Here is a 230,686-nt window from a genome sequence, read left to right on the forward strand (position 1 = left end):
GAGGCGTTCCACATGGTCGTCCGGTACACGTCGCCGACCCATCCCGCGGCACCGGCTACCGCCAGAAGGACGACGACCGCCCAGACGCCGCCGACGACCGCCGCTCCCGCTGTCGCGGCCCCCACTGCGGCGCCCGCGACCAGGACCATGCGGCCGTGGTGGTGCACCTGCCCGGTCCAGCCACCGGTGGCGGCGGCCACCAGGGCACCGGCGCCGCTCGCCGCGTACAGCAGGCCCAGCGCCCAGGGGGCGTCCAGTTCCGATGCCAGGAAGGGAAACAGTGCCGTGGGCAGTGCCAGGACGGTGGCGGCCATGTCGGCGAGGTAGGTACCCAGGAGGTCGGGACGGCTCCAGGCGTAGGCGACCCCTTCGGCGATCTCCCTCAGGGCTGGTGCCGACGCCGCGCCCTCTGTGGTGGGGACGGGGCGCAGCCGCCACAGCAGCAGGAGGGAGACGACGAAGGTGGCCACGTCCAGCGCGTAGGCGGCGGTGAACCCGAAGGCGGTGACGACCAGCCCTGCGAGCGCGGGTCCCACCACTCCCCCGACGCTCCACCGCAGGGAGGTGAGCGCCCCGGCGGCGGTGAGCTGCTCGTGGGGAACCAGCCGCGGGACCATCGCCTCCAGCGACGGCTGCTGGAGCCCCTGGAGAGCCGCAGCGCAGCCCGCTGCGGCGTACAGCGGCCACAGGAGCGGCGCGTCGAGCAGGGTGTTGGCCAGGAGGGCGAGGCTCAGCACACCGAGGGCGAGCTCGGTGGCCAGTGCCATGACCCGCCGGTCGAACCGGTCGGCGAGCACACCGCCGTAGAGCCCGAAAACGACCATCGGGACCAGCTCGACCGCCCCGATCAGGCCGACCGCCCAGGGCGAGCCGGTGGTGTGGGCGATCTGCAGGGGCAGGGCCAGCATCGTGAACATCGACCCGATGAGCGTGACCACCCCCGACGTCCAGACCAGGCGGAAGTCGCGCGAGTCGCGGAGTGGGGCGGTGTCGATCATGTAGCGCCGCTGACGGCGCTCGGTGTCCTCAAACGTGAATCTCTCCTTATCAGTGATAAGCGATATGACGCAGGGACTCTATCACCGATAAGGTCGGGGTGCGATCGGGTTTTCAAACAGTCGACAGGCGAGACAAGGCGAACGGGATGGCACTGGAGCGCGACACCGTGGTGCGGACGGCTCTGCGCCTGCTGGACGAGGTCGGCATCGACGGGCTGAGCACACGGCGCCTCGCCACCGAACTGGGCGTGCGCCAGCCCGCGCTGTACTGGCACTTCAGGAACAAGCGGGAACTGCTCGACCTCATGGCCGAGGCGATGCTGGCCGACGCGCTGCCGCACGGCCGGGAGCCATCGCCCGAGAACTGGGCGGAGTGGCTGGTCGCGGACGCCCACGCCAAGCGGCGCGCGCTGCTGGCCCATCGCGACGGCGCGCGCGTGCACGCGGGGACGCTGCCCACCGCCGACGAGCTCCCGGCCGTCGAGGCCCAGCTGCGCGCCCTCCGCCAGGCGGGGTTTGATCCACGCGACGCCCTCCGGCTGTGTCTTGCGGTGGACCGGTACACCATGGGCTGGGTCACCGAGGAGCAGGCCCTAGCCCAAGACGCCACCGAGAGGAACACCGGTGGGCTCTTCCCCGACGAGGCTCTCGCGCGGACCCCGCTGCTGGCGGAGGCGGCCGACGTCCTGCGCGCGGCGGACGGGGACGCCGACTTCGACTACGGCCTTCGCCTGATCATCGAGGGCTTCCGCGCCCGGATGGCCGCACAATGACGGCCTGCGGGGACCACCGAACCGGGTCACCAGGTCAGGCGAGCACAGTGATATCACCCGTCGGGTCAACTTCTCACGATGCGTGACGAACCGCACGCCAGTGGCACACCACTCTCCCGGGCGGACGCGCGACGAAGGGGCCACTGGGCGGCGAACGGCGTCAAGATCACCGGCATTGGCCTGGTATTTCACGGTCGATAGGCAGCCACCCCCTCCCCACTGAAAAAGCAGTGCCGCCATTAGCAGGATAGGCCCGACCGCATCGCCCACTACGTTCCGTAGAAATGTCATCGCCATTTGAAAAAGGACGCCATTGCGTTCGCGACGCGCCTGGCGTATGACCGAGGAGCGGCCCAGATCCCACACGGGCGACCCTGTGACGTGGAACGACACGGGATCTGGCCGATCGGAGTGGCCCCGTAAGAGCACTGGAATGGAGGAAGAACCACAACCGACCGCCAGCCGTTGGCCCCGCGATCGTCGCTCAGAAACGCTATGGCGACGCGCGCTGTTCGCCAATAGTAATTTCCACTCAATATCACTGAGTGATGCGGAAATTACCGAATGCGAACACACACGGAGCCGCCCCCGCATGGGCAGCTCCGCATCCCTCCTCTCATGTATGGCTCCGTGACTTCAATCCGGGCGGCGCCGCAACGAAAAAGGAGATCCCCCGTGCTACGTCTCTCATGTCGACGCGTCATCCCCGTGTCCATCGCCATCGCCGCGCTCGGCCTGGCGACGGCCCCCGCCATCCACGCCCAGGCCACTGAGCAGACAGCGCCCACGGCCGACATGACCTGCTCCCTGATCGCCGAAGGCGCCCTCAGCCCGCCCATCCAGCCAGTTACCTCGGGCGAGAAGCGTCCGGCCTCGTTCAACGGCAAGGACGGCACGGCCGCCTGTAGCGGGACCATCGACGGCCAGAGCATCGACACGACCAGCGCGGGAAGCTGGGGGGTCAACGCCGACTCGGACAACCCGATCAATTGCGGGTCTCTCACCGAGGGCATCACCGGTGACGGGACGTCAAAGATCACCGTCACGACCATCGACGGTCAACAGAAGTCCCACACGACAAGCTTCGACTTCGAAGTCGTCGGCGGCGCAGTGACGATCAGCAATGGCCTCGATGGGGCTGGCAGCTTCCAGCCTACGGAGGGCGACTGCGTCACCGAAGCGATGGAACGTGCACGGGTGGAGTTCGAGGTCACGACCTCGAGCTAGAGGACGCCCGCCAACCGCGTTCCGCCTAGGACCCTCGTCGTCGGTGCCGTACCCGCCAGGTGGGGCACCGACGAAGACCCGCGCCATCCGTGGAGGGACGGCGGCGCGGACTTCGACTACGGCCTCCGCCTCATCATCGACGGCTTCCGCGCCCGGATGGCTGGCGGCTGAGGAGCGGACCTGCTTTTACGAACCGGGTGACCAGGTCAGGCGAGCACGATTGCGGCGCAGGTCGGGTCTCCATCGTGATGAGCCCTAGCCGTCGCGAAGCCATTTGAACTCGATCGAAAGGCATTGACCTCATCTTCCCCTCCTGTCAATGCTGGTAACTGGGATCTCACGAGGGAACCTGAGTAACAAGATCGAGGAGTCATCATGGGCAAGCGCATGATGAGAACTGGCCTGAAGGCAGCCGCCGTGGCCATGGTCGCGCTTGGTGCCTTCTCCGTCCACGCTTCGCCCGCGCTCGCCGGTGAAGCACAATCGCCCGCGAGGACCACCGCCGGCCAGGGGTCCGCTGACCATGAACGCCTGCGCGCGGCGCACGCACGGGTCTGTACCCACTTCCGCCACAGGGAGTGCGCGAGCATCCGATTCCAGGAACTGCCCTGGATCCGGGGAGCCGTGGTGAAGGTCGACAACGACACGCACAGGTTCGCGCGTTACAGCGTCAGGGTGCACCACAGCAACACGCGGGGCTTCGTCAGGCCCAGGTCCGAGACGACGCGATTTCTCCACGGCACGCGTGGCGAACACGTCACCGTCCGCATCTGCGTCTCGGGGAGGTGCGACAGCGACACCGCACACATCATCTGGCGTCGCTGACCTAGCCAACCTCCGTGTCAGCTGAGAAGTTCGGGAATTCACCATCTCGGAGAGTCAATGGAATGAGATCACTTCGCCAGAAAAATGCGTGCCCGCAGATCCGGAGATCCGCGGGCACGTTGCCGGTGAGGGGAGCTACCACTCCCCGCTCAGTCCCCTAGCTTTGGGCCGGTTCGTCTTCGAGGGGCTTCTCGGTGTGCCGGGAGACCGTCTCGGTGAGCTTGCGGGCGAGTTCCTGGGGGGTGAGACCCATGTCGGCGAGGATGGCCGCGCGCTTGGCGTGGTCCAGGAACTTCTGGTCGATGCCGAACGTGCGCACCGGGATGTCGAGGTCGGCATCGCGGAGGGCGCGGGCCACCGCGTCGCCGACAGCCCCCACACGGCCGTTGTCCTCGACCACGGCGACCACGCTGTACTTGGCGGCCTCGCCGACGAGGGCATCGTCCAGCGGCTTGACCCAGCGGGGGTCGACGACGGTGACGCCGATGCCCTGGTCGGCCATGCGGTCGGCGACCTCGCAGCAGGTCTCGGCCATGGGGCCGACGGCGACGAGCAGCAGGTCCTCGGAATGGCCGCCGTCCGTGGCGCGCCGCAGCACGTCCATCGACCCGAGTGTGCCGACGGCCGGGATGTCCGGGCTGACCTCGCCCTTGGGGTAGCGCACCACGGTGGGGGCGTCGTCGACGGCGACCGCCTCGCGCAGCTCCTCGCGGAGTCGGGTGGCGTCGCGCGGAACGGCCAGGCGCAGCTCCGGGACGACGTTCATGATGGACAGGTCCCACATGCCGTTGTGGCTGGCGCCGTCGTCGCCGGTGATGCCCGCGCGGTCCAGGCAGAAGGTGACCCCCTGCTTGTGCAGAGCGGCGTCCATCAGCACCTGGTCGAAGCAGCGGTTGAGGAAGGTCGCGTACAGCGCCACCACTGGGTGCAGGCCGCCCATGGCCAGTCCGGTGGCCGACGTCGCGGCGTGCTGCTCGGCGATGCCGACGTCGTAGATCCGCTCGGGGTAGGCCTCGGCGAACGCCGCCAGGCCGGTGGGGTGCAGCATGGCCGCGGTCATCGCGACGATGTCCTCGCGCTCGGCGCCGAGCTTGACCAACTCTTCGCTGAAGACCTTGGTCCACTTCACGACACCCGGCGTGGACTTCACCTCACCGGTCTCGGCGTCGATGGCGCCGATGGAGTGGAACTGGTCCTCGTCGTGGTTCTCGGCCGGGGCGTAGCCCTTGCCCTTCTGCGTGATGCAGTGGACGATGACCGGCCCGCCGAAGTCGCGGGCGCGGCGCAGCGCCTTCTCGACCATCTGCTCGTCGTGGCCGTTGATCGGCCCGAGGTATTTCAGCCCCAGGTCCTCGAACATCATCTGCGGCTGGATTGCATCCTTGAGGCCCTTCTTCAGGCCGTGCAGCGCCTCGTACAGCGGCGGCCCCACCACGGGCGCGCGGTTCAGCGCGACCTTGGCGAGGTCGAGGGCCTGCTCGTAGCCGGGCGCCATGCGCAGGGTGGCGAGGTGGTCGGCCAGCCCGCCCATGGTCGGCGAGTAGGAGCGCCCGTTGTCGTTGACGACGATGACGACCCGCCGGTCCCTGCCCTCGGCGATGTTGTTGAGCGCCTCCCAGGCCATGCCGCCGGTCAGGGCGCCGTCGCCGATGACCGCGACGACGGTGCGGTCGGAGCGGCCCCGCACCTCGTTGGCCTTGGCCAGACCGTCGGCGTAGGACAGGACGGTGGAGGCGTGCGAGTTCTCGATGAAGTCGTGCTCGGATTCCGCGCGCGACGGGTAGCCGGACAGGCCGCCGGCCTTGCGCAGCTTGGAGAAGTCCTGCCGCCCGGTGAGCATCTTGTGCACGTAGGACTGGTGCCCCGTGTCGAAGAGGATCGGCTCCCGCGGCGAGTCGAACACGCGGTGCAGCGCGACCGTCAGCTCCACGACTCCCAGGTTCGGCCCCAGGTGTCCGCCCGTGCGCGACACCTCGGAGACAAGGAAGTCACGGATCTCCTGTGTCAGCTGCGGAATCTTGTTCTCGCTGACCTTCTTCAGGTCGTCCGGATTGCCGATCGACTCGAGCAGCGCCAACTCTCCTCAGTCCCCTCGTCCAGCGTACGTTCGGCGTGAGTGCGGGTTGCGCACTGCACACCGACCACGCACGTCCCATCGAGTTTATGGGCCACGTGAAGTGACCTTTACCTGAACCTATCTCTATCCGTTCGAGCCCGACGGCGAGGTCGCCCTCCTACTGCGGCCGCCCCACCGCTCCCACACCCCACGGGCCGCGCCCGCACATCACGCGTCGCCCCTGCATCGGCGGCGCACACGGATCAGCTCCTCGGCGATGGCGTCCACGGGCCATGAGGCGTTCAGCCCACTCGGGTTGGGCAGCACCCAAACAGGTGTATGCCCGATCCTGTCCGTCTGCGATCCGATCTGCGCTTTCGGACGGCCGAATGCCGACCGGTAGGCGGTGACGCCGAGGACGGCGAGCATGCGGGGACGGTAGCGCTCCAGTCGTTCGTGCAGCGCATCGCCGCCCGCGCGGAGCTCCTCGGCCGTCAACTCATCGGCGCGAGCGGTGGCACGGGCCACGATATTGGTGATGCCCATTCCCCATTCCGGGAGAAGGTGCTGCTCATCGGGGCGCAGCTGCCGCGGTGTCCAGCCGGATCGGTGCAGCGCGGGCCAGAACCGGTTGCCCGGGCGCGCGAAGTGGTGGCCGGTGTACCCCGAGTACAGCCCCGGGTTGATACCGCAGAACAGCACGTCGAGATCGGGCGCGATGACATCGGGGATCGTGGCGCCGTGCGCGGCCGCGAGCTCGGCCTTGGTCGGCCTCGCCTTGGGTGTCGCCTTCATGGGGTGTGGAGCCTACCTTCTCTCCGGCGTTTCCGCGGCGCCCGCTCCGGGACCGCTAGGAGAGGAGCGAGGTGCCGATCAGCGTCAGGCCGGAGGCCGTAACGACCACCAGCAGGGCGGCGCGCATGAGCCCGGCGTCCACGACGCGGCGCAGCGGGCGCCCGGCGAGGAACCCGGCGCCGAGGAAGGGGATCAGCGCCGCGCCTCCGCGGATCTCGTGGGCGTCCAGCTGCCCGCCCGCCGCGAGCAGGGTCAGCGAGATCACGACGCCTATGAGGAAGAACCCGGCCAGGGTTCCGCGGACCTTCGCGGCCTCCTCGTGCTGGTAGAGCAGGGCCATGGGCGGGCCGCCGATGGATGTGGCCGTGCCCGTGAGGCCGGACAGCGCTCCGGCGCAGAACAGGGAGGACGGGGTGACCCGGACGCGAACCGATCGGATCGACAGCACGACCGCGACGAGCACCATGGAGCCCACGGCCACCCGCATCATCGTGGGGTCGAGAGTCGACACCACCCACACTCCCAGGATCGCGCCGGGGACGCGCCCGGGCACCGCCCAGCCGAGTCCGCGCCAGTCGATGTGGCGCCACTCGGTGGCCAGGGTCAGCACGGGCAGCACGGCGGTCGCGATGAGCATGGCACCGGGCATCAGCGTCGGGTCGAGGAAGGAGACGACGGGCGCCGCGACCAGGCCGAGCCCAAGGCCGACGCTGCTCTGCACCACGGCTCCGAGCATCACCGCGATCCCGGCGACGAGGAGGAAGGTCATGTCGGGCATCGTCTGGCGAGGCTAATTCCCCCCATTCCTGACCTGAATACAGAGGTAGGATCTCCCGACCGTTTTCCGTCACCGGTCCTACCGGAAACGAGATCAGCCGGGGCCGCGTGGGCGGTCGGCGCGGGCGCGGCGGCTTCCGTTCCCTCGCGCATGCCCGGTCGGATGGCCCGTCGGTGTCCTACGCGTCCGTGCGGAGACCGGCCGCGCCCGCCGGGAGTGGGAGTGGGGGCGCGGCCGGTGGCCTCTGGTCCGTCCGGTTGAGACCGGGCGCGTCCGCTCCGCCGCGATGGAGCGGGCGGACGCGCGGGGTCATCCTCGGGCGTGCGTCTTGCGGCTCCGGCGGGACATGGCGTCCAGGATGACCGCGATCAGCAGCACCAGCGCCGTGATCATGTACCGGACCGACGCGTCCATCTGGAGCAGGTACAGCCCGGACGTGATCGCCCCGAGCACCAGGCCGCCCAGCAGCGCCGAGTAGGCGTTGCCCCGGCCGCCGAAGAGGCTGGTGCCGCCGATGACCGCCGCGGCGATCGCGAGCATCAGCTCGTCCCCGCCCGCCGTGTCGAGGCTCGCGGAGTACGAGCGGGACACCATCATCACGCCGCCGATCGCGGACAGCATGGAGGACAGCGCGAACACCGAGATCCGGATCAGGTCGACGTTGATCCCGGCGCGGCGGGCCGCCTCGGCGCTGCCGCCGACCGCGAACACCATCCGTCCGTAGCGCGTCTTGCGCAGCATCAGGTCGAAGGCGACCACGAACCCGACGAAGATCAGGAAGGCCAGCGGCACACCCTTGAACTGGTTCAGCACCGCCACAGCACCGAAGAGGAGAACGGCCAGGAGCACCAGCAGCAGCGCGCGGAACGCGGTCTCCAGGGGCGTACGCGGGGTCAGGCCCGCGCGCACGCGGCGCCGCTCACCGTAGATGGTGGTGGCCGCGTACACCGCCACCACGACCGCCGCGATCCCCCAGCCGACCGCCGGGACGAAGTACGTCTGGGTGAGGTAGGCGATCGCGCCGCCGTCGCTGATGTTCATCGTGCCGTCGTCGCCGAGCAGGTAGATCTGCGCGCCCTGCCAGCCCAGGAGTCCGGCGAGGGTGACGACGAACGCGGGTACCCCCACTTTCGCGAAGATCGTGCCGTGGATGATGCCGATGACCAGGCCGACGCCGACGGCCGCCGCGATGGCGGCCCATTCGGGGACGCCCTGCTTGACGGTGAGGACGGCGAGCACGGCCGCCGACACTCCGGCAACCGACCCGATCGACAGGTCGATCTCACCGAGCAGCAGCACCATGATGACGCCGGTGGTCATCAGGCCCACGGCGGCGATCTGCACGGTGAGGTTGGAGAGGTTCTGCGGGGACAGGAACCGCTCATGCAGGGCCTGGAAGACGATCGAGATGACGATCAGGCCGGTGAGCACCGGCAGCGGCCCCAGTTCGCCGCCGCGCACGCGCTCCATGAGCGCCCGGAGGATGTCGGCGGGCGAGTGGGCGGTGGTGACGACCAGCCGCGGGTCGCGCTCGGGCGTCCTGGGCGCTTGGGTGTCGGCGGACACGGATGTCTGCTGTGCCATCAGGCTTCCTCCGTTCCGGACACCGAGACCCGCCCGGACCGACGTGCGACAGGGTTGTCCGCGGCGCCGGTGATGGCCGCGACGATCTCCTCGTAGCTGGTGTCCTCGACCCGGAAGTCACCCGCGTTGCGGCCCAGCCGCAGTACGGCGGCACGGTCGGCGACCGCGCGCACATCGGCCATGTTGTGGCTGATGAGAATGACCCCGAGCCCGTTGTCCCGGAGACGCTCGATGAGATCGAGCACCTGCGCGGTCTGGGCCACGCCCAGCGCCGCGGTGGGCTCGTCGAGCATGACGACCTTGGGGTCGCCGAGCAGGGAGCGGGCGATCGCGATGATCTGCCGCTGCCCACCGGAGAGCGAGGCCACGGGAACCCGCAGGCTCGGGATGCTCACCGACAGGGAGTCGAGCAGCTTCTGGGCGCGCCGCTCCATCTCCACCTCGTCCAGCAGGCCAAGCCCGGTGTGCTCGGAGCCGAGGAAGAGGTTGGCGACGATGTCCAGGTTGTCGCAGAGTGCGAGGTCCTGGTAGATCGTCGCGATGCCGAGCCGCTGCGCGTCGTTCGGCTTGCCGATGGAGACCGGCTTGCCCTCCCAGAGGATGGAGCCGCTGTCGGCCGGGTTCACCCCGGCGATCGTCTTGACCAGGGTGGACTTTCCGGCACCGTTGTCGCCCAGCAGGGCGACGACCTCACCGGCTCCGACCCGGAGGTCGACTTCGCTGAGCGCCTGGACGGCGCCGAATCTCTTGGAAATCCCGGACAGCTCCAGGACTGGTGTGCTCAATGTCGTGTTCCCTCAGACTCCGCGTACCGCGGGTTTCGGATGGTGCTTCGGCCGGACTTCCGGTGGATGGGCGGATGGCCCCTCAGGGTGCGGCCCGCGGGGGTTCGCCGTTCCTACCCGGTCCTGCGCGGCCCAGCCCGGTGGCGCGTGGCCCCGGTCGGTGGCGGGAGCCCGTGTCCGCTCCCGCCACCGACCGCCCGCCGCCGGGGCCGATGGACGTTCCCGTTTCCCGGGGGCCATCGGTGGCCGTGTCCGTTGGTTCGTGGTCGGCTCCCACCGCCGTGTCGGCGGGGTCGGAGGCCGCGCCGGGCTACTTGCTGTCGTTGGCCGCCTCGCAGAAGTCGGTCTTGGCGTAGGCGTCGGTGCAGATCTCCTCGATGGTGTAGAAGCCGTCGGAGACGACCGTCTCCTCGACGTTCTCCTCGGTGACCGGGATCGGGTCGAGCAGCACCGCCTGGACCTTCTCGCCGTCGCCGCTCTCGACCTCGGTGAGGCCGATCTCGCCGCCCTCGTACTCCTCGCCGGTGGCCGCGGCGACCGCCATCTTGGCGGCGGTCTCGGCCTCGGGGCGGATGGCCTTGTAGACGGTCATGTACTGCTCACCGGCGATGATCCGCTGGATGCCGTGGATCTCGGCGTCCTGGCCGGTGATCGGCGGCAGCTCGTCCACCCCCGCGCTCTTCAGCGCGGCCACGACACCCTGGGCCATGCCATCGTTGGCGGCGTAGACGCCGACGATGTCGTCGGCGCCGATCGAGGTGATCGCCTGCTCCATTTCGGTCTGCGCTCGGTCCGGCGACCAGTCGGGGGTGTCGTACTCCGCCCCGATTTCGGCCTCGTTGTCGAGGATCGAGTGGGCGCCGGCCTTGAAGTCCGCGGCGTTGGGGTCGGTCGGCGAGCCGTTGATCATGACGATCTCGCCCTTTCCGGCCGTCTCCTCCTTCTCCAGCGCCTCGATCAGCGCCTTGCCCTGCACCTCGCCGACCTTGCGGTTGTCGAAGGAGACGTAGTAGTCGACGCCGCCATAGGCCAACCGGTCATAGGCGACGACGGGCACGCCCTGGCCCTTGGCGTCCTTGACGATCTTCGCGGCGGACTCGGCGTCGACCGCGTCAAGGACCAGGACGTCGACGCCCTCGGTCAGCATGGCCTCGGCCTGCGCCTGCTGCTTGGCGGTCTCCTGGTCGGCGTTCTGGTACGAGAGTTCACACTTCTTGCACAGCTCGGTCAGAGCTTCCTCGAAATAGGGCTTGTCGAACTTCTCGTAGCGCGCGGTCTTGGACTCCGGCAGGAGCAGGCCGACCTTGAAGCCGTCCTCGACGCTGGCGGTCCCGCCCTCGCCGTCCCCGCCGGTGGTGGTCCCACATCCTGCGGCCAGCAGCGCCAACGCGGCTGCGGTGCCGACCGCGGCGCGGCTCACGAATCCAGTTCGCTTCTGCAACGGGGTGTCCTCCTCCTGGGCTCACACCGGGCAGGGGATGGGGTGGCGCCCGATGAGGTCATGGCGGGAAGTCAAACCCCCGGCAAACTTGTCGTCAAGGTGTGAACACATAACCGAAACGTCACGCGAGTTGCCTTCAATGTGTGAATACACCGAAAGGCCAGACCATGCCGGGCATGTGTGACATGTGAAGATCTGTGCCCGACGGCCGCGTTTACCGAATCGTGTCACTCCGCCGCGGCCACAGCCAGCCGCATCGCACCCCGGAGCGCCGAGTCGGTGCTGAACTCGGCCCGCGCGACGCGCAGGTCGCGCACCGCGCTGCCCAGCGCGCCCAGCTCCACCTCGCGGCGCATCGGCTCCAGCAGCAGCTCCCCGGCCGCGGCCAGCTCGCCGCCGACTGTCACCAGGTCCGGGTTGAAGGTGTTCACCAGGATCGCGATGCCCCGGCCCAGCGCGGTCCCGGCTTCGGCGATGACACGGCGGCATCCCGGATCACCGGATTCGGCCGCCGCCACGACCTCCGGGACCGTGGCGGGTGCGTCGCCGTTGCCCTGCCCCTGAGGCCCCGGCAACATGCCGAGCAGGTAGGGCGCTCCGGTCAGAGTCTCCAGGCACCCCCGATTTCCGCAGCGGCACACCAGCCCGCGCTCGTCCAACCCGATGTGCCCGATCTCGCCCGCGTTGCCGCGCGCACCGCGCAGCAGCCGACCGTTGATGACGATCCCCGCACCCACGCCCTCGGAGAGCTGGACGTGGATGACGTGGTCCAGGCCGCGCCCGGCGCCGGAGGCCGTCTCGGCCAGGGCGCACAGGTTGGCGTCGTTCTCGGCCACCACCCGCACCCCGAGCTTCTCGGTCAGGGCGTCGGCCGGGCGGAAGCCCGCCCAGCGGGGCAGGCAGCTGATGTCACCGACCGCGCCGGTGGCCAGGTCGATGGGGCCCGGGATCGACGCGACGACGGAGGTCACCGTGGCGTGGTCCACCCGCGCACCGGCCAGCACCGTCTCGACCAGCCACACCGCACGCCGCACACCCCGGACGGGGTCCGCGGCGACGTCGTAGGCGACCGACTCCCGGGCCAGCGTCGCCCCCTGGCTGTCGCCGAGCGCGACGGTGAGTCCGGCCGGGGTGAAGTCGATGGCGACCACGGCGCCGGGCGGACGCAGCAGGGTGATCGCGCGCGCCCGCCGTCCGTTCGAGGACGTCTCGCGCACCGAGACCGTCCCGGCGGCACGGAGGTCGCGCACCATGTTGGAGACGCTGGCCGGAGACAGCCCGGTGGCACGGGCGATCTCCGCCTGGGTGAGCGTGCCGCCGACGCGCAGCGCGTCGACCACCCGACGCTGGTTGGCCCGACGCAGTTCCGCCTGGCTTCCCGGTGCCACCTCGGTCTCGGTCACAACGGGTTCCCCTTGTCGCTCCTGAGTTCACGGGTTGGGCCCAGTCTGGACGGCCGGGCTCTCGGTGAGAGGGAGCTTAGCCGCGATCCTCGGCCAACGCTCAGGGCGGCTCCCCCTCTGCCGTGGGCGGACGCCCCGGCGGGGGATGCGGGCGGGGTGGAGCAGGGCGGCACGCCGCGGCCGGAGCGGTGCGCCCGGGCTAGACTCCCGTCGCGTGCCTCTCCTTTCCACTTCCGCTCCCGACTGGGCCGATGCCGCGGCGCGACTGGTGCGTGCTGCGCCGCCCCGCGCGGGGCGCTGCCGCGTGATGGCGCTGGAGGGGCCGTCCGGCGCGGGCAAGACAGCAGTGGCCGACCGCGTCGCGGCCGAGCTGGACGGCCCGGTCCTGCACATGGACGACCTGTACCCGGGGTGGGACGGACTGGCGGGGTCGGTCCCGCTGGTGCGGGCGTGGGTGATCGAGCCGCTGCTGCACGGCGAAAACCCGCGGTGGCGCCCGTTCGACTGGGATCAGGGGCACCACGCGACCGCCTGGAGCGAGACGGCGGTCGGCGACACGCTGCTGGTCGAGGGCTGTGGGACGGGCGCCACGGAGCTGCGCCCGTACCTGTCGGTCCTGGCCTGGGTCGAGGCCCCGGCTTCGGTGCGCAAACAGCGGCTGGGGCGGCGCTGGGACGCCGACCTGTACGCGCCCTACCGGGAGATGTGGACGCGGCAGGAAGACGCCTTCTACGCCGACCACCGCCCCCGCGAGCACGCCGACCTCATCATCCACAACCCGGCGGCGGGCCGACTGTAGCGCCCCGCCCGCCGCCGGGTCCCTGGCGGTTCGGTCGACGGCCGCCCGGCCCAGTGCCTCCGCTGAGGGTGGGGCGAAGCGGAAGAGGACGGAGGAGGGGCAGGACTAGCTGTCGTCCTCCATGTCCTCACCCTGCTCCTGGCCGTCCATGTCGCCGCCGTCGTCCATGGACTCGTCGTCCATGTTCTCCTGGCCTTCCTGGCCCTCCTGGTCCTGCATCTCCTCGTCGTTGGAGCCCTGGTCGGACTCCTGCTCGTTCGAGACCTCGTCGCCGGGTTCCTCGGTGTTGTTGCAGGCGGTCAGCGGGAGCGCAATCGCGAGGGCGATACCCCCGGCGGCGGCGAGGGAGCGAAGTCGGTTCATCGAGCGAATGGACATCTCGGTTTCCTTGTCATCAGGGGGCATTGCGATTCCTGACGGGAGCGCAGGCGCTCCCGTCGTTACCGTGACCGGTCGCGGTGACCGCACGGAGTCATGGGGGTGTCGATCGGGGTAATCGCGTGGGTCCTACGGCGCCGTCCACCCCTCCACCCATACGTCGGTCATTCCACAGTGACGTCGATCGTGTGCCACCCGGTGGCGCCGTCGGGTGCGGGCGGGGCCTCGTCCTCGGTCTGGACCGTCCCGTTCCGATCGGTGGCGCGGACGCTGAGCCGGTGCTCGCCCGGTTCCGCCTCCCACTCCAGCACCCACTGCCGCCAGGTGTCGGTGGTGTCCTCCTCCGCGAGGCGGGCGGGGCGCCACGGGCCATCGTCCACCCGGACCTCGACGGCGTCCACGCCGACGCGCTGGGCCCAGGCGGCACCTGCCACCGCCACCCGTCCGGCGTCGATTCGCGCTCCTGACGTGGGCGTATCGATGCGCGACTGGGTCTTGATCGGTGCCCGGTCCGACCATCCGCGGGGGACCCAGTAGGCGTCGAAGGCGTCGAACGTCGTCAGCTCGATCTCGACGATCCACTTGCATGCCGAGACGTATCCGTACAGGCCGGGGACGAGCATGCGCACCGGGAAGCCGTGCTCAGGCAGCAGGGGACGGCCGTTCATGCCGAGGGCGAGCATCGCGTCGCGGCCGTCGAGCACGTCGGCCACGGGGGTGCCGATCGTCATGCCGTCGGAGGAGCGCGACACGAGCTGATCGGCCGGGCCGCCCTCGGTCGGCGGGCGGACACCCGCTTCCTTCAACAGCGTCGCCAGCGGCACCCCGATCCACCGGGCGTTGCCGATGTAGGAGCCGCCCACGGGGTTGGAGACGCAGGCCAGCGTGATGTCGCGTTCCATCAGGTCGGAGCGGTTCAACAGGTCGTCGAAGGAGTACTGGCGCTCGGTGACGCCCCGGCCGTGGATACGCAGGGTCCAGGTGGTGGCGTCGATGCGCGGCACCGACAGCGCGGTGTCGATGCGGAAGAAGGCGGTGGACGGGGTGAGGAAGGGGGCCAGCCCTTCCAGCTCCAGGTCCGCGCCGTCCGGGAAGGGTGGCGCGGGCGAGGCCGGCGCGGGAAGCGTGATCTTCCGAGCGGCGGCGACGCTCTCGGCTTTCGACGCCGCGTACCAGCGCGCGCACGCCCCGGCACCGGCCGACACCGCTGCGGCGGCACCGGCGACCAGGACAAACCGGCGCCGGTCGAACCCGCCAGTGTCCTCGGGTGTCGCGTCGGGCGCCTCCGCCGCTTTCGCGCTGTTCGGCGACGAGGCCGGAGCGAGGTCGTCCGCCTCCTGTCGGGGCGCTTCCCGCGGAGCACGGGCGATCAGGAGACGGAGCAGCGCGATCGCGACGGCCGCGCCGAGAAGCGAGGGCAGCCCGTCCAGCAGCCCGCCGTCCGGCCGGGTCAGCGCCGCGACGAGGCTGATCAGACCGGCCAGCACGATCCCGGCGTCGCCGATCGCGGGCCGACGTCGGGCCGCGCTACCGACCAGGGCGGCAAGGGCGGCCAGGGTGACGGCCATCCCGCCCAGCAGTACGGCCTTGTCAGCGGTCCCGAAGGTCGCGACGGCGAACTCCTTGAGCGGACGCGGGACGAGATCGATGACCGCCGCGCCGACGACGAGCAGCGGGGTGGCCTCGGGCCGCGTTATGGCGCCGACGACCTCGGCCGCCGCCAGGCCGGCGCCCGCGGCGATCAGCCCGCAGAGCGCCCCGATGGCGGGACGCACTGCGGGGGCCACGTCGCCGGGCCCTTGGGGCGTGGATGAATCGTTGCGTTGATCCGACACGCCCCTCCTTCGGACCGGCACGTGGCGGGGCGACGGAGACTGCGGTAACGAAAGGATAAATACGGTCGAGCGGGGTGGGGCGGCGTCTCCCTCCGCCTCCCTGCTCCGAATGCCAGAGTGGAGGGTGACGACGCGACAGCACCAGGGGAAGGGCGGTGGCCGGGGTGGAGCAGGCGATACCGGTGGGTCCTCCGCCGGACGGCGGCGGCACGGAGGTGCACCCACCGGATGACCTGGGCGACCTGCTGCGCCGCACGGCCCGCGGCGACCTCATCGCGTTCGAGGCGGTGTACCGGGACCTCTCCGGTCCGGTCTTCGGGCTGGTGCAGCGGGTTCTCCGGGACCGCGCCCAGGCCGAGGAGGTGACCCAGGAGGTGTTCACAGAGATGTGGCGGACCGCCGCCCGCTTCGACGCCGAACGCGGCGGTGTGCGCTCCTGGGTGCTGACCATCGCGCACCGGCGCGCGGTCGACCGGGTCCGCTCCGAGCAGGCGGCCGCGACCCGCCTGGAGCAGGTCGGGCGGCTGGAACCGGACTCCTCCCCTGCTGACGACGTCCCTGACCAGGTCGAGCACCGGTTGGAGCGGGAGAAGGTGCGACGCTGCCTGCGCCGCCTGACCGAGGTCCAGCGCGAGACGGTGCGGCTGACCTACTACACCGGCTACACGCAGCGCGAGGCGGCCGAGCTGCTCCGGGTCCCACTGACCACGGTGAAGGGCCGCCTGCGCGATGGACTGATCAAGCTGCGCGACTGCCTGGGGGTGGCCGAATGAGCACGCCGGACCACGGCACAACCGACAACGAGGTGCACGGCCTGACCGCCGCGTACGCGGTCGACGCGCTGACCGGTGAGGAACGTGAGCGGGCCGAACGGCATCTGGCCGAGTGCGCCGACTGCCGCCGCGACCTGCAGGAATTTCGGGCGACGACGGTACGTCTGGCCTACGGCGAGGCGGAAGCACCCCACCAGCGGGTCTGGGAACGGCTGCGCACCACCGTCCCGCACATCCGGCAGCTCCCGCCCCTGACAGCCGAGCACGGGCAGGAGTCCACAGCGCCTGAGACATCGGCGCCCGCTGCGTCCGATGAGTCGACGTCCGGCGCGTCCGGCGTACCCGCACCCGTCGTCCCGCTGCGGCGCCGCACGGTGCTGCCGTGGCTCGTCGCGGCCGCGTGCCTGGTCATCACGCTCATCCTGGGTGGGGTCGTGATGTCGATGCAGCAGCGGATGGACGATATGCAGGCGCACACCGCCCAGGTCGAGGCTCTGCTGGCGGCGTCCGATGCCCGAATGCGGGAGTCGGAGGTCTCGCACACCACCGCCCGCGCGACCGTCGTCACCTCCGAGGAGATGGACAGCGCCATGATCATGGTCGACGGCCTGGCCCCGCCGCCCGAAGGCATGGGTTACCAGATGTGGCTGGTGGACGACGGCGACATGCGCTCGGCCGGGATGCTGGAGCAGACGGCCGACGGGATGCTGTCGGGCATGGCCAAGGACCTCGGCTCGGCCCGCCAGATCGGCATCACCCTCGAACCGGCCTCCGGCATGCCCGAACCCAGCGAGGAGCCGATGAAGGTCGAGGTGTGAGCGGCGGTGAGGGCCCGCACCTCCGCACACCACCAGAAAGGTCCGGCTACCCGGAACAGATCTCGCGAGTGCGTTCGAGTTCGCGGTCGCCTTCGTCGATCCCAGCCTTGAGCTGTTCGACGCGAGCGGAGGCGTGGTCCTTCCAGGCCCGGGCGAAATGGCGGCGCGTCCTATACCCGTTGGTGGCGCCGGTGGTCATCGAGATAAGGAACGCCCCGCCAAAAAGCACGGCGTCATAGAAGACCAGTGAGAAGAGGACGCTCTGGGCACTCTCAGGCTCGGTCGATATGTAGCGGAACGGCGTGAAGAGAGCGATCGGTGCGAGCACGCACCCCCCAACAAAGAGCAGGATCTTCAGCACGTGCAGCACCCTCTGCACGATCCACCGGGTACGGGCCTGGTCCAAGTCGACGTGGGCCTGCTCAAGCTCGCTGTGCCAGGAGCGCCGATACGCGGCCATCGTCCGGACCGTACTCGCGGCGGCATGCACGGCGGCGGCGTACCCCGCGCGCTCGGGACCCTGGGCGCGCTCCACGCGCTGCCAGAGCGCGTGGAACAACTTCCGCGTCTCGTCATCACCGTTGCTGTCCGGGGGCTCGATCTGGCCGGGGCGTAGCAGGTAGGCCACGATCAGTCCGGGGTCGACGTAGACCGGTCGGGACTGCCGCCACCCCGAGAGCTGTTCGCGGAGCTGCTCCAGGAAGGAGACGCCCGCCGATTCGGCTATCTTCAGATCGTCGCCCAGCTGCCGCCGCAGGTCGCTGTCCGGGCCGTGGTATAGGGCCATGGTGCGCAGCACAGCCGGTCTGGCCAGGAGCAGCATTTCGTTGGCCGGAGGGGCGCCGGTGAACAGCGGGCGCACGTCAGCGAAGAGTTCACGGAGGCCGTCGACGGAGGCGTCCTGGCCGCGGAAGACGGGCGGGAGGTCGGGGCGCAGTTGGGCGACGAACCAGGCGACGGTCTGGTTGACATCCTCGGGTTTGCGGCGGAAGACGGATCGGTCGACCGTGGTGTCGCCAGCGTCGTCGACCATCCAGGAGCCCAGCATGTCGCGCTCGGCCTCGTTGGCGAAGACGCGGACGGCTTCGCCCCAGTTGAGCTGCATGGCGGCGGCGAGTTCGCGTGCGTCGATGTACTTCTCGCCCGCGAACCAGTAGGGCGGGATGCTTCCCGTTCCCGGCCGCAGTGTCGAGGCGACCTGGGATCCCTCACCCTCTCCACCGCCAGGCGGAGCCACGACGGTGCCGCGGTCAGGATCGGCCGGAAGCTGCGGGTGGTGCGACGCCTCATTGATTCCGGCGGTCCCGGCGGGCGGGGTCGCGTGGGTGTAGGCCAGGGTCCCACCCTCCGCGATTCCGGGTGCTGAGGCGCCCGGGTCGACGCGGGTGGGCGGGGTCGCGGGCGCGACGGCCGTCGGGGACAGCGGGGACTCCACGGTTGTGGGTGCGACGGGGGACTCGACGGTAGTCGGCGGGGTCGGTGGCACCACAGAGGTGGGGACGTGCGAGGGATCCGCCGTCGCCGCACCGTCCTCGGCCGGGGCACCGCCGCCCGTGTCCCGCGTCGGCGGTCCGGTGACCAGCCAGTCCATGAGAGTCCGGGCGCTGGGGCGGGCGTCGGGCGCCTTCTCCAGGCAGGCCAGAACAATGGGCAGCAGCGGGCCACCGAGGTCCCCGGTGTCGGGCTCGCCCGCCAGGATCCGGGCGATACGGGCCGCCTGCGTCGGAGCGGCGAACGCCTCCTGTCCTGTGGCGGCGTACACCATGACCGCACCCCAGGCGAAGATGTCCACGGCGGCTGTCAGCCGTGATCCCTCCAGCTGCTCGGGCGCCATGTAGCCGATGGTCCCGACCACGCCGCTGGCGGTGACGGAGGTCGTCTCCACGGCCCGGGCGATGCCGAAGTCGATGACGCGCGGGCCGTCGGCCGCGAGCATGATGTTCTCCGGCTTAAGGTCGCGGTGGACGACGCCCGCCGCGTGGATCGCCGTCAGCGCCGTGGCGGTGGACACGGCCAGCCGGTGGAGGTCGGCACCGTGGCGCGGCCCGTCGGCGCGTACGGATTCCAGAAGGGTGGGGCCGTCGATGTACTCCGAGGCGATCCAGGGGGTCGCCGCGTCGGGATCGGCGTCGAGGATGTCGGCGGTGCAGAATCCGCTGACCCGGCGCGCCTGGGTCACTTCCTGGGCGAATCTGCGCCGGGCGTCGGGGTCGGAGGCCCAGCTGTCGTGCAGCAGCTTGAGCGCCACACGGCGGCCGTCGGGGTCCTCGCCCAGGAACACCTCGCCGAATCCGCCCCGGCCAAGCCGTCGAACCAGCCGGTACTTTCCGATCGTCCGGTCATCGGCCGCCGTCTCGGGATGTTCGGTCATTGCCGGCTTTCCAGGAACCGGGCAGCCGCCGGCTCCGACGACGCCCCGGCGGCCCGATGGCGTGCGGCACGGGCCCTGCGGGGGATGTGGGTGGGGGTACGGGACGCGACTATAGCCCCTCCCGCCCCTTTCCCGCCTAACGCCCAGGGTGCGGGCTCTCGACATCTCCTCGATCCCCGCCAGCACCGGCGGCGTCGGCCGGAGCGATGTAGGCGCCAACCAGCCGCGCGATGACCGTGGTGAGGAAGAGCGTGCCCGAGACCGTCTCGACGACGGCCAGCGAGCGCACCCACGGAGTGAGAGGGAGCACGTCGCCATAGCCGAGGGTGGCCATGGTGACGTACGAGAAGTACATGAGCTGCTGCCAAGTGACGGGTTCCTCGGGCGCCGCGGAGTCCTCGAAGCTGCCCGGCCAGACGATCTCGACCGCGCCGAACGTCGCGGCGAACAGGCCGCCGAGGAGCAGGTAGACGCAGACAGCGGCGAGAATCAGGTCCGGTCCGTGCGCCTGGCTGCGCCGGAAGATGAACCTCAGCAGCGAGACCATGAGGCAGCTCTGGAAGACCGCCACCGAGATGAACATGCCGAGGTGGGCGGCTTCGCTCTCCTGGTCGACGGCGACCCACAGGCCGAAGATCAGGAACACCACGGCGACGACGAAGATCGGCACCGTCCGCAACGACTCCTCGCGGACGAGCATGATGCCGAACACGATCATGCCGGTGTAGAGGAGCATGTAGACAGCGGTCCACAGCGACCCGTGCAGCGTCAGGGGATACCCGAACTGCAGCAGCGCGACCGAGACGAGGAAGATGCCGAGCGTCCAGGTACGGACCATTGGCTCCCCTGACCTCCCGCAAATAGCGCTCTGACCAGTTCGGATCTCAATCCGAACGGCACACTGGCGATCGTGATCCTAATTCGCCTCGACACTACGGGCGGGCGTGCCACGCCAACGGCCACGCTCACGCGGCAAGGGAGATCCCGTCTCATTCATTAATGACGACTGCACCGCGTACGCCTGTCGCCGCAGACTACGCCTCTGTGACGTTTGTCGTTAATGACCCATTACGCACCTTTATGCACCTGATGGCCGCTATGTTGATTCTCAACATTCCCCTGGATCAACACGGAGCTTTCATGCCTGCTGTCATCCCCCGAAGCCGCGCGGGTCGCGGTGTCGCCGTGGCCGCCGTTGTCATGGCGAGCGTGTCACTGTCGGGTTGCGGTCTCCTCATGGGCAATGCCTTCGACATCGAGGTCGGCGAATGCCTGGCGTCCGTCCCTAAGGACGGGGAGGTCTTCGACGTCGAGACCATCGACTGCGCGGAGTCCCACGAGGGAGAGGTCTACGCGAACGTCACGCTGGACGACGGAGAATTCCCCGGCCTTGAGAAGATCGGGAAGATGGTCGACACCCGCTGCCGCGAGGAGTTCGAGTCGTTCGTGGGCATCGGCTTCGACGATTCCGAACTGGACTTCACCTCGCTGCACCCGACCGAGGAATCGTGGAACACGTGGGACGACCGCCAGGTCACCTGCATCGTCATCGACCCCAAGGGGACCACCGGCTCGCTGAAGGGCGCCGAGCGCTGATTCGGCACCGAACCCCGCTCGTGGAACTCGCCAACGGACGGGGCGTGTGCGTTGACGTCTGACCGCTGTCAATGACGGGCCCCGACGCGGTACGCGCCGGGGCACTGTTGTTACTCGCTCACGCGGGTGCGGGTCGTGTTCGTCGGAGCGCTCGAATGAAGACGACCCGCCCCTGGAACGGTTTCTCGACGCGCTGACCGACGCCGCCGGCAACGATGTAGTGGGAGCCCTCGAAGGCGCCGGGTCACTCCTGACCGACCCGGTGGGAACCGTTGGCGAAGCTTGGGACGCCATCGTCGAGGATCCCGTCGGACTGATCCTCAGCAAGGAGTTCCGGGAGGCCTGGAAGAACGGCGACTGGCCAGCGGCCTTTGGCTATGGCCTGTGGGACATCGGTACAACCCTCGTCGGGGGCGTCGGCATACTCCTGAAGGGCGGCAAGGCCTTTGGTAAATTGCCTCAAGGCAGTGGCGAGAAACCTCCGAAGGGAAGCGATCCTGACAAGGACAGCGGACAGAATCCCGATAAGGAGGATTCCGCAGACGGCGAGAAGAAGGACGAGGACAACAACGCTGCCGGGTGTCCACCGGGAAACAGCTTCCTCCCCGGCACCCCTGTACTTCTCGCGGACGGTACCACTGCGCCCATCGAGAACGTAGCCGTCGGCAACGAGGTCTGGGCCTTCGATCCGCTGACCGGCGAGGAAGGCCCACGCCCAGTCACCGCCACCATCACCGGGTCGGGCGAGAAAACCCTCGTCGAGATCACCACCGTCGATGACGAGGGCGATACGGGATCGGTCACTGCCACCGACGAACACCCGTTCTGGGTCCCCGATGTGGCTGAGTGGGTCGACGCGATCGACTTGGAGCCAGGAACCTGGCTGCGCACATCCAGCGGCACATGGGTACAGGTCACAGCGACCAAGGTTCACACCGCTGCCAACGCGCAGGTCCACAACCTCACTGTTGGGGGCTTGCACACTTACTATGTTGGGACGATTGGGGCCAGCGTCCTTGTTCACAACAAGAGCGGGTGTGTCCCCGGCGGAGGCCTTCGGAAGCATGAAGAGCTCGGCGGACACACCATTGAGCGCCATGTAGCCAAATCCGAGAAGTGGCTCCGCCGCCGACTCAAGAACGACCCGGATATGACACAGGCTTCAAGCTTCAAGGATCTATCCACGGCAGAAAGGGCCATTTCAAAGGCACTTTCTGACAACCAGGGTGCTATCGACAAGTGGATCGATTCCGACACTGGAGGACAGCTCAAGCTTGAGAAGAAGCCAGTCGGCGAAAACGTTGGACCAGTCGTCAGGCGGGATGGATCGTCGAAAGACGGAAGAAGAGTTACAATAATCCTCAGGAAGGATAAAAACTCATCCACAGGATATCGAGTTCATACCGCATTTCCGGATAAGTGATGAACTACGAAAATCTCCACGAGTTCATTGGAGGAGTCTACCATCAGGATTGGAGCCTTGATTTCCCAGACCAAGAATCAGCAATCAGATATTTTCTTTCGACGAGCGACTCCGAGTTTATCCAGCGCGTCCTCCTGGAGATAGATGAACTTCTTCGCGAACAAAGATCAGAGAAGCGGCTGAAGAAAACCGTACAACGGGACTTCAGCGGCAACATCGTCCCACAGAAAACTCCGCAACGTTGGCACGACTGGTTGGTCTGGTTGAGGGAGGAGATCAAAGCTTCCTCGGCAGACGCTAACCCATGACTGTAGGGTCGATGTCCGAGACCGCCGACGCAATGCACAGCACGAACGAATGGGCCGCCGCCGTCTTGTAGACGGTGGCGGCCCATTTGGTCACAGCCATGCCGGACCGCCGCCCTGTCCCAGCAGGGTCTGCCGGTGGGAAGGAGCGGCAGGGATGGACTAGGGGGTCGTGGCTTGGGCGGGTCCGCGGTCAGGCTGCTGGTGGCGGAATGTGCGGTCGAGGTGCTGTTGTAGCCGGATGTGGCGGAACTGGTAGACGGCGCCCGTCTGGCGCAGCACGCCACGGCGATATGCGTCGTCGAGGAAGGCGACCGTGTCCCAGGGGAGCTTGCCGGTGAGCGGGAGCCAGATGCGGGACAGCGTCAGCCATTGGCCCCAGGCGGTGAAGGCGAGCACGTAGGAGGCCGCGCCTCCGAGCCCTCCGACTGCCCCGATGAGGAAACCGTCCGGACCCCAGACCAATGGACCGAGGATGTCCTGAAGCAACTCGACGATCACGTGCCCGGACAGGGAGATGCCGAGGGTGAGCATCGGGACGAGCACGAGGAACTGCCGTCCCACGGTCGCACGGTTGGAGGACAGCAATCTGACGGGGGTGGCCGCGGCAGTGGTGTCCATGGGGGCTTCGAGCGCGGCGAGGAGTCCGAAGATCAGCCCGCCAACCGATCCGAAGATCAGTCCGAAGATCAGCATGTTGATGAGCGTGTCCTGGAGCACGCTCCAGGCCGTGAGCGAGACCCCTTGGAACAGCAGCCGCAGTATGGCGAGAGCGCACGCATAGCCGGTGCCCAACACGAATCCGCCTAGCAGCACGACTTTGAAGCGGGCGGTGAACGCGCGGACCGGCCTGCGGCCGACGCCACGGCTTCTAGAACGCAGCCGCAGCCGTACATGGGATGGCTGGACGGCACCTCGGTGGAACACGGACATGACGCAGTAGGCGGTTCCGAACGCGGCACCAGCGGACGGCCCGACCAGGGCACCCTGCACCAGAACCCAGCCGAGGCCCACCGGCTCTCCGACGACCCAGAGGGAGAAGACTATGCCGACCATCCACGCGGACATGGAAACGCACAGTGTGGATGCCAGCACGACGCTCAGGATGCGCGTCGAGAGCCGTACTGAGCCCGCGATCCGCCACCAGGCGATGTCCTGTCGGCCGCGATCCAGCCCGGCAAGGTAGCCGAGCCAGTGCTGGGCGCGGTCCGCGTCCCAGTGCCTCCGCCGGTGGCCGTCCCCGGCCCGCTCGGGGGCGCGGTGCCGGTACACCGCCGGTAGGAATCCCGCCAGTAGATGCTCTTCAAGGTGGCTTCCGGTGGGGAAGCGTTCTGTGTCGAGCAGCTCGTCCGGGCCTCTTCCGAGCGTTTCGCTGTACGTCGTTCGTGCCAGGTTGACCATCAGCGGGGTGCGCAGGACCCTGGCAAGGTTCACGCTCCCCGGATCCTGCCCGGCATGCAGCTCCTTCAGGACGCCATCCCATGTGCCCGAGTCTTCGCCAGAGCCGTTGCCACCGGTGACGGACCGGGCGGTGCGGGGCAGATAGTCCGCGAGGTCATCGAGGGTCAGGTCGGTGAGTTCGATGCCGGCCGCCAAGACCAGTGGTGACTCTCCTCCGCGGACAGCTTGCTCGTACTCGTCACGTCGGCTGGTCAGGACGAGCGGCAGCGACGTGGCGTTGAGCGTGTGAAGCGCCTCGCCTCTCAGGCCCTCGGCGATCTCGTCGAACCCGTCCAGAACCGGCAGGATCAGGTCTTCGTCGACCAGCGCGGCGGCCAGCGTCGCCCCGCCGGGGACCCTGCCGCTCAAGTGCGGATGGTCCCGCAGGAGCCCGTCGACCAGCAGGTCCCGCAACGAAGTGGTTGTCGGGTCCCAGGATCCGAGGCTGAAGATCACCGGCACCCGGTCGGGAGAATCCGGGGCCGAGAGCAGGTCAAGGGCGAACCTGATCGCCAGAATCGACTTGCCTGAGCCCGCCCTGCCGAGGATCACCAGTCGCCCCGAGGAGATGCGCCGGTAGGTCTCGGCCACGCTCCGCGCATCACCGCTGAGGTCCACCTCCTGCGAGGCCGCTCCCGGGGGAAGGCACTGAATGTTCTCCGGATGGTCCGTCAGTCCCGCGGGAGCCTGCTGCCACCGCACCGGAAGCGGGAACGGATCGTGAACCCGGCGGTGCTCCTCCTCCCGTTTCCAACGGCGTCTGACTTCTCTGGCCAGTGCTTCGGCAGCCTCGGCCAGCGCGCCGCCTGCCGACGACAGCCCGGAAGCTGGCCCGGGAAGCGGCGGGGGCGGCGGGGACCCCGAAGCAGACTGCGGGCTGTCCGGCTCAGGTTGTCCGTTGCTCGGCAGGCCTGTCAGGTGGCGTCGGTCTTCGGGACTGGCATCCAGGGCGTCCGCCAGCAGATTGATGGTCGCCAGCCGGTGGTCGGCCGACTTACCAGACTCCAGTCTGCGGATGGTGCGGACGCTCACCACGGCGCGTTCCGCAAGCTCCTCCTGTGTGAGGCCCGCCTGCTTCCGCAGCCGACGCAGCGGAGTTCCTGAATGGTCCGTCACATCGGCCACCCTTCGCACGAATACGGGCGTTGAGAGCTTAGCGTGACGACCGGTCACATATGGCCGGTTCCCTGGCCTGTTCCGTGAGCAGCGCAAACCTCATGGTCATTGCGGGTGGTCGTGTTCAGCACTCTGTGCCAGACCCCGGCAGAGCCGCCCTCGTCCACCCGAACAACGGGCGGGGCCGCCGCAGCGGTCCCGCCTCCACCTGTTACTGCTCACAGAGGACACGATCCTGATGAGATCCCTCCAGTCACGCAGGTTCCGCGCCACCAGGGCCATCGCCGCGGCCACCGCGGCCATTGCATGGGCTGCACTTACCGGACAGGTCGCCCACGCCGACACGCCTGCCGTCCCGGAGTTCGATGATGGATTCGGACTGACCCAGGTCACGGATGACAGGGAGGTGCACTCCAGCACCGACTTTTCGATCACGGTGACCACCCCGGAGGTGGCCGACCAGCAGAAGATCCGCATCTTCCTGCCCAGCGACTACGCGTCCGAGCCCGGCAAACGGTGGCCGGTGGCGTACTTCCTCCACGGCGGCCCCGGCAGCCCGGACGACGCCGACGCGGTCGATGCGCTGCGCTCGGACCAGATGATCACCGTCGCACCGGACGGCGGCCGGAAGGGCTGGTACGCCGACTGGCTCATGCAGGACACCGCCGAAGGCGCGGCCAACTGGGAAACCTTCCACCTCGAACAGGTCGTCCCCTTCATAGACGCCAACCTGCGCACCATCCCCGACCGCGACCATCGCGCCGTCCTAGGGCTATCCATGGGCGGCTTCGGCTCCATGCACTACGCCCAGGCCCGCCCCGACCTGTTCGGCCATGTCGCCTCGCTGTCCGGCGCTCTCGACTTCGGAAACTACGCCGTCCGCGGCACCGTGGTGGCAACGGAACTCAACCTCACGACCGCCTGGTGCGCCGTCTCCAGCTCGCGCGGATGCGCCGACTACGGCCCCGTTGTCGACAGCGACGCGATCTTCGGCTCCCCCTATCCCGTCTTCAACGCCGACCACATCTGGAGGTCGGTCAACCCCGCGGCCTCCGACAACCTAGCCAAGCTCGCCGACACCGGGATCACGCTCTACACCGGCGACAACGATCTGGTCGAGAACCACACCGCGGACGGCGTCGACGTCGTCACATCCCGCCTGGACAAGCTCGGCATCGCCAGCCGTGCCGTCAACTACGGCGACGGGTCATCACTCTCCCCGACCTGCAACGGCGGCCACAACTACGGCTGCTGGTCCCCCGCACTCGCGGACTACATCCCCCGCCTAGAGGCCGCGTTCGCGGCCGGGGCGACGAAGTGACCTACCTCGAGGAGCACGCACCATGGCAATGAAATGGAGCAGGAAACGGCTCTCCGTCGTCATAGGCGCGGCGTGCGCGACGATGCTGACGCTGCCGAGTCCGGCGGCGCACGCCCAGACGACCGCGGACGACCACGCCGCCACGCTCGCGGCACTGAAGGCCTTCCAGGCGAAGGCCGGACCAGGCGCAGCCATCCACGCCGGAGACGGCAGCGACGCCTGGACCCTGTCCGTCGGCACGGGAACCGTCAACGCCAACCGACCCATCAAGTCGGACGAGCACTTCCGCATCGGCAGCCAGACCAAGACCTTCACCGCGGCGGTGGTGCTACAACTCGCCGACGAGGGCAAGGTCTCACTGGAGGCGCCCATCGACGAGTACCTCCCCGGCGTCGTCACCGGCAACGGCTACGACGGCACGCGCATCACGGTGCGCCACCTGCTCCAGCACACCAGCGGAATCGCGCCGTATAACCCGTATCCGGGCGCTCAGACCCCCAAGCCCAATCCGGACGGCACATACGACCTGGCCGCATCGGTACGGGAGGGACTTAGCCGCGCCCCTGTCTCCGCGCCCGGCGCGGACTTCACGTACTCCAACACCAACTATCTGATCCTCGGCATGCTCATCGAGAAGGTGACGGGCATGCCGGTGCACGAGTCCATCACGGGCCGCATCATCGACCCGCTCGGCCTGACCCGGACCGCCTTCCCCGCTCCGGGTGACCGCGCGCTGCCCACCCCGGCCGTCAACGGCTACCACGGTGTCCGACTCGGTGGCTTCTTCTTCTGGGTCTCGGCCCTCACGTACGACCCGTCCCTGTACAGCAGCGCCGGAGCGATGATCTCGACCCTGGAGGACCTGACAGCGTTCTACCAGGCACTGAGCTCCGGCAAGGTCATCTCTCCCGCAGGTCTGGCCGAGATGCAGAAGGTGCGGGACGTGGGCGACTCCGGAGTCGGCTACGGCCTTGGCCTCATGCGGCACAACCTGTCCTGCGACGGCGTGGCATGGGGCCACGGCGGCGGGGTACCGGGCTACCAGACGTACACCCTGGTCACCGAAGACGGCCGCCACGCGTCCGTCGTGACCAACGTGCTGTTCCAGCTCAACAGCCCGGGCACCCAGATGCTCAACCTCATGGACACGGCCTTGTGTGAGGACCAGACAGCGCGCTCCTGAACCATCGCCAGTCCCCCATAAGACAGCGGACGCCCCGCGAAGTACGTGTGCTTCGCGGGGCGTTCGCGCGCCTACGGGGAGCCGGCCGGTTTCTCGTCTCCCAGGGTGATCACGCGGCACCCCAGCTCGGCAAGGCACCCCTGGCGAGCTGCTCGACACACCTACCGAGCCGGAGCGATCCGGTTTCCTGAATGAGCGTGTAACCGGTTGTGGCGGGCGTGGACGAGTTCACAGATGAGGTGAGGCTGACGCCGATAGAGGTGGCGGAAGCCCTCGCAGGGCTCAGCGGCCCGGATCGGCACCGACGCACCACAGCGGACCACGTGCGAGCGCGTCGACACGACGACCGGTCATGGATGGCCGGTCCCCTGACCTGTTCACTGAGCAGACCAAACGCCATCGTCATGGTGAGCCGGGCCAATCCATCGGCCGGGGAACACGTACACGGCAGTGCTTGCTCAGCCCCCGCAGTCCGGGCTGGACGCAAGGGACGGCTCTGCCGATGCACGCAGGACCGCGCCGAGGCCCGGCTCTCATCTCCTTCATCCGACAGCCACATCCAGGAGGCTCGGTATGGCATACCGCTACCGATGCGGCGAATGCACTTTCAAGACCGGGTGGATCACTGAATCAGAAGCCGAAGACCGCGCAGTCGCCCACTACGCCGACCACCACCCCCAACTCATCCCCGGCGGCATGGTCGAATTCAACGCAGAAAAGCGCGACTCTCACGGCTGCCTCGGCTGCATCCCGGTGGTGGCGATCCTGTTCCTGCTGCTGATGATCGCATCGTCGTGCGAGGGCTAGGCAGCCGGGGGCCGGTACAGGTCGTCCAACAGGTCAATGGCGAGCAGTCGCCAAGAGGATTTCACGGTTCCGCAGCCGCGCCTCGCATCATCCGCCGAGAGTAGGTGTATGAAAGAACGTCTTACGGTGAGTGTGAACGAAGATATCGCCACTAAGATCCGAACTGAGGCCGAACGTGCGGGAATCAGCCTGTCGGAATGGGTGGAACGCGCCGCCCACCGTGAGGCCACGCGAGCCGCTTTTACTCGCGCCCGCGCTGAGAGGGAGAGCGCTGGCCTATTCGGCCACGACCACCTTGCTGCGTATGCCCGCCGACGTGCTGCGGTCCACTGCGAAACACGCCGCTCGGGAAAGGCGCAGTGACGCCGTGATTCGGCGACGTCTGGACGATCGGTCAAGGGGACGATGACGACATCCCGCCTCCTGTACCGCACCTGGTTGTCAGCGGTGACCTCTACAACGAGTCAGGTCTCGGGGTGATCTTGTGTGAGGTGAACCGCCACCAGCTCACTGATCCCGAGATCAGCGAACCTATATCCAACCTCGGTGTTGCGCTCCTCGATCGTGTTGTCTGGTTTCCGCAGACTTGGCTACGGGAGCATGTCGGTGACCTTCACCCAGACCGGCATGACCACGTGAAACGGGTGGTGCGCAATCTCGTCGGGAACGACTGAGGCGACCTACCGAGCACACTGCACAGGCGAACGGGCCGCCACCGTCTTGTAAGAGGGTGGCGGCCCGTTCTTGCTGGGCCTGCTGTTACTTGGCGATCAGCTGGCGCAGGACGTACTGCAGGATGCCGCCGTTGCGGTAGTAGTCGGCCTCACCCGGAGTGTCGATACGCACCACGGCGTCGAACTGGACACCGGTGTTCGTGGTGACCTTGACCGTGGACGGGACGCGACCCTCGTTCAGCTCGGTAATGCCGACGATGGCGAAGGTCTCCTCACCAGTCAGGCCGAGGGAGTCGGCGGACTGGCCCTCCGGGAACTGCAGCGGCAGGACGCCCATGCCGATCAGGTTGGAGCGGTGGATGCGCTCGTAGGACTGGGCGATGACCGCGCGAACCCCCAGCAGGCGGGTGCCCTTGGCGGCCCAGTCGCGGGACGAACCGGAGCCGTACTCCTTGCCGCCCAGGACGACCAGCGGGGTGCCCTGCTTGGCGTAGTTCTGCGCGGCGTCGTAGATGAACGACACCGGGGCGTCGGGCTGGGTGAAGTCGCGGGTGTAGCCGCCCTCGGTGCCCGGCGCGATCTGGTTGCGCAGGCGGATGTTGGCGAACGTGCCGCGGATCATCACCTCGTGGTTACCGCGCCGCGAGCCGTAGGAGTTGAAGTCCTTGCGCTCCACTCCGTTGGCCTTCAGGTAGTCGGCGGCCGGGGTGCCCGGCTTAATGGCACCGGCGGGCGAGATGTGGTCGGTGGTGACCGAGTCGCCGAGCTTGGCCAGCACGCGGGCGGCGGTGATGTCGCTGACCGGGTCCGGGGTGGTGGCCATGCCCTCGAAGTACGGGGGCTTACGCACGTAGGTGGACTCGTCCGCCCACTCGAAGGTGTTGCCGGTCGGCGTCGGCAGCGAGCGCCAGCGGTCGTCACCGGCGAACACGTCGGAGTAGGCCGACTCGTACATGTCGGAGGCGATCGCGGAGTCGATGACCTCCTGGATCTCCTCCGGCGACGGCCAGACGTCGGCCAGGTAGACCGGCTTGCCGTCGGAGCCGATGCCCAGCGGCTCGGTGGTGATGTCGATGTCCATGGACCCGGCCAGGGCGTAGGCCACCACGAGCGGCGGCGAGGCCAGGTAGTTCATCTTGACGTCGGGGTTGATCCGGCCCTCGAAGTTCCGGTTGCCCGACAGGACCGAGGTGACCGCAAGGTCGTGGTCCTGCACGGCCTTGGAGATCTCCTCCGGCAGCGGCCCGGAGTTGCCGATGCAGGTGGTGCAGCCGTAGCCGACCAGGTTGAAGCCGAGCTTGTCCAGGTACGGCGTGAGCCCGGAGCGCTCGTAGTAGTCGGTGACGACCTTGGAGCCCGGCGCCAGCGAGGTCTTCACCCATGGCTTGCGGGTCAGGCCCTTGTCCACCGCCTTCTTGGCCAGCAGGGCGGCACCCAGCATGACCGACGGGTTGGAGGTGTTGGTGCAGGACGTGATCGCGGCGATCACGACCGCACCGTGGTCGATCTCGGTCTCGGTGCCGTCGGCCATGGTGACCTTGACCGGCTTCTTCGGACGACTGCCGTTGGCGGCCTGCGCCGGGGCGTCGGAGGCCGGGAAGGACTCGTCGCTGGACTCGTCGACCGGGTCGCTGACGTAGTTCTGCACGTCGTGGCGCCAGGTCGGCTTGGCGGCCGAGAGCGCGATGCGGTCCTGCGGGCGCTTCGGGCCGGCGATGGACGGGACGACGTCGCCGAGATCCAGCTCCAGGTACTCGGAGAAGGCAGGCTCGACGGACGGGTCGTGCCAGAGGCCGTTCTCCTTGGCGTAGGTCTCGACGAGAGTGGTCTGCTTCTCGCTGCGGCCGGTCAGCTTCATGTAGCGGATGGTCTCGTCGTCGATCGGGAAGATCGCGGCGGTAGACCCGAACTCCGGGCTCATGTTGCCGATGGTGGCGCGGTTGGCCAGCGGCACCGAGGCGACGCCGTCGCCGTAGAACTCGACGAACTTGCCGACCACGCCGTGCTTGCGCAGCATCTCGGTGATGGTCAGCACCAGGTCGGTGGCGGTGGTGCCGGGGTTGAGCTTGCCGGTGAGCTTGAAGCCGACGACGCGCGGGATGAGCATCGAGATCGGCTGGCCGAGCATGGCGGCCTCGGCCTCGATACCGCCGACGCCCCAGCCCAGGATGCCCAGGCCGTTCTGCATGGTGGTGTGGGAGTCGGTGCCCACACAGGTGTCGGGGTAGACCTGGCCGTTGCGGACCATGGCCACGCGGGCGAGGTGCTCGATGTTGGCCTGGTGCACGATTCCCGTGCCGGGTGGGACGACCTTGAACTCGTTGAAGGCGGTCTGGCCCCAGCGCAGGAACTTGTAGCGTTCGTGGTTACGCTCGTACTCGATCTCGACGTTGCGCTCGAACGCGTCGGGGCGCCCGAAGATGTCGACGATGACGGAGTGGTCGATCACCAGCTCGGCGGGGGCCAGCGGGTTGATCTTGTCGGCGTCGCCACCCAGTTCCTTGACGGCCTCACGCATGGTCGCGAGGTCCACCACACAGGGGACACCGGTGAAGTCCTGCATGATCACCCGCGCGGGGGTGAACTGAATCTCCTGGTTCGGCTGGGCCTTGGGGTCCCAGTTGCCGAGGGCCCGGATGTGCTCGGCGGTGACGTTCGTGCCGTCCTCGGTGCGCAGGAGGTTCTCCAGCAGCACCTTCAGGCTGTAGGGAAGTCGCTTGGAGCCCTCGACGGCGTCCAAACGGAAGATCTCATACGACTCGTCGCCAACGCGGAGCGTGTCACGGCTGCCGAAGCTGTTCGCGGACACGATGCTTGCCTCCTGATCTCGCCACTTTCTCCCAGCATCCTGCACCAACGGCGACGCCGGGAAATCACTGAGGCTGCCCTTATGAGATGACGCGTGGGCCGAGGCCGACCCGCCTCACAGCACGCCAAAGTAACTGTTCTACCAGGGGTGATGTCGCCGCCTGCGCCGCCGCGCGCACCGACCGCACGGTTTCCATCCGAACGGCTGCCCCTGGTGGCAGCGGCAAACCTCACACACCCAGTGATCAACTGTCGTTTTATCTCGACATCAAGCTACCGAACGTATATCTCGATATCAAGTTATCTCCCTGAGTGCCCACGGGGAACCGGATCCGCCGCGACCGCATGCCGTGTCGCCCCCGTTGAGCACAGCGTCAGGACATGCGAGGAAAAGCCGTTAGGCCACACCACCACCCGTGGGAACCGCCGGGCGAGCGGTACGCACGCGACAGCAGGCACACCTACCGGTCAATCCCATCCCTACCCAAATCGGACTGTGCACACCGAGGCGCGGAGACCGAAATACGATTGACTGCCAGTAGGCCCTCGCCAACACACTGCCAACCCGATGACTGGCCACAGAAACATAACGCGCCACGTCATCCCAGTTCACGAACGGTGGGCCCCGCGCAGGCGGGGACGCACTCATAGCAGACGGTGCTGGACCACGCTCGCGGTCCAGCACCGTCCATATGTAGGGCGCCTCGCTCCCCGCACCCGACCGCGCCGAGACGGTCAGCGCACCTGGGGGGCGACCTGACTGGCGACCAGTTCCAGGTGGTCGAGGTCGGACAGGTCGAGCATCTGCAGGTACATCCGCTCGCTGCCGAGCTCGGCGAAGCGGCCGATCTTGTCGACGATCTCAGCCGGGGTCCCTGCCAGGCCGTTCTCCTTGAGCTCGTCTACCTCCCGCCCGATCGCCTCGGCGCGGCGGGCGACCTCGGCGTCGTTGCGGCCGCAGCACAGGACCTGGGCCGCCGAGTACACCATCGGCTCGGTCCGGCCGGAGGCCTTGACCGCGGCGCGGGTGCGCTCGAAGGCCGCGAAGGTGTCGTCGATGCTGTTGAACGGCACGTTGTACTCATCGGCGTGGGCCGCCGCCAGGCGCGGCGTGCGCTTCACCCCGGTGCCGCCGATCAGTACCGGCGGGCGCGGTGCCTGTTCGGGCTTGGGCAGCGCGGGCCCTTCGGCGAGGCGGTAGTGGCGGCCTTCATACCGGAACGAGTCGCCAACCGGGGTCGACCACAGGCCGGTGATGATGTCCAGCTGCTCCTCGTAGCGGTCGAAGCGCTCACGGGCCGACGCCGGGAAGGGAATCCCGTAGGCCTGGTGCTCCTCCTCGTACCAGCCCGCGCCGAAGCCGAACTCGACCCGTCCCCCGCTCATACGGTCGACCTGGGCGACAGAGATCGCGAGCGGACCGGGATGACGGAATGTCGCCGCCGTCATCAACGTGCCCAGGCGAATGCGCGAGGTCTCGCGGGCAAGCCCCGCCAGGGTGATCCAGGCGTCGGTGGGGCCGGGGAAACCGTCGACGTCCCCCATCTTCAGGTAGTGGTCGGAACGGAAGAAGGCGTCGTAGCCGAGATCCTCGGCCGTCTTCGCCACCGTCAGCTGGGTGTCGTAGGTCGCACCCTGCTGCGGCTCAGTGAAAATCCTCAAGCGCATGCGTCCCATTGTTCTACCTAAGCGCAGAACGTGAAACCAGAACACTCTCAGTGTTCACCATCGTGCGCAGAGCGACCTCGCGGAGCAGTCGGCACGGTCCGCACATCCCTCTACTCCCCGCGGCTTCACCCCAGGTCACGGGCTCACCGTGGGGGACGGAGCAGATAACGTCGATGTTCGGGCACCGCTCGAAACACCCCGTGAACCGGACCCGACCGAAGGCGCGATAGTACCGACGTGAAGCTGTTCCGACGTGCCAAGCGCACGCCCGACTACGACCCCGACGGCTCGGACGCCGAGCTGCTCGGCGCGGTCGCCTGCGGTGACTCCCGCGCTTTGGAGATCCTGCACCGCAGGCACGCCCCCTGGCTGCGTGCGCGCCTGCGCTACCGGTGCGGCGACCCCGACGTGGTGGACGCCGCGCTGCAGGAGACCTTTCTCGCGGTCTGGAAGAACGCCAAGACCTTCACTGCCCGCGGTGCCGATGGCGACGCCGGAGCGTGGATCTGGACGATCGCGATCCGCCAACTCATCTCGCAACTGCGCAGGCGGGGAAACCGGTGGCTCGGGGACACCGATCCGGAACCCTACGAACCGGTGGGCGAGGCGTCCGCCGAGGACCTGGTGCTGCTCCGGATCGAACACGGCCCGCTCGGCGCTGCGCTGAACAACCTCTCCCCGGAGCTGCGCCTGGCCATCCAGGCCACCATCCTGGACGGACTGACCGTGCGTGAGGCCGCGCTGATGCTCCAAGTCCCCGAAGGCACCGTCAAGACCCGTGTCATGCGGGCCAAGGCCCAACTCCGGGAGCAGCTGACATGACCTGGCATCTCACATCCCGGCAACTCACGGACTACGCCACCGGACGTGCGGACATCGCCATGGCGATGTCCGCGGAGGCTCACCTGATGCACTGTGCGACCTGCCGCCAGGCGCTACCGACCGACGAGGAATGGCTGGAGACGAGCTGGGCGCAGCTGCGCGACATCGTCGACCGCCCGCGGCGCGGTCTGCTGGAGCGCGCGCTGGAGGCCAGCGGGCTCAAGGAGTCCACGGCGCGGCTGCTCGTCGCCACACCCACGCTCTACCGCGCCTGGCTGATCGCCATGGTGGTCGTGCTGGGCACGGCGCTGATCGCCGCCCACACGGTGCCCCGCGGCTCGCTGATGTTCTACTTCCTGGCCCCGGTGCTGCCGCTGGTGGGCGTGGCGCTGGCCTACGGGCGCGGTGTCGATCCGGCACATGAGTTCACCTCGGTGACGCCGATGGCCGGACAGCGGCTGCTGTTCCTGCGCGCGATGGCGGTACTCGTTCCGGCCCTGACGTTGTGCACGGGGGCGGCCCTGCTACTGCCCGGAGTCGGCGGCCCGGACTGGGCGCCCGTGGCGTGGTTGCTCCCCGCCCTGACGCTGGTCGCCGCGTCGCTGATGCTGTCGCGGTGGGTGAACCTCACCCTGGCGAGTGCGCTGCTGGCGGGTGGCTGGCTGGCCGCATTGGCACTGACCGCGACGGCCAAGCACCTCAAGCCCGAGCAGCTGTTCGCCGCGCACGCCCAGGTGCTGTGGGCCGCGGCCTTCGTGCTGATCGTGGGAGCCGTCGTCGCTCTGAAGGCGCGCCGCGGGTGGGCCGAATGACCGCGCCCGAGGTTTCCACGTGCACTGCCCTGGGCGGTGTGGTGGCGCAGGCGGTGACGCGTAGGTATGGCCTGCGGACCGCACTGAACGATGTCTCCCTGGAGATCGGCCGCGGGGTCACTGGCCTGCTGGGCCGTAACGGCGCAGGCAAGACCACGTTGATGCGCTGCCTGTCGACCGACCTGGACCCCAGCAGCGGCCGATTGGAGATCCTGGGCCGCAACCCGGAACGCTCCGGCGAGCGGACGGAGATCCGCCGCCGCCTCGGCCACCTGCCCCAGAACCCGACCCTGTACCCCCACTTCACCGCGTTCGGGCTGCTCGACTACATCGCCGTGCTCAAGGAGCTGGGCGGTCGCAGGCGGCGGCACGACGAGGTACGGCGAGTGCTGAGCCTGGTCGGGCTGTACGACCGCCGGTTCACCCGGGTGCGCCGACTGTCGGGCGGCATGAAGCAGCGGCTCGCGCTGGCCGGGGCGCTCCTCGGCGAGCCGCAGCTGCTACTCCTCGACGAGCCGACCATCGGCCTCGATCCCGAGCAGCGGATCCGCTTCCGCGACCTGGTCTCGGAGTTCGCAACCACGCGCACCGTCGTGCTGTCCACGCACCAGATCGAGGACGTCGAGGCGCTGTGCAACGGCGTCATCGTGCTCGACGAGGGGCGGCTGGTGTTCACCGGGACCCCCGCCGAACTCATCGGCCAGGCGCGCGGCCACGTATGGGCGCTTCCGGAGCGCCCGTCCGCGGGCACCACGACGTGGCGGCGGCCCGACGGCCGCTACCGCGTGCTCACGCCGTACGCGACGCGCCCGCCCGAGGGATATGGGGAGTCCGCCGAACCGGTCGATCCCACCCTGGAGGACGGCTACCTGCTGCTGACCGGCGCCGCCGACGGAACGGCGGTATCGGGCTCCGCATGACGATCTCCATCACGCGGCTGTCGTGGTTCGAACTCAAGCGGCTGCTGCGCGGCCCCTTCGTGTGGCTCGGTGTCCTGGGCATCGTGGCCCTCCAAGGCCAACGCACCGTGCCCGGTACCTCCGGCGAGCTGCCCAGCTGGGGAGTCATCACCGACAGCACGATCCTCGTCGGTGAGGGTGCCGCGGTGGCTATGTTCCTCGCCGGGCTTTTCCCCGCCGCCAGGAACTCCCGGTACGGCGATGCCATCACCTCCCCCGTCGGACAGCGGGAGCGTTCCGTCGCGCTGCTGACCGCCGTCTCCCTGTGCGGGGTCGCTCTGGGAGCCCTGGCCTGGGGAGTGGTGATCGTCCTCCTGGGATCCGAGGAGGTCGCGGGCTCGCTGAGCCCGGTCGCGCTCGCCACACCGCCCCTCATCGCCGCCAGCGGAGGCGTAGCCGGAGTCCTCACGGGCACATGGACTAAATCATGGGTGCCGGGCCTGGTACCCACGTTGGCCCTCCCCATGTACCTGTTCGCAGGTGGGCTCTTCGGAGTCGAATCGGTGATCATGAACGCGCCAGCGGCGGGCGCGGGCGCGCTGTACTACACGGCCGACACGCTCCTGCGCCCATCGACCGACTCCATCTCGCCCCTGTGGGGCATCCCGCCGCTGCACGCGGCCCAGCTGCTGCTCCTCATCGCCGCCGGCTGCGCCGCCACGGTGCTGCGGACCTCCTCCGGCAGGCGGCACCGGATCATCGCCGCTGGACTCACCGTCCTGCTCCTGGGCGGGGTGGCCGTGGCACACACGACCCAGCGGGTGGAGCCAGGGGCCGGGGACACGGAAGTCACCGCGATGCCCGACTGGGTCTCCGTCCCCAAACGCGTGTGCCGCAGCTATGACGGCGTCACCTACTGCAGCTACGCGACCTACGAGTCCTCAATCCCCGAGTGGCGGAAGGCCGTAGCCCCGGTGACGGAGGCCGTGCCGAAGCGCGCCCGCGGGGACCTGCCCACCGTCGCCCTGCAGACGTTCGAGGTCCCGCAGCAGACGGTGATGGACGGCGTCGCCGTTCCTTTCGACAGGTGGAGCCTCAGCAATCCGTGGACACAGCAGGACCTGACCGCCCAGGTCGCCCAGATCGTGCTGAAGCTCCCCAAGAAGTGGCACTACGGCGAGTGCACCCTCCGCGGCCAGGCACGCCTTCCGGTGTACTTGTGGCTCCTGTACCGACCGGTGGCCCACGACCCCCGCGAACGGCCGTCGACGGTGTGGGGTGGGGACGCCTCTGGCGGCTCGGTCGACGACATCGCACTCGCTGTTGCCATGCATGGAGCCCCCGATGAGAAGGTCATCCGCGCATTGAACCGATCCTGGGAGCGGGTGACCGCACCCGAGACCACGTCCGCCGAGGCCGCGCGGCTGCTGGACATCGAGGTGACCGACACCCACCGTGCAAGCGCCGAGCGAGAACTCGACGCGATCGCCAGCGGCCACCCTGACGCCGACGGATTCTCCCTACTCGATCAGGAAACCTCCGCCGATGAGACCGCTGACCCCCCTCTCGCGCCCTGCCGTTGACGCGTTCTTCGGCGGCGTGCGTGCGGCCGTGTCCCCGACGCGACTGGTCTGGTTCGAGCTCAAACGCCTGGCGCGCAACCCCGCACCGTGGCTCGCGGTCGCGTACGTGTCGTACAGCCTTTTCGACAACGCGTACCTGACGTACTGGGGCGGCGTGTTCAACACCGTACTGACCAGCGCGGCGGTCACCGGCACCGCGATATTCGTGGCCGCCCTCGTGGCGACGGTGCGCGAGGCGCGCTACAACGCCGGGGCCGCGCTGCCGGTCGCCCAGCGGACGCGAGTGGCATCGCTGCTGATCAGCTCAGCTATCGCCGGGGCGGCCAGCTTCCTGATCCCCTACGCGGTTCTGATCTGGGCGTCGGAACCCGCACCGATCGCGGGGTCCATCACCCCCGTCGCGTTCGTGCTCCCCCTGATGGTGTCGGCGCTCGGCGGCGTCACCGGGGTCATGTTCGGCGTCTGGACGCGTTCATGGCTGGCGGCTCCCGCACTGCTGCTGACCGTGGTCGCCAACCAGCTGCTGATCACCGAGGTCGGCGTCATCGACGCAACCGTGGTCCCCGGGTCGTTCCGGATCGGCAGCCTCGCCGAAGCGCTGGTGATCCCGGGCGGCGGGTATGGCCCCGGCTTCTGGTGGCTCGCCCCGGCCCACCTCGCCTATCTCGGACTCGCCCTGCTCACGGTGGCCGCCCTCGCCCTCCTGCGTCTCCAGCCCGGGCGGCGACGCCGAGCGATCACTGCCGCGCTGGCCCTGGTGCTGCTGGCCGGGTCCGCCACGGCCTACTGGCAGCGCCACGAGGACGGGCGCCGGGCCGAGCAGACCAGGATGGACGAGGGCGCGTTCCCGGGGTGGGCGGGCCCGAAACCCAAGCGCTCCTGCACCACCCGCGGCGGCATCACCTACTGCGCCTATGACAACTTCAAGCAGTGGATCCCCTACTGGGAACAGGCGGCGGCGCCGGTGGCCGCGGCGCTACCCGAGCACGCACGCCGGCACCTCCCGCGCGTGGTCCAGCAGACCTTCGACCGTGCCTACTGGTTCGACGATTCCGACAACCCACTCCGGCAGGGCATCGCCGTCCCCAACGACGTGTGGACGCCTGGCGAGGAGTACCCGCGTCGGGACCTGGCCGAGCAGATGGCCCTGCCCGCACTGGGCCTGGTCGGGTACCGCGAGTTCGCGTGCAGTATCCGGGGGCAGGCCCGGCTTCCGGTCTACCTCTGGCTCGTCGTCCGGGACAGTGCGGCTCCCGCCCCAGCGATCGACCCCCTCTACGAACACGATCTCACCCGCGCTGACACCACGGCGGTCGCCGTCGCGATGGCGATGCTGGAGGCGCCCGAAGACCGGATCGTGCGCGGCCTCGACGAGCACTGGGAGCGGCTGATCTCCCCCGACACCCGCGCCGCCGAGGCGGCACGGCTGCTCGGCCTGCGCGTCACCGCCTCTCACCGCAAGCACGCGACCGAGCTCATCACGCAGTGGCGCGGCGGCAGGCCACCCCAGTACACGATCGACGCCGAAGAGTTCCCGCAGGTCGACCCCGTGCCCGCCGATGGGGGCGGCGACGAGGCGCCGCCTCCGTGCCGCTGACCCGGGCCGGCCGCGCCACCGGCGCGGGGTGCTCCCCGGACAGGGGACAGCCCCGTCGCAGGGCTTAGACGTCGTTGCGCACGAGAGTCGCCACGCACTCCACGTGGTGGGTCATGGGGAAGCTGTCGAACGCCCGAAGATCCGTCAGTTCGTAGCCGCACTCCAGGAACGCCGCCAGGTCGCGGGCCAGGGTCGCCGGGTCGCAGGAGACGTAGGCGACGCGGCGGTTGCGCAGCTCGGCGAGCTGTTCGGCGACCACCCGTCCGGCACCCGCGCGGGGCGGGTCGATGACCGCGATGTCCACGCGCATGTCGACCCACTCGCGCAGCTGCGAGGCGACATCGGCGCGCTCCACGCGGACCCAGGGCAGGTCGCGCAGGTTGTGCTGGGCGTCGCGGACGGCCTCGGCGTTGCCCTCCACGCCCAGGACGCGCCCCTCGGGGCCGACGGCGTCCGCCAGGGCTCCGGCGAACAGTCCGGCGCCGCAGTACAGGTCGAGGGCGGTCTCCCCCGGCTTCGGTTCCAGGGCGGCGATGACGGCGTCGCTGAGGGTCTGCGCGGCGGCCGGATGCACCTGCCAGAACCCTCCGGCGCTGACGCGGTAATCGCGCCCGCCGACGGTCTCCCGGATCCCGCGGCGCCCGCGAACCGACTGGGTGCGCCCGCCCTTGAACCGCCGCAGGACGGCGGCCGAGGCCTTGGGGGTGGGAAGGAGCGGCAGCTTGGCTCCGCGCGGAGTGACGATGACCGCGGTGTCGGCGCAGGAGGCCGAGGAGACGGCCTCGACCTCGCTGACACCCGGCCACTGCAGTTCGGGAACGCCCAGCCGGTTGACCTCGGGGTGGGCGATCAGGCACTCGTCGATGGGCTGCAGGGCGTGCGAGCGGTGCTTGCGCAGTCCGGCCGTGCCGTCGGCATCGACGGCGAACCGCACGCGGGTACGCCAGCCCAGGCCGTCAGGCGTGCCGGGCAGCTCCTCGACGTGCACCTCGCGCTCGATCCCGGCGATGCGCCGCAGCTGCTCGGTGACCACCTGTGCCTTGATCCGGCGCTGCGCCTCCAGCGAGGCGTGCTGCCAGTCGCAGCCGCCGCACTTGCCCGGACCGGCGAACTTGCACGGGGCCTCCACCCGGTCGGCGGACGCCTCCAGGACCTCCACGGCGTCGCCGCGCAGGAAGCGCTTGGTCTCCTCGGTGATCCGCACCCGGACCCGTTCCCCGGGCAGCGCGTGCCGGACGAAGACGACCTGCTCGTCGTGGCGTCCCACGCACCACCCGCCGTGCGCGACACCATCGATGCGCAACTCCAGGTGGGTTCCGACACGGCTCATGAAAAAATGACCTCCGGCACGACGGGACTTCCTCGGGCATGTCGCAGGTGACTCCCGCGTACAGCCACCGCCCATCTGCGGTAACTCTAGCCGAGCGGGCACCCCGCTCCGGTTGGGTATACCGTTGCCGGGGCCGCATCATCAGCGGCATTCTCACCTGCCGAGCGGGTGTACGTCCGAACGCCGAGACCGGGAGCGGATGACCTGTGCACATCGTCATACTGGGCTGCGGCCGGGTGGGCTCCACCCTCGCGCACACGCTGGAGGACATGGGGCACACGGTCGCGGTGATCGACAGGGACCCCGAGGCCTTCCGTCGGCTGCGTTCCTCAACCGCGAAAACGGCGGTCCACGGCATCGGCCACGACCGCGACGTCCTCATCACGGCGGGGATCGCCGGGGCCGACGCGTTCGCCGCTGTGAGCAGCGGTGACAACTCCAACATCATCGCCGCGCGGGTAGCCCGCGAGGTGTTCGGGGTGGAGCACGTGGTCGCGCGCATCTACGACCCGCGGCGCGCCGAGGTCTACCAGCGGCTCGGCATCCCGACCGTGGGCACGGTGCGGTGGACCGCCGACACCGTCCTGCGGCGGCTCATTCCGGGATCGGCGGGGCTGGACGTCGGCCCGCTGTGGCGCGATCCGTCGGGCACCCTGCTGATGACCGAGGCGCCACTCAGCACCACCTGGGTGGGGCAGCGCGTGGAGCAGTTGGAGGCCGCGCTCCCGCTGCGCGTGGCCTACCTGTCGCGGGGCGGCGAGATCCTCCTGCCGCGCGGCGATGAGACGCTCCGGGCCGGGGACGTCCTGCACGTCCTCGCCCGTGCCGCCGACATCGACGGTCTCCAAGCGCGACTGGGCGCGCACGAGAGCCAGGACCAGGGGGTTTAGCCGATGCGGGTCGCAATCGCCGGAGCCGGAAGCGTCGGCCGTTCCATCGCCGCCGAACTGAGCGAGAGCGGGCACGAGGTGCTGCTCATCGACCGGGACACCCGCGCCATCGGCGTGGACGAGCTGCCGCGCGCGGAGTGGATGCTGGCCGACGCCTGCGAGCTGTCCACGCTGGAGGACGCGCGGCTGGCCGACTTCGACACGGTCGTCGCCGCGAGCAGCGACGACAAGGTGAACCTCGTCGTGTGCCTGCTGGCGAAGAATGAGTTCGGGGTGAACCGCACCATCGCCCGGATCAATGATCCGGGCAACGAGTGGCTGTTCACCGACTCCTGGGGGGTCGACGTGGCGGTGTCGCCGCCCCGGCTCATCGCCTCGCTGGTGGACGACGTCGCGGAGGTCAACGAGGCCGGGGACGCAATGGCGCTGCTGTCGCTGCCCGAGACCGACCTGCTGGAGTTCACGCTGCCGCCGGACACGCCGCACGCGGGTCGCCCGGTGGGCGAGCTGACCCCGGCCCTGCCCGAGGACATCGTCCTGGTCGCGCTCGTGCGCGAGGGACGGGTGCGGCCGCCCGTGCCGGAGACAGTCCTGGCCGCAGGCGACGACCTGGTCTTTCTGAGCAGTGCCGACTCCGTCGACGAGCTCGGGGTGCTGCTCGCGCCCTGATTCCCTGCTCTGCTGTTGATCTCGGGGATATCGACCTAATAATCGCCGACATTCGGTCGATATCCCCGAGATCAACGGTGGAGGCGCGCGTCAGGTGGCGTCGGGTTCACGCGGTGGCGCGAGGTTCGTGCCCTCCATCGAGGTGCGCCCGCGGGCCAGCAGCCACACCATGGCGGCCAGCCCGGCGACCTGCAGCGGCCACCCCATGGCGATCTTGGAGAAGCCCAGCAGGGCGAAGGTGTCGGCGACGCCGTAGCTCGCCGCGGCCCACAACGGCCACTGCACCGCGACCCGGATGACGCAGGGCGCCACCAGCAGCCAGGTCAACCGGGAACTGAGCTTGACCACGGCGGGGTTGTTCCGCCATCCGGTGGGGTCGCCGGTGACCGAGCCGATGAGCAGCCCCATGGCGGGCCAGCGGATGAGGATCGTCAGGGTCAGGACCACCGCGTAGACCGCGTTGTAGATGATCCCGGGCAGGAACGCGTCCTCGGCGTCGCCGCTCCGCAGTGCGAAGATCGCCGCGATGCCGATGCCGAAGAGGCTGTTGAACACGTACTGGATCGAGGAGCGCTGCACGAGCCGTGCGACCGCCAGTACGACCGCCGCGCCGATCCCCAGGCCGAGCCCCAGCTGGAGGTTCTGGGTGATGATGTAGCTGACCGTGAACGCGATGGTGGGGACCGCCGCCTCCACCATGCCCCGCTTCCCGCCCAGCGCCTTGGACAGCTGCGCGCGCACGACCGCCTCGACGGTCTGCTCGGAGACCTCGGGGCGGTCGGAGGCCTCCGTCTCCGTCACGCCGTCGGGAGCGGTGTCCGCAGCCTGGTTCCTGGCGTCGTCGGACGACGCACGGCGCTCGGCGCCACCGTTCGGGGTGGTCGGGGGTGACGGGCGGGACGTCTCTACGGCCCGCTGCTGGTCGGTCATGCTGCTCCAGTGGGAATCGGTGGCACTGCGTCCGACGGGCAACCGCCATCGGCTGTTATGCAGTCCACCCTAGGTCAACGCGTCGCCCTGTGGCCGGTGTTCCCCCATCGCCCGAGTGTTGGCGGGGCCGAACCCGGACACGGCGGCATCCCGCCAGGTCCCGGACGGTCGGCCGGGCGGATGTGCGTGGACCCCCGACTCCGCGGTGCATAGGCTGACGGCAGACCTGAGTGTGCGTGGTTCTCACGAGGAGAGTGCTGTGTCTGCATCCGTGTCCCTGCGCCCCGATCACCTCGACTTCGCGCTGCGGCTGCACGCGGAACTGACCTCCTCCGCCGACCCCGCGGGGTTCGTCTGGTCCCCCTACTCGGTGGCCAGCGCGATGGGCCTGGTGGCGACCGGTGCGCGTGGAGCGACGCGCACGGAACTGACCGACCTGCTCGGCCGCGATCTGGCCGACCACTTGGCCGCGCTGGACGAGGCCGTCTCCGAGGGCCCCGAGCTCGCCACCACCACCGGACTGTGGGTGCGCGACGACCTGTCGATCAGGCCGGAGTTCGAGGCCGCGCTGCGCGGCCGCCCCGAGTCCGCCGTGCACACCGCCGACTTCCCCGGCGATCCCGAAGGCGTCCGCAAGGCCGTCAACAGCGAGGTCGCCAAGGTGACCCGGGGAATGATCGACGAGCTGCTCACGCCCGGCACGGTCAGCAGCGACACCCAGGCCGTCCTGCTCAACGCGCTGTGGGTGCGGCTGCGGTGGTGCGCGCCGTTCGACCCCGCCGCCACCATCCCGCGGAGGTTCCACGCGCCCGGCGGCACCCGCGAGGTCCCGATGATGCGCAGCGAGGGCCGCATCCCCTACGCGCAGGCGGCCGGGTGGCGCATGGTCACCCTCGCCGGTGACCACGAGCTCGCGCTGGACGTGCTGCTGCCGGAGCGCGCCGATGCCGCGCTGACCCCGAAGGCGCTCACCCAGCTCTACCGCAAGGCCACCCCGACCACCGTGGACCTGTCCCTGCCGCGCTTCGAGCTGACGCACCGCACCGAGCTGAACGGCACCCTGAAGGCCGCCGGGGTGCGGACGGTGTTCTCCGACGACGGCGACCTGAGCGGGATCTGCGACCGGCCGCTCCGCATCGACCAGGTGATCCACCAGGCGGTGCTGCGCGTGGATGAGAAGGGCGCCGAAGGCGCCGCCGCCACGGCGGTCATGGTGGCCCTGGCGGCGGCGATCCCCAGCCGCCCCGTGGTGTTCACGGCGGACCGTCCGTTCACCGTGGTGCTGCGCCGCCGCTCGGCCATCCTGTTCCTGGGGGTGGTGGCCGATCCGAAGGATCCCGGTCCCGCATAGTCACGGCGGCGGGACCGCTCGCGGTTCACCCCACGTGGGCACGCGGAGGAGACGACGGTCTCAGATGCGGTCGAACGGCCTGGCGTAGGTGAAGGTGCCCGTCATGGACGGGTCGTAGGCGCTCAGGGGACGCACCTGGAAGGAGTCGCCCCGGGCCGGGTCCGGCGCGGCGACGCCGTAACGGGTGGCCGGGCGAAAACCGAACCGGGCGTAGTAGGCGGGCGCGCCGAGGAGGGCCACCAGCGGCTCGCCCAGCGCGTCGGCGGCGCCGAGGACGGCGTGCATCAATGCCGATCCCACCCCGCACCGCTGGCGCTCCGGGGACACGCTCAGCGGGCCCAGGCCGAGGGCCGGCCGCCCGTCCACCCCGCCGCGGCTGCATACCACGTGCCCGATGATGGCGCCGCCGCCGTTGTCCGCGTCGTCGACCGCGACGAGGGAGAGCTGGGGCAGCCACCCCTCATCGCCGCGCAGCCACTCCACCAGCGTGGCCTCGCCCGGGTCTCCCCCGGGTTCGACGGGCGGGGCGCTGTTGGCAGCGGCTGCGAAAGCGGCGGCGGTGACGGCCCGGATCGCGGGCGCGTCACGGGGGTTCTCCCGTCGGATCAGCACCCAGACATCCTGGCTAGCGTCCCCGTCGCAGGTCAACCGGTTTTTCGCGGCACGGGCGCCGGCGGGACGACCGGCCTTAGGCGGGAACGACCTCGAAGGTGGTCGCCAGCCCCACTCCGCAGGAGGCGCCGGCGCGCTCGGCGTTGGTGCGCAGGAAGGACTTCTGGTCGAAGCCCTCGATGTTGGCCAGGTAGACCTCGTGCGCATCCAGGGAGGCGATCCCCGCGGCCAGGTGCTCCTCGGTGAGTTCGACGAAGTGGGTGACGGTGGGCGAATTGGAGAACGCCACCTGACGCACGTTCGACCAGGGTGCCAGCCCCTCGTCGATCAGGTCGGTGAAGACCCACCGGTTGGCGGCGTCGCGGACGGCGTCGAGCAGGGCGGGGCCCAGCACGCGGTGGTCGGCGTGGTTGTAGGCGGATGAGCCCGGGAAGTGGTCGCGGAAGTTGAGCGAGACGATGATCTCCGGCCGGTAGCGGCGGATCGCCCAGGCCAGGGCGCGCCGCAGGGGCAGGCCGTACTCCAGGGTGCCGTCGGGGAAGTCGAGGAACTCGACGGATTCGACGCCCACGGCGCGGGCGGAGGCGAGCTGCTCTTCGACGCGCAGCGGGCCGCTCTCGTGCGGCGGCAGCGAGTCGATCCCCGCCTCGCCCCGGGTGACCAGCAGTTCGGTGATCTCCTTGCCCTGCGCCGACCACCGGGCGATGGCGGACGAGGCGCCGAATTCCAGGTCGTCGGGGTGGGCGACGACGGTGAGGGCACGGTTCCAGTCCTCGGGCAGCGCTGCGGGGGCACTTGTGATCGTCATGGGGATCAGCGTACGGCCGACAGCGGCTCAGGGCGGCAGGCGGGCAGGGTATGCCGCCCTGAGCACGGTGCGGCGCGGGGGTGGTCCGAGGGACGAACGGCGGGTGGCGGGGGTGGTCGGGGTCAGTCCTGGTCGGGCTGCCCCGCCTGACCGTTCTGCTGGGCCTGCGCCGCGCGCTGCTGCTGTTCCATGGACTGCTTGATCTCCGGCGGGACCGTGATCTCCAACAGTTCGCGCGGCGGGACGGGGTGATCGCCGCGGACGACCACGATCTGCTGGAAGATCGCTTCGACCGCCGCCATCGCCTCGGGCTTGGCGGCGGCCTCACCGCGGATCACGCCGCGCAGCACCCAGCGCGGACCGTCCACGCCGATGAACCGGACCCGCTGGCCCAGCTGGTGGCCGTCCTCGTTGGTCTTGCCCTCGACCGGGACGATCGCCCGCAGCTCCTGGCCGAACGGGCCGTCGAAGTCCTCGACCTTGCCGCCCTGCGAGACGACCTGCTCGCGCAGTTCGTCGCGCATCTCCCCCCACAGTCCGCTGGACTTGGGCGCGGCGAAGGGCTGGACCTGGAGTGCGGAGTTGCCGTGGATCAGCGTGACACCGATGATCTGGTTGGTCCGCTGCGCGACGTTGACCTGCACCTCCAGGCCCTGCTCCACCGGCACGCGGATGGCGCCCAGGTCGATGCGGGCGACCTCGGGCACCTTCTCCGAGGCGTCCCACGGCCCCTCGGCCCGGTACTGGTCCTCGGGCTTGTCCGGCTCCTCCACCGGGGTCGACTCTGGGACGACCTCAGGGGTGTCGGCAGCGCCGCCCTTCTCGCTCTTCTTGCGTCGGCGTCCGAACACGCCTCACACCTCTCCCGCTACTACTTCACGTCCCCGGCTCGCCGGGGTGATGGTCGTCATCTCCGTGCCGCGTGGCCGCCGGTGGAACCGAAGCCGCCCTCCCCACGCGTCGTGTCGTCCGGGAGACCGTCCACCTCGCGGAAAGCGGCCCGCTCGACCCGCTGGACGACCAGCTGGGCGATCCGGTCGCCCCGCGCCAGCTTGACCGGGGTCGCCGCGTCGGTGTTGATCAGGGTGACCCGGATTTCGCCGCGGTACCCGGCGTCGACGGTGCCGGGCGCGTTCACGATCGTCAGACCGCAGCGGGCGGCGAGTCCGGAGCGGGGGTGCACGAACGCGGCGTACCCGTCGGGTAGCGCGATGGCGGTCCCTGTGCCCATGGTCGCGCGCTGCCCGGGATCCAGGACGACGTCCTCGGTGGTGACGAGGTCGGCGCCGGCGTCCCCGGCGTGGGCGTAGGTGGGGATGGGAACCCCGGGGTCCAGGCGGTGGAAGAGGATCTCCACCGGGCTGTTGTCGAAAGCACTACTCACACTTGGCGAGCCTATCGCGGGTCGGTGGCCGCCATGCTCAGTGGAGCCGGTGACGAGTGGGCGGCCAGGGGCTCCCGCGGGCACGGGAGCCCCTGCGACGTCGCGTCGTGTGGGGCGGCTGCCCCACCCGTCGGGCCGTTAGGCGTCGGACGCGGGCGCCGGCAGCACCACGTCGACCGTGAGCTCACTGTCGCCGGTGACCTCGAAGTCGAGCTCGGCGGCGCGTCCGGCGGCGGCGAGGTCGCCGTGGGCGACCTGCGCGTTGCGCACGTTCTTGCCGCGGACGACGACCCGCTCGACCTCGGCGCGCATCGACAGCTTCGCCTCGGACTTGGCCTTGCGGACCGCCCGCAGCACCTCGGAGGTCGCGGCGAGGACCGCGGGGTCGCCGCCCTGGGCGGCGGCGCGCATCTCCGCGGCGTCCGGCCAGGACGCGGCGTGCACCGAGCCCTCGTTCCACCAGGACCAGACCTCGTCGGCGACGAACGGCAGGAACGGGGCGAACAGCCGCTGCAGCGCCGACAGGGCGATGAGCAGCGCCGCGCGCGCCGAGGCGCCCGTTGCTGTGTTCGCGTCGTCGTCGTAGGCGCGGGCCTTCACCAGCTCCAGGTAGTCGTCGCAGAACTCCCAGAAGAACCGCTCGGTGTGCTCCAGGGCACGGGTGTGGTCGTAGGCCTCGAAGGCCGCGGTGGCGTCCTCGACGACCTCGGACAGCGCCGCGAGCATGGCGCGGTCCAGCGGCTCGGCGACGGCGGACGGGTCGTCGGAGGCGTTCTCCCCGGCGACCGACAGCACGAACTTGCTGGCGTTGAGGATCTTGATGGACAGGCGGCGGCCGACCTTCATCTGGCCCTCGTCGAGCGCGGTGTCGGTGCCCAGGCGCCCGCTGGCCGCCCAGTACCGGACCGCGTCGGAGCTGTAGCGCTCCAGCAGGTCGATGGGCGTGACGACGTTGCCCCTGGACTTCGACATCTTCTTGCGGTCGGGGTCCAGGATCCAGCCGGAGATGCCGGTGCCCTTCCACGGGACGGTGCCGTGCTCGAAGTGCGACCGGACGACCGTGGCGAACAGCCAGGTGCGGATGATGTCCTGGCCCTGCGGGCGCAGGTCCATCGGGAACACGCGCTCGAACAGGTCGTTGTCGCGTTCCCAGCCACCCGCGATCTGCGGCGTCAGTGACGAGGTGGCCCAGGTGTCCATGATGTCGGGGTCGCCCATGAACCCGCCGGGGCGGCCGCGCTGGTCCTCGGTGTAGCCGGCGGGGGCCTCGGAGCCGGGGTCGACCGGCAGCGCCGCCTCGTCCGGCACGATCGGCGCCTCGTAGCGCGGGTTGCCCTCGTCGTCCAACGGATACCAGACCGGGAAGGGGACGCCGAAGAAGCGCTGGCGGCTGATCAGCCAGTCGCCGTTGAGCCCCTCGACCCAGTGCTCGTAGCGGGACCGCATGTGGCCCGGGTACCAGGTGAGCTCCCGGCCGCGGGACAGCAGCGCGTCGCGGATGTCGGCGTCGCGGCCGCCGTTGCGGATGTACCACTGGCGGGTGGTGACGATTTCGAGGGGCTTGTCGCCCCTCTCGTAGAACTTGACCGGGTGGGTGATCGGCGCGGGCTCGCCGATCAGCTCGCCGGTTTCGCGCAGCATCTCGACGACGCGCTCGCGCGCGGTGTGCACGGTGGCGCCGGCGAGGCGGCCGTAGGCCAGGCGGCCGTCCTCGGAGGTGATCGCCGCGGGCGGCTCGGCCACGACGCGGCCGTCCCAGCCGATGATCGCGCGGGTCTCCAGCTGCAGCTCACGCCACCAGGTGACGTCGGTGGTGTCGCCGAAGGTACAGATCATGGCGATCCCGGAGCCCTTCTCCGGGTCGGCCAGACGGTGCGCCTTGACCGGGACCTCGACGCCGAAGAGCGGCGTGCGCACGGTCTGCCCGAACAGCTCCTGGTAGCGCTCGTCGTCGGGATGGGCGACCAGCGCGACGCAGGCGGCCAGCAGCTCCGGGCGGGTGGTCTCGATCTGGACCTGGCCGCCGTCGGCGCGGTGGAAGGCCAGCTTGTGGAAGGCGCTGGGGCGCTCCCGGTCCTCCAGCTCGGCCTGGGCGACGGCGGTGCGGAAGGTGACGTCCCACAGCGTGGGCGCCTCCGACATGTAGGCCTCGCCGCGCGCGAGGTTGCGCAGAAACGCCCGCTGGGCGGCGGCGCGGGAGTTGTCGTCGATGGTGGCATACGTGTAGCGCCAGTCGACGCTCAGCCCCAGGCGGCGCCAGACGTTCTCGAAGACCTTCTCGTCCTCGGCGGTGAGCCGGTCGCACAGCTCGATGAAGTTGCGGCGGGAGATCGACACCTGCCGCTTGGGGTCGGGCTTGGCGGGCGGGGAGAAGTCCGGGTCGTAGGGGATCGACGGGTCGCAGCGGACGCCGTAGTAGTTCTGCACCCGGCGTTCGGTGGGCAGGCCGTTGTCGTCCCAGCCCATCGGGTAGAAGACCGACTTGCCGCGCATGCGGTGGAAGCGGGCGACGGTGTCGGTGTGGGTGTAGGAGAAGGCATGCCCGATGTGCAGGGACCCCGAGACCGTGGGCGGCGGGGTGTCGATCGAGAAGATCTCGTCGCGGCTCTTGGCGCGGTCGAAATGGTAGACGCCGGACTCATCCCATACGTCGACCCATTTCGCCTCGATACCGTCGAGCGAAGGCTTGTCGGGCACGCGGAAGGAACGAGAGCGGTTGGTCATGGGGCAATGGTATTGCTCTCCCGACCATGATCGCTCCTGGTTTGCGGGGCCCTGGGGGTGATCGTGGCGTGTGCCTCACCTGGACAGCGCACCCGGCCGCCGGGCCGACACCGGTGGGACGCCGTGCCGCGCGGCCTGGGACATGACAGTATCGTCGGCAGACCCCCGCATGTTGGCAACGACAACGGAAGTGATCGAATCACATGGCAAAGCAGGAAGGTGAGCTCGCCGCGCAGATCGTGGGCGGCGTGGCCGCCCTCGCGGCCGGGTTCGCGGCCCGCAAGGTCCTGACCTTCGCGTGGACCCAGGTGACCGGCAAGGAGCCGCCGAACGACCCCGAGTCGCTGGAGATCGGCCTGGGCGAGGCGCTGGGCTGGGCCGTGGTGACCGGCGTCGGCATGGAGGTCGCGCGGGTCCTGGCGGTGCGCGCCGCCTACAAGCGCCTGGGGCCGCAGCGGCACCGGGAGTTGGACGGCCGCTGAGCCGTCACCAGCGGCGGGGGCCGGGTGGATGCGGCCCGGCCCGTCCGATCAGGCCCCCAGGGCGGTACCTGCGTCTGGGGCGGAGGGTGCGGTGAGCGCCTGCCGCCCCGCCCCGGTGGGCAGCGGCGGGGCCGGTGCGGGCGCCTGGCCGCGCAGGTCGGCGCGCACGGCCTTGCCCAGGGCGAAGGTGGCCATGCGGTTGAGGGTGCCACCGGCCACCGCGCCGGTGAGGTAGGGGCCGAGCGTGGTGAGATGGCGGCCCATCAGCCGCATCAGGCGCTTGCGCAGGGCGGCCTTGGCGGCGGTCCCCAGCGCGACCGCGACCGATTCGGGGACCTGGAGGGGGTCGATGCCGCGCTTTCGGGCCCAGGCCGACAGGTAACCCGAGGCACGCCGCAATCCGGAGTCCGGCACCGGTGTCGCGTACACCTCGTGCAGCTCGGCGATGAGCTTGACCTCGATGGCCGCGACCACGAGCGTCTCGGCCACGATCTGGGCAGGCACGGTCAGCAGCAGGGGCGGCGCGGTGAACTGGACGGCCGCCAGCGCGCCGCCGGCGGCACCGACCGTGGTGGTGGCGTGGGCGGCGCTGCGCACCAGGGCGTCGGCGAGCTCCTCGCCGTCGAGGCCGTTGTGGTGGCGGACGAGGGTCGCGCGGTCGCGCACGGGGATGCGCGGCGCGATGTCGTCGGTGAACACCTCGGTGATCCAGCGGCCGGTGGCCGTGCCCTTGACCCCCGCGGTCCGCGCACCGTCGGCCAGGGCGCGGGTGAGGCGCCCGAGGAGTCCGGCCCTCCGCTGGGGGTCGGTGCCGTCGTCGGTGATGATCCGCCCGACGAGCGCGCCGACATCGTCGTTCTCAGTGGGGACGGGGGGCGCTTCCGCCGCCGTGCCGCCGTCCTCCGCACTGGCGCTGGGCACCGTGCTCACCTTCCTCTCGGCGTCCCCTCCATCAAACCAGACGCGGGCGGGACGCCACGGGCGGGGCGGGGGAGCGGCCCTGGACGCCCGGGCACGGGGCGGACATGGCGATGCGCCCCCGGTAACGGGGGCGCATCAGCATGCCAGGGCGCACGGCCTACGAGGCGACTCAAGGGAGGGAGGCCCTCCTGTCTCAGACACACTCCTTGCAGACCAGCGCCCCGTTGCGCTCCTCGGCGAGCTGGCTGCGGTGGTGCACCAGGAAGCAGCGCGAGCAGGTGAACTCGTCCGCCTGCCGCGGCAGCACCCGGACCGCCAGTTCCTCACCGGAGAGGTCCGCGCCCGGCAGCTCCAGGCCCTCGGCAACCTCGTCCGGGTCGACGTCGATGGTGCCGGTGCCCTTGTCGACCCGACGCGCCTGCAGTTCCTGCAGGCTGTCCTCGTTGATGTCCTCGTCGGTCTTGCGCGGGCTGTCGTAATCGGTGGCCATTGCGCTAACTCCATCCCCCTCGTTCTATGCCTCGTCGCGCGGATGTAACGCTTGAGAGACGCCTCTTGTGCCCGTTTCGGCCAAATTTCTCCATGGGCGCGAGTGGAGTGTTCCCCCTCCCGGGTAACGTTCCACCTGCTGGCGGCACGGAACGGCCGGGTCCGGTCATGTCCCTACACGACGCGGACCGGTTCGTTCTCATGTGCTACCCAACGCCCGAAGGATTGCGACCTATTTCTTCGTCTTTCCTCGCACCGGCCGAGCGCGGGTACTCCCCGAGTGGCAAGGTCAGAACTGACACGCTTACGTCGGGAGCATTTCCCTCCGTATTCACGCCCGGGAGAGCATACCTACCGTTGGTGGGTGCTCGGACCCAGGGTGGCCGTGTCGTGCGACACGTATAGATATCACGGACGAGATCCTCGGCGCAGCTCGGTCGCCGAAGGGCTCAGCGGCCCGTGCCGGACGGGCCTTCGGCGCGTCGCTCCGGCAGGCAGACGGTCACCACGAGCCCGCCGCCCGCGCGCGGCCAGGCCTGCACCGTGCCGCCGTGGGCGCGCACCACCGAGCGCACGATGGACAGCCCCAGGCCGGCGCTCTTGGCGGAGCGCAGGCGGTCGCCCGAGGCGCGCCGGAAGGGCTCGAACAGGCCCTCGACCTCGTAGCCGGGGATCACCGGCCCGGAGTTCTCCACCTGGACGGCGGGCCTGCCGTCGTATATGCCCGTGCGGATGGTGATCTCGCCCTCGGCGACGTTGTACCGCAGCGCGTTCTCCACGAGATTGCCCACTAGCCGTTCCAGGAGCACCGGGTCGCCGGTGACGTGGGCGGCGCGCAGGTCGGAGCGCAGCGTCAGGCCGGACTCATCGATGTCGGCCGACAGCTGGCTGAGGACGGTCTCGGCGACCTCGCCCAGGTCGATGTGGACGCGGGTGTCGAGCTCCTTGTCGCTCTTGGCGAGCAGCAGCAGTCCGTCGATGAGCCGCTCGTGCCGGGCGTTGGTCTCCAGCAGGGTGCGCCCGACCGATTTCAGATCGGCCGAGGCGTCGGGGTCGCTCAGCGTGACCTCCAGCAGCGTCCGGTTGATGGCCAGGGGCGTGCGCAGCTCGTGCGAGGCGTTGGCGACGAACCGGCGCTGCCCGTCGAACGCGCGGTCGAGGCGCTCCAGCATGCCGTCGAAGGTGTCGGCGAGTTCACGGATCTCGTCCTCGGGGCCGCCGAGCGCGATGCGCTCGTGCAGGGAGCGTTCGGACAGGCGGCGCGCGGTGCGGGTGATCTTCTGCAGCGGGGACAGGGCCCGTCCGGCGATCACGTAGCCGAGCGCCACCGCGAGCAGCCCCACGATGACCAGCGCCAGCACCGAGAACCGGGTGACCTGTGCCAGGAGACTCTCGATCAGTTGGCGCTTGTAGTACGCCATCTGCTCGGGCGTGGGATCTGGGTAGCCGGCCTCGGGGTTGGGAACGAACTGCAGGGTGTTCAGGACGGCCGCGACGATGACGTAGTTCAGCAGCACCAGCAGGGAGCCGGCGGCGAAGAACAGCATGCCGTAGATGAGGGTGAGCCGGGCGCGCAGGCTGATGTTGTCGGCCAGCCGGTGCACCTGGTGGGAGACCACGCTCTGCGGCTTGGCCGAGGGCGCGGCGGGGGTGGCCAGGCGCCGCCAGGTCCCGGTCTCACCGGGCGGGGTCGGCGCCACCTCTCCCGGTGGGACCTCGGGTTCGCCGTCGCCCGTACTCAAATCCGGTATCCCGCACCGGGGACGGTCTGGATGACGGGGGGCTCACCCAGCTTCTTGCGCAGGGTCATCACGGTGACGCGCACGACGTTGGTGAAGGGGTCGGCGTTCTCGTCCCAGGCCTTCTCCAGCAGCCCCTCGGCGCTGACCACCGTGCCGTTGGCGCGCATCAGCACCTCCAGGACGGCGAACTCCTTGGGGGTGAGCGCCACGTCGCGGCCGTCGCGCTCCACGGTGTGGTTGGCGGGGTCGAGGGCGATGCCGCTGCGGCGCAGCACCGGCGGCAGCGGCGGGACCGCGCGGCGGCCCAGGGCGCGAACGCGGGCGATGAGTTCGGCGAAGGCGAACGGCTTGGCCATGTAGTCGTCGGCGCCGAGGGTGAGCCCCTCGACCTTGTCCTCCAGCTCGCGGGAGGCCGTGAGCATCAGGATCCGCCCGGTGTAGCTCTGCTCGACCAGTGACCGCGCGACGTCGTCGCCGTGCACCCCGGGAAGGTCCCGGTCCAGGACGATGACGTCGTACTCGTTGACTCCGGCGTGCTCCAGGGCACTGTCGCCGTCATAGACGACGTCCACGGCCATCGATTCCCGCCGCAGTCCGACGGCGACGGCGTCGGCGAGCACTCGCTCGTCTTCGACCACAAGTACGCGCACTGTGTCCTTCGTTTCCCGCAGAGACCGGTGGGCCGCTGCCGGCGCATCCCCCAACACACCGGCAGCGGCGTCTATACCCCGGCCGCGTCCATCGTTCTCCCACACCCCGAATAAGGATGAAGTAAACCGTCGCAGCCGGTTCAGTTCTGCTGCGAGGCCACGATAACGCGGCCCGGTCTTCATCCGGTACCGCTCAACGTAGAGCGGTACCCGGAGCGCGGCAACCTCGACAGGCGCCGGGAGCTCGAGTATCGGCGACCGACCCCAGGGCCGGGATCGGCGCACCGATATTCCCCCGAATGCGAGGAGCCGCTGCCGACGTATCCCCCAACCGCCGGCAGCGGCATCACCCCGCACATCTCGAATCTGACACATCCAGGATAAGAAACAAGTAAGCACTCGCACGAATCATCCGTTGTGTCCCGCGCCACGCCCGAGCGGCGTCGATCACCCGAAATAGCTGCCCATCGGCCCGAATCCGCACCTCTGCCGCCCAATCCGGACACGCGGGACCGCCGTTCGGGCCACCCAATCGCCGCCCCTGATGGGACACGCATCACATCGACTGGCATGATGTGCTCACGCCGCACCGTCCGGAGCGACCCGATCGCGGACCGCCAAACGCCGCCGAAGCGAGGTTTACCCGGACCGGTGGGGTGGGTACGCACGGTCCGAGCTGCTATTCCTGTCACACTGGCGTGACGCATCGTAGTTCCTGCTTGAACATAGAGTGAGGTGAAATGGGCGAGTTCCTCGCGGAGATCAAGTGCCGCATCAGAGAGACCTCCATGTCGCTCCAAGCGGCCCAGTCCGCCGGAGACGACTTCCTCGCCGACACGCACTTGTCGGAACTTGAGGACCTGCACCGCATCGCGGCTCGCAACGGGATCGACCCCGAAAGCGCCTGACCTCGTCGTACACCGAGGGCCGGCCGGATCGAGAAGATCCGACCGGCCCTTTTCCGTGCACACACCCGTTGTGAGGCGCGGCCGAAACGGTGTTTCGGCCGCGCCTCAACCTGACGTCCTCCGCGGCCGGGCGGCCCGCCCTCCCGGGGCGGCCGCCGCCGCGTTACGCCGGGGGCTCGACCTCGTCAGTGTCCGCATCCGCCTTCAGCGGCTCCAGAAGGTCGTGCAGCTCCTCGAACAGGCCAGGGGGAGCCGCGATCACCAGGTCCGGGTTGGCGGGCCTCCCACGCAGCCCTCCGACGCGCGCACCGGCCTCCTGGGCGATGAGGGTGGCCGCCGCCCAGTCCCACGCGTTGAGCCCCCGCTCGTAGTAGGCGTCGTGGTGCCCCCGCGCCAGCGCGCACAGGTCCAGCGCGGCCGATCCGGCGCGCCGGATGTCGCGCACCCGCGGCAGCAGCGTGCGCAGCACCTCCGCCTGACGGGCGCGGCGCTCGGTGCTGTAACCGAAACCGGTGGCCACCAGCGCCATCTCCAGCGGCACAGCGGGGCGCACCCGCATCGGCGCACCGTTGCAGAACGCCCCGCCGCCCCGCGTCGCCGTGTACTCGTCGCCGCGCACCGGCGCCACCACGGCCCCGGCCACGACCTCCCCGTCGAGCTCGGCCGCGATCGACACGGCCCAGTCCGCGCGGCCGTAGAGGTAGTTCACCGTCCCGTCGATCGGGTCGACGATCCAGCGGACCCCGCTGGAGCCGGTCGCGGCGCCGCCCTCCTCACCGAGGACCGCGTCGCCGGGCCGGGCGCTGAGCAGGCGCTTGCGGATCAGCTCCTCCGACGCGCGGTCCATGGCGGTCACGACGTCGGTGGGTGTTGACTTGGTTTCGAGGACGCCGATGCCCTCCTGGCCCTCGGCCGCGAGCCGCCCGGCCTCCCGGGCGGTGTCGAGGGCGAGCGCGAGGAGCTCGGCCGGGTCCGCAACGGACATGGAAAATCCCCCTGGTGTGTGGTTACGCACGCGTTGTGCCCGGAGTCGCCGCGGACGGAACCGCGACGGTGGTCACAGCGGCCGCACGGCCGCTGTCACAGCAGTTCCGGGCGGCACCATTCCTTGCCGAGCACATGGTGGTCGAGGAAGGCGAACACCGTCTCGTACCAGACCCTGATGTTGCCCGGGGTGAGCACCCAGTGGCTCTCGTCCGGGAAGTACAGGAACTTGGCGTCCACCTCGTGGCTGACCAGATCCCACCACAGCCGCAGGCCTTCCCCGATCGGCACCCGGTAGTCCTTGTCCCCGTGGATGACCAGCATGGGCGTCGTGATCCGGGACACGTGCCGATGCGGGCTGTTGAGCTCGTAGCGCTCCGGCTGGCTCCGGGGGTCGCCGAACTCGCGCGCCCACACCCACGGGGCGTCGGTGGAGCCGCCGAAGGCGTCCAGGCCCCAGAGCGAGGCGTGCGCGACGATCGCCTTGAAGCGGTCGGTGTGCCCGGCGATCCAGTTGGCCATGTAGCCGCCGAAGGACCCGCCCATCATGGCGGTGCGCTCGGCGTCGATGTCGGCGCGGGCGACGGCGGCGTCGGTGATCGCCATGACGTCGGCGAACGTGCACGGCCCCCAGCGGCCCCAGGCGCGGCGGAGCATGTCCTGGCCGTACCCGGTCGACGGCGCCGGGTCGGGCAGCAGTACGGCGTACCCCCGGGCCGCCAGCAGCCACGGGTTCCACCTCCAGGTCCAGCCGTTGAAGCTCAGGTAGGGGCCGCCGTGCACCCACACCACCAGCGGAGCCGGGGAGTCGGCCGCAGCGTCGCCGGGCAGCACCAGCCAGGACCGCAGCGGGGTGCCGTCCTCGGCCACCGTCTTGACCTCGGTGAGCGTGCCGGGGACGTCGAGGGGCGCCTGCGGGGCCGTGAGCGACGTCGGCCGCCCCTCGGTCGCCGCGCCGTCCAGGCGCACGGGCGCGGGCGCGGCGTCCCAGGCGTCGCGCAGGGCATAGAGCGTGTGGGCGTCCGGGGCCGGGTTGAGGCAGCTGTAGGCACCGTCGTCGCCGGTCACCCGGGTCAGCGAGGTGGTGGCGAGGTCGACGCGGAACACCGGGCGGCGGCCGTGGTGGTCGGCGACGAAGAAGACGGCCGAGGAGTCGGCGGCCCAGGTGTACTCGCGCGGCCACAGCTCGGCGTCGGGCAGCAGGTCGCGCCCCTCGCCGGTGGTGAGGTCCACGAGCCAGAGCGTGCAGTCGCGGGGTTCGCCGTCGTAGTCGCCGTCGAAGGTGCGGAGCATCACCGCGTACCGCCCGTCGGGGGAGACGCGGGGGTGCTCGAACTCGAACGTCGTGCTGGTGGCCAGCACGGCGCGCTCCCCGGTGCCCACGTCGACGGTGACGACCTCGCTGCGCCACACGCCCCTGCCCGCGTGCACCTGCCAGCCGGTGACGACCGTGCCGCCGTCGGGGGTGACCTCCCCGGTCTGCTCGATCAGTGCCTTGCCCGCGTCGGGGGTGAGGTCACGCGCCTCCCCCAGTGGCGACGCGGCGTCGGCCGGGGGCGCGGCCGCGTACATCCGCGGGAGGTCGGGGCCGACATCGTGGTCCCAGTAGCGGACGGGACTGGACTCGTGCAGGATCGCCGTCACCCCGCTGTCCATGCGGGCGGTGCGCCACTCCGCGTCGGCCTGGGCGCACTCGGCGTCGGGCCGGGTCGCGGCGGTGTAGGTGACGGTGCCGCGGTCACGGGCCACGGAGAAGGCCTTGACGCCGCCCGCCGGGGCGGCCACCTGGCGCGCCTCCCCGCCCTGCGCGGGCAGCAGCCACAGCGCGGGGGTGCGCGCGTCGGCGGACCCGTTCGACGCGGCCTCGGCGTCGGCGCGGGTGGAGGTGAACAGCACCGACCCGTCGGGGAGGAAGGCCGGGCCGACTCCCCGGCGCTGGAGCGGGTGAGGCGGCGCGGCTCGTGTTCGCCCGCCGGGTCGATCTCCCACAGAGCCGTCCCAAACGACGTGCCGTCGGGTTGAGCTCGCTCACGGGCGCGACGAGCCGGGTCCCGTCGGGGAAAGCCGCAACCCGTTGACGCGGCGCAACCTGACGTAGTCGGGCAGCTCATACCAGGAACGGACCACAGCGAACCTCCCGCGTTGTCGACTTTTCGGCCTGGGGGCGACCCTACCGAGGGCGTGTGCGGGGTGGGCGGGCGGTCGCCCCCCGGCGCCGCGCGGGCGCGGGGCGTGTCAGGACACCACGTCCTTGTCCCGGAAGTGCCGGAACGCCCAGGCGATGAGCACGGTCGCGTACGAGAACGACACGGCCGCCCCGCGCGCCATCCCGTCCCAGGGCAGTTCCGGGCGCAGCGCGTCGGTCCAGGCGAACATCCAGTAGGCGGGGAGGAACTCGCGGATGGCGCCGAGCGCCTCGACCGCCTCCAGGATGTTGGACATGATGATCAGCGCGACGGCACCGCCGACGGCCCCCAGCGGGGAGTCGGTGGCCACGGTCAGCGCGAACGCGGTTCCGGCGACCACGAGCAGCGCCACCATCAGGTAGCCCACCACGATGCCGATCCGCAGGAAGGAGTCGGCCAGGCTCGGCGCGGGGCCGACCGCGGGCAGCTCGATGGGCTGCCAGCCGTAGGCGAGGCCGCCCGCGATCAGCGCCATCAGCGCCAGCGTGAGGACACCGGCCGCGCTGAGCGCGAGCGCGATGAGCAGCTTCTGCCGCAGCAGCCGCATGCGCGGGACCGGCGCGGCCAGCAGGTAGCGCAGGCTGGACCAGCCCGCCTCGCTGGCCACGGTGTCGCCGCAGAACAGCGCGACCACGACGACGAGCAGGAAGCCCGCGGCCACGTACAGCGTGAACACGGTGAAGTTGAACGCGCCGGTGGTGGCCAGGTCCAGCAGGTTCCAGCTGGGTCCGCCGCCGTCGGAGTCCCCGCTGTCCACCGCGAAGGCGATCACCAGCAGCCAGGGAATCAGCAGCAGGAAGCCGAACGTCAGCAGGGTGCGCCGACGGCGCAGCTGGCGGCTGAGCTCCACGCGCAGCGGAAGTGTGTGCCGTACATGGCGGTCGGGTCGGCTCGACTCGCTGATCGCTCCTCCTCGCTGGCTCACCCCGCCGCCCGACACGTCGGGCTGTGCTCCGCTCACGGCCGCTCCCCCGCCTCTGTGTCTTTGCTCGCGCTCGTCTCCTCGCTCGTCTCCGCCGCCGAAGCGATACGGCCTTCGGCACCCGGCAACGACGACTCCGCTCGCCGCTCGGCGCTGCCGATCAGCGACAGGAACGCGTCCTCCAGGCGCCGCCGCGGCACGACGCGCTCAACCGGGATGTCCGCTGCGACGAGCGCCGTTACGAGCTGGGCGACGGTCCCCTCCCGCAACCGGACGACCAGTCCGTCCTCGGCGGGCTCGGCCTCGGCGACGCCGTCGATGGCGCGGACGCGGTCGGCCACGGCGGCGGGGTCCGGCACACCGACGAGGACGGAGTCCCCTTCGCCCACGATGTCGGCGACCGGACCGGCGGCGACGTGCCGCCCGCGGTCCATCACCACGACGTGGGTGCAGGTCTGCTCCACCTCGGCGAGCAGGTGGCTGGAGATGATCACGGTACGGCCGGTGGACGCGTAGTCCACCAGGACATCGCGCATCTCGCGGATCTGGGGCGGGTCGAGCCCATTGGTGGGTTCGTCCAGGACGAGCAGGTCGGGCAGGCCGAGCATCGCCTGGGCGATGGACAGCCGCTGCCGCATGCCCTGGGAGTAGGTGCGCACCGGGCGCTCCAGCGCCGCGCCGAGGGCGGCGATACGCACGGCCTCGTCGATGCCGGACTCGGCCATCGGGCGACCGGTGGCGCGCCAGTACAGTTCCAGGTTGGCCCGGCCGGACAGGTGCGGCAGGTGGCCGGGGCCCTCGACGAAGGAGCCCAGGCGGGCCAGGGCGGGGGTACCGGGGACGACCTTGTGGCCGAAGACGCGGATGTCGCCCGCGTCGGGGCGCACCAGGCCCATGAGCATGCGCAGGGTCGTGGTCTTGCCCGCCCCGTTGGGGCCGAGCAGGCCGAGTACCTGGCCGCGCTCCACCCGCAGGGAGAGGTGGTCGACCGCGAGGTAACCGTTGGGGAAGCGCTTGGTCAGGCCCTCGATACGCAGCGGCACGTCGGCGAGGTCCGCGTCGACCGGCGCCGGTGCGGTCCTGCGCCGACCGACGAGCAGCAGCCCGGCGGCCACGATCAGCGCGGACAGCGGAAGCGCCCAGGTCCACACGGGCAACACGTGCCGGGGAGTGACCAGCTCGGGCTGGGTGGGCAGGGTGAGGCCGGCCTGGGGGTCGGGCAGGCCGATGCCGTAGGTCGCGGCGGTGCTGGGCCGGTCGTAGGCCATGTCGGTGGTGCTCACCGCGAAACGGAGGGTGTGTCCCTCGGCGAAGGTGTGGTCGATCGCCGGGAGGCGGATCTCCACGTCGGTGCCGTCCGCCGTGAGGGGCACGCGCACGGGGGCGACCAGCTGGCGCGGCAGCGCGGCCGTGCCGTCGGCGCTGACGTCGTAGACCTTGGCGAAGAGGACGGCCTCGGTGGGGGCGGCCTCTACGTCGTCCCTCTGGTCGTCCCTGTCGGCCGCTGCCGTGTCCCCGGCGTCGGTGACGCGGACGGTGATCGTCGGTGCGCCGGTCACGGTGAGGTCGGAGTCGAGGGGAGCGGACTCGAACGTCGCGGCCTGCCCGGGGATGTCCAGGGAGAACCCGGCGCCGCCGGGCAGGTCGCCGCCGAGGCCGCCGAGGGCGCCGAGGCCGGGAACCGCGGAAAACCCGGCGGGCGAGCCGCCCGGCGGGGCCACGATCTCCTGGACTCCGTTGTCGTCTCCCGCCCCTCCGTTGAGCGGGACGGACTCCGCGTCCGTCCCGTCCAGGCCCGGGTAGGCCGACGTGCGGGCGGCGCGGGGGATCGTGCCCTGGCGGGTCGAGCGGCCGCCGTTGCTGACGTGCTGGGGGCGGGTCACCGAGAACCCGGTCTCGGCGTCGGCCGCGCCGTCGCCCGTGAGCCAGGCGTCGAACCAGTCGCGAATGGCCTCGGTGGTGTCCTGGCCCTCGGGGGAGGCGGCGTCGTGGCCGCCCTCGGTCCACATGACGTCCAGGGGGACGTCGTTGTCCTCCAGTGCCCGTGCGGTGGCGTCGGCCTGGTCGAGGGGGAACAGCGAGTCCTGCATGCCCTGGACGAGCAGGGTGGGGGCGGTGATGTCGTCGACCACCGAGGCGGGGCTGTTGCGGCGCAGCAGGTCGAGCATCTTCTGCGAGGGGCGGCCGTGCTCGGCGGCGTCGACATACAGGTCGCACACTTCGGGGCGGAAGCGCCCGCAGCGCGCCGAGCCGGGGTCGTCCGCTGTCGCGTCCCCTGCGGCGGGGCCGCTGGGCGCCCGTGCGGGGTCCGAGGCGGGGGCGTCGTCGGGGCGTTGGCGCCGCCGGGTGCCCCGGGCCCGCCCGCACCGCCGAGTCCGCCGAGTCCGCCGGGGTCCTGGGTGCCGACGCTGCCCGCGGTGAACAGGAGTCCGGCCCACATCTGCTTGTAGACGCCGTTGCGCGGCCCGTTGCCGGAGGCGTCGGGGAAGAGCGCGTCGGCCAGGTCGTTGTAGGTGGAGCGCGGGGCAATCGCGTCGATCCGGTCGTCGGTCCCGGCCGCCAGCAGGGTGACGGCGCCGCCGTAGGAGCCCCCGGTCATACCGACGCGCGGGTCGCCCTCGCCGTCGAGCTGGATCTCTGGGCGCTGGGCCAGCCAGTCGAGGAGGCGGGAAACGTCGGCGACCTCGTAGTCGGGGTCGTTGAGCCCGATCTCCCCGCCGGACGCGCCGAACCCCCGGGCCGTCCAGGTCAGCACGGCGTATCCGGCCTCGGCCAGGGCGGCCGCCTCCTCCCGGCTGGTCTCCTTGCTGCCGGCGAAGCCGTGCGCGACGAGGACCGCCGGAACGCGGCCCTCGACGCCGTCCGGGAGGAAGAGGCTGGTGTCGAGCCCGATGTGGGTGTCGCCGCCGGGTTCCTCCGGGACGTCGACGACCTGGTCGACCACCCGATAGGCCCCGCCGTCGTCGTCCCCCGGACCGGTCGCGGCGATGGCCCCGGCGACGACGGCCAGGGCCAGGAGGGCGACCGGGATGGTCGCGCGTGAACGAGCACGCGTCAGCCAGGCTCTCACGCGATGCATCGTAGCCGTCGTCCCAGGACGGCGGCGGGCCGTGCGGTTGTGACCTTGGGCCGCGGCGACGGCGGGTCGGCCGCCCATGCGGCCATCCGCGAGGTCACGGCCCCACCGCGAGGGTGCGGGTGATGATGATCACAGCGCGCCGGTGCCGGTCACCGGGGTGCGCAGCAGGTGGGCGAGCCCTCGGGGCAGCCGGGGAGCGTGCTCAGCCCGACGCGCTCGGCGCCTGTCGCCCGCTCGGTGATGAGCTCGCGCGCCATCGCCACGAACTTCGGGTGGGCGCCGGGGCACAGCGCGCGCTCGAAGGCGATCCCCAGGCGGCGCGCGGTCTCCACCGCCTCGTGGTCGAGGTCGTACTTGACCTCCATGTGGTCGGAGACGAACCCGTGCGGGACGGTGACGACCGCCGACACGCCCTCAGCGGCGAGCTCCTCCAGCCGGTCGTTGATGTCGGGCTCCAGCCAGGGCTGGCTCGGCGGGCCGCTGCGGCTCTGGTACACGAGCTCGTAGTCGTGCCCGCCGCCCAGGCGCTCGGTGACCAGCCGCGCCACCTCCTCCAGCTGCGCGACGTACGCCCCGCCCGGCCCGTACCCCTGCTCGGGGGCGCCGCTGGCGGCGGCCATGGCGGTGGGAATGGAGTGGGCGGAGAACAGCAGCCGCGCCCCGGACCGCTCACTCTCGGGCAGCCGGTCGAGCGCGGCGCGGGCGTTCTCGACCAGCGGCTCGATGAAGCCGGGGTGGTCGAAGAACGGGCGGATGAGCTCGATCTCCGGTGCGTCGGGGCCGACGGCCGCACGCGCCGCCTCGATGTCGTTGAGGTAGGCGCGGTGGCTGGAGTAGTTGCTGTAGGCCGAGGTGGCCAGCGCGACGACGCGGCGGACGCCGTCCTTGGCCATCTGCGCGACGGTGTCGGTGAGCATCGGCTCCCAGAAGCGGTTGCCCCAGTAGACGGGCAGGTCCACCCCGTTGGCGGCGAAGTCGGCGCGGATCGCCTCGATCAGGTCGCGGCACTGCTGGTTGATCGGGCTCACACCGTCGAACAGGTAGTAGTGCTCACCGACCTCCGCCAGTCGCTCGCGGGGGATCCCGCGTCCGCGAGTGACGTTCTCCAGGAACGGGATGACGTCGTCGACGGCCTCCGGGCCGCCGAAGGAGATCAGCAGAAACGCGTCGTAGGGCCTCATAGATTCCATGAAACCAGGCCACGGAGGCCGCCCCGTCCCGGTCCGGGCGCGGTGGCGCGTAACGATCGTCACCGAATGGTCGGCCCACCTTCACCCGCGCGCGGAAGTGTCGGTAGCGTGCCAAGGCATGACGAACGTGTTGTGGACCACATGGCCTGGGACACATCGGGCTCGGCCGCGCCGGATGGAATCCCCCAACGACTCCAGCGACGTCGTCTCGGCTGTCCGCGCGGCGGCTGAGGAGGGCAACCGGGTGCGGATGGTGGGCACCGGCCACTCCTTCACCGACGTCGCGATCACCGACGGCACCCTGCTCTCCCCCACGTCGCTGACCCGGGTGCGCGATGTGGACCCCGCGGCCGGAACCGCCACGGTCGAGGCCGGGCTGCCGATATGCGATGCCAACGAGGCGCTGCACACGCACGGCCTGGCCCTGGCCAACATGGGCGACGTCGCCGTGCAGACGATGGCCGGTGCGATCCAGACCGGGACCCACGGCACCGGCCGCGACGTCGGCGGCCTGGCCTCGCAGGTCGTGGGCATGGAACTGGTGCCCGCCGACGGCAGCGTGGTGACCTGCTCGGCCGAGGAGAACACCGACCTCTTCCACGCCGCGCGGGTCGGCCTGGGGGCGTTCGGGATCGTCACCGCGCTGACCCTGGCGGTGCGCCCGTCCTTCCTGCTGCGCGCCCAGGAGATCCCGATGCCGCTGGAGGAGGTGCTGGAGAGCTGCGCGCGGCTGCGCGCGGACAACGAGCACTTCGAGTTCTTCTGGTTCCCGCACACCGGGCGCACCTACACCAAGCGCAACAACCGGGTGGAGGGACCCGCCCACCCGGTCGGTCCGTTCCGCGCCTGGCTCGACGACGAGTTCCTCGCGAGCACCGTCTTCGGCCTGGCCAACCGGACCGGGCGGCGCTCCCCCGCGGCGATCCCCGCGATCAACCAGATCTCGGCGCGCGCCCTGTCGCCGCGCACCTACACCGACACCTCCTACAAGGTGTTCGCCAGCACCCGGCGGGTGAAGTTCGTCGAGATGGAGTACGCCATCCCCGTCGAGAACCTCACCGACGTGCTCCGCGAGATCCGCTCGATCATCGACCGCCGCAACCACCGGATCAGCTTCCCGATCGAGGTGCGCTTCGCCCCGGCCGACGACGTCTGGCTGTCCACGGCCTATGGCCGGGCCACCGCCTACGTGGCCGCGCACGTCTACCAGGGCGCGCCCTACGAGCGGTACTTCGCCGACCTGGAGGCCGTCTTCACCTCGGTGGGCGGACGGCCGCACTGGGGGAAGATGCACACCCGCGACCGCGCCTACCTGGAGTCCGTCTACCCGCGTCTCGGCGACGCCATGGCCGTCCGCGACCGGGTCGACCCGAAGCGCCGGTTCGCCAACACCTACCTCGACGGCGTCCTGGGGCGCTGACCGCGCCCCCTGGCCAGTCCGCAGGAGCGGCGGCACCACCCGTGACCGGGCGGTGCCGCCTGCGTCGGGACGCGCCCGGCGTCATCCCCCGGCGCCCGCGGAGGGGGCCGTGTTCGGGGCCCGCTGGTCCGAGCCGCCGCCCGTTCCACCAGTACCGCCGTCCTGTTGCCCGGTGTTCCCGCTGCCACCGGAGGTGCCGTCGGAGCCTCCGTCGTCGCTTCCCGTGTCACCACCGGTGTCACCGCCCGTGTCGCCACCGGTGTCGCCACCCGTTCCGCCGGAGTCGCCGTCGGTGGAGTCGTCGGTGTCACCGCCGGTGCCCTGGTCGGTCCCGCTGTCCGTGCCGCCGTTCGGGTCGGCCGTGGCGCCGGTGTCCGGGGTGGGGGTCGGCTCGTTCTGCTGGGTGGTCCCGCCGTCCTGGCGCCCGGTGTCGGGGGTCGTGCCCGGGTCGGGGGTGTCGGTGGCAGGGGTCTGGCTCTGCCCGCCCAGGATGGAGGGGCCCGACTGGACGTCGTTGCCCTGGAGGTTGTCGCTCAGGGTGCGCCCGGTCATCAGCTCGATCGCCAGGATCACCCCATGACGAGGACGAACACGACGGCGGCGGGAGGACGACGGCACGCCACCGCTGCCACCAGGTCCGCTCGTCCACGACGTCCTCGGCGTCCTCCGCGGCGTCCCGATCTGGCCTCTCCCCCGGGAGGCGGCGTCCTCGACAACGGGCATCGCCCGGGTCGCCTCGGTGTCGGCCATGCCGGGCATCGGAATCGCGGCGGTCGCGTCCCCGCACCCGCCGCGAGCATCGCCTGCGTGGCGTCCGCACCGTAAGACACCGGCGCATCCCCCGCCACAGCGGTGCCGCCGTCGGCCGCCCGCGCGCTGGTCACGCGCTGCCTGCCAGCGGGGGCCACCTGGGTGCGCTCGGCTAGTTTCTTGGCCTTGTCTCCGCTCTGCTTGACGAAGTGCTGGATCACCGCGCCGCCGACCGTGCTCATGACACTCATGGCCGCGGCACCCCCGATGGTGCCCCAGACCCCCAGGTACGAGGCCGCCGACGCGGCGCCGAGCGTGGCGATGCCACCCCCGACGACCTGGGACATGTTCAGGTCGATCCGCTTCTTTTCCTCGACCTCGCTCAATCCTCCCCCTTCCGGCGCCCCCTGACGCCCGTCGGGATTCTCGTCGAACCGTGGGTGGTTTCGGCCCGGCCGCAACACGATGTCGCGAAGCCGACCTTCTCCATCCCACGCATAAGCGGACAACATACGCGAAGATCGCTAATGTTCTGATAAACGTCAGAGATTGGATCAATCACCCTGTGATCTCGATCGGCGTGTCGAGTTGCGCCGCCCCACTCGGATGGTGGCGCCCGTCACGCCCGGGGTCCGCGCCGGACTCGGCCGCGGTCGGCGGATCGGCGCCTGATGCGCCCGGTGGGGCACAGGCCCGACCGAAACCCTGGTCCCGCCCCTCGGCCGCCGGTCCACTCCCGTGTCAAGATGGCACGATAGGAGCACCACGACGCTCGCGGCGGCGGCACACACGCCCGGAGGGTCGCCCACAGTTCGGACATGCCGGGCGCGGTACTGGCCGAACAACCGGTTGTTGATGAGACTGAGAACATGGGGGATGGCCGAGGACCTACCCTCGACGGGACGCGAAAGGGAGGGCGATGCAGGAGCTTCGCCTCGTTGCCGTGAGTGAGGACGGCACCTACCTGGTACTGGCGAGCGCCGGCCGTGGAACCCGTTTCATGCTGCCCGTCGACGACCGTCTCCGCGCCGCCGTTCGCGGCCAGTTCTCCCGACTCGGCCAGTACGAGATCGAAGTGGAGAATCCGTTGCGCCCCAAGGAAATCCAGGCCCGGATACGCTCCGGTGAGACAGCGGAGGCGATCGCCGATCACGCGGGGATCCCCATCGAACGCGTGCGCTGGTTCGAAGGGCCCGTCCTCCAGGAACGCGAGTACATGGCGCAGCAGGCCCAGCGGGCCTCCGTGCGCCGCCCGGGAGAATCCGCTCCCGGTCCGGCCCTCGGCGACCTCGTGACCGAGCGCGTCGGCCCCCACCAGCTGGAGACCGGCGACGCCGTCTGGGACTCCTGGAAGCGCGAGGACAACACCTGGCAGATCAAGCTGGCCTTCCTCCTGGCCGGTGAGGAGCGCGTGGCGCACTGGGTCTATGAGCCGCGCCGCCGCTGCGTGACCCCGGCCGACGAGGAGGCGCTGCGCTTCCTCGACCCCGAAGCCGACGAACCGCTCGACCTGGGTCCGGCGAGCGCGAACGTGACCCCGTTCGTGCCGCGCCGCCAGGAGGCGGCGCCGGAACCCGTGTCGGAGCCCGACGACGGTCCGCTCCCCTCCGCGCTGCCGGAGCGCCCCACGGCGTCCGGACGGGTCCCGATCACCGCCGACCACGTCCGTCCCGCCCCCGCCGCCGAGGAGAGCGCGGCGGTCCATGTCGACCACGAGGACCCGCGCGAGGCACCAGAGCCCCCGGCCCGTCCGGAGCGCCCCGAGATCAGCCGCCCGACGCGGGCCCGGCCGACCATCGACCCCCTCGAAGCACCGGCCGTCCAGCGCCCCGCCGCCGCGGAGCGCCCGGAGCGGCCGGAACCGCGCCGCCGGAAGGAGCCGCCGCTGCCCGCCGCAGCGGCCGGTGCGGCGACCGCCGGGTCCCAGCCCCCTAGACGCAAGAGCCGTGGCCGTCGCGCCTCTGTCCCGTCCTGGGACGAGATAATGTTCGGCTCCAAGAAGACGGACTGATCCCACCCGCCTGATCTTCGGCGCCCGGGGCAACGCCTCGGGCGCCGCCCACGTTTACGCCCTTCCTGTGGACGAACCGTCTGGCGCCGCGCCGTCCCGCGGGGACTCCGTGCCGCCGGCGGACTCGGACGCCGCGCCCGCGGCACCGGTTCTCGCCCCTTCCCGCAGGAACGGCCGCACCATCTCGGGTGTCACGCCCGCCGCGAAGAGCACCGATTCGTCGAACCCCGCGTCGAGGGCGGTGTAGGCGCCGTCCCCCGCCCCCACCGCGAGGTCGAGATGGGCCAGACCCGAGCGCCGCTGGAACAGGGTCTGGCGCCAGGTCCAGCCGATGATGGCGGCGCGCTCGACGGCGGCCTGCTCGCGGCTGATCGATCCCGACCGCACGCTGACCAGCTCACCGTCGTAGCCGTGCCCCAGGGACCGGTAGCGGTCGACGGCTAGCGGGATGCCCGCCAGCGCCAGTACCGCGAACAGGCCCGCGACCCACCACATGTCGAGTGCCGCGGCGATCGCCGTGACGAGGGCGAACGGCGCCACCGCGCGGAACATACGCCGGCCCAGCGCCTCGCGGGGGTGCCCGATCAGCGTGCCGCGGAACGGGCGCAGGGCACGCTCGACGACCTCCAGTACCCGCCGGCGATCACCGATGGGCAGCAGCACCGCGCGCGTCGTGGTCTCACCCAGGCCGGTCACGATCGCGCGCAGCTTCACCGCGTCGCGCAGGCGCTGCAGCGGGTTGTCCAGCAGCTCGTACCCGCGGATCCGGCGGTGCTCCAGGGTCACGCTCTGCCGGGTGAACAGCCCCCGCTCGGTGACCAGTGAGGAGTCGCGGCGGAGCAGGGTGAAGCGCCAGTAGGTGACGGCGTAGGAGATGACGGCGGCCACCGGCATCATCAGGACCAGCAGCACCGCGACCGCCGCGGACAGCGCGACCACCATGGTCCAGCCGAGGTCGCGCAGCCACATGTAGGTGAGGTGCGCCGCGTCGCCGCCGTCCGTTCCCGGCGCGACTTCGATGGTCTGCCCGGCGAAGCCGAACAGCGCGGCGATCGCCACGAACGGCGTCAGCAGGTAGCCCAGGCTCAGGACCGCGTAAAAGTACCACCTGGGCGGCATCACGAAGAAGACGGCCGACGGCGTTCCGGGGGGCGCGGCGGGCGCGCCCGCTGGGGTGCCGGTGGCGGTCGCCCCGCCGGGGATGCCGTGCGGAGCCGCCTCGCCCTCCGCCGCGTCGCCGCGGAGCACGGCGCGCCGGTGGAGCAGAACGGTGCGCAGGCGTTCGGCCTCGGCGATCGTCACGGCGTCGAGCTTGCCCTCCTCGCTCTCCCCGCCTCCGGAGGCCGCCTCGATCTTGACCACAGCGAGGCCGAGCATCCGGTGCAGGAGCTGGGAGGTGACGTCCACGCCGCGGATGCGCTCCAGCGGGATACTGCGCCGGGACCGGCTGATCAGGCCCTTGCGGATCTTCAGCCGGTCCGCGCCCACCTGGTAGCGGAACGTCTTGTAGGTGACGACACCGGCGGCCAGCGTCGCGAGGATCGCCACCAGAGTGCTGCCCAGGACCCAGGGGTTGAAGGTACCGGCCACGAGCGCGACGATCAGCGGGACGCCGAGGTTTTTCAGGTAGCCCACGGGGGCGGTGAGCAGGGTCAGCGGACTGAGCCGCCGCTCGGGCTCGGGGCCGTTCTCCTCCTCGGGTGCGGGCTGGGGCGCGTCCTCCGGTACGGCGGCGTCGGCGCCCTGGTCATCGGCGCGCGCGGGTGCGGACCCGGCCGCCTGCTCCTGTGCGGGCCCTCCGGCGGCCGACGTCGCCGCGGTCGGCGGCGCGGTGCGCCGCTCCTCGGCGCCCTCCTGCTCGTGCGAGGGCCGCTCCGCACCGCTCACGTCGCATCATCCCGAAGCTCGCTCGCGCGCACCGCCAGGTCCTCGGAGATGCGCCTTGCCTCGTCGGCGTCGAGGCCCTCGATGGTCGAGGATCCGGCGTGCGAGGCGGTCTGCACTTCCAGCGTGGCGACCCGGAACATCCGTTCCATCCAGCCCTGCGTGTGGTCGACGGTCTGGATCCGGCTCACCGGTACCAGCTGCCAAGCGCGGCTGATCCACCCGGTCCGGGTGTACATCATGTCGGCGGTGATCTCCCAGCGGTGGACCCGGTAGCGCCAGCGCGGAGCGATGGCGGTCTTGGCCACGGCGTAGAGCGCGTAGAGGCCCGGAACCCACCAGACGTACTCGGTGACCCACGCGGGGATCCAGTTCCAGTCGGCCGCGGTGATCCCCCAGGCCGCCGCGCCCAGCACGGCAACGGCCACCACCGCGCCGACGGCGATAGACAGGGTCCACATCGGAACGGCGCGAGGCGAGACACGGTGCGCCGGAGGACGCAATGGAGAGATTGTCACAAGGCCGAGTCTACGGCTCCCGGAGCCCGATTCCCGGTTCGCAAAACGGCGGTAAAACCCCGGTATCGCGGGGAACGTGGATCAACCATCCGGTGTTACCGCAGAGCGGTCGGTGCCAGGCCGGCGAAGCCGTGCCCGATCATGTCGGATGCCGCCGGAAAACCTCGTGACAGCCGGGTGTCAGGTCACTTAGAACCGGTATCAGTGGTTTGTCAGTGGCGCTGGAGAGACTGGGCCCCATACACGCCAATTGGAGGACGAATGACTGACGCCATCCGGACGGAAGGGCTGGTCAAGGAGTTCAAAGGGCAGATCGCCCTGGGCGGGGTCGACCTCGTGGCACGCACGGGAGCCGTGCTGGGTGTCCTCGGTCCCAACGGCTCCGGCAAGACGACCACCGTGCGCATCCTGTCGACGCTGCTGCGCCCCGACGGCGGGCGGGCCACCGTCGGCGGGTTCGACGTGGTCTCCCAGCCGCACAAGGTCCGCAGTCTGATCGGCCTGACCGGCCAGTACGCGGCGGTGGACCAGGACCTCACCGGCACCCAGAACCTGGTGCTGATCGCCCGGCTGCTCGGCTACTCCCGCCCGCAGGCGCGCGCCCGCGCCGCCGAGCTGCTGGAGCGCTTCGCGCTGTCGGACGCCGGCGACCGCGCCGCCAAGACCTACTCCGGCGGTATGCGGCGCCGCCTCGACCTGGCGGCGAGCCTGGTGGGACGGCCCAGTCTGCTCTTTCTCGACGAACCCACCACCGGTCTGGACCCGCACAGCCGCAACGAGCTGTGGGACGTGGTGCGCGGCCTCACCGACGACGGTGTCACCGTGCTGCTGACCACCCAGTACCTGGAGGAGGCCGACCAGCTGGCCGACGACATCGCCGTGCTGGACCACGGCCGGGTCATCAGCCGGGGCACCCCCGACGAGCTCAAGGCGCAGGCCGGCACGCAGGTACTGCAGGTGCAGCCGACCGACCACGGGCTGCTGCCGCGGGCCGCACGGATCGTGGAGGCGGTGACGGGCTCGGAGGTCCGTTCCTCCGACACCGTCGTCAGCGCCTCGGTGACCGACCCCGCCGTGCTGCCCGAGGTGGTGCGCCGCCTGGATGACGACAAGATCGCGGTGGCCGAGCTGACCCTGCGCAAGCCGAGCCTGGACGAGGTCTTCCTGGCGCTGACCGGCCACCCCGCCGACGACATCCCCGACAGCTCGGCGACCCCGGCGCCCGAGCGGACCGGAGCCTGATGCCGGCCGCCGTCACCCCGATCCCCGCACTCGACCCGACCACCCGAAAGGAGGGAGGGGCGCGCAGCCCGCGGCCACCGGCCGCGGCCCACGCCCCGGTATCCCGATGAGCGCCGTGACTACCCAGGAGCGGTCGGCCCCGCAGCCCGGACCGCGCGTGGCGGAGCGGATCACCCCCGTCTCCGCACTCCAGCACGGCGCGCTGCTGACCTGGCGCAGCCTGCTCAAGATCAAGCGCAACCCCGAAGAGGTCCTCGGCCTGACGTTCATGCCGATCATGTTCGTCGCGCTGTTCGTCTTCGTCTTCGGCCAGGCGATGATGGGCGACTGGCAGGCCTACCGGGACTTCATCATCCCCGGTATCACCGCGCAGTCGGTCATCTTCGCGACCATCGGCACCGGTGTCTCGCTCAACACCGACATCGAGAAGGGCATCTTCGACCGGTTCCGGTCGCTGCCCGTGGCCCGGTCGGCCCCACTGACCGGGGCGATCCTCGGCGACCTGGTCCGCTACGCGATCACCGTGCTGATCGTGCTGCTGGTCGGTGTGGCCATCGGGTACCGGCCCGACGGCGGGTTCCTCGGCGTCCTGGGCGCGTTCGCCGTGGTCATGGTGTTCGCCTTCGCCCTGTGCTGGCTCTCCGCGTTCGTCGGGCTGCTAATGCGCACGCCCATGGCGGTCAACATCTTCGGCACGCTGTGGATGTTCCCGCTGACGTTCGCCAGTTCGACCTTTGTCGACCCGGAGCTGATGCCGGGCTGGATGGCCGCGTTCGCCAAGATCAATCCGGTCACCCACGTCACCGACGCGATGCGCGCCTTCATGGAGGGCGGGGATGTGGCCGGACCCCTGATGTGGACCGCCGTGTGGGCCGTCCTGCTCATCGCGGTGTTCTTCCCGCTGGCGACCCGCGCCTACCGGCGGCGCTCCTAGCGCGGGACCTCGGGACGGGGGCGGCGCCGTCCGCTCAGCTGGATCCCGCCGCCTCCAGCCACGCCCCGACGACCTCGGTGACCTTCTCCGGTTCCGCGGCGGCACCGGCGTCATACGACTGGGCGTACCCCGCGTCGCCCAGGCGTTGGCGTATCCGCTGCCGGGTCCTCTCGACCACGGGGTCGGCCACGTTCGGCAGGCCGCGGCTCGCCTCCGCGTAGCCGAGGAAGGTCGCGCCGCGCTCCGGGTCCTGGTCGGCCGTCAGGTCGGCCAGACCCTCCAGCACGTAGCCGACCTGGGAGGAGATGCACGACGGCTGGAGCGCCCACCAGGCCTCGCGCGCGTGGCGCCAGGCCGCTTCGGTGTCGCCCAGGTCGGCGCAGCACTGCGCGATCATGGCGCGCCACATCGGCTCCACGTGGGCGCGGAAAATGGCCGCGAAGTCCGCGATCTCGTCGGCGAGGTCGAGCAGCAGGTCCCGGCACCGGGCCGGGTTCCCCGCCGAGCGTTCCACGTCGGCCTCGCTGAGCTGGAGCATGGCCCGGCTCTCCCGCGAGATACCCACGCGCTCCCGGACGTCCGCCAGCACGCGGCGGGCCTCGTCGACCCGTCCCATCCGCGCCCAGCTGGCGGCCTGCCGGGCCTTGAGGGCCCGGACCATGGCGGTGAGCTCCACCTCCTCGGCGAGGGTGACGGCCTCGTCGAGCAACGCCACCTCCGCGTCGAGGTCGCCGAGGCGGACGAGCTCGGAGAGCATGACGATGCTCTGCGACATCCCCCACCGGTCGCCGATCCGGCGGAACTCCTCCAGCGCGGTGCTCAGCCGTTCCTTGGCCATGCGCGCCCGTCCCAGCGACATCGCGACGATGCCGACGAACGCGCGCGTGGTGGCGCGCAGCCACGGCTCCTGACGTTCGGCTCCCTCGTCCAGCCGCCGGATCGTCCCTTCGAGGTCGTGCCCGAACATGGCCAGCACGATGGGGACGAACACCAGGGACCGGTGGTCTTCGGCCCTCTCCCCCGCCGCTTCCAGGACCTCCATGGTCCGCAGCAGCAGGTCCTCGTCGGCGTTCTTATTGTCGACCGAGACCATGAAGAGGCACTCGGCGTAGGCGACCGCCCGGCCCTCAGGCGGCGTGTCCCCAGTCAGCCGCAGGATCTCCGCCGACCAGCGGCCCGGCTCGGCCCAGTCGTCGGCCATCTGCCAGTACCACTGGGCGACGTGGCTGAGGTCGAGGGCGAGGTCGAGGTCGCGCCGGTCGATGGCCCAGCGCAGCGCGGCGGAGAAGTTGTCGTGCTCGGCGCGGACCCGGGACAGCCAGGTCAGCTGCTCAGCGCTGCGCAGGTGCGGGTCGGCCTCGGCCCACACGTGCAGCATGTGGTCGGCGTGCGCGCGGCGGACGGCGTCCTCCTCCCCGCTCTCGGCGAGCCGCTGCGCCCCGTAGGCGCGCACGGTCTCCAGCTGCCGGTAACGGGGCTCGGCGCCGTCGTCGGAGGATCCGTCGGAGACCACGAGGGACTTGTCGACGAGCGCGAACAGCACCGACCAGACGTCCCGGCCGCCGATCGTGTCGCCGGGTCCGTCGGCGCAGACGCGCGCGACGGCCTCCAGGGTCGCCCCGCCGGAGAACACCGACAGGCGGCGCATAAGCGTGCGCTCCGGCTCGTCGAGCAGCTCCCAGCTCCAGTCGACGACGGCCTGCAGGGTCTGATGACGGGGCAGTGCGAACCGGCTGCCGCTGGTGAGCAGCCGGAAGCGGTCGGACAGCCGCGCGGCCAGCTGGGCGACGGGCATGACACGCACGCGGGCCGCTGCCAGCTCCAGCGCCAGTGGCATGCCGTCGAGTTCGCGGCAGATGCGCACGACGTGCTCGACGTTGCCCGCGTCGAGGGCGAACCCGGGAGAGACCGCGGCGGCGCGTTCGACGAAGAGGCGCACCGACGCGTAGGTCCCGGCGCGCGCGGCGGGGGTGTGCTCCGGCGGCAGGGCGAGTGAGGGCACCGGCATCAGCCGCTCTCCGGCCAGTGCCAGGGGTTCCCGGCTGGTGGTCAGGATGCGCAAGCCCGGGCAGGCGGCCAGGAGCCGCTCGATGAGCCCGGCCGCGTCGACGATGACGTGCTCGCAGTTGTCCAGGATGACCAGCAGCTTCTGCTCGGCCAGGACCTCGATGATCCGCTCCACGGGGTCGTCGGCGCCGGCGGAGGCGGGCGCGGCGCTCAGTGTCCGCGACCACAGTTCGCGCAGGCCGAGGGCGTTGAGGACGGCGTAGGTGAGGTTGGCGCCCTCGCTGACCGGGGCGAACTCGACGAACCACACGCCGTCGGGGGCCAGGTCGGCGTGCTCCTCGGCGAAGCGGGCTGCGGACTCGATGGACAGCCGGGTCTTGCCCGCGCCGCCGGGGCCGATGAGCGTGACCAGGCGTTCGCTGCACAGCTGTCCGACGGTGTCGCGGACCTCCTCGTCCCGGGCGATGAAGCTGGTGAGGATGTGCGGCAGCCGGGTGATGGCCGGGCGCGGCGCGGGGGCCTCGGTGGCGGCGGGCGCGGCCGGGGGTGGCGCGGCGTGGTCGGCGCCGGCCGACCGCTGGGGCGCCTGCGGTTCCAGTTCGCCGCGCAGCAGCCGCAGGTGCAGCTCCCGCATGTGTTCGGAGGGGTCGATGCCCAGTTCGTCGGCGAGCCCGCGGCGGAGCCGCTCGTAGGCGGCCAGCGCGTCGGCTTGGCGGCCGCTCCCGGCGAGCGCGCGGATGAGGAGCTCCACCGGCTGCTCGCGCAGGGGTTCGCGGGCGACCAGCGCCTCGATCTCGGGCAGGGTCTCGGCGTAGGCGCCCAGGTCGAGGGCGACGGCCAGGCGCTCGGCGACCGCGGCGCGGCGCAGCCCGTCCGCCCGGACGATGACGTCCTCGGCCCGTCGGGGCCGCTGAGGTCGGCCAGGGCGGGGCCGCGCCACAGGTCGAGCGCCTCGCCGAGCAGCCGCCGCGCGGTGCCGGGGTCGCCCTCCTCCCGGGCGCGGCGGCCGCGCTCCACGAGCGCGTCGAACTCATACAGGTCGACGCAGTCGGCGGGGACGTCCAATCGGTATCCGGTGGCGTCGCCGTGCAGCGGCGCGTCGTCGCCCAGGACCCGGCGCAGCCGGGAGACCAGCGCCTGCAGGGCGTTGCCCGCGCTGGCGGGTGCCTCGCCGCCCCAGATGCCGTCGATGAGGCGATCCGTGCCGACGGTGCGGCCGGGGCTGAGCAGGAGCAGCACCAGCAGGCGACGCAGCCGTGCCCCGCCGATGGTGATGGGTTCGCCCGCGTCGTCGCGGACCGTCGCTGGGCCCAGAATCGAGAACCGCACGGTCCCATGATCCCTGATAATCGAGGGCGGCTGACGTCCGCCGAATGTCCGCCCGACGCGAACAGGCGCGGATGCGCCGGTCAGGGACATCTGGCGGGTACATATGTACAGTCCGCGAATGAGCGGCCCGCGTTCGCACGGACCGCAGTATGGTTCGCAGGGGAACTCGCCGCGCAGGACGCCCACCGCCCAGCGGGTGAGTCCCACCGGAACCACCGACCATCCCCGTTGCCGATCACCCATCGCTGGAGCCCCATGTTCACGGTCGCACCTCACCGATCACCCCGCATGTTCCCGGCTCGCGCGCGCGCCGCACGGCTGTCCGCCGCGGTGGGCGGGGCGGCCGCTCTGCTGACGGCGGCGACCGGATGCGGTGGGCTCATCCCCGGGACCAACGGCGAGGTCAGCGCCGACATCAACGTGACCAGCACGATGGTCAAGGAGGGCGAGCCGCTGCCCGAGACCTACACCTGCGAGGGCGAGGGGGTGTCGCCGCCCCTGCAGTGGTCGGGCCTGCCGGAGGACGCCGAGTCCCTGGCGGTGGTGGTCGACGACCCGAGCAGCACGACCGTGCACTGGGTGCTCTACGGGCTGGATCCGCAGCTCGCGGAGATCCGGCAGAACAGCGTTCCGCAACCGGGGCGCACGGGCCGCAACAGCGAGGGCGCGGCGGAGTACGCGCCCCCCTGCCCCCGCGAGTCCCACGGCCACGCCGTCCGCTTCACCGTGTACGCGCTCAACGGTGAGATCGACCTGGGCGACGACGCGCCGCTCCAGGACTCGCTGGAGGCCATCGCGCAACGCACGATCGCGCGGGGTACGCTTACGGCTACTGGCGAGTAGTGGAATGCGCAACCATCGCATCACCCCCCGGAATCGGTGGATTGTCCGCATTTCGCTACTGACTTCTCCCGAATCACGGGAGTCGTCCCCGGTCGCCCACTGCACTGACAGCGCAACTATGCATAAAGTGGGGCCGTGCCCCCCGTCGATTCTGTAATGACCGATTCCATGCAGCATGCCGCAGCGCGCCGCCCCGCCCCCTCCCCGGCGGGCACCGATCACGGGTCGCCCCTCCTCAGCGGCCCGGCATACCGCTGCGGCCGCCACGGGATCCGCACCCTCGCACTGGCGGATCCACGTGACCGACGCCGCGGGCGGCGCGCATCGGATCCGCAGATACCCCACCGTCAGTGGCCCGACTCGCGCGGCTCCACCCGCTCCGGCCACGTCACCCCCGCCGGTGGCACCTCTGTCCTCGTAACGGCCACGGGCCCAAGGGTGGTGCTTTCACCATGACCGTCGCGATCGTTTCGATCATCGCGATCATCGTCGTTCTCATCGTGCTCGTGCTGATCCTCCTCGGCATGCGGGCGCTCAGCGTCGGCAGCGCCCGTGACGAGTACGACGACGGCTATGACGACGGCTACGCCTACGACGACGACCCGGAGGACGACCGCGACGGCGCGGACGCACCCGCGCCGCGCGCCCGCGGTCGACGCCCCCGCGTCGAGAAGGACGCCGCCCCCCGGGCGTCACGCCGCCCCCGGCAGCGCCGGAGCCGCGACGACGACTGGGCGGATGACTCCGACGACCTGTCCGACAACGACTTCTGGTCCAGCCTGGCCGACGAGGCCCCGGCCGAGGAACCGCCCGAGCGCCCGGCACGACCGGACCGCAGCGGGCGGCGCGACACCCGCAACGAGTCCACCCAGGCGATGGCAGCCGTCGCGGACGATGACGACGATGAGGACGACGAGGCCACGCCGACCCCGCGGGCCCGCGGCCGCCGGTCCCGCTCCGACCGCGACGCCGCCCCCGCACCGGCACCGTCCGCCCCGTCGTCCAAGGACACCGGCGACTTCGCCAACCCCGACATCGCTGTCCTGGCGAGCCTCGGCCAGGGCACCACACCGGCGGCCCCCTCGGACCCCGCCGAGCTTCCGGCGGCCCCTGCCACCGGACGGGCTGCGTCGGCGGCTGCGGCTGCGTCGGCGCCCGCGGTGGACGACGACCCGCTGAGCGGTCCCCTGCCGCGCACCCGCGACACCGGCCCCACGCCGACCGCTCCCTCGACCCCCTCCTCCGCACCGCTGACGCCGGGTCACCCCTGGTCCCCCTCGGCCGCACCCGCCAGAGGCGAGTCCGACCGGAGCGCCGCGTGGGATTCCGGCTCGTTCTCCCGCGACCCCCGCGGCGCGCCCACCGCGTCCAGCGGCCCGGCCTCCGGCGGGCCGACACCGTCCTCCTACGACACGGGGTCCTATACGCGGGGGGCGTCCTACACGCCCGGCTCGTCGTACGACACCGGCTCCCACGTCCGCGGATCGGGCTACAACGGCTCCTCCTTGGACGCCGGAACCCCCACTCCGCAGAGCGCAGCGTGGGGCAGCGGGTCATCGTCGTTCGACACCGGATCCCACACGCGCGGCTCGTCCTATGAGACCGGCTCGCACAGCCGCTCCGCGTACGGCACGGGCGCGCAGCCGCCCTCGTCGTTCGACACCGGCCCGCACGCGCGGGGGTCGTCCTTCACACCGGGCTCGGCCTACGACCCCACCGCGCACAGCCCCAGCTCGTATGAGACCGGCTCCCACAGCCGCTCCGCCTACAGCGGTTCCTCCTACGACGCCGGGCCCCCCGCAGGCGGCGCGCCGAGCGGCGACCCGCTGACCGACCCGTTCTCGCCGCCGGCGCGGCCGGGTACCGAACCCCCCTCCCCCATCTGGTCGAGCATGGACACCGGCACGCACGCGCGCCCGGGCCCGACGCCAGCGCAGCCGCCCGCCCCGCCCTCCTTCCCTCCGGCCCAGGGCGGAACACCGGCGCCCCTGCCGGGCGAGACGCCGCCGTCCTACACCACGGGGGGCTTCAACCGGTCCGCCTACGACACCGGCCCCTACACACGCCCCGGCGGAGACGTTCCCGCGCCGCCACCGGCGCAGAACCCCTCCGGTCCCGGGGCCTACCCGCCGCCTGCGGGCTACGGCTACGACAACGGGACCCCGCCCACGCCGTGGGACCCGACCGGCTGGGGCGGTGCCACCGGTGAGCAGCCGTCGCTGGCGCCGCAGACAGGGTTCGAGCCACCGGTGCCCCACGACACCGGGTCCTACAGCCGCGGGTCCTACACCACCGGCTCCTTCCCCCACGCCGGGGCGCCCGAGGGCATGCCCGGCGCGCCGGGCGGCCCGGGCTACCCTGAGCCGCAGCAGCCCTACCCGGGCTACTCCGACGTTCTCGGCGACTACAGCCGGGGCACGCCCGATCAGACCGGTGCCTACCCGGGCCTCAACTACGAGTCCCCCACCGGCGAGTGGCCGTCCTACCGCGACGTGTACCCCGGCCGCCGCGATCCCGCCGACGGCGCGGCGCCCCCCTATGACCAGGGCGGCTACGGATACGGGTACGGCGACGACCGGTTCCGCTGAGTCCACAGCGTTCGACACGCGAAGGGCGGGGTGCCGCAGGCACCCCGCCCTTCGCCGTTCCACCCCGGGCGCGACGTCGCCTCAGCGCGCCGCGCCCGCGCGCGGCGGACCCGGTGTTTCCCATAGGAAAACTGGTGATCAATCTCCCACGCCTCAGAGCGCACAACGGCCCCTGAGCAACTACCTTTAGTTCTCGACAGCATTCGTTGAGTAACCGAATCGTCGGATCCCTGGAGAAGCGGGGCATATCCGCCTGTCCGGATCCGGTGTCGGGGCTCCTCCGACCAGCGGCTGTCCCAGAGCGCCATTTCGTTCACCCACTCGGGGGTAAGCATGCGTCACGACGCCCAGGGACCAGATCTCGACCCGAAGGAGACGGCGGCCCGACCGCTCTCCGGCATCCGCTCCGTCCCGTTACCGAAGGCCACGCTGTCCGATGCCACCGCCTCCCTGGTGGTGTTCCTCGTCGCCGTCCCCCTGTCGCTCGGCATCGCCGTCGCCTCGGGGGCGCCCCTCATCGCCGGCATCATCGCCGCGGTGGTGGGCGGCATCGTCGCCGGCGCCGTCGGCGGCTCGGCGGTCCAGGTGAGCGGCCCCGCCGCCGGACTCACGATCATCGTCGCCGACCTCGTTCTCACCTACGGCTGGCGCGTCACCTGCTTCATCACCCTGCTGGCCGGAGTGGTCCAGCTGGCGCTGGGCGCTTTCCGCATCGCCCGGGCGGCCCTGGCGATCTCCCCCGCCGTCATCCACGGGATGCTGGCCGGGGTGGGGCTGACCATCGCCCTCGCCCAGCTGCACGTGATCCTGGGCGGCGCGCCGCAGAGCTCGGCCCTGGACAACATCGCCGAGCTGCCCGGCCAGATCGCGGACAACCACACCGCCGCCGTCGCCGTCGGCCTCATCACGATCGCCATCATGTTCCTGTGGGGGCGGCTGCCCGGCATCGGCCGCCTGCGCCTCAGCCGCGTCCCCGCCGCGCTGGTGGCGGTGGTGGCCGCGACGGCCGCCGCGACCGCGGGCGGCTGGAACCTGGAGCGCGTCCAACTGCCCGATTCGCTGGCCGACGCCTGGTCCGGTCCCGCGCTGCCCGCACCCGACCAGATCCACGGGGTCGTGGTCGCCGTGGCGGCGGTCGCGATGGTGGCGAGCGTGGAGTCCCTCCTGTGCGCGATCGCGGTGGACGGGATGCACGACGGCCGCCGCGCGCGCCTCGACCGCGAGCTGATCGGCCAGGGCGCCGCCAACACCGTCAGCGGTGCCCTCGGCGGACTTCCAGTGGCCGGGGTCATCGTGCGCAGCACCGCCAACGTCCGCGCCGGTGCGCGCACCCCGCTGTCGGCGATCCTGCACGGCGTGTGGATCCTCGTCTTCGTGGCGCTGTTCGCCGAGTTCGTGGAGCTGATCCCGATGGCCGCGCTGGCCGGGCTGCTGGTCTTCATCGGGATCCAGATGGTCAACCTCACCCACGTGCGCGACCTGCGTCGGCACCACGAGTCGAGCATCTACCTGGTGACCCTGGCCAGCGTCGTGCTCCTGGGCCTGCTGGAGGGCGTGCTCATCGGCTTCGGCCTGGCCATGGCGGTCTCCCTGCACCGCCTGACCCGGGTGACGGTTCTGACCGAGGAGCGCGATGACCGCCATCACGTGGTCGTGCGGGGCTCCCTGACGTTCCTGGGCGTGCCCCGGGTGACCCAGGTGCTGCGCAACGTCCCGCCCGGCGCCCAGGTCGACCTCGACCTGCACGTGGACTTCATGGACCACGCCGCGTTCGAGTCGATCCACGCCTGGCGGCTCGACCACGAGCGCACCGGCGGCACCGTCGACATCGACGAGGTGCACGAGAACTGGTACGAGCGGCGGTCCATGCACGCGCCCCCGTCCGGCAAGACGTCACCCGACGGCCTGGCGCGCTGGTGGGCGCCGTGGGGCCTGCGCGGCTACGACCACGCCGACTCCGCCTCCGGGCTGCTGATGACCGGCGCGCGCGAGTACCACGCGAGCACGGCCGGACGGATGCGCTCGCTGATGAGCCGCCTGGCGCTCGCCCAGCATCCGCGCGCCCTGTTCATCGCCTGCGCCGACTCGCGGGTCGTGCCCAACCTCATCACCGCCAGTGGGCCCGGGGACCTGTTCACGCTGCGGAACATCGGCAACCTGGTGCCGCCGAAGGGCAGCGGGGACGACTCGGTGGGGGCCGCGATCGAGTATGCGGTCACGGTCCTGGAGGTGCCGTCCATCGTGGTCTGCGGGCACTCGCACTGCGGGGCGATGCAGGCGCTGCTGGACGGCGCCCACGAGGCTCCCGGGGACGCGCGGCTGACCCAGCTCCAGCAGTGGCTGGGCACGGGGGCGGCCGAACTCGCCCGGAGCGATGGCGAGGCCCCGGAGACACCGTCTCCCGCGGCGGTGCGGGTGCTCTCCCAGACCAACGTGGTCCGGCAGCTGGAGAACCTGCTGACCTACCCCGCGGTTCGCCACCAGCTAGAGGAGGGGCGGCTGGAGCTCACCGGGTTGTACTACGACCTGGAGACGGCGCAGGTGCATGTGTTGGACGACCAGCTCGGCGAATTCGTCCCTGTTCCGCCGGACCGGATCCCCGGTCCGCGCACGGCACCGCGCGACAGAGCGGAGGAGCACTCCCCCGCCTGATCAGGCGGCCAGAGCGGCCCCGCTCCGCGCTCCCAAGGCCGGGCGGCCCGGGTACCCGGGCCGCCCGGCCGCATGCCGTCGCCATGGGGATGTGGAGAACCGGTGGTCACCCCTCGGTCGGTTCACTCGGCTCGTCGTCGCGGCCGTCATCCCGTACTTCGGTGGTGTGGTAGTAGGCGAACGAGACGATCGCGATGATCGCGACGATGGGGAGACCGAACATGATCACCCAGATCACGGGAGAGTCCAGCATGTACCGACACCTGATTCGCGAGCGAGCCGACCGAAACGCGGTTCCAACCCCGCACGCCGGCTCGATGGGGGCAGACGTTCCCCAATCTAGCGGTGATCCCGAAGCTCCCACGCACCGCTTCCCGACTCCGCCGGGACACCGGCGCGCCGGTGTCGGCCTGGAGTCCCGCCGCACCGGCTCCAAGAGCGAGCGGACCACGCTCCCGCGCGACGCACCGGAGAACCGCGAAGGAGAGAGCCGACCGATAAGCCGGATTCTGTCGGTCCCGGTGGGACCGGACGGCCATCCATCTGGGACTGCCGTTGCCGACAGCCTCGGTGCGGTCAACCCGCGGACTCGGGCGGGCCGCCCTCGGACATCCGCGCGGGGGATGACCTCCCCCTTCTCGACCTTGCTCCGGGTGGGGTTTACCTAGCCGACCGGATCACTCCGGCCGCTGGTGGTCTCTTACACCACCGTTTCACCCTTACCACCGCACGCGGTGGCGGACTGTTCTCTGTGGCACTGTCCCGCGGGTCACCCCGGGTCGGCGTTACCGACCACCCTGCCCTGTGGAGTCCGGACTTTCCTCGACACCGCGAGCGGTGCCGCGACCGTCTGGTCGACTCTCCCCTGTTCTGCCTATTCTACGGCGCTTTCGGGGGTCCTGCGGCCGTCCGGGGCCCGGCCCGGGGGCGTGGGCCGGGCCGACCCGACCTCCTCAGGCCAGGTGCGCGGTGTCGTTGAACGAGCGCACCACCGCCGGGCCGTCGCTGTAGCAGTCGATCTCCGACAGGCACGCCACGTCCAGATGCATCCGGAAGAGCGCCTCGGGCGGGGCCAGCAGCGCCTGCTGCAGGCACACCTTGATCGGCGTCACATGGCTGACGACCAGCACCGTCCGGCCCGCGTAGTCGGCCAGGGCCTTGTCGCGCGCCGCGCCGACGCGCTCGGCCACCGACGCGAAGCTCTCCCCGCCGGGCGGGGCAACGGAGGGGTCGGCCAGCCACCGGGCGATCTCGTCCGGCCAGCGTTCGCGGACCTCGGCGAAGGTCATCCCGTCCCACGCGCCGAAATCCGTCTCGGCGAACCCCGGCCAGGCTTCCACGGGCAGCGACAGCTCCCGCGCGACATGCTCAGCGGTGTCGTGGGTGCGGCGCAGCGGCGAGGACAGGATGACGTCGATGTCGCCGCGCTCGGCGAGCCGCCGGGCCGCCGCCCGCGCCTGCGCGTGGCCGGTCTCGGTCAGCTCGACGTCGCTGACGCCCGCGAAGCGCCGCTCCACCGACATCGGTGTCTGGCCGTGCCGCAGCAGGATCAGCCGGGTGGGCGTGGTGTCGGGGGCGGACCAGCCGGTGCGACCGGATGCGGCAGCGCTCGGACCGGAGGCGTGTCCCGGGCCCGACGCGCCGCCCGGGCCCGTGCCTCCTACCGTGTCCCCGACGGCGTCCCGGCTCGTCTCGGCGCCGTGTTCTCCCCCCGGACGCGCCGGCCCGCGATGCACCGGCACCCCGTCCATCGCCTCGTTGGCCAGCCGGTCGGCGTGCGCGTTCTCCGCGCGCGGCACCCAGGTATAGGCCACGCCGGCCAGGCCCGCCGCGATCTCGCGGGCCTGCTCGGCCAGCGGGCGGATATCAGGGTGCTTGATCTTCCAGCGCCCCGACATCTGCTCCACGACGAGCTTGGAGTCGACCCGCGCCTCGACGCGTGCCCCGGGGTCGATCTCCGCCGCCGCGCGCAGACCGGCGATCAGGCCCCGGTACTCGGCGACGTTGTTGGTCGCCACACCGATCGGCTCGGCGATCTCGGCCAGCACCTCCCCGCTGTGGGGGTCGCGGACCAGCGCGCCGAACCCCGCGGGCCCCGGGTTGCCCCGGGAACCCCCATCGGCCTCCACCACCAGGCGTCGTGTCACCGGCGACCCCCTCTCGCCGCGCTGTGTCGGCTGTCGGCCCTCACAGGCCGGACTCGGTCGTACGGATGAGGATGCGGCGGCAGTCCTCGCAGCGCAGCACCTCGTCGGCGGGGGCCTGGCGGATCTCGCCGAGTTCGGCGGTGCTCAGCGCCAGCTTGCAGCCCTCGCAGCGGCCGTAGCGCAGCATCGCGGCACCCACACCGTCGTGCTGGTCGCGCAGCTTGGTGTAGAGGGCGAGCAGGTCCTCGGGGATCTCCGCGGCGACCCGCTGGCGGCGGTCGTTGGCCGAGGCGCGGTCCGCCTCCAGGTCCACGACCGCCGAGGAGCGCCGCTCCTCCAGCGTCTCCAGTTCGGCCTCGACCGCCTCGATCTCCTTCTGCAGCCGCGCGTGCTCCGCGTCGGTCGCCTCGCGCCGCTCCATGACCTCCAGCACGACCTCCTCGAGCTCGGTCTGGCGGCGCTGCAGCGAGTCGATCTCGGACTGCAGCCGCTCCAGCTCCTTGGGCGAGGAGACCTGCCCGGCGTTGAGCCGCTGGGTGTCCCGCTCGGCGCGGGCGCGCACCTGCTCGACGTCGGACTCGGCCTTGCGCTGCTCGCGGTCGAGGTCGGTCAGCTTGGTCGCGGCGACGGCCTTCTGGTCGCGGAGCTCGCGTACCCGGCCCTCCAGCCGCTGGATCTCGGCGGCCTCCGGCAGGGTGCGGAGGCGATGCGTCAACTGACGCAGGAGGCTGTCGACCTCCTGCAGGTCCAGCAGTCGCTGCTGTTCGGCGGGTTCTGCTTTCACGGGTGCTCTCAGACTCCTTTGTGCGGCGGTGGTCCCGACCGGCCGCGCCGGGCGGGGTGGGGCGCTTCGACGGGCTGACCGGGGCGGGGGACGGGCTCAGAAGGTCTGGGACCAGGCGTCGGTGACGGTCGTCGATACGCGGGTCTCCACGTTAGCCCGTTCGCCGCCCAGCGCGCTGCGCAGCCGGGCGGCGCCATCGGCCAGCCACGGCCATTCGCTGGCGAAGTGCGCGGTGTCGATGAGGGCGGTGTCGTCGTGCTCGGCGAACTCCGAGGCGGGGTGGTGGCGCAGGTCGGAGGTGAGGTAGACGTCGACCCCGGCGGCGCGGGCCGCGCCGAGGAGGGAGTCACCGGCCCCGCCGGACACCGCCACCGTGCGTACCTGGCGGTCGAGGTCGCCGGAGACGCGGATGCCAACGGCGGTCCCCGGAAGCCCGGCGGCGGCCTGCGCGGCGAACTCGCGCAGGGCCATCGGCCGGGGAAGGGTCCCGATGCGCCCGATGCCGCGGCGCCCCTCGGCATCGGTGGGGTCGGGGTCGAGCGGGCGCAGGTCGCCGTCCAGTCCGACCGCGGCGGCCAGGGCATCGGAGACGCCCGGGGCGGCGGTGTCGGCGTTGGTGTGGGCCGTGTACAGGGCGATGCCCGACGAGATCAGCCGGTGGACGAGGCGCCCCTTGGGCGTGGTCGCGGCGACGCTGGTCACCCCGCGCAGCAGCAGGGGGTGGTGCGTGATGATCAGGTCGGCGCCCCACGCGGCGGCCTCGTCGACGACGGCGGCGACGGGATCGACCGCGAACAGGATCCGTCGCACCTGCTGCGCGGGGTCGCCGCACACCAGGCCGACGGCGTCCCAGTCGGCGGCCCAGGCCGGGGGATAGATCTCCTCGAAGGCGCGGGTGACATCGTGCAGGGTCACGGGTGCAGGCGTTGTGGTCACGGACCGCAGATTAGCGGTTCGCGCGGGCACGTACCGAGCCGTAGCGAGCCGCGGTGAGCCGGACCGTCGCTCCCGAGCCGCACCGCGCCGTCCGGTGGCCGCGGTCGGGTTCCACCGCGCGGTGTCCCGTAGCGTTGATCGCCAGGGCATCCTCCACGCGAGGGAGTGCCGTGCCCGGCCACACGGGGGAATCGAGAGAGGCTGAGCCATGAAGTTCCTGGTACGGGAGCGCATTTTCGACATCGGTGACGACTTCTGGGTGGAGGACGAGCAGGGGCAGCGGGCGTTCTGGGTCGACGGCAAGGCCCTGCGGCTGCGCCAGACCTTCGAGTTGAAGACACCCGACGGGCAGATCCTGTTCGTGATCCGCAAGAAGCTGCTCAGCCTGCGCGGCGCCATGGAGATCGAGCGGGACGGGCAGACCGTCGCCACGGTGCGCAAACGCATGTTCAGCCTGCTGAGGGACCGGCTCGACGTCGAGCTGGCGGACGGCGGGAGCTGGGAGATCACCGGCAGCTTCCTCGACAAGGAGTACGCCATCAACGACTCCGAGGGGCCGGTCGCGCAGATCTCCCGGAAGTGGTTCCGGCTCCGCGACACCTACGCGGTCGACGTCAACACCTTCCGCGGCGACCTCGGCGGCGATCCGGCCCTGGTGATCAGCGTGGCCGTGTGCGTGGAGGCGCTGAGCGGGCGGAGCGCCGAGGAGTAGCCCGGCGTGCAGGCCCCCGCGGGCCCGGGTCCCCTCCGTGGGGCGAGTGTCCCGGTCGAGTCGGCCCGGTCCGGCGGCTAACGTGGTGACCTGCCATGTCTGAACTTCCTTTCACGCCCATCGGGGCGCACGTACCCGTATCCGGCGGGCTGGCCAAACGCGGCCTCGCCTACACCGCCGAGATCGGCGCCGAGACCATCCAGGTGTTCGTCACCAACCCGCGCGGCTGGGCCACCGCCGCCGGTGACCCGGATGAGGACGCGCGGCTCCGCGAACGCGACGACCTGCCCGTCTTCATCCACGCCCCCTACCTGATCAACCTGGGGGCGCCGGACGCCAAGGTGGCGGACAGGTCGACGGCGTCGCTGGAGCACGCGCTGCGGCGCGGTGCGGAGATCGGGGCTCGGGGCGTGGTCGTGCACACCGGATCGGCGGTCAAGGGCACGCGCACCGACGGACTGGAACGGATGCGGTCCCGGCTGCTGCCCATGCTGGAGCGGCTCGGGGACGACGTCCCGCCGGTGCTGCTGGAGCCGATGGCCGGGCAGGGCCAGGTGCTCTGCGCGACCGTGGACGACCTTGTCGGGTACCTCGACGCGCTGGACTGGCATCCCCAGGCGGCCGTGTGCCTGGACACCGCGCACGTGTTCGCCGCGGGGCACGACATCGCGACGCGCGAGGGCATGCGGGACATGCTGGACCGGTTCGGCGAGGTCGTCGGAGCCGACCGCCTGCGGCTGATCCACGCCAACGACTCCAAGGAACCGTGCGGCAGCAACAAGGACCGGCACGAGAACATCGGCGCGGGCCACATCGGTGCCGACCCGTTCGGCGAGCTGTTCCGCCACCCGGTGAGCGCCGGAGTGCCCATCACACTGGAGACCCCCGGGCCGGAAGGCCCGCACGCGACGGACGTGCGGACGCTGAAGAAACTGCGCGAGGGCTAGTACCGCAACGGGCGGACACCGGGTGCCGCGGTGGGTCCCCCGGTCATGGCCACGCGGGCGTGGTCACGCGCCCCGCGTGTACAGCTTCTCGGCGAGGACCACCGCGGCGGCCGCCACGAGGACCTGGACGATCAGCACGAGCAGCCAGAAGGTGGTGAACACGGCGGCGATGGCGCCGCCGACGAACGCCGCGATGATTCCTAGGATCAAGGTGAGCCAGATCGGAATCGCCTGCTTGCCGGGAACGACGAGACGGCCGAGCGCGCCGATGATCAGGCCGACGACCAGTGCGCTGATAATGCCGGTGATCTCCACGGACCCTCCCAGGATCGATCTTGGACGTGTCCCGTCCGCACAGGACGGTCTGTTGCAGGGGTTACCCACCGCGACGTGCTCGAACGCTCACGACACAGCACCAGAAACACAAAGGAGATCTTCGGGATTCGGCGTCCCCGACCGCATCGGCCGTATCGCTGTTCCACCGACGCGACCTGGCCGTTTGTCAGAAAGAAACACCACGCCCGCGAACGCGGTCCCCGTCCGGCGGGCCGAACCGGCGCGCAACCGGGCCACCCGCGTGCCCTCCGGCCCCGCTGCGGACACCGGAAAACCGCCCAGGAGGCCGTCCGGATTCAGGCCCGCGGGTGGGCCGGATCAACCATTCCGGCCTCCCTCCAGAATCGGGTAGGTAGTGTCCGGGGATTCCCGCTTCCCCCGGGGACAGTGGCTCGGGGAGTTGGGCCACAATGAAAGCGACGCGTAACGGAGGGCGGTGCACACCATGGATCCGGTGAGTCTGGTGCTCGGAGCGGCCATCGCATTCGGCGGCGTCCTCGTCGGCCGAATGCTTCCCAGGCGCGCCGACCGGCAGGCCCTCCAGCTGCACCAGCAGCAGCACCATCAGCAGGCCCTCTCCTCCTCCCAACGCACACCCCAGCCCATCTGCGGCTGCGGTCACCACCTCGTCTTCCACGACCAGAAGACCAAGATGTGCCAGGCCCAGGTCGTCATCCCCGGACGCTGGACCGGGCAGACCGGGGGAACCTACCGCCAGTGCATGTGCCAGGGGTACCGGGGCCCGGTTCCGCTGGACGAGTACTACGCCCCTGACCTGCTCAACGACGACGGCTGAGGCGCTCCGGCACTCCCCGCGCCGGTCGCGGCGAGAGCAGGCGTCGACCCACCGCCCGGTGGGTCGTGATTCGCCAGGTGGGACGGGTACATCATCCTCATGGGACTGCAAACCGCCGAGCTCGTGATCATCGCCTTACTCGCCGTCGGGATCCCGACGATCTTCGCGACGGTCACGCTGCTGATGCGCCACCACTCGCAGCACAGCTTCCGCCGCTGAGCGCGTCACCGTCCGGGCGCACGGCGATGCGCCATGGCGGCGGCGTGGCCCTGAGGCTGTGCCGTGGCCATACCCGGCCGACAACGCAACCGGTCAGCACGGCGTCTAACGGATGACACGACAGGGTGGTGTGCGTCACCATCCCACCATCACGCCTCACGAGGGTGCTCTATGTTGCTGTTGTCCGCTTCGCGTCTACGACGCGCCGTCATCGCCGCGGCTGCCGCGCCGCTCGTGCTGACCGCGGTGAGCGCGTCCGCGTCCCCGTCCTCCGCCCCGGCACCCGCTGCCTCGGCGGACGCCCACGAGACCCACCGGCTGGCGACGAGCCAGTTCGGCACGGATCTGAGAACCACACTGACCGCGACCCGCGTCGGAACGTATGACGCGACGGTCGAGGTCGTCGCCTACCGCATGGAAACGCACGGCTGGAAGGTCGTGGACCGGGCCCCGGTGGACGGACCCTGGTTCTGGTATCCGCTGACCGGCCGCGGTGGCGTGTGCGAACTGGGCGTCGCCGACCGCCCCGGCGAGAAGGAGATCACGGTCAGCGTCAGCCTGCTGCAGTCCCCCTCGCTGGGCTGCTCACCGATGCGGGAGATCTCCCTGCGGGGCTGACCGGCCCTCCACCGGACAGCGGCATCGCCTGCCGATCCCGGTCCGCTCCTGACCCGCTCTCGACGTGCTGACCCCGGCCTCGGCTTCCCGGTCAGCACGGCGTGTGCGACGCCTCCGCGGCGTCGTGGTCCGCCCGAGTCACCCGCTGCAGCAGCCCCCAGGTGAAGTCGGCGATGAAGCGTCCGTCCCGCCCCTCGGCGTCCGGGGCGCCGAACATCAGCCGCCAGCGCGACGGCGCGGTCCCCTCCAGCGGCGTGGCGGGGGCGAAGGCCCGGGCGACGTCGTCGATGACGCAGGACCACGGTTTCAGGTCGCTGACATCGCGCAGGGTGGGCGCGGGCGCGTCGGTGTCGCGGACCAGCCATTCCTGCACGACCTCGCCGCTGGGCAGGGCGACGACCTCGAAGCGCAGGTCGGGCCAGAGGTCCAGGGGCCAGCGGTGCGCGCGACAGGTCAGGTCGCCGATGGGCTGGTCGCGGACCGTTTCCGCGGGGCCGAGGACGGCGGAGTAGCGCCGTGCCCCCGTGGGACCGCGCCTGGAACGGACCATGGCCTGCCAGCGGCGGTTGGCCTCCCGCATCTCGGTACGCGAGGCGCCCAGTGCGCGCATGGCGTCCTCGACACGGTCCGGCTGGAAGTCCGCCATGCGCCGCAGCAGCACCAGCTGGAACCCCCGCGCGTCGATCCCGGCCATCGCCACAGCGTGCGCCCTCCCGGCCGTTTCTCAGTGTTGTCCGCGGAATTCCCGACCCGGTGCCGGGGCTCCGGGTGCTCGGGCCGACGCGGGCAGCGCCGGGCGCCCCGCGGGTACGGGGCGCCCGGCTATCGCCGTGTCACCAGCGCAGCAGCGCGGCGACGCCGTCGTCCTCGGCGAGCACGTCCGCCGCCCCTTCGGGCAGCACCGTCACCTCGGAGCCGCCGACGAGGCCGAGCTCGATCATCCGCTCGCCCAGGTCCCGTTCGGACGTCATGTCGGTGGCGGACTCCCCCGGCGGGGTCTCGCCCTGAGCGTAGTACCAGCCGTTCGCGGCGCGGTGGCCGCGCATCTCCCGGGATCCGTCGAGGAAGAGGTGGGCCACCCGGCCTTCGCGGAAGGCACCGAGGGTGTCGCTGAGCCCGACGGTCCCCTGCCCACCGGAGAGTGCGGCGTCGCGCGCCTGCTCGGCCTGTGTGCGGCAGCGGCGGACGCGCGCGGCCTCCAGCTCCGGGCGCACCCGCGCGGCGATGTCGGAGGCGGACAGGGTCTCGACAACGCGGTCCAGCAGAACGATGTCGCGCGGGCCGTTGGCCGGGAGGCCCTTGCGGACGACGTCGATCAGCCGGGAGTCACCGGTGATGACGATGGACCGCCACCCCTGCTCGTCGGCCAGCTCGGTGATCCTCGGACGCACCGAGTGCAGGTAGCGCAGGAGCTGCTCCTCCATTCGCCGGTCGAAGCGGTCGGTCTGGCTCGCGGAGCGGTCGGCGATGCCCGGGCGGCCCGCCGATCCCGGACCGCGCATCTCGCGCCACTCCCCGGTGTCCGCCGCGAAGGTGAAGCGCGTGAGGTCGCGGGCGATCCCGAACCGCATGTCGACGACTCGCACCCCGTCCTGTGCCACCGCCAGGACACCCGCGGGAGCTCCCGTGGCGAAGGCGGCGGCCAGCGGCCGCAGATAGGGCTTGGGTTCCAGGACAGCGCAGTCGTCGAGCGGGACCTGCACCACGACGGTGCGTACCTCATCGCTGCTCACCGGGGCGAACAGCGCCCGCCCCAGGCCCGGCTCGGTGGCGCCGAGGATCCCGTCGAGTTCCGGTTCCAACGCCTCCAGCCGGGTGAGCACGGCTGCGGCGTGCTTCTTGTCGCCGTTGGAGGCGACCTTGTTGCGTAGACGGGTAATCGCGTTGGCGACGGTCCGCCGCCAGGTGGGTGAGGCTGTTCGGTCTCGTGGATCGGCCGTCGCGTAGACCGAGAGCACTCCACTGTCGTCCGACATCGTCGCCAGATCGCGCAGCGACGTCTGATCAAGGATCACGGTCATACCGCCCCTCGTCGATGTGCCCCATCCGGCGGACCGGAAGAGGTGATGCTTCCCTCCCTAACAGGAGAACAGGGACGTTATCAATGCTCGGTGAGTGACGGGCCAGAGTCAGACCAAGGGAACGCAATGAGGCCCCCATGGCCTCGGGAATTTCGGTCCTCAGGACACGTCGTGGCCGGGGTGCGGCGCGGCCGGGATCGTGCCGAACCGACCGGCGCGGACGTCCTCAACGGCGCGGACGAGTTCCTCGCGCGTGTTCATCACGAACGGCCCGTAGGCGGCGACCGGCTCGCGGATCGGCCGCCCGCCCAGGATGAGCACCTCCATCCCCGCGGAGCGGCTGTCCTGGACGGTGCCTGCCTCCACGGTGATGGCGTCCCCCGCCCCATAGACGGCGAGCTGCCCCATCTCCAGCGGGCGGCGCGACTCCCCCGCCATGCCCGCGCCCGCGAGGGTGTAGACGAGCGCGTTGAAGTCGGGCCGCCACGGCAGGCGCAGCCGCGCGCCCGGCGCCAGGGTGGCGTGGACGAGGGCGATCGGTGTGTGCGTGATGCCGGGTCCGCGGTGTCCGGCCACGTTCCCGGCGATCAGCCGGAGCAGGGCGCCGCCGTCGGCGGAGCTGAGCAGCTTCACCTTGCCGCGCCCGATGTCCTGGTATCGCGGCTCGGTCATCTTGAGGCGGGAGGGGAGGTTGACCCACAGCTGGATGCCGTGGAACAGCCCGCCGGACATGACGACCTCCTCGGGTGGCGCCTCGATGTGCAGCACCCCGCCGCCCGCGGTCATCCACTGGGTGTCGCCATCGGCGATGATCCCACCGCCGCCGTTGGAGTCCTGGTGGCGCAGTTCGCCGTCGATAAGGTAGGTGACCGTCTCGAATCCGCGGTGCGGATGCCAGGCGGTCCCCTTGGGCTCACCGGGTGCGTAGTCCACCTCGCCCATCTGGTCCATGTGGATGAAGGGGTCGAGTGTGCTCGGGCTGAGCCCGGCGAAGGCGCGCCGGACCGGGAAGCCCTCGCCCTCGAATCCGGACGGAGCTGTCGTGACGGACGTGACAGGTCGGCTGATCGCGGTCGGGTCCGGCTCGGGAACGCGGGGCAGGACCAGGAGGTCGTCGACGGTGACTGCGGGCATGGACTCTCGCCTCTCCTTCGGCACGGCCGATGTCCACCGGCCATCCCCCCGGGAACACTACATACGTTTGCATCATTCCGGCATGGCGTCCAGAAGGGTCCGCGGCGCCACGGCCCACCCGCCCGCCGCCGACCGCGTCACACTGTCGCCCCGATCCACGGCCCCGGCGTGACAACCCGTTCCGCCACCAGGACAATGCATCGGTGTCCCTGAGTAAGAAGGTGAACAAGCCAACGTGACGACCTCCATCGATCAGCGGATCGCCGACGAACTCGGCGTTCGGGAGCAGCAGGTGACGGCGGCCATCGGGCTGCTCGACGACGGCGCCACCGTGCCGTTCATCGCCCGCTACCGCAAGGAAGTGACCGGCACCCTCGACGACGCCCAGCTGCGCACCCTCGAAGAGCGGCTGCGCTACCTGCGCGAACTGGAGGAACGCCGGACGACCGTGCTGGAATCGATCCGCGCCCAGGGCAAGCTGGACGACGCGCTCGAAGAGCGGATCAGGCAGGCCGATTCCAAGGCCCGGCTGGAGGACATCTACCTCCCCTACAAGCCCAAGCGCCGCACCAAGGCCCAGATCGCCCGCGAGGCCGGGCTCGAACCGCTCGCCGACCTGCTCCTCACCGACCCCGGACAGGACCCCCAGGCCAGCGCCACCGCCTACGTCGACGCCGACAAGGGCGTCGCCGACGCCACCGCCGCGCTCGACGGCGCCCGCGCCATTCTCGTCGAACGCTTCACCGAGGACGCCGACCTCGTGGGAACCCTGCGCGAACGCGTGTGGGAGCGCGGCCGCCTGGTGGCCAAGGTGCGCGAGGGCAAGGAGACCGACGGCGCGAAGTTCGCCGACTACTTCGACTTCGCCCAGCCGCTCATCGCGCTGCCCTCGCACCGGATCCTGGCGATGTTCCGCGGCGAGAAGGAGGAGGTACTCAGCCTCACCCTGGAGCCGGAGGAACCCGCCGAACCCGTAACCGAGCGCCGTGCCCCGAGCACGTATGAGACCACCATCGCCGCGCACTTCGGCATCGCCGACCGTGGACGGCCGTCCGACAAGTGGCTGCTCGACACCGTGCGGTGGGCCTGGCGCACCCGCGTCTTCGTCCGCCTCGACATCGACCTGCGGATGCGCCTGTGGCAGGCGGCGGAGGACGACGGGGTGCGCGTGTTCGCCACCAACCTGCGCGACCTGCTGCTCGCGGCACCGGCCGGAACCCGGCCGACCATGGGCCTGGACCCGGGCATCCGCACGGGTGTGAAGGTCGCGGTGGTCGACGGCACCGGCAAGGTGGTCGCCACGACCACGATCTACCCGCTGGCGCCGCAGCGGCGCTGGGACGAGTCGCTGGACACCCTCGGCCGCCTCGCCGAGGAGCACGGCGTCGAGCTGGTCGCGATCGGCAACGGCACGGGGTCGCGGGAGACCGACAAGCTCGCCGCCGAACTGATGAAGCTCCGCCCCGAGCTCGGCCTCACGCGGGTGACGGTGTCGGAGGCGGGCGCCTCGGTGTACTCGGCCTCGGCGTTCGCGTCCAAGGAGCTGCCGGACCTCGACGTGTCCCTGCGCGGCGCCGTCTCGATCGCCCGCCGCCTGCAGGACCCGCTGGCCGAGCTGGTCAAGATCGACCCGAAGTCGATCGGCGTCGGCCAGTACCAGCACGACGTGTCCGAGGTGAAGCTCTCCCGGTCGCTGGACGCGGTGGTCGAGGACTGTGTGAACGGCGTCGGCGTCGACGTGAACACGGCCTCGGCGCCGCTGCTGACACGCGTGTCCGGCATCAACTCCACGATCGCGGAGAACATCGTCGCGCACCGCGACGCCAACGGACCGTTCCGCTCCCGCACGGCCATCAAGGAGGTCCCGCGGCTCGGCCCGAAGGCGTTCGAGCAGTGCGCCGGGTTCCTCCGCATCCCCGGGGGAGACGACCCGCTCGACGCGTCCGCCGTCCACCCCGAGGCCTACCCGGTGGTCCGCCGCATCCTGGAGCGTGCGGGCGTGCAGATCGGGTCGCTGGTCGGCAACGGGTCACTCCTGCGCACGCTCAAGCCGCGGGAGTTCGTGGACGACACGTTCGGCCTGCCGACCGTCACCGACATCCTCAGCGAACTGGAGAAGCCGGGCCGCGACCCGCGCCCGGCGTTCACCACCGCGTCGTTCAAGGAGGGCGTGGAGACCCTCGACGACCTGGAGCGCGGCATGCTGCTCGAGGGCACCGTCACCAACGTCGCCGCGTTCGGCGCGTTCGTGGACGTCGGGGTGCACCAGGACGGCCTGGTGCACATCTCGGCGATGTCGAAGAACTTCGTCAACGACCCGCGTGACGTGGTGAAGTCCGGAGACATCGTGAAGGTGAAGGTGCTCGACGTCGACATCGCACGCAAGCGCATCTCGCTCACCATGCGGCTGGACGACAACGCAGACGCTGACGCTGACGCTGCCTCCGCCGGGAGCGACGGCCGCGACGGCAAGAGCGGCCGTAGCGGCGCCGAAGGCGGCGGCCAGCGGGAGCGCGGCTCCTCCGGCGGAGGGCGCGGCAAAGGCGGCCAGGGCGGCCGCGGCGGCCGATCGAACCGGGAGCGCGGTGGACGGCAGGACGCCGCTTCGGGAGGCGCGATGGCCGACGCGCTGCGCCGCGCCGGACTCGACAAGGGCCTGAGCTGAGCAGACGCGCCGAGGCAGGTGCCACCGTCCGCGTCAGCGCGGGCCGGGCCGCGGGCGACCGGACCGCGGCCTGAGGTCACCGGAACCGGACAGGGCCGTGCGCCCCTCCCTCACGGGCGGGGGCGCACGGCCGCTTCGTCGTTCGGCGCCCACCGCCCGGCACGGCATCGGCCCGGACGAGCTCGCCAGACGCTGGACCGCCTCGCGGCCGCGGGCGACCTCACACGGGCCGGTCGGTCCCGGCTGTCGGCGCCGGACCGTTCGGCGTCGGCCCCTCGGGTGCCGGACCGGTGTCCGCTGGCGCGGCCTCGGCCGGCCCAGGTTCCCGCGGGGGTACCGCGGCACCGCCCCTGTGCAGCTTGATGCCGACCCAGCAGGCGGCGAGGAGGACGACCCCGGCCGTCAGCAGGATCGGCGCCGCGCCGATCGCTCCACCGGTGAGGTCCCAGACGACCTCCGTCACGCCCACGGTGATCCCGAGGATCCCGAACACGAGCAGCACCGCCGCCCGTTCCCACCAGTAGAAGCCAAGGCACAGCGCCGCCGTAGCCAGCGTCAGCACGTAGCCCAGCATCGACGTGTCCTCCTGGGCGAGCAGGAACTGCGCGCCGAAGAGGCTCATCCCCACTCCCAGGCCGATGCCGAGCCTGCGTTCGACCAACGCTCCCCATGCGGACAGAGCGGCCCATGCCGCACCCAACACGACCAAAGTCAGCCCTGTGGCAAGCGTGACGTCGGTGGTCTCCGTCAAGAGCGCGTTGAACGTCACTAGGACGAGCGCCCCGCTCATCCACCAGCTGACCACCAGCACCGCGGCAGAGGGCAGCACCGCGTATCCGGAGAGGGCGACCCCCAACCCGACCAGCGGGGCGACCCACTCCAGCCCCTCCGCGTCCTCGAGCCCGACGCTCATGGCGCCCGCCGTGGTCACCGCGGCCAAGGAGAACAGCACGCCGGTGACGCGGCGGCGCACAGTGGGAACCGCCGGACCCGCCGAGAGCCCCCGAAGCCGCCCGGCCAGCGAGTCCGGTCCGAGCGCCACGCTCGGGCCACCGGACATGACCAGCCCGGAAACCGCGGCGACCACGGCAATGGCGACGAGCAGCAGCACACGCATCGTGCCGTCCAAGTCCTGCCAGGCCGTGGCAAGGAGCGCGAAAACACCGGTCAGCACCAGGCCGCCACCGGCGTACCCGGCGATCTCGGCCCAGCGGACGAGCGTCCGACCACCTCCGCCTCCCACCCCGGCACGACGGAGCGCCGCTCCCACCGCGGCCGCCTGCTCGGCCGAGATCACGCCCTCGGCCACCAGCCGGCGCAGGACCTCCTCCCGCGCCTCGGAGTCACGGGCCCGCGCATCACTGGTCATCTTCGCCGTCCTCATTCTCGAACGCCGCAGCGGTCCGCGCCCGGTGATCGGGCACGGACCGCTTACGGCTGTCGCTGGACACCTACCCTCGCGATCTCCATCTCACCGCGCACACGGGCGGGGCCGCCTGAGTACGGGTACTCAGATCGCGCGGCCGGTTCCGGCCACCAGGGGCGCCGGTTGCGACGAATCAGGCCGCCTGGGCCGCATCGCGGATCGGCGTACCGACGCTGTGCAGGTGGCGCATGGCCTCGACGTGCGAGCGGATGAACCCGGTCTCGTGATACGGGATCCCGATCTCGGCGCAGTACTCCCGCACGATCGGCTGCGCGCGGCGCAGGTGCGGGGTGGGCATGTTCGGGAACAGGTGGTGCTCGATCTGGTAGTTGAGGCCGCCCATGGCGTTGTCGATGAGCCAGCCGCCCCTGACGTTGCGCGAGGTCAGTACCTGCTTGCGGAGGAAGTCGAGCTTCTCGCCCTTCTTCAGGGTGGGCATGCCCTTGTGGTTGGGGGCGAAGACGTTGCCGAGGTAGACGCCGAACAGGGCCTGGTTGATCGCGATGAACAGGACGGCCTTGCCGGGCGACATCACGGAGAACACGATGGCCAGGTAGATCGCGAAGTGACCGAAGAGGAGGGCGCCCTCCAGCCAGCGCTGCTTCATGTAGGGCTGGAACAGGGCCCGCACGCTCTGCGCGTGCAGGTTCAGGCCCTCCAGAGTGAGCAGCGGGTAGAAGAGGAAGGCCTGGAAGCGGCCGATAAAGCGGGGCAGGCCCTTGGCTTCGCCGGCCTGGTCGGTGGACCAGACGAGGACGTCGGGGTTGACGTCGGGGTCGAGGTCCTCGTGGTTCGGGTTGGCGTGGTGCCGGGTGTGCTTGTCCTGCCACCACCCGTAGCTCATGCCGATGCCGAGGTTGCCGACGAGGCGGCCGCACACCTCACTGGGGACGCGGGTGCGGAACACCTGGCGGTGGGCCAGGTCGTGGGCGACCAGTGCGACCTGGCCGAACATGGCGGCGAGGAAGACCGCCGCCAGCATCTGCCACCAGGAGTCGCCGAGGACGAACACGGCCGCCCAGCCCGCGGCGAAGAGAAGGCCGATGCTGCTCAGCCGCAGGGCGTAGTAGTGGAAGGGCGCGCGATCGAGCAGGCCGGCGGCGCCGACGCGCTGCGACAGTCGGGCGAAGTCGCTCCCCCGTCCCGACGGTGAGCGGCGTCGTGTCCGGGCATCGGGCTCGATCGGGCTGCTGTTCACTCCGGTGGCGGGCAAGGTCGTTCCTCCTCGGCAAGGGGGCTCCCGCGTCCGGCACGGTCGCGAACTGGGAGACACAGAAAGATGGGGGGCAGCGCCTGGTGCGAAACGCTGGGTCGTGGGGGTGGGCGGGTGGGGTCAGCCAGCAGGCCCTATGACGCGGTCATAGGAACCCGCGGGGTCGTACGTTGCGATGCGAGCGGAGTCGGCCGACCGGTCACCGCGTCGATGGCACGTGCTCCCTCCCAGGCAATACGGAGATCGGCACCGTGTGCGCCCGAGCGCGCCGCCGGAACCAACACCACCAACCTACGGAGCACGACGGGACAGCCGCCATGGCTCGGGCACGCCCTTGTCAGGGGGTGCTGGCACCCCCTTAGGACTTCTCCTCCGCACTGGTGTGCACCACGCCCGGGCCATCGGATCCTGTCACGCTCGTCACACTACCCGCTCCCCTGGCCATCCTTTGTCCACATGATCGGGCCGCGGCCGCCATCCGCACCCCTCCCCCACGTGCGGGGCGCTGGCACCACTTCGACAGAACCGCGAACACCTCCACCTGCTGGTGTACTTCGACGCACACGACACGGCAGACTGGCGCCATGCTGAGCGAACGAGAGGCGCTGACGGTACTGCGCCGGGAGAATCCCGAGCACGCCGAAGACGCGGCCGCCGCCATGGGCTGGCTGTCCAGCGGTGGCCTGGAGGGCATCGATCTGCTGCGCATGCAGGACTTCCTCTGGTACGCCCTGCCGGTCAAATGGATGATCAGCACGGAGAAACGTGTGCAGGTGGCCCATGCGCTCGGTCGCCTGCTCAACCTGAACGGCCTGGAACGCTACGCGGCGGTCTGCGAGTCCAAGCTCACCGAGCAGATCCTGCGGATCTATGAGGAGGAGGGCCACGACGCCGGGGTGGCCGCGTACACCGAGGCCACCACCAGGAGTGGCTCGGTGCCCACCGCCACCCCGCTGCACACCTGGGGGACGCTGATGGGCCCCGAGGAGAACGCGGCGTTCGGTGACTGCGCGGCGGCGCTGGATCTGGCCCTGGCGTCGGGCGAGCTGCGGGTGGGCGGGCGCGGGTGGAAGAAGGCGCGCGAGGCGTTGCTCACACGTTGGCTCACCCAGGAGCGGCCCGAACTCGATGGCGCCTGCTGGCTGGAGCGCATCCACTCCGAGAGGTTGGAGACGTGGGTCGTGGAGCGCCACGGGGAGCGCTCCACCCTCGCGGGGGAACTGGCTCCGCGGCTGCTGGCCATGCCCTGCAAGGCCCCCGATCCGGCCCCGGACGGGGTGCTGCGCGCGCTCGGTTGGCTGCTGGGGCACAGCCGCGACCGGCTGCCGCTCACCGCACGGCACTACATCGCCCCGACGCTCGTCTCCGAGGCCGTCGACCTGTTCGGCTGGCGCGAGTGGCTCACCGGCCCGCTCAACCGGGAACTCGATGTCCTCCCTCTGCACACGCTGCGCACGCTCGCACAGCGCGAGATGCGCGCGATCCGCCGTGCCGGCACCTCCCTCGTCCTCACCAAGACGGGCGTCCGCATGCTGGAGGACCAGGACGTGTTCTGGCGGACCGCCACCGCCGCTGTCATCGGTCGCGAGGACGGCGAGCCCGACTTCGGTGTCGCCGTGCGGGAGGCGGCTCTTCTGGTTCTGCTCACCTCCACGCCGCGCACCGCCGACGAGCTGACGCGGCGGCTCACCTCGATGCTCGCGGAGGAGGGCTGGGCGTTCCGCGACGGGGGTGACCTCGGCGGGCCGATCCGGAGGGAGACCCACCGCTTCCGGTACCGGATGTGGGCGTTGGGCATGCTCGACGACGACTGCCTGGCGGACGAGCCGCCGGTGCTGACCGAAGGCGGCGAGATCACCGCGCTTGCCGCTTTGCGTGCACGGGCACTGCGTCCCCGCTATCGGACCGACGTGGAGTAGCCCGTGTCGTCTTGATCGAAACCCCCTTCTTTACAATGTAGATTTCGACAGGGGTCACCGAATGCGGACCCCACGGGAACCACCGCCGGGCAGCGCGGCGCCACGACAAGCGAACATGACATCGACTCCTGGGCGGAACGGCCGATCAGAGCCGAACGAACAGGGTGCGGAACGTGCGCGCCAGGGCAAGGCCGTCGCAGCCGCCGTTGACGCGCCCATCTACCGTCAGCAGGATGCCCCCAGGTCGACCTCGAGTACGGCCGACGCGCTCCACACGTCGCCGGGCGCATAGGTCAGGCCGCTGGTGCGATCGACGTCGAGCGGATGCCACGCCTCCGGGAACACCGTCCGCGCGCCGCCGGTGTCCGCGCCGCTGCGTTCGCCGTCGTCCCCCTCGCTCTCCTCACTCTTCCTGCTCAGCGTTCCCTCGCCCAGGCCCCGCACTCGACGGCTCGCACAAGAGCACCCCCGCCTCCGCGCGATCGCCCGCCAGGTAGCACGGTACACCCGAGCTATCACCCAGAGTGGCGAAACGCGTCGACTCGAGCGACGAGGCCACCCGCACGGCCCGCCGGACGCGCCCCCGGCGAGCGCGCCCCCGCACGAGCAGCACCGGCCCTGGCCGCACCGATCCTCTATCCTGGTCGGCTGATACGACCACCTGTCACCTCGACTGCCGCCACGACCACCACTGCCCTCGCGATCCGGCGTCGCGTCCGTCCACCGCAGGACGTGCACGTCGGCAGAACTAGAAAGACCAACGCTCCTGGTGGACAGAGAAGACGACCCTTGGGGGACGATCGCCACCGAGCGCGAGGTCCTGGCCATCGCCCGCAGCGTCCCCTCGACCAACCGGCTCCTCGACGTCATCGGACTCTTCGGCGGGGACGACCGAATCCAGGTGACCTTCGTCGTGGACCCGGGCTCGGTCTCGGAGCCGGGCGTCCGGGGACTCCTCCACGGGGCAGGGGTCATCCGGGTCGAGTCGTGGCAGCAGGTCCTCACCGATCAGGGGCGATTCGCCCTCGCACTCGCCGCGAGCCCCAAGGGACCCCTGCACGAGCTGGATCCCCCACTGGTGCTGATGCCGCACGGGGTCGGCCACAACCGGCGCGTCGGGGAGGCACCCGGGTCGCTCACCTCCGCGTCGGGACTCGACCCGTCGCAGCTCCTGCACGACGGCCGGGTCGTTGCGGACCGCCTCGCCCTGTCGCATGCGGAGCAGCTCGCCCGCCTGAGCCGGACCTGCCCGCCCGCGGCACGGCACGGCGTCGTCGTGGGCGATCCGACCTTCGACCGGATGCTCGCGCATGCGGGGCGCCGCGACCGCTACCGGACAGCCCTCGGCGTCGGGGGAGGCGACGGTCCCGGAGGCGCCGGATTCGAGGCCGGAGCCGGCGACGGAACCGATCGGCGATTCGTGGTGCTGTCGTCGACCTGGAATCGCGACTCACTGCTGGGAGCGGAGCGCGATCTCATCCGCGAGCTGCTCGCCGCGCTGCCCGTCGACCACTACCGCGTCGGCTTGATCGCCCATCCCAACGTCTGGTACCGGCACGGCCGGGCGATGCTGGAGCTGTGGTTCGCCGACGAGATCGAGGCGGGGCTTGTTCTCATTCCCCCGTACGAGGGCTGGCGGGTCGCCCTCGTCGCAGCCGACGTGGTCATCGGCGACCACGGGTCGGTGACCTTCTACGCGGCCGCTATCGGGCGTCCGGTCCTCGTGGCCGCGTTCGGCGACACCGAGCTGGATCCGGCCTCGCCACTGCTGACGTTCGGGCGCGGCGCCCGACGGATCGATCCGGGCGCCGATCTGGAAGAGCAGGTCCTCCGGGCGACGCAGAGCCGTCCCCCGTCCGTCGCCGACCTGCTGATCGAGCACCACGGCGGATCGGCGGAGCGGATGCGGGCCCTGCTGTACGGGCTGCTCGACCTTTCCGAGCCGCGAACGGCGGCGCGCTACCTGACGCTCCCGGATCTCGAGGTCAAGGGCGAGGACGTCACGGCATGGCAGGTGGAGTTCAGCGCTCCCGCGGGTGGCCGCAGGGGACGCCCTACCGGAGCCACGGCCAGCGGCGTGGACGCCGATGCCGCCGTCTCCACCGATGTCCTGCTCCGCCGCTTCCCGGCAGGTGCGCCGTCACCCGCCGCACCCGACCCGGACCGCCTGCTCGTGGTCGACGCGGAGGACACGGTCATGCCGCGTTGGCAGTCCGCCCACGCCTGGTCGCGACGGCGCCCGTTGTCCGAGCACGAGGCGGTGCGATGGCTCGGAACCAAGCTCGCGGAGTACCCGAAGTCCCGCCTCGCCGCGGCCGCGACGGGTGACGGGCAGGCCCTGCTGATCGACCGGGAGGGGCGCGGATTCCGCGCCCGCTCGCGGTCGGGGCCGCTCGACGCCGCCGTGCTGGCCGCGGCCGCGGCCGGCTGGGCCCGGACCGGCTGGGCGTGGCATCCGTGGCGACGCGGCGTGCGGGTCGCCGTGGGCGATACCGAGATGCGGCTGCAAACGTCCCCCCCCCCCCGGACGATTTCCGTTTTCTGGGGCCGACGGGTAGGCGTGGGGTAGCCGCCGGAGCCGACCTCAGCCACTCGCTCCCGGCGGAGACGGGGGCGGAATCCGCCGGTGGATCTCGGCGGCCTCATCGTCCACGTGGTAGTGGGAGTACAGCCGCTGCGTCCGGATGCGCAGGGCGCGGCAGCACTCGCTGTCCCCGCGCCGTTCGGCGATCTCGGCGAGGAGGCGCAGCGCCCGCGCCTCCCTGATGGGCTGTCCCGCGTCGGAGAACACGCGGCGCGCCGCCTCCGCCCGCTGTTCGGCCTCGGCCTCCCGGCCCTGAGCGTCCAGAGTGCGGGCGAGGGCGAGCCACACCCGGCCCTGGATGAGCTTCCAGTCGTGCACGAGGTACTCGGACCGCCGGGGGTCCTCCGCGCGGTCGAGTTCGGCAAGACGGCGGTCGGTCCGGGACTCGGCGTCACGCAGTTCGTCCAGGGCGCGGTCGAGCTCACCGTCCTTTCGGTGCCCCTCGGCAAGCTGGTAGGTCTGCAGAACGTCGCCGCGCGGACGGCCGCGCTCGCGGTGGATCGCACGCGACGCCGCGAGCGCCTGGCGCGCCGCTTCCCCGTCGGGGGCGGGGCTGCGTTCGTGCCCGTACAGCAGCCCGCGTGCCTCGAGGACGACGGCGCGGTTGAGCGGTTCGCCCGACGCGTCCGCCGCGGCTTCGGCCTCCTTCAGCAGTTCAGCGGTACGGTCCCAGTCCTCGAGTTCGAGGTGGAGGCGGGCCAAATAGGTCAGGCACCGGACCAGCCCGTGCAGGTGGCCAAGGGCCCGCGCGAGTCGGACCGCGTAGCCGAAGATGGCGGTGCCGATGGCCAACCGGTGCCGGTTGTAGCAGGCGGGCCAGGTGTGGTCGGCGAGCAGCAGCGCGGCGTCGGGGCGGTCGATGTCCACGGCCAACCGCATCAGGCCGGGGGTGTGGCCGAGGTTCCGGTCCTGCCAGTCGGCCGCCTCGACGGGCGTCGTGAACGGCTGCGGGTAATCGGCCGGGGCGACCGCGAACTCGCCGACGTCCATCGCGTCGGCGAGCCGGAACCGCTCACCGTTGCCGTACAGGTCCGCGAGCCCGTGGCCGACCGTGAAGAAACGCAGGATGACGGCGCGATCGACCGCGACGCTGTCCGGATCTCGCGTCGGACCGTTGCGTACCTGCGGGCGCGCGAGCTCGGCGATGCTGTAGCCGGACGCGCCGGTCGGTCGCAGCACGCCCGCCTCGAGCAGACCGGCGACGAGGTCGGGACCGTCCGGGCCCATGAGCGCGGTGCCGAGTTCCGCGGGGAAGAAGCGGCCCGGGTGCTCGGCGGCCTTGGCGATGAGCTCGGCTTCCCGTGCGCTCAGCCCGGACAGCCCGAGGTCGATGACCGCCTGTGCCGAGGGGATTCCGGGCTCGGCGAAGACGCGTGCGCGCACGGCGTCGACGAGGGAGCCGATGGTGAGTTCCGGGCGGCGGTCGAGGTGCGTTGCCGCCATTCGTAGGGCCAGGGGGAGGCCGCCGCAGAGGTCGACCAGCTGCTCGGCGCTGTCGCCTTCGTTCGGGTCGCGCATCAGGGCGTCGACAGCGGAGTACTCGCGCAGCAGCCGCAGGCCGTCGCGATCGCGGAGTCTCCCGAGTTCGATCACCTCGGCACCGTCGCGCTGCTCCGCGGCCGCGCCTACAAAACCTGGTCGGCAGGCGGCCACCATCAGGTGGGGGCCTTCGCCGGGCGTGAAGATGGCGACGTCCTCGCGGTCGGCGACGTCGTCGAGGAACAGCAGGAGGCGCCGACCCCCGGTGATGTCCCGGAACCGCCGTCCCAGCGCGTCCACGTCCGTCATGCCCTTGGCTGTGAGGTCGTGGAGTGAGGCAAGGAGACGGCGCAGCGCTTCGGCGTAGTCGGCGTTGCCCTCGCGGTCGCGGACTTCGGCGAGGTCGAGGTGGAGGGACTCGTCGAACTCGGCCCGGCTGCGTGCCCCGATCTCGGCCATGAGCGCGGTCTTTCCGATGCCCTCCGGACCCATCAGCAGGTAGCACGCGCCTCGCCCGCGCCTGACGACGTCCTCCACTACCCGGTCCACGCCGCGTAGTTCCGTGAGGCGGTTCGTGTACCTGCGGTCCGTTGGCGGAAACTGTCGCGGGACAGGTGGTGGTTCAGGAGGCGGCATGTTGACGATGAAGTCCCGCATGGTCTCGGACTGGGCGACGGCGCCCGAGACATCCCGCGTTTCGTTGTGCTGCGCCCCGGACAACCGCGTCCTCCTTCTCCGCTCAACAGCCGGATGGGATCGGGATTCTCTCCGCCGACATCGCGATCCTAGACCGCCTCCGTGCTCCCCTGCGCGCCCGTCGGCCCGATGGCCGTTTCCGGCCCGGGCAGGGTGGACGCGGGCGTCTCGAACCGGCGTTGGGATCGTTCGCGTGCGCGGGCGGCGTCCTCCTCGCGGGAGCGCGGCGGCGCGGTCGTCACCAGGGAGTCGAGCAGGTCAGCGGTGGCCAGCGCGACGGCGTCGACCGCGCGGTCGAAGGCCTCCTGGTTGGCGGCGGAGGGCCGGGTGGATCCGCTGATCTTGCGGACGTACTGGAGCGCGGCGTCGCGGATCTCGGCGTCGGTCGCGGACGGGTCGTAGTTGTGCAGGCGGCGGATGTTACGGCACATACCGGGAACCTACCCGCGGCCACCGTCGATTCCGCCCCGCGTCGCTAGGCCACCTCATCGATCCGCACGGCTCGGCCCGCCGTGACCGACCGGATGGCGGCCAGCGCCATGGTCAGGGCGGCCCTGGCGTCCGTGCCGGTGGTCGCGGGGGTGCGGCCGGTGCGGACGCAGTCGGTGAAGTCGGCTAGTTCGGCGACGTAGGCGTCATGGAAGAGGTCCTGGTCGTAGGTGACGCACGCGGCGGCGGCCCCCTCGGGGCCGTAGGCGGTCATGTGCGTCCGGCGGATCTCGCCCAGGGTGATCATCCCGGCCGACCCGAAGACCTCGGCGCGCACGTCGTAGCCGTAGACCGCCTGGAAGTTGGCCTCGGCCGTGGCCATCGCGCCGTTGTCGAAGCGGATGGTGACGACGGCGGTATCGAGGAGGCCTTCTTCTTTGAAGTCGGGGCGGACGAGGGCGTCGGCCATCGCGAACACCTCGACGGGTGCGGCTTTCGGGTTGAGCCAGCGGAGGGCGTCGAAGTCGTGGATGAGGGTCTCCCGGAAGATCGTCCACGGCGGGACGCGGGCCGGGTCGGCCAGTTTCGGGTCGCGGGTGAGCGAGCGCATGAGCTGCGGGGTTCCGATACCGCCCGAGGCGATGAGGTCGTGGCCGGCGCGGAAGCCCCGGTCGTAGCGGCGGTTGAAGCCGATCTGGAGGGGGACGCCGGCGCGGCGCGCGGCGTCGATGGCGCGGTCGGCCTCGGCGAGGGTGCGGGCCATCGGCTTCTCGCAGTAGACGGCTTTGCCCGCCTCCGCCGCCGCGACGACGAGGTCAGTGTGGGTCCGTGCCGGGGTGGCGATCACGACCGCCTCGACCTCGGGGGCGGCCAACAGCGCGCCGATGTCGGTCAGCGGCTTCGGGCCGCCCAGCCGATCGGCCAGCCGCCCGGCGGCGCCGGGGGCGGGGTCGGCGATGGCGGCGAGCCGGGCTCCCGGTATGCGGCGGGCGAGGCTTTCGGCGTGGAAGGCCCCCATGCGACCGGCGCCGATGAGGCCGACGGCGAGGCGGTCCTCCGCGGTGGCAGCAGTCATGAACGTCTCCTGAGTGGTCGAGGTCAGCCTGTCGGTCGCGGCGCGAAGGCGGAGCGGAACCGCTGCAGGGCGCGGACGTCGTCGCCGGAGGGCCAGGCCTCCATCGCGACGACCCCCGCATAGCCCAGGTCGGCGAGGGCGCGGGCGATCGCCGGGTAGTTGATCTCACCGGTGCCGGGTTCCCGGCGTCCGGGGACGTCGGCGACCTGGATCTCGCCGATGAGGCCGCTGTGGTGGGCGCGGCGCAGCAGCTGGATGAGGTTTCCCTCGCCGATCTGCGCGTGGTAGAGGTCCAGGTTCATCCGCAGCCCGGGGCTGTCGACGGCCGCGACGAGGGCGAGCGTGTCCTCGGCGCGGGCGAAGGGGACGCCGGGGTGATCGACGGCGGTATTGAGGTTCTCCAGGGTGAAGGTGACCCCGGCGCGCTCGCCCAGCTCGGCGATGCGGGTCAGGGTGCGGTGGGCGGCGAGCCACATCGGGCCGGTGGTCGTGGAGACCGGCCGCAGCGGCAGGCCTTGGGGGTCGAGGCCGGTGCCGTGCAGGTTCAGCCGGGGGCAGCCGAGGCGTTCGGCGACACGCACCGACTCCTCAGCGGTGCGTACCAACTCTGCAGCGCCGTCGGCGTCGGTGAGGGTGCCGCGGATGTATCCGGTCATCGATGAGAGCCGGGCGCCGGTCCGGGCGAGCGCGTCGATGTCGTGCCGGGTCCAGTCCCATATCTCGACCTGGAAACCGAGGTCGTGGATACGTCGGACGCGCCCGTCGATCGGTTGTTCCGTGAACACCATCTCGGCGCAGACCGCCAGGTCATACATGATCCACTCCTCCGGGTGAACTAGAACGTTCTAGTATCGAGTTCAAGTACGCCACTCCCCTGGCCGTCACGTCAAGATCCGAGCGCGAGAAAAACTAGAACGTTCTATAATCAGCAGCCGGAGCCCGGCTCCCGCGCCTCCGGCCCCTTCGGGACACAACGCCGTCTGAGCCGTCGGAGGCGACGGGGACAATCGGTGAGGGCAACGACAACCGCGCGGGAACGGGGAGGCGCCACGTGGCACGGCAATCCGGAGGCCGCGGCGGGAAACGGCCGACACTCGCCGACGTCGCCGAGCGCGCGGGCGTGTCCACGGCTCTGGTCTCCATCGTCATGCGCGACGCGAAGGGCGCCGGAGCGCAGACGCGTGAGCGCGTACTGCGGGCGGCACGCGAGATCGGCTACCGGCCCGACGCCCGCGCACGCCTGCTGCGCCGCAGCCGCTCCCGGCTGCTCGGCGTGCAGTTCGGCCTCCAGGAGCCGTTCCATGCCAATCTCGTCGAGTGCATCTACACCGCGGCGGAATCCGCCGGATACGACATCGCGCTGAGCGCCGTGGCCCCCAGCCGCAACGAGCAGCGCGCCGTCGACGCGCTGCTCGCCGACCGCTGCGAGGCACTGATCCTGCTCGGCCCCCAGGCGCCCGCCGCCCGACTCACCGACCTGGTGGGCCGCCTCCCAGTCGTCTCGGTCGCGCGACGGCTGCGCGACCCATCCGTGGATGTCGTGCGAACCGCCGACGACGAGGGCATCCGCCAGGCCGTCGATCACCTGGTGGCACTAGGCCACCGCACCATCGCCCACATCGACGGCGGCCGCGCACCGGGAGCCGCCGAACGCCGACGCGGCTACCGCGACGCCATGCGCCACCACGGCCTGGCGGACCAGGTCCAGGTCATTCCCGGCGGCCTGACCGAAGATCACGGCACCGCCGGAGCCCGCACCCTCCTCACGGACGACCCCCACCCCACAGCGGTCCTCGCATTCAACGACCGCTGCGCCACCGGAGTCCTCGACGCCTTCCTCCGCGCGGGTGTCCGGGTGCCGACCGATATCTCGGTGGTCGGCTACGACGACAGTCATCTGGCCCGGCTGTCCCACGTCGACCTGACCACCGTCGCCCAGGACACCCAGCGACTCGCCGACCAGGCCGTGGAACGCGCGGCCCTGCGCGTGGAGAGCAGGGAAGCAGAGGGGACCCCGCCAGCGGCCCGCCGTCGGGAGATCGTCATCCCCCCGCACCTGGTCCTCCGCGGCACCACGGCCCGTGCCAGGGAGGCACCAGGCCGATCCGGTCATAGTGCCGCAGCCTCCGCGACGCCACCCCCGACGTCCGACTGACCGCAGCGATCGGCCAGGCCACCACGCCTCACCCTCACGTGTGCGGCCGGACTTCCGGGACACGACCACGGCGCTCGGCGTCGACGCCGTGTCAAAGTCAAGCCGGAACTTCGCGTCGGCAGGTCACGCCATTGGGCCGAACAGAGAGATCAGCGGTGCCTGCACCGCGACCAGCAGGAGGCCGACCGACGCGAGGGAGAAGGGCACGATCCTGCGCGGGCTGACCGCGAGGAAGGCCAGGTGCGTCGGTATGGCCAGGCCCAGCACCACCACGGGGGGCAGTAGCCCTACCGCGCCGAGGCCCAGGGCCAGTTCGACCAGGGCCGCTCCGGTCCCCGCGACGCGGAGGGCCGAGTCGGTCCCGGAACGGTCCAGTAAGGCGGCCATGTGGCCGGGTGACAGCACGCGGACGAAGTCGGGGCTGTCGGCGTGCGCTTGGAAGGCGCCGTAGGCGAGCTGAGGAGGTGACCACCGTTGACGCCCTCATCAAGGGTGTGATGAAACTCAGGGACGCCTGCAGTGACAAGCGGTGGCGAGCCATGGCCGAACGCACACGGATACGTCTTCCCAACGGTCGACGAGACGGCGGGTACAGCGCCAGCAGACTGTTCGAGACCGATCCGGCCTACGGCCTGGCCTCCTCATTCCAGCCTGGTGAACGCCACACGCCAGCCCTTCACCCCGACGAGGCCGACCGCTCGGACCTGCTGATCAGAGTGAGTGCGAGCGCGGTGGCGACAGGGCCTCCCCACCACAGCTGGTACCAGAAGACCACCTGCGCGTCGTTCCACGGGAAGGTGCCCAGCGCTGCCCCTGCCAGGAGTCCCAGGACGAGCACGCGCACGCCCCGGGGAACCGGCGTGTGCAGGCGAGAGGCTCCTCGGGCAAACAGTTCAGCAGCCAGGGTTAGCCCTCCCAGAGCCCAGACGATGAGGAAGACGTGATGGGCCGTGGGATCGGGCAGTGGAGCGTTCCACGCCCAGACGGTCAGTGCCGCCGTGGCCACGGCGGCAAGGAGGGCTCCCCCCAGCGCTGCCCCCGTGGAAACACCGGCGGAGGCGGCGGTCGGTGCGTGGTTCAGGCGGCTATTCATACATGGCCCCTTTCCTGATGGCGGACGTCTAATTGCAGGCGGGCCGATACGAGCACGCCTTGCCGTTGCAGCACTTGCTCAGGAACATGCAGGGACTGCAGTAGAGGGTGGCACAAGCGACGCACGCCTGCGGGCCTCCGGCGCAGGCGGCCAAGCAGGAGCCGCAGCACTGGGCCATGCATGTCAACGAGATGCCGCTGCATTGGCAGGTGAAGCAGGCACCGGGACAATCGCTGGCCTTGCTGCAAGAGCTGCGCAGAGTCACGTTGCTGGTGGGGGCGAGAACTTCATCTTGCTCGGCCCGGCCCACGATATGGAGGCGGTCGTGGGCCTCGTCGAGCTGCAGAATCATCGAGCGGTGCCGCGTGTCCTGTCCTTGGCGAGCCTCGTAAAACACCGCGAACTCATCGCCCCTCTGTCGCAGCAGTGCGGTGAGTTCGCCGCCTCCGGCGATCTGGTGAGTCACGCCGTTGAGTTCCGCGCTCTGGGCCACCCCGGGAGCTTCCTGGGTGGAAAGCGGGCCGTCGGGGAGCTCGCTACCCATGAGGCCACGGAGGTTTGCCGAGCCCTGGGCGCTTCGCCAGGTCTGCTGAAGCTCCTCACCGGTCAGCTCACGTGCTTCACCGAGTGTGAGTCGGGCCAGCCAGTCCTCGGAATCCGTCGTGGAGGCGGCTGCCGCGGGGGCCGTTCGCACCCCTGCGAGCACCGCAACCGACGCGCTCACAGCGGCGGCCCGCCCGAGCACACCTCGCCGGGTCAAGCCCCGAGAATCACCTGCTGCTGAGTCGGCGGAGGAGGCGATGCGCTTCCAGATATTCCAGGATCTCTTCGACCCAAGCCCTTTGAGGAGGTGCAGGCGCATCGACATCCCACGAAGGGCGGTGACCCGGTCATCGCGAACCAGCAGCAGAAGGGGCTCCTCGCCTCGAAAGCCTGCTGCGGCGCGCTTCGTGAGTTCACGCATCTGGGGATCGTCCATATCGCGCACGGTGAGCCAGCCGCCAGCTTCGTCCTCGACTCCTGCGGCCACGCTCGTGCAGAAGCCACAACTGGCGTTGTAGAGCAGGATGCGCTGCATGGACCCCTCCTTTTCGGTGATAGTCCGGTTACCGACCGTGCGGCGCCGACACGCTAGCGATGAAAGTCATCCGATGGCCAGACCCTCATATCTCCCTGCATCTGAGCTGAACCGGGTTTTGTTGACCCGGTTTTCCTTGTTTCACGCGGCTTTGGCGACCGCTGATCGATGGTGGTGATTCCACTCACGCTCGACTGGCGGCGAGTGGCCCAGAGCGGAGTGCAACCGCTCGTGCTTGTACCGCCCCACCCACCGGACCAGCGGATGCTTAACCTGGCCGCAGGTGGTCCTTCGTCGCCCCACGGCCACCGGGCCTCCACCAGCTGGACGGCGATCGCGAGGGCCGTGGAGGGCGGGAGTTCGTCGTCCCAGTCCACGTCCAGCTCGGGGTGCCTGACATGGAGTCCTCATCCAGGCCGACATCGCCGCCTCCGGTCAGCGGTGCCAAGCGGTTCCCAGGATCGGGTTCCATCTCGGGCACAGGCTCCGGGGCTGGCTCGGCTGAGGGCTCCGGCTCAGGAGCGGGCTCGGGTTGGGGTTCGTGGACCAGCGTGGCGTCGAGCAGGCCGTTATAGCCGTCGTGGAGCACCTGGAAGATCTCTGCCCTCGGGCCTTTGTCCTGCAGACTCCGCATTGTGGTGACGCCCACCCGAAAGCCTGAGTCGTGACGGCTGAGCTGCTGCGTGCGCATCTCGAGGTGGGCCACGCGACGGCGCAGGGCGTCGTCCGGGGCGCCATCCAGGATGACGAGCAGGGCCGGAAACCAGGTGTAGCGGTCCCTCCAGGCGGGGGTGGACCTCCAGGGGATGCTCGCGCGGCGAGCGATCCGCAGAGCAACCGCCTTCAAAATGGACGGCGCCTTCAGGGCCGTGGACACGCGGCAACGGGTGAGATGGTGACCGACGAGGAGTTCCATTCGCCGCTCGCCAGGCTGGTCTGCTCGCTGCGGCACACCTGCGTGTCCACCTGGCTCAACGCGGGCGTATCCGAAACCCTCGGCACACGCTGGGCTGGGCACAGTGTGGCCGTGCTGAAGAAGATCTATGCCAAGTGCATCGTCGGCGAGGAGGAACGCGCCAAGCGCCAGATCCAGGACGCGCGCCAGGCAGGCTGAGCCTTCAGCGCGTATTTGGCGCGGTTCCTCGCTGACAGCCACCGCCCGCCACCGTCACCCACCGAGAACAACACCGCCCCCTGACCGCTCTCTGCAGGTCAAGGGGCGATTCTCGGGGGTACGTGGGGTGGGCGCGAGAGGACTCGAACCTCCGACCACCCGCTTGTAAGGCGGGGGCTCTGACCAACTGAGCTACGCGCCCCGGTGATACGTGGCTGGTCCACTCCTCCGTCGCACACACGGAGGGACGGACAACGGAAGAAATAGTACCGGGTCCGCGCCAGCGGTGCGCCCGTCGCGGAGGGCGGGCTGGGCGCTCGGCGCGCCACGCAGGGCCGGATGTGGGCGCGTTCGGATGCGCTGGGGCAGGCCGGGCCGGGGTCAGGTGAGGTCCGCGAGGGCCTTGCGGTAGTCCTCGAGGCTGCGGGACTCGGAGATCGGATTGACGACCTTCCAGCGGACGACGCCCTCCGTGTCGATCAGGAAGGTGCCGCGTAGGGCGACGCCGCGCGTCTCGTCGAAGACGCCGTAGGCGTCGGCCACCTCGCCGTGTGGCCAGAAGTCCGAGAGCAGCGGGTATTCGAGGTCTTCGGCGTCGGCCCAGGCGCGGTGGGCGAACATCGAGTCGACGGAGACGCTGAGCACTTGGACGTCGTCGGTCGAGAACTCGGCGGTGTTGTCCCGCAGTTCGCGCAGCTCGCCCTGGCACACGCCGGAGAACGCCAACGGGTAGAACACCAGCAGGACGTTCTTGCGGCCGGTGAAATCCGACAGCCGGACGGTCTGCCCGTGCTGATCGGACAGCTCGAAATCGGGCGCGCTCTGGCCGACCTCGATGGACATTTCGGTCATCTCCACTTCTGTGGTCCGGCCCCGCTGTCTGCGGGCACGGCACTGGCACCGCCCGCCTGACCGGGCGGGCGGTACGCTGCGCGGCTCATCTCCGAGCGGGCGGCGGCCGCCGGCCGCCGCCCCGGGCACGACAGGATCGATTCAGCGCTGGATCTTGGGAGTGACGAGTCGAGTCCCCGCCCAGTCCGAGCCGGCGCTCACTGCACTGGTCTGCGACAGGCCCGCCGTGGTCGCGGCCTCCGCGACGTCACTCGGCGACACGTGGCCCTCGCGCCCGGCCTTCGGGGTCAGCACCAGGATGATGCCCCCGCCTTCGACCGCGCCGAGCACATCGACCAGAACATCGGTGAGGTCGTCCTCCTCGTCGCTCCGCCACCACAGCAGGGCGGCATCGACGACGCCGTCGTAGTCCTCATCGACCAGCTCTTCACCGGTGCGTTCGGCGATCGACGTGCGAAGCTGCTCGTCGACGTCATCGTCGAACCCGAATTCCTGCACCACCTGACCCGGCTTGAACCCGAGTCGATCGGCCAGGCCACGTTCACTTTGTGCCTGGCCCGCGGTCGCGCTCACGAAAGTCCTCCTCCACACTTCATTCATCCTGCCGGCCCGCAATCCGTTGGGACGGGCTCGGCCCTGTACGCGGCCCCGTTACCGGGTCGATCCCGCTGTTGCTGGTTAAGTTCACACGCTGAGAGCCTGATCCGTCAACGCGTCACTGCTCCCTACCGTCTGACCTACCATCCTGCTCTCTCTGCCGCACTCGTCAAGAACGACAGCCGCACGTGCCGATTCGGGTTGTCCACGTTCAGGTCCACAATGGCGATCGATTGCCATGTTCCCAGCTCCACACGCCCGTCGATGACAGGAATCGTGGCGTAGGGAGTGATCAGCGCCGGCATGACGTGCGAACGCCCGTGTCCCGGCGAACCGTGCCGGTGCCTCCACCGGTCGTCGGCGGGGAGCAGGTCGTCCAGCGCGGCCAGCAGGTCGTCGTCGGACCCGGCCCCCAGCTCGATGAGCGCCACACCGGCGGTGGCATGCGGGACGAAGACGTGCAACAGGCCGTCTCCCCCGGCCTCAGCGGCGAAGTCGCGGCACGCCCCGGTGATGTCGGTGATGCTCTCCGAACCTCCGGTATGGAGGTCGAGAAGTTTTGTCCGCATGTGGCAACGGTTACCCACGCGGCCTCCACTTGCAACCATGACCACGCGCACGGTGTCGCCCGGACCGGGTCCACCCGCACCCGCCGGTCGCGCCATACTCGGGGCCAGGAACCGTCCCCGGACGATCATTCGGGCGTGTTCCCCCGCAACGACGGGCACAGTTCGGTACGGCAGGCACGACACAAGGGGTGGATGTGGGCGCTGCGTTGCGGCTCGGTCCCATGCTTCGGAACGTGACCGACACAACGGCGACCATCTGGCTGGAGACCGACGCACCGTGCCGGGTGACGGTCTCCGCACGGGAGGACGCCAGTGTGGGCGAGGTCGCGCATGCCGGCGCCTTCACGGCGCACGCGCGGACGTTCACCGTGCACGGCCACCACTACGCCCTGTGCGACCTGTCCGGACTCCCGCCCGGTGCGACGCTCTCCTACGAGGTGCGCCTCGACGACGCCGTGGTGTGGCCACAACCGGACGCGCCCCACCCGCCGAGTTTCGTACGCACCTTGAACCACGCGGAGCCGACCCGGATCCTTTTCGGCTCCTGCCACACACCCACCGACCACGTCCCCGCCGCCGTTGAGCGCTACGGCCCGGACATGCTCCGTGCCTACGCTCTGCGCCTCGCGGAGCGGCGCCGGGCGGGCGAGGGCGCCGAGCCGACGGTGCTGCTCCTCATCGGCGACCAGGTCTATGCCGACGAGCTGCAGCCGCGAATGCGGGAGTTCCTGCGGGCAAGCCGCGCGGGAGGTGTGGGGGCGGCCACCAGCCCCGCTGCCGACCCCGCCCGGCGCGGCGCGGGTGCGGACCGCCCGGAGGGCACGGAGGCCGACGACCCCGCCGACGCCCGTGTCCGCACCGACCGCTCGGACCGCACGCACGCCACCCGTCCCCCCGACGACGAGGTCGTCTTCTTCGACGAATACGCCGAGCTCTACCGGCAGGCGTGGTCCGACCCCGATCTGCGCTGGCTGCTGTCCACCGTCCCCACCCTGATGCTCTTCGACGACCACGACATCCGGGACGACTGGAACACGTCCGGCTCCTGGCGGCGCGACATCGCCCGCACCCCCTGGTGGGCACGGCGCATCACCTCCGGGCTCGGCGCCTACTGGATCTACCAGCACCTGGGCAATCTCCGTCCCGACCAACGCGCCGCCGACCCCGTGTTCGCCGACGTGCGGACGGAGACGGGCCCGGGGCGGGACGGCGGCGGAGAGCCTGAGCCGGGGCACCGGGACGCCGCCGAGGTCGTCGACGCGTTCGCCTGGCGGGCGCATGAGGAGCCCACGACCTACAGCTGGTCCTACCGGTTCGACATCGGACGCACCCGGGTCCTCATGGTGGACACGCGCTGCGGGCGCGACGTCGACGACGACGCGCGCCGTTCCATGCTCGACCGTACGGACGCCGCGTGGCTCGACGCACAGCTGACCGGCGATGTCGATCACCTCATCGTGGCCAGCACCCTGCCCTTCCTGCTGCCCACCGCCGTGCACCATCTGGAGGCGTGGAACGAGGCCGTGTGCGCCGGACGGTGGGGGCGGGCGCTCCGCGGCTTCGGCGAGCGGCTCCGCCGCGAAGTCGACCTGGAGCACTGGGCGGCCTTCCAGCGCTCGTTCCACGCCCTCGCGGACACGGTGCTCGGTATCGCGGCGGGCGAGCGCGGCGCCCCGCCGGCCACCGTGCTGTTCCTCGGCGGGGACGTGCACTTCTCCTACCTCGCTCAGGCGCGTCCCCGCAGCGGTGCGGCACGCCCGTCGGCCACACGGATCACCCAGCTCGTGTGCTCACCGACGTGCAACCGCCTGCCCCCGCTGATGCGCCGCCTCACTTCGCTGTCGACACTGCGCCTCGCGGGTGGGGTGGGGGCCGTGCTGTCGCGCCTCGCCGGGGTCCGCCGACCGCCGCTGAGCTGGCGGCTGGCGGAGGGTCCGAAATACCAGAACGCGCTGGCCACTCTGGTCCTGGACGGGCGCCGGGCCGAGGTGTGCTGGGAGCACGTTCCGCACGCCTCGGCCGCGGTCCGGAACGATCCGGATGGGAGGCCGCCCCGCCCGCCGGTCGCCGAGCTGATGCGCCGGACACTGTCCGGATAACCATCGCCACGCCCTACGAGCCGCGGTGCGTCGGCCGGTCCGCCGCGATCGCCCGTGCTTTTCCCTCGCCCTCACGGCACCTGGTAGTCGGTGTCGCGCGCGTCGGTGATCGCCATATGGCCCGGGGCGTGCGAAATCGCGAACTCCGGAGCCGACGCCATGATGGCGGCCTGCGGGGTGACCCCGCAGGCCCAGAATACGGGAATCTCGCCCGCGCGAACCTCCACGGGCTCGCCGAAGTCGGGGCGGTCGAGGTCGGCGATACCGAGGGCGGCCGGGTCGCCCACGTGTACCGGCGCACCGTGCACCGCCGGGTAGCGGGAGCTGATACGGACGGCGTCGGCGACCCGGTCGGCGGGGATCGGCCGCATCGAGACCACCAGGGGGCCGCGCAGGCGCCCAGCGGGGCGGCACCGCCGGTCGGTGCGGTACATCGCGACGTTGCCGCCGGTCTCCAGATGCCGGAGCGGGATCCCGGCCCTCAGCATCGGGACCTCAAAGGTGAAGCTGCACCCGATGAGGAACGACACCAGGTCGCGGCGCCAGACGTCGCGGACGTCGTCGGGCTCGGCGACCAGTACGCCGTTGGCGTAGACACGGTAGGCGGGCAGGTCGGTGCGCAGATCCCCGGCGAAGATCGAGGCGCGCGTGTCGCCCGGTTCGGTGACGTCGAGCACCGGGCAAGCCTTGGCGTTGCGCTGGGTGAAGAGCAGGACCTCGTAGGCCAGGTCGCGCGGTACGGCGATCAGGTTGGCCTGGGCGTATCCAGCGCAGTACCCGGAGGTGGTCATCCGCGTGCCCCGGCGGAACAGCGCCCTCGCCTGCTCTGGGCGCAGCTCAGCGGGAGGTGTGGAGGCGCCGGATCCGAGGCCGCGGCCGGCGCCGGTGCCGGCGTCGGAGTCGTCAGCGGTCATGGGGCTGCTCCGTGTTCGCGTCGATACGGTCATTCGTCTCCATCGTCATCCCCTCGGGGTCGACGGTGCTGTCCGCTGTCCGAAGAGCCGCTGCGGTTTCGGGCTGTCGGGGTGTCGTGCCGCCAATGGGGAGTGCCGGCCAGACGTCGGCGGCAGCGGACGCGGATTCGGCCAGCCGAAACCGCGTTCCTCAGTGGTGAGGTACCCCCGGCCATCCCTCCCACCCGGCACCACCTTCACCGCGGCCGAGCGCCGGGCGCGCGCCATGGCCGAAATCTCAGACGCGTGCCCGGACGAGCCTGGGCCGCGCGCGGAAGATCGGCGGCGACCACCACCGCGATGACCGGATACCCGCCGGTGACCGGGTGGTCGGCGAGGAACAGAACGGGGTCCCCAGCAGGTGGGATTTGCAGCGAACCGGGCACCATGCCCTCGCTGGGCAGCTCCTCGTGCTTGGCCCGGCGCAGCTCAGGGCCGGCGAGCCGCGCGCCGACCCGGTCACTGCGGCCAGTCACCTCGAAAGCGTGGCCGAAGAGCGCCTCCAGCGCACCGGGGTGGAACCAGTCATCGCGCGGGCCGGGAGCGACGCGCAGGTCGATCTCGTCGCCGGGGACGGCGGGCACCGGAGCGTGGTCGAGCACCGGAAACTCCGCCGGTGGCGCGCCCACGGGGAGGACGTCGCCGGGGGCGGGGAGGTCGGGGCCGAGCCCGGCGAGCGTGTCGGTGCTGCGCGAGCCGAGCACCGGAGGAACGTCGATCCCGCCGCGCACGGCCACATAGGCGCGCAGTCCGCGGGTCGGCGTGCCCAAGCGCAGCTGCGCACCGTCGGGCAGGTGCAGCACCGTGTTCATCGCGGCGTGCATCGCGGCGCCGCGCCCGTCGACGGTGATCGGCCCGGGGGCGCCGGTGATCGCGACGGTGACCGCGCCGCGCGTGCGCACGGCGAGACCACCGAGGGTCACCTCCAGGGCGGCCGCGCCGGGCGGGTTGGCCAGCAGGCGGTTGGCCAGTGCGTAGGAGACGCCGTCGGCCGCCCCCGAGCGGCCGATACCGAGTGACGCGTGCCCGATCCGACCGCTGTCCTGCACCGTGGTCAGCGGTCCGGTGCGCAGCACTTCCAGCCCCGCCGCGCAGGCCGTATCCGTCATGCCCGCCATGTCGCCGGCCATCCCCCTCGTGTTCCCCTCGTCGTCTCTCCCGGCCCGCCCCCGGACCGCTCGTTGTGCCACCGGCGTGCGCCCGTGCCCGTGCATCAGCCCCGGCCTCGTGCCGGGGATCCGGTCAGGCCTCCCGGAAGCGCAGCCGCATCCCCGGACGCAGCAGACCCGGCGGGTCGCGCTCCAGGTCCCAGATCACGGCGTCGGTGTGCCCCAGCAGCTGCCATCCGCCGGGCGAGCTGCGCGGGTAGACGCCGGTGAACCGCCCGGCCAGCGCCACGGCCCCGGCCGGGACACGGGTGCGCGCCTCGGCCCGGCGCGGGACGTCGAGCCGGGGGTCACCGCCGACCAGATAGCCGAACCCGGGCGCGAAGCCGCAGAACGCGACGGTCCAGACGGCGCCGGTGTGCGCGGCGACGACGTCGCGCTCGCTTATCCCGGTGTGCGCGGAGATGTCGGCGAGATCGGCCCCGCTGTAGTCGACCTCGATCTCCGCCTCGTCCACGCTGTCCGGTCGCACGGCGCGCGGGCGCAGCCGCCGTACCGCGGCGGCCACGGCCGCGGCGTCACCGTCCTCTGCCAGGCGCACCATCACCGTGCGGGCGGCCGGAACGACCTCGGCCACCCCTGGCGGCGGGTCCTCGGACAGGGCACCGTGCAGGGCCAGAACCTCGTCGAGGTCGGCCACCTCGATGAGGACACCGGCGTCAGCGCAGCTCAGCACGCGCATGTTGGCCTCCTGGAACGGGGACGCGGGATCGGCGCCATCGGTGGGATCCGTGGGATCGGCACGGTCACGATGCCGGGACGGCGGCGAACGGGGCGATGGCCACGCCCGCCGAGCCGAGCCGGTCGGCGACGGTCCGGGCGATGTGCACCGCTCCGGGGCTGTCGCCGTGGACACACAGCGAGTCGGCCTCGATCAGCACCGGGGTGCCGTCGACGGCGGTGACGGGTTGCCGTCGGACGATGCGCAGGCATCGCTCCGCGATCTCGGCGGCGTCGTGGAGGACCGCCCCCGACGCGCCGCGCGGAACCAGGGTGCCCTCGGGCGTATAGGCGCGGTCGGCGAACGCCTCCTGGATCGTGCTCAGCCCGGCCTCCTCGGCGAGGCGCAGCCACGCCGACCCGGGCAGGCCCATGACGGGAAGGGCCGGGTCATAGGCGAGGACCGCCTCGACCACCGCGGCGGCCTGCTCCTCATGGCGCACGATCGCGTTGTACAGCGCCCCGTGCGGCTTGACGTAGCGGACCCGGTCCCCGGACACGCGGGCCATCGCGTCCAGCGCACCGATCTGGTAAAGGACGTCGTTGGTCAGGTCCGCGGGCGGCACGTCGATGAAGCGCCGCCCGAACCCGGCGAGATCGCGGTAGCCGACCTGCGCACCGATGGTCACGCCGCGCTCGACGGCCTGTTCGCAGGTCGTCCGCAGCACCGTCGGGTCCCCCGCGTGGAAGCCGCAGGCGACGTTGGCGCTGGTCACGATGGACAGCAGGGCCGCGTCGTCGCCGAGCTCCCAGCGGCCGAAGCTCTCCCCGAGGTCGGAGTTGAGGTCGATACGCACGTCAGCGGGTCTCCTTGTCTCGCGTAGTGTCGTGGTGAGCGGGGTGGGCCAGGGGCGGGGCGGCGGCCTGGAGCGTCAGGCCCACAGGTCGCCGATGCCCGAGAGCGCCATCCAGGCGATGTAGACCGTGATCAGCCAGGCGATCCAGCCGATGGCGAGCAGCCAGGCGGGGTAGCGGTAGCCGTGCAGCAGGTCGGCGGAGCGCCGGGTGGCGACCCAGAGCATGATCCCCATGCCGACCGGGAGGATGAGCCCGTTGAGGGCACCGGCGAGGATGAGCAGAGTGGCCGGGGCCTTGCCGAGGAGCAGGTAGGCGATCGCGGAGACCGCGATGAACCCGGCGACCCACCAGGTGCGGCGGCGCTCCAGCTTCGGGGAGAACGTGGTGATGAAGGACACGGAGGTGTAGGAGGCCCCGATGACGGAGCTGATCGCCGCGGCCCACATGATCACGCCGAACAGGCGCAGCCCGACCTCACCGGCGGCGTGCGAGAACGCCTCGGCCGGGGCGTTGTCGACGCCGACGAGCGAGGCGCCGCCGGTGACCACACCGAGCACGGCGAGGAAGAGCACGACACGCATCACGCCGGTGACGATGACGCCGATGACCGACGAGCGGGTGATGGCGCGGATGTTTCCCGGGCCGCTGATCCCTGCGTCAACGAGCCGGTGTGCCCCGGCGTAGGTGATGTATCCGCCGACGGTGCCGCCGACGATGGTCACGATCGCGACGAAGCCGTCCGACCCGATCGCGCCGGGCAGCACGGCGCTGCGCACCGCCTCGCCCACGGGCGGCGCGGAGACGAACGCGACGTAGAGGGTCAGCATGATCATCAGCACGCCCAGGACCACGATGATGCGGTCCATGGCGAGCCCGGCGCGCTTGCTGAGGAAGATGGCGATGGCGATCATGGCGGAGGCGGCGCCGCCGATCCTGACGTCGACTCCGGCCAGCGCGTCGAGGCCGAGGGCGGTCCCGCCGATGTTGCCGACGTTGAATACGAGTCCGCCGAAGACGACGAGCGCGGCGAGAAGGTATCCCGCCCCCGGCACGACCTTGTTGGCGAGGTCCTGAGCGCGCTCTCCGGCGACGCCGATGACCCGCCAGATATTGAGCTGTACGGCGATGTCGATGAGGATCGACACCAGGATCGCGAAGGCGAACGCGGCGCCGAGCTCGGCGGTGAACTTCGTGGTCTGGGTGATGAACCCGGGGCCGATGGCGCTGGTGGCCATCAGGAACATCGCGCCGAGGAGGGTGCCGCGCGCGGCCGCGGCGCGGACGGTGGGGGCTGGGGCGGGGGATTGCGTTTCGCCCATGACGACCCTCGTTTCTGTCGGATCGGCGGGTTGGTCCGATGCGGGATCCTCCGCACAGAGGTTCCCTGAGGATTGTTGAACAATCCTTCAATCGCGTGAGGAACGCCATAGTACATGTCCAGCGCCGATTGCGACACACCCCCTTATGCCGCACGACACATCCCCGTGGTCCCGCCTGGCCGCCGCACCGCCCGCCGCCCCGGGCGTCCCCGCGACCGGCCGCGGGCCGCGGTGGAATCGGCGAGAATGAAGCCATCCCCACCACAACGCCGAAGGAGTGAACGCGACGGTGACCGGCGACGAATTCGAAGGGCTCTCCCGCTTCCGCGGCATGCTGGAGCGATCGAGCACCGCGGAACGCGTCGCCGACGCACTGCGCGCCCAGATCGTCGACGGCGCCATGGCCCCGGGCACCCGACTGTCCGAGGAGGCCATCGGCTCCGCGCTCGGCGTCTCCCGCAACACCTTGCGCGAAGCCTTCCGCCTGCTGAGCCACGAGCGCCTGCTGGTCCACGAGTTCAACCGCGGCGTCTTCGTCGCCAAGCCGACCGCCGAGGACGTCGCCGACCTGTTCCACGTCCGACGCGCCCTGGAACTGTCGGCCCTACGCGGTGCCACCGGCACCGACGCCGAGGCGATCGCCCGCGTGGGCGCCGCCGTCGACGAAGGCACCGCCGCCCTGAACGACGGAGACTGGTGGGGTGTAGGCACGGCCAACATGCATTTCCACCAGGCCATCGCCGGACTGGCCCACAGCCCGCGCACCGACGAGATCGTCCACCGGCTCCTCGCCGAACTGCGGCTCGTCTTCCACATCATGGCCGCGCCCCGCGAGTTCCACGTCCCCTACCTTGAGCAGAACCGCGAGATCTACCGCCTGCTGAGCGACGGGGCCGCCCACGAGGCCGCCGACCGGCTGGCCGACTACTTCGACGTCGCCGAACGCCAGCTCGTCAACGCCTTCGCCGAACTCGAACAGCCCGCCTGAGCCGGCTCCTCGTGCGCCGATGCCACACAGCAGGACTAGAGCAGGCGGCCCTCGCCTCAGGCAGCTCCCAGATAGGGCGGCGAGCAGCGGCGACGAGGGTGTGGGGGCCGGGGAGGCGCCCCTGCCGGCTACAGGATTCGGCGGGGTCCGGGGCGGGAGAGCGCTCTGTGTGTGCCGGTTTTGTCCGCACCTCAGTTGATCTCGGGGCAGTGCCCCTCCCTTCTCGCCTTGCCGCCCTACCGCACGCCCCGCCTGGCGATGATCATGGAAAATCTGTCGAAAATCGGCTGGAAATCGACCGAATCCCCGTGATCATCAGCGAGATGGCCCCGAACTCCCGTATGGCGGAAGTGCTCTCACGTGCAGCGGAAGAGCAGCGTTTCGGTCAGGGCTGGGGTGCTGATCGACCCGACCGGATCCGCGGCCCCGCGCCCCCAGGACCCGGAGAGCGCTTTCCCGCCCCGGGGGGCACCCCGCGCCCACCCGCTGGACGACCGGCGGGGCCCGGCCCCACCACCCTTGGTGCTGGTTTTCACCCAAGAACATCGGAGCGGGCACGGCGCCGACCCAGCGGACCCCGGGCTCTGCCCGCGATGCTCACAGCAGTTGTTAGGGCACCACTGAAAGAATCGCGGACTCTTGCCGTGATCATCGGCAAATGAGCCGACGCCTATCGAATGGCGGAAGGCCCCTCACGCGAAACGAAAAGACAGCGGTCCGGCCGGTCGAACAGTACCGATCTGGGCACCCGCAGCTGTCCGGATCCACACCCGATGCCAGTCCAGGCCGTGGGAGGGCGCTTTCCCGTCCCCGGGGCCGCCCACTCCCGCCTGCCGGCCAGCAGGGGCGCGCCACCCCCCCTGGCCTCGGTGCCGCTTTTCGCCCCAGGACGCCGGAGGGGTGGAACGGGCCGACCCAGCGGACCTGCGGCCGCCCCTCGGTAGGGGAACCTGTGGCTCGCTCCCAGCCTCCGTCGGCGTCGGTGCCGCTGCCGGTCAGGCGTCGGAGGGTGGTCGGCCGTAGCCGCCCCCGCCGGGGGTTTCGATGACCAGGATGTCGCCTGGGCGCATGTCGACGGAGTCGCAGCCGTCGAAGAAGTCGACCGTGCCGTCGGCGCGTTGCACGCTGTTGCGGCCCAGGGCGCCCGGTGCGCCTCCGGCAAGGCCGTAGGGCGGACGGCGGCGGTGCCCGGTGAGGGTGCTGACGGTCATCGGTTCGAGGAAGCGCATGCGGCGGATGGCGCCGTCGCCCCCGTGCCATCTGCCGGCTCCGCCGCTGCCGCGTCGGATCCGGAACTCTTCGAGCAGTACGGGGAAGCGCCACTCCAGGACCTCGGGGTCGGTCAGGCGGGAGTTCGTCATGTGGGTCTGCACCACCGGGGCGCCGTCGAAGCCCTCTCCGGCGCCCGAGCCCGAGGAGACGGTCTCGTAGTACTGGTACCGCTCGTTGCCGAAGGTCACGTTGTTCATCGTGCCGGAGCCCTCGGCCTGGACGCCCAGGGCCGCATACAGGGCGCCGGTGATGGCCTGGGAGGTTTCGACGTTTCCGGCGACGACCGCGGCCGGGTAGACCGGGGAGAGCATCGATCCCCGGGGGATGATGAGGCGCAGCGGCTTCAGGCAACCGTCGTTCAGGGGAATGTCGTCGGCCACGAGCGTGCGGAAGACGTAGAGCACGGCCGCGGTCGCCACCGACGACGGTGCGTTGAAATTGGTGTCGAGCTGTGCCGACGTCCCGGTGAAGTCGATCGTCGCGCCGCGCCCCTCGCGGTCCACCGACACACACACCTCGATCACCGCGCCGGAGTCCATCTCGTAGCGGAAGTGGCCGTCGTCGAGGGCGTCGACGACGCGGCGGACCGCTTCCTCGGCGTTGTCCTGGACGTGTCGCATGTAGGCCTGCACGACGTCCAGGCCGAAGTGGTCGATCATCTTGCCGACCTCCTCGACGCCCTTGGCGTTGGCGGCGATCTGCGCGCGCAGGTCGGCGAGGTTGGTCTCCGGTGCGCGCGAGGGGTAGGGCGCCTCGGTGAGCAGGCGCCGGGTCGCGTCCTCGCGGAACTCGCCGCCGCGCACGAGCAGGTGGTTGTCGAAGAGGACGCCCTCCTCGTGGACCTCGCGGCTGGTCGCGGGCATCGAGCCGGGGGTGATTCCGCCGATCTCCGCGTGGTGGCCGCGGGAGGCGACGAAGAACAGGACGTCGCCGCTGTCCGGCCCGACCCGCCCCGCCGGTTCCGTCCCGGCGGTGTCGAACACCGGTGTCACCACGGTGATGTCGGGCAGGTGGGTGCCCCCGTGGTAGGGGTCGTTGACCGCGTAGACGTCGCCGGGCCGCATGTCTCCGGCGTTGCGGCGGATCACCTCCTGGATGGTGGTGCCCATCGACCCCAGGTGCACCGGCATGTGCGGGGCGTTGGCGATCAGGTTGCCCTCGGGGTCGAAGAGCGCGCAGGAGAAGTCGAGGCGCTGCTTGATGTTGACCGACTGGGCGGTGGACTCCAGCCGCGCGCCCATCTGCTCGGCGATGGACATGAAGAGGTTGTTGAAGATCTCCAGCATCACCGGGTCGGCCCGCGTGCCCACCCCGGCCTCGGCGCGTGCCCGGACCCGTTCGACGAGCAGGTGTCCGGTCTCCGTCGCGGTCGCCCGCCAGCCGTCATCGACGACCGTGGTGGCGTCGGCCTCGGCGATGATCGCCGGGCCGGTCACCTGCTGTCCCGAGCGCAGGTGCGACCGCTGATAGAGCGGGGCGTCGCGCCACGCGCCGTTCGCATACAGCCGGACCGTCGCGGGGTCGGGCGACGTCGTGGGTGCCCCGGGTGGGTGCGCGTCAGTGGTGTGGCCCAGGTGGCGCAGGTCGGGCTCGTCGGTGCGCCCGACCGCCTCTACCGTGACGGCCTCGACGATGAGCGGGCGGTCCATGAGGAACGAGTAGGTGCGGCGGTGCTCGGCCTCGAAGTCCGCGATCATCGCCTTGGTGTCGGCCAGGTCGACCTCGACCGCGGTATCGGTGCCGTCGTAGCGCAGCCGCGCCCTGCGCTCCACCCGGATGCGCTCCTCGGGCACGTCCTCGTCCATCAGCTCCGCGGCGGCCTGCTCCGCGAGCCGATCGGCGAGCGCACCGATCGTCGGCAGCTCCTCCTTCCGCAGCGGCGCCTCCACCGACTGCTCGCGCATCGCGGTGGTGTCGGCCAGGCCGATCCCGAGTGCGGACAGAACACCGGCCATCGGAGGCACGAGCACGGTGGAGATGCCCAGGGAGTCGGCCACCGCGCAGGCGTGCTGTCCGCCCGCGCCGCCGAACGTGGTGAGCGCGTAACCGGTGACGTCGTGGCCCTTCTGGACGGAGATGCGCTTGACAGCGTTGGCCATGTTGGCCACGGCGATGTGCAGGTACCCCTCGGCGACCTGCTCGGGCGGGCGCTCGTCACCGGTCGCGCGCGTGATCTCGGCGGACAGGTCGGCGAAGCGCCGCCGCACCGTCTCGGCGTCGATGGGCTGGTCGCCGCCGGGACCGAACACGCGGGGAAAGTGCGTCGGCTGGATGCGACCGAGCATCACGTTGGCGTCGGTCACGGTCAGCGGCCCTCCAGCGCGGTAGCAGGCGGGGCCGGGATCGGCCCCGGCCGAGTCGGGGCCGACGCGGTAGCGGCTGCCGTCGAAGTGCAGGATGGACCCTCCGCCCGCCGCCACGGTGTGGATGTCGAGCATGGGCGCGCGCAGTCGCACCCCGGCCACCCGCGTGTCGAGCACCCGCTCATAGGCCCCGGCCCAGTGCGACACGTCGGTGGACGTACCGCCCATGTCGAAGCCGATGATCCTGGAGAACCCCGCCATCCGCGACACCCGCACCATGCCGACGATGCCTCCGGCCGGGCCGGAGAGGATGGCGTCCTTGCCGCGGAAGTGCCCGGCCTCGGTGAGTCCGCCGTTGGACTGCATGAACATCAGCCGCACCCCGCGCATCTGTGCGTCCACCTGGCGGACGTAGCGGCGCAGCACGGGCGAGAGGTAGGCGTCCAGTGTCGTGGTGTCCCCTCGCGACACCAGCTTCATCAGGGGGCTGGTCTCGCTGGACAGCGAGACCTGGGGGAAGCCGATGCGCTCGGCCAGCGCGCCGATCGCGCGCTCGTGGGCGGGGTAGAGGTGGCTGTGCATGCACACGATGGCCACCGCGCGGATGCCATCGGCGTAGGCGCGCTCCAGTTCGGCGGCGAGGTGATCGAGGTCGGGGGCGCGCAGGACGGTGCCGTCGGCGGTGACGCGCTCCTCGGTCTCGATCACGCGCTCGTGGAGCGGCTCCGGCAGCACGATGTGCCGGTCGAAGATGCGCGGGCGGTCCTGGTACCCGATACTCAGCGCGTCGGCGAACCCGCGGGTGATCACCAGGGCGGTCCGCTCGCCCTTGCGTTCGAGGAGCGCGTTGGTGGCGACGGTGGTGCCCATCCGGACGGATTCGACGGCGAGATGATCGCCGTCGGCGTCCGCCGGTTCGGGGGAACCGTCCCGGGGCGCAGGCGCCGCGTCGGTGCCGGGGATCGGCGCGTCCGGACCGAGCCCGAGCAGGACGCGGATCCCGGCGACGGCGGCGTCGCGGTCGTGTGCGGGACTCTGCGACAGAAGCTTGTGCGTGACCAGCTGTCCGTCCGGCCGCTGGGCGACGATGTCGGTGAACGTGCCGCCGCGGTCCACCCAGAACCGCCAGCCTCGTGCGGGCACACCGCTCCCCTTTCCACCCGACTCCTCTGCGTCACGGTGTTCCCGGGCGACGCGCCGTGTACGCCTCAGGGCGAAGGGCCGTGCGCGTGAGGCAGGGGTGATCGCGGTGAACGGTGATGGGGGCGACGGGAGATGTCGTGAAAGCCGTGGGGGGACCGGGGCGTGCGCCCCGGTCCCCCCACGGAGTGGTCACGGCCGCACGGACCGGGTCGGCCCGTGTCAGCTCCCGCTCGTTACCTCCGGGTCTTGGGCCGCCGATTGCCGCCGCGCCCCTGGCGGGCCTTGCGGCGCAGCGCACCACCGCTGCGCAGGACACGCCGGGCCGTCACCGACACGGCCGGGAGCTCGAAGCCGGGGATCAGCTGGCCCGGCTCCGGCTTGGGCTCGCTACTGGTAACGGCCAGCCGCTCGGGAAGATCGGCGCCGGGCTCGATGCCGGAGCTGTTGGCTGATGTGGTGGGGACGTCTGCGTCCGTGGTCGCTGCGGCATGGTCCGCCGGGTCGTCGCCGGCCCCGCCCTCGGCCGACGCCGCCGCGGGCTGCTCCTGTCGCCCCTCGGCAGCGGCGCGCAGCGCCTCCCACACGCGGTAGCGGGCCTCCAGCTCGGTGGCGATGGGCCACTCCACCGGCGCCGGCTGGGCGAGCGCCGCCCACAGGTAGGCCTTGGTGCCCCACGCCTCCATGGCGCGCCGTGCCCGGGTGATGGTGAAGAAGAGCGGGGAGGCGAGCACCAGCTGCGGCCAGGCCATCGCCAGTGCGACCAGGAGCGGGAGCATGCCTCCGCCGGCGATGGACGCACCCGCGCCGACCGCGACGGGGGTGAGCGCCAACGCGATGCGCAGCGAGGTGATCTGCCGGAAGCGGTGCAGTGAACGGCGCACCGACGCCTCGGCCGACAGTCCTTCGGGCAGCGGAGTCGGTTGCACGACGATGGCCAGCAGCAGTGCGGCGACCGCGACGGACCCCGAGAGGAGGATCATCCAGCCCGACGCCGACAAGCTACCGCCCACAAAGATCGCGACCAGGGCGAGCACGGGTAGGGGAACCGGAAGGAAAAAGATGACCTGGCGGGTCAGCTGTCCCGATTCTGTCGGTTCTCGGACCATTTCCAGCCATCTGCTGTACAGCTTCTCCACGCCCTCGCCGAAATCTGCCATGGCACCCCCAAACCTCATGCGCCGATACCTCCTACGCAGGGGATCCCCCGAGCCGACGCGGCGGTCGGCGTCTATCCACACCGACTGGAGAGGAAAGCCGAATTTCGCTTCAGCCCGTGAACACCCACTCACGGGTCACGTTATCCGCTTTTCGGCCCTCTATTCACCATCGCCCGATATTCCCCCGCCGAATGTAGACGCCTGTGCTTCGCTCCCGGTTGACACCGGCCTCGCACGATTCGCGGAGGTTCGCTCACATCGGCATCTACCTGCGATGTTCCATCCTGTCAGGACGAAGACATCCGCTTCGGTGGCAACGTCCCGTCTCCACGCGCGGTTCCCAGTTACGGCGTCCGATTTCGCGGATTTTCGCCCCGTCACGATCCGGCATGTCAAGCGCTCGGAGCTCCCCGCCGCACCGCCCGTCCCGCCGCCGCTTCTCGCCGACCCTCGGTCGCGGTCCGCACGGCCGCGACCAGCGGCTACGCCCCGGAGGCCGCGCCCTCCGAGAGGCGCCCGAGCGTCACCGCGATCCGCAGCACGAAGGAGCCCCGGCCGTCGGCGGGGACATGCCCGGTGAGTTCGGCGATCCGGCTGAGCCGGTAACGCACCGTGTTGGGGTGGACGAACAGCATCCGCGCGGTGGACTCCAGTGAGGAGGCGTACTCGAGGTAGACCGAAAGCGTGTCCAGAAGGGGCGAACCGGCGTTGCGCAGCGGCAGGTAGATCTCCTCCACGAGCTGGCGCCGGGCCGCCTCGTCCCCTCCAGCGCCCGTTCGGGCAGCAGGTCCTCGGCGAGCACCGGGCGCGGGGCGTCCGGCCAGGCCACGGCGGCCCGCAGCCCGTTGACGGCGGCGGCCGCCGACTCCCGGCCGCGCGCAGGTCGGCGACGGCCGGGCCGACGACCACCGGCCCGGGCCGAACATCCCGGTGAGCGGCTCCACGGCCGCCATCGGGTCGGAGTCCCCGGCGTACCTCTCGTTGACGCCGATCACCACGATGACGCGCTGCCCCTGGACCCCGGCGAGCACATCGTGCCCGGCCCGGCGGGCGACCGACCGCAGATCTTCCAGCAGGCTCGCGTCCTCCTGGTCGCCGAGTCCGCCGGCGACGGCGAACACGGGCGTGCGCGACCACCCCAGGGCCGCCGCCCAGGTCTGCAGCCCCTCCTCGCGGTCGCCGTGCAGCAGGGCGTCGACGATGAGCGCCTCCAGCCGCGCGTCCCACGCTCCGCGCGCCTCGGCCGCGCGGGCGTAGATCTTGGCCGAGCTGAACGCGACCTCGCGGGTGTAGCGCAGCACCGCCTCGCGCAGCTGCTGCTCGCCTCCGGGCGCGGCGAGCTCGTCGACCTGGTTCTCGACCACGTCGATGACGACCCGCAGCATGTCCACGGTCTGCTGCAGCGTCACCGACCGGGTGAGTTCGCGCGGGGCCGTGCCGAACACCTCGACCGTGATGGCGGGGCGCCCCTTGCCCGACTTCTTGAACCACTCGACGAACGCCGCCACACCCGACTGCGCCACCAGGCCCACCCAGGACCGGTCCTCGGCCGACATCTGGCGGAACCAGGACAGTCGGCTCTCCATCCGGGCCACGGCGGCGGTGCCGAGCGTGCCCATGGCACGCTCCAGCCGCCGCGCGGTCTCGGCCCGCACCTGGGGGTCATCGCCGGAGGGACGCGCCTGACCGGCCGGTTCGTTGTGTTCAGTGGGTTCGGTGGTCACATTTCCTAGAGTGTCATCAGCCCGGTGCGGCGAGGGACACCGCATCCACGAGTGCCGGGTACGGCCCGCGCGGACGGGCGTGGTGCGCCGGTTCTCGCGTGCCCCTGCGGGGCCTCCCACCCCTACCGAGCGGTCACAACGTGACGCGTTCCACCACATTCGCCCCACCCGCGCGTCTCATTGTAGGGATCCCACAAAAGGCATCTTGGAAACTTCGTGGCTCCCGCCATCATTCTGGTGATCTTCCACAGGGCAGTGTGGATGTCGTGCTTGTAATCGTTGCTCCCGGCCAAGGCGCCCAGGTCCCCGGCTTCCTCACTCCCTGGCTCGAACTCCCCGGCATGTCCGAGCGTTTCGAGCAGTGGTCCGAGGTCGCCAAGATCGACCTGGCGCGCTACGGCACCACTGCGGACGCGGACGAGATCCGCGACACCGCCGTCGCCCAGCCGCTGCTGGTCAGCGCGGGCCTGGCGGCCGCCATCGCGCTGTTCGGCGACCTCGCCAAGGCCCCCGACGCCATCGACGCCGTCGCCGGGCACAGCGTCGGTGAGTTCACCGCCGCCGGTATCGCCGGTGTGCTGAGCTCCACCGACGCCCTGGCGCTGGTCGCCGAGCGCGGCCGGGGCATGGCCGAAGCCGCGGCGGCCACCACCACCGGTATGACCGCCGTCCTCGGCGGCGACCGCGACGAGGTCCTGGCCGCCATCGACGCCGCCGGGCTCACGCCCGCCAACGACAACGGCTCCGGCCAGATCGTCGCCGCCGGCACCACGGAACAGCTCGCCGCCTTCGCGGAGGAGCCGCCCGCCCGGGCGCGGCTGCGCTCGCTGTCGGTCGCCGGTGCGTTCCACACCGGCCACATGGCCCCGGCCATGCAGCGTGTCCGCACGACCGCCGACGGGATGAGACCCGTCGACGCCCGCACCCGCCTGCTGTCCAACCGCGACGGCGCGGTGGTCGGCGACGGCCAGGACTACCTCGACCGCCTGGTCGCGCAGATCAGCTCGCCGGTGCGCTGGGACGCCTGCACCGAGACCCTCATCGAGCTCGGTGTCACCGCCCTGATCGAGCTGCCCCCCGCGGGCACGCTGACCGGCCTGGCCAAGCGGTCGATGCGCGGCGTCGAACGCCTCGCCATGAAGACGCCCGACGACCTCGACGCCGCCCGGCAGCTGATCGCGGACCACGCCGGACGACCGGCCTCCGACCCGGAAGGTCCCTGATGATGAAGCAGTCGCCCATGGCCCCCGGGGCGCGGATCCTCGGCTTGGGCGAGTACCAGCCCAGCAACATCCTCACCAACGACGACCTCGCCCGGCGGGTCGACACCTCCGATGAGTGGATCCGCAGCCGCGTCGGCATTAGCGAGCGCCGCATCGCCGGCCCCGAGGACACCGTCGAGAGCATGGCGGCCGTCGCCGGCGGCAAGGCGATCGCCGCCAGCGGGATCGCCCCCGACGACATCGACCTGGTGATCGTCGCGACCTGCACCCAGACCGACCAGATCCCCAACGCCGCCGCCACCGTCGCCGCGCGGCTGGGGATCAGCGCTCCCGGCGCTTTCGACGTCAACGCCGCCTGCGCGGGGTTCTGCTACGCGCTGGGGGTGGCCGCCGACCAGGTGCGCGCCGGGTCGGCCCGCAACGCGCTGGTCATCGGCTCGGAGAAGCTGTCCGACTGGGTCGACTGGACCGACCGCTCCACCTGCGTCATCTTCGCCGACGGCGCGGGCGCGGCCGTGGTCAGCGCCTCCGACGCCCCGGGCATCGGCCCGGTGGTGTGGGGCAGCTCCGGCGAGCGGGCCGACAAGATCTACCTGCGCGACAACAAGTACCTCTACCAGGAGGGCCAGGCGGTCTTCCGGTGGACCACGACCGAGCTCCACGACGTGGCGCTCACGGCGATGGAGCGCGCCGGGGTGGACCCGGGCGAGCTCACCGCCTTCGTCCCGCACCAGGCGAATCTCCGCATCGTGGAGTCGATCGCCCGCAAGCTCGGAGCTCCGCAGGCGATCATCGCTCGCGATATCGTCACTGCGGGCAACACCTCCTCCGCCTCTATCCCGCTGGCGCTGTCGCGCATGCTCGAGCGCGGAGAACTGCCATCCGGCAGCACGGTGCTGACCCTGGGATACGGCGCCGGCCTGACCTACGCGGCACAGGTGCTGGAGATTCCCTGATCCTCCGTGGACACCGGCCTTCGGCGTGCGCGCCCGGCCCCCACGGCGAACGTTTCATCGCATCGCAGTAGTACTCACAAAGGAGCGACCCCAATGGCTCACACCGAGCAGGACATCCTGGCCGGCCTCGGCGAGATCATCGACGAGATCGCGGGCGTCCCCGCGGCTGAGGTCACCGCCGAGAAGAGCTTCGTCGACGACCTCGACATCGACTCCCTGTCGATGGTCGAAATCGCCGTCGCCGCGCAGGACAAGTTCGGGGTCGAGATCCCGGACGACCAGCTCAAGGACCTCAAGACGGTCCAGGACGTCATCAACTTCATCCAGAAGTAGCGCAGGAGAGATGTCGGGGCCGACGTCACGACGTTGGTGCCCCGCGCCCGCCGGTCCACCCCCCGCCGGCGGGCCCCGTCCCGCCTCGCCCCGCGTCCGCACCCGGACGCCGCCACCCACCCGACACCATTCCCCGCCGCGACCCCGCCGGGGATCGACCTACGAGACGAGAGGGCGATAGGCCGATGAGTACCACCGAAGTCGTCGTCACTGGCCTGGGCGCCACCACCCCGCTGGGGGGTGACGTCCCCACGACCTGGTCCGCCCTCCTCGAAGGTCGGTCGGGCATCACCGAACTTCCCGAGGAGTGGAAAGAGCAGCTCCCGGTCCACTTCGCCGGTCAGGCCGTCGTGGAGCCCGCGGAGAAGCTGCCCCGCCAGCGGCTGCGCAAGCTCGACCGCACGCAGCAGTTCGCGCTGATCGCCGCGCAGGAGGCGTGGCAGCACGCGGGCGCCCCCGAGGTGGACCCCGTCCGCCTGGGCGTCGTCGTCTCCAGCGGCATCGGCGGCATCCTCACCATCCTGGAGCAGTACGACACCTTCCGCGAGCGCGGCTGGAAGCGCGTCTCGCCGTTCACGGTGCCGATGCTCATGCCCAACAGCCCGGCGGGCGCCGTCGCCCTGGAGTTCTCCGCACGGGCCGGCGCGCACGCTCCGGTGAGCGCCTGCGCCTCCAGCTCCGAAGCCATCGGGGACGCCATCAGAATGATCCGCGACGGCCGCGCCGACGTGGTCATCGCCGGTGGCACCGAGGCCGCGCTCCACCCCCTGAACATCGCGTCGTTCGCATCCATGCGGGCACTGTCGACCCGCAACGAGGACCCGCAGCACGCCTCGCGCCCCTGGGACGTCAACCGCGACGGGTTCGTCCTGGGCGAGGGCTCCGGGATCATCGTGCTGGAGTCGGCCGAGCACGCCGCCGCGCGCGGCGCCCACGTCTACGCCGTGGCCGCGGGTGCCGGGTACACCGACGACGCCCACGACATCGTCCAGCCGGACCCGGAGGGCGTCGGGCAGGCGCGCGCCATCACCCAGGCGCTGGCCGACGCCGACCTCAAGCCCAGCGACATCGCGCACATCAACGCGCACGCCACCTCCACACCGATGGGCGACGTCGGCGAGACCATCGCCATCCGCGCCGCCCTCGGCGACGCCGCGGACCAGGTGGCGGTCACCTCCACCAAGTCCATGACCGGACACCTGCTCGGCGGCGCGGGCGCCGTCGAGGCCATCGCCACCATCCTGGCCCTGCACGAGGGCGTGATCCCCGCGACCACCAACATCGAGGAACTCGACCCCGGAGTGCAGGTGGACATCGTCCGGGACAAGCCGCGCGACCTGCCGGCCGGACCGCTCGCCGCGATCAACGAGTCCTTCGGCTTCGGCGGCCACAACATCTGCACCGTCTTCCGCCGCCCCTGATCCGTCCCCTCCCGGTGGCCGATGCCGGGGACCGCACCGGCCACCGGGAGGCGGACCGCTACGTCAGAGCCGCGCCGACATCCGCCGACGGCGACCGACCGCGCGGGGGACCCACATCCGCGGACGGGCACCGGCGGCTCAGAACCGATCCACCATCGACCGCTTCCACGAGAAGGAGTCGGCCCTCATGACCGTGACCGACAACAGAGTGGCGGGGGCGCCAGCAGCGACCACCGCACCCACCGAATCCGAGGACCCGCGCACGCCGCGGCTGCGGCTCGCCGCGTTCTTCGACGAGGGGTCGCTGCGGCTGCTCACCGCCGAGGACGACAGCGCCGCGCTCGCCGCCCTCGGACGGATCAACGGCATGCCCGCCGTCGCCTTCGCCAACGACGCCCGCATCCAGGGCGGGGCCATGGGCACCGCCGGATGCGCCGCGATCGAGGTCGCCTACGAGCACGCGGTGCGCGAGCGGATGCCCGTCATCGGGCTGTGGCACTCCGGCGGCGCGCGGCTCGCCGAAGGCGTGGAGAGCCTGCACGCCGTGGGCCGCGTGTTCGCGGCGATGACCAGGGCCTCGGGCGTGGTCCCGCAGATCTCGGTGGTGCTCGGCGCGGCCGCGGGCGGCGCCGCCTACGGTCCGGCGCTGACCGACATCGTGGTCATGTCCGAGCGCGGCAAGGTGTTCGTGACCGGACCCGACGTGGTGCGCAGCGTGACGGGCGAGGAGATCACCGCCGAGGAGCTGGGCGGCCCCGACGCGCACGGGCGGCGCAGCGGCGTGGTGCACCTGACCGCGCCGGACGACACCGCCGCCATGGTCAAGGGCCGCGAGCTGGCGCTGCTGCTGGGCCATCAGGGCCAGATGCGCCCCGACGACATCGCCGACGCCGACCTGAGCGACGTTCTGCCGGAGTCGCCGCGCCGCGCCTACGACGTCAAGCCGCTGGTGAACCGCGTCCTGGACGCGCCGATCGGCGAGGGCTCGATCGAGCTGCAGGCCAAGTGGGCGCCGAACATCGTCACGGCGCTGGGCCGCCTCGGCGACCGCACGGTCGGTGTGATCGCCAACAACCCCCTGCGGCTCGGCGGGTGCCTGGACTCCAAGTCGGCGGAGAAGGCGGCGCGCTTCGTCCGGATGTGCGACGCGTTCGGCGTTCCGCTGGTGGTCCTGGTGGACGTGCCCGGCTACCTGCCCGGCGTCGGCCAGGAGTGGGACGGCGTGGTCCGCCGCGGCGCCAAGCTGCTGCACGCCTTCGCCGAGGCCACCGTGCCGCGGGTGACCCTCGTGACGCGCAAGTCCTACGGCGGCGCCTACATCGCGATGAACTCCCGCTCGCTGGGTGCCACCCGGGTGCTGGCCTGGCCGACCGCGGAGATCGCGGTCATGGGCCCGGTGGCCGCGGTGCGCATCCTGCACCGCAAGCAGCTCGCCGCCGTCCCGGAGGAGGAGCGCCCGGCGCTGGAGCAGCAGCTCGCCGCAGAGCAGGAGAAGAAGGCCGGCGGCCTGGATCGGGCCCAGGACCTCGGGGTGGTCGACGAGGTGATCGACCCCGCACGCACCCGCTCCGCCCTGGCCCAGGCCATCTTCACCGCCCCCGCCGCCCGCGGCGCACACGGCAACATTCCGCTGTAGATCCCACTACAGCCCCCCAGGCCGAGGCCGCCGGAGGCCGTCATCCGGTGTTGGAGAGGGATATCGGAGGACGCCCGGTACGGCTCGGTAAGGGCCGCACCCGCTCACGCGGGTGCGGCCCTTTGTGTTGGAGGGGGATGGTGCCCTGTCACCGGTGATCGCGGGGAGTCCGCGGAGTCCGCCCGGTTTGTCGGACGAGCCCTCCCGTGCCCGTTGGCGAACAGCGGACCAGCCAGGTGCCGTGTCGCCCGTCCCTGAGGCCGTGTTTCTTGCATGCTTTGTTTCTTGACTGCTTTCGGGCAAGCGAGCGGCCGTCCTGGGCAGCTCTCGCACACCGCTTCACGAAGTCAACCCAGGTCGGCTTTACGAGTGGAGCGGCACAGCGAACGTCGTTCCGGACGGCCGCGAGCCCGGAATGATGCGAAGAACACGGCCTAGGACAGGTGCCCGTGGTCGTCGACCACGTCACCGTTCAGTTCGGTGAGCTCGGGGCGCTTGGGCAGGCGGCCGTCGCCCGACGAGCGGCCCAGGGCGCGGCGGCTGAGCCAGGGGACCAGGTGTTCGCGGGTCCACCGCAGCGTCTCCCGGCGGCGGAGGATGCGGGGCAGCTGCGGCGGCGGGGTGTCCCACGGGCGCTCCCAGATCTCCCGCGGCCCCATGGGGGCGCCGAGGATGTCGGCGATGCGTGCGGCGACGATCCGGTGGCCGGCGGCGTTGAAGTGCAGTCGGTCCACGCTCCAGGCGCGCGGGTCGTTGAGCGACTCCATGGACCACAGGTCGACGATGTCGCTGCCGGTCCGCTCGGCGATGGCCCGAAGGTGCATGCTGAACACCGCGATCCGGCCGCGGTAGGCGCGCAGCACGGGGATCCAGCCGGTGTCGTGGCCGGAGAGGATGACGGTGCGGATCCCGGCCGCGTGCATCTTGCGGATGCCGCGCTCGAACTCCGCGGCGAGCTCGTCCAGGTCGGTGCCGGGACGCAGGACGTCGTTGCCGCCCGCGTGCACGGTCACCAGGTCGGGGGCGCCGGCCAGGGTCTGGTCGAGCTGCTCACCGAAGATGTGCCGCATGCGGCGCCCGCGCACCGCGAGGTTGGCATAGCGGAAGTCGGGGGCGCCGTCGGCGAGGTGGGCGGCGAGCCGGTCCGCGAATCCGCGGTACTCGCCGTCGGGGCCGGGGTCGTCGAGACCTTCGGTCAGGCTGTCCCCGATCGCCACATATGAGCGAATAGCCGACGGGCTCTCCGGCAGAGAGCCTCGATGGGGATTCATCTCCAGGTCAGTCACGTACAACCAATCGTGCGGCTCGACCCCGTGCGTGCGGCACGCCGGGCCGCATGGACGCGCACGGATACATCGTGGACGTGGCCTGCGGGAGCCCTCTTCGCACCGACCGCGAGCGGACGCCACTGGGGATAGGGCGGCGTGCGCGACCAGCATACCGCCGCCTCCCATCACGCGCCGGTGGACGACCCGCTCTGCGACCTCGCGCGACGCCGAGCGGGCCGGTCCGCGGCACCGCACCGGCCGGATATCACATGAGGCGTCACCCCCGCCAGACGGAGTCCTGGCCACCCCCGGCCACACAGTGTGATCTATATTACAATTCGGACGAGTCGGAAGTGCCAGTTCGGCGCCGCCCACCCGTGGAGCGCACACCGCGCAGCCGCATGCGACCTCCCCAGGGGCGCCAATCCGGCACTGGGGACTACCCAGGAGACATCGACCCACGTACGATCACCGGGAAGTGCGCACTGCGACGCCGTCGTCGCTTCGGGCAACCATTGGGGGGACTGAGGCGACTCTGTCCGCCACCCCGGCCGAGGGCGCGTAATGTGGAGCACTAGCCGAATGCCCGTGCGGTCCCCTTCATGTTCACGAGCCGACAGCCTGGAGGTCGAGGTCTTCCGCAGATGAACGCCATCTCCCCGATCTGCCTCACCGACCTCGCGCCCGCCCTGCGCTGGAGCAACCCCGCGGACGTCTCCCCTGTGCTGCGACATGCCCGGCTGGTCGACGGATGGTGGCGGTCCCTTCCCCTCCCCCGTGTCCTGGACATCGCCGGCCCCACCTGGCTGTCGCACTGCCTGGCCAGGCTCGCCACCGAACAGTGGGCCTACCTGGAGCTCGGCGACTTCCTGCCGACCCTGCGGGAGTGCCCCCTCGATATCGACGACATCGCCGAGCCCGTGCGCGGCGCCGTCCTGGCCACTGCCGGCAGCTGGGACCAACTGGTGTCGTCCACGCCGGAGACCATGGCCGGGTGGTTCCCGCACGGCGACTGCGGCATCGTCGACGTCGTCAGTACCGTCTCCTGGCAGGCCCTGCAGCCATTCACCGACGGCGCCGCCCGCACCCCGGCCCCGTCGCCCGCGCTGGTGATCGAGGCCGTACGCGCCATCAGCAACTGGATGCCCGCCGCGGCGCCCGAGCACGTGCACAACGCCCTCTCCTACCTCGCGCTGGCCACCGGGGCCGACTGCGCGGGCGATCCCGCCGCCGCACCGGACCACGACGCGCCGCAGAGCCCCGCCTCGCGCGCGATCCGCACGCTGCGGGCGCTGCGCGCCCAACGCAGCGAGGAGGAGTCCAAGAAGAGCGTCGCCGAGCAGCCCGCCCAGACCGCGGCGTCCCTGTCCGGAAAGCTCGCCAAGCGCCGCAACGCTCTGCTGGGGCGCGACGGTTCGCGCCGCCCCACCCTCAACCCGCCCAAGGAAGCGTGCGAGACGGGCCCGGACAGCGGCCACGGCACCCCGGAACTCGGCACGCACCCCCTGGTCGACCTGCTGGAAGACCTCTTCCGCGGCTGGGGCGACCTGGAGCGTACGGTCGCCGCCGAGCGCCTGTTCGCCGCCGACCCGGTCAGCATCCGGCTGCTGGCCGACCAGGTCCGTGTCGAGATCGCCGAGATCCGCAACGCCCAGCGCAGCGTCGAGGAGCGGCTGCTGCAGTGGCTGGGCTCCCCGGCGGGGGCTCCCGTCACCAAGCACCTGCGCGACCTGTCGGAGAAGCTCGGCACCGCCACCACCATCGACCACCTGATCAGCGCGCACCCGGACCACCCGGCGGAGGTCCCCACACTGCGCACGCCACTGTGGCGGGTCGTCATCACCCTGTTCACCGACCGTCGCCTGCACAACGGCTGGTTGGTCACCGAGGACCCGCAGCGGCTGCGCTGGCAGACGCGGGAGATGCTGGGCGACGCCCCCAGCCTGACCGAGGCCGGCATCCGGCTCGGCCGCCTGGGCATCCGGCAGCAGTCGCTGCGCGCGTGGCTGCTCAGCACGCCCGGTGTGACCATCCGCGACGGCCAGGTCCTGGTGGACCCCGCCACGCCGATGGAGCCGCCGCCGCAGGCCGCGGGCGGCCACGCGGGGATGCACCAGGCGGGCGACGGGTCGACGACCACCAATGGGCTGCCGATCCGGCGCCGCCCGGGACAGCCGCACGCCGAGGAGCGCCCCGCGGCCGAGGCGGAGCCGCTGCCCGGTGTCGAGACCTCGCCGCGCTGCTTCCGCGCGCCCGACGGCCGATGGTGGCACCGGGTCGACGTCACCGGCGACCACCTCAACGGTGCGCCGGTAACGGTACCGCCCGGCTACGCCACCCACCTCGGCCTGCGGCCGGGACGCCTGCTGTGCCTGACCGCGCCCGGTGCGGACCTGCTCGTGCTTGTGTGGCGCGACCAGCCCGCGTTCGACTCGCTGCGCCCGCTGCTGCGCCGCCTGTCGGCCCAGCCCGGTGACCGGGTCTTCATGACCGTCAACGGCGACCGGCTGGACGCCCGGCGGCTCCCGGCCGCCGATCTCAGCGACCACACCCCCACGAGCCGGGCGCTGCACCTGATCGGCTACACGGCCCCGGCCACGACCGAGGATGCGATGAAGATCATCGCGCACCGGATCAGCCCGGAGGGCGACGAGGTTCCGGCCGAGCCGCAGGCCCTGCTGGAGCGGCTCGCCAAGCGCGGCGACGACGACATCGTCAGCGAGCTGGGGCCGGGCCTGTACGCCGTGAACTAGTCGGCCTTCCGACCGTGGAAGGCCGGTGGATCTTCGGTACGGGGTGTGCGGACGGGCCGAACCACCGCACGTCACCGTGATAGACGCGTAAGGGGCGAGCGCGAACGCGCTCGCCCCTTACGGCTATCGCTTGCTCCGACCGCCCTGGCCGGGAGAGGTCAGACGTTGAATCCCAGCATGCGCAGCTGGTCGCGGCCGTCCTCGGTGATCTTGTCCGGACCCCACGGCGGCATCCAGACCCAGTTGATCTTGACCTCACGCTCGAACTCGTCCAGCGCGCTGGTGGCCTGGTCCTCGATGACGTCGGTCAGCGGGCAGGCCGCGCTGGTCAGCGTCATGTCGAGGGTAATGGCCTCCTTGTCGACGTTGACGCCGTAGAGCAGCCCGAGGTCGACGACGTTGACACCCAGTTCGGGGTCAATGACGTCCTTGAGCGCCTCGGCGATCTCCTCGGCCAGCGCCGCGTCACCGGTGTCCGTGCTCTGCTCCGGGGCCGCCACGGCCTCGGCCGACTGGTTCTCCGTCATGAGGCGCCCTCCTTCTCCTTGTCCAGGGACTGGGCGGTCGCGTCCTTCCACGCCATCCAGGCGAGCAGGGCGCACTTGATACGGGCAGGATATTGGGACACACCGGCGAAGGCCACCGCGTCCTCCAGGACGTCCTCGTCGGGCTCGCCCTGGCCCTTGGAGTGCATCAGCTCGTTGAAGGCGTCGAGCGTCCGCATGCCCTCGTCGACCGTCTTTCCGATCAGCAGGTCGGTCAGGACCGAGGCACTGGCCTGGCTGATCGAGCACCCCATGCTGTCGTAGGAGACGTCGCTGACGACGGCGCTCCCGTCGAGCGCGCGACCATCGGCCGGGGTGAGTGTCACCCGCAGCGTCACCTCGTCACCGCAGGTGGGGTTGATGTGGTGCGCCTCGCCGTTGTGCGGGTCGCGCAGCCCCTTGTTGTGCGGATTGCGGTAGTGGTCCAGGATGATCTCCTGGTACATCGCGTCCAAACGCATCGCTGTCGCTATCCTCACCCTCACCGCGCCTCGGCGGTCCCGAAGAACCGCTGAGCCGCCTGAATGCCTTCGACCAGCGCGTCGATGTCAGCGAACGTGTTGTACAGGTAGAACGAGGCCCGGGTGGTGGCCACCGTCTCGAACCGGCGGTGCAGCGGCCACGCGCAGTGGTGCCCGACGCGGACCGCGAGCCCCTGGTCGTCCAGGACCTGGCCGACGTCGTGCGGGTGGATGTCATCCACCGTGAACGAGAGCGCGCCGCCGCGCTGGTCGCTGTCCATCGGCCCGACGATCCTCACGCCGTCGAGCGCGCCGATGTGCTTGAGCGCGTACTCGGTGAGCGCATGCTCGTGGGCGAACACCTTCTCCATCCCGATGGCGCTCAGGTAGTCGCACGCGGCGGCCAGGCCGACGGCCTGGGGCGACATCGGCACCCCGGCCTCGAAGCGCTGCGGCGGCTCGGCCCAGGTGGAGTGGTCCATGTACACGACGCCGATCATCGAACCGCCGGTGATGAACGGCGGCATCGCGGCGAGCAGCTCCGGCCGCCCCCACAGCACACCGATGCCGTTGGGGCCGAGCATCTTGTGGCCCGAGAACACCAGGAAGTCGGCGCCGAGCTCGCGGACGTCGACCGGCATGTGCGGCACCGACTGGGCAGCGTCGACCACGACCAGCGCGCCGACCTCGTGCGCCCGGTCTGCGACGGTCCGCACGGGGTTGATGGTGCCCAGCACGTTGGACTGGTGGGTGAGGGCCACGATCTTGGTGCGCTCATTGACCAGCTCGTCCATGGCGGACAGGTCGAGGCGGCCCTCGTCGGTGACCGAGAACCAGCGCAGCGTCGCACCGGTGCGCTGACACAGCTGCTGCCAGGGCACCAGGTTGGCGTGGTGCTCCATCTCGGTGACGACGACCTCGTCGCCCGGGCCGATGCGGAAGCGGTCGTAGGCCTCTCCGCTGGTGGCCGCATTGCTCATGGCGTAGGCGACGAGGTTGACCGCCTCGGTGGCGTTCTTGGTGAACACCACTTCGTCGGACTGGGCCCCGATGAAGGCCGCGATGGTCGCCCGCGCGGCCTCATAGGCGTCGGTGGCCTCCTCCGCGAGCTGGTGCGCGCCTCGGTGCACCGCCGCGTTGTGGCGTTCGTAGAACTCGCGTTCGGCATCGAGGACCTGCCGGGGCTTCTGCGAGGTCGCCCCGGAATCGAGATACACCAGTGGGCGCTCGGCGCGGACCGTCCGGGCGAGGATCGGGAAATCCGCCCGGATGGCCTCCACGTCGAGCAGCGCCAGCTCGCTCGTTGTCACGATTAAGCGCCCGCCTTCACGAACCGCTCGTAGCCATCGGACTCCAGGGCGTCGGCCAGCTCCGGACCGCCCGACTCGGCGATCCGGCCGTCGGCGAAGACGTGCACGAAGTCCGGCTTCACGTAGTTGAGGATCCGGGTGTAGTGGGTGATCAGCATGACCCCCATCTCGTGGTTCTCCTTGGCGCGGTTGATGCCCTTGGAGACGACCTTCAGGGCGTCGACGTCGAGGCCGGAGTCGGTCTCGTCGAGGATGGCCATCTTCGGCTTGAGCAGCTCCAGCTGGAGGATCTCGTGGCGCTTCTTCTCACCGCCGGAGAAGCCCTCGTTGACGCCGCGGGCGGCGAAGGACGAGTCGATGGACAGGTCCGACATCACGCCCTGCAGCTCCTTGGAGAAGGCGCGGAGCTTCGGGGCCTCGCCGCGCACGGACGTGACCGAGCTGCGCAGGAAGTTGGACATCGAGACGCCCGGGACCTCGACGGGGTACTGCATGGCGAGGAACAGTCCGGCGCGGGCGCGCTCGTCGACGCTCATCTCCAGCACGTTCTCGCCGTCGAGGAGGACCTCGCCGGCCGTGATCTCGTACTTCGGGTGGCCGGCGATGGCGTAGGCCAGGGTGGACTTGCCGGAGCCGTTGGGGCCCATGATCGCGTGCGTCTCACCGGAGTTGATGGTGAGGTCGACGCCCTTGAGGATCTCTTCGCGCTCTTCGGCGCCGATGAGGACATCGGCGCGCACCCCGCGGAGTTCGAACTTCGTCATGTGTGAATCAGCCTCAGGAATTCTTCGTGTCCAGCGAGACGAGCACGTCATCGCCATCGATCTTGACTGCGTACGTGGGGACCGGCTGCGTCGCCGGCGGGTTGATCGGCTTGCCCGACGAGAGCTCGAAGCACGAACCGTGCAGCCAGCACTCGATCGCGCCGTCCTCGACCTCTCCCTCGGACAGGTTCACCTCGGCGTGCGAGCAGATGTCGCTGATCGCGAACACCTCGCCCTCGCTGCGGACGACGGCCACCGGAGTGTCGCCGACCTCCACGCCGAGCGCCCCCTCCTCGGGGATGTCGTTCAGCGAGCAGACCTTGGTGAAACCGTCGTTACTCATGCCGGGCCAGCTTCTCCTCGACCTCGTCCATGATCCGGTCGCGCAGCTCCGGGATCTCGATCGTGTTGATCAGCTCGGCGAAGTAGCCGCGGATGACCAGGCGGCGCGCCTCGTCCTCCGGGATACCGCGCGACTGGAGGTAGAACAGGTGGATGTCGTCCAGGCGGCCGCTGGCACTGGCGTGCCCGGCGCCCTCGACCTCACCGGTGAAGATCTCCAGGTTGGGGACGGAGTCGATCCGGGTGCCGTCGGTGAGGGCGAGGTTGCGGTTGTGCTCGTAGGAGTCCGTGCCCTCGGTGCCCTCGCCGATGATGACGTCACCGATCCACACGCCGTGCGCGCCCTCGCCGCTGAGCGCGCCCCGGTAATTGACGCGGCTGCGGGTGTTGGACACGTTGTGGTCGATGAGCGAGCGGTGCTCGTGGTGCTGGTTGTCGCCGGTGAAGTACAGGCCGTGCAGCTCGGCGTCGCCCCCGCGGCCGGTGTAGCCGACCTTCGGGGAGAGCCGGACCAGGTCGCCGCCGAGGGTGATCACGTGGCTCTTGAAGCGGGCGTCGCGGCCGACCTTGGTGTACTGGTGGGCGACGTGGACCGCGTCGGTGTCCCAGTCCTGCAGGCTGATCACCGTGAGCTTGGCGCCGTCGTCGACGATGAACTCGACGTTGTCGGCGTAGACCGCGGAGCCGGCGTACTCCAGGACGACGGTGGCCGAGGCGTGGCGCTCGACGTGCACCAGCACGTGGCCGTAGGCGTCGCCCTGCTCGGCGCCGGTGGTCGTGATGAAGACCGGCTCGGAGACCGCGGTCTCCTTGGGCACGGTGACGACCGTGGCGCCGTGGAACTTGTCGAAGTCGCGGTAGGCCAGGGCGCTCACGCGGTCGGTGGGCAGGAACGAGGTCCCCAGGCGGGGGTCGTCGGAGCCGACACCGGTCTCGACGGTGACCTCGGCGGGCGCACGCGTCTCGACCTTGACGACACCGTCGCTGATGTCCCGGCCGTCGTGCAGACCGCGCAGGCGGCGCATCGGGGTGAAGCGCCACTCCTCCTCGCGGCCGGTGGGCACGGGGAACGCGTCGACGTCGAACGAGCCGTGCACGTCGAGTTTGGAGATCGGAAGCTCCACGTCGCCGTGGGAGTGTTCCTTGATTCCGAGATTCGGGCTGGCCAACTTAACCAACCGCTCCTTCCATCTGCAGCTCGATCAGCCGGTTCAGTTCCAGCGCGTACTCCATGGGAAGCTCGCGCGCGATGGGCTCGACGAACCCGCGCACGATCATCGCCATGGCCTCGTCCTCGTCCAGGCCCCGGCTCATCAGGTAGAAGAGCTGGTCCTCGCTGACCTTGGAGACGGTCGCCTCGTGGCCGAGCTCGGTGTCGTCCTCGCGGATGTCGTTGTACGGGTAGGTGTCGGAGCGGCTGACGGTGTCGATCAGCAGCGCGTCACACTTGACCGTGGACTTGGCGCGCTCGGCGCCCTCCTGCACCTGCACCAGGCCGCGGTAGGACGCGCGGCCACCCGCGCGGGCCACCGACTTGGAGATGATGGTCGAGGAGGTGTTCGGCGCGCAGTGCACCATCTTGGAGCCGGTGTCCTGGTGCTGGCCTTCGCCCGCGAAGGCGATGGACAGGGTCTCGCCCTTGGCGTGCTCGCCCATCAGGTAGACGGCCGGGTACTTCATGGTCACCTGGGAGCCGATGTTGCCGTCGACCCACTCCATGGTGGCGCCCTCGTAGGCGACGGCGCGCTTGGTCACCAGGTTGAAGACGTTGTTCGACCAGTTCTGGATGGTCGTGTACCGGCAGCGCGCGTTCTTCTTGACGATGATCTCGACGACCGCGGAGTGCAGCGAGTCGGTCTTGTAGATCGGTGCGGTGCAGCCCTCGACGTAGTGGACGTAGGCGCCCTCGTCGACGATGATCAGGGTCCGCTCGAACTGGCCCATGTTCTCGGTGTTGATCCGGAAGTAGGCCTGCAGCGGGATCTCGACGTGCACGTTCTTGGGCACGTAGATGAAGGAGCCGCCGCTCCACACCGCCGTGTTCAGCGCGGCGAACTTGTTGTCGCCGGACGGGATGACGGTGCCGAAGTACTCCTCGAAGATCTCGGGGTACTCCTTGAGCGCCGTGTCGGTGTCGAGGAAGAGGACGCCCTGCTCCTCCAGGTCCTCGCGGATCTGGTGGTAGACGACCTCGGACTCGTACTGCGCGGCGACGCCGGCGACCAGGCGCTGCTTCTCGGCCTCGGGGATGCCGAGCTTGTCATAGGTGTTCTTGATGTCCTCGGGCAGGTCCTCCCAGGAAGCGGCCTGCTGCTCCGTGGACCGGACGAAGTACTTGATGTTGTCGAAGTCGATCCCCGAAAGGTCGGCACCCCAGGAGGGCATCGGCTTCTTGTCGAAGAGCTTCAGCGACTTGAGCCGACGCTTCAGCATCCATTCCGGCTCATCCTTCTTGGCCGAAATGTCGCGGACGACCTCTTCGTTCAGGCCGCGCCGAGCCGAGGCTCCGGCCTCGTCACGGTCGGCCCAGCCGTACTCGTAGGTTCCGAGCCCCTCGAGCTCGGGGTGCGCGATAGACGTCATTACGCGGATCCTCCTGGACTCAGACGTCCTTCATCTAGCATTGCTGGCAATTCCGCCCTGGCCTGCTTCACCGGGGTTCGGGCGGGTCCTCTCGGGCGATGTCGCGGGGGGTGACGTGTGTGGTGCACACGCCGTCGCCGTGGGCGATGGTCGCGAGCCGCCGCACCGGCGTCCCCAGCAGCCGGGCGAAGGCCTCGACCTCGGCCTCGCACAGTTCAGGGAACTCCGCCGCGACGTGCGCCACCGGGCAGTGGTGCTGGCACAGCTGCTCGCCGCCGCCGGGCGCCGGGGCCTCACCCGCCGTCGCCGCGTAGCCGTCGTTGGACAGCGCCTCGGCGAGCAGCCGGACCCGTTGCTGCGGGGGTACGGATTCGAGCAGCGGCCGATACCGGCGCTCCAGATCGGCGACCTGGCGCCGGGCGAACTCGGTGACGGCCTCGGGTCCCGCCGTCTCGGCGAGAAAACGCAGGGCGCTGGAGGCCAGGTCATCGTATCCGTGCACGAACGCATCACGGCCGGCTTCGGTGATGGCGAAGACACGGGCCGGACGGCCCCGACCGCGGCGCCCGTGCGGACGGGCATCGCGGGCCTCAACCATTCCCTCATCCATCAAGTTGTCAAGGTGGCGGCGGATGGCCGCCGGTGTCAGTCCGAGGCGCTCCCCCAGCGTGGACGCCGTGATCGGACCGTGTTCCAAGATGAGCCGTGCGACCCGCGCGCGGGTACCGGTCTCGGCCCCCCGCTCGGGACCGACGGGCACCCGGGGCGCGCCGGAATCGACGCTCCCGTCTGCTCGTCGTGTGCTGCTCATGTTTTTCACAACATCAGTGTGGCGTAAATCAGTCCCGGCGGGCAACCGGCATTTCATGCACTTGCTCACGCAGGCAAGCCTTGCCTAACAGGCATTTCTCCACGCACACCCCTGCGACCTCCGTCTGCGCAGCCGGAGTCGCGCACCGAAATTCTCGAAACCCGATACGGCGCGTCCACAATGCGAGACAGCAATGAGGGCGTGAAAACGTGCGGCACCACAGGTGACGACCATGCGAGGGCGGCGGATATTCCCGCCGACCCACCCCGACTTATCGCGGCGCGCGATCGCGCGCCGACGCGGCGGCGGTTGCCGACACCGCCGCGGGAGATACTCCCAGGCCCTTGCCAAAAGGACGGGGGTGTGCAAGGAGGCCGCAGAGCGGCCGTAGACTCTCAGTTCATGAGCACAGCCGCGGTCGAGGTCTCCGACTTGGTCAAGAGCTATGGCGACACCACCGCCGTGGCGGGCCTGTCGTTCACCGCACCCCGCGGCGCGGTGACCGCGCTGCTGGGCCCCAACGGGGCGGGCAAGACAAGCACCATCGAGATCTGCGAGGGGTTTCGGTCAGCCGATTCCGGCCGGGTCCGAGTGCTGGGCCTCGACCCCGTGGCCGACGCGGCCGCGCTCAAGCCCAAGGTCGGCGTGATGCTGCAGTCCGGCGGTGTCCCCACCGGGGCCCGCGCCGGGGAGTGGCTGCGCCTGGTGGCGTCGTTCCATGCCCGACCCGTCCCACCCGACACGCTCCTGGAGCGGCTCGGCCTGCTCTCGGTCGCCACGACGCCCTTCCGCCGCCTGTCGGGCGGACAGCAGCAGCGGCTGTCCCTGGCCGCCGCCGTCATCGGCCGCCCCGAGCTCGTCTTCCTCGACGAGCCGACCGCCGGGCTCGACCCGCAGGCGCGCATGGCCACCTGGGACCTCATCGGCGAGCTGCGCGCCGCCGGGGTCGGCGTCGTGCTCACCACGCACTACATGGACGAGGCCGAACGCCTCGCCGACCGTGTGGTGATCATCGACCACGGCCGCGTGGTGGCCGACGGCACCACCGACGACCTCACCGACACCCGCCAGGAGCTGCGCTTCGCGGCGAAGGGCGGGCTCGACACCGACAGCCTGCTCGCGGCGCTGCCGCCCGCGAGCCGGATCGAGGTGCGGTCCGATGAAACCTCCAGCGACCGGTCCGGGCGGGGCCACGAGGACGACGCGGTCCGCTACGTCATCACCACAGCCGCCGCGGACGACATCGGCCCCGAGTTCGTGGCCACGGTCACCACCTGGTGCGCCGCCAACGGCGTCCTCCCCCAGGACCTGCGTGTGCAGCGGCGTACCCTCGAAGACGTCTTCCTCCATCTCACCGGCCGGGACCTCCGCGAGACATGAGCAGCAACTCCGTCCAGAACTCCCCGACGACGTTCGCCCCCGCGCCGGGGGCGGCGCCGATGCACCGCATGGTGCGCACGCAGGCCGCCATGGAGCTGCGCATCCTGCTGCGCAACGGCGAGCAGCTGCTGCTCACCATGGTCATCCCGGTGCTGCTGCTGGTCGGGTTCAGCCTCACCTCGGTCCTCGACATCGGCGCGGGCTCGCGCGTCGACTTCCTCGCCCCCGGCATCCTCGCCCTGGCCGTGATGTCCACGGCCTTCACCGGACAGGCCATCGGCACCGGCTTCGAGCGGCGCTACGGCGTCCTGAAGCGGCTCGGAGCGACCCCGCTGTCGCGGTTCGGCCTGATCGCGGCCAAGACCCTTGCCGTGGTCGCCGTGGAGGCCCTGCAGATCGCGGTGATCTGCGGCGTCGCCCTCGCCCTGGGCTGGTCGCCTCACGGCGGAGTCGTCGGCGCGCTGTACGCCGCCCTGCTCATCGTGCTGGCCACCGCCGCGTTCAGCTCGCTGGCCCTGCTGATGGCCGGAACTCTCCGCGCCGAGGCCACCCTGGCCGCCGCCAACCTGGTCTACGTGGTGCTGCTGGGGCTGGGCGGCGTCATCTTCTCGATCGACCGCTTCCCCTCGGCCGTGCAGCCGGCGCTGGAGGCGCTGCCGATCACGGCACTGGCCTCCGGCCTCCGCTCCGTCCTGACCGAGGGCGCGTCCCCCGCGGTGCTCCCCATCATCGTGCTGGCCGCCTGGGCGGCCATCGGCGCGGCACTGGCCGCCCGCTTCTTCCGCTGGGAGTAGGCCGCTGAGGTAGTCCCGTCAGCAGATCGTCGGCCCCTTGTCATCGGGCAGCAGCCCGGCCTCCCGCATGAACTGTCGCGCTCGCTGCCGAGACTCTTCCGACAGCGGCCCGTGTTCGGCCTCGTAGGCGGCGATAAGCTCGCGCGACGACTCTTCGACCTGTTGACGCCAAGCGGCCGCGCGCAGCTTCTCCTGGAACGCGTCCTTCGCCCACGACGACACCGATTGTCCGCTTTCCTTGGCAGCGGCCCTGACCAGGTCCGCGACTTCGTCAGGCACTGAGACCGACAACCTGCGTACCGCCATGTGGGTACCGTACGGCCCGGCCGGGACCTCCCCCACTGTTTTTCGAAACTCCCCGGACAATCGGCCGTGCCCGGGTCGCACGTGCTCCGGTGCCCAGGCGGCTCGGTAGGGTCGCCCCGTGGAATTCATCGGCGTGCCCTGGTTCGTGGTGGTGCGACACCTGGGACCACCCCTCCTGCTCCTCGCTGTCGGGGCCGTCGTAGTGCTGCGTCGCCGCCCCTCCCGACCCAGGTTGGTGTGGGCTGCGCTCACGGTGAACCTCATGGCCGCAGCGCTGCCCTTCGCGTGGGTCCTGGTGCAGGCCCTCACCGGCCACACGAGCGAGACGGTCGTCGGGCTGATCATGACCCTGCTGCAGCCGGCTGTCGGGATCGCGGCGTGGCTGCTGCTCTTGGCAGCCCTCCCGCGTCGCGGCGCCCCGGACCCGGTGCGGTCGGCACGACCCGCCCGGGTTCTCTCCGGTCGGGCGGAGGAGTCCGCCGCGGCCCGGCGCTGACCCCGCGAGGTCGGCGGCACCATCTCCCCCTCTCCCCTCACTTCCCTCGATCGGACGCAAGGTGGTCACATGTTCGGCGCAGACCTGACAGAACTGTTCAATCTCGTCATCTGGAATATCCCGGAAGTGCTGATCGGCGCGATCGGCGCGATCTTCGCCCTGGTCAAAAGCACGAAGTCGCGCGGGCTCGTCGTCACCGCGATGGCGCTGCTCGCGATCAGCGGGGTCCTCGGCATGGTCTGGCAGGCCGCGATCGTCCCGTCGCTCAGCTACGACGCGTTCGCCGGTGTCGCGCTGGCCTATGGCGTCGTGAACCGGATCCTCACCGTCGCCATCTGGGTGCTCTGCCTGATGGCGATCTTCCGTCGTTCCCCCGAGCAGACCCCCGCCGTGCCGGGCCCCGCCTTCGGTACCGGGCCGCAGCCCGGATACGCGCCCGCTCCGAGCCGACCCGCGCCGCACGGCTACGGCGCTCCCTGGCCGGGCCACCAGCCGCCGCCCGGTGGTGCCCAGCCGTACCCGGGCGTCCAGCCGCAGCCGGGGGTACAGCCTCACCCCGGCCCCGCGCAGCCGCCCGCTCCCGGCGGGCCGGAGCGGCCGAACCCGGGGGCCTGACGCCGTCGCGCCTACTCAGGCGTCGCGCTCGATCGGGCAGGTCATGCAGTGTGGCCCGCCCCTCCCCCGGCCGAGTTCGCTGCCGCCGATGGTGATGACCTCGATGCCGTTCTTGCGCAGGTAGGTATTGGAGGTCATGTTGCGCTCGTAGGCGATCACCACCCCGGGCTCCACGGCGAAGACGTTGCAGCCGTCGTCCCACTGTTCGCGTTCCGTGGAGAACACATCCTGGGTGGGCGTGAGCACCGTGATGTCGTCGAGGCCGGCGGCGTGCGCGATCGCGCGGTGCATGTCCTCCGGTGGGTGGTCGGTGACCTTGAGCTCCTTCTCGTTGTCGCCCGGCTCGATGGTGTAGGACGGCAACATGCCCAGGCCCGCGTACTTGGTGAACACCCCGTAGTCCACGTTGGTCATCACGGTGTCGAGGTGCATCACCGCGCGGGCCTTCGGCATCCACAGTCCGAGGATCCGGTCGGCGCCGCCGCGGGCGAAGAGTTCGTGGGCGAGCAGCTCCACGGCCTGGGGCCGGGTCCGCTCGCTCAGCCCGATCAGGACCGCGCGGTTGCCGATGGGCATGACGTCGCCGCCCTCGATGGTCGCCGGAGCCCACGCCCGGCCGGGGTTCCAGACCTCGAAGTCGGCCCCGGTGAACATCGGATGCCAGGCGTAGACCGCCTCGTAGTGGATGGTCTCGCGGCGCCGCGCCTTCTTGCGCATCGGGTTGATGGAGACCCCGTTGTACAGCCAGCAGGACGTGTCGCGGGTGAAGATGTGGTTGGGCAGCGGGGTGAAGACGAAGTCGTCCATGCCGAGGGTGTGGAACCAGACCGATCTGGGTTCGGTCATGTGCTGGAGCAGTTCGCGCTTGGTGATGCCGCCGATGAGGAAGCGGCGCAGGGTCTCAGCGTCCATCGCGTCGAAGGCGGTACGGATGGCGTCGACCGCCATCGGCCCGAAGAAGCGGTCGTCCAGGACGCTGCCGAGGATGTAGGCACGGGCCTCCGGGATCTCCAGGACGTCCTGGAGCAGCCGGTGGAAGTAGTGGACCCGGATGCCCCGGTCGTACAGCTGCTCGACGAAGGCGTCGTGCTCCTCCTGGGCGCGCCGAACCCACAGGACATCGTCGAAGAGCAGCTCGTCGTTGTTCGATGGGGTGAGCCGTTTGAGTTCTAGATCCGGGCGGTGAACGACCACCTGGCGGAGCCGCCCCACCTCCGACGCGACCGAAAACCCCATGGTCCCTCGGTTTCTCTCGCGAATTCGCAACGCCGGAAACATTCCCCGCGTGCCCTTCGCGAACCCCGGTGGGAGCGGCGCGACACCGGTCCCACCGGGGCGCAGCCGAGGTGACGCGGGTCAGGGCCTCAAGGAAGCGGCTACGCCGCGCTCACGATCCTCGCTCACTCCACCGCCGAAGCAATCGGGCCTTCGGCCGTGGCGGCATCGGCGCCTACGTTCACTCGCTCGCGTTCGCGACAGCGCCTCCCTCCGCGCTCACGCTCCTCGCTCACTCCACCGCCGAAGCAATCGGGCCTTCGGCCGTGGCGGCATCGGCGCCTACGTTCACTCGCTCGCGTTCGCGTCGGGCCTTCACCACCGTGTAGATCGGCACCCCCAGCAGCATGATGATCATGCCCTGGAAGGTCGCCTCGGCCCCCGCTCCGATCACCATCCACAGGGAGAAGAGCAGGGCCAGCGCAGCCAGGACCGCGTCCACTGCGAGGCGGGCGCGGCTCACCGGGCGGGCGCCGGTGGCCAGCCAGTACAGCTGGGCGCAGGCGGAGAAGAAGTAGGGCACCACCGAGGTGAAGGTGGCCAGCAGGACGATCGAGCGGAACGCGTCGGCCGCGCCGTAGAAGTTGCCGATGATGACCAGGGAGGCCATGACGGCTCCGGCGATGACGCCCGTGTGCGGCACGCCGCGGCGGTTCACGCGGTCCAGGAACCGGGGGAACAGGCCGTCGCGCGCGGCGGCCATGGGCATCTCGGCGACGACCATCATCCAGCCGTTCATCGCGCCCAGCCCGGAGACGACCGCCATGAGGGCCACGGCCGAGCCCCAGAAGGCGCCGCCGAACATGGTGTCGGCGGCCAGGGCGAACGGCGCCCGGGAGTCGGCCAGCTCGTGGCTCGGAACGACGCCCATCATCGACACCAGGCACAGCAGGTACACGGCGGAGCAGGCGAGCGTCCCGATGACCGTGGCGCGGCCGACGTTGCGCCGGGGGTCGCGCACCTTCTCGGCGGCGATGGAGGCGCTTTCCACGCCCGAGTAGACGAACAGCAGGACGGCACCGGCCATCGAGACCGCGGTCAGCAGCGACCCCTCGGTGGCGTTGAACGGCCCGTAGTTGGCGGGGTCGATGAAGAACAGGCCGATGACCGACACCAGCACCAGCGGCACGAACTTGGCGATGGTGCTGATCACCTGGATGGCGCCCATGACGCGCACGCCCAGCAGGTTGATCATCGCCGGGACCCACACACCGGCGAGGGCGATGGCGGCCCGCCCCTCGGTCGACTCCCAGCCCAGGAAGTGGTTGGCGTAGCCGGTCCAGGCCACCGCGATCCCGGCGATCCCGGCCCACGTGGTGATCCAGAACGACCAGGCGATCCAGAACCCGGTGAAGTCGCCGAAGGCGGCGCGGGCGTAGGCGTAGGGCCCGCCGGGCGCGGGCAGCCGCGCCGCGAGGCGGCCGAAGACGGCGGCGAGCGCCACCGCACCGACGGACACCAGCGCGAACGCCACCAGGCTGACCATGCCGAAGCCGGCCATTTCGGCCGGGAGCAGGAAGATGCCGATGCCGACGATGTTGCCCATGACCAGAGCGGTCGCCATGGGCAGCCCGAGAGCGCCGCGGCCGTTCCCGCGCTCGCCTTCGCCCGCGCCCCTGCGGGCGGCGTGTTCCTCCTGCTGCGGCGCCCGTTCCGCCTGCGTTACAGCCACAGTGGCATCCGTTTCCGTTGCGGGCGCGACGGCGCCCGTGCCGACAGGTCGATGGTGTGACCGGGCGGACGCTTCCCAGCCCGCTCCGACGGATCCTCCGTCGGTATCGGCCCGCGCCCGCTGGGCGGTTCGCGGCCGTCCCGTACCGCGCAGGTCAGGCGCGGGAGGTGCGGTGAGGGCGGCTCCAGGCGCGCCCGGGAGAATCCGTCGGGTCCGGGCCGTGCGGCCGGTCCCCGCGTGCGGTGGCGGACCCCGGTTGAAGGCCCTTCACGGCACTTGGACACGGTAAGGGTCGCTGACCTGCACTCGCGCCAATGAGAGCCGTTCAACGGCGTGAGGTGCCCCACGTCATTCGTAGGATGGTGGGTCGTGAGTGCCAACACAGCGGTGAATGATCCCGGGGGCGCCCTGTGGGGCCGACTTCCACGCGCCGGAGCCCTGCTCCGTGCGGCCGGCGACGCCGTCCCGCCGGCGGGGCTGGTCCTGATCGGCATCCTGTCCGTGCAAGCGGGCGCGGGGATCGCCAAGAACCTGTTCGCCGTCCTGCCGCCGAGCACGGTGGTGTGGCTGCGGCTGCTCACCTCGGCCGTCCTGCTGACGGTGCTGGCCCGGCCCGCGCTGCGCGGACGGACCCGGGCCGACTGGCTGGTCGTCCTCGGCTTCGGGGTGGCGCTGGCCGGGATGAACTGGGCGATCTACCAGGCCATCGCGCGTATCCCGATGGGGATCGCGGTCACCGTCGAGTTCCTCGGCCCGCTCACCCTCGCCATCATCGGCTCGCGGCGCGCACTGGACCTCGTGTGGGTGGTGCTGGCCGGGACGGGCGTCGTGCTGCTCGGCCGCGGCGACGGCGCCATCGACCTCGCGGGTGTTGGCTTCGCCCTGCTCGCGGCCACGGCGTGGGCGTGCTACATCCTGCTCAGCGCCGCGACCGGGCGCCGGTTCTCCGGAACCTCCGGACTGGCGATCGCGAGCCTGGTGGGCGTGGTGCTGCTCTCGCCCGCCGCGGTGGCCGCGGGCGGCACGGCGCTGCTGGACCCGCGCCTGCTGCTGTTCGGTCTGGCGGTGGGGGTGCTGTCGTCGGTGGTGCCCTACTCGCTGGAGATGCAGGCCCTGCGCCGCATGCCGCCGCGGGTCTTCGGCATCCTGATGAGCCTGCAACCGGCCGCCGCCGCGCTGATCGGGCTGGTGCTGCTCGGCGAACTGCTGTCGGTGTGGCAGTGGATCGCCGTGGCCTGCGTGGTCGGCGCCAGCGCGGGTGCCACCCGCACGCGGCGCCCGCGCCCCGATCCCGACGCGCGGGGGAACACCAAGCGACGGGACACGGTGCCCCGACCTGCCGACGACGATCCCGCCCCCTAGAGGGACCGCGGGGGAGCCGAAGACGCCCGCGTCGACCCCGTGACACCGCCGAGGGCCTGGAGTCGCCCCTGACGAGCACGACCGCCGTCATCTACTACAGTTCGTCGTATGATTGGTGACCCCGGTCCGGCCGCGCTCGCGACGGACGCTATCGAAATCCTCTCCGTCCCGCTGTGGGCCTGGCAGGTCGCGTTCACTGTCGCCGGTGTCATTGCGCTGGCGCTGCTCGCGCGCACCATCTGGAACTCCACGACGCGCACGCTGCGCTGGTGGGCCCTGGGGAACATCGTCGTCAACGCGGGCATCGCCGTCACCGGCGCGACGGTACGGGTGACCTCGTCCGGTCTGGGCTGCTCGGAGTGGCCCAAGTGCACCGAGGACAGCTTCGTCCCCATCGCTACCGACCACTCGGCGATCAACGCCGCCATCGAGTTCGGCAACCGCCAACTGACCTTCCTGGTGATGGCGGTCGGCCTGATCGTGCTCGTCGCTTGCCTTCGCATGCGCCCGCGCCGCCGCGACCTGACGCGCATGGCGGCGATCATCCCCGTCGGAGTCCTCGGCCAGGGCGTGGTCGGCGGCATCACGGTGTGGAGCAAGCTGCACCCCGCCTCGGTGGCCGCGCACTTCCTGCTCTCCACCCTCGTTGTCATCCTGACGGTGGCCTTTTACGTGCGCTGCCGCGAGCCGCAGGGCGAGCTGCGCGTGACCGTCGCCCCCGCCGCACGCCACCTGGCCACGGCGCTCGTCGTGCTCGGTTTCGTGCTGCTGGTCGCCGGAACCGTGGTCACCGGGAACGGCCCCCACGGCGGCGACGCCGAGGCCCCCCGCTGGGGCTTCGACATGGTCCTGGTCGCCCGGATCCACTCCGCCCTGGCCTGGTGCACGCTCATCGGTGCGGTCGCCATGGCGGTGCTGCTGGCGCGGAGCGAGGCACCCCGCACGGCGCGGACGCAGTCGTGGCTGCTCATCGCCGTGATCCTCGGCCAGGGTCTGATCGGCTACACCCAGTACCTGCTGGGCCTGCCCGAGGGGCTCGTGGTGCTGCACGTGCTCGGGTCGGCGCTGACCTGGATCGCGATCCTGCGGCTCTACTTCGCCACGGCCGAGCGCGTGGCCGTCAGCGCCCCGGGTACGGCCCCCCGGGACCCTGCGGTCCCTGCGGCGGCCAACCTCCGCTAGGCGGGGTGCCCGGCCCCTGGCTCCCGTGGCCCTGCTGGGGATGGCCACCGCCGGGCTGCCGCCGGGGGGCGGATCGCTGCTCGCGCTGGCCCTGGGCACCGGCGATGACGTGGGCGAAGTCGGCGCGCTTGAGGAATCCGGAGTCGGTCGGGTTGGCGGCCCAGCCCGGGGCGACCGGCTGCTGGACCCGGCCGAGGAACGCCTCGCGCGCCACGTGCATCAGCGCCAGGAAGGAGTCGCGGCGCCCCTCCCAGTGGGGGCGGGCCACCCCGCGGTCCAGGCGCTGGTGGAGGAGGGCGAGCTCGGTGGCGGCGAGCTGGTAGTCCTTCATCGCCTGCCGCCCGCGCTGCCCGGCGTTGCGCTGCGCCCACAGGCGCGCCCCGCGGCGGCCCTTCATCGAGCTGAGCATCCGGATGTCGGCGGGGGTGACCAGACCGGTGGAGGTGTAGGTGGGCAGGTAGTGGGAGATCGCGGCGACCTGGTTGCGCCGGTCCTGCACGGCGATCACCACGATCCCCAGCAGCACGAAGAAGAGCACGAGGTAGGCGGCCCCCAGCCCGACCCAGCCGAAGAACGTCGAGCCGTTCCACAGCGCGTGCAGCAGCACCGCGGCGACCCAGCCCGCCACGGGGGCCAGGAAGCGCAGCGCTCCCCGGTTCATCGCGGCATAGGCGACGCCGATGCCGATCATCGAGGTGTAGAGCGGGTGCCCGAACGGCGCGACCAGGCCGCGCAGCACGAAGGTGAAGACCAGGCCGAAGAAGCCCTCGGCAAAGAACGAGCTGAGGAAGTACAGCACGTTCTCGGTGAAGGCGAAGCCGGTGGCGACCATGGCGGCATACGTGACGCCGTCGGTAAAGGAGTCGATCTCGTGGCGGCGCCGCCACAGCAGCAGGAGCAGCACGATGCCCTTGGCGCTCTCCTCGACGAGCGGGGCGCCGACGGCCGTGCTCAGCATGTGGCCGAGGTCGGCGCCGAACACGGGGACGGCGATCTCCTCCATGCCCAGGGTGTTGAGGATGAACGAGACGACGACCGCGACGCCCGCACCCCACAGGAACGCGAACACCAGCACCGGCCCGGGTTCCGGTTCCAGCCGGTCCAGCAGGAGGATCAGCGGGATGAGGATGGCGACCGGGATGACGGCGGCGAGCACGCTCAGCAGGAACCCGAGAATGCCGTGGACGCCACCCTGGGCCAGCCCCGAAAGGAGCAGGTAGCCGATCATCCCCAGCGTGCACAGGGTGCCGACGATGATGCCGATGGTCAGGCTGGTGGATCGGCCGGGCTTGCGCCCCTGGAGGATGGCCTTGGTGTCAAGTGCGGGCATGGCCCCAGATGGTAACGGGTCCGGGGCTGCTCAGGGCCCGTCCGCGCCGGTCGAATGCGGGTCAGAGGGGCCGGGGCCGACGCGACCGCGGCGTCACCCGCCCTCGGGGGCGCGCCGGGGACCAGGGCCGTGCGGGCGCCGAGTTCGCAGGTCAGGGCAGGATGCCCACCAGCAGCGGGTCGATGGTGACGGCGCAGAACAGCAGGGCCAGGTAGGCGTTGGAGAGGTGGAAGAAGCCCATCGTCTGCAGCTTCACCCCGGTGACCCCGGCGTTGACCTTGGCGAGGAGGCGGTGCGCCTGCACCAGCAGCAGCGCGCCGAGGACGGCCGCCACCAGAGGGTAGACCAGCGTGGTCCCGGCGACCGGCCACAGCAGGAGGGACACCAGGACGGTGGCCCAGCTGTAGGCCACGCACTCCAGCATGACCCGGCGGTCCCCGGCGACCACCGGCAGCATCGGGACCTTGGCCGCGGCGTAGTCCTCGCGGTAGCGCATGGCCAGCGCCCAGGTGTGCGGCGGTGTCCAGAAGAAGACGACCAGGAACAGGACGAACGGGGCCCAGTCGAGCCGCTCTGTTATGGCCGACCATCCGATGAGCACCGGCATGCAGCCGGCGATACCGCCCCACACGACGTTCTGCGCGGTACGCCGCTTCAGCAGCATCGTGTAGACGAAGATGTAGAAGGCGATCGCGAACAGCGACAGCGCCGCCGACAGCCAGTTCACGACGACCGCGAAGCCGATGGTCGAGCCAGCGGCCAGCACCAGCCCGTAGATCATGGCGCCGCGCGGGGTGACCTGGTCCATGGCGACCGGGCGGCGGCGGGTGCGCCGCATCTCCTGGTCGATGTCGCGGTCGATGTAGCAGTTGATGGCGTTCGCGCTCGCCGCCGACATGGTGCCGAACAGCAGGGTCGCGACCGCGGTCCACAGCGGGGGTACGCCTCCGGCCGCGACGAACATCACCGGGATGGTGGTGATGAGCAGCAGCTCGATGACGCGGGGCTTGGACAGCGCGACATAGGCGCGGACGTAGTCCCCGAAGGAGGGGGCGCGGCGGGACGCGCCTGCGGGGGTCGTGTCGGCGGCCGTCTCGGACGCGTCGCGCGGGGGTCGGTTCATCAGTGCCATGAGTGCCGCCGTGTTCCCGGCCGCGCGGGGGCCGCTTCGTCGGGGATGACGACGGGGATGATCCGTCCTACGGACAAAGACACACTGAACCTCAAAGAAATCAGGGATCTACACTGCTCGCCACAGCGGGGATCCAGGTCACTCCAGACGCCAGGTCAAGGTGCCGTAGGCCCCGTCAACGACATACTGTAGTACTTCCTGCGGCGCTTCTTTGACCGGGGTTCGTCCCGCCCCGGCGCCTTCGCTCCGCCGCGTCCGCCCTTGCCCGAGTATGCGGCAGCGCGCGCCCTCCTGCTGCCACCCGGTCGGCGTCGGCCGTGGTCCGCAGCTTTCCATATCCCGAGCCGGAACGCCCGGCACGCCACGCTTTCGGCGCTGTGGCGGCGCTCAGTTGTGGGGGCATAAGCTCATTTGTGACATCCCGGACAAGCGCGGCGGCCACTTGGGCGGTAAGCTCGCAGTTGGTCACACCTGCCGCGTCCTCCGGGGTACGCGGACGCGCCGTCATGACTCGGCCGCCGCGCCGTGCCAGTTCTTCTGTGCGCGCGGATCGCACGGCAGATCACCATAAAGATGGACAACCTCACATTCACGGTCCCCGGCCGAGGTGTCCGGGTATCGGCTGGATGCGTGAAAGGAGCCCTGAAGCCCGCGTGAACATCGACACTTCCCAAGCCCTTGACTGGTCGGACCTCGACCGGCGTGCCGTCGATGTGGTCCGTGCCCTGGCAATGGACGCGGTCGAGGAGGCGGGCTCCGGCCATCCGGGGACCGCGATGAGCCTCGCTCCAGCGGCCTACCTGCTCTTCCAGAAGATCATGCGGCACGACCCGAGCGAGCCGTCCTGGGTGGGCCGCGACCGCTTCGTCCTGTCCTGCGGCCACTCCAGCCTGACCCTCTACATCCAGCTGTTCCTGGCCGGGTACGGGCTGAGCCTGGACGACATCAAGCGGCTGCGCCAGTGGGACAGCCTCACCCCGGGCCACCCCGAGTTCGGGCACACCGCGGGCGTGGAGACGACCACCGGCCCCCTGGGCCAGGGCATCGGGAACGCCGTGGGCATGGCCATGGCGGCGCGGCGCGAGCGCGGCCTGTTCGACCCCGAGACCGCGCCCGGCGAGAGCCCCTTCGACCACTTCATCTACGCCATCTGTTCCGACGGCGACGTCCAGGAGGGCGTCAGCCACGAGGCCAGCGCGCTCGCCGGCACGCAGAAGCTGGGCAACCTCATCCTCCTGTGGGACGACAACCACATCTCCATCGAGGACGACACCCAGATCGCGTTCTCCGAGGACGTGGCCGCGCGCTACGCCGCCTACGGCTGGCACGTCCAGGAGGTCGACTGGACCGCCAACGGCTCCTACGCCGAGGACGTCGAGGCGCTGCACCGCGCGATCCTGGCCGCCCAGGCCGAGACCGAGCGCCCCTCTTTCATCAAGCTGCGCACCATCATCGGCTGGCCCGCGCCCACCAAGCAGAACACCGGCGCCGCCCACGGTGCCGCCCTGGGCGAGGCCGAGATCGTCGAGACCAAAAAGGTGCTGGGGCTCGACCCCGAGGTCTCCTTCGACGTCCCCGAGGAGGTGCTGGCCCACACCCGCAAGGCCGTCGACCGCGGCCGCGCCGCGCGCACGGCGTGGGAGGAGGCCTTCGAGGGCTGGCGCCGCCAGGTCGGCGAGCGCGCCGAGCTCTTCGACCGGCTGGCCGCGGGCAAGCTGCCCGACGGCTGGGAGGACGCGCTCCCCGTCTTCGAGGCCAGTGAGAAGGGCATGGCCACCCGCAAGGCCAGCGGTGAGGTCCTCAACGCCATCGCGCCGGTGCTTCCGGAGCTGTGGGGCGGCTCCGCCGACCTCGCCGGGTCCAACAACACCACGCCCAAGGGCGAGCCCTCCTTCATCCCGGAGGAGTACTCCACCCGGGCGTTCTCCGGCAACCGGTTCGGCCGCGTGCTGCACTTCGGCATCCGCGAGCACGGCATGGGCTCGATCCTCAACGGCATGGCCCTGCACGGCCCCACCCGCCCCTACGGCGGCACCTTCCTGGTGTTCAGCGACTACATGCGCCCGGCGGTCCGGCTCGCCGCGCTGATGAAGCTGCCGGTCACCTACGTGTGGACGCACGACTCCATCGGCCTGGGCGAGGACGGCCCCACCCACCAGCCGGTCGAGCACCTGTGGTCGCTGCGCGCCATTCCCGGCCTGGACGTGGTCCGGCCGGCCGACGCCAACGAGACCGCCGTGGCCTGGCGCACCATCATGTGCAACGGCGACCGCCCGGTCGCGCTCGCGCTGACCCGGCAGAACGTCCCCACCCTTGACCGCTCCGAGCTGGGCGACGCCGAGGACACCGCCAAGGGCGGCTACATCCTCGCCGAGGCGTCCGACGGCAAGCCCGCGGCGATCATCATCGCCACCGGCAGCGAGGTCGCCATCGCGCTGGAGGGCCGCGAGCGCCTGGAGGCCTCCGGCACCCCCACCCGCGTGGTGTCCATGCCGAGCGTCGAGTGGTTCACCGAGCAGGACGACGCCTACCGCCAGCACGTGCTGCCCCCGTCGGTGCGCGCCCGCGTCGCGGTCGAGGCCGGCATCGGCATGGGCTGGCGCGAGTTCATCGGCGACGCCGGCGAGACGGTGAGCCTGGAGCACTTCGGCGCCTCCGCCCCGTACCAGACGCTCTACGAGCAGTTCGGGCTCACCCCGGACCGCGTCGTCGCCGCGGTGCACGCCAGCATCGCCAAGCTCGGCGGCGAGCGGGGAACGACAACCGGAAACTGAGTGTTATACGGAGGGTCCTATTCACCGCACCGGAAGGACCCTCCACTGCGTGTCGGGCGCCGCACCACGACGGCGCCCCGCCAGGAAAGGGCGCCCGGGGACACGGCCCGGTGCCCGACGAGTGAAGAGGCGAAGAGTACATGACGAATCCGCTGCAGAAACTGTCCGGAGAGGGCGTCGCCGTCTGGCTGGACGACATCAGCCGCGAGCGGCTCAGCTCCGGAAACCTCCAGGAGCTGACCGACACCCGCAGCGTCGTCGGCGTGACCTCCAACCCGACGATCTTCGAAAAGGCGCTCAAGGAGGGTGACGCCTACGACGCGCAGCTGCACGACCTCGCTGTGCGCGGCGTCTCGGTGGACGAGGCGGTCCGCTTCATCACCGGCTACGACATCCGCTGGGCGGCCGACGTCCTGCGCCCGCTGTACGAGTCCACCGACCGCACCGGCGGCCGGGTCTCGCTGGAGGTCGACCCCCGGCTGGCCCGCGACACCGAGCGCACGGTCTCCGAGGCGCGCGCACTGTGGTGGATGGTGGACCGCCCCAACCTGATGATCAAGATTCCGGCCACCGTCGAGGGCCTCCCGGCGATCACCGCGGCGCTGGCGGAGGGCATCAGCGTCAACGTCACGCTGATCTTCTCCCTGGAGCGCTACCGGGCCGTGATGGACGCGTTCCTGGCCGGCCTGGAGAAGGCGAAGGAGAACGGGCACGACCTGGCCCGCATCCAGTCGGTCGCGTCGTTCTTCGTCAGCCGCGTCGACACCGAGGTCGACAAGCGCCTCGCCGCGATCGGCACGGACGCCGCCAAGGAGCTGCGCGGCCGCGCCGCCCTGGCCAACGCGCGCCTGGCCTACGAGGCCTACGAGGAGGTCTTCGGCTCGCAGCGGTGGAAGGCCCTGGAGGCGGTCGGTGCCCAGCCGCAGCGTCCGCTGTGGGCGTCCACCGGCGTCAAGGACCCGTCCTACGCCGACACGGTCTACGTCACCGAGCTGGTGGCGCCCGGCACCGTGAACACGATGCCCGAGGCCACCATGGAGGCCACCGCCGACCACGGCGAGATCACCGGCGACACCGTCCGCGACGGCTATGACCAGGCCCGCGCCGACCTGGCGGCCCTGGCCGAGGTCGGTATCGACATGGACGACGTCGTCAGGCTCCTGGAGGACGAGGGCGTCGTGAAGTTCGAGAAGTCCTGGAAGGAGCTGCTGGCCATGGTCGCCAGCCGCCTGGGGTCCGCCGGCTGATCCCACGAGCCGATCCCGCGAGCCGATCCCGCGATTGGCACCGCATCGGAGGGTCCCCCGCGTGTTCTCCTGACAGGGACCCTCCGAGCGGCGGACGATTCCACCAGGAACCGCCGGCGACGAAGTACAACGAAGCAACCGAGACGACGCGGACCGCGGCCAGCGTCGACCAGCGCGCCGCGGCCCCTCGGGGCCTCGGCGGCACACCACCACACGGGGAGTTTCCACACGTGAAAGAACCGGTGATGCCGGGAGCGATCCCGAACCCGCTGCGCAACTTCCTCGACCGGCGGTTGCCTCGCGTCGCCGGGCCGAGTGTGCTCGTGCTGTTCGGAGTGACGGGCGACCTCGCCCGCAAGAAGCTGCTTCCGGCCATCTACGACCTCGCCAACCGCGGACTGCTGCCGCCGGGCTTCGGCCTGGTGGGCGTGGCCCGCCGGGACTGGCAGGACGAGGACTTCGCGCGGCTGGCCCACGACGCGGTGCGCGAGCACGCCCGCACCCCCTTCCGGGAGGACGTGTGGCGCCAGCTCAGCCAAGGCGTCCGCTACGTCCAGGGCGAGCTGCACGACGACGCGGTGTTCGACGAGCTGGCCCGCACCGTCCGCGAGCTGGACACCCAGCGGGGCACCGGCGGGAACTACGCGTTCTACCTGTCGCTGCCGCCCAAGCTGTTCCCGACCGTCGTCACGCAGCTGAAGCGCTCCGGCCTCGCGGAGTCGGACAACGACGCGTGGCGCAGGGTCATCATCGAGAAGCCCTTCGGCCACGACCTGCAGAGCGCCCAAGAGCTCAACGCGGTCGTCGACGACGTGTTCCCGCCCTCGGCGGTCTTCCGCATCGACCACTATCTGGGCAAGGAAACCGTCCAGAACATCATGGCGCTGCGGTTCGCCAACACTCTCTTCGAACCGCTGTGGAACCGCAACTACGTCGACCACGTGCAGATCACCATGGCCGAGGACATCGGCGTGGGCGGCCGGGCCGGGTACTACGACGGCATCGGCGCGGCGCGCGACGTCATCCAGAACCACCTGCTGCAGCTGCTGGCGCTGGTGGCGATGGAGGAGCCGGTGTCCTTCAACGCCGACGCGATCCGGATGGAGAAGGAGAAGGCGCTGTCGGCGGTGACGCTGCCGCCCGATCTCGCCACCGGGACCGCGCGCGGTCAGTACGCCGGAGGCTGGCAGGGCGGCGCACAGGTGTCGGGCTACTTGGAGGAGGACGGCATCCCGTCCGACTCCATCACCGAGACGTACGCCGCGATGAAGTTGGGCGTGAACTCGCGGCGCTGGGCGGGCGTGCCGTTCTACCTGCGCACCGGGAAGCGTCTGGGGCGCCGCGTGACCGAGGTGGCCCTGGTCTTCCAGCGCGCGCCGCACCAGGTGTTCAGCCAGACCGACGTGGAGGACCTCGGCCAGAACGCGCTGGTCCTGCGTATCCAGCCGGACGAGGGGGTCACCCTGCGCTTCGGCTCCAAGGTCCCGGGCGCGGCCATGGAGGTGCGCGACGTGACCATGGACTTCGCCTACGGCCAGTCGTTCACCGAGTCGAGCCCGGAGGCCTACGAGCGGCTCATCCTCGACGTCCTCATCGGCGATCCGCCGCTCTTCCCGCGCCAGGAGGAGGTCGAGCTGTCCTGGAAGATCCTCGACCCGATCGAGGAGTTCTGGGCCAAGAACGGCCGCCCGGAGGCCTACGGCGCGGGCACCTGGGGCCCGGCCTCAGGGCACGAGCTGCTCGGCCGCGACGGCCGCCAATGGAGGAGACCATGACGCTCTACCTGCCGCGCACCACGACCTCCCAGATCTCCGAGGAACTGGCCGCCGAGCGGCACAGCGTCGGCGGCGGGGCGATGAGCATGGTGCTGACCCTGATCATCGTCACCGACGAGGCCGACCACTACGACGCCGTGCGCGCCGCCACCGAGGCCGGGCACGAGCACCCGTCGCGCGTCATCGCGCTGATCCGCCGCGACCCGGACGCCGAACCCGCCATCGACGCCGAGATCCGCCGCCCCGGTACGGCCGGCCCCGGCGAGGCACTGCTGCTGCGCCTGTACGGACCGCTGGGCGAGCACCCCGATTCGGTCGTCATCCCGCTGCTGGTGCCCGACGCGCCCGTGGTCGCGTGGTGGCCGGGTCAGGGCCCCACGGATCCGGCGTCGGACCCGGTGGGGCAGATCGCCCACCGGCGCATCACCGACGCGCTGCGCGCCGAGGACCCTGTCAACGACCTGCTGGACCGGATCCGGCACTACCGCCCCGGCGACACCGACCTCGCCTGGACCCGGCTCACCCCGTGGCGCTCGCTGCTGGCCAGCACCATGGACCAGCCGTGCGGCTGGGTGACGGCTGCCGAGGTCACCGCCGAACCGCACTACCCCAGCGCCGAGCTGCTGGCGTCGTGGCTGTCGGACCAGCTGGAAGTGCCGGTGGAGCGCAAGGAGTCCGACGGCCCCGGCATCACCGGCGCCCGGCTCGTCACCGACTGCGGCGACATCGCGATCAACCGGCTCGACGGACGTGTCGCCACGCTGTCGCGGCCCAACCAGCCCGACCAGCAGGTGGCGCTGTCGCGGCGGCACGCCGCCGAGGCGCTCGCCGAGGAGCTGCGCCGCCTGGACGCCGACGAGATCTATGGGAGGACGGCACACCACGTGCGCAGCCGTATGAAGCGAACGGGGGCGACGGCGTGACCACTCCCCGCATCATCGTCCACCCCGACGCCGCCCTGCTGGCCGAGGCCACGGCGGCGCGCATCGTGACCCGCCTGGTCGACGCGCAGGCCGCCCGCGGAACGGCGTCGATCGTGCTCACCGGCGGGGGCGTCGGGATCGCCGTGCTGCGCGAACTCGCCCAGGCCCCGGCGCGCGACGCCATCGACTGGCGGCGCTTGGACATCTGGTGGGGCGACGAGCGCTTCCTGCCCACCGGTGACCCGGAGCGCAACGAGACCCAGGCGCGTGCGGCGCTGCTGGACCACGTCAAGGTCGACCCGGCGCGCGTGCACCCGATGCCGGCCTCCGACGGCCCCGACGGCGCCGTGCCCGAACCGGGAGCGGAGCGCTACGCCGACGACCTGGCGCGGGCCGTCGGCCCCGAGGACCACGCGGGGGTGCCGTCGTTCGATATCTGCCTGCTGGGGATCGGCCCGGACACCCATGTGGCCTCGCTGTTCCCCGAAAAGCCCGCGCTGTATGAGGAGGAGCGGACCGTGGTGGCGGTGCACGGCGCCCCCAAGCCGCCGCCCACCCGTGTCTCGCTGACACTGCCGGCCATCCGCGCCGCCCACGAGGTCTGGATCCTGGCCAGCGGCGAGGGCAAGGCCGATGCCGTCCGCATGGCGCTGGGCGATGGCGGCGCCGTGCAGGTGCCGGCGTGCGGTGCGCGCGGGCGCAACCGCACCCTGTTCCTGCTGGACCACGCCGCCGCGGCCGAGCTGCCCGAGGGCATCGAGGTGCCCGGCGCCCTGTAAAGCCGTAAAGCACGAGCCCGTGAGGCTGTCGGCCCTGCCCCATCCGAACGGAGGAGGCAGGGCCGTCGCCGTTGGGGCGGGTTCACGGCGTCGCGTGGGGGGCGCTCGCGTCGTTCGGGGGTGCGGGGTCCGCACGGACATAGCCCGGATCCGCGCACTCGGCCACGCGCACGTTGCCCTGGCGCCGTCCCTCGGCGACGGCGAGTTCGAGGATCCCGGGAAAGCGACGGTCGCACTCCTCGCGCCGGAGGGCGTTGCGGCGCCGCGTGCCGTCGTCCCACTGGCGCAGAAGCCCGGCCTCGCGCAGGACGCGGAAGTGGCGGGACGCGGCGGACTTGCCGACGGGGAGGTCGAAGGTGCCGCAGGGGGTGCCGGGGTGGTCCGCGAGGACGGCGACGATCCCCAGGCGGACGGGGTCGCTGAGAGCGGCCATCACGGTGGTGAACACCAGTTCATCGGCTCCGGGATGGACGAGCGGGGTGGCGGTGCGGCTGGCCATGGTCTTGAGTATGCCTCAGCTCTCCCCTGATCAGATGTTCGCAATAATGCGAACATGATGTAGCTTCTATGTTCGTAATCTTACGAACATATGCTTCGGCGTCGGGAGAGGCGAACCCACATGAGCGACCAGCACGACCTCGCGGACACACGGGAGCACGGCCAGAACAGCGAACGGGCCCCGTCCGCGGCGCCGCGGGCCCGCCGCGCCGACACCGCCGACCTCAAGCGGCGGCTGGGTCCCATCGGCGTGTGGTTCGGGCACACCCTGGCCGTGGCCCCCGCGGCCACGGTCCGCCAGGCGGCCCGGGAGCTGGAGCGGCTGGGCTACGGCGCCCTGTGGTTCGGCGGCGACGGCCCCGGAACCAAGGAGGCGGTCTCGCAGGCGGCGATCCTGCTGTCGGCCACCGAGCGCACGGTCGTGGCCACCGGCATCGCCAGCATCTGGTCGCGCGACGCCCTCGCCGCCGCCACGGCCGCCACCAGCCTCGCCGAGGCGTGGCCCGACCGATTCCTCCTGGGGCTGGGCGTCAGCCACGCGAAGCTGGTCGCCGCCCGCGGATCCGAGTACCGCAAACCCCTCACGGCGATGCGCTCCTACCTGGACGCGATGGACGCCGTCGACTACCCCGGCGAGCCGCAGCCCGCGCCCGCACCACGCGTCCTGGCCGCGCTGCGCCCCAAGATGGTGGGCCTGGCCCGCGACCGCGCCAACGGCGCGCACACCTACTTCACCACGCCCGCGCACACCGCCCGGGTCCGCGCGACCCTCGGTTCCGAGCCGCTCCTCGCACCGGAGCAGGCCGTGGTCCTCGACACCGATCCGCGGCGCGCCCGTGCCACGGCACGCGGCCACATGGCCCGTTACCTGGCCCTGCCGAACTACGTCAATAGCCTCCGCGAGCTGGGCTGGGATGACGCGGACTTCGCCGACGGCGGCAGCGACGCCCTGGTCGACGCGATCGTCCCCTGGGGCGAGCCCGACACCATCGCCGCGCGCCTGCGGGAGCACCGCGACGCCGGTGCCGACCACGTGGCCGTGCAGCCGCTGGCCGCCACCCTCCCCGAGCAGGTGACCGCCCTCGGTGAGCTGGCGCCGGTGCTGCTCGGATGAGGCCCTAGAGGCGCTGGTACATGATGTGCAGCCCCACGTCACCCTGCTCCGGGTGCTGGAACGCCCCGGGCACGGTCCCGACGATGCCGAAGCCGAGCGAGCGCCACAGGCCGACGGCGCGGGTGTTGGTCTCCACCACCGCGTTGAACTGCATCCCGCGGTAGCCGTCGGCCCGTGCCCGGTCCAGGACGTGGGTGCCCAGGGCGCGGCCGACGCCCTTGCCCGCCCGCCCCGGCGCCACCATGAAGCTGGCGCTGGCGACGTGCGCGCCGGGTCCCGGCTGGTTGGGATACATCGCGGCCGAGCCCACGACATCCCCCGCGCGTCGACGGCGACGACCGTGCGGCCCGGGAACTCCTTCATCCACAGCGCACGCGCCCGGTCCTCGTCGATGTCGCGGGGCCAGGTGAAGGTCTCCCAGCGGCGACGATCTCGTGCAGGAACGGCCAGATCTCCGGCCAGTCGGCGGCTGCCGCGTCTCTGATCAGCATGGTGTCGATAGTGGCGAGGCGCGGCGCCTGGCCGCAACGTGTTTTCGGTACGGAGGGCACTACACCTGGCGGGCTGGGCCAGCGGTGGGGCATCCGCCGCTGGAAGGTTCCGAGGCCGTAACGGGGGCGGCGCCGACGAAGGCAGGGGGTGGGGCGGCCCTGTTGGCCAACGGGTGGGAGGGGCGCCCGGGCGGGAAAGCGCCCCTGGCGCCCCTTTTGTCCGTCCCCACGTTGATCTCGGGATATCGACCGAATATCGGCGAGTATTCGGTCGATATCCCCGAGATCAACGGATTCACCCCGCGCCAACCATGCAAAACCGGACGAAACGCCCACCCCTTCCCACCCCGCCACCCCATCGCAGGCCCGTTCTGGCGACGATCATGGGGATTCTGTCAATTTCCGGCCGTTTCTCGACAGAATCCCCATGATCACCGCGCGGAACTTGTGGCAAACCGGGCATACCCGGCAGCGGATGGCCCTCTATCCGGCTTTCGGGCCGCCCACCCCACCCGCCAGCCGACAAGCGCACCCCGGCACCCCACCACCCTCGGTGCCGCTTTTCCACGGAACACGGATCAGACAACCGCCGACAAGGCCGCCCAGCAGACCCGGCCTCAAGGCCCCAGCCCTCACGTGACCGTGTGCCTCCGTCCCTCCTACTTCACCCCGAGTCCGGTGAGCGCGCGGACCCGCAGTTCCTGGAAGCGGGTGGCGTTGCGCTCGTCGGAGAGCAGGGTCCCGATGATGGCACAGACGAAGCCGAGGGGGATGGCCACCAGGCCGGGGTTCTCCAGCGGGAACACCTGGATGTTGATCCACTCCGGCAGCAGGGACAGGTTCTCCCCCGTGGCCGGGTCGACCTTGCCCGACATCACCGGCGACAACAGCACCAGCAGCAGCGACGTGCCCAGACCGCCGTAGATGCCCCACTCCACGCCCCGGGTGTTGAACCGCCGCCAGAACAGCGACAGGACGATGACGGGCAGGTTGGCCGCGGCCGCGATGGCGAACGCGAGCCCGACGAGGAACGCCACGTTGAGGTTCTGCGCGCGAACCGCCAGCAGGATCGCGAGGACGCCGATCAGCACGGCGGAGAGCCGAGCGACACCGACCTCCTGGGACTCCCGGGGGCGGCCCCACATGAGGATGTGCCCGAAGAGGTCGTGCGCCACCGAGGACGACGACGCCAGGGTGAGGCTGGCGATGACAGCGAGGATGGTGGCCAGCGCGACCGAGCTGATGAACGCGAGCATCACCGCGCCGCCCGCCGGACCCGCGGCGATCTGGCCGAGTTTCTCGGCGAGGAGCGGCACCGCGGTATTGCCGGCGGGGTCCTGGGCGCGAATGCGGTCCGGGCCGACCAGCGCGGCGGCCCCGAAGCCCAGGGCCAGTGTCATCAGGTAGAACGCGCCCACCAGCATGATGGTGCGGTTGACCGACTTGCGCGCGGCACGCCCGTCGGGGACCGTGTAGAAGCGGATCAGGATGTGCGGCAGCGCCGCGGTGCCCAGCACCAGGGCGATGCCCAGGCTGAACAGGTCGAGCTTGTTGATCAGGCTCTGCGTGGGATCGCCCGGGACGTCGACGCCGAAGCGCAGGCCCGGTTCCAGGAAGGCCCGCCCGTGGCCGCTGGCATCGGCCGCGGTGCCCAGCAGCGCGCTGACGTTGAAGTCGAACACGGCCAGCACCATGATCGACATCAGCAGCGTTCCGGCCAGCAGCAGGAACGCCTTGATGATCTGCAGCCAGGTGGCCGCCTTCATACCGCCGTACATGACGTAGACGATCATCAGCAGTCCGACGAAGACGATCGCCCCTGTCTTGGTCTGCGACGCGGTCAGGCCGAGGAAGGTCCCGCCCTCGGCGATGCCCAGCAGGACGGTCACCAGCGCTCCGGCGCCGACCATCTGGGCGAGCAGGTAGAACACGCTGACCGTCACCGTGGACGTGGCGCAGGCCAGCCGGATCCGCATCCGGCGCATCCGGAACCCCGGTATGTCGGCCAGGGTGAAGCGGCCGGTGTTGCGGATCAGCTGCGCCATCGGCAGTACCAGCAGCCACGCCACCAGGAAGCCGATGGAGTAGAGGAAGCCGTCGTAGCCTTGGAGCGAGATCATGCCCGCGATCCCGAGGAATGAGGCGGCCGAGAGGTAGTCGCCGGTCAGGGCGAGGCCGTTCTGCGTGCTGCTGAAGCTGCGGCCGCCAGCGTAGAAGTCGACGGCGGCCCGGGTGGTACGCCGCGCGCGGACGGTGATGGCGAGGGTGACGACGATGAACATGGCGCACAGCAGCAGCGTCCAGAGGTGGGAGACGCCGAAGGTGCGTTCGGGGATCGCGGCGAGTTCGGCGGTGATCACGGGCGTCCCGCCTTCCCGCTGACGGCGGTGGGCACGTCCGCGAGTCCGCTGTCGGATCCGGTGCGGATCTGTTCGGCGATTGGGTCGAGGCGATGCCTCGCGTAGCGCCCGTACGCCCACGCGATGACGAATGTCGAGGCGAATTGCCCGACGCCGACAATGAGCGCGACATTGACCGAACCGATGACCTGATGTCCCATGACGTCACGCTGATACGCGGACATAAATAGATAACCGATATACCACGCCAGAACGATCGACACGAGAATGATCATTTGTGCCATCGAGCGCCTGCGCAGCGTGACGAATTGCGGATTCCATGAGGCGAAGACAGCCGATGCGGTCGCTCCCTGCGCCCGTCCGCGCTGCTCACCACTGCCGCGAAACGACTCCACCTCCCCAACTTCGGGCACCATCCCGGGTTTTCCTTCGAGATAGTCGACCACGATCCTCCCCCAATACGTGGATAGATTCCAGCCATAGCGGACCTGCGGCCCGCTCCTCCCCCCTCGCTTCCGATTCGCCCTCCCCTGGGCGATATCGGCACCGATCGACCTCTGTGCGGAGTGCCTCCCCACACACATCGACACCGATCGGGGTGGTGGAACACGTTATATGCGAATCAGGTTCCGCCGGACCCATATTCGCAAATCGACCGGACAAATTTCCGGGATTCCGGATCATCCGCAGCGCACCACTGGTGACTCCACCGTCGCGGGAACGCCGCGGGAGCGCGACGCGGAGGAGGAACTCGATCACCCTGGGCGAGGGGAGCAGGAACGCGGGGAAAGGGGTGGGATGATCCGGGATGGCACCAGGGTCCGACCCCGACCAACGGATGAACGCATAGAGGAGGCGCGGTGGCGCACGCACCGAGAACGCCCGTGGTGATCGACTGCGACCCGGGCGTGGACGACGCCGTTGCCTTGCTACTCGCCTTCGCCTCGCCGGAGCTGGAGGTGCGCGGCGTGACCACGGTGGCGGGCAACGTGTCCCTGGCCGATGTCGACCGCAACGCGGCCCGCGTGCTCGATCTGACGGGGCTTCCCGAGGATTTCCCCCTGGTGTCGGGGGTAGCCGGTCCGATCGCGCGCCAGCGCCGCATGCGTGATGAGCCCGTCCACGGGCCGGGCGGACTCGGCGGGGTGGACCTGCCCGACTCCCCGCGCCGCCACCGCGAGGCCCACGCCGTCGACTGGCTGGCGGATGAGGCCCTGGCCCGGCCGGGTGAGCTGACGCTGATCGCGGTCGGGCCGCTGTCGAACGTCGCGATGCTGCTGCGCCGCCACCCCGCGGCCGGCGCGGCGCTGCGGGAGATCGTGATCATGGGCGGAGCCGCGTTCGTTCAGGGCAACGTCACCCCGGCCGCCGAGTTCAACTTCTACGCCGACCCCGAGGCCGCCCGGTGCGTTCTGGAGTCGGGTCTGCCGATCCGGGTCGTCGGCCTCGACGTCACGCGCGCGGCGCTGTTTCCGCTGGAGGCCGCCGAGGAGCTGACCGCTCTGTCGGGGACCGCCGGGATCGCCGGACAGCTGCTCAGTGCCTACACGCGTCGCGTCACGGCGGCGTCCGGCGCCACGGGCTCACCCGTGCACGACGCGCTCGCGGTCGCGGCGGTGACGCATCCGGACATCATCGGCTGGGAGAGCGGGTGGGCCACGGTGGAGTGCTCCGGCGAGTACACGCGCGGCGCGCTCGTGGCTGACCTGCGCACCCCCGACCGCGACCGCCCCACCCAGATCGGGCGCACGGTCGACGCCGACCGGTTCGTCCGGCTGCTCAGTGAGCGCCTGGCCGGATACGCGGACGCATAGGTGGGAGATGAGGCGAGGTGGCGGGGCCACCTCGTGCCGGGTGCGCCCACTCGTCGGGCGCACCCGGCAGGGCGGGGCGGGGGCGCGGCCCCGCCCCTCAGACGCGGACCTGCGTGGTCCGCGCGCCCCACGGCAGGAACCGGTCGACGGCGAGGCCGCCGCCGGCGAAGCCGAGCGCGAGCGAGGCGGCACCCATCACCAGCGGAAGCTCGAAGCTGGGTCCCCCCTCGGCCGAGACGAACGGCTGACCCTGCGGGATGTGGACGATGACGATGGCGGCGGCCATCTGGAGCGCCAGCAGCACGCCGGTCACCGGCAGTGCGAAGCCGATCAGCAGCGCGATACCGCCGCCGAGTTCGATGACGATGGCCACGATCGCGGCGATCTGCGGCATCGGGACGCCCATCTGCCCGAAGGCGGCGCCGGCTCCCTCCACCCCCATGCCGAGCTTCTGCAGCCCGTGGATGATGAAGGCGGCGCCGATGGCGATGCGCGCGAGCAGGGTGGTGATGTCGGCCAGCAGGGCCCTCGTCGGCAGAGTCTGTCCTGGCATCGGTCTTCTCACAATCGGTCGGTGTCGGGGACAGGCTCGGGCGGCGATCCACCCGCATCCCCCGGGAACGGAGAATTGCGAGGAAAGAATCTTCCTCGGAAGTTAGATCTTATTCAACGTAGACCACATATAACACGTGTCCCTCGCCACACCGGCGTGACTCATATCCCTTGCCCTACCCCGTTCGCCCGCCCCGGCTCGGCCTTGGACTTCGCTAGGCTTCCGAGGGCGGCACGGTCCGCGCGCTCCGCGCATCCGACCCCGAGAATCGGTCCGCCATACCCCCTACGGACCCTTCGAACACGTGTATGATCTGGGCCAAGTCCCCATACCGACTACCGAAGGGATGCCACCGCCGTGGTCACCGAGGTCTTCACGCTCAAGTACTGCGATCCGCACGCACTCCGCGAGGAGAAGGTCGAGGCGACTGACGTCATCCAGTTCGCCTGGGAGGGCACCGTCCGCGAGGTCGACGCCTGCACCGAGTGCAAGAAGGAGCACGAGACCCGCTACGAGCCGCTGGTCGACTACTCCCGCCCGGTGAAGAAGCGCCGCGCCACCAAGAAGGCCGACGCCAAGGCCGCCGCGGAGCGCTCGGACAACGAACCGTCGGCCGAGGCCTCCACGGAGGACTCCACCGACGCCTGACGCTTCGACCCCGCACGCGAAAGCCGGTGCCGCGCCTACAGCGCGGCACCGGCTTTTGCGTTCTCCGGCCGCCTTCGGCCAGCCGATCCCGCCGCAGCCCCGCCCTCGGGCTCGGGTGAGCAGCGACGACGCGGCCACACCGAGGCAGCATCACGCACATAATTAAGCTCACCTAAACGCGTTCGCCCTATGCAGCCCGGGACGCTTCATCTAGGCTCTCCAATCGCCACGTCTAGCTCACCCATAGCTAAACGGTGTGTATTAGGTCGGGTTAAATCCCCGGTAAGATCACCCGACGTTATTCATCCCAATCGCCCCACAAGGGCCATGAACGGGCACGGAGGCGCTCTTGAGCATTCTGCGCAGTCTCGCGCGCACCAAGAGCATCGAGCAGTCGATCCGGGATACCGATGAGCCCGGTCACCAGCTCAAGAAGGACCTCAACGGGTTCGACCTGATCATCTTCGGCATCGGTGTGATCATCGGTACCGGCATCTTCGTCGTCACCGGACGACAGGCCGCGGAGAACGCGGGCCCCGCGATCGTCCTGGCGTTCCTCATCGCCGGACTCGTGTGCGGGCTCGCCGCCATGTGCTACGCGGAGTTCGCCTCCACCGTCCCGGTGGCCGGCAGCGCCTACACGTTCGGCTACGCGGCGCTGGGCGAGTTCCTCGCCTGGATCATCGGCTGGGACCTGATCCTGGAGTTCACCCTGGCCGCATCGGTGGTCGCGGTGGGCTGGTCCGGCTACGCCAGCGACCTGACCGGCGTCCCCACCTCGTTCGATGTCGGCGGGTGGACGGTGAACGCCGGCGCGATCCTCATCGTGGTCCTCCTCGGCATCCTCAGCACGCTCGGCACCAAGCTCTCCGGGCGGGTGTCGATGGTCATCGTCGCCATCAAGGTCGGCATCGTCCTGCTGATCATCGGCGTCGGCGCCTTCTACGTGAAGGCCGCCAACTGGACGCCGTTCATCCCCGAGCCGCACGCGGTCCCCGCCCAGGAGACCTCGATCGGACACGAGCCACTCACCCACGTGCTGTTCGGCCTGGAGCCGAGCCAGTACGGCCTCTGGGGCGTGATCACCGCCGCCTCGGTCGTGTTCTTCGCCTTCATCGGCTTCGACGTGGTCGCCACGACCGCCGAGGAGACCAAGAACCCCAAGCGCGACATGCCCATCGGCATCTTCGGCTCCCTGATCATCGTGACGATCCTTTACATGGCCGTCTCCGCGGTCATCACCGGCATGCGCCCCTATGCGGAGCTCAACACCCCCGCCCCGCTCGCCGAGGCGTTCCGCGCGGTCGGTGCCGACTGGGCGGCTTCGATCATCTCGCTGGGCGGCGTCATCGGCATCACGACGGTCATCCTGGTCCTCATGATGGGCCAGGCCCGGGTCGGTTTCGCGATGTCGCGCGACGGGCTGCTGCCGCGCGGGCTGTCCAAGTCGCACCCGCGCTTCGGCACGCCCTACGTGATGAACATCGTCACCACGGCCGTCGTCGCCGTCCTCGCCGGGCTGGTGCCGATCGGCACGCTGGAGGAGATGGTCAACATCGGGACGCTGTTCGCGTTCGTGATCGTGTCCGTCGGCGTGATCGTCCTCCGCAGGAACCGGCCGGACCTGCCGCGCGCCTTCCGCACCCCGTGGGTCCCGGTGCTCCCGATCATCGCGGCCCTGGCCTGCGCCTGGCTGATGGTCAACCTGACCGTCGACACCTGGATCCGCTTCCTCGTGTGGATGGTGGTCGGTGTGGCCATCTACCTCGCCTACGGCATGCGCCACAGCCGTGTGGGCCGAGCCGAGCGGGAGGGCGCCGTCACGGCCGAGCCGGCCGGAGGCGGCAGCACCGACGGCTGAGGCTCCGAGCCGCACCGCTCACGCACGGTCGAGAGGCGGGGTCCGCGCCATGGCGCGGACCCCGCCCTCATTCTTCCCGTGTTCCCGTTGTTCTGGTCCCGTCCTTCTGGTCCCGTCGATGTGTCTCTGTCGATGTGTTCCTGTTGTTCCTGTCCGCGCCAACGGGTCGGCGTCCGGCCCGCCCCCGTCTCAGCCCGAGGTGCCGCCGGGCGCTCCGGCCTGGCTCAACAGGGTCATCAGCCGCCCGGGGCGACGCGACGGCACCGTACCGGCGACCGGTAGCCGGGCCTGCACGACGCCCTGCCGCGGCGGGCTCACCGAGGCGCCCAGCCGCCGCATGATGCGCAGCATCGACCGGTTGCCGGGCGTGGTCTCGGCGCGGACCTCGGCGAGCCCCCAGTCGGCGGCGATCGCGGTCAGCGCCCGTGCCAGGGCCGTCCCCACTCCGGTTCCCTGCCAGGCGTCCTCGACGAGGAACGCCATCTCGCCCACCCCCGGGTCGAGCGTGTACATCAGGTGGGCCAGGGCGACGGGTTCTCCGCCCTTGAGCGACCGCGCGGCCAGGGTCAGGCCGCGTTCGGGGTCGCAGAAGACGCCGAGCATCCGCGGGCTGAGCTCGCGCACGCTGGAGAAGTAGCGGCGCCGCGTCGTCTCCGCCGAGCAGCGCAGGTGCAGGCGCTGCAGGGCGGCGGCGTCCCCGGCCCCTACCTGCCAGACGTAGAGGTCGGTGCCGTGGTGGGTGACGACGGCGCCGTCGGTGGGAGCGGGACCCGCCGACGGGAGCACGGAGCGGACCAGCGCGTCGGCGCGCGCCGACTCGGTCCAGGTGAAGGGCCGGTCCTCGCGGCGCAGCCGGACGCCACGCAGCGGGCCGACCGGCACCAGCAGGGTGCTCTCGGGTTCCTCGGGGAACTCGGCCACGGGCTTGGTGAGGTTGGTCCACCGGGCATCGTCGGCGAGCAGGAGCTCGGCGAGTGCCTCGGGCAGGCGGTTGGGTTCGCGCTGCAGCCGCGCGGTGAGCAGGAGGGCGCGGGTGACGTCGTCGCCCACTTCGCGGCGTTCGGCGGGGACGGCGATCACCGAGTCGGTGACGCTGCGCCGACTGACCGAGCGCAGCAGCGAGTGGTGCTCTCCCGGGATGTCGACGATGAACTCGTCGACCACCCCGGCGGCGTCGGCGTGAATGGACAGGCCCACGATGTTGCCGCCGTGGGCGGCCATCGTCTCGACCACCCCGGCGAGCTGACCTGGCCGGTCGTCGACGACCGTTCGGATCCGCCACAGGGTCATGAGCACTCCCTTTACAGATGGGTGCTCCCTACCGCGACACGGCGTTGGATCGGCAGTGGGGAGCACCGACTCGCTCCGAGTCTGCTTACCCTATGTTTCCGGCAGGCTACGGGGCGGTTAGCGTCGACTTCAACCCTGGAATCCCTGCGGCGTCGGGGATTCCGGCCGTGGCGCGGTGCCGCGGACCCGGTGCGGGGAGTGACGTGGAGTGACGGCAGAGACGGGAGAGGTGGGAGTGACGGCCGTCCTCAGGGGCGGCCGCTGACGATCTCCCCGTCCTTCCACACCGCGGCGACCTGGGGGACGCCGGGCCGGTAGGCGAGGTAGATGTGGTTGGGCGCGTCCAGCAGAGCGAGGTCGGCGCGGGCGCCGACGCCGAGGTGGCCCACGTCGCTGCGGCGCAGGGCGCGGGCTCCGCCCGCGGTCGCCGCCCACAGCGCCTCGTCGGGGGTCATGCGCATCTCCCGCACCGCCAGGGCGATACAGAAGGCGATGCTGGAGGTGAAGCAGGAGCCGGGGTTGCAGTCCCCAGCCAGGGCGACCGTGGCACCGGCGTCGAGGAGGGCGCGGGCGTCGGGGTAGGACTGGCGGGTGGAGAAGTCCACGCCGGGGAGCAGGGTGGCGACCGTGCCGTCCCCGCCCTTGGCGGACTGGGCGAGGGCGTCCACGTCGTCGCCGGTCAGGTAGGTGCAGTGGTCGACCGAGGCGGCGCCGAGCTCGACGGCCAGCCGCACGCCCGGCCCTGCGCCGAGCTGATTTCCGTGCACACGCGCGCGCAGCCCCCGCTCCTGTCCGGCGGCGAGGATGCGGCGCGACGCCTCCTCGTCGAACGCGCCGCGCTCGCAGAACACGTCGATCCAGCGCGCGTGCGGGGCGCAGGCGTCCAGCATGGGGCCGGTGACGAGATCGACGTATCCGGCGGGGTCCTCGGCGTACTCCGGGGGGACGATGTGCGCACCGAGGAAGGTGACCTCGTCGGTGAGCCGCCCGGCCACGCGCAGGGCACGCTCCTCGTCGGCGACGCTGAGCCCGTAGCCGGACTTGACCTCCAGCGTGGTGGTGCCCTGGGCGTGTGCCTCCCGCAGCAGGCGGGTCGCGTTGCCCAGCAGGTCGGCGTCGCTCGCGGCCCGCGTGGCGGCGACCGTGGTGCGGATCCCGCCGGCCGCATAGGGCTGCCCGCTCATCCGGGCGGCGAACTCGCGGCTGCGGTCACCGGCGAAGACGATGTGGGAGTGGCTGTCGACGAAGCCGGGGATGACGCAGCGTCCGTCCGCTTCGACGCGGACGTCGGCCTCAGGGGCGCGCGAGGCCGACCCCACCCAGGCGACGCGGCCGCCCTCGATCAGCAGCGCGGCGTCGGCGAGCTCGCCGAGCGGCCCCTCCCCCAGCCCGGGGTCGTTGGTGACGAGGGTGCCGATGCCGTCGATGAGGACGGACGTCGGCGCTGCCGGTGCGGTCATCTGCGGTGCTCCTTCTGTTCGGATCAGTCGGGCTGGTCGGGCCGGTCGAGGGTCGGGGTCGCTTCCGCGTCTTTTCCGTGTCTTTTCCGCGTCTCTTGCGCGCCCGGGCTCCGGGTGCCGCCGGGCTGGGCGTGCGTCAGTGGTGCCGGGAGGCCGACGCGTACAGGTCGGCGATCGCGGCGTCGAGCTCGCGGGCGGTGTCGGGGATGGTCAGGTGCGCGCCATCGCGGACGATCCACCGGCCGTCGGCCATGACGTGCCGGACGTCGGCGGCGGTGGCGGCGAACACGACGGCGTCGCTGGCACGGGCGGGGTCGAGCCCGGCGAGCCGGATGCTGTCCAGGCCGACAGTGACCAGGTCGGCGCGGGCGCCGGGGATGAGCGTTCCGGCCTCGGCGGAGGTCGCGGGGCCCCAGCCGAGGGAGGCGTGCCCGTGCAGGGTGGCGGCGGCCCGCAGGGACGAGAGGGCCAGCGTGCCGCGACGGCCGGTGCGCAGCCGCTCGTGCAGTTCCGCACCGCGCATCTCCTCGAACATGTCGATCTGCGCGTGCTGGTCGGTGCCCAGGGACAGCGCGGCGGGTCCGGTGCCGTCGGCGCACTCGGCCGCCACCAGGTCACCGGTGCGGGCGATGCCGTCGGCGAGGTCCCGCTCGGTGGTCAGGCACAGGCAGACCGTGGCGCGCGCCGCCCGGATGGCGCTGACGTCGGCGTCGGTGAGGTTGGTGGCGTGCACCAGGCTGGTGCGGGGACCGAGCGCCCCGGAGTCGGCGAGCAGGGCGGTGGGCGTGCGGCCGTAGGCGGCCTGGCACGCCGTGTTCTCGGCGCGCTGCTCGGAGACGTGGACGTGGAGGGGCACCTCGCGGGCCTCGGCCCAAGCGGCGACGTCGGGGATCTGCGCGGCGGGGACGGCGCGGACCGAGTGCACGGCCGCGCCGACGCGGGCGTGGTCGCCCTGCGGGCGGAAGGCGTCCACCCGGGCGGCCCAGGCGTCGGCGCCGCCGTCACCGAAGCGCAGCTGCGGACCGTCGAGCGGGGTGTGCCCGCCCTCGGCGGACAGACCGCCGGACAGGTAGCAGGTGTCGAGGACGGTGATGCGGATCCCGGCGTCGGCCGCGGCGGCGACCAGGGCCGCGCCCATGGCGTTGGGGTCGGCGTACGGCACGCCGACCCGGTCGTGGTGCAGGTAGTGGAACTCGCCCACGCAGGTGATCCCGGCCAGCGCCATCTCCGCGTACACCGCGCGGGCGAGCCGGTGGTAGGAGTCGGGGGTGAGCCGGCCGGCGACCTCGTACATCCGCTCGCGCCAGGTCCAGAACGAGCCGCCGTCGCCGTGGGTGCGCCCGCGCAGCGCGCGGTGGAAGGCGTGGGAGTGGGCGTTGGCGAGCCCGGCCATGGTGAGTCCGGGCAGCCGCTCGGCGTCGGCGGGCGCCGCCATGCCGGGCGTGACCGACGCGATCCGGCCGTCCGAGCCGACCTCGATCACCACGTCGGCCTCGACCGGGGCGTCGTCCCCGCCGGTCCAGGCCCACGCGCACCAGTAGCGGCGCACCGCGTCCCGGGGGTGCGCGCGGTGGGCGTGGTCGTCGTGGGGTCTGCCGGAGGTGGGGCTGGGGCTCACGCGTTCCTTGCCTTTCGCGTCATGGTTGGTTTGTGACCGTCCGCGGGGTCGGGCGATCCTCGCGGCGCCGGGTCGGGCCGTTCCGTGTCGGCCGTGAGCGCGCTGGTCCGGCGGCGGGTCATCGTGCTGTGGACGCCGCTCCGCGAGGTCCGGTCCGTTGCTCCGGCTGGCTGGGGCGCTCCCACTGCGGCGGCCTGAGACGTCCACGTCCCGCCACCGCCCCGGACGACGTCACGGGGAGCCCTTCTCCCCCTGCCCCTTCTGCCGCTTCTGCCCCTTCTGCTCCTGGTGCTCCTCGTGCTCCTCTTTCTCGTGGAGCAGGTCGGCCAGGACGTCGGCCAACGCGGTGACGCCCTGGTGGCAGTCATCGGGACGGGCGAACTCCTGCGGGGCGTGGGAGATCCCGCTGGGATTGCGGACGAAGAGCATCGCAGTGGGAACCGAGGCGGCGAGGACTCCGGCGTCGTGCCCGGCTCCGGTGGGGAGCACGGGGGCGGGGGTGCCGTCCGCGCCGATGACCGCGGCGATGTGGTCGCGCAGGGCGGTGTCGAAGTCGACGACGGGGGTGTAGGACTCCTCGTAGCGGGCGTGGAAGACGCTGTGCTCACTCGCGGCGCGTTTGGCGACGGCGTCGACGTGGTCGACGACCGCGTGCAGCGTGGCCTCGTCGGGGGCGCGGGCGTCCAGCCAGGTCCGGACCCGACTGGGGATGGCGTTGGTGCCGTTGGGGGCGACGTGCACCTTGCCGATGGTGGCCACGGCGTCGTGGGCTTCGGCCGCGGCACGCGCGGCCAGCACGGTCTCGGCGAACGGCAGCATCGGGTCCTTGCGGTCGGCCAGACGGGTCGATCCGGCGTGGTCGCCCTGGCCGGAGAAGTCCATCCGCCACCGGCCGTGCGGCCATACGGAGCTGGCGACGCCGACGGCGGAGTCGGTGTGGATGAGCGCGGTGCCCTGCTCGACGTGGAGCTCGATGAACACGCCGACGCGGCCGAGAAGGTCGGGGTCAGCGCCGATGCGGCCGGGGTCGTGCCCGGCCCGTTCCATGGCGCGCTCCCAGGTGACGCCGTCGGCGTCGGTGAGGCCGAGAGCGCGTTCGGGGGTAATGGCCCCGGTGAGCAACCGCGTGCCCAGGCACGGCACACCGAAGCGGGCGCCTTCTTCCTCGACGAAGACGGTGACGGCGAGCGGGCGGGAGGGGCGCACGCCGCGGCGCTTGAGCTCGTCCACCGCCGCCAGCGCGCTGACGACACCGAGCGGGCCGTCGAAGGCGCCGCCGTCCGGAACGGAGTCCAGGTGGGATCCGGTGACGACGGCGTCGGGTCCGGGCTCGCCCCACCACGCCCACAGGTTGCCGTTGCGGTCGGTCTCGACCGTCAGCCCACGGGCGGTCGCGGCCGCGACGAACCACGCGCGCACGTCGGCGTCGGCCTCCCCCCAGGAGAAGCGCCGGTAGCCGCCGGTGGTCCGGTTCCGGCCCAAGGGTTCCAGGTCCGCCCAGAGTTGATCGAAGCCGTCGCTCATGCCCGCCCTCTGTCCTCGTCCTCGCTGGTCATGGATATCGGTGCTGTGCCACATTCGTGGTGCTGTGCCGGACGGCGGTGCCAGGGCTGAGGGGAAGTCGGCCCTGGCACCGCTTCGTCCCGCGGGCGCGGGCCTAGCCCTCGCTCATCGGAACGCGCACACCGTGCCGCCGGGCCACCTCCTGGGCCTCGGGGTAACCGGCGTCGACGTGCCGGATGACGCCCATGGCCGGGTCATTGGTGAGCACCCGCTCCAGCTTCATCGCGGCCAGGTCGGTGCCGTCGGCGACCGTGACCTGGCCCGCGTGGATCGAGCGTCCCATGCCGACCCCGCCACCGTGGTGGATGGACACCCACGACGCGCCGGAGGAGGTGTTGACCAGTGCGTTGAGCAGGGGCCAGTCGGCGATCGCGTCGGAGCCGTCCTTCATCGCCTCGGTCTCCCGGTAGGGGGAGGCCACCGAACCGGTGTCCAGGTGGTCGCGGCCGATCGCGATGGGCGCGCTGATCTCGCCGGAGGCGACGAGCTCGTTGAAGCGCAGGCCCGCGGCGGCGCGCTCGCCCTGGCCGAGCCAGCAGATGCGGGCCGGCAGCCCCTGGTAGGCCACACGCTCCCCGGCCATCCGGATCCACCGGATGAGGTGCTCATTGTCGGGGAAGAGCTCGCAGATGGCCTGGTCGGTGCGGGCGATGTCCTTGGGGTCGCCGGACAGCGCCGCCCACCGGAACGGGCCCTTGCCCTCGCAGAACAGCGGGCGGATGTAGGCGGGCACGAAACCCGGGAAGTCGAACGCGCGGGCGAACCCGGCGGTCTGGGCCTCGCCGCGGATCGAGTTGCCGTAGTCGAACACCTCGGCTCCGGCGTCCATGAAGCCGACCATCGCCTCGACGTGCACGGCCATGGAGGCGCGCGCCCGCTCGGTGAACTCCTCGGGCTTGGCGGCGGCGTAGTCGCGCCACTCCTCGAAGGGCACGCCGACCGGCAGGCAGGCCAGCGGGTCGTGGGCGGAGGTCTGGTCGGTGACGATGTCGATGGGGGCGCCGCGGCGCAGCAGCTCGGGCACCACCTCGGCGGCGTTGCCGAGCAGGCCGATGGACAGCGGGCGGCGGGCGTCGCGCGCCTCGACGGCCAGGCGCAGCGCCTCGTCGATGCTGTCGGTGCGCGCGTCGAGGTAGCGGTGCTCGATGCGGCGGTCGATGCGGCTGGAGTCGCACTCCACCACGATGGCGACGCCGTCGTTCATGGTGACGGCGAGCGGCTGGGCGCCACCCATGCCGCCGAGGCCCGCGGTGAGGGTGATGGTTCCGGCGAGCGTCCCGTTGCCCGGCCCGTCCGAGCCGCCCAGTTTGCGGGCGACCGCTCCGAAGGTCTCGTAGGTGCCCTGGAGGATGCCCTGGGTGCCGATGTAGATCCAGGACCCGGCGGTCATCTGCCCGTACATGGTGAGGCCGAGCGCCTCCAGGCGGCGGAACTCCTCCCAGTTCGCCCAGTCGCCGACGAGGTTGCTGTTGGCGATGAGCACGCGCGGCGCCCACTCGTGGGTGCGCATGATGCCGACGGGGCGGCCGGACTGCACCAGCAGCGTCTCGTCGGCCTCCAGGTCGCGCAGGGAGGCCGAGATGCGGTCGAAGCTGTGCCAGTCGCGGGCGGCCCGGCCGGTCCCGCCGTAGACGACGAGGTCATCGGGGTGCTCGGCGACCTCCGGGTCGAGGTTGTTGTGAAGCATCCGCAGGGCGGCCTCCTGCTGCCAGCCTTTGGCGGAGATCGCGGTGCCGCGCGGGGCGCGCACCGGGCGCGGGCCGGAGGCCGCGTTGTGGGTCGTCATCTTCGTCGATTCCCCTTTCCCCTTCTGGGTCACGTGGGGTTGCTAGGCGAGCGAGGTAACGGATTCGGCCGCCTCAAGGACGGAGCCGTCGGTGATGAGGGCGGCGACCGCGTCGATCTCGGGCGCCAGGTAGCGGTCCGGGCCGGGGCCGGGGACCTGCTCGCGCAGGGTGCGCACCACGGCGCCGGTGGCGGGTGCGGGCAGCAGCGGCGAGCGCAGGTCCAGAGCGCGGGCGGCGGTGAGCAGCTCCACGGCCAGGACACTGGTCAGGCCGTCGATGGCGCGGCGCAGTTTGCGCGCGGCCGACCAGCCCATGGAGACGTGGTCCTCCTGCATGGCCGAGCTCGGGATGGAGTCGACGCTGGCGGGCGCGGCCAGGCGCTTGAGCTCGGAGACGATCGCGGCCTGGGTGTACTGGGCGATCATGTGGCCGGAGTCCACGCCGGGGTCGTCGGCCAGGAAAGCGGGCAGGCCGTGGGACCGCGCGACGTCGAGCATGCGGTCGGTGCGGCGCTCGGCGATGGAGGCGAGGTCGGCGACGCCGATGGCGAGGAAGTCGAGCACGTAGCCGACGGGGGCGCCGTGGAAGTTGCCGTTGGACTCGACCCGGCCGTCGTCCAGCACGACGGGGTTGTCGATGATCGCGGCGAGCTCGCGCATGGCCACGTTGCGGGCGTGGTCGAGGGTGTCGCGCACGGCCCCGGTGACCTGGGGCGCGCAGCGCAGCGAGTAGGCGTCCTGGACCCGGGTGCAGTCAGGGCCGCGGTGCGAGGCCACGATGGGCGAGTCGGCCAGCAGGTTGCGCAGGTTGCGCGCCGAGGACGCCTGCCCGGGGTGGGGACGCAGCTCCTGCAGGTCGGCGGCGAAGACCCGGTCCGTGCCCAGCAGCGCCTCGACGCTCATGGCGGCGCTGATGTCGGAGACGCGGACCAGCCGGTCGAGATCGTGGCAGGCCAGCAGCAGCATGCCGAGCATGCCGTCGGTGCCGTTGATCAGGGCGAGCCCTTCCTTGGCGCCGAGCTCGACCGGGCGCATCCCGGCGCTGTGCAGAGCGGTGTAGGCGGAGGTGACCGTGCCGTCGACGGTGCGGACCTCGCCCTCTCCCATGAGCGCGAGCGCGATGTGGGAGAGCGGCGCGAGGTCGCCGGAGCAACCGAGGCTGCCGTACTCGCGCACGATGGGGGTGATGTCGGCGTTGAGCATGCCGGCGAGGGTCTCGGCGGTCACGACCTGCACACCAGTGTTGCCGGAGGTCAGCGTGCGCAGTCGGAGCAGCATGAGGGCGCGGACGACCTCCCGCTCGACCTCTGCACCGGTGCCCGCGGCGTGCGAGCGGATCAGCGACCGCTGCAGCTTGGCACGCAGGTCGGGCGCGATGTGCCGGGTGGCGAGCGCACCGAATCCGGTGCTCACCCCGTAGGCGGGGACCTCCCCGGCGGCCAGTGCCTGCACCCGCTCGCGCCCTTCGGTCAGGGCCTTGCGCGCGTCGTCGGTGATCTGAACGCGCGCTCCCGCGCGCGCGACGGCGACGACGTCCTGGGGGCTCAGCGGCTCACGGCCAACCGGAATCTCAAGGGTGGTGGACATGTTCCCATTGCACGCCCTTCGCACCATTCTCGCGAGGGGTGACACTCGGGTTGTGTCTGATATTTCAGATGTCCCCGCCGTCGCCCAGTGGGATCGTCACCCCCGGGGCCCGGGGCCCGGGGCACCGGTCTCCGGGCGGGTGGAGTGGGGGCAGGCACGAGGACAGCGGCGGAGAGCCGCAGCGGGGGCGATCCCGATGGCCCGGCTCGACGGCGGATCGACCGAAAGCCGTCGCGCTGCGTGGCAGAATCGCGGCCATGACCCACGTTCCGGCGGCCACCCGGGCACTCCGGTTGCTCAGGTTCCTCGCGACGCGTTCCGGGCCGGTGTCGGCGACCGCCATCGCCTCCGAGCTGAGCCTGCCGCGCTCCAGCGTCTACCAGCTGCTGGAAGCGATGGCCGAGGAAGGGTTCGTCACCCACCTGCCCGAGGAGCACCGCTGGGGGCTCGGCGTGGCGGCGTTCGAGATCGGGTCGGCCTACCTGCGACACGACCCGATGGAGCGCCTGGCCCGCCCCCTGCTGGAGCGGCTCAGCGAGGAGACCGGCGCGACCGCGCACCTCGGTGTGCTGCACGGCTCCGACACGCTCTACCTGCTCAAGGAGCAGCCGCCACACGCACCGACGCTCATCACCGGGGTCGGGGTGCGGCTGCCCGCGCACCTCACCGCCTCGGGCCGGGCGCTGCTGGCCCACCTGCCCCGCGCGCAGGTGCGGGCGCTCTACCCCAACGCCGACAGCTTCGTCACGCGGACCGGTCTCGGCCCGGCCTCCCCCAGCGAGCTGCGCGAACTTCTCGGCCGCGAGCGCAGGCAGGGCTACGCGATCGAGGAGGGCCAGGTGACCGAGGGGTTCTCGTCGGTGGCGGCGGCCGCCTTCGACCACAACGGCGCCCCGGTCACTTCGATCAGCCTCACCATCCCCACCGCGCGCCCGGTCACCCCGGCGGCACTGGCGGGCCGCGCCCGCGACGCCGCCGCCGAACTGACCCGGCGGCTGGGAGGCAAGCAACCGGGGCCGCCCTGACATGAGCGGACACCGTCTCGACCCCCGATGCCCGACGCGCCGCACCCGCTGCCCCACGCGCCCCAACCACGGGGTACAACTGAACCTGAAGCGCGGCGGGATCGCTCCGGCGATCCGCGAGCGGAACGGGGCCGCCGTGGCAGTGGACCGAGACGGGTGAGTGTCATCGACGACACACAGCAGTTCAACGATCTAGCCGAGCTCTACGAGCGCTTCCGGCCCAGCTATCCCGGGCCGCACTGGACCGGATCACCGCCTATGTGCGCGAGGGCACCGCGCGCACGGCAAAGGCCCGGCACTGCTCATCGACGTGGGGGCGGGTACCGGCATCTCCTCCCGCGCGCTGCGGGCCGCCTTCGGCCCGGAGCCCGAGATCGTCGGGGTGGAACCCGGGACGGGCATGCGCACAACAGCCGAATCGGAGCACGGGCCCGGCGGCCCCCGCGAGGCGATGGACATCCGGTTCCGTGAAGGCACCGCCGAGTCCCTGCCCGCGGCGAACGGGACCGCCTCCCTGGTCATGGCGGCGCAGGCGGCGCACTGGTTCGACCGTCCGGCCTTCTACGCCGAGGCGGTCCGCGCGCTGCGCCCCGGCGGAGCGCTGGCGCTGATGGCCAACGACAAGGACTGGGACCGCAGCGCCCTCGTCGACGACTACGAGACGTTCCTCGAACGTCACGGCGACGGGTACTCGCGCCACTACCGGGCCATCGACTTCGCCGGTGAACTGGACCGCGTGGACGGGCTCGGAGACGCCGACGACAGCGCCACGCCCTGGGTGCGGACGCTGGACCCCGACGCCTTCATCGGCCTGGCGATGTCGACCACCATGATGCGACCGGTCGTGCGCCGACTCGGCCACGAGCGGACCTCGGCCGAGCTGCGCGCCCTGCTGGAGCGCCACGGCGCAGCGGACCGGGTCGAGATTCCCTACGTGACCCGGCTGTACCTGCGTCGGCGTCGGCACTGAGCCGGCACGGGACGGGGCCGGATATGACAGCGGCGCACGTCGGTCCTGAACCAACGGGCGCCGTGACGTCTGTATCCGACCCTCGTCGGCTTCGCGTCAGTTGGCGTTGGCCCGCATGTAGGCCTCCACCTCAGCGCGGTCGGCGCGCAGCTTGGCGAGCGCCTCGTCCAGGATGGCCTGGCCCTCCTCGTCGCTGCGGCGCTCCTTCACGTAGGCGAGGTGTGTCTTGTACGGCTCGGTACGCGGCGGGGCCGGGGGGTTGTGCGGGTCCTTCCCCGCGGGGAAACCGCACCGGGGGCAGTCCCACTCCTCGGGTACCTGCGCCTCGTGCGCGAAGCTCGGCACGACCTCATGATTGTTGGCGCAGTAGAACGGAACCCGGATACGCGGCGCGGACTCACCGCGCTCGGCCTCGCCCATGGGACCGGCGCCGACGCGGCTGCCACGGATGGCGCTGCCACTACCCACGAAAAACTCCTTCGGCGGACATACCCCACGACGGGGGACAACGGACACGCGCCCCACACCGCGGCGGGGCGCGTCACACGCACACCCGCGCCGTGCGGGCGCGAGGCGCGGACGGGCCTATACGCCCCGGTTGATGAGCAGACCGAGCACGACCACGCTCACGATCCAGATCAGACCTGTGGCGACTGTCAGCCGGTCGAGGTTGCGCTCCACCACCGACGATCCGCCCAGCGAAGAGGTCACACCGCCGCCGAACAGGTCGGAGAGGCCACCGCCCTTGCCCTTGTGGAGGAGCACCAGCAGGATCAGCAGCACGCTGCAGAGCATCACGACAATGGACAGACCGATGATCACGCTCTCACCCGTAACTCGACCCCGACGAGGGGGAATTGACGACCTAGATCCAACGACCGCAGGAGGGCCCCGCTGTGGCGGGGTCATGGGCCAGACGGAGGAGGGACCGGGGACGTTGCTCGATTTTACCGTGCGCCACAACGACACACGGACACTGCAGGAAAATACCTTCCGCGCAGTCTAACGCGCGCGGAGGACCGTTCCGTTCCGACAGCGGCCCAACGAACCGCGATTCGCTTCGCCGCTGGTCCGGCCGGTCGGGCCGATCACGTCACGGTCCAGCGACACGGCGCGGGCCCGCGCGCCAGGGTGCGGGCCCCACCGCGTCCACTGGTCATCCGTTCATAGCCGCTCAGCAGCGGTATATCACTTCTCCTCGCCGAGGCGGGCCAGTTTCACGAACTCCTCGGGCTTGAGGCTGGCGCCACCGACGAGCGCGCCGTCGACGTCGCTCTTGTCCATGATCCCGGCGATGTTGTCGGCCTTGACCGAGCCGCCGTACAGGATGCGCGTCTCGCGGGAGATCTCGGGCGTGTAGAGCTCGCCGATGCGCTGGCGCAGCGCCGCGCAGACCTCCTGCGCGTCATCGGGCGTGGCGACCTCGCCGGTGCCGATGGCCCAGACCGGCTCATAGGCGATGACCAGCCGGGCGGCCTGCTCGGCGGTGACGTCCTTCAGCGCGCCCTCGAGCTGGGCCAGGGTGTGGGCGACCTGGTTGCCGGCCTTGCGGACCTCCAGCCCCTCCCCCAGGCACAGGATCGGGGTGATGTCGTTGGCGAACGCCGCCTTGACCTTCGCGTTGACGATCGCGTCGTCCTCGTGGTGGTATTCGCGCCGCTCGGAGTGGCCGGCCAGGGCGTAGGAACAGCCGAGCTTGGCCAGCATCGCACCGGAGACCTCACCGGTGTAGGCGCCCTTGTCGTGCTCGGAGATGTCCTGGGCGCCGTAGCCGATCTTCAGCTTGTCGCCGTCGACCAGGGTCTGGACGGTCCGGAGGTTGGTGAACGGCGGGAGCACCACGACCTCGGCGGCGTCGAAGTCAGCGTCGTTCAGGGCGAACGCCAGCTTCTGCACGAGCGCGATCGACTCGAGGTGGTTGTTGTTGAGCTTCCAGTTGCCCGCGATCAGCGGTTTGCGCTTGGCGTTTGCCATGGTGTTTCGGTTTCCTCGACTGCGGTGGTGGGCGTCGGTCAGGTGATCAGTCGTCGAGCGCCTCGATGCCCGGCAGGCTCTTGCCCTCCAGGTACTCCAGGCTCGCGCCGCCGCCGGTCGAGATGTGCCCGAAGGCCTTCTCGTCGAAGCCGAGCGCGCGAACCGCGGCGGCGGAGTCGCCGCCACCGACGACCGTGAACGCGCCGGAGCCGATGAGCGCCTCGGCCAGGCCGCGGGTGCCGTGCGAATAGGGTTCCATCTCGAAGACGCCCATCGGGCCGTTCCAGAAGATGGTGCGGGCGTCGGCCAGCTTGGCGGCGAAGAGCTCGACGCTCTTCGGCCCGATGTCCAGGCCCATGCGGTCAGCGGGGATGGCGTCGGCGTCGACCGGGCCGTGCGGCGCGTCGGCGGAGAACGCCTCGGCGGCGACGACGTCGACCGGCAGCACGATCTCCACGCCCTTGTCCTGGGCCCGCTGCAGGTAGCCCTGGACCGTCTCGACCTGGTCGGACTCCAGCAGGCTGCTGCCGACCTCGTACCCGCGCGCCTTGAGGAAGGTGTAGACCATGCCGCCGCCAATGATCAGGCGGTCGGCGGTGTTGAGCAGGTTGTCGATGACGTCGAGCTTGTCGGAGACCTTGGCTCCGCCGAGAACGACGGCGTAGGGCCGCTCGGGGTCGACGGTCAGCCTGCGCAGCACCTCGACCTCGGCGAGCACCAGGCCGCCGACGGCGTGCGGAAGCCGCTGGGGCAGGTCGTAGACGCTGGCGTGCTTGCGGTGCACGGCGCCGAACCCGTCACCGATGTACAGGTCGGCGAGCCGGGCCAGGCGGTCGGCGAACGCGCCGCGCTCGGCGTCGTCCTTGCTGGTCTCCCCGGCCTCGAAGCGCAGGTTCTCCAGCAGCGCGACCTCGCCGTCGGCCAGCGCCGCGCTCACCGCGGCGGCGGACTCCCCGGAGGTGTCGGTCGCGAAGGCGACCTCGGTGCCGAGCAGCTCGCCGAGCCGGGCGGCGACGGGGCGCAGCGTGTACTTCGGGTCGGGTGCGCCCTTCGGCCGGCCGAGGTGGGCGGCGACGATGACGCGGGCGCCGCGCTCGCGCAGCTTGGCGATGGTGGGCAGAGCGGCGCGGATCCGGCCGTCGTCGGTGATGCGGTCACCGTCGAGCGGGACGTTGAGGTCGGCCCGGACGAACACGCGCTTGCCGGAAACGTCGAGGTCCTCGATCGTCCGCATGTGAGTCTCTCCATTCTTCCGCGGTGGTGGCTCGCGCGAAACCGCCCCGTACAGAACCGCCCTGTACATGGGAACGGTGGCGCCCCTCCTTCACGTCGAAGGGGCGCCACCCCGGTACTCACACGGCCGGACCCGGTGACGGTTACAGCTTGGAGCCGACCAGCTTGGCCAGGTCCACGAGGCGGTTGGAGTAGCCCCACTCGTTGTCGTACCAGCCGACGATCTTGACCGTGTTGCCGAAGGCCATGGTCAGGCCCGCGTCGAAGGTGCACGACGGGGAGGTGCCGACGATGTCGGAGGAGACGATCGGGTCCTCGGTGTAGGTCAGCACCTGCTTGAGCGGGCCCTCAGCGGCGGCCTTGAAGGCGGCGTTGACCTCGTCCGTGGTGACCTCGCGCTCCAGCTCGACCACCAGGTCGGTGACGGAGCCGTCCGGCACCGGGACGCGCATGGCGATGCCGTCCAGCTTGCCCTGGAGCTCCGGCAGCACCAGGGCGGTGGCCTTGGCGGCGCCCGTGGTGGTCGGGATGATGTTCTGCCCAGCGGCGCGCGCCCGACGCAGGTCCTTGTGCGGGAAGTCCAGGATGACCTGGTCGTTGGTGTACGCGTGGGTCGTGGTCATCAGACCCTTGACGATGCCGAAGTTGTCCAGCAGCGTCTTGGCCATCGGCGCCACACAGTTGGTGGTGCAGGAGGCGTTGGACAGGATGTGGTGCTGGGCGGGGTCGTACTTGTCGTCGTTCACGCCCATGACGACGGTCAGGTCTTCGCCCTTGGCCGGAGCGGAGATGATGACCTTCTTGGCACCGGCGTCGATGTGCTTCTTGGCGTCCTCGGCCTTGGTGAAGCGACCGGTGGACTCGATCACGACATCGACGCCGAGGTCGCTCCACGGCAGCTGGGCCGGGTCGCGCTCCTCGATGGCCTTGACCGAGGCGTTGCCGACGCGGATGGTGTCGCCGTCGACCGCGACGTCGCCGTCGAGGGTGCCCAGCACGGTGTCGTACTTGAGCAGGTGAGCGAGCGTGGCGTTGTCGGTGAGGTCGTTGACCGCGACGATCTCCACCTCGCTGCCGGCGGCCTGGGCCGCCCGCCAGAAGTTGCGGCCGATCCGGCCGAATCCGTTGACGCCTACACGGATGGTCACGGAACCAGTCTCCTCACTTGTTGCATGCTTTGACGATCGCCGCACCGACGAGGCATTAGTTGTACCGGCCCGGCGAAGATGCGCGCTGGGGTCGAAACCGAGCTTAGCGGAGTAGTGGCAGGTAGTGATGTCCGCCCTGCCTTCGACGACCTGCTGCCTTCAACGACCTGCTCCGCGAGCACCCCGACCATGGTGGCACCCTGGTCACGCAGAGGTCTATACCATTTTCCGAAGTTATCCGGACATCGTCGCCGTTCACATACGGCAACACCGGTTGGTATGCGACACCGGTTGCATGTGACGCCGGTTGGTATGTGACGCCATGTCCACGGGGCGGTCGGGCTCCGGCACCGGAGCATTCCGCCAGCGGCCTACGGCACCAGCATGTCCGGGGTCAGGTTGGCGTCGGTGCCGGGGATGCCGAGGTCGGAGGCGCGTTTGTCGGCCATGGCGAGCAGCCGCCGGATGCGGCCGGCGATCGCGTCCTTGGTCAGCGGCGGTGCGGACAGCTGGCCCAGCTCCTCCAGCGACGCCTGCTTGTGGGCCAGCCGCAGCTGCCCGGCCGCGACGAGGTGGTCGGGGGCCTCGTCGCCGAGGATCTCCAGTGCCCGCTCCACCCGGGCACCGGCGGCCACCGCCGCGCGGGCGCTGCGGCGCAGGTTGGCGTCGTCGAAGTTGGCCAGCCGGTTGGCGGTGGCCCGCACCTCGCGCCGCATCCGCCGTTCCTCCCAGGCCAGCACACTCTGGTGCGCGCCCAGCAGCGTGAGTAGCGCCCCGATGGAGTCACCGTCGCGCACGACAACACGGTCCACCCCGCGCACCTCGCGCGCCTTGGCGTGCACCTTCAACCGCCGCGCCGAGCCGACGAGGGCCAGGGCGGCCTCCGGGCCGGGGCAGGTGACCTCCAGCGACATCGAGCGCCCGGGCTCGGTCAGCGACCCGTGGGCGATGAACGCGCCGCGCCACGCCGACTCCGCATCGCACGACCCCCCGGCCACGACGTGCCGCGGCAGCCCGCGCACCGGCCGCCCGTTGTTGTCGATCAGCCCGGTCTGGCGGGCGAAACTCTCGCCGTCCTTGATCACCCGGACGACATAGCGGTTGCCCTTGCGCAGCCCGCTGGGGGCCAGGACGACGACCTCGGACTCGTGCCCGAACACCTCCGAGATGTCCTTGCGCAACCGGCGGGCGGCCGCCCCGGTGTCGAGCTCGGCCTCGATCACGATGCGTCCACCGACGAGGTGCAGACCGCCGGTGAACCGGAGGATCGTGGAGACCTCTGCCTTGCGACAGCATGGCTTGAGAACGGTCAGCCTGCTCAACTCGTCCTTCACCACACCGGTCATCGCCATAGATGCGGTCCTCCCCCTGGAATCCGTCGCGGTTCTCCCCCACGCCTGCGGGGTCCTCGCCATCGCGAGGCGGCCGCGATCGCCACAGGGGCGACGACTCACGCACGGTGGGTACGAACGCAGCGGCCTCGTACGCAGACTACTGGCCCACAGCCGGTTCGCCACTCCCCTGGCCGCGTGTCCGATCTCCCTGGTCGAACCGGCGAGTCGCGTTCTTCCCGCTTCCAACGATCTTGGTAGGAATAGGGCCGCCGCCCCGCCGGCCTCCGACCGCCATCGGACGGAACGCTCACCCGCCCGCCCGGTGACGGCTCCACACGACGGCCGATCCCCGCGGTGCGGCGGTGCCGCGTGGCGGGCGGGGAGCCGCCGATCGGCGGTTTCGGTCAGCCTCGAATGATGTCGTCGAAGGCGGCGGCGAGAAGCTCGTGGTCGTGGCGCGGCGACCCGTCGGGCGCGCCGACATCGGCCAGCACCAGGCGTCCGCCGAGCGCCTTGGCGGCCTCGGTCAGCCGCGTGGTGTCCTCCACCACACCCTGATCGGCCAACACCACGTCCACCCGCAGGTCCGGCGCGTGTGCGGCCAGCACCTCCAGGTAGGTCTCGGGCTGGAAGCCGTCGGTCTCGCCCCGCTGCGGCGACAGGTTGAGGGTCACGATCCGGCGCGCCGGGGTGGCCACCAGGGCTTCGGCCAGCTCGGGAACCAGCAGGTGCGGCAGCACGCTGGTGAACCAGGAGCCGGGGCCGAACACCACCCAGTCGGCTTCCCGGACCGCCTTGAGCGCCTGCGGGAAGGCGGGCGGGTTTTCCGGGATCAGCGAGATCGAGCGCACCCGGCCGCGCGTGCTGGCGCAGGCCACCTGGCCGCGCACGGTGGTCAGGTCATAGGGCCGCGTGGGATCGACGCCCTGCACCTCGGCGGCGATGTCCAGCGGTACCGACGACATGGGCAGCACACGTCCGTGCGCGCCGAGCAGCTGGCCCACCCAGTCGAGCCCGGCCACCGAGTCGCCGAGCAGCTCCCACAACGCGACGATGAGCAGATTGCCCACGGCGTGGCCGTGCAGCTCGCCCTCGGAGCGGAAGCGGTGCTGGATCACCTCACTCCAGGTGTGGCCCCACTCGTCGTCGCCGCACAGCGCGGCGAGAGCCATGCGCAGGTCGCCCGGTGGCAGCACGCCGAGCTCACGGCGCAGCCGACCACTCGACCCGCCGTCGTCGGCGACGGTGACCACCCCGGTGAGGTCGGTGGTCACGCGGCGCAGCGCCGACAGCGAGGCGTGCAACCCGTGGCCGCCGCCCAGGGCCACGACGCGCGGGGGGAGACCGTCCTCGGCGGAGTCCGCCGCCGGCCGGTCCGGGTCGGCGCGTCCGTCGTCGTCGCGCGCCTGCGTGTTGCCTGACATCAGTGCCGTGTACCTCGTACCTTTTCTTTCCCGCTTCTTGTCCGCGGTCCGCGCCCGAAGCAGGGTGCCCGCGCCGAACGTGTCGAAGAGCTCCGCGCCACCGAGGGTGAACGTGCCAATGCTAGGGATCCCGGCGCCCCTTGGCCATCCGGACTCGGCGGTGCGGCTTCGCGCCGCTGCTCTGCGCCCGCTTCTCCGCCGCTCCCCAGGGTCCACCGGCCGCCGGGGGATCGGCAGCACCCCTCGATCCTGGCCAGGTCACTCCCGGCCGAGGTCGCGATGGACCACGTGCACTTCGATCCCCTGCTCGCGCAGGCGCTCACCGAAGCGCTCCGCCATGGCGACACTGCGGTGCTTACCGCCGGTACACCCCACGGCGAACGTCATGTAGTGCTTGCCCTCCCGCTGGTATCCCGCGAGGATCAGGCGCAGGACCTCGGTGTAGGCGTCCAGCATCTCCTTGGCGCCGTCCTGGGCCAGGACGTATTCGCGCACCGGGGTGTCGCGCCCGTTCATCGGCCGCAGCTCGGGGATCCAGTGCGGGTTGGGCAGGAAGCGGCAGTCGAGGACCAGGTCGGCGTCGACGGGCAGGCCGTGCTTGAACCCGAACGAGACCACGTTCGCGCGCGGGCGCGCCTCCTCGGCCCCGCCGAAGAAGCCGATGACCTTCGCCTTGAGCTGGTGCACGTTGATCTGCGAGGTGTCGATGACCAGATCGGCCTCGCCCCGGATGGCGCGCAGGGTCTCGCGCTCGCGCGAGATGCCGTCGGTGAGCCGACCGTCCCCCTGCAACGGGTGCGGACGGCGCACGCTCTCGAATCTGCGGACCAGCTCGTCGTCGCCCGCCTCCAGGAACACCACGCGCGCGATGATGCCGCGGGAGCGCAGCTCCTCCACAGTGGACAGCAGGTCCTCGGTGAAGGCCATGCTCCGAACGTCGACGACCGCGGCGACGCGCGGGACCGCGCCCTGGGTACGCCCGGCGAGATCGATCATGGTCGGGAGCAGCCCCGGCGGGAGGTTGTCGACCACGAACCAGTCGAGGTCCTCCAGCGCCCGTGCGGCCGTGCTCCGACCCGCACCCGACATGCCCGTGACAATGACGATCTCGGGCGGGAGTTCCCCGCTGAGATTGTTCGTCATCCGTCCCCTCTCCCCCAATTCACGATTGGTCTCGCCACTGGTCCTCATTCACGCACGCCTCGTCGCGCGCCCGTGCGCCCCACGCTCGGGTCTCCGACGCTAGCCGCCCTCATTGTCCGGCGCGTTACGGCGCGGCTCACGCTCCGTGTCGTCTCCCCTGCCGGACACACCTGTGTCCGGGCCCGCCGCCTCGGTGGCGGTGGTCGTCGCCGCTCCGGTGTCTGTGCGGCTGTGGGCGCCGCTGTCTGTGCTGCTGTTCGTGCTGCTGTTCGTGCCGGTCAGCCGGTCGTGGATGGTCTGCGCCAGGCGCGGCCCGATGCCGGGCACCTCCGCGATCTGCTCGGTGTCGGCCGCCGCCAGCCGCTTCACCGACCCGAAGTGCTTGATCAGCGCGGAGCGCCGGGCCGGGCCCAGGCCCGGCAGGTCGTCCAGCGCGCTTCCGGTGAGCGCCTTGGCCCGCTTCTGCCGGTGGTAGGTGATCGCGAACCGGTGCGCCTCGTCGCGCACCCGCTGCAGCAGGTAGAGCCCCTCTCCGGCCCGCGGCAGGATGACCGGGTCCTCGTCGTCGGGCCGCCACACCTCTTCCAAGCGCTTGGCCAGCCCGCACACCGCGATGTCCTCGATGCCGAGCTCGTCCATGGCCTGCCGCGCGGCCCGCACCTGCGGGAGGCCGCCGTCCACCACGACCAGGTTAGGCGGGTAGGCGAACTTCCCGGGCTTGACCGCCGCACCCTCGCCGTCCTCCGGCGCCGTGCCCTCGCCTGTGGCGCCGTCGCCCATGCGGGCGACCTCGCCGTGGCGGCTGCTCTCCTCAAGGTAGCGGGTGAAGCGCCGTTTGATGACCTCGTGCATGGAGGCGACGTCGTTCTGCTCCTTGTCGCCCTTGCTCATACCGCGGACGCTGAAGCGCCGGTACTCCGGCTTGCGCGCCAGGCCGTCCTCGAAGACCACCATCGACGCCACGACGTGCTCGCCCATGAGGTTGGAGATGTCGTAGCACTCGATGCGCAGCGGCGCCTCGTCCAGGCCGAGCGCCTCCTGGATCTCGTTCAGCGCGCGGCTGCGGGTGGTGAGGTCGCCGGCGCGCTGTGTCTTGTGCCGGGCCAGCGCCTGCTCGGCGTTTTTCGCCACGGTCTCCAGCAGGTTCTTCTTGTCGCCGCGCTGGGGCACCCGCAGGTTCACGTTCGTGCCGCGGCGCTCGCTGAGCCAGGCGATGACCGCCTCCCGGTCGGCGGGCTCCGCCGACACCAGCACCTCGCGCGGAATCGCCGACTCGGGGCCGCCGGGCGCCTCGTCGTCGGTGGCGCCGCCGGCCCCCGCGCCGATGGTGCCGCCGTAGGTCTGGGCGAGGAAGCGCTCGACGAGTTCGCCGGTGCCGACGTCCTCGACCTTGTCGACCACCCAGCCGCGCTGGCCGCGGATGCGCCCGCCGCGCACGTAGAACACCTGGACCGCGGCCTCCAGCTGGTCCTCGGCGAACGCGATCACATCGCAGTCGGTGGCGTCGCCCAGCACCACGGCCTGCTTCTCCAGGGCGGTGCGCAGGGCCTCGATGTCGTCGCGGATGCGTGCGGCGCGCTCGTACTCCTGCTCGGCGGCGGCCTCCCGCATGCTCTGTTCGAGCCTCCGGATGAACCGGCCGGTGTCGCCCGCCATGAAGGCGCAGAAGTCCTCGGCCAACCGCCGGTGCTCCTCGGCCGAGACCCGGTCCACGCACGGCGCGGCGCACTTGCCGATGTAGCCGAGGAGGCAGGGGCGGCCACTGTTGCGGGCGCCGCGGAACACCCCGGCCGAGCAGGTGCGCACCGGGAAGACGCGGAGCAGCAGGTCGACGGTCTCCCGGATGGCCCAGGCGTGCCCGTAGGGGCCGAAGTAGCGCACCCCCTTGCGCTTGGCGCCGCGCATGACCTGCACGCGCGGGTACTCCTCGTTGAGGGTGACCGCGAGGTAGGGGTAGCTCTTGTCGTCGCGGTACTTGACGTTGAAGCGCGGGTCGTACTCCTTGATCCAGGAGTACTCCAGCTGCAGCGCCTCCACCTCGGTACCGACGACCGTCCAGTCGACGTCGGCGGCGGTGGAGACCATACTCTGCGTGCGCGGGTGCAGGGCGGCGAAGTCCTGGAAGTAGGAGGAGAGCCGGGCCCGCAGGTTCTTGGCCTTGCCGACGTAGATGACCCGGCCGTGCTCGTCCCGGAACCGGTACACCCCCGGGGAGGTCGGGATGGAACCGGGACTGGGGCGCAGATGGGAACGGGCAGCCATAGCCCCATTCTCGTGGGCGAGGGTGACATTCGGCCACCTGGCGGGGCGCCGGCCGCCCGATCGGCGTGTCCCGGGACCGGGCCGACCGCGGATCTAAGGTGGGAACTGCAGGCGGTGGCCAGCGAGCATGCGATGCCTCACCCGTCAAACGTCACGATTCGGTATCTCGATGGCCTAAGTTAGGCGTGGTACTTGCCGATTATTCCGTTTCTCTCACGTTCTCTAAGGGGGACCGTTTCCGTGGATGCCGCACAGTGGACCGTGATCGGCGTCTCCGTCGCGATCTCCGTCCTGCTCGTGACGGTGGTGCACTGGCTGCTCACCCATCAGCTGTCCAAGGTCTGGCAGGTGGCCCCGCTCCTGGTCCGGCGCTGCCGCTACTCCGCCTACGCCGCGGCCATCGTCGTCGGGGTGAACATCGCGCGGCCCGACAAGACCGAGATGAAGGACACCGCGCTCTACCCGGTGATCCAGCACGTGCTGGCGATCGCGATGATCATCACGCTGACGTGGCTCGCCATCACGATCGCCTACGCGATCACCGACAGCGTGCTGGAGCGGCTCTCGAACAGCAACGGGGACGCCGACCGCCGGGCCCGGCGGCTGCAGACCCAGGTGCGCCTGCTGCGCCGGATCGTCGCCACCGTCATCGCCGTCATCGCCACGGCCGCGGTGCTGTTCACCTTCGACTCGGTGAAGCTGCTCGGCGCCGGGCTGCTGACGTCCGCCGGACTGATAGGCATCGTCGCCGGTGTCGCCGCCCAGTCGACGCTGGGCAACCTCTTCGCCGGGCTGCAGCTGGCGTTCAGCGACTCGCTGCGGATCAACGACATCGTCGTGTTCGAGGGCAACTGGGGCCGGATCGAGGAGCTCAGCCTGACCAACGTCACGGTGCGGCTGTGGGACGAGCGGCGGCTCGTGGTGCCGGTCTCCCACTTCACCGGCAACGCGTTCGAGAACTGGACCAAGGAGAGCACCTCCATCACCGGCTGGGTGATGCTCCGAGTCGACTGGAGTATCCCGATCGAGCGGCTGCGCGCGGAGGTGGGCGACTTCGTCACCTCCCACCCCCTGTGGGACGGGCGCCGCTGGTCGCTGCAGGCCACCGACATCCTGGAGGGCGGCCTGGTCGAGCTGCGCGCCGTGGCCACCACCGCCGACTCCGACGCACGCTGGGACCTCTGCTGCGACCTGCGCGAGCACCTGATCTCCTTCATCACCACGCACTACCCGGACTCGCTCCCGCGCCGCCGGACCGAGTTCGTCTTCCGGGAAGGGGAGGAGGCCTACGCCGAGATCTTCCCCGACTCGGCCTTCCGGCGCGCCCGCGCTCGGTCCCACGGCACGGGCGGGGCTCCCGACGGATCGCTGCGGGAGGAGTCCTCGGAAGGGCCGGAGGGGTCACGACCCGACGGGTCTGATGACGGCGATGGGGACGGCACCTGAGCCTCCCCCTGTGTGCTTCCTGGTGAGAAAAACAGCGGCGGGGCGCCCCAAGGGGGCGCCCCGCCGCTGTTGTGATCGCACCTCGCGGGCACCGTCGCGGTACCGGGCGGGGACGGATGGCCTACTCGTCCTCGTCGAGCACGATGTCGGTCCCCTTCACGGTGACCCCGAACTTCTCCAGCGGCTCGGTGGCCGGGCCTTTGAGCACCTCACCCGTCGCGATGTCGAACTCGCTGCCGTGGCACAGGCAGTGGATGTTGTCGGCTTCGGTGACCTCCTGGATCGTGCATCCCGAGTGGGTGCACACGGCGCTGTAGGCCCGGAAGTCGCCCTTCTTCGGCTGGGTGATGACGAGCTTGTCGCGGACGATGACCTTGCCGCTGCCCTCGGGGATGTCCGTCGTCTGCGCGACCACCGTCCCCCGCACCGCGTCCTGCGGCTTGGGACGGCCTTCGGCGCTCGAGCACGCGCTCGCCCCTACTACGGCGGCCCCCGCGGCCCCCGCCGCGCCGAACAGCCGTCTCCGGCTCATTCCGCACGCACACGTCGCCCCCGCGTCCATCGCGCGGCTCCCTTCGATCGAACCCAGAAAAGCACTACATAGCGTAGTACTACTTTGGTGCGGACTGACCACCGGGTACGCGATGCGACGCAAGCTGGTCAGGCGGTGTGCACCACAATCGTGCGCGCGACCCTGTCGTGAATCCCCTGGGGGTAAGGGCGCGCCCGCAGCGGCCACAGCGCACAGAAGACCAGGAACAGGATGCTGACCACCCAGTTCCAGCCGGGGATCCACCAGAACAGCACCCACAGGTGGAACACGGCGGCGCGGGCGACGATCGAGGTGATGGCGATGGGACCCGGACGGCCCTCTCCGTCCTGGGGCGCCACTTCGAGGCCGAGCAGCTTCTTGCCGACGGTGCGGCGCTTGCGCGCCACATTCACCGCGTCGTAGACCACCAGGATGAGGTAGTAGCAGACACAGAAGATGATGAAGAAGTTCTGCGCCTTCGCGCTGCCGCCGAGCGCCAGCGCACCGAACCACACCAAGCCGACGATCGCGGCCACGATGGCGGCCGGGATCATCACCAGGACGACGTCGACGAGCCGCGCGCCCGCACGCCGCAGCCACGCGGCCGGTGGGCGCGGCGGTTCGGACTGGGGTCCCGCGCCCGGGCCCGCCACGCCGGGACCGAGGTAGGGCGGAGGCGCGCCGTAAGGGCTTCCGGGTGCCGCCCCGACGGAGTACCCGCGTCCTCCGGGAACCCCGGGCACGCCTGCCCCCTCGGGTGGCCCACCGGGTGTGCCGGAAGCGCCAGGACCGGGGCCGGGCACCGCGCCCTCATTCCACGGCGGCGGAGGTTGGTTCATCTGAGCTGGGACCCTCTCGGCTGGGGCTGATCGGGGCGGTGATGGGCGTCAAAACGCCCGTATCAGACGTCATCCGACGATACCGGCCGCTCGCGCGTGGTCACCACTTCGGTACCGCCGATGCGATCGTGCAGTCCCCTGCCCCGCGGCTGGTCGAGGAACGCCGATGTGACCGCGTAGATGGACACGCCCAGTGCCAGCAGGCCGATGATCGGGATGAAGTTGAGCAGCACCGACAGGTAGAGGACGGTGGAACGCTTCAGTACGCCCAGGGCATCGGGCAGTCCGCCGCCGCTCCCCGTCTCCTCGTCCACGGCCGCGACGATGCGCAGGCGACAGAAGAGCTTGCCCGGCGTGGCGCCGTACAGCGCGGTGAAGGAGACCTCGTACCCCGCGTAGAGCACGAACAGGAGGAGGGAGGTGACCAGCGAGGCCAACAACTCCTTGAGCAGGGTCTCGGTGCCGACCGGTACCTCGTAGGAGACCGCGGCGCTGACGACCAGTCCGATGGCGCCGACGATCACCAGGTCGATCGCCCGCGCGAGCACCCGCATGCCCATTCCGGCCGGTACCTGGACGCCGGCACCGGGCTCCCCGGAGAGGGCGTCGTTCATCATCTCCTCGATTCCAGGCGTTCCGACACCGGAAGCGTCGGCCCCGACAGTGTTACCGAACAGCGTTGTTACCCGACACAGCGTTTGCTCACGGCGGTGCTTGCTCACGGCGGTGCTTGCTCACAACTGTGCTGACTTCACAACAGTGCCTGCTTTACCACAGTGCTTGCTTCATCACGGTGCCTGCGCACATGAGTGCTTGCCTCACGACAGCGCTGGCCCATGACACGGCTGGCCAGCGACGTGCCAGCCAATAACGTGTTGGCCGATAACGTGCCGGCCCGGCGAATGCCAGCCCGGGCAGTGCCGACCCACGCACTCCCCACCCGGCCGCAACCGTTCCGGTCAGTATCTTCCCAGGCCGATCGCGCCCCAGGCAGTGGAGATTCCGTGTCCCACCCTAGTCCGTGAAACCGTCGCGGCTAGAGCATCTTGCCGAGGAACTGCCCGGTGTAGGAGTCGTTGACCGCGGCGACCTGCTCGGGGGTGCCGGTAGCGACGACCGTGCCGCCCCGGGCACCGCCCTCGGGTCCCATGTCGATGATGTAGTCGGCGGTCTTGATGACGTCGAGGTTGTGCTCGATGACGATGACGGTGTTCCCGCTGTCGGCCAGCCGGTTGAGCACGCCGAGCAGCTTGCGGATGTCCTCGAAGTGCAGGCCGGTGGTGGGCTCGTCCAGCACGTAGACGGTCCGCCCCGTGGAGCGGCGCTGCAGCTCCGAGGCGAGCTTCACGCGCTGGGCCTCGCCACCGGAGAGCGTGGTCGCGGGCTGACCCAGCCGCACGTAGCCCAGTCCGACGTCGTTCAGGGTCTGCATGTGCCGACGGATCGCGGAGATCGGCTCGAAGAACTCCAGCGCCTCCTCGATCGGCATGTTGAGCACCTCGGAGATGGTCTTGCCCTTGTAGTGGACGTCCAGCGTCTCGCGGTTGTAGCGCGCCCCGTGGCACACCTCGCAGGGGACGTAGACGTCGGGCAGGAACTGCATCTCGATCTTGATGGTGCCGTCGCCCGCGCACGCCTCGCAGCGACCGCCCTTGATGTTGAAGGAGAAGCGGCCCGGCTGGTAGCCGCGCATCTTCGCCTCGGTGGTCTGCGCGAAGAGCTTGCGGATGTGGTCGAAGACCCCGGTGTAGGTGGCGGGGTTGGACCTCGGTGTGCGGCCGATGGGGCTCTGGTCGACGTGCACGATCTTGTCGACCTGGTTGAGCCCGTTGACCCTGGTGTGCCGTCCCGGCACCGAGCGGGCGCCCTGCAGCTCCTTGGCCAGTGCCTTGTAGAGGATCTCGTTGACGAGGGTGGACTTCCCGGACCCGGAGACCCCGGTGACGGCCGTGAACACGCCGAGCGGGAACGCGACGTCGATGTTGTGCAGGTTGTTCTCGCGGGCGCCCCTGACCACCAGCTCTCGGCCCTTGGGGACGGGGCGGCGATCGGTGGGAACCTCGATCGCCCGCCGACCCGAGAGGTAGTCGCCGGTGGCGGAGTCCGTGCTGGACAGCAGGTCCTCCACGGGACCGGAGACGACGATCTTGCCGCCGTGCTCCCCCGCTCCGGGGCCGATGTCGACGACCCAGTCGGAGGCGCGGATGGTGTCCTCGTCGTGCTCCACCACGATGAGGGTGTTCCCGATGTCGCGGAGCCGCTGCAGCGTCTCCAGCAGCCGGAAGTTGTCGCGCTGGTGCAGGCCGATGGACGGCTCGTCGAGCACGTAGAGGACACCGACCAGGCCGGAGCCGATCTGGGTGGCCAGACGGATGCGCTGTGCCTCACCGCCCGACAGCGAGCCGGAGGGGCGCTCCAGGTTGAGGTAGTCGAGCCCGACGTCGAGCAGGAAGCCCAGGCGGGCGTTGATCTCCTTGAGTACCTGTGCGGCGATGACCTGGTCGCGCTCGCTCAACCTGAGGTCGCGCAGGAACTGGGCGCACTCGTTCAGCGGCATGGCACTGACCTCGGAGATCGAGGCGCCGCCGACGGTCACCGCCAGCACCACCGGCTTGAGCCGCTGGCCGTCACAGGCGGGGCAGTGCACGGTGCGCATGTACCCCTCGAGGCGCTCGCGGCCGTAGTCGCTCTCGCTCTCGGAGTGGCGGCGCTTCACCCACGGGATGACGCCCTCGAAGTCGGTGTAGTAGGAGCGGGTGCGCCCGTAGCGGTTGCGGTAGCGCACGTTCACCTGGGTGTCGTGGCCCTCCAGCAGCGCCTTGCGGGCGGCTCTGGGCAGCCGCTCCCAGGGAGTGTCGAGGTCGAAGCCGATGGCATCGCCGACGGCCTGCATGAGGCGCCCGAAGTACTCGGTGGCGTGCCCGCCCGACCAGGGGGCGATGGCGCCCTCGCTGAGCGCCTTGGCGGGGTCCGGGATGAGCAGTTCGGGGTCGACCTCCATACGGGTGCCGAGCCCGGCGCACTCGGGGCAGGCGCCGTAGGGCGAGTTGAAGGAGAAGGAGCGCGGCTCCAGCTCCTCGAAGGAGAGGTCGTCGTAGGGGCAGAACAGGTGCTCGGAGAAGACCTTCTCGCGCTCGGGGTCGTCGGCGGGCAGGTCGACGAAGTCGAGCACGATGGTGCCGCCCGCCAGTTGGAGCGCGGTCTCGATGGAGTCGGTGAGGCGCTTCTTCGCCGACTCCTTGACCGTGAGGCGGTCGACGACGACGGAGATGTCGTGCTTCTCCTGCTTCTTCAGGGTGGGCGCCTCGTCCAACCGCACCATCGCGCCGTCGACCATGGCCCGGGTGAAGCCCTTGGACTGCAGGTCCTTGAAGAGTTCGGTGTACTCGCCCTTCCGTCCGCGCACGACCGGCGCGAGCACCTGGAAGCGGGTCCCCTCGGTGAGCTCCAGGACGCGGTCGACGATCTGCTGCGGGGTCTGCCGGGCGATCTCCCTGCCGCACTCGGGGCAGTGCGGCACGCCGATGCGCGCCCACAGCAGTCGCAGGTAGTCGTAGACCTCGGTGATGGTGCCGACCGTGGAGCGGGGGTTGCGGCTGGTCGACTTCTGGTCGATGGAGACCGCCGGGGACAGGCCCTCGATGAAGTCGACGTCGGGCTTGTCCATCTGGCCGAGGAACTGCCGGGCATAGGCCGAAAGCGATTCCACGTAGCGGCGCTGCCCCTCAGCGAAGATCGTGTCGAACGCCAGCGATGACTTGCCCGATCCGGACAGGCCGGTGAACACGATCATCGCGTCGCGCGGAAGATCCAGTGAGACATCCTTGAGGTTATGCTCCCGGGCGCCCCGGATCACCAGCTGCTCGGCCATGTTCTTGCTTCAGCCCCCTCGGCATCGGCGCGCGGTTCGGGCGGTGGAGAACACACCGGCCCCGGTCTCAGGCACCGCACGGAATATGGCCCACCGGAGCGCAGCGGCGCGACGAGGGCACGCCGGAGGCCGCGGCGATGGACCTTTAACGGTAACGACTTCGGCGGGCGGAAACTTCCGCCCGGGGGAAACGCGTGATGCCCGCCCGGATCACCGGCGGGCATCACCACTATAGACGAACATTCGTTCGAAGGAAGGCCATTCGGGGGGTCATTTGGCGTCGGTGCCGCGTCACTCCGACGCGACGCCGCGCTCGGCTTCGAGCTCCTTCTCCCCGGTTCGGCCACCGCCGCCCGACCACAGCAGGCTCGCCACGATGGTGACGGTCATCACGCCGATGATCACCACCAACGACGTACCCGTGGAGATCTCCGGGACGGCGAAGCCGTTCTCGTGCAGCGCGTGCAGGATCATCTTGACGCCGATGAACACCATGATCGCGGCCAGGCCCCAGCTGATGTAGGACAGGCGGTCCATCAGCCCGGCCAGCAGGAAGTAGAGCTGCCGCAGCCCGAGGAGGGCGAAGGCGTTGGCGGTGAAGACGATGTAGGGGTCCTTGGTGAGGCCGAAGATCGCCGGGATGGAGTCGACCGCGAAGACCAGGTCGGTGACACCGATCGCGACGATGACCATGAGCATCGGGGTGACGTGGCGACGCCCGTTGAGCCGCACCGTCATGTGCGAGCCGTGGTAGTCGTCGGCCACCGGCCAGACCTTCTTGACCATGCGCACCGCGAAGCTGTCGGTGTAGTCGGCGTCCTCGTCGTTGCTGAGGTGGTCGTGGACGATCTTCACGGCCGTGTAGATGAGGAAGGCGCCGAAGACGTAGAAGACCTCGCTCCAGGCGTTGATGGCCTGGGCGCCGATGGCGATGAAGAAGCCGCGCATGACCAGCGCGATCACGATCCCGACGAGCAGCACCTCGTGCTGGTACCGCCGGGGTACCGCGAACCCGCCGATGATCAGGTAGAAGACGAAGAGGTTGTCGACGCTGAGGCTCTTCTCGGTGATGAAACCGGCGAAGTACTCACCGGCCACCGTGGCCCCACCGAAGTACCAGAGGCCGAACCCGAAGAGGATCGCGATGCCGACGTAGAAGGCGGCCCACCACGCCGCCTGCTTCATACCGAACTCGCGCGGCCCGCTCTTCTTGCTCCAGGGATGGTCGACGATCGCGAGATCGATCAACAGGATGGCGGCCATCGCGCCGATCGTCGCGATCCACACCCACAGGGGAACATCCATCGGGGTACTCCTCCGGTCGCACTGCCCGAAGCCGAGACTCCGCGCATGCCAGTTAACCGGAGGTCTCTCCCGCCCACACGGCACCACGCCGAGTCAACAGCGTGGAAAGGTGGACCGACGGCACCGGGAGCGCATCCTTGCGATCCGTGATGACGACACCGCCGCGAAGGGATACTCCCCTCACCTGTCTTCAACGATCCGGACACCGGGCGCATTACCGCCGGATCCGGGAGCTGACGTCCATCATGCCATCTCTTGGCAGTGCTGAGGACCACCCCTGACGGAAATTCGACGGGTCCTCCCCGTTCCTCCCGCCGTCCTCCCGCCATGCGGAGATCGCAGCTCGCGCCCTCTCCGGCGTGTCCACGACGTGGTCAGGCCGTTGGCTTTCCCCGGACTTCCAGCTGCAGGAAGCGCGGCAGAGACCCGCGGTGCCGCTAGCCTGTCCACCCTCCGGTCGTTCAATGTTCACCAACACATCAACATTCACCGACCCGTCAACGACGCGTAGATCCCGTCCACCTGACGCAGTGTGTCCTCCACAGTGGGCAGCCGTTCCGCGGCCCGCGCCGCGTCCGCGCGCATCTTCGCGGCCAGCCCCGGATCGCCGAGCACCCGCGTCGCTCCGTCGGCCAGCGCCACCGCGTCGCCCGGCGGCACCAGCAGTGCGACATCCTCATACAGGTCCGGGATGCCCCCGACGCGCGTGGCCACGACGGGCAGTCCGGCGCGCAGCGCCTCCATGATGACCAGCGAGGGTCCCTCCCAGAGGGAGGGCAGGACGAACATGTCGGCCGCCGCGAGCAGGTCGGGGATGTCCGACCGGTGCCCGAGCAGCCGGACGGGCAGGTCCTCGGCGTCGATCCGCTGGGACAGCGCCTCGCGCAGCGGCCCGTCGCCCGCGACGGCGATGAGCGGCGGCTCCGCCCCGGCGGCGCGCGCGGCCGGTTCGTCGGGACCGGCCGAGATCATCGATGCCGCGTCCAGCAGCACCTCCAGTCCCTTCTGCGCGGCGAGCCGGGCCACCACCAGCAGCAGCGGCCGAGCATCGGAGATACCGAGCCCGGCCCGGACCTGCGCGCGCGATGTGCGGGCCGCGGGCATCGGCGGCGCGGTGACCACGGCGGGCAGGACCCGGCGCGCACCGCGGGAGCGCATCCGGTCCACCAGGTCGCTCGACACCCCCAGCACGACGTCCGCGCGTCGGGCCACGACACGTTCCAGGGCGGGGAACACCAGGGCGCGCGGCCCGCTCAGCTCCGGCGGCGCGTTGTGCACGGTGACCACCAGCGGGGCGGCCCCGGCGAGAGCGCACAGCGCGCCGGCGCGGATGCCGTGGGCGTGCACGACATCGGCACGCGCCAGCAGTCCACTGAGCTTGGCGGCCGCGACCACATCGGTTCCAGGGCGCGGCAGCGCGCCGATGTCGACGGCTGCGAAGCGCGCGCCGGTGGCCGCGAAGCCGAAGTGCTCTCCGGTTTCCGGCGGCCCGATCACCGCCACCCGGTGCCCGCGGGCGACCAGCCCCTCGCTCAGCGAGCGGACGTGGTTGCCCACGCCCCCGCTGCTGGTGCCGATCACCAGCGCGACCCGCATTCCGCTCACCTGCCCTCACCCTTCATCTCATCATCGTCATGCGGTGGCCGCCCCTCGTCGTCCTCCGCTCGGGCCGCGGCCGTTCCCCGCGTCAACGCGGACCTCACGGCGCGGCCGTCGATCACCAGCGCCGCCGCGCCGAAGACGACGACCGCGACTCCTCCCCCGGCCAGCGCCGCGATGGCGTCCCCCCACGCCCCGTCCGGAGCGAACAGCCCCGACACCGCCGCTCCGGAGGGGTACCCCGCGGCCGCGCCGATGACCACCGCCAGCAGTCCCCGCCCCAGCCCGGCGAAGGCCGCCCGCCCGTGTGCGCGCAGTGTCGCGACGACCAGCAGCACGGCGGCCAGCGTCAGTCCGAAGGAGGTACCGGTACCGAGTGCCGCCACCGTCCAGTCAGCGGGCAGCACCCCGACCAGCGCCACGTTTCCCACCATGACCGCGAGCCATCCGGCCACCTGGGCCAGCGCGGCCTCCCGGCCGTGCCGGGAGGCGTACAGCGCCCGGCTCAACAGCGCGACCAGACCGAAACCGACGATGCCCGGCGCATAGCAGAGCAGCGCGCGCTGGAGGGGGAGCGGATCGTCCTGGGCGAACAGTGCGCCCACGGGCCCCGCGGCGGCGGCCAGGGCGGTGGCCAGGCCGGCCGTGATGATCACCGACGCACGGGCACTCCCGGCCAGCACCCGGTCGAACCCGAGCTGGTCGCGCTCCCCGTGACGTACGGCGAGCGTGGTGAACGCGCTGGTCGCGATGGGGACCGCGATGATCCCGTAGGGCAGGGTGAACAGCACCCAGGCATAGTTGTTGAGCACGATCGCACCGGACCCCCCGCCCCGGTTGGCGAGGGCGGCCGCCAGCAACAGGCTGACCTGCATGGCCACCAGCGGCAGCAGCGCGGCGGCGGCCAGCGATCGGACCTTCCGCCCCACGCCGGGCGGGAACGCCAGCCGAGGGCGCAGGCCGAGACGCAGCCGCATGGTCGGGAAGAGCGCGGTGACAAAGAGCATGGCGACACCGGCGGTGGTCCCGACCGACAGCGTCAGCTCCGCGTTCAGCGGCAGGTGGGCGAGGTCGTCGGTGTAGGCGCCGCCCTGCGGCCGGAACGCGACGTAGGCGGCCATCACCACGAGGCTGGAGACGAGGGGGGCGAGCGCCGGGGCGAAGAAGCGCCGGTGTGCCTGCAGGATTCCGTAGAGCACGGCGGCGAGCCCGTAGAACAGGATCTGCGGCGCGAAGACCACCAGGAATCGCACGGCCAGCCGGACCAGTTCGGCGCGGTCGCACCCCTCCCCCGGCCCCAACATGACCGACATGGCCGGAACGGCGACCGCGGCGAGCAGCACGCTGAGCGGTACCGCGATGACGACCACCCACGTCACCAGCGCCGAAGCCGTGTGCCGCACGTGCTCGCCATCGCCCCGGTCCGCGTCGGCCGCCAAGACCGGCACCACCATCCCCGCGAGCGCGCCGCCGATGACGATCTCGAACAGGATGGTGGGCAGCATGTTCGCGGTGACATAGGCCGTGCCGAGACAGTTGTCCCCCACCGTCTGCGAGAAGACCACGGTCCGGGCGAACCCGGCCACACGCGCGAACGCCGTGACGACAGCGATCAGCGCCGCCGCGCCGGCTACCCCCGCCCACAGGCGCCGTCTCAGCCGCATGGCCGCACCGGATCCTGACCGCGGGGCGAGGCTGGGATGGAACGTCCGCCGCAGCGTGTTCGGTGATCTCCGCCCCGGCGGGGATCACCGCGGCCGCGTGAAGCGAACCGGGCACCATCCGCTACAAGCCCCGCATTCGTGGGGAGCGGTCGGTGCGCGTGTGTCGGTGCGGCGATCGGCCGGGTCGGCCCCCGCGTGTGCGTAGAACCGACGCGGACGCGGAGCCGCCCTCCCATCGGCCGGGCACGCGGGCGTGAGGTGCGAGGGCGGGCGTTGCGGGTGCGGTCGCTCGGACGTGGTGCGGAGCGTCTCACGTCCGGTCCGGTCCTCCGTTGCTGTGGCGACGGGTCGTTTGGAGGCTCTGTTGGGCCGGGACGGTGATCGGCGGAGTGTCCTTCCCATCCGAGGGGCGGACGCCGCTGCGGTGGTCTGCTCCGGTTGCCGTGTCCGGTGCCTGCGGCCCCGGAGCGGGGCGTCGGCCCACGTCGTCCAGGGCCCGCAGCGGCGGGGTGGCACTGATGACCTTGCTGAAGCTGACGAACTCGCTGGCCAGCGTCAGGCCCACGACGGCGCCGAGCATCCCCACCCGTGCCGGGCGTGGCAGTGCGGCCGCCGCCGAGACGCCGAGGACGGCGCCGAGCGCGTTCGCTCCCGCGTCGCCCATCATGGCACGTTCCCCCAGGTCCTCCGGGAGCAGTGCCGCGGTGGCGCCGAGCACCGGACCGACGGCCCCGGCGGCCGGGCCGGCCAGTGCCGGGAAGCCCGCGATCAGGCCGACCTTGGCTGCACGGCCCGGACGCAGGTCGAACAGGTTGAGGAGGTTGGCGGAGCCCGCGATCAGCGCACCGTTGACCAGCGCGTCGACCGGCCGACGCTCCACCATCGCGCCGGCGAGCAGGCCGGTCAGGCCGATCCCCGCCACTTTGACCGCGCCCGTGGTGACCTCGCCGCGCGCCAGCGCGCCCAGATGGCCCTTGAACCCGCGTGCGCTGGAGGACCCCGAGATGTCGTCGTAGGCGCCGAAGCCCGCGGCCCCGGTGGCGGCGGTGACGGTGGCCATGCGCAGCCGTCCGGGTACACCCGGCGTCAGGAGGGCCGCGGCGCACGTCCCGGCAGCGAGAGCGGGGCCTTCCAGCAGGGTGACCTTTTCGCCGCGGAAATTGGTACGAGCCCACAGGTCGCGCGAGGGACCGGATCCGAGAAACACGTCGTCGACCGAGTCGCCGCGGGGTGCCTGGGTCGCGCGGGTGAAGGCCGTCCGCGCGGCGATGGCACCGAGGGCGGCACCGGCCAGTCCCCGGCACAGGGACCGGCCGCGGCTCACACGTCGGGTGCGGCGAGGGAAAACCATGAGCTCGCTCCGATTCTTCGTCGTCGATTCGTCATCGGACCGTCGGTCGGGCGGCCTGTGGACGGCCGCGCGCGGTGGAGGCCCTCGGAAACGTTCTTCCCGACGCCTGTCCCGCCGAGGGCTCTTCGGGGCAGGAGCGGGAGTGGTCGAGGGGCGGGGGTCGAGGTCCGGGCGTCGGCAGCGCTCCTCCCTGCCTCCTCCCTGCCCCCTCCCTCGCTCCTCCCTGGGGCCGGACCTCCCGTGCTCCCAGCACGCGGGCCGGTGACGTCGGGAGGCGGTACTCAGCCATACTCATCCGAGGTCCCTGCCGTCCCCGAGCGCGGGTGTGGGGCGTCCGGCCGCATCTGCGACGGCTCACGAGGCGTACGCGGATTCCTTCACGTCCGGCTTCTTCGTCCCGTTCCCCTTGTCCTTGTCCTTCTTCTCCTTGGGCTCCGGCAGCGGGTCGGGGAGGAATCCGTCGACGCCGTCGCCGATGCCGTAGGCTCCGCTGCGCTTGTCCTCAGCTGCGGCGATGGCCAGGGTGGTGACCACGTTTCCGCTGGTCGATCCGGCCGTGTCCACGGTGCTGAACCTCGCCTCCTGCGCGCGGGCCTGCGCCACGAGGCCGCCGGGCCCGATGGAGGTCGGACCGCCGACGAGTACCGCGCCGTCCGCGGCGCCGTCCGCGGCGTCGTCCAGAGCACGCGCCAGGGCCAGCATCACGCCGTTGGCCGGCGGTGTGTCGTTCTCCTTGGGGGTGGCCCTGCTCTCGGTGCGGAACGGTTGCGCCGGAGCGAGCACGACGGCGATGTCGCCCTCTTCCGCGACGTTGCCCTGCACGGTCAGCAGCCCGGCCTCGGAGAACCCGGCGAGTACGGCGTCCGCGTCGAACTCGGGGGCGGCCTCCTCACTGCTCTCGTCCGCCGTGTCGGCGTCGCCGCCCTCGTCGTTCGTTGTGTCGCTTTCGCTGTTCGCTGTGTCGTCCCCGTTCTTTGCTGTGTTGTCCTCGCTGTTCGCTGTGTCGTCCCCGTGCTTCGCTGTGTCGCCGTCCTCATCGCGGCGGATCACGGCGCGGGCGAGTTCGGCGCCGGCTTTCTCGTACGCCCCGCCCTTGGGGAGCCGCATACCTTCAGCGAGCTGCTCGCTGAGTTCGTCGACGAACGTCGCCTGCTCGGTGTCGATGTACTTGTCGGTGAACACCACCTGTCCGGGGACGTCGCCTCCGGCCTGTTCTATGCGGGCGACCAGCTCCTCCCGGGTGGCCTTGTCGACACCGGGCGACTCCAGAATGACGACGTCCACGTCGGTCAAAAGGTCGGCCAGCATGTCCTCGGCGTAGGCGGAGACGAGTTCGCCCCCGCCCGCGTTGAGCTTGTCGGCGATGTCTTTCTCCGTCCGCAGCTGGTCGCTCTGCTCGCGCAGGTCGGCGGTCTCCGACTTGAGCGTGTTCAGCAGCGGGTCCTGGAGCATGGTGGTGCCGAGCACGATGCCGACCGTCAGCGCGAGGAAGATCGCGACGATGGACACCAGGTGATAGCGGAAATCGATCACGTGAACAGCCCCGTGAGCCAGTAGAGGAGCGCGTCCCAGCGCGCCGCGAGGGAGGTAAGAAACACCTGTCCTGCCGGTGAGCTGTATCCCGCGACAAGGACAGTGAGCAGAGACGCCGCGACGAGCGCCAGCAGCGCCCACGGCGAGATCCGGCTGCGGTAGAGGCGGCTCACGCCCTTGGCGTCCACCAGCTTGCCGCCGATCCGCAGCCGGGTGAGGAAGGTACTGGCCATGCCGGCGCGCCCCTTGTCCAGGAACTCTTCCAGCGTGGCGTGGGTGCCGACCGCGACGATGAGCTTCGCGCCGGAGTCGTCGGCGAGCATCATGGCCACGTCCTCACTGGTGCCCGTGGCCGGAAAGACGATGGCCTCGTAGCCGAGGTCGGTGAGGCGCTTGAGCCCGGGGGCGCGGCCGTCGCGGTAGGCGTGCACGACGAGTTCCGCACCGGTGGCCAGGGCGTGGTCGGACACCGAGTCGAAGTCTCCGACGATGATGTCGGGCCGGTATCCGGCTTCCAGAAGGGCGTCGGCGCCGCCGTCCACGCCGATCATGACGGGTCGGTACTCGCGGATGTAGGAACGCAGCGTCGAGATGTCCTCGCGGTAGTGGTATCCGCGGACGACGATGAGCACGTGACGGCCGTCGATCCTCGTCATGAGGTCGGGGATCCCGACGCCGTCGAAGAGGAGTTCCCGCTCCCGTTTGAGGTACTCCATGGTGTTCGCGGCAAACGCCTCCAGCTGCACCGAGAGCCCTGCGCGGGCTTCGGCCATCGCGGCCGCGACGGACTCGGCGTTCTGCACGACCCCTTTGGCCAGAACCTCGTCCCCCCGGTACAGCGTCCCGGCGTCCAGGCGCAGTTCTTCACCGTCGTGGACACGGGAGAAGATCTCCGGATCGACGTCGTCGACGAGGGGGACCCCGGCCTCCACGATCAGGCTCGGACCGAGGTTGGGATACCGGCCGCTGATGCTGGTGGCGACGTTGAGCACGGCCGAAACGCCGCGCTCGAGTAGCGCCTCGGCACTGACGCGGTCGATGTCGACGTGGTCGATGATCGCGATGTCGCCAGGCTTGAGGCGCTTGGTGAGGTCCTTGGTCCGACGGTCCGAGCGAGCGGGGGCGGTAATACCGGAGGAACCGTCGTCAGCGATTGGTCGACGGAGTTTCGTGAGTCGGGCGCTGAGCGCCGCCGGAACCTTCATCGCTCGCATCCTGCCAGAGCCGATTCCGGAATAGTTATAAGGGCGAGTACACGGCGTGTTCACCACACTGCCGTCGTCCCGGGCATGTTTCCCATGCTCACCAGGGTGTAAACGAGGCTCAGGTGACGAATCGGTGGCCGGAAGGGGACACGGCCGCGCCCGTCCGGACTGACCGGATTAGGGGGTCCGATCGAGTCCGGAAACCGAGCGGCGAGGTCCGCCACGCGTGGTGATACGGCGAGGAAAGAGGAAAAGGGAAGAAAGGCAAGGAGGGAATCCGGGAACGCGAGGAGGCGGGGCGCCCCAAGGGTCTCCCGCGCCGCCGGGTCAGGACGTGCGGTCGGCCGCGGCGATGGTCAGCAGCTCCTCGGCGTGCGCGCGGCCCAGCTCGGAGTCCTCCAAGCCCGCGAGCATCCGGGAGAGCTCGCGCGTCCGGCCGCCCCGGTCCAGCCGGGTCACGCCGCTTTCGGTGACGGTGCCTTCGTTGGACTTCTCCACGACGAGATGGTTGTCGGCGAACGCGGCGACCTGCGGAAGGTGGGTGACGACGATGACCTGCGCCCGGCGGGCCAGCCTGGCCAGCCGACGGCCGATCTCGACCGCGGCCTTACCGCCCACCCCGGCATCGACCTCGTCGAAGACGAACGTGGGCACAGGATCGGCCCCCGCGAACACGACCTCGATGGCGAGCATGACCCGCGAGAGTTCACCACCGGACGCGCCCTTGTTCAGCGGCAGCGGCGGGGCACTGGGGTGCGGGGCGAGCAGCAGCTCGATGTCGTCGCGGCCGTGCGGACCGAAGTCGTCGCCGGTCGTGAGCTTCACGGTGACGCGCGCGTGGGGCATCGCGAGGGCGGTGAGCTCCTCGGTCACCGCCGTGCCGAACCGCTCGGCGGTCTCGGTACGGATGCGGGTGAGCTCGGTGGCGAGCTCACCGAGTCTGGCCCCGACCTCCGCCTCTTCAGCGCGAAGCTCCTCGATCCGGTCGTCGTCGCCCTCCAGCTCGGTCAGGCGTTTGGTGGCGTCCTCGGCCCAGGCGAGGATGTCATCGGTGGTCTCGCCGTACTTCCGGGACAGCTGGGTGAGCAGCGCACGGCGCTCCTGGATGGCCGCGAGGCGGGCCGGATCGGCTTCCACGGACTCCGCGTACGAGGCCAGTTCGGTGGCGGCGTCGCTGAGCACGTAGGACACCTCGTCGAGCCGGTCAGCGACGGAGGCGAGGGCGGGGTCGTGCTCGCGCACGGCGGTCAGCGACGCTCGGGCGCCGGCAAGGAGGCCCACCACGTCGGCCTGCACGTCGGCGGCGGGGTCACCGGTCAGGGCCTCGTGTGCGGTGGTGGCGCCGACGCGGAGCGCGTCGGCGTGGGCGAGTCGGCCCTCCTCGGCGAGCAGCTCGGCGTCCTCGCCGGGCTGAAGCTCGGCCGCGGCGATCTCCTCCACGCCGAAGCGCAGCACGTCGGCTTCCTGGGCGCGTTCCCGCGCGCGGGTGGTGAGCTCGTCGAGCGTCTCGGCGATCTCGCGGTGGCGGCGGTAGGTGGCGACGTACGACTTCAGCGTCGCGCTCAGCTCGGCCCCGGCGTAGCGGTCGAGCGCGGCGCGCTGACGGTCGGTGCGCAGCAGCCGCTGCTGGTCGGACTGCCCGTGCACGGCGACAAGGTCGTCGGCCAGGTAGGCGAGCAGGCTCACCGGCGCCGACCGGCCGCCGAGCGTGGCGCGGGAGCGCCCCTCGGCGGAGACCATGCGGGTGAGGATGAGGATGTCGTCGTCCAGTTCGCCGCCGGCTTCGACGACGCGGTCGGCGACGCGGCCGTCGGCGGGGACACTGAGGCGTCCTTCCACGACCGCGCGACCGGTGCCGGGCCGAACACGCTGCGGGTCGGCACGGCCGCCGAAGAGCAATCCCAGTCCGGTCACCACCATGGTCTTTCCGGCACCGGTCTCACCCGTGACGACGGTGAATCCCGGAGACAGTTCCAGTACGGCGTCATCGATGACACCGAGACCGCGGATGTGAACTTCTTCGAGCACCGAACCCTCTCCTGCTCCCACCACTGGTGTGCCGCCCGCTCTGGAACGTCCGTCCAGGTCCGTGCGGCGCAATCGATGCTCGCCTGTGGACCCGGATCCGGCGCGTTCTTCGGCGGGGGCCGCCGTCCGACTACAGGTCGCGCTCGCTGCGGCCGCGCCATCCGGCGACCGGCAGGCCGAACTTGGCGACCAGCCGATCCGTGAACGGCGCTCGCTGCAAACGTGCCAGCCGAACCGGCACATCCGAACGCGTTACCTCGATCCGTGCCCCTGGGGGCAATTCGACCATACGGCGTCCATCGCACCAGAGCACGCCCGTGGTCGTGTCCGGTACGACTTCGAGAGCAATGGTCGCATCCGGGGAGACGACCACAGGCCGGGCGAACAGGGCGTGTGCGCTTATCGGCACGACCAGCAGCGCCGCCACTTCCGGCCACACAATGGGGCCTCCGGCGGAGAAGGCGTGCGCAGTGGAACCGGTAGGTGTGGCGCAGACCACGCCGTCGCAGCCCCACCGCGACAGCGGGCGGCCGTCGATCTCCAAGACCATCTCCAGCATCCGGCCGGAGGCAGACTTTTCCAGGGTGGCCTCGTTGAGCGCCCAGTTGCGGATCGGCGGGATGCCGCCGTCGCGACCGCCGTTGTAGACGGCGATGTCGAGGGTCATCCGCTCCTCGACCTCATAGGCACAGTCGACGACGGCGCGCACGGTCTCGTTCAGGTCCTCGCGCTCGGCCTCGGCGAGGAAGCCGACGTGGCCGAGGTTGACACCGAGGACAGGGACACCGGCCGGTCGGGCGATCTCCGCCGCTCGCAGCAGTGTTCCGTCCCCGCCGAGCACCATGACCAGCTCCGCGCCGTCGGCGGTGTCGGGACCGTGCGTGACCTCGATGGGGTCGAGCTCGTATCCGGCCTTCTTGAGATCGTCGGCCTCGGCGGCGGGCATCCTGACCGTCAGCCCCTCCTGGGTCAGGCTGCGATGGACCAGCTTGGCGCTGCGCATGGCGGCGGGGCGGCCCGTGTGCACCAGCAACAGCACACTGCGATCCGACCGGCCCCCAGACTCAGCCGCCCCGCTGCCACCCTGACCCGCGCTGGTCATGGAAGATCCTCTCGTCACCGTTTCGGCCCCCGGACCGGGAACCGCTGCGCCCCCGGCCGGGTCACGTTACAACGAACCCGAGGGTGCTCGTGGCCCAATCCGGGCACCGCCCCCGGGCGCGCCGAACGTCCGCCGTCACGGCCATGTCGCCACCTGTTGAAAACGATTCGGGGCGTGTGTCTTGTTCCCTGTCCCAGGCGGAAGAGGTCTCGCGCTCCTGGGGAGCGGGGAGCACTGGGACCGCAGGTCGTTGCCATCGGGCACGTGGGCCGACTCGCTCGCCCTGGCCACCGGGGACGGCGGCACCGCGGGACGGACCAGGGCAGGCGCCGGGAGCGAGCTTCGTCTGTCCTGACTGCCCCTGTCCCTGCTGTCCCTCTCCTTACTGCCCCTGCCTGCCCCTTACTGCGGACCTTCCTCGATGGCACGCCGTAGCAGTGCCTCATCAAGGGGCGGTGCCCCGGCGCGCAGCCAGAGGAAATACTCGACGTTCCCGGACGGCCCGGGGAGCGGGCTGGCGGTCACGGCCTCGGTCCCGAGGCCCAGCGTCGACGCGAACTCGGCAACCTCACGGACGGCTTCGGCGCGGAGGTCGGGGTCGCGCACCACGCCACCGGCGCCGACGCGATCCTTGCCCACCTCGAACTGCGGCTTCACCATCATCGCGAAGTCGGCGTCCGGCGCGGCACAGTTCACCAGGGGAGGCAGCACCAGCTTGAGGGAGATGAAGGACAGGTCGCCGACGACCAGGTCGGGTCGGGGATCACCGACCATCTCTGGCGTGAGGTCGCGGACATTGCACCGCTCTTGGACCCGCACGCGGTCATCGCTGCGGAGCGGCCACGCAAGCTGCCCGTACCCGACATCGACGGCGAGAACGTGAGCGGCGCCCCGGCGCAGGAGGACGTCGGTGAAGCCGCCGGTGGAAGCCCCGGCGTCGAGGCAACGACGGCCCTTCGCGTCGATCCCGAACGCGTCGAGCGCCCCGACGAGCTTGTGCGCACCACGCGAGACGTAGGCGGGCTCCTCATCGGGAACCTTCACGACGATCGCCTGATCAGTCCCCACCTGGGTCGCGGGTTTCGTCGCCACCACGCCGTTGACGCGGATAGAACCGCTGTCGATGAGTTCAGCGGCGTGCCCGCGTGAGCGAGCATGCCCACGACGGACCAGTTCGGCATCGAGCCGGGTTCTCTTGGCCATAGTTAAGGTCAGGCGCCTATCCGATAGAGAAATCCTGCGATGTGACGATACCCGCGGGCCAGGGCGCTAGCCGATCACCCCCGCAGGGGCGGAGGCGCATCCCCCCTGTGGGTGCTCGCGGGAAGGCGTCGAGCCCCTCCTCGCGCAGGCTGGCCGCATTCCAGGCAGCCACTCATCCACGTCGGCGAGCAGGGGGCGCATCACCGCACCGGCGGGACGCAGTCGCAGGCGATCCCGCCGAATGAGGCGTACCTGGGTCCATCCCCGCCCTGCCGGGCACGTCCTCGATGACCTGTGGTTTCCCGCGGCCAACGGCCGGAATTCCGCCACTTCAGCGCCGGTCGTCCCGCCATGCGACGGCCCCAGGATGGCGAGGCTCAGGACTTTCCCTGGTCCTCCTGCTGGTCAATGCTGTTCAGCACCGCGCTGAGGTCTCGGTGGAGCTGGTCGAAGACTGCGACGTGCTCAGAGATCGGCAAACCGTCCAGGTCGGCGAGGCGCTGGCGGGTGCCTTCGAGTGTCTGCTCCGCGAGGCCTGCCGCAGCGTCATCCTCTGTCTGGTCGCTCACTTCTGCTCACCCTTCTTGGCGGCGCTGGCACTCTTCGACCGGCCTCCAGCCCGTTTGGCGCCGGTTTTGGCGCCGGTCTTGCCCGTGGACGTGGAGCGCGTGCGCGAGCCTGTGCTATTGCTCTTGCTCGTCGAGGTCTTCCGCGCGCTCTGCTGTGTGGAGTTCTGCTGTGTTGTCTTCTGCTGTGACGTCTTCTGCTGGGTGGTCTTCTGAGTCTTCGTCGCCTTCTTCTCGGACTCAGCCGTGTTCCCATCCTGAGGCGCGGTCGGCTCGTCGCCCGCGGGTTCCTTCTCAGGTTCCTGTCTGGAGTCGTCCTCGACGTCGGGCGTCGCCGCACTGGCCGCCTCGGTCTGCACCGCCTCGCCTTCGAGCAGTGGGGGCTGTTCGGGGCCTTCCTCGACGGCCGACGGCTCCGGAACCGCCTCCGTGACCGGTCGATCGTTGCGCTCGGCCAGCGTCTCCGGCGCCGAAGCCACCTCCTGGGCCGGCGCCGTCGCTGGAGCTGGAGCCGCCTCAGGAGCCGGGGGCGCTGCGGCCGGAGCGGGGGCCGTCGCATGGAACGCGACCGGGGCCGGAACCTGCGCCGGGGCCGGAACAACGGTCGGAGCGGCGGGCTGAACCGAGGCAGGGATCGGAGCTTGGGCCGGTTGGGCCGGGAGACGCTGGGCGGCGAGTCTGCGTTCGAGTTCGGCGACGCGGCGGGTCAGACGCTCGTAGTCGGACCGGGGGACCAGGTCGAGGCGCTCCAGCGCCCGTTCTACCTCCGCCTGCACAAGGGCGCCCAGTGCCTCGCGGTTGGCGTCGTTGGTCTCCATCAGCTCGGTGGCGAGCGTCTGGATGTTCTGTCCGACCCGGGCCGGTCCGGCCGCGGCGCTGCCGGTGTCGGCTGAGCTCGTGGCCCGGTCGTCGTTCGCCTTCAGCAGCGTCTTGGCGGCCGCGACCGCGCGCTTGCGGGTCAACTCGGTAAGGCCACTGGCGGCGTCGAGATAGGTGCGAACCGCTTCCACGACCATTGTGACGTGCTCCTCAGTGAATGACCGGTCGGACTGAGCGACGAGGGGGATCAGGCGACAACGCTACCGGGATCGCCCCCCTACGTGGAGCGAAACCCGCACGCTGTGCCAGCACTGTGTGACGCCTCTCCCACCCCGCGGTACTTTCCCGCGCGGCGGTGTGGGGCATGATGGAGCGCATGACCAGCGTTGAAGACTGCCGGAACGCGATCGACAGAGTCTCGGACCGGATCATGGAGGTCGACGAGTCCGACCGGCGCAAACACCTCGTCGAGCGCACGATCAGCGTCACGGTCCGCGACCTGGACACCGTGTTCGACATGCGGCTCACCCAGAACGGGCTGGAGGATGTCACCTCGCGCGACGCCGGTACCCCCGGTGACCGGGCCCAAGTCCGCATCACGGCTTCCGGTGACGACCTCGTCGCCCTTGCCGAGGACCGTCTGGACTTCAGCAAGGCGCTGTTCTCCGGCCGTGTGAAGATCGACGCGAGCTTTAGCGATCTGATGCGGATGCGCAAATTGCTTTAGTCTGATCATGGATTATCGGTTAACGGTGGGTATCGTCCAAACGTGCGGAGAGATGCGGGCACTGACGCCCTGGAACTGGCGCCGTTGCGCGGCCTGCGCTATGCCACCCGTGACGCCGGGGCGCTGATCGACTCCCCCGCGTTCAACCTGGCCCTCGCGCTCGCCCCGCCCTATGACGTTGTGGACGCGGAATCCTTCCTTGACATGATGCGCGCCGAGCCACACAACGCCATGCGGCTCACCGCGCCTCCCGCCGGTGTGAACGCGGAGTCGGTAGCCGGGCTCATCCCCTCCACCCAGGAGCTCACCGGCCCGGACCGGTACCACGCGGCCGCTCGTACCCTGCGGGCCTGGATCGGCAACGGGATCCTGGTGCGCGACTCCGCTCCCGTGATCTACGTCTACGAGCAGACCTCGCCCACCGGGGAGCGCCAACGCGGCCTCATCGGAGCTCTGCGGCTGCCTCCACCCAGCGGGCGGGCGGTCCGTCCGCACGAGGACACCGCGCCCGGTCCTGTGGCCGACCGCGTCCAGCTGATGGCTACGACCCGAGCCAACCTTGAGCCGATCTTCCTCCTTTACCGGGGTGGAACCGGCGGGGCCCGAGGGGCGGCCACAGTGGCCACCGACGTCACGGCGGACAGCGGGACCGCACCCCTGGTGGACACGGTCACCGGTGACGGGATCGCGCACCGCCTGTGGGCCATTGACGACCCCGCTGTCCATGCCGACATCGCCACCGACCTGGCCACGCGCACGGCACTGATCGCCGATGGTCACCACCGCTACGCGGCCTACCAGCAGCTTCGAGCCGAGAGGCCCAGCCCCGGCCCGTGGGAGCACGGCCTGGCCATGCTGGTCGACTCCGACGCCTCACCTCCCCGATTGGGCGCCATCCACCGCGTACTGCGGGACATCGACGTGCACACGGCTGCTCGTAGTGCCTCGAAAGTGGCCGAGGTCGAGCGGCTGTCCGACCCAGTCAACGGGGCGGGCGAAATGAGCGCGGCGATGAAGCGGCTCCGGCTGGAGGCCGCCGACGGCCCCGCCCTGCTGCTCGTCGGACCTGGCGACGACGCCGGTTACCTGCTGCACAACTTCACCACGGAGCGGCTCGCGGCCGTTGCTCCGGATCGATCCGCCGAGTGGCGGATGCTGCCCACCGCCGCGCTCGAACACCTCCTCTGCCCGCTGTGGGAGGTCGACAACGGCCGAATCGACCTCATCCACGACGACCCGGCCGAAGCGGTGGACACGACGCGGCCCGGACTCGATACCGCCGTGCTGGTTCCGTCGCTGCGCGTCGAGGACGTCTACGCTGTGACCGCGCGCGGGGAGCTCACGCCGCGCAAGTCCACCTCCTTCGGCCCCAAACCACGGACTGGACTGGTCATGCGGCATCTGGAATAACCCGGCTCCGTTGCCGCGACAGGGAGAGCGGGCGGCCTTGGCCGCGTTTCACGCGCGTCGGAGGACCGTCATAGTGCGCATGTGCCCTTCTGCCGGATCGTGATCGCCACCCGCCCTCACCCGCCCCACCACCACACTCCACGGACACGACGAACTGGTTGACTCATGACCCTGCTCGGCTCCACCCAGCCCCTGGACACCGTCTACGACGCCGCCCTGGTCGACCTCGACGGCGTCGTCTATATCGGTCCGCAGGCCGTCCCAGCCGCGCCCGAGGCCATCGACAAGGCCCGGGCCACCGGGATGCGGGTGGCGTTCGTGACCAACAACGCCTCGCGCACCCCCGCCGCGATCGCCGAGCGGCTCACCGCGCTGGGCATCCACGCGGTGCCCGGCGACGTGGTGACCTCGGCCGAGGCCGCCGCGCGCATGGTGGCCCAGCGCTTTCCAGCAGGATCGCCGGTGCTCGTCGTGGGCGACACGGGTCTCCGTGTAGCGGTGCGCCGACAGGGCATGCGGCCGGTCTCGGTCGCCGCCGAGCGCCCGGTGGCGGTCGTCCAGGGGTACTCGCCGCGGATCGGCTACGACCTCATCTGCGAGGGCACCCTCGCGGTTGCCCAGGGGGCCCTGTTCATCACGAGCAACTCCGACGCCACGGCCCCGATGGAACGCGGCATACTCCCGGCCAACGGCTCCTTCTCCCGCGTGATCGCCAACGCCACCGGGCAGGAACCCCTCGTCGCGGGCAAGCCGATGCGGCCACTGCACGAGGAGGGCGTGATCCGCACCGGCGCCGCCATCCCCCTCGTCGTCGGCGACAGGCTCGACACCGACATCGAAGGCGCGTGTGCGCGCGGGGCGGCGAGCATGCTGGTGCTCTCGGGGGTCACGACACCCGCCGACCTGATCACCGCTCCAGCACACTGCCGCCCCTCTTATCTCGCCTGGGACCTGGCCGGGATGAACCTTCCCCACCCCGAAATCCACATGGACGCCACCGGGGTGCACTGCGGCGGCTGGACCGCCGCGGTGCACGAAGGGCGACTCGAACTGGCCGGTGGCGGCGACCGACTCGACGGCCTGCGCGCCCTGTGTGTCGCGGCGTGGAGCATCCCCACCTCACCGGGTACCGGAGGAGCGGCGGCCGCGGGGACCGCGGTGCGGCCCGAGGCGGCACCCTTCGGACCGGCGCTGGCCCAGCTCGGCTGGTGACACGGCTTCCGCACGGCCGCCGACCTCCCGAATCACTCGTTACTGCTCGTCGGACGCTGAATCCCGCTCTCCGGGCGTTCCGCGCTCCCCAGGTTCGCCGCGAGCGGCAATGGCCGAGGGCTCGGTCTCGCTGCCGGCTTCTCGGCTGCTGTCGGGGGCGCGGTGGACGGTGCTGGCCGCGGAGGCGCTCTCCAGCAGGGCGACCGACGCGGCCTCAACTTCGATCACGCTGGTGGACCCCTTCGATGAACGCCAGAACCTCCGCCGCAGCGCGCCGCTGACCTGTACTACGTCGCCGATCCGCCAGCCGCGCGTGGCCTCCTCGATGTCCGGGCGGAAACTGACGCACGTGATCGGGTCGGCCGGCTGGTTGGGACGCCGGTTCGCCGGAGGCCGGGCGACCGAGATACGCCAGGTGACGAGATGGTCCCCGCTGGGCAGCTCGCGAACGTAGGGCTCGGCGGTGACGCGCCCCGCCAGCACGACCTCGTTGCGGTGGCCGCAGCGGTCGCGCGCATGGCCATCGCGCGGTACCGGGACGGTGCCCGCCGCGGGTGTCGGCCTGGGCGCCGAGCAGAGCGAGTGGCCAGAGGCCGCGCGGCCATTGGTCGTCCGACCGGTGGCTGTCCGGCCGGTGGCAGTACAGCGCGCAGTGGGACGGCTGGTGGCGGGCTGGTCTGGGTGCTTCTCCTGCATGCTGCTCCTCCCGATCGGGATATCCGGTGGCCCGGCCGACAGCGCGCTTCGACCGGATGATCCGTCGTGCGATACCAGGGTCCGCCTCCGCGCCCGTCCCCCGAAAGTCACATCTGCGGCCTGTGGATAACCCGCGGGCGGGCTTCATTCATCGGTGAACTAGATTCTGAAGTCCGTCGGCACGGGCCGGTCGGAAGGAGGCGAGGCAGTGCACGAGCAAGCGGGCACGACCGGATTCCCCAGCGGCATAACCGCGTTGGGCGAGGAGGTCTACGCCATCGACACCCGGATGGCCGGATACCCCGGGATCACCTCGAGTTATCTGATCCGGACCGAGCGGCCATGCGTCGTCGAGGTCGGCACGGCCGGATCGGCCCCGGTTCTGCGCGACGCGCTGGCCGCGCTCGGTGTCGAGGCGCATGACCTCGCCACCATCGTGGTGACCCACATCCATCTCGACCACGCGGGCGGGACCGGCGACGTCGCGGCGATGTTCCCCAACGCCGAGATCGTCGTGCACGAGCGCGGTGCCCGTCATCTCGCCGACCCCGCACGGCTGATGAACAGCGCCAAGATGGTGTGGGGCGACAACCTCGACGTGCTGTTCGGCGAGATGCACCCGACCGAGGCCGCACGCATCCGCGCGGTCGCCGAGACCGGGACGGTCGATCTGGGCGCGGGGCGCCGCCTCATCGGCCACTACACGCCCGGCCACGCCAAGCACCACATGGGACTGGTGGATTCCCTGACCGGCGACCTGTATGTCGGCGACGCGCTCGGTGTGTACAACCCCCACACCTGCGACGTCCGCCCGGCCACGCCCCCGCCGGACTTCGACATGGACGCTGCGTTGGCCTCGTTGCGGCTGTTCGGGGACATTGGCGCGCGACGCCTGATGTTCTCGCACTTCGGGGCGGTGGAAACGGTCGAGGAGATGCTGGATCGGGCGCGTGAGGAGCTGCACGCCTGGGTCGAGGCGGTCCGGGACGCTCACCACTCCAGCAGCGGGGACCTCGACCACGCGGTCGCGATGGTCCGCGAGCGCGTTCAGCACCGTTACCGTCCGCTTCCTGCGGAGGCGTCCCGTGAGTCAGCGGAGGTGATGGAGCTGCTCAGCGGAGTCGAGAGCAATGTCGCGGGCATCGCACACTGGCTCGATCGCGTGGCCGCCGACCAGCGCGAGGCCACGGCGGAGAAAACGGAGAAGAAGGCGGAGTAAGGGAACAGGGAAGTAGAGGGAGGACAGCGGCTCGTGGCTGGTGGTTCGCCGCCTCTGTGACCGTCGTCCGCTCCCCGCCGACCCGCGCCGGGGAAAACCGGGTGACTTCTCGCGGGCGGTTGGCCTAGCGTCCGCGCATGACTCTTGACATCCGTCCGTCCCGACCGGACGACCTCCCCACCGCGGTCGCTATCCGCAGCCGTGTGTTTCCCTATGAGATCTCAGCACTCGAGACCTTCCGCTGGCACGCGGAAAAGACCCCTGCGCAGGCGCGGTTCAGGATGTTCGTCGCCGAGCTCGGCGGGAGGGTCGTCGGCTACTCAACCGCGATGTTGACCTGGGACAGCAGCCGACCCGACCAAGGACGGATCGTGGCCATGGTCGATCCGGACCACAGGAGGACGGGCGTTGGCAGTGCGTTGGTCAACGTCGCGGAGGGCCACCTGCGCACCGCTGGCGCGACTATCGTGCGGAGCGCCGGGCCCATCCCCGAGGCCGACGAGTTCGCCCACCGTCGTGGCTATGAGCGACGCTCCATCTCCCACCACCAGGAACTGGATCTGGCCGGGCTGCCAGTGCCTCCGCCCAAGCCCGCAGGAGTGGAACTGCGGCCTACCGCCGATTACGCGGATGACCCCCGGCCCGTGCACGCGGTGGACGAGGCCGTGAGCGCCGATGAACCGAGCGATATCCCGATCGACGCGATGCCCTATGACACGTGGCTCGACCTTGTCTGGAACGAACCTCGGCTGGACCACGAGCTGAGCGTCGTGCTCCTCGTGGACGGACGCCCAGGCGGGATCGTCGCGTTTCAGTCCGATCGCCGGACACGACTGGTGTCCGCCATGACCGGAACCCTGCGCGAGTACCGCGGGCGCAGGTTCGCGAAGTACGCCAAGGCCGCCGCGCTGCACCGCGCCCGCGAGCGCGGGTTTCGGCTGGCCTACACGGCCAATGACCACACCAACGCGCCCATGCTCGCCATCAACACCTGGCTCGGATACAGACACCACACCACCGAGGGGCACTATGACCTGGCTCTGTGTGTGGACTCGTGAGAGATGCTGGCGCTGCTGCTCGTGGAGGTGAACCTGAGGGCGGCGCCGCGAGAGGAGCGCTGAGCCGTCGCATCGCGCCGGTTCAGGGACGTCTCAGTGGCCTCCGGGTGATGAGGATGATCGGCGCGATCACTCGGCCCCGGGCGCACCCGGCAGGTCGAGCCTACGCAGCAGGTGGGCGTAGAGCCCGTCGTCCCAGGAGAGGTCGTCTGGGAGGACATCGAACTCACGGGCCTCGACGGTCTCGAACTCCCCACTGAGCGCACCCCGCGCCGCCACTTGGGCGTGGGTCACGACCGTGGTGTGGCCGCTGGCCAGCACGTAGTAGCCGTCGACGATCACATCCGCCAGCTTGGCCCCGGCCTCCTCGCGCGCCTCGCGGCGGGCGGTGGCTTCGACGTCCTCCCCGGTTTCGGCGTGCCCGCCGGGGAACTCCCACGCGCGGTCCCGGTTGCGTACCAGCACCGGGCGGTCCCCCGAGAAAAGAAGGCAGACCACAGAGTCGTAGCGGTCGGGCATGCGGCCGCCGAGCCACACCTTCGCCCCATTCAGTGGGTGAAGTCGGCTCATCTGCACGGGCCTCCCAGTTTGAGGAGCTTGGGCGCGGTTATCCTACAGGGCGTGTCGGTCTCAGATCTCAGACTCTCCCCCCCCTGTGACACTGCTCTCACGGGCAACGGGAACTCCCAAGCCACGTTAGGAATCCGTAAACGGTGAAGTAGCGAACTGCCTGGGAGAATTTGGACACCACCCCGCGCATAGGGCAAGGTGGTGGTTCGCGTCGTCATCATGACGCACTGGTGTGCCGGGAAGTCTGGTCGGCTGGAATGACGCAACCCTCCAAGGACGCCTCGGGAGTGTGGGCATGGTGAAGAAGTCAGGAATGCACGCGATCGCTGACGCGCTGCGACGAGACGCGGTCGGAGGCTTCCTGCTCATCACCGCAGCCGCAATCGCCCTCATCTGGGCGAACTCCCCTGCGGCCGGGCTGTACGAGAGCATCCGCGACTTCGAGCTCGGCCCTGAGGCACTCCACCTCAACCTGACCGTCGGCACATGGGCGGCCGACGGCCTGCTGGCGATCTTCTTCTTCATCGTCGGCGCCGAGCTCAAACAGGAGTTCGTCCACGGAGAGCTGCGGAATCCGCGCCGCGCGATGCTGCCTATCATCGCCGCCATCGGCGGCATGGTCGTGCCGGCGCTGATCTACGTCGCCTTCAACGTGACCCGCCCCGACATGCTCGGCGGCTGGGGCGTCCCCATGGCCACCGACATCGCGTTCGCGCTGGCCATCCTGGCCGTTGTCGGCCGCCACCTGCCCACCGCGCTGCGCACCTTCCTGCTGACCCTGGCCATCGTCGACGACCTCGGCGCGATCATGGTCATCGCGATCTTCTACACGGACAAGCTCGACTTCGTTTACTTGCTCGGTGCCCTTCTCCTCCTCGGCGTCTTCGCCTACCTGCAGCAGGGCCGTGGGATCGCCGCCGCGCTGAACCGCTCCTCGTTCCCGATGTTGATCATCTACATCCCGCTGGCGTTCGTCATCTGGATGTTCATGCACGAAAGCGGCGTGCACGCCACCATCGCGGGCGTGTCCATGGGCCTCCTCATGCGCACCAGCGTCCATGAGGGTGAGAGCGATTCCCCGCTGCACCGCGTGGAGCACGCACTTCGCCCCTGGTCGTCGGCGCTGGCGCTGCCGATCTTCGCGCTGATGTCCGCTGGCGTCGTGTTCGCGGGGATGGGAACGATGGTCACCGACACCGTCGCCCTCGGCATCATCTTCGGTCTTGTGTGTGGAAAGCTGGTCGGGATCTTCGGCGGCGCCTGGCTGACCACCAAGCTGACCAGGGCCGAGCTCAACCCGACCCTGCAGTGGATCGACATCTGCGGGATGTCCCTCCTGGGTGGTATCGGCTTCACGGTGTCGCTTCTCATCAGCGAACTCGCGTTTCCCGCCGGAACGGCCCTGGAGCACGCCAAGGGCGGCGTGCTGATAGCGTCCCTCCTCGCCACACTGATCTCTGCGGGAATCCTGATGCGGCGCAGCGCGCACTACCACCGCCATGGCATCCCGGACATCACGGGGGCGCCTGTCAGCAAGGGCTGACGCGATCGGAAGCGAGTCGTTTCGCTTGGTGTAGCCCCCTGCTCCAGTGCTCTGGTGCTCCCGGCCACAGGCGCATCCCAGGGACCGCCAATGGCACGGCACGCGTGGAGAAAGAGAACCGGGGCGTGGGCGTAGGCCCTGCGGAAGAGGGCCTACGCCGCAAGTGCCATCACAGACCACGCCGAACTGCGGGCCGCGCGTACGCAAGGCGCGACAGGCGCCCTTGACCACCCTCCACACCGAACCGCCACACGAAGGGAGCCTGTCCCCCTTGATCAAGGGGGACAGGCTCCCTTCGTTGTTACATCGACCGGCGCGCTAAGAAAGGTTCAGGAGAGGTCCTGCGGGGGCTCCTCATCGGACGCCTGCTCGGCCTGCCGTGGCCGTTCGCCGTTGCCCTTGTCCTCGATTTCGCGTTCGCGGTCGGCTTCCGTAACCGTCTCGGACTCAGCGTCGGCGTCCACCTCGGACTGTGCGGCGGACCCGGCGCCGCCGACGGCGGTGTCGGCCGTCGTTTCAGCATCGGATTCCGGAGCAGAGTCGGTGTCGAGCTCTGACTCGGGTCCTTCCTCTGCCGCAGGGTCCTCGGCATCGGTCCAGACGATGCCGTCGTCGATGTCGACGATCTCAACGCCCTCCAGCGTTGCGAGCCGCTCGTCGGCGTCGGTCACGCCTTCTTGGTCCACGGCCGAGGCTCGAGCGAAGTACTCCCGTGCCTCCGCATCACGGCCGAGTTCCTGCAGAACATCGGCGTAGGCGTAGAACAGCCGGGCAAGGTACGGGCGGGCGCGGCGCTCCTTGAGCTCTGGAATCTGCAGCTCGACGAGCGCTGCCTCCATCTGGCCAAGGTCGCGTCGAGCCCCCGCGGCCACGATCCGCAGCTCGACACGCTCCGCCGGGTCCAAGTGCTCGGCCTCGGGCGAGCGGGAGATCTCCAGCGCGCGCTCGGAACGGCCCAGGCCGCGCTCGCAGTCGGCCATGACCGCCAGGAAGCTGTTGCGACCGGTCATTCGGCGGGCCGCGCGCAGGTCCGACAGGGCTTCCTGCCAGTTGCCGACGCTGTAGGCGGCGACGCCTGCGGCCTCCCGCACGACGCCCAAGCGCGAAGCCTTGCGGCGCGCGTAGACGGCGTGCTTATAGGCCAGCTCGGGGTCCTCGTCCAGCAGCTGTCCGGCCATAACCAGGTGGCGGCCGACGACCTCAGCGAGGGTGCGCGGCAGCGAGCCGAGCTCGCGGCGAGCCTCGGCATCGAGCTGCGAGATGGTCACGTCATCAGGGAGCGCGGGAGCGATGTCCCGGGGATCGCGCTCCTCGTTGCGGCGATCGCGCCGATCCCGGTCATCGCGGCTGGGACGGTCAGACCGGTTCGGGCGACGGTCGCGGTCGAAGCGCCCACCCGAGCGGCGATCATCAGAGCGGAACGAACGGCCATCGCGTCCCTGCCCCTGGCGGTCGCGCCGGCCACCCCGGTCATCGCGGCTGTCGGACCAGTCCCGCCTGCGCTCGCCGCCGCCACCGCCGCGGTAACCGGAACGGTCGTCACGGCGGCCCTCACCGCCGCGGTAACCCGAGCGGTCATCGCGACGGCCCTCACCGCCGCGGTAACCCGAGCGGTCATCGCGACGGCCCTCACCGCCGCGGTAACCCGAGCGGTCATCGCGACGGCCCTCACCGCCGCGGTAACCCGAGCGGTCATCGCGACGGCCCTCACCGCCGCGGTAACCCGAGCGGTCATCGCGACGGCCCTCACCGCCGCGGTAACCCGAGCGGTCATCGCGACGGCCCTCACCGCCGCGGTAACCCGAGCGGTCATCGCGACGGCCTTCGCCGCCGCGGTAACCCGAGCGGTCACCGTCGCGGAAGCGGCCGCCTCTAGCGCCCGATCCTCCGCGGTCTTCTCCACGGTCGCCGCCCGCTCGGCCGTAACCCGACCGGGAACGGTCGCCACTGCCGCCGTTCCTGCGACCACCGGAACCCCCAGGGCGGTGCCCCCTGTTGTTGCGAGCTCCGGAGCCGTCGCGGCCCCCCGATCGGCTGTCGTCAGTCATTACCCGTCCGTAAGCAGTCAAAAGCGCTGCCACCTACTCGTAGCAGCGCATTGTGATTCCCGGTCATCCCACTTTACGCCATCATGCCCCTGGCCCGGCCCAGCCCAAGGGCCCGCCAGATCGGTTGCAACCGGCAATGCCTCACACCGCACCAAATCGGCAGCGGTGAGACGGGCGTCGACCTGAACGAGCACGGCGGATCCGCGTTACGGCCACCGCTGGGCCCCCTCGCCATCCATGTGGGCCAGAGCGGTGCCGCGCTGCCCTGAGGGCAGCTCAGCGTCGCGCCTTGCCACAGGCACGGGCGTCCACGCCATCGCTCCCCCGCGGCTCTCAGCCAGCTGCCGGTGGGGGACGATGGGTACATGCGCGAGGACGACACCCATCGGAAGACGCCACAGGGATGGCATGTCCACCTGACGTCTACCCGCGCAGACGACCTCGGAGCGATTCGCCAGCCAGACGTTGCGGAGAATCTCAAAGGTCGATGGCCCGCTCATGACGCGGCTCGTACATTCCTATCTCACCGCCGCCCGGCAGCCGGAACCTTGTCAGCCGCCCCCAGCCGGCATCCGTGATCGGCTGTGTGAAGTCGACCCCTTTCGCGGTCAGTTCCCGCATGGTCGCTTCAACGTCATCGCACATGAAATAGAACTCGTGCGACTCCAAACTCTCCGTAGGATGCACGGCGATCTCGGCTGGTGGCAGCGTCAGCTTCTCGGCCCTAAAGGACCGAGCTTGCAAGTGAACGTCCCCACTGGCTGTGAGGAGTTCCCCGCGTTTGGCCTGCGAACCTAAGGGGTTCGCGGGTGGGACGTGTGACTTCCGCCCCGCGTTCCACACAGCCTCTCCCCGGTGGGAGATGTTGTGGGAAGCATTCCGGTCCGCGTGGGCAACGACCCGACATCCCCGGCAAATAAAAGTCCCCTGGTCAACACGGTTGCGCTTGTCGACGTGGCCGCACTCGGCGCACGTCTGCGACGTGTAAGCAGGGTCGACGAACACCAGCGGCACACCAGCACGGCGCGCCTTGTAGGTGATGAACTGTCCGAGTCGGGCGAACGCCCATGAGTGCAGGGCGACCCGTTGGGGCTTGCGAAGCCGTACCCTCTGCCGGATGCCCGTGAGTCCTTCCAGGGCGATACCGGCCGAGGTGCGTTCAGCCTCGGTCACGATGCGTTTCGAAATGACGTGGTTGGTGTCCTTAGCGTGCCGTTGCTCTCTGCGAGCACGCTTCTTAAGCAGCCGCTTAGCGGACTTGGTTCCCTTAGCTTGGAGTTTGGCGCGTAGCCGCTGCTGGCGACGCCGGTACCGGTTGAGCTTGCGTCCGGCTGCCAGGTATCCCGTGGACGTGGTGGCGATGTTGGCGATACCGAGGTCAACCCCGATGAACCCGTCCGGTTCATAGACGTTGGGGTCGGGAACATCGCACGTGGCGACCAGGTAGAACGTTCCGTCGCGCAACACCAGGTCGGATTCACCTTGGCGGGACTCACGCAGCATCTTGCCCGCCTCTGGCGAGCACGCGAATCGCACGGCCTTCATTCGCCCGCGAACCGTCCACATGGACACGGTTTGCGCGTCGTGGTTCCACGAAAGCGAACGGTCGTCGTAAGGCTGTGCCGCATCCTGGCGGAACGTGATCGGCGTGGACTCCACGCGCTACGACAAGCTCGCGGTCCGCTACGAGGCGACTGTCCTCGTAGCGGCCATCAACGAGTGGCTGTGACCAGCGCCGTTGTGAAGAGTGGGCAGATGGCTTGTGGATTTCGGGCGGTTCAGAGATTGATGGTGTGTTCGGTGAACTGGCCGCAGGAGCGGAAACCCAGGCGGCGGTAGACGGGCTCGCCGTCGGCGGACGCCTGCAGGACCGCGATGCGGTGGTCTCGGTCGCGGGCCGTGCGGAGCGCGGCCAGCGTGATGGCACCTCCGTAGCCACGTCGGCGGTGGGCGGCCAGAGTGCAGATGTTGTAGACCCCTGCAACCCCCGCGTGATGAAACACTTCGGCCGAACAGACCGGACGGCCCTCCACGTAGCCGACCAGGTAACAGGCCGGGCAGTGTGCGGCCAGTGCCTGCGGGGCGGCCTGGGCGAAGAAGCGGCGGACGGTGTCAGCGGGCGGGGTCCAGTTCGCAGCGAGAACCGTGGCGTAGTCGGCGAGTTGTTCGGGCGTGGCCACCGTCTGGATGTCCAGTCCCTGGGCGGCGGGCAGTGACAGGGTGTCGTCCAGTTCGGCCCACATGGCCGCCTCGCGTTCGGACGCTGGCAGACCGGCCGCCATCAGGCGGGCGGTGAGGTCCGGTGGTGTCGAGGCAGGCCCCACCCACCAGGAGAAACGGCGGCCGGTGCGAGCCAGCGTCCGAGCGGTCTCGGTGATACGTGCCGGGGCGGTGGCGGAGCTGAAGCGGGCTGAGGCAACGATATTGAAAGTGTCGTCGTCCAGGCCGCTGTCGGCGACCAGGAGGTCACCGGTCTCTGTGACGGCCGCACCGGTCATGCTCCGATGCAGGTGACAGGCATGTTCCGCCAGGTTCCGTTCCATCCTGTCCATCAAGTCGGCTTCATTGAGAAGATGGGCATTCATAGCAATTGATTCCAGCATGACACTGCGAAGGTCGCACGTGATTTTGGGGGTCCGCCGACGGTGTCGCGTTGGCGACCAGCACATTCGATACACACCCTAAGGCGGTCGCGACCTCTGCTCCCTCGCCCGAACGCTGCCGACCGCAACTCCGCAGAACCGGCCCTCGGTGCACAGGAGACCAGTGAGCGGGAACGGCTCCCGCTCCCATCGATTCTCCTTACCGGGCGTCCACAAGACACACACTGTCCCTCGCTCTACCGGAGAGAAGGGCACTTCGTGCGCACCGCACGCCATTGTCGGCAGCGCTTGAACGGTGTCTCTGGTACGGGAATAGTGAATCGCCTCCCGTGAGACCGCCTGCCCGGGCAAAGATGCCGGATGTCGATCTCTCCCCTGATGGCAATGCTCTTCCCCCATCTGTCCCAGTGGCCGATCAACGACGTCCGGTGGTGCGGCGCGGGTATCGACGCCTCTGTCAGCGAGTCCGCGGATTGAAGGCATGCCGATGGCCCGCCGGGCACACGTCACCGGCGGACCAACCACCACCCACTCCCAGGCCGAGGGCCTATGAGCAGCCCGCATCCGGACCCGGA

Annotated in this window: 190 protein-coding genes, 1 tRNA gene, 1 other RNA gene and 6 pseudogenes (2 of these 198 only partly in view); 71 read left to right on the forward strand and 127 right to left on the reverse strand. The window is 70.7% G+C overall.

Going from position 1 to position 230,686, the window contains the following annotated elements:
• Positions 1-998: the 5' portion of an MFS transporter gene (locus CDO52_RS18070; RefSeq protein ID WP_017618231.1), read on the reverse strand. It extends 256 nt beyond the left edge of the window; 998 of the gene's 1,254 nt are visible here — the first part of the coding sequence; the start codon lies at positions 996-998; its stop codon lies beyond the left edge, outside the window.
• A 146-nt stretch (positions 999-1,144) separates the two neighbouring features.
• Here CDO52_RS18070 and CDO52_RS18075 point away from each other — a divergent pair, with 146 nt between their 5' ends.
• From CDO52_RS18075 to CDO52_RS18085, 3 genes are all read left to right on the forward strand, one after another.
• Positions 1,145-1,771 (forward strand): TetR/AcrR family transcriptional regulator C-terminal domain-containing protein, encoded by a 627-nt coding sequence (locus CDO52_RS18075; RefSeq protein WP_017618230.1) that lies wholly within the window; start codon positions 1,145-1,147, stop codon positions 1,769-1,771.
• A gap of 675 nt (positions 1,772-2,446) precedes the next feature.
• The gene (locus tag CDO52_RS18080; protein ID WP_152471576.1) at positions 2,447-2,998 is read left to right on the forward strand and encodes a hypothetical protein; all 552 of its coding nucleotides are present in this window, start codon (positions 2,447-2,449) and stop codon (positions 2,996-2,998) included.
• Positions 2,999-3,373: 375 nt separating this feature from the next.
• Positions 3,374-3,823: a hypothetical protein gene (locus CDO52_RS18085; protein WP_017618228.1), complete on the forward strand. Its 450-nt coding sequence runs from the start codon at positions 3,374-3,376 to the stop codon at positions 3,821-3,823.
• A 157-nt stretch (positions 3,824-3,980) separates the two neighbouring features.
• Here the strand turns inward: CDO52_RS18085 and dxs are convergent, their stop codons facing one another.
• The 7 genes from dxs to CDO52_RS18120 form a co-directional block, all read right to left on the reverse strand.
• Positions 3,981-5,900 (reverse strand): 1-deoxy-D-xylulose-5-phosphate synthase, encoded by a 1,920-nt coding sequence (gene dxs / locus CDO52_RS18090; RefSeq protein ID WP_017618227.1) that lies wholly within the window; start codon positions 5,898-5,900, stop codon positions 3,981-3,983.
• A 207-nt stretch (positions 5,901-6,107) separates the two neighbouring features.
• Positions 6,108-6,674: a G/U mismatch-specific DNA glycosylase gene (gene mug / locus CDO52_RS18095; RefSeq protein WP_017618226.1), complete on the reverse strand. Its 567-nt coding sequence runs from the start codon at positions 6,672-6,674 to the stop codon at positions 6,108-6,110.
• Between the two features lie 55 nt (positions 6,675-6,729).
• A complete protein-coding gene (locus CDO52_RS18100) occupies positions 6,730-7,452 on the reverse strand; it encodes a sulfite exporter TauE/SafE family protein (protein ID WP_017618225.1) in 723 nt (240 codons plus the stop codon).
• Between the two features lie 309 nt (positions 7,453-7,761).
• The gene (locus CDO52_RS18105) at positions 7,762-9,036 is read right to left on the reverse strand and encodes a sugar ABC transporter permease (protein WP_094932556.1); all 1,275 of its coding nucleotides are present in this window, start codon (positions 9,034-9,036) and stop codon (positions 7,762-7,764) included.
• On the reverse strand, positions 9,036-9,821 hold the full coding sequence (locus CDO52_RS18110) for an ATP-binding cassette domain-containing protein (protein WP_017618223.1): 786 nt from the start codon (positions 9,819-9,821) through the stop codon (positions 9,036-9,038). Before CDO52_RS18110 ends, CDO52_RS18105 begins: the two co-directional genes overlap by 1 nt.
• 310 nt (positions 9,822-10,131) lie before the next feature.
• Complete coding sequence (locus CDO52_RS18115; protein ID WP_026125713.1) at positions 10,132-11,262, reverse strand: ABC transporter substrate-binding protein; 1,131 nt, start codon at positions 11,260-11,262, stop codon at positions 10,132-10,134.
• A 227-nt stretch (positions 11,263-11,489) separates the two neighbouring features.
• A complete protein-coding gene (locus CDO52_RS18120) occupies positions 11,490-12,665 on the reverse strand; it encodes an ROK family transcriptional regulator (protein WP_017618221.1) in 1,176 nt (391 codons plus the stop codon).
• A gap of 214 nt (positions 12,666-12,879) precedes the next feature.
• Here CDO52_RS18120 and CDO52_RS18125 point away from each other — a divergent pair, with 214 nt between their 5' ends.
• Positions 12,880-13,464: a nucleoside/nucleotide kinase family protein gene (locus CDO52_RS18125; RefSeq protein WP_026125712.1), complete on the forward strand. Its 585-nt coding sequence runs from the start codon at positions 12,880-12,882 to the stop codon at positions 13,462-13,464.
• A gap of 105 nt (positions 13,465-13,569) precedes the next feature.
• Here CDO52_RS18125 and CDO52_RS18130 read toward each other — a convergent pair whose 3' ends face one another.
• Entirely contained in the window at positions 13,570-13,842 is a 273-nt protein-coding gene (locus CDO52_RS18130) for a hypothetical protein (protein ID WP_026125711.1), read from the reverse strand.
• Positions 13,843-14,006: 164 nt separating this feature from the next.
• Positions 14,007-15,629, reverse strand: coding sequence for a molybdopterin-dependent oxidoreductase (locus CDO52_RS18135; protein ID WP_017618218.1), 1,623 nt, complete (start codon positions 15,627-15,629; stop codon positions 14,007-14,009).
• A gap of 230 nt (positions 15,630-15,859) precedes the next feature.
• Here CDO52_RS18135 and sigK point away from each other — a divergent pair, with 230 nt between their 5' ends.
• Together sigK and CDO52_RS18145 are read left to right on the forward strand one after the other, a co-directional pair.
• Positions 15,860-16,450 carry an ECF RNA polymerase sigma factor SigK gene (gene sigK / locus CDO52_RS18140; RefSeq protein ID WP_198345892.1) on the forward strand — a complete coding sequence of 197 codons (591 nt, stop codon included), beginning with the start codon at positions 15,860-15,862 and terminating at the stop codon, positions 16,448-16,450.
• A complete protein-coding gene (locus CDO52_RS18145) occupies positions 16,447-17,268 on the forward strand; it encodes an anti-sigma factor (protein WP_017618216.1) in 822 nt (273 codons plus the stop codon). Before sigK ends, CDO52_RS18145 begins: the two co-directional genes overlap by 4 nt.
• A gap of 46 nt (positions 17,269-17,314) precedes the next feature.
• Here CDO52_RS18145 and CDO52_RS18150 read toward each other — a convergent pair whose 3' ends face one another.
• Entirely contained in the window at positions 17,315-19,639 is a 2,325-nt protein-coding gene (locus CDO52_RS18150) for a serine/threonine protein kinase (RefSeq protein WP_017618215.1), read from the reverse strand.
• Positions 19,640-19,775: 136 nt separating this feature from the next.
• A complete protein-coding gene (locus CDO52_RS18155) occupies positions 19,776-20,477 on the reverse strand; it encodes a potassium channel family protein (protein WP_094932557.1) in 702 nt (233 codons plus the stop codon).
• Positions 20,478-20,779: 302 nt separating this feature from the next.
• Between CDO52_RS18155 and CDO52_RS18160 the strand changes: the two genes are divergently transcribed.
• The 3 genes from CDO52_RS18160 to CDO52_RS27690 all read left to right on the forward strand — a co-directional run bounded on the left by CDO52_RS18160 (position 20,780) and on the right by CDO52_RS27690 (position 22,966).
• Entirely contained in the window at positions 20,780-21,235 is a 456-nt protein-coding gene (locus CDO52_RS18160) for a septum formation family protein (RefSeq protein WP_017618213.1), read from the forward strand.
• Positions 21,236-21,455: 220 nt separating this feature from the next.
• Positions 21,456-22,658 carry an RNase A-like domain-containing protein gene (locus CDO52_RS28840; protein WP_232524243.1) on the forward strand — a complete coding sequence of 401 codons (1,203 nt, stop codon included), beginning with the start codon at positions 21,456-21,458 and terminating at the stop codon, positions 22,656-22,658.
• Complete coding sequence (locus tag CDO52_RS27690) at positions 22,658-22,966, forward strand: contact-dependent growth inhibition system immunity protein (RefSeq protein ID WP_152471574.1); 309 nt, start codon at positions 22,658-22,660, stop codon at positions 22,964-22,966. Before CDO52_RS28840 ends, CDO52_RS27690 begins: the two co-directional genes overlap by 1 nt.
• Positions 22,967-23,125: 159 nt before the next feature.
• Here the strand turns inward: CDO52_RS27690 and CDO52_RS18170 are convergent, their stop codons facing one another.
• Positions 23,126-25,519, reverse strand: a complete 2,394-nt coding sequence (locus tag CDO52_RS18170) for a helix-turn-helix domain-containing protein (RefSeq protein WP_026125710.1) — start codon at positions 25,517-25,519, stop codon at positions 23,126-23,128.
• A gap of 238 nt (positions 25,520-25,757) precedes the next feature.
• Here CDO52_RS18170 and CDO52_RS18175 point away from each other — a divergent pair, with 238 nt between their 5' ends.
• The 4 genes from CDO52_RS18175 (at position 25,758) to CDO52_RS29545 (ending at position 29,504) form a co-directional block, all read left to right on the forward strand.
• Complete coding sequence (locus CDO52_RS18175) at positions 25,758-26,840, forward strand: alpha/beta hydrolase (protein WP_017618209.1); 1,083 nt, start codon at positions 25,758-25,760, stop codon at positions 26,838-26,840.
• Positions 26,841-26,862: 22 nt separating this feature from the next.
• Positions 26,863-28,023 carry a serine hydrolase domain-containing protein gene (locus CDO52_RS18180; protein WP_026125709.1) on the forward strand — a complete coding sequence of 387 codons (1,161 nt, stop codon included), beginning with the start codon at positions 26,863-26,865 and terminating at the stop codon, positions 28,021-28,023.
• Between the two features lie 573 nt (positions 28,024-28,596).
• The gene (locus CDO52_RS18185; RefSeq protein WP_017618207.1) at positions 28,597-28,830 is read left to right on the forward strand and encodes a hypothetical protein; all 234 of its coding nucleotides are present in this window, start codon (positions 28,597-28,599) and stop codon (positions 28,828-28,830) included.
• A gap of 389 nt (positions 28,831-29,219) precedes the next feature.
• A complete protein-coding gene (locus CDO52_RS29545) occupies positions 29,220-29,504 on the forward strand; it encodes a hypothetical protein (RefSeq protein ID WP_394296714.1) in 285 nt (94 codons plus the stop codon).
• 85 nt (positions 29,505-29,589) lie between these two features.
• On the opposite strand, the gene acnA is transcribed toward CDO52_RS29545, so the two are convergent.
• Positions 29,590-32,313: an aconitate hydratase AcnA gene (acnA, locus tag CDO52_RS18190; protein WP_017618205.1), complete on the reverse strand. Its 2,724-nt coding sequence runs from the start codon at positions 32,311-32,313 to the stop codon at positions 29,590-29,592.
• A gap of 734 nt (positions 32,314-33,047) precedes the next feature.
• Positions 33,048-33,980 carry an LLM class F420-dependent oxidoreductase gene (locus tag CDO52_RS18195; RefSeq protein WP_026125708.1) on the reverse strand — a complete coding sequence of 311 codons (933 nt, stop codon included), beginning with the start codon at positions 33,978-33,980 and terminating at the stop codon, positions 33,048-33,050.
• Between the two features lie 237 nt (positions 33,981-34,217).
• Between CDO52_RS18195 and CDO52_RS18200 the strand changes: the two genes are divergently transcribed.
• Genes CDO52_RS18200 through CDO52_RS18220 form a run of 5 tightly spaced genes read left to right on the forward strand, consistent with a single transcriptional unit; the run spans position 34,218 to position 39,693 of the window.
• Positions 34,218-34,802, forward strand: a complete 585-nt coding sequence (locus tag CDO52_RS18200) for an RNA polymerase sigma factor (RefSeq protein ID WP_017618203.1) — start codon at positions 34,218-34,220, stop codon at positions 34,800-34,802.
• A complete protein-coding gene (locus CDO52_RS18205; RefSeq protein WP_017618202.1) occupies positions 34,799-35,614 on the forward strand; it encodes a hypothetical protein in 816 nt (271 codons plus the stop codon). Before CDO52_RS18200 ends, CDO52_RS18205 begins: the two co-directional genes overlap by 4 nt.
• Positions 35,611-36,534, forward strand: a complete 924-nt coding sequence (locus CDO52_RS18210) for an ATP-binding cassette domain-containing protein (RefSeq protein ID WP_094932558.1) — start codon at positions 35,611-35,613, stop codon at positions 36,532-36,534. Before CDO52_RS18205 ends, CDO52_RS18210 begins: the two co-directional genes overlap by 4 nt.
• Positions 36,531-38,096, forward strand: coding sequence for a hypothetical protein (locus CDO52_RS18215; protein WP_017618199.1), 1,566 nt, complete (start codon positions 36,531-36,533; stop codon positions 38,094-38,096). The genes CDO52_RS18210 and CDO52_RS18215 overlap by 4 nt, the downstream gene beginning before the upstream one ends.
• A complete protein-coding gene (locus CDO52_RS18220) occupies positions 38,059-39,693 on the forward strand; it encodes a hypothetical protein (RefSeq protein WP_017618198.1) in 1,635 nt (544 codons plus the stop codon). Before CDO52_RS18215 ends, CDO52_RS18220 begins: the two co-directional genes overlap by 38 nt.
• A 64-nt stretch (positions 39,694-39,757) precedes the next feature.
• Here CDO52_RS18220 and CDO52_RS18225 read toward each other — a convergent pair whose 3' ends face one another.
• Positions 39,758-41,023 (reverse strand): class I SAM-dependent RNA methyltransferase, encoded by a 1,266-nt coding sequence (locus CDO52_RS18225; RefSeq protein WP_017618197.1) that lies wholly within the window; start codon positions 41,021-41,023, stop codon positions 39,758-39,760.
• A gap of 206 nt (positions 41,024-41,229) precedes the next feature.
• Between CDO52_RS18225 and CDO52_RS18230 the strand changes: the two genes are divergently transcribed.
• Together CDO52_RS18230 and CDO52_RS18235 are read left to right on the forward strand one after the other, a co-directional pair.
• Positions 41,230-41,913 carry a potassium channel family protein gene (locus tag CDO52_RS18230; RefSeq protein WP_017618196.1) on the forward strand — a complete coding sequence of 228 codons (684 nt, stop codon included), beginning with the start codon at positions 41,230-41,232 and terminating at the stop codon, positions 41,911-41,913.
• A gap of 3 nt (positions 41,914-41,916) precedes the next feature.
• Complete coding sequence (locus CDO52_RS18235) at positions 41,917-42,582, forward strand: potassium channel family protein (RefSeq protein WP_017618195.1); 666 nt, start codon at positions 41,917-41,919, stop codon at positions 42,580-42,582.
• 90 nt (positions 42,583-42,672) lie between these two features.
• On the opposite strand, the gene CDO52_RS18240 is transcribed toward CDO52_RS18235, so the two are convergent.
• Positions 42,673-43,512 (reverse strand): DUF3159 domain-containing protein, encoded by an 840-nt coding sequence (locus CDO52_RS18240; RefSeq protein ID WP_017618194.1) that lies wholly within the window; start codon positions 43,510-43,512, stop codon positions 42,673-42,675.
• Between the two features lie 259 nt (positions 43,513-43,771).
• Between CDO52_RS18240 and CDO52_RS18245 the strand changes: the two genes are divergently transcribed.
• Positions 43,772-44,863 carry a serpin family protein gene (locus CDO52_RS18245; RefSeq protein ID WP_033299832.1) on the forward strand — a complete coding sequence of 364 codons (1,092 nt, stop codon included), beginning with the start codon at positions 43,772-43,774 and terminating at the stop codon, positions 44,861-44,863.
• Positions 44,864-44,923: 60 nt separating this feature from the next.
• On the opposite strand, the gene CDO52_RS18250 is transcribed toward CDO52_RS18245, so the two are convergent.
• The 5 genes from CDO52_RS18250 to valS form a co-directional block, all read right to left on the reverse strand.
• Entirely contained in the window at positions 44,924-45,475 is a 552-nt protein-coding gene (locus CDO52_RS18250; RefSeq protein ID WP_017618192.1) for a GNAT family N-acetyltransferase, read from the reverse strand.
• 76 nt (positions 45,476-45,551) lie between these two features.
• A complete protein-coding gene (locus CDO52_RS18255; RefSeq protein WP_017618191.1) occupies positions 45,552-46,283 on the reverse strand; it encodes a PIG-L deacetylase family protein in 732 nt (243 codons plus the stop codon).
• A gap of 122 nt (positions 46,284-46,405) precedes the next feature.
• Positions 46,406-47,134, reverse strand: a complete 729-nt coding sequence (locus CDO52_RS18260; RefSeq protein WP_017618190.1) for a DUF3710 domain-containing protein — start codon at positions 47,132-47,134, stop codon at positions 46,406-46,408.
• Between the two features lie 56 nt (positions 47,135-47,190).
• Entirely contained in the window at positions 47,191-47,667 is a 477-nt protein-coding gene (gene dut / locus CDO52_RS18265) for a dUTP diphosphatase (protein WP_051060701.1), read from the reverse strand.
• A 138-nt stretch (positions 47,668-47,805) separates the two neighbouring features.
• Positions 47,806-50,391, reverse strand: a complete 2,586-nt coding sequence (gene valS, locus CDO52_RS18270; RefSeq protein WP_017618188.1) for a valine--tRNA ligase — start codon at positions 50,389-50,391, stop codon at positions 47,806-47,808.
• A 203-nt stretch (positions 50,392-50,594) separates the two neighbouring features.
• Here valS and CDO52_RS18275 point away from each other — a divergent pair, with 203 nt between their 5' ends.
• The gene (locus CDO52_RS18275; RefSeq protein WP_017618187.1) at positions 50,595-50,873 is read left to right on the forward strand and encodes a DUF4235 domain-containing protein; all 279 of its coding nucleotides are present in this window, start codon (positions 50,595-50,597) and stop codon (positions 50,871-50,873) included.
• A 48-nt stretch (positions 50,874-50,921) separates the two neighbouring features.
• Here CDO52_RS18275 and CDO52_RS18280 read toward each other — a convergent pair whose 3' ends face one another.
• The 4 genes from CDO52_RS18280 to CDO52_RS18295 all read right to left on the reverse strand — a co-directional run bounded on the left by CDO52_RS18280 (position 50,922) and on the right by CDO52_RS18295 (position 54,675).
• Positions 50,922-51,794: a hypothetical protein gene (locus CDO52_RS18280; protein ID WP_017618186.1), complete on the reverse strand. Its 873-nt coding sequence runs from the start codon at positions 51,792-51,794 to the stop codon at positions 50,922-50,924.
• Positions 51,795-51,987: 193 nt separating this feature from the next.
• Positions 51,988-52,284, reverse strand: a complete 297-nt coding sequence (locus CDO52_RS18285; RefSeq protein WP_017618185.1) for a DUF4193 domain-containing protein — start codon at positions 52,282-52,284, stop codon at positions 51,988-51,990.
• 448 nt (positions 52,285-52,732) lie between these two features.
• On the reverse strand, positions 52,733-54,025 hold the full coding sequence (locus CDO52_RS18290; RefSeq protein WP_017618184.1) for a sensor histidine kinase: 1,293 nt from the start codon (positions 54,023-54,025) through the stop codon (positions 52,733-52,735).
• On the reverse strand, positions 54,022-54,675 hold the full coding sequence (locus CDO52_RS18295; protein WP_026125706.1) for a response regulator transcription factor: 654 nt from the start codon (positions 54,673-54,675) through the stop codon (positions 54,022-54,024). The genes CDO52_RS18290 and CDO52_RS18295 overlap by 4 nt, the downstream gene beginning before the upstream one ends.
• A 740-nt stretch (positions 54,676-55,415) precedes the next feature.
• On the opposite strand from CDO52_RS18295, the gene CDO52_RS28210 reads away from it, so the two are divergent.
• On the forward strand, positions 55,416-55,583 hold the full coding sequence (locus tag CDO52_RS28210; protein WP_017618182.1) for a hypothetical protein: 168 nt from the start codon (positions 55,416-55,418) through the stop codon (positions 55,581-55,583).
• A 163-nt stretch (positions 55,584-55,746) separates the two neighbouring features.
• On the opposite strand, the gene CDO52_RS18300 is transcribed toward CDO52_RS28210, so the two are convergent.
• The 6 genes and pseudogenes from CDO52_RS18300 to CDO52_RS18325 all read right to left on the reverse strand — a co-directional run bounded on the left by CDO52_RS18300 (position 55,747) and on the right by CDO52_RS18325 (position 63,935).
• Complete coding sequence (locus CDO52_RS18300) at positions 55,747-56,568, reverse strand: inositol monophosphatase family protein (protein WP_017618181.1); 822 nt, start codon at positions 56,566-56,568, stop codon at positions 55,747-55,749.
• 95 nt (positions 56,569-56,663) lie between these two features.
• A pseudogene (locus CDO52_RS18305) lies at positions 56,664-58,694 on the reverse strand (S9 family peptidase).
• Positions 58,695-58,802: 108 nt separating this feature from the next.
• Positions 58,803-59,714 (reverse strand): ABC transporter permease, encoded by a 912-nt coding sequence (locus CDO52_RS18310; protein WP_017618179.1) that lies wholly within the window; start codon positions 59,712-59,714, stop codon positions 58,803-58,805.
• Positions 59,711-61,894, reverse strand: a complete 2,184-nt coding sequence (locus CDO52_RS18315; RefSeq protein WP_232524244.1) for an ATP-binding cassette domain-containing protein — start codon at positions 61,892-61,894, stop codon at positions 59,711-59,713. The genes CDO52_RS18310 and CDO52_RS18315 overlap by 4 nt, the downstream gene beginning before the upstream one ends.
• Positions 61,895-62,217: 323 nt before the next feature.
• Positions 62,218-62,832: pseudogene (locus CDO52_RS28215) on the reverse strand (alpha/beta hydrolase); the annotation flags it as partial.
• Positions 62,833-62,903: 71 nt separating this feature from the next.
• Positions 62,904-63,935: a ferrochelatase gene (locus CDO52_RS18325; protein ID WP_094932561.1), complete on the reverse strand. Its 1,032-nt coding sequence runs from the start codon at positions 63,933-63,935 to the stop codon at positions 62,904-62,906.
• A 127-nt stretch (positions 63,936-64,062) separates the two neighbouring features.
• Between CDO52_RS18325 and CDO52_RS18330 the strand changes: the two genes are divergently transcribed.
• Positions 64,063-65,364 carry a D-arabinono-1,4-lactone oxidase gene (locus CDO52_RS18330; protein ID WP_026125703.1) on the forward strand — a complete coding sequence of 434 codons (1,302 nt, stop codon included), beginning with the start codon at positions 64,063-64,065 and terminating at the stop codon, positions 65,362-65,364.
• Positions 65,365-65,445: 81 nt separating this feature from the next.
• On the opposite strand, the gene CDO52_RS28220 is transcribed toward CDO52_RS18330, so the two are convergent.
• Positions 65,446-65,937, reverse strand: coding sequence for a hypothetical protein (locus CDO52_RS28220; RefSeq protein ID WP_198345755.1), 492 nt, complete (start codon positions 65,935-65,937; stop codon positions 65,446-65,448).
• The gene (locus CDO52_RS27700; protein ID WP_157745639.1) at positions 65,934-66,500 is read right to left on the reverse strand and encodes a hypothetical protein; all 567 of its coding nucleotides are present in this window, start codon (positions 66,498-66,500) and stop codon (positions 65,934-65,936) included. Before CDO52_RS27700 ends, CDO52_RS28220 begins: the two co-directional genes overlap by 4 nt.
• A 533-nt stretch (positions 66,501-67,033) precedes the next feature.
• Here CDO52_RS27700 and sepH point away from each other — a divergent pair.
• Entirely contained in the window at positions 67,034-68,125 is a 1,092-nt protein-coding gene (sepH, locus tag CDO52_RS18345; protein WP_094932563.1) for a septation protein SepH, read from the forward strand.
• 54 nt (positions 68,126-68,179) lie between these two features.
• On the opposite strand, the gene CDO52_RS18350 is transcribed toward sepH, so the two are convergent.
• Both CDO52_RS18350 and CDO52_RS18355 read right to left on the reverse strand, forming a co-directional pair.
• The gene (locus CDO52_RS18350; RefSeq protein WP_017618173.1) at positions 68,180-70,012 is read right to left on the reverse strand and encodes a PH domain-containing protein; all 1,833 of its coding nucleotides are present in this window, start codon (positions 70,010-70,012) and stop codon (positions 68,180-68,182) included.
• The gene (locus CDO52_RS18355; protein ID WP_017618172.1) at positions 70,009-70,470 is read right to left on the reverse strand and encodes a PH domain-containing protein; all 462 of its coding nucleotides are present in this window, start codon (positions 70,468-70,470) and stop codon (positions 70,009-70,011) included. The genes CDO52_RS18350 and CDO52_RS18355 overlap by 4 nt, the downstream gene beginning before the upstream one ends.
• A gap of 318 nt (positions 70,471-70,788) precedes the next feature.
• Here CDO52_RS18355 and CDO52_RS18360 point away from each other — a divergent pair, with 318 nt between their 5' ends.
• Complete coding sequence (locus CDO52_RS18360; RefSeq protein WP_017618171.1) at positions 70,789-71,769, forward strand: daunorubicin resistance protein DrrA family ABC transporter ATP-binding protein; 981 nt, start codon at positions 70,789-70,791, stop codon at positions 71,767-71,769.
• Between the two features lie 106 nt (positions 71,770-71,875).
• Complete coding sequence (locus tag CDO52_RS18365; protein ID WP_026125702.1) at positions 71,876-72,703, forward strand: ABC transporter permease; 828 nt, start codon at positions 71,876-71,878, stop codon at positions 72,701-72,703.
• 34 nt (positions 72,704-72,737) lie between these two features.
• Here CDO52_RS18365 and CDO52_RS18370 read toward each other — a convergent pair whose 3' ends face one another.
• Together CDO52_RS18370 and CDO52_RS29140 are read right to left on the reverse strand one after the other, a co-directional pair.
• Complete coding sequence (locus CDO52_RS18370; RefSeq protein WP_269769150.1) at positions 72,738-75,650, reverse strand: ATP-binding protein; 2,913 nt, start codon at positions 75,648-75,650, stop codon at positions 72,738-72,740.
• A gap of 26 nt (positions 75,651-75,676) precedes the next feature.
• Positions 75,677-76,282 (reverse strand): annotated as a pseudogene (locus CDO52_RS29140) (AfsR/SARP family transcriptional regulator); the annotation flags it as partial.
• Between the two features lie 45 nt (positions 76,283-76,327).
• On the opposite strand from CDO52_RS29140, the gene CDO52_RS18375 reads away from it, so the two are divergent.
• The 3 genes from CDO52_RS18375 (at position 76,328) to CDO52_RS18385 (ending at position 82,122) form a co-directional block, all read left to right on the forward strand.
• Positions 76,328-76,882, forward strand: coding sequence for a YbhB/YbcL family Raf kinase inhibitor-like protein (locus CDO52_RS18375; protein WP_017618168.1), 555 nt, complete (start codon positions 76,328-76,330; stop codon positions 76,880-76,882).
• Positions 76,883-77,334: 452 nt separating this feature from the next.
• Complete coding sequence (locus CDO52_RS18380; RefSeq protein WP_094932564.1) at positions 77,335-79,470, forward strand: hypothetical protein; 2,136 nt, start codon at positions 77,335-77,337, stop codon at positions 79,468-79,470.
• Between the two features lie 333 nt (positions 79,471-79,803).
• Positions 79,804-82,122: a bifunctional SulP family inorganic anion transporter/carbonic anhydrase gene (locus CDO52_RS18385; RefSeq protein WP_094932565.1), complete on the forward strand. Its 2,319-nt coding sequence runs from the start codon at positions 79,804-79,806 to the stop codon at positions 82,120-82,122.
• A 106-nt stretch (positions 82,123-82,228) separates the two neighbouring features.
• Here CDO52_RS18385 and CDO52_RS27705 read toward each other — a convergent pair whose 3' ends face one another.
• The 5 genes from CDO52_RS27705 to CDO52_RS18405 all read right to left on the reverse strand — a co-directional run bounded on the left by CDO52_RS27705 (position 82,229) and on the right by CDO52_RS18405 (position 85,968).
• Positions 82,229-82,375: a hypothetical protein gene (locus tag CDO52_RS27705; protein ID WP_017618165.1), complete on the reverse strand. Its 147-nt coding sequence runs from the start codon at positions 82,373-82,375 to the stop codon at positions 82,229-82,231.
• 229 nt (positions 82,376-82,604) lie between these two features.
• Positions 82,605-82,984, reverse strand: an RNA gene (gene rnpB, locus CDO52_RS18390) — RNase P RNA component class A.
• Between the two features lie 91 nt (positions 82,985-83,075).
• Positions 83,076-84,269 (reverse strand): bifunctional RNase H/acid phosphatase, encoded by a 1,194-nt coding sequence (locus CDO52_RS18395; RefSeq protein WP_026125700.1) that lies wholly within the window; start codon positions 84,267-84,269, stop codon positions 83,076-83,078.
• A gap of 40 nt (positions 84,270-84,309) precedes the next feature.
• Positions 84,310-85,053 carry a zinc ribbon domain-containing protein gene (locus CDO52_RS18400; RefSeq protein WP_094932566.1) on the reverse strand — a complete coding sequence of 248 codons (744 nt, stop codon included), beginning with the start codon at positions 85,051-85,053 and terminating at the stop codon, positions 84,310-84,312.
• 96 nt (positions 85,054-85,149) lie between these two features.
• The gene (locus tag CDO52_RS18405; RefSeq protein WP_017618162.1) at positions 85,150-85,968 is read right to left on the reverse strand and encodes a Nif3-like dinuclear metal center hexameric protein; all 819 of its coding nucleotides are present in this window, start codon (positions 85,966-85,968) and stop codon (positions 85,150-85,152) included.
• Positions 85,969-86,197: 229 nt separating this feature from the next.
• Here CDO52_RS18405 and CDO52_RS18410 point away from each other — a divergent pair, with 229 nt between their 5' ends.
• Positions 86,198-86,701, forward strand: a complete 504-nt coding sequence (locus CDO52_RS18410) for an LURP-one-related/scramblase family protein (RefSeq protein ID WP_017618161.1) — start codon at positions 86,198-86,200, stop codon at positions 86,699-86,701.
• A gap of 95 nt (positions 86,702-86,796) precedes the next feature.
• Positions 86,797-87,648, forward strand: a complete 852-nt coding sequence (locus tag CDO52_RS18415; protein ID WP_094932567.1) for a deoxyribonuclease IV — start codon at positions 86,797-86,799, stop codon at positions 87,646-87,648.
• A gap of 63 nt (positions 87,649-87,711) precedes the next feature.
• On the opposite strand, the gene CDO52_RS18420 is transcribed toward CDO52_RS18415, so the two are convergent.
• Positions 87,712-87,963 (reverse strand): GlsB/YeaQ/YmgE family stress response membrane protein, encoded by a 252-nt coding sequence (locus tag CDO52_RS18420; RefSeq protein ID WP_094932568.1) that lies wholly within the window; start codon positions 87,961-87,963, stop codon positions 87,712-87,714.
• 466 nt (positions 87,964-88,429) lie between these two features.
• Here CDO52_RS18420 and CDO52_RS18425 point away from each other — a divergent pair, with 466 nt between their 5' ends.
• The gene (locus CDO52_RS18425; protein ID WP_026125699.1) at positions 88,430-88,780 is read left to right on the forward strand and encodes a hypothetical protein; all 351 of its coding nucleotides are present in this window, start codon (positions 88,430-88,432) and stop codon (positions 88,778-88,780) included.
• A 390-nt stretch (positions 88,781-89,170) separates the two neighbouring features.
• Positions 89,171-89,617, forward strand: a complete 447-nt coding sequence (locus CDO52_RS18430) for a hypothetical protein (RefSeq protein ID WP_017618156.1) — start codon at positions 89,171-89,173, stop codon at positions 89,615-89,617.
• 91 nt (positions 89,618-89,708) lie between these two features.
• Here CDO52_RS18430 and CDO52_RS18435 read toward each other — a convergent pair whose 3' ends face one another.
• The 3 genes from CDO52_RS18435 to CDO52_RS18445 all read right to left on the reverse strand — a co-directional run bounded on the left by CDO52_RS18435 (position 89,709) and on the right by CDO52_RS18445 (position 92,772).
• Positions 89,709-90,311: a hypothetical protein gene (locus tag CDO52_RS18435; protein ID WP_051060700.1), complete on the reverse strand. Its 603-nt coding sequence runs from the start codon at positions 90,309-90,311 to the stop codon at positions 89,709-89,711.
• A 139-nt stretch (positions 90,312-90,450) separates the two neighbouring features.
• Positions 90,451-91,638 (reverse strand): VLRF1 family aeRF1-type release factor, encoded by a 1,188-nt coding sequence (locus tag CDO52_RS18440; RefSeq protein ID WP_232524245.1) that lies wholly within the window; start codon positions 91,636-91,638, stop codon positions 90,451-90,453.
• Positions 91,639-91,797: 159 nt separating this feature from the next.
• A complete protein-coding gene (locus CDO52_RS18445) occupies positions 91,798-92,772 on the reverse strand; it encodes a pirin family protein (protein ID WP_094932569.1) in 975 nt (324 codons plus the stop codon).
• Between the two features lie 235 nt (positions 92,773-93,007).
• Here CDO52_RS18445 and CDO52_RS18450 point away from each other — a divergent pair, with 235 nt between their 5' ends.
• Positions 93,008-95,437 carry a Tex family protein gene (locus CDO52_RS18450; RefSeq protein WP_017618151.1) on the forward strand — a complete coding sequence of 810 codons (2,430 nt, stop codon included), beginning with the start codon at positions 93,008-93,010 and terminating at the stop codon, positions 95,435-95,437.
• Between the two features lie 220 nt (positions 95,438-95,657).
• On the opposite strand, the gene CDO52_RS18455 is transcribed toward CDO52_RS18450, so the two are convergent.
• Positions 95,658-96,806 (reverse strand): DUF2157 domain-containing protein, encoded by a 1,149-nt coding sequence (locus tag CDO52_RS18455; RefSeq protein ID WP_017618150.1) that lies wholly within the window; start codon positions 96,804-96,806, stop codon positions 95,658-95,660.
• Between the two features lie 190 nt (positions 96,807-96,996).
• The gene (locus CDO52_RS18460) at positions 96,997-98,061 is read right to left on the reverse strand and encodes a fatty acid desaturase family protein (protein ID WP_017618149.1); all 1,065 of its coding nucleotides are present in this window, start codon (positions 98,059-98,061) and stop codon (positions 96,997-96,999) included.
• A 599-nt stretch (positions 98,062-98,660) separates the two neighbouring features.
• Between CDO52_RS18460 and CDO52_RS18465 the strand changes: the two genes are divergently transcribed.
• Positions 98,661-99,995 carry a hypothetical protein gene (locus tag CDO52_RS18465; RefSeq protein WP_094932570.1) on the forward strand — a complete coding sequence of 445 codons (1,335 nt, stop codon included), beginning with the start codon at positions 98,661-98,663 and terminating at the stop codon, positions 99,993-99,995.
• A 225-nt stretch (positions 99,996-100,220) separates the two neighbouring features.
• Here CDO52_RS18465 and CDO52_RS18470 read toward each other — a convergent pair whose 3' ends face one another.
• Complete coding sequence (locus CDO52_RS18470) at positions 100,221-100,439, reverse strand: hypothetical protein (RefSeq protein ID WP_017618146.1); 219 nt, start codon at positions 100,437-100,439, stop codon at positions 100,221-100,223.
• A 325-nt stretch (positions 100,440-100,764) separates the two neighbouring features.
• Between CDO52_RS18470 and CDO52_RS18475 the strand changes: the two genes are divergently transcribed.
• Positions 100,765-102,564 carry a hypothetical protein gene (locus CDO52_RS18475; RefSeq protein WP_094932571.1) on the forward strand — a complete coding sequence of 600 codons (1,800 nt, stop codon included), beginning with the start codon at positions 100,765-100,767 and terminating at the stop codon, positions 102,562-102,564.
• Positions 102,565-102,579: 15 nt separating this feature from the next.
• Here the strand turns inward: CDO52_RS18475 and CDO52_RS18480 are convergent, their stop codons facing one another.
• From CDO52_RS18480 to CDO52_RS18495, 4 genes are all read right to left on the reverse strand, one after another.
• On the reverse strand, positions 102,580-104,778 hold the full coding sequence (locus CDO52_RS18480; protein WP_094932572.1) for an NB-ARC domain-containing protein: 2,199 nt from the start codon (positions 104,776-104,778) through the stop codon (positions 102,580-102,582).
• Between the two features lie 65 nt (positions 104,779-104,843).
• Complete coding sequence (locus tag CDO52_RS18485) at positions 104,844-105,185, reverse strand: DUF2277 domain-containing protein (protein WP_017618143.1); 342 nt, start codon at positions 105,183-105,185, stop codon at positions 104,844-104,846.
• Positions 105,186-105,229: 44 nt separating this feature from the next.
• Positions 105,230-106,258 carry a Gfo/Idh/MocA family oxidoreductase gene (locus CDO52_RS18490; RefSeq protein ID WP_094932573.1) on the reverse strand — a complete coding sequence of 343 codons (1,029 nt, stop codon included), beginning with the start codon at positions 106,256-106,258 and terminating at the stop codon, positions 105,230-105,232.
• Between the two features lie 23 nt (positions 106,259-106,281).
• A complete protein-coding gene (locus CDO52_RS18495; RefSeq protein ID WP_017618141.1) occupies positions 106,282-107,073 on the reverse strand; it encodes a TIM barrel protein in 792 nt (263 codons plus the stop codon).
• 236 nt (positions 107,074-107,309) lie between these two features.
• Here CDO52_RS18495 and CDO52_RS18500 point away from each other — a divergent pair.
• Positions 107,310-108,323, forward strand: a pseudogene (locus tag CDO52_RS18500) (LacI family DNA-binding transcriptional regulator); the annotation flags it as partial.
• Here CDO52_RS18500 and CDO52_RS28845 read toward each other — a convergent pair.
• The 5 genes from CDO52_RS28845 to CDO52_RS18520 all read right to left on the reverse strand — a co-directional run bounded on the left by CDO52_RS28845 (position 108,301) and on the right by CDO52_RS18520 (position 111,461).
• The gene (locus tag CDO52_RS28845) at positions 108,301-108,438 is read right to left on the reverse strand and encodes a MerR family DNA-binding transcriptional regulator (protein ID WP_332459725.1); all 138 of its coding nucleotides are present in this window, start codon (positions 108,436-108,438) and stop codon (positions 108,301-108,303) included. The pseudogene CDO52_RS18500 and the gene CDO52_RS28845 overlap by 23 nt on opposite strands.
• 98 nt (positions 108,439-108,536) lie before the next feature.
• Complete coding sequence (locus CDO52_RS18505) at positions 108,537-108,800, reverse strand: hypothetical protein (protein ID WP_152471570.1); 264 nt, start codon at positions 108,798-108,800, stop codon at positions 108,537-108,539.
• Positions 108,801-109,089: 289 nt separating this feature from the next.
• A complete protein-coding gene (locus CDO52_RS18510) occupies positions 109,090-109,506 on the reverse strand; it encodes a hypothetical protein (protein WP_232524246.1) in 417 nt (138 codons plus the stop codon).
• 28 nt (positions 109,507-109,534) lie between these two features.
• A complete protein-coding gene (locus tag CDO52_RS18515) occupies positions 109,535-110,584 on the reverse strand; it encodes a hypothetical protein (protein ID WP_017618137.1) in 1,050 nt (349 codons plus the stop codon).
• A gap of 268 nt (positions 110,585-110,852) precedes the next feature.
• Positions 110,853-111,461: a hypothetical protein gene (locus CDO52_RS18520; RefSeq protein WP_026125695.1), complete on the reverse strand. Its 609-nt coding sequence runs from the start codon at positions 111,459-111,461 to the stop codon at positions 110,853-110,855.
• A 15-nt stretch (positions 111,462-111,476) separates the two neighbouring features.
• On the opposite strand from CDO52_RS18520, the gene CDO52_RS18525 reads away from it, so the two are divergent.
• Positions 111,477-111,698: a site-specific integrase gene (locus CDO52_RS18525; protein WP_017618136.1), complete on the forward strand. Its 222-nt coding sequence runs from the start codon at positions 111,477-111,479 to the stop codon at positions 111,696-111,698.
• 128 nt (positions 111,699-111,826) lie between these two features.
• Here the strand turns inward: CDO52_RS18525 and CDO52_RS18530 are convergent.
• The 4 genes from CDO52_RS18530 to CDO52_RS18545 form a co-directional block, all read right to left on the reverse strand.
• Positions 111,827-111,900 (reverse strand) — tRNA-Val (locus CDO52_RS18530).
• Between the two features lie 179 nt (positions 111,901-112,079).
• Positions 112,080-112,541 (reverse strand): peroxiredoxin, encoded by a 462-nt coding sequence (locus tag CDO52_RS18535; protein WP_017618135.1) that lies wholly within the window; start codon positions 112,539-112,541, stop codon positions 112,080-112,082.
• Positions 112,542-112,691: 150 nt separating this feature from the next.
• Positions 112,692-113,123, reverse strand: a complete 432-nt coding sequence (locus CDO52_RS18540; protein ID WP_017618134.1) for a DUF3052 domain-containing protein — start codon at positions 113,121-113,123, stop codon at positions 112,692-112,694.
• A 164-nt stretch (positions 113,124-113,287) separates the two neighbouring features.
• Positions 113,288-113,716, reverse strand: a complete 429-nt coding sequence (locus CDO52_RS18545; protein ID WP_017618133.1) for a YjbQ family protein — start codon at positions 113,714-113,716, stop codon at positions 113,288-113,290.
• Between the two features lie 194 nt (positions 113,717-113,910).
• Here CDO52_RS18545 and CDO52_RS18550 point away from each other — a divergent pair, with 194 nt between their 5' ends.
• On the forward strand, positions 113,911-115,815 hold the full coding sequence (locus CDO52_RS18550; RefSeq protein ID WP_094932853.1) for a DUF7800 domain-containing protein: 1,905 nt from the start codon (positions 113,911-113,913) through the stop codon (positions 115,813-115,815).
• A 71-nt stretch (positions 115,816-115,886) separates the two neighbouring features.
• On the opposite strand, the gene CDO52_RS18555 is transcribed toward CDO52_RS18550, so the two are convergent.
• The 5 genes from CDO52_RS18555 to CDO52_RS18575 form a co-directional block, all read right to left on the reverse strand.
• Complete coding sequence (locus CDO52_RS18555; RefSeq protein WP_232524517.1) at positions 115,887-116,606, reverse strand: putative hydro-lyase; 720 nt, start codon at positions 116,604-116,606, stop codon at positions 115,887-115,889.
• A 359-nt stretch (positions 116,607-116,965) separates the two neighbouring features.
• A complete protein-coding gene (locus CDO52_RS18560) occupies positions 116,966-117,898 on the reverse strand; it encodes a 5-oxoprolinase subunit C family protein (RefSeq protein ID WP_198345757.1) in 933 nt (310 codons plus the stop codon).
• 112 nt (positions 117,899-118,010) lie between these two features.
• Positions 118,011-118,616, reverse strand: a complete 606-nt coding sequence (locus tag CDO52_RS18565) for a 5-oxoprolinase subunit B family protein (protein ID WP_017618129.1) — start codon at positions 118,614-118,616, stop codon at positions 118,011-118,013.
• A gap of 64 nt (positions 118,617-118,680) precedes the next feature.
• Complete coding sequence (locus tag CDO52_RS18570) at positions 118,681-119,451, reverse strand: LamB/YcsF family protein (RefSeq protein WP_094932575.1); 771 nt, start codon at positions 119,449-119,451, stop codon at positions 118,681-118,683.
• A 75-nt stretch (positions 119,452-119,526) separates the two neighbouring features.
• Positions 119,527-120,771, reverse strand: coding sequence for an NRAMP family divalent metal transporter (locus tag CDO52_RS18575; protein ID WP_017618127.1), 1,245 nt, complete (start codon positions 120,769-120,771; stop codon positions 119,527-119,529).
• A 331-nt stretch (positions 120,772-121,102) separates the two neighbouring features.
• On the opposite strand from CDO52_RS18575, the gene CDO52_RS18580 reads away from it, so the two are divergent.
• Positions 121,103-121,759, forward strand: coding sequence for a GntR family transcriptional regulator (locus CDO52_RS18580; protein ID WP_051060698.1), 657 nt, complete (start codon positions 121,103-121,105; stop codon positions 121,757-121,759).
• Positions 121,760-122,754: 995 nt separating this feature from the next.
• Here the strand turns inward: CDO52_RS18580 and CDO52_RS18585 are convergent.
• The 3 genes and pseudogenes from CDO52_RS18585 to CDO52_RS18595 all read right to left on the reverse strand — a co-directional run bounded on the left by CDO52_RS18585 (position 122,755) and on the right by CDO52_RS18595 (position 129,358).
• The gene (locus CDO52_RS18585) at positions 122,755-126,477 is read right to left on the reverse strand and encodes a hydantoinase B/oxoprolinase family protein (RefSeq protein WP_017618125.1); all 3,723 of its coding nucleotides are present in this window, start codon (positions 126,475-126,477) and stop codon (positions 122,755-122,757) included.
• Between the two features lie 233 nt (positions 126,478-126,710).
• Positions 126,711-127,634: a hypothetical protein gene (locus CDO52_RS18590; RefSeq protein WP_017618124.1), complete on the reverse strand. Its 924-nt coding sequence runs from the start codon at positions 127,632-127,634 to the stop codon at positions 126,711-126,713.
• 482 nt (positions 127,635-128,116) lie between these two features.
• A pseudogene (locus CDO52_RS18595) lies at positions 128,117-129,358 on the reverse strand (PucR family transcriptional regulator).
• A gap of 341 nt (positions 129,359-129,699) precedes the next feature.
• Between CDO52_RS18595 and CDO52_RS18600 the strand changes: the two are divergent.
• The 5 genes from CDO52_RS18600 to CDO52_RS18620 all read left to right on the forward strand — a co-directional run bounded on the left by CDO52_RS18600 (position 129,700) and on the right by CDO52_RS18620 (position 134,927).
• Complete coding sequence (locus tag CDO52_RS18600; protein WP_017618122.1) at positions 129,700-130,581, forward strand: ACP S-malonyltransferase; 882 nt, start codon at positions 129,700-129,702, stop codon at positions 130,579-130,581.
• 2 nt (positions 130,582-130,583) lie between these two features.
• On the forward strand, positions 130,584-131,537 hold the full coding sequence (locus CDO52_RS18605) for a beta-ketoacyl-ACP synthase III (protein WP_026125692.1): 954 nt from the start codon (positions 130,584-130,586) through the stop codon (positions 131,535-131,537).
• Between the two features lie 93 nt (positions 131,538-131,630).
• Positions 131,631-131,870: an acyl carrier protein gene (locus CDO52_RS18610; protein WP_017618120.1), complete on the forward strand. Its 240-nt coding sequence runs from the start codon at positions 131,631-131,633 to the stop codon at positions 131,868-131,870.
• A 185-nt stretch (positions 131,871-132,055) separates the two neighbouring features.
• Positions 132,056-133,291: a beta-ketoacyl-ACP synthase II gene (gene fabF, locus CDO52_RS18615; protein ID WP_017618119.1), complete on the forward strand. Its 1,236-nt coding sequence runs from the start codon at positions 132,056-132,058 to the stop codon at positions 133,289-133,291.
• A gap of 187 nt (positions 133,292-133,478) precedes the next feature.
• Positions 133,479-134,927, forward strand: a complete 1,449-nt coding sequence (locus CDO52_RS18620) for an acyl-CoA carboxylase subunit beta (protein ID WP_017618118.1) — start codon at positions 133,479-133,481, stop codon at positions 134,925-134,927.
• Between the two features lie 434 nt (positions 134,928-135,361).
• On the opposite strand, the gene CDO52_RS18625 is transcribed toward CDO52_RS18620, so the two are convergent.
• The gene (locus CDO52_RS18625) at positions 135,362-136,144 is read right to left on the reverse strand and encodes an SGNH/GDSL hydrolase family protein (protein WP_094932576.1); all 783 of its coding nucleotides are present in this window, start codon (positions 136,142-136,144) and stop codon (positions 135,362-135,364) included.
• Between the two features lie 695 nt (positions 136,145-136,839).
• On the opposite strand from CDO52_RS18625, the gene CDO52_RS18630 reads away from it, so the two are divergent.
• Positions 136,840-138,948, forward strand: a complete 2,109-nt coding sequence (locus CDO52_RS18630; RefSeq protein WP_094932577.1) for a hypothetical protein — start codon at positions 136,840-136,842, stop codon at positions 138,946-138,948.
• A 158-nt stretch (positions 138,949-139,106) separates the two neighbouring features.
• On the opposite strand, the gene CDO52_RS18635 is transcribed toward CDO52_RS18630, so the two are convergent.
• From CDO52_RS18635 to CDO52_RS18670, 8 genes are all read right to left on the reverse strand, one after another.
• A complete protein-coding gene (locus CDO52_RS18635) occupies positions 139,107-139,475 on the reverse strand; it encodes a metal-sulfur cluster assembly factor (protein WP_017618115.1) in 369 nt (122 codons plus the stop codon).
• Positions 139,472-139,954, reverse strand: a complete 483-nt coding sequence (gene sufU / locus CDO52_RS18640) for a Fe-S cluster assembly sulfur transfer protein SufU (RefSeq protein ID WP_017618114.1) — start codon at positions 139,952-139,954, stop codon at positions 139,472-139,474. The genes CDO52_RS18635 and sufU overlap by 4 nt, the downstream gene beginning before the upstream one ends.
• A 20-nt stretch (positions 139,955-139,974) precedes the next feature.
• A complete protein-coding gene (locus CDO52_RS18645) occupies positions 139,975-141,264 on the reverse strand; it encodes a cysteine desulfurase (protein WP_017618113.1) in 1,290 nt (429 codons plus the stop codon).
• Between the two features lie 2 nt (positions 141,265-141,266).
• Positions 141,267-142,028 carry a Fe-S cluster assembly ATPase SufC gene (sufC, locus tag CDO52_RS18650; protein ID WP_017618112.1) on the reverse strand — a complete coding sequence of 254 codons (762 nt, stop codon included), beginning with the start codon at positions 142,026-142,028 and terminating at the stop codon, positions 141,267-141,269.
• A gap of 13 nt (positions 142,029-142,041) precedes the next feature.
• Positions 142,042-142,371: a non-heme iron oxygenase ferredoxin subunit gene (locus tag CDO52_RS18655; RefSeq protein WP_017618111.1), complete on the reverse strand. Its 330-nt coding sequence runs from the start codon at positions 142,369-142,371 to the stop codon at positions 142,042-142,044.
• Positions 142,364-143,539, reverse strand: a complete 1,176-nt coding sequence (sufD, locus tag CDO52_RS18660) for a Fe-S cluster assembly protein SufD (protein ID WP_017618110.1) — start codon at positions 143,537-143,539, stop codon at positions 142,364-142,366. The genes CDO52_RS18655 and sufD overlap by 8 nt, the downstream gene beginning before the upstream one ends.
• A 1-nt stretch (position 143,540) precedes the next feature.
• Positions 143,541-144,953: a Fe-S cluster assembly protein SufB gene (sufB, locus tag CDO52_RS18665; RefSeq protein ID WP_017618109.1), complete on the reverse strand. Its 1,413-nt coding sequence runs from the start codon at positions 144,951-144,953 to the stop codon at positions 143,541-143,543.
• Positions 144,954-145,020: 67 nt separating this feature from the next.
• The gene (locus CDO52_RS18670; protein WP_051060697.1) at positions 145,021-145,764 is read right to left on the reverse strand and encodes a helix-turn-helix transcriptional regulator; all 744 of its coding nucleotides are present in this window, start codon (positions 145,762-145,764) and stop codon (positions 145,021-145,023) included.
• Positions 145,765-146,166: 402 nt separating this feature from the next.
• Here CDO52_RS18670 and CDO52_RS18675 point away from each other — a divergent pair, with 402 nt between their 5' ends.
• Together CDO52_RS18675 and CDO52_RS18680 are read left to right on the forward strand one after the other, a co-directional pair.
• Complete coding sequence (locus tag CDO52_RS18675; RefSeq protein ID WP_017618107.1) at positions 146,167-147,144, forward strand: ABC transporter ATP-binding protein; 978 nt, start codon at positions 146,167-146,169, stop codon at positions 147,142-147,144.
• Entirely contained in the window at positions 147,141-147,938 is a 798-nt protein-coding gene (locus CDO52_RS18680; protein ID WP_017618106.1) for an ABC transporter permease, read from the forward strand. The genes CDO52_RS18675 and CDO52_RS18680 overlap by 4 nt, the downstream gene beginning before the upstream one ends.
• A gap of 18 nt (positions 147,939-147,956) precedes the next feature.
• Here CDO52_RS18680 and CDO52_RS18685 read toward each other — a convergent pair whose 3' ends face one another.
• Positions 147,957-148,217, reverse strand: coding sequence for a hypothetical protein (locus CDO52_RS18685; protein ID WP_198345758.1), 261 nt, complete (start codon positions 148,215-148,217; stop codon positions 147,957-147,959).
• Positions 148,218-148,362: 145 nt separating this feature from the next.
• Here CDO52_RS18685 and CDO52_RS18690 point away from each other — a divergent pair, with 145 nt between their 5' ends.
• Positions 148,363-148,740: a hypothetical protein gene (locus CDO52_RS18690; RefSeq protein WP_017618104.1), complete on the forward strand. Its 378-nt coding sequence runs from the start codon at positions 148,363-148,365 to the stop codon at positions 148,738-148,740.
• Between the two features lie 69 nt (positions 148,741-148,809).
• Positions 148,810-149,355, forward strand: coding sequence for a hypothetical protein (locus CDO52_RS18695; RefSeq protein ID WP_026125689.1), 546 nt, complete (start codon positions 148,810-148,812; stop codon positions 149,353-149,355).
• Positions 149,356-149,370: 15 nt separating this feature from the next.
• Here CDO52_RS18695 and CDO52_RS18700 read toward each other — a convergent pair whose 3' ends face one another.
• Positions 149,371-150,591: an arginine deiminase gene (locus CDO52_RS18700; RefSeq protein WP_017618103.1), complete on the reverse strand. Its 1,221-nt coding sequence runs from the start codon at positions 150,589-150,591 to the stop codon at positions 149,371-149,373.
• Between the two features lie 271 nt (positions 150,592-150,862).
• A complete protein-coding gene (locus CDO52_RS18705; protein WP_017618102.1) occupies positions 150,863-152,302 on the reverse strand; it encodes an APC family permease in 1,440 nt (479 codons plus the stop codon).
• Positions 152,303-152,710: 408 nt separating this feature from the next.
• Between CDO52_RS18705 and CDO52_RS18710 the strand changes: the two genes are divergently transcribed.
• Together CDO52_RS18710 and CDO52_RS18715 are read left to right on the forward strand one after the other, a co-directional pair.
• Entirely contained in the window at positions 152,711-153,664 is a 954-nt protein-coding gene (locus CDO52_RS18710; RefSeq protein ID WP_094932855.1) for an EamA family transporter, read from the forward strand.
• A 108-nt stretch (positions 153,665-153,772) separates the two neighbouring features.
• A complete protein-coding gene (locus CDO52_RS18715) occupies positions 153,773-154,846 on the forward strand; it encodes a COX15/CtaA family protein (protein ID WP_017618100.1) in 1,074 nt (357 codons plus the stop codon).
• Here the strand turns inward: CDO52_RS18715 and CDO52_RS18720 are convergent.
• Entirely contained in the window at positions 154,785-156,176 is a 1,392-nt protein-coding gene (locus tag CDO52_RS18720) for a PrsW family intramembrane metalloprotease (RefSeq protein ID WP_017618099.1), read from the reverse strand. The two genes, CDO52_RS18715 and CDO52_RS18720, sit on opposite strands and share 62 nt — an antisense overlap.
• Positions 156,177-156,327: 151 nt before the next feature.
• Positions 156,328-157,308, reverse strand: a complete 981-nt coding sequence (locus tag CDO52_RS18725) for a heme o synthase (RefSeq protein ID WP_017618098.1) — start codon at positions 157,306-157,308, stop codon at positions 156,328-156,330.
• A 626-nt stretch (positions 157,309-157,934) separates the two neighbouring features.
• Here CDO52_RS18725 and tkt point away from each other — a divergent pair.
• The 5 genes from tkt to pgl all read left to right on the forward strand — a co-directional run bounded on the left by tkt (position 157,935) and on the right by pgl (position 164,806).
• Positions 157,935-160,082, forward strand: coding sequence for a transketolase (gene tkt / locus CDO52_RS18730; RefSeq protein WP_394340762.1), 2,148 nt, complete (start codon positions 157,935-157,937; stop codon positions 160,080-160,082).
• A 140-nt stretch (positions 160,083-160,222) separates the two neighbouring features.
• Positions 160,223-161,329: a transaldolase gene (tal, locus tag CDO52_RS18735; RefSeq protein ID WP_094932579.1), complete on the forward strand. Its 1,107-nt coding sequence runs from the start codon at positions 160,223-160,225 to the stop codon at positions 161,327-161,329.
• Between the two features lie 245 nt (positions 161,330-161,574).
• Positions 161,575-163,104 carry a glucose-6-phosphate dehydrogenase gene (zwf, locus tag CDO52_RS18740; RefSeq protein WP_017618095.1) on the forward strand — a complete coding sequence of 510 codons (1,530 nt, stop codon included), beginning with the start codon at positions 161,575-161,577 and terminating at the stop codon, positions 163,102-163,104.
• Positions 163,101-164,027 (forward strand): glucose-6-phosphate dehydrogenase assembly protein OpcA, encoded by a 927-nt coding sequence (locus CDO52_RS18745; protein ID WP_094932856.1) that lies wholly within the window; start codon positions 163,101-163,103, stop codon positions 164,025-164,027. The genes zwf and CDO52_RS18745 overlap by 4 nt, the downstream gene beginning before the upstream one ends.
• Complete coding sequence (pgl, locus tag CDO52_RS18750; RefSeq protein WP_017618093.1) at positions 164,024-164,806, forward strand: 6-phosphogluconolactonase; 783 nt, start codon at positions 164,024-164,026, stop codon at positions 164,804-164,806. The genes CDO52_RS18745 and pgl overlap by 4 nt, the downstream gene beginning before the upstream one ends.
• Before the next feature lie 82 nt (positions 164,807-164,888).
• On the opposite strand, the gene CDO52_RS18755 is transcribed toward pgl, so the two are convergent.
• Complete coding sequence (locus CDO52_RS18755; RefSeq protein WP_017618092.1) at positions 164,889-165,305, reverse strand: ArsR/SmtB family transcription factor; 417 nt, start codon at positions 165,303-165,305, stop codon at positions 164,889-164,891.
• A gap of 120 nt (positions 165,306-165,425) precedes the next feature.
• Here CDO52_RS18755 and CDO52_RS18760 point away from each other — a divergent pair, with 120 nt between their 5' ends.
• A complete protein-coding gene (locus CDO52_RS18760; protein ID WP_017618091.1) occupies positions 165,426-166,418 on the forward strand; it encodes a TIGR03620 family F420-dependent LLM class oxidoreductase in 993 nt (330 codons plus the stop codon).
• A gap of 4 nt (positions 166,419-166,422) precedes the next feature.
• Here the strand turns inward: CDO52_RS18760 and CDO52_RS28850 are convergent, their stop codons facing one another.
• The 3 genes from CDO52_RS28850 to CDO52_RS18775 all read right to left on the reverse strand — a co-directional run bounded on the left by CDO52_RS28850 (position 166,423) and on the right by CDO52_RS18775 (position 169,715).
• A complete protein-coding gene (locus tag CDO52_RS28850) occupies positions 166,423-166,713 on the reverse strand; it encodes a GNAT family N-acetyltransferase (RefSeq protein ID WP_232524247.1) in 291 nt (96 codons plus the stop codon).
• Between the two features lie 855 nt (positions 166,714-167,568).
• Positions 167,569-169,191, reverse strand: coding sequence for a solute symporter family protein (locus CDO52_RS18770; RefSeq protein WP_051060696.1), 1,623 nt, complete (start codon positions 169,189-169,191; stop codon positions 167,569-167,571).
• A gap of 74 nt (positions 169,192-169,265) precedes the next feature.
• A complete protein-coding gene (locus tag CDO52_RS18775; RefSeq protein WP_026125684.1) occupies positions 169,266-169,715 on the reverse strand; it encodes a DUF485 domain-containing protein in 450 nt (149 codons plus the stop codon).
• A gap of 414 nt (positions 169,716-170,129) precedes the next feature.
• Here CDO52_RS18775 and CDO52_RS18780 point away from each other — a divergent pair, with 414 nt between their 5' ends.
• Positions 170,130-171,083 carry a nucleoside hydrolase gene (locus tag CDO52_RS18780; RefSeq protein ID WP_026125683.1) on the forward strand — a complete coding sequence of 318 codons (954 nt, stop codon included), beginning with the start codon at positions 170,130-170,132 and terminating at the stop codon, positions 171,081-171,083.
• Between the two features lie 97 nt (positions 171,084-171,180).
• Here the strand turns inward: CDO52_RS18780 and CDO52_RS18785 are convergent, their stop codons facing one another.
• The gene (locus CDO52_RS18785; protein ID WP_017618086.1) at positions 171,181-171,636 is read right to left on the reverse strand and encodes a DoxX family protein; all 456 of its coding nucleotides are present in this window, start codon (positions 171,634-171,636) and stop codon (positions 171,181-171,183) included.
• Between the two features lie 357 nt (positions 171,637-171,993).
• Between CDO52_RS18785 and CDO52_RS18790 the strand changes: the two genes are divergently transcribed.
• Together CDO52_RS18790 and CDO52_RS18795 are read left to right on the forward strand one after the other, a co-directional pair.
• On the forward strand, positions 171,994-172,284 hold the full coding sequence (locus CDO52_RS18790) for a hypothetical protein (protein WP_017618085.1): 291 nt from the start codon (positions 171,994-171,996) through the stop codon (positions 172,282-172,284).
• A gap of 349 nt (positions 172,285-172,633) precedes the next feature.
• On the forward strand, positions 172,634-174,145 hold the full coding sequence (locus tag CDO52_RS18795; protein WP_017618084.1) for an amino acid permease: 1,512 nt from the start codon (positions 172,634-172,636) through the stop codon (positions 174,143-174,145).
• A 189-nt stretch (positions 174,146-174,334) separates the two neighbouring features.
• Here the strand turns inward: CDO52_RS18795 and CDO52_RS18800 are convergent, their stop codons facing one another.
• The 6 genes from CDO52_RS18800 to hutH form a co-directional block, all read right to left on the reverse strand.
• Positions 174,335-175,435: a GNAT family N-acetyltransferase gene (locus CDO52_RS18800; RefSeq protein WP_017618083.1), complete on the reverse strand. Its 1,101-nt coding sequence runs from the start codon at positions 175,433-175,435 to the stop codon at positions 174,335-174,337.
• 248 nt (positions 175,436-175,683) lie between these two features.
• Positions 175,684-176,895 (reverse strand): imidazolonepropionase, encoded by a 1,212-nt coding sequence (gene hutI, locus CDO52_RS18805; RefSeq protein ID WP_017618082.1) that lies wholly within the window; start codon positions 176,893-176,895, stop codon positions 175,684-175,686.
• Positions 176,896-177,031: 136 nt separating this feature from the next.
• On the reverse strand, positions 177,032-178,444 hold the full coding sequence (locus CDO52_RS18810) for a formimidoylglutamate deiminase (protein WP_094932857.1): 1,413 nt from the start codon (positions 178,442-178,444) through the stop codon (positions 177,032-177,034).
• A gap of 300 nt (positions 178,445-178,744) precedes the next feature.
• Complete coding sequence (locus CDO52_RS18815; RefSeq protein WP_017618079.1) at positions 178,745-180,037, reverse strand: allantoate amidohydrolase; 1,293 nt, start codon at positions 180,035-180,037, stop codon at positions 178,745-178,747.
• A 133-nt stretch (positions 180,038-180,170) separates the two neighbouring features.
• Entirely contained in the window at positions 180,171-181,862 is a 1,692-nt protein-coding gene (gene hutU, locus CDO52_RS18820; protein WP_017618078.1) for a urocanate hydratase, read from the reverse strand.
• Between the two features lie 42 nt (positions 181,863-181,904).
• Positions 181,905-183,449: a histidine ammonia-lyase gene (hutH, locus tag CDO52_RS18825; RefSeq protein WP_094932580.1), complete on the reverse strand. Its 1,545-nt coding sequence runs from the start codon at positions 183,447-183,449 to the stop codon at positions 181,905-181,907.
• Positions 183,450-183,706: 257 nt separating this feature from the next.
• Here hutH and CDO52_RS18830 point away from each other — a divergent pair, with 257 nt between their 5' ends.
• Both CDO52_RS18830 and CDO52_RS18835 read left to right on the forward strand, forming a co-directional pair.
• On the forward strand, positions 183,707-184,474 hold the full coding sequence (locus CDO52_RS18830) for an IclR family transcriptional regulator (protein ID WP_094932581.1): 768 nt from the start codon (positions 183,707-183,709) through the stop codon (positions 184,472-184,474).
• 310 nt (positions 184,475-184,784) lie between these two features.
• The gene (locus CDO52_RS18835; RefSeq protein WP_232524249.1) at positions 184,785-185,444 is read left to right on the forward strand and encodes a class I SAM-dependent methyltransferase; all 660 of its coding nucleotides are present in this window, start codon (positions 184,785-184,787) and stop codon (positions 185,442-185,444) included.
• Between the two features lie 96 nt (positions 185,445-185,540).
• On the opposite strand, the gene CDO52_RS18840 is transcribed toward CDO52_RS18835, so the two are convergent.
• The 9 genes from CDO52_RS18840 to uvrC form a co-directional block, all read right to left on the reverse strand.
• Positions 185,541-185,912, reverse strand: coding sequence for an RNA polymerase-binding protein RbpA (locus CDO52_RS18840; RefSeq protein WP_017618074.1), 372 nt, complete (start codon positions 185,910-185,912; stop codon positions 185,541-185,543).
• A gap of 117 nt (positions 185,913-186,029) precedes the next feature.
• On the reverse strand, positions 186,030-186,266 hold the full coding sequence (secG, locus tag CDO52_RS18845; protein WP_017618073.1) for a preprotein translocase subunit SecG: 237 nt from the start codon (positions 186,264-186,266) through the stop codon (positions 186,030-186,032).
• Between the two features lie 366 nt (positions 186,267-186,632).
• The gene (gene tpiA / locus CDO52_RS18850) at positions 186,633-187,418 is read right to left on the reverse strand and encodes a triose-phosphate isomerase (RefSeq protein ID WP_017618072.1); all 786 of its coding nucleotides are present in this window, start codon (positions 187,416-187,418) and stop codon (positions 186,633-186,635) included.
• 46 nt (positions 187,419-187,464) lie between these two features.
• Positions 187,465-188,652, reverse strand: coding sequence for a phosphoglycerate kinase (locus CDO52_RS18855; RefSeq protein ID WP_017618071.1), 1,188 nt, complete (start codon positions 188,650-188,652; stop codon positions 187,465-187,467).
• 142 nt (positions 188,653-188,794) lie between these two features.
• The gene (gene gap, locus CDO52_RS18860; RefSeq protein ID WP_017618070.1) at positions 188,795-189,799 is read right to left on the reverse strand and encodes a type I glyceraldehyde-3-phosphate dehydrogenase; all 1,005 of its coding nucleotides are present in this window, start codon (positions 189,797-189,799) and stop codon (positions 188,795-188,797) included.
• Positions 189,800-190,170: 371 nt separating this feature from the next.
• Positions 190,171-191,151, reverse strand: a complete 981-nt coding sequence (gene whiA, locus CDO52_RS18865) for a DNA-binding protein WhiA (protein WP_094932582.1) — start codon at positions 191,149-191,151, stop codon at positions 190,171-190,173.
• Positions 191,152-191,537: 386 nt separating this feature from the next.
• A complete protein-coding gene (locus tag CDO52_RS18870) occupies positions 191,538-192,557 on the reverse strand; it encodes a gluconeogenesis factor YvcK family protein (protein WP_017618068.1) in 1,020 nt (339 codons plus the stop codon).
• 258 nt (positions 192,558-192,815) lie between these two features.
• The gene (gene rapZ / locus CDO52_RS18875) at positions 192,816-193,700 is read right to left on the reverse strand and encodes an RNase adapter RapZ (protein WP_017618067.1); all 885 of its coding nucleotides are present in this window, start codon (positions 193,698-193,700) and stop codon (positions 192,816-192,818) included.
• A 99-nt stretch (positions 193,701-193,799) separates the two neighbouring features.
• On the reverse strand, positions 193,800-195,962 hold the full coding sequence (gene uvrC, locus CDO52_RS18880) for an excinuclease ABC subunit UvrC (protein ID WP_083919793.1): 2,163 nt from the start codon (positions 195,960-195,962) through the stop codon (positions 193,800-193,802).
• A gap of 240 nt (positions 195,963-196,202) precedes the next feature.
• Between uvrC and CDO52_RS18885 the strand changes: the two genes are divergently transcribed.
• Positions 196,203-197,408, forward strand: a complete 1,206-nt coding sequence (locus CDO52_RS18885) for a mechanosensitive ion channel family protein (protein WP_017618065.1) — start codon at positions 196,203-196,205, stop codon at positions 197,406-197,408.
• 121 nt (positions 197,409-197,529) lie between these two features.
• Here the strand turns inward: CDO52_RS18885 and CDO52_RS18890 are convergent, their stop codons facing one another.
• From CDO52_RS18890 to CDO52_RS18960, 15 genes are all read right to left on the reverse strand, one after another.
• Positions 197,530-197,940, reverse strand: coding sequence for a Rieske (2Fe-2S) protein (locus tag CDO52_RS18890; RefSeq protein ID WP_026125678.1), 411 nt, complete (start codon positions 197,938-197,940; stop codon positions 197,530-197,532).
• Between the two features lie 128 nt (positions 197,941-198,068).
• On the reverse strand, positions 198,069-198,683 hold the full coding sequence (locus CDO52_RS18895) for an RDD family protein (protein ID WP_157745642.1): 615 nt from the start codon (positions 198,681-198,683) through the stop codon (positions 198,069-198,071).
• 158 nt (positions 198,684-198,841) lie between these two features.
• Positions 198,842-199,396, reverse strand: coding sequence for an RDD family protein (locus CDO52_RS18900; RefSeq protein ID WP_017618062.1), 555 nt, complete (start codon positions 199,394-199,396; stop codon positions 198,842-198,844).
• Between the two features lie 419 nt (positions 199,397-199,815).
• The gene (gene uvrA, locus CDO52_RS18905; RefSeq protein WP_094932583.1) at positions 199,816-202,650 is read right to left on the reverse strand and encodes an excinuclease ABC subunit UvrA; all 2,835 of its coding nucleotides are present in this window, start codon (positions 202,648-202,650) and stop codon (positions 199,816-199,818) included.
• Positions 202,651-202,941: 291 nt separating this feature from the next.
• Entirely contained in the window at positions 202,942-203,955 is a 1,014-nt protein-coding gene (locus CDO52_RS18910) for a TerC family protein (RefSeq protein ID WP_017618061.1), read from the reverse strand.
• A gap of 486 nt (positions 203,956-204,441) precedes the next feature.
• Positions 204,442-205,551 (reverse strand): glycosyltransferase family 4 protein, encoded by a 1,110-nt coding sequence (locus CDO52_RS18915; protein WP_017618060.1) that lies wholly within the window; start codon positions 205,549-205,551, stop codon positions 204,442-204,444.
• 5 nt (positions 205,552-205,556) lie between these two features.
• Positions 205,557-207,218 carry a murein biosynthesis integral membrane protein MurJ gene (gene murJ / locus CDO52_RS18920; RefSeq protein ID WP_017618059.1) on the reverse strand — a complete coding sequence of 554 codons (1,662 nt, stop codon included), beginning with the start codon at positions 207,216-207,218 and terminating at the stop codon, positions 205,557-205,559.
• A 310-nt stretch (positions 207,219-207,528) separates the two neighbouring features.
• Positions 207,529-208,569 (reverse strand): hypothetical protein, encoded by a 1,041-nt coding sequence (locus tag CDO52_RS18925; protein WP_198345760.1) that lies wholly within the window; start codon positions 208,567-208,569, stop codon positions 207,529-207,531.
• A 354-nt stretch (positions 208,570-208,923) separates the two neighbouring features.
• Positions 208,924-210,102 carry a copper transporter gene (locus tag CDO52_RS18930; RefSeq protein ID WP_017618057.1) on the reverse strand — a complete coding sequence of 393 codons (1,179 nt, stop codon included), beginning with the start codon at positions 210,100-210,102 and terminating at the stop codon, positions 208,924-208,926.
• A complete protein-coding gene (steA, locus tag CDO52_RS18935; RefSeq protein WP_017618056.1) occupies positions 210,099-211,307 on the reverse strand; it encodes a putative cytokinetic ring protein SteA in 1,209 nt (402 codons plus the stop codon). Before steA ends, CDO52_RS18930 begins: the two co-directional genes overlap by 4 nt.
• Positions 211,308-211,634: 327 nt before the next feature.
• Positions 211,635-213,335 (reverse strand): DNA repair protein RecN, encoded by a 1,701-nt coding sequence (gene recN / locus CDO52_RS18940; RefSeq protein WP_017618055.1) that lies wholly within the window; start codon positions 213,333-213,335, stop codon positions 211,635-211,637.
• Between the two features lie 130 nt (positions 213,336-213,465).
• The gene (locus CDO52_RS18945) at positions 213,466-214,437 is read right to left on the reverse strand and encodes an NAD kinase (protein WP_094932584.1); all 972 of its coding nucleotides are present in this window, start codon (positions 214,435-214,437) and stop codon (positions 213,466-213,468) included.
• Between the two features lie 402 nt (positions 214,438-214,839).
• Positions 214,840-215,640: a TlyA family RNA methyltransferase gene (locus CDO52_RS18950; RefSeq protein WP_017618052.1), complete on the reverse strand. Its 801-nt coding sequence runs from the start codon at positions 215,638-215,640 to the stop codon at positions 214,840-214,842.
• A gap of 377 nt (positions 215,641-216,017) precedes the next feature.
• Positions 216,018-216,209, reverse strand: a complete 192-nt coding sequence (locus CDO52_RS18955) for a hypothetical protein (protein ID WP_017618051.1) — start codon at positions 216,207-216,209, stop codon at positions 216,018-216,020.
• Complete coding sequence (locus CDO52_RS18960; protein ID WP_017618050.1) at positions 216,206-217,222, reverse strand: hypothetical protein; 1,017 nt, start codon at positions 217,220-217,222, stop codon at positions 216,206-216,208. The genes CDO52_RS18955 and CDO52_RS18960 overlap by 4 nt, the downstream gene beginning before the upstream one ends.
• A 179-nt stretch (positions 217,223-217,401) precedes the next feature.
• Between CDO52_RS18960 and CDO52_RS18965 the strand changes: the two genes are divergently transcribed.
• From CDO52_RS18965 to CDO52_RS18975, 3 genes are all read left to right on the forward strand, one after another.
• Positions 217,402-217,752: an SCP2 sterol-binding domain-containing protein gene (locus CDO52_RS18965; protein WP_026125676.1), complete on the forward strand. Its 351-nt coding sequence runs from the start codon at positions 217,402-217,404 to the stop codon at positions 217,750-217,752.
• A gap of 42 nt (positions 217,753-217,794) precedes the next feature.
• Positions 217,795-219,162 carry a DUF1015 domain-containing protein gene (locus CDO52_RS18970; protein ID WP_033299761.1) on the forward strand — a complete coding sequence of 456 codons (1,368 nt, stop codon included), beginning with the start codon at positions 217,795-217,797 and terminating at the stop codon, positions 219,160-219,162.
• 165 nt (positions 219,163-219,327) lie between these two features.
• Positions 219,328-220,374 carry an HAD-IIA family hydrolase gene (locus CDO52_RS18975; RefSeq protein WP_017618047.1) on the forward strand — a complete coding sequence of 349 codons (1,047 nt, stop codon included), beginning with the start codon at positions 219,328-219,330 and terminating at the stop codon, positions 220,372-220,374.
• A 39-nt stretch (positions 220,375-220,413) separates the two neighbouring features.
• Here CDO52_RS18975 and CDO52_RS29295 read toward each other — a convergent pair whose 3' ends face one another.
• A complete protein-coding gene (locus tag CDO52_RS29295) occupies positions 220,414-221,070 on the reverse strand; it encodes a single-stranded DNA-binding protein (RefSeq protein ID WP_152471567.1) in 657 nt (218 codons plus the stop codon).
• Between the two features lie 208 nt (positions 221,071-221,278).
• Here CDO52_RS29295 and CDO52_RS18985 point away from each other — a divergent pair, with 208 nt between their 5' ends.
• Together CDO52_RS18985 and CDO52_RS18990 are read left to right on the forward strand one after the other, a co-directional pair.
• Positions 221,279-222,289: an MBL fold metallo-hydrolase gene (locus CDO52_RS18985; RefSeq protein WP_017618045.1), complete on the forward strand. Its 1,011-nt coding sequence runs from the start codon at positions 221,279-221,281 to the stop codon at positions 222,287-222,289.
• A gap of 137 nt (positions 222,290-222,426) precedes the next feature.
• A complete protein-coding gene (locus CDO52_RS18990) occupies positions 222,427-223,347 on the forward strand; it encodes a GNAT family N-acetyltransferase (RefSeq protein WP_083919790.1) in 921 nt (306 codons plus the stop codon).
• Between the two features lie 129 nt (positions 223,348-223,476).
• On the opposite strand, the gene CDO52_RS18995 is transcribed toward CDO52_RS18990, so the two are convergent.
• The gene (locus tag CDO52_RS18995) at positions 223,477-223,917 is read right to left on the reverse strand and encodes an NUDIX domain-containing protein (protein ID WP_051060695.1); all 441 of its coding nucleotides are present in this window, start codon (positions 223,915-223,917) and stop codon (positions 223,477-223,479) included.
• Positions 223,918-224,212: 295 nt separating this feature from the next.
• Here CDO52_RS18995 and nhaA point away from each other — a divergent pair, with 295 nt between their 5' ends.
• A complete protein-coding gene (gene nhaA, locus CDO52_RS19000) occupies positions 224,213-225,460 on the forward strand; it encodes a Na+/H+ antiporter NhaA (RefSeq protein ID WP_026125674.1) in 1,248 nt (415 codons plus the stop codon).
• Positions 225,461-225,789: 329 nt separating this feature from the next.
• Here the strand turns inward: nhaA and CDO52_RS19005 are convergent, their stop codons facing one another.
• The 5 genes and pseudogenes from CDO52_RS19005 to CDO52_RS19030 all read right to left on the reverse strand — a co-directional run.
• Positions 225,790-226,728, reverse strand: coding sequence for a tetratricopeptide repeat protein (locus CDO52_RS19005; RefSeq protein ID WP_017618041.1), 939 nt, complete (start codon positions 226,726-226,728; stop codon positions 225,790-225,792).
• Complete coding sequence (locus CDO52_RS19010; RefSeq protein WP_094932585.1) at positions 226,725-227,408, reverse strand: hypothetical protein; 684 nt, start codon at positions 227,406-227,408, stop codon at positions 226,725-226,727. The genes CDO52_RS19005 and CDO52_RS19010 overlap by 4 nt, the downstream gene beginning before the upstream one ends.
• An 898-nt stretch (positions 227,409-228,306) precedes the next feature.
• Positions 228,307-229,170: pseudogene (locus CDO52_RS19020) on the reverse strand (RNA-guided endonuclease InsQ/TnpB family protein); the annotation flags it as partial.
• Positions 229,171-229,286: 116 nt separating this feature from the next.
• Positions 229,287-230,006 carry a GNAT family N-acetyltransferase gene (locus tag CDO52_RS19025; protein WP_232524250.1) on the reverse strand — a complete coding sequence of 240 codons (720 nt, stop codon included), beginning with the start codon at positions 230,004-230,006 and terminating at the stop codon, positions 229,287-229,289.
• Positions 230,007-230,189: 183 nt separating this feature from the next.
• On the reverse strand, positions 230,190-230,686 hold the end of the coding sequence (locus CDO52_RS19030) for an HNH endonuclease (protein WP_094932586.1). The gene runs 1,420 nt beyond the window's last position; the window shows 497 of its 1,917 coding nt (coding positions 1,421-1,917); the start codon falls outside the window, past its right edge; it ends in the stop codon at positions 230,190-230,192.

The organism is Nocardiopsis gilva YIM 90087 (genome assembly GCF_002263495.1).
Lineage (GTDB): Bacteria > Actinomycetota > Actinomycetes > Streptosporangiales > Streptosporangiaceae > Nocardiopsis_C > Nocardiopsis_C gilva.

Coding starts and splice junctions, on each gene's coding strand:
- CDO52_RS18455 (WP_017618150.1), bottom strand. CDS start 96,806: ATGACCAGTGATGCGCGGGCCCGTGACTCCGAGGCGCGGGAGGAGGTC.
- CDO52_RS18385 (WP_094932565.1), top strand. CDS start 79,804: ATGCGTCACGACGCCCAGGGACCAGATCTCGACCCGAAGGAGACGGCG.
- tkt (WP_394340762.1), top strand. CDS start 157,935: ATGCGTGAAAGGAGCCCTGAAGCCCGCGTGAACATCGACACTTCCCAA.
- CDO52_RS18720 (WP_017618099.1), bottom strand. CDS start 156,176: ATGCCCGCACTTGACACCAAGGCCATCCTCCAGGGGCGCAAGCCCGGC.
- CDO52_RS18610 (WP_017618120.1), top strand. CDS start 131,631: ATGGCTCACACCGAGCAGGACATCCTGGCCGGCCTCGGCGAGATCATC.
- CDO52_RS18180 (WP_026125709.1), top strand. CDS start 26,863: ATGGCAATGAAATGGAGCAGGAAACGGCTCTCCGTCGTCATAGGCGCG.
- CDO52_RS18105 (WP_094932556.1), bottom strand. CDS start 9,036: ATGGCACAGCAGACATCCGTGTCCGCCGACACCCAAGCGCCCAGGACG.
- CDO52_RS18960 (WP_017618050.1), bottom strand. CDS start 217,222: ATGGTCGTGGAAGCGGTTCGCACCTATCTCGACGCCGCCAGTGGCCTT.
- CDO52_RS18220 (WP_017618198.1), top strand. CDS start 38,059: ATGAGACCGCTGACCCCCCTCTCGCGCCCTGCCGTTGACGCGTTCTTC.
- mug (WP_017618226.1), bottom strand. CDS start 6,674: ATGAAGGCGACACCCAAGGCGAGGCCGACCAAGGCCGAGCTCGCGGCC.
- CDO52_RS18300 (WP_017618181.1), bottom strand. CDS start 56,568: ATGTCCGTTGCGGACCCGGCCGAGCTCCTCGCGCTCGCCCTCGACACC.
- CDO52_RS19025 (WP_232524250.1), bottom strand. CDS start 230,006: ATGACCGGTGCGGCCGTCACAGAGACCGGTGACCTCCTGGTCGCCGAC.
- CDO52_RS18635 (WP_017618115.1), bottom strand. CDS start 139,475: ATGACGGAGAACCAGTCGGCCGAGGCCGTGGCGGCCCCGGAGCAGAGC.
- CDO52_RS18085 (WP_017618228.1), top strand. CDS start 3,374: ATGGGCAAGCGCATGATGAGAACTGGCCTGAAGGCAGCCGCCGTGGCC.
- rapZ (WP_017618067.1), bottom strand. CDS start 193,700: ATGACGAACAATCTCAGCGGGGAACTCCCGCCCGAGATCGTCATTGTC.
- CDO52_RS18325 (WP_094932561.1), bottom strand. CDS start 63,935: ATGAGGCCCTACGACGCGTTTCTGCTGATCTCCTTCGGCGGCCCGGAG.
- sufU (WP_017618114.1), bottom strand. CDS start 139,954: ATGCGTTTGGACGCGATGTACCAGGAGATCATCCTGGACCACTACCGC.
- CDO52_RS18215 (WP_017618199.1), top strand. CDS start 36,531: ATGACGATCTCCATCACGCGGCTGTCGTGGTTCGAACTCAAGCGGCTG.
- CDO52_RS18560 (WP_198345757.1), bottom strand. CDS start 117,898: ATGGCCGGCGACATGGCGGGCATGACGGATACGGCCTGCGCGGCGGGG.
- CDO52_RS18630 (WP_094932577.1), top strand. CDS start 136,840: ATGAACGCCATCTCCCCGATCTGCCTCACCGACCTCGCGCCCGCCCTG.
- nhaA (WP_026125674.1), top strand. CDS start 224,213: ATGGTGAAGAAGTCAGGAATGCACGCGATCGCTGACGCGCTGCGACGA.
- whiA (WP_094932582.1), bottom strand. CDS start 191,151: ATGGCGATGACCGGTGTGGTGAAGGACGAGTTGAGCAGGCTGACCGTT.
- CDO52_RS18130 (WP_026125711.1), bottom strand. CDS start 13,842: ATGTCCATTCGCTCGATGAACCGACTTCGCTCCCTCGCCGCCGCCGGG.
- CDO52_RS18275 (WP_017618187.1), top strand. CDS start 50,595: ATGGCAAAGCAGGAAGGTGAGCTCGCCGCGCAGATCGTGGGCGGCGTG.
- CDO52_RS18745 (WP_094932856.1), top strand. CDS start 163,101: ATGACGCTCTACCTGCCGCGCACCACGACCTCCCAGATCTCCGAGGAA.
- CDO52_RS18510 (WP_232524246.1), bottom strand. CDS start 109,506: ATGAATAGCCGCCTGAACCACGCACCGACCGCCGCCTCCGCCGGTGTT.
- CDO52_RS18365 (WP_026125702.1), top strand. CDS start 71,876: ATGAGCGCCGTGACTACCCAGGAGCGGTCGGCCCCGCAGCCCGGACCG.
- CDO52_RS18915 (WP_017618060.1), bottom strand. CDS start 205,551: ATGCGGGTCGCGCTGGTGATCGGCACCAGCAGCGGGGGCGTGGGCAAC.
- CDO52_RS18285 (WP_017618185.1), bottom strand. CDS start 52,284: ATGGCCACCGATTACGACAGCCCGCGCAAGACCGACGAGGACATCAAC.
- uvrC (WP_083919793.1), bottom strand. CDS start 195,962: ATGGCTGCCCGTTCCCATCTGCGCCCCAGTCCCGGTTCCATCCCGACC.
- CDO52_RS18100 (WP_017618225.1), bottom strand. CDS start 7,452: ATGCCCGACATGACCTTCCTCCTCGTCGCCGGGATCGCGGTGATGCTC.
- CDO52_RS18465 (WP_094932570.1), top strand. CDS start 98,661: ATGCTGAGCGAACGAGAGGCGCTGACGGTACTGCGCCGGGAGAATCCC.
- CDO52_RS18210 (WP_094932558.1), top strand. CDS start 35,611: ATGACCGCGCCCGAGGTTTCCACGTGCACTGCCCTGGGCGGTGTGGTG.
- CDO52_RS18925 (WP_198345760.1), bottom strand. CDS start 208,569: ATGGTTTTCCCTCGCCGCACCCGACGTGTGAGCCGCGGCCGGTCCCTG.
- CDO52_RS18695 (WP_026125689.1), top strand. CDS start 148,810: ATGTTCGGCGCAGACCTGACAGAACTGTTCAATCTCGTCATCTGGAAT.
- CDO52_RS18700 (WP_017618103.1), bottom strand. CDS start 150,591: ATGGGGTTTTCGGTCGCGTCGGAGGTGGGGCGGCTCCGCCAGGTGGTC.
- CDO52_RS18485 (WP_017618143.1), bottom strand. CDS start 105,185: ATGTGCCGTAACATCCGCCGCCTGCACAACTACGACCCGTCCGCGACC.
- CDO52_RS18185 (WP_017618207.1), top strand. CDS start 28,597: ATGGCATACCGCTACCGATGCGGCGAATGCACTTTCAAGACCGGGTGG.
- hutU (WP_017618078.1), bottom strand. CDS start 181,862: ATGACGACCCACAACGCGGCCTCCGGCCCGCGCCCGGTGCGCGCCCCG.
- CDO52_RS18435 (WP_051060700.1), bottom strand. CDS start 90,311: ATGGCCGGGATCGACGCGCGGGGGTTCCAGCTGGTGCTGCTGCGGCGC.
- sufC (WP_017618112.1), bottom strand. CDS start 142,028: ATGACGAAGTTCGAACTCCGCGGGGTGCGCGCCGATGTCCTCATCGGC.
- CDO52_RS18565 (WP_017618129.1), bottom strand. CDS start 118,616: ATGCGCGTGCTGAGCTGCGCTGACGCCGGTGTCCTCATCGAGGTGGCC.
- fabF (WP_017618119.1), top strand. CDS start 132,056: ATGAGTACCACCGAAGTCGTCGTCACTGGCCTGGGCGCCACCACCCCG.
- CDO52_RS18525 (WP_017618136.1), top strand. CDS start 111,477: ATGGTGACCGACGAGGAGTTCCATTCGCCGCTCGCCAGGCTGGTCTGC.
- sufB (WP_017618109.1), bottom strand. CDS start 144,953: ATGACGTCTATCGCGCACCCCGAGCTCGAGGGGCTCGGAACCTACGAG.
- CDO52_RS18175 (WP_017618209.1), top strand. CDS start 25,758: ATGAGATCCCTCCAGTCACGCAGGTTCCGCGCCACCAGGGCCATCGCC.
- CDO52_RS18205 (WP_017618202.1), top strand. CDS start 34,799: ATGACCTGGCATCTCACATCCCGGCAACTCACGGACTACGCCACCGGA.
- CDO52_RS18945 (WP_094932584.1), bottom strand. CDS start 214,437: ATGACCAGCGCGGGTCAGGGTGGCAGCGGGGCGGCTGAGTCTGGGGGC.
- CDO52_RS18410 (WP_017618161.1), top strand. CDS start 86,198: ATGAAGTTCCTGGTACGGGAGCGCATTTTCGACATCGGTGACGACTTC.
- CDO52_RS18770 (WP_051060696.1), bottom strand. CDS start 169,191: ATGTTCATCGTCGTCACCCTCGCCATCACCGTCCGCGCGCGGCGTACC.
- CDO52_RS18605 (WP_026125692.1), top strand. CDS start 130,584: ATGAAGCAGTCGCCCATGGCCCCCGGGGCGCGGATCCTCGGCTTGGGC.
- uvrA (WP_094932583.1), bottom strand. CDS start 202,650: ATGGCCGAGCAGCTGGTGATCCGGGGCGCCCGGGAGCATAACCTCAAG.
- CDO52_RS28210 (WP_017618182.1), top strand. CDS start 55,416: ATGGGCGAGTTCCTCGCGGAGATCAAGTGCCGCATCAGAGAGACCTCC.
- CDO52_RS18900 (WP_017618062.1), bottom strand. CDS start 199,396: ATGATGAACGACGCCCTCTCCGGGGAGCCCGGTGCCGGCGTCCAGGTA.
- CDO52_RS27705 (WP_017618165.1), bottom strand. CDS start 82,375: ATGCTGGACTCTCCCGTGATCTGGGTGATCATGTTCGGTCTCCCCATC.
- CDO52_RS18505 (WP_152471570.1), bottom strand. CDS start 108,800: ATGGCCGCCTTACTGGACCGTTCCGGGACCGACTCGGCCCTCCGCGTC.
- CDO52_RS18445 (WP_094932569.1), bottom strand. CDS start 92,772: ATGCCCGCAGTCACCGTCGACGACCTCCTGGTCCTGCCCCGCGTTCCC.
- murJ (WP_017618059.1), bottom strand. CDS start 207,218: ATGCGGCTGAGACGGCGCCTGTGGGCGGGGGTAGCCGGCGCGGCGGCG.
- CDO52_RS18785 (WP_017618086.1), bottom strand. CDS start 171,636: ATGCCAGGACAGACTCTGCCGACGAGGGCCCTGCTGGCCGACATCACC.
- steA (WP_017618056.1), bottom strand. CDS start 211,307: ATGAAGGTTCCGGCGGCGCTCAGCGCCCGACTCACGAAACTCCGTCGA.
- CDO52_RS18440 (WP_232524245.1), bottom strand. CDS start 91,638: ATGACCGTGATCCTTGATCAGACGTCGCTGCGCGATCTGGCGACGATG.
- CDO52_RS18590 (WP_017618124.1), bottom strand. CDS start 127,634: ATGGCAGATTTCGGCGAGGGCGTGGAGAAGCTGTACAGCAGATGGCTG.
- CDO52_RS18965 (WP_026125676.1), top strand. CDS start 217,402: ATGACCAGCGTTGAAGACTGCCGGAACGCGATCGACAGAGTCTCGGAC.
- tpiA (WP_017618072.1), bottom strand. CDS start 187,418: ATGGCAAACGCCAAGCGCAAACCGCTGATCGCGGGCAACTGGAAGCTC.
- CDO52_RS18555 (WP_232524517.1), bottom strand. CDS start 116,606: ATGACCACCTCCGGGTACTGCGCTGGATACGCCCAGGCCAACCTGATC.
- CDO52_RS18415 (WP_094932567.1), top strand. CDS start 86,797: ATGTCTGAACTTCCTTTCACGCCCATCGGGGCGCACGTACCCGTATCC.
- CDO52_RS18975 (WP_017618047.1), top strand. CDS start 219,328: ATGACCCTGCTCGGCTCCACCCAGCCCCTGGACACCGTCTACGACGCC.
- CDO52_RS18490 (WP_094932573.1), bottom strand. CDS start 106,258: ATGACTGCTGCCACCGCGGAGGACCGCCTCGCCGTCGGCCTCATCGGC.
- CDO52_RS18830 (WP_094932581.1), top strand. CDS start 183,707: ATGACCCACGTTCCGGCGGCCACCCGGGCACTCCGGTTGCTCAGGTTC.
- CDO52_RS18950 (WP_017618052.1), bottom strand. CDS start 215,640: ATGGCCAAGAGAACCCGGCTCGATGCCGAACTGGTCCGTCGTGGGCAT.
- CDO52_RS18715 (WP_017618100.1), top strand. CDS start 153,773: ATGATTGGTGACCCCGGTCCGGCCGCGCTCGCGACGGACGCTATCGAA.
- CDO52_RS18675 (WP_017618107.1), top strand. CDS start 146,167: ATGAGCACAGCCGCGGTCGAGGTCTCCGACTTGGTCAAGAGCTATGGC.
- CDO52_RS18240 (WP_017618194.1), bottom strand. CDS start 43,512: ATGACCGACCAGCAGCGGGCCGTAGAGACGTCCCGCCCGTCACCCCCG.
- CDO52_RS18155 (WP_094932557.1), bottom strand. CDS start 20,477: ATGGTCCGTACCTGGACGCTCGGCATCTTCCTCGTCTCGGTCGCGCTG.
- valS (WP_017618188.1), bottom strand. CDS start 50,391: ATGACCAACCGCTCTCGTTCCTTCCGCGTGCCCGACAAGCCTTCGCTC.
- CDO52_RS18800 (WP_017618083.1), bottom strand. CDS start 175,435: ATGACCCTGTGGCGGATCCGAACGGTCGTCGACGACCGGCCAGGTCAG.
- CDO52_RS18995 (WP_051060695.1), bottom strand. CDS start 223,917: ATGAGCCGACTTCACCCACTGAATGGGGCGAAGGTGTGGCTCGGCGGC.
- CDO52_RS18600 (WP_017618122.1), top strand. CDS start 129,700: ATGTCCGAGCGTTTCGAGCAGTGGTCCGAGGTCGCCAAGATCGACCTG.
- zwf (WP_017618095.1), top strand. CDS start 161,575: ATGCCGGGAGCGATCCCGAACCCGCTGCGCAACTTCCTCGACCGGCGG.
- CDO52_RS18225 (WP_017618197.1), bottom strand. CDS start 41,023: ATGAGCCGTGTCGGAACCCACCTGGAGTTGCGCATCGATGGTGTCGCG.
- CDO52_RS29295 (WP_152471567.1), bottom strand. CDS start 221,070: ATGCAGGAGAAGCACCCAGACCAGCCCGCCACCAGCCGTCCCACTGCG.
- sepH (WP_094932563.1), top strand. CDS start 67,034: ATGCAGGAGCTTCGCCTCGTTGCCGTGAGTGAGGACGGCACCTACCTG.
- hutH (WP_094932580.1), bottom strand. CDS start 183,449: ATGTCCACCACCCTTGAGATTCCGGTTGGCCGTGAGCCGCTGAGCCCC.
- CDO52_RS18580 (WP_051060698.1), top strand. CDS start 121,103: ATGCTGGAGCGATCGAGCACCGCGGAACGCGTCGCCGACGCACTGCGC.
- CDO52_RS18375 (WP_017618168.1), top strand. CDS start 76,328: ATGTTCCCGGCTCGCGCGCGCGCCGCACGGCTGTCCGCCGCGGTGGGC.
- CDO52_RS18890 (WP_026125678.1), bottom strand. CDS start 197,940: ATGAGCCGGAGACGGCTGTTCGGCGCGGCGGGGGCCGCGGGGGCCGCC.
- CDO52_RS18495 (WP_017618141.1), bottom strand. CDS start 107,073: ATGTATGACCTGGCGGTCTGCGCCGAGATGGTGTTCACGGAACAACCG.
- CDO52_RS18620 (WP_017618118.1), top strand. CDS start 133,479: ATGACCGTGACCGACAACAGAGTGGCGGGGGCGCCAGCAGCGACCACC.
- CDO52_RS18145 (WP_017618216.1), top strand. CDS start 16,447: ATGAGCACGCCGGACCACGGCACAACCGACAACGAGGTGCACGGCCTG.
- CDO52_RS18545 (WP_017618133.1), bottom strand. CDS start 113,716: ATGCGGACAAAACTTCTCGACCTCCATACCGGAGGTTCGGAGAGCATC.
- CDO52_RS18535 (WP_017618135.1), bottom strand. CDS start 112,541: ATGTCCATCGAGGTCGGCCAGAGCGCGCCCGATTTCGAGCTGTCCGAT.
- CDO52_RS18670 (WP_051060697.1), bottom strand. CDS start 145,764: ATGAGCAGCACACGACGAGCAGACGGGAGCGTCGATTCCGGCGCGCCC.
- CDO52_RS18425 (WP_026125699.1), top strand. CDS start 88,430: ATGGATCCGGTGAGTCTGGTGCTCGGAGCGGCCATCGCATTCGGCGGC.
- CDO52_RS18075 (WP_017618230.1), top strand. CDS start 1,145: ATGGCACTGGAGCGCGACACCGTGGTGCGGACGGCTCTGCGCCTGCTG.
- CDO52_RS18355 (WP_017618172.1), bottom strand. CDS start 70,470: ATGTGGACCCTGTCTATCGCCGTCGGCGCGGTGGTGGCCGTTGCCGTG.
- CDO52_RS18380 (WP_094932564.1), top strand. CDS start 77,335: ATGACCGTCGCGATCGTTTCGATCATCGCGATCATCGTCGTTCTCATC.
- CDO52_RS18910 (WP_017618061.1), bottom strand. CDS start 203,955: ATGGATGTTCCCCTGTGGGTGTGGATCGCGACGATCGGCGCGATGGCC.
- CDO52_RS18680 (WP_017618106.1), top strand. CDS start 147,141: ATGAGCAGCAACTCCGTCCAGAACTCCCCGACGACGTTCGCCCCCGCG.
- CDO52_RS18255 (WP_017618191.1), bottom strand. CDS start 46,283: ATGACGATCACAAGTGCCCCCGCAGCGCTGCCCGAGGACTGGAACCGT.
- CDO52_RS18235 (WP_017618195.1), top strand. CDS start 41,917: ATGCGGGTCGCAATCGCCGGAGCCGGAAGCGTCGGCCGTTCCATCGCC.
- CDO52_RS18655 (WP_017618111.1), bottom strand. CDS start 142,371: ATGAGTAACGACGGTTTCACCAAGGTCTGCTCGCTGAACGACATCCCC.
- CDO52_RS18725 (WP_017618098.1), bottom strand. CDS start 157,308: ATGGCACTGATGAACCGACCCCCGCGCGACGCGTCCGAGACGGCCGCC.
- CDO52_RS18160 (WP_017618213.1), top strand. CDS start 20,780: ATGCCTGCTGTCATCCCCCGAAGCCGCGCGGGTCGCGGTGTCGCCGTG.
- CDO52_RS18755 (WP_017618092.1), bottom strand. CDS start 165,305: ATGGCCAGCCGCACCGCCACCCCGCTCGTCCATCCCGGAGCCGATGAA.
- CDO52_RS18575 (WP_017618127.1), bottom strand. CDS start 120,771: ATGGGCGAAACGCAATCCCCCGCCCCAGCCCCCACCGTCCGCGCCGCG.
- CDO52_RS18815 (WP_017618079.1), bottom strand. CDS start 180,037: ATGAGCGACGGCTTCGATCAACTCTGGGCGGACCTGGAACCCTTGGGC.
- CDO52_RS18150 (WP_017618215.1), bottom strand. CDS start 19,639: ATGACCGAACATCCCGAGACGGCGGCCGATGACCGGACGATCGGAAAG.
- CDO52_RS28850 (WP_232524247.1), bottom strand. CDS start 166,713: ATGTATCCCAACCAGCCGGGACCCGGCGCGCACGTCGCCAGCGCCAGC.
- CDO52_RS18195 (WP_026125708.1), bottom strand. CDS start 33,980: ATGCGCTTGAGGATTTTCACTGAGCCGCAGCAGGGTGCGACCTACGAC.
- CDO52_RS18760 (WP_017618091.1), top strand. CDS start 165,426: ATGAGCGACCAGCACGACCTCGCGGACACACGGGAGCACGGCCAGAAC.
- hutI (WP_017618082.1), bottom strand. CDS start 176,895: ATGACCGCACCGGCAGCGCCGACGTCCGTCCTCATCGACGGCATCGGC.
- CDO52_RS18855 (WP_017618071.1), bottom strand. CDS start 188,652: ATGCGGACGATCGAGGACCTCGACGTTTCCGGCAAGCGCGTGTTCGTC.
- CDO52_RS18990 (WP_083919790.1), top strand. CDS start 222,427: ATGACTCTTGACATCCGTCCGTCCCGACCGGACGACCTCCCCACCGCG.
- CDO52_RS18360 (WP_017618171.1), top strand. CDS start 70,789: ATGACTGACGCCATCCGGACGGAAGGGCTGGTCAAGGAGTTCAAAGGG.
- tal (WP_094932579.1), top strand. CDS start 160,223: ATGACGAATCCGCTGCAGAAACTGTCCGGAGAGGGCGTCGCCGTCTGG.
- CDO52_RS27690 (WP_152471574.1), top strand. CDS start 22,658: ATGAACTACGAAAATCTCCACGAGTTCATTGGAGGAGTCTACCATCAG.
- CDO52_RS18515 (WP_017618137.1), bottom strand. CDS start 110,584: ATGCAGCGCATCCTGCTCTACAACGCCAGTTGTGGCTTCTGCACGAGC.
- CDO52_RS18870 (WP_017618068.1), bottom strand. CDS start 192,557: ATGTCAGGCAACACGCAGGCGCGCGACGACGACGGACGCGCCGACCCG.
- CDO52_RS18330 (WP_026125703.1), top strand. CDS start 64,063: ATGACGAACGTGTTGTGGACCACATGGCCTGGGACACATCGGGCTCGG.
- CDO52_RS18430 (WP_017618156.1), top strand. CDS start 89,171: ATGTTGCTGTTGTCCGCTTCGCGTCTACGACGCGCCGTCATCGCCGCG.